Source organism: Streptomyces sp. NPDC028298 (genome assembly GCF_055565895.1).
The window spans coordinates 341044-571729 of the sequence record NZ_JBVHTL010000003.1; the positions used below are offsets into that span (position 1 = coordinate 341044).

Sequence of the window (230686 nt, forward strand, 5' to 3'; positions counted from 1 at the left end):
GACGTCGAGGCCGACCCGCTGGCCTTCCTCACCGCGGCCGGCCGGACCCCGGGCCCCGAGGTGTCGCTGCTCCAGCAGTCCAACGAACTGATCCGCCACGAGAGCGCCGATCCCGCCGTCCGTACGGCGATCGAGGCACTCATCGACCGCCTGGGTCTCGGCCTCGCGGGTCTCGTCAACATCCTCAATCCGGACCGCATCATCCTCGGCGGACTGCACCGCGCCCTCCTGGACGCCGACCCCGACCGGCTGCGCGCCGTCGTCGCCGACCGCAGCCTGTGGGGGCGGAGCGGCGGGGTGCCGATCCTCGCCTGCACGCTGGACCACAACAGCCTGGTCGGCGCCGCCGAGCTGGCCTGGCAGCCGGTGCTGGACGACCCGTTGAAGGCACTGCCCGTCTGACCCCCGGGTGCGCCCGAGCACCGTGAAGCGGGCCCGGCCGCGGGGAGTGACCGGCGAAGCAGCCCGGGGAGCCCGGCGTACTCCCGGGGAGGTACGCGCACGGCCGCTGGCCGTACGACGACGCGGACCCCCTCCCGGAGCGAGTCTCGAGACATCACCAAGAGATCCCGCGCAGCCGCGTGGTTCCACCGAGGAGATGACTCGAGATGCAGACCCTGGCGAACTGGGACGGCGGTCCCGGCCCGTGGATCCTGTTCTTCCCGCTGATCTGGGCGGCGGTCGTGATCGGCGTCGTGACCGTGCTGCGGCGCACCGCCTGGCGCTCGGGCCGTGGCCCCTGGCGGGCGACGGGCGGCTTCGGTCCCGGCGGTTCCCTGCCGGCCGGTGACTCGCCGATCGCCGTGCTCGGCCGCCGCTTCGCCTCCGGCGAGATCGACGAGGACGAGTACTGGCGCCGGCTTTCCGTCCTCGACGAGCAGTTCGGACGCACGGGCAAGGGCGGTGCGGCATGACCGGCGCGACCGGCCGTACGGACGCGGCCCGTGTGGTCGACGCCGTCAAGGTGTACGGCCGTGGCGACACCGCCGTCCGGGCCCTGGACGGAGTGAGCGTCGGATTCCCGGCCGGCCGCTTCACCGCGATCATGGGGCCCTCGGGGTCCGGCAAGTCCACCCTCATGCACTGCGCGGCCGGGCTCGACACGCTCACCTCGGGAGCCGCGTACATCGGCGACACCGAACTCGGCGCCCTCGACGACCGCCGGCTGACCCTGCTGCGCCGCGACCGGATCGGCTTCGTCTTCCAGGCGTTCAACCTGATCCCGACGCTCACCGTCGCCGAGAACATCGCCCTGCCCATGGACCTCGCCGGGACCAAGGGCTCCCGCGCGTGGACCGACACCCTCGTCGACGTCGTCGGTCTGCGCGACCGGCTCCACCACCGGCCGAGCGAACTGTCCGGCGGACAGCAGCAACGCGTCGCCGTGGCACGGGCGTTCGCCTCGGAGCCCGACGTCGTCTTCGCCGACGAACCGACCGGCAACCTCGACTCCCGCTCCGGCCAGGAAGTCCTCGACCTCCTCGGCCGGGCGGTGCGCCGGATGGACCGCACGGTCGTCATGGTCACCCACGACCCGGTCGCCGCCGCCCACGCCGACGAGGTGGTCTTCCTCGCCGACGGACGCCTCGTGGACCGGATGGAGAACCCGACCGCCGACAAGGTCCTCGACCGCATGAAGGCCTTCGACAGCAAAGGCGCGCCCGTATGAACGCCGCACTGCGCCTCAGCCTCTCGTCGCTGCGCGGCCACAAGCGCCGCTTCGCCGGGACGTTCTTCGCCGTGTTCCTCGGCGTCGCGTTCCTGGCCGGCACCCTCGTCATGGGGGACACCCTGCGCGCCGGGTTCGACACCATGTTCGGCGACGCGACCAAGGGAACCGACGCCGTCGTCCGCAGCGCCGGCGTCATCACCACACCCGGGCAGAGCCAGGGCGTCCGCGCTCCCGTCCGCACCGATCTGGCCGCCACGATCGAGCGGGTCCCCGGTGTCGCCGCCGCCGCGCCCGACATCCAGGGCGCGGGCCAGCTCATCGGTTCCGACGGCAAGCCCATCGGCGGACAGGGCCCGCCCACCCTCGCGGGCAACTGGATCGACGACCCGAAACTCAACGCGTACCGGCTCGCCGAAGGCCGCGCCCCCGCGAGGTCCGGCGAGGTCGTCGTCAACCGCGGAGCCGCGAAGAAGGGCCACCTGAGGATCGGCGACACCACCGTCCTGAGGACCCCCGACCCGGTCCGGGTGACCGTCGTCGGCCTCGCGACCTTCGGTGGCGAGGACGGCATGGCCCAGGTGACGTTCACCGGCATGACACAGGCCGACGCGGAGAAGTACCTCACCGCGAAGCCCGGCGAGGCCGCGAGCATCCGCGTGCGGGCCGGCCCCGGAGTCGGTCAGGACGAACTCGTCTCCGCGGTGACTCCCGTACTTCCCAGGGGAGTCGAGGCCATCACGGGCCAGGCGTCCGCGCAGGAGAACACGGACATGGTCTCCAGCCAGTTCCTCACCCTCTTCACCACGCTGCTGCTCGTCTTCTCCGGCATCGCGCTCCTGGTGGCGACCTTCTCCATCCACAACACGTTCGCGATCGTCGTCGCCCAGCGCACCCGGGAGAACGCGCTGCTGCGCGCCCTCGGCGCCTCGCGACGCCAGGTGACCGCGTCGACCCTGGCCGAGGCGAGCGCCGTCGCCGTGGCCGCCTCGGCCGCGGGGATCGCCGGCGGCATCGGTATCGCGGCCGGGCTCCAGGCCCTCTTCCCCGCCATCGGGTTCCCCTTCCCGGACGGCGGTCTGGTGATCAGCGGCCTGTCCATGCTGCTGCCGCTGTTCGTCGGCGTCGTCGTCTGCCTGGGCTCCGCCCTGCTGCCCGCCGCGCGTGCCGGACGGACCCCTCCGCTCGCCGCCCTGCGGGAGACGGCGGTCGACGAGTCCGGCGCCTCCCGGACCCGGGCGACGGCAGGCGGCGTACTGGCCGTCCTGGCGGTGGGCGTCACCCTCACCGGTGTCCTGCTCACCCCGTCGCTGTGGCTCGCCGGACTCGGCGCCGTGCTGGCGCTCGCCGCGTTCGTCGTCCTCGGACCGGTCGCGTCCTCGGCGGCCGTACGGGTCCTCGGCGCGCCGCTCGGCAGACTGCGCGGCGTCACGGGCGGACTCGCCCGGCGCAACGCGCTGCGCAGCCCCCGGCGGACCGCCGCCACCGCGGGCGCCCTGATGATCGGCGTCGCCGTCGTCTCGCTGTTCACGGTCTTCGGCGCCTCGCTCAAGGCCACCATGGACCAGACCGTCTCGCGGTCCTTCGCCGGCGATGTCGCCGTCAGCACACCGTCGTTCGGAGCGGGCGGCAGCGGACTCAGTCCGAGACTGGCCCCGGCCATCGCGAGCCGGCCGGAGGTCGAGCACGCCGTGGGACTGGGCAAGGGAGTCGCCGAGGTCCAGGGTCAGGGCCGCGCGCTGACCGTCACCGATCCGGTCACGCTCGGCGAGGTCTTCGACCTCGGACGCGTACAGGGTTCGCTGAACGGCCTCGGCGCCGACGGCATCGCGATCACCCGCGCGGAGGCCGGCAGACAGCACCTGAAGACCGGTGACACCGCCCGGCTGACCTTCACCGACGGACAGCGGGTGAACTTCACCGTCCGTGCCGTCTACGGCCGTTCGGAGCTCGCGGGCGACTACGTCATCAGCCGCGCCGCCTGGGCCCCGCACCGCACCCAGGACGCCGACACGCTCGTCGCCGTCTCCTTCAAGGACGGGGTGAGCACGGCCGACGGCAAGGCGGCGGTGCGCAAGGTCGCCGAGCGGTACGGCAGTCCCGAGGTGCAGACCCGGGAGGAGTACGCGCAGTCGTCGGCGTCCGGCATCGACATGATGCTGACCCTGGTCTACGCGCTGCTCGCGCTCGCGGTGCTCATCGCGCTGCTCGGCATCGCCAACACCCTCACGCTGGCGATCCACGAACGCACACGGGAACTCGGTCTGCTGCGGGCCGTCGGACAGACCCGGGCGCAACTGCGCGCCATGGTCCGCTGGGAGTCGGTCCTGGTCGCCGCGTTCGGCACGGCGGGCGGTCTCGCCCTCGGTGCCTTCCTCGGCTGGGTGCTGGTCGAGGCGTCCGACGGGGCGTCGGACAGCGCCTTCGCCTTCGCGGTCCCGCCGTTGCGGCTGGTCGTGGTGGCGCTGGTGGGTCTCGCCGCCGGGGCCCTCGCGGGACTGCGTCCGGCACGGCGGGCGGCCCGCCTCGACGTGCTGCGGGCCATCGCCACGGAGTGAGCCCGGTGCCGTACGACGCTCGTGAGCGAGCCGCGTACGGGAGGGGGATCACCGCCCGGTCAGCCGGCAACGGCCGACCGGGCGGGAGCGTGTTCCGGCCTGAGCACGTCGACGGTGTGCCGGAGGGTGACCTCGTCGGCGATCTCGTACGGCGGACGCAGCGAAGCCGCCACCACGGGGGTGGACGCCGGCAGCGTGAACCACACGACCTTGCCCGACTCGCCGTCGGGGCGCACACCCCAGCTCTCGCTGACCGCCGCGACCATGGCGAGGCCGCGTCCGCAGGTGGAGCCGGGGTCGGCCTCGCGCACCACCGGGAGCCGGGGGTCGTGGTCGTGCACCGAGACCGTGAGCCGGTCGAGCAGCAGCTCGATCTCCACGGTGCAGATCTTGTCCGGCTGGGCGTGCCGGTGGACGTTCGACAGCAGCTCGGTCACGCCGAGCGCGGCCCGGTCTATCAAGGGGTCAAGATGCCAGTAGCGCAACTGCGCAGAGACGATTCTGCGGACCTGGCCGATCCGCGACGGCAGGGCTTGGAGCTCCACCGTGCAATGCCTGCTTGGCTGGCTGATCACGGCTGCGACTCCCCGAATTGAGGTCCGGAAGAAGGCGGAGATCGGATCCAGCAGAGTGGCTGAGTCGAACGGCCGCCTGCTGTGATGACCGGCGGGCTGGTTCGCAGCGTTATCGCCGGTAAACCCAGAGTGATGTGACATCAGAGTGACTCAGGGGGCACGGTCCCGCAACTCGCGGTGCTCCAGGACGTGTGGCGGGCGCCGTCGGCGCACCTCGGCCGCCGCGTCCCGACGCCTCGCCGACCGCACACCTCAGCCGCTGGGCCGCGCCCAGTGGACCGCGTACGTCAGCCGCTCGCCGCGCCCCTGTGGACCGCGTACGTCAGCCGCTCGCCGCGCCCCTGTGGACCGCGGACGTCAGCCGCCGAGCCCCGGCGCCCTGCCGACCGCGTACCTCAGCCGCCCCGTCCCGACGCCTTGCGGACCGCCTCGATGAAGCGGCGCGCCGACGGGGGGCCCGCCCGGCCGGGTGCCGGATCGTGCTCACCGAGCGTGAGCGAGTACCGCGTGCCGTTGACATCCGCCAACGCCCGGTCCTCGTGGGCGAACCAGGGTTTCGAGGCGCGCACCGCCTGCACCGGCGCGCTGTCGATCTCGCTGCCGTAGCTGGTGAGCAGTTCCAGCCTGCCGTCGCTGATCCGGACCTGTCCGGCCCGGGTGAGCGAACGCAGCCTCTTCCCGATCCGCACGCCCGTGGCCGTGAACTCCGGCTCCGCCATGACGCTCCGCCCCCTTGTGCGCTCCGGCTGTGTCCTGTCGTGACCCAGTGTGCATCCGCGTCGGGGACCACCGCCCCGCGCGGTGCAGTCTGCCCGCAGGTGGCGACGAGCACCAGTACGTATGGCGAGGCGGTCGCGGTGACGGGAGCAAAGGCCGGGATGCGCCCCCCTGAACCGGGATCCGAGCGTCCCCGGAACCGGGATCGGATGATCCCGGGATGTGGATTCCCCGCCTCCCCCCAGGGGTGGCTTTGGGCTGCCCAAAGGTGTGTTTATGCAGGTGAGAAGCGTGCGGAAGGTGCTTATGATCGAGGCGTCCGACCAGTCGAAGCGGTGTCGGCGCCACGCGATAGGAGCCCTCCCGTGAGCACTGCCCAGCCGATCAGGACCGGTGAGACCCTCGACGTCGACCGGAGCGACCCGGAATACCGGAGCTGGCTCAAAGAAGCCGTGCGCAAGGTCCAGGCGGACGCGAACCGCTCGGCGGACACCCATCTGCTCCGCTTCCCGCTCCCCGAGGAGTGGGGTGTCGATCTCTACCTGAAGGACGAGTCGACCCACCCCACGGGCAGCCTCAAGCACCGCCTGGCCCGCTCGCTCTTCCTGTACGGCCTGTGCAACGGCTGGATCCGGCCCGGCCGCCCGGTGATCGAGGCGTCCAGCGGCTCCACGGCCGTGTCCGAGGCCTACTTCGCGGGGCTCGTCGGTGTGCCCTTCATCGCCGTCATGCCGCGCACGACGAGCGCCGAGAAATGCCGGCTGATCGAATTCCACGGCGGGCAGTGCCACTTCGTGGACGACTCGCGCAAGATCTACGAGGAGTCCGTCGCGCTCGCCGCCGAGACCGGCGGCCACTACATGGACCAGTTCACCTACGCGGAAAGGGCCACGGACTGGCGCGGGAACAACAACATCGCCGAGTCCATTTTCCGCCAACTGGCCCTCGAACGCTTCCCGGAACCCACCTGGATCGTCGCCACGGCCGGCACCGGCGGCACCTCGGCGACCCTCGCCCGCTACGTCCACTACATGCAGGCGGACACCCGCATCTGTGTGGCCGACCCGGACAACTCCTGTTTCTTCGAGGGCTGGACCACCGGCGACCCGGACGTCACCTGCGAGCGCGGCTCACGCATCGAGGGCATCGGCAGACCGCGTGTCGAGCCGAGCTTCGTGCCCGGGGCCATCGACCGCATGATGAAGGTGCCGGACGCCGCGAGCGTCGCCGCCGTACGCGCACTGGAGCGGGCCATCGGCCGCAAGGCGGGCGGCTCGACCGGCACCGGCCTGTGGAGCGCCCTGAAGATCGTCGCCGAGATGGTGGCCGAGGGACGCACGGGAAGCGTGGTGACGCTGCTGTGCGACCCCGGTGACCGCTATCTCGACAAGTACTACTCGGACACGTGGCTGGCCGAACAGGGCCTGGACATCGCGCCGTACATGACGGCGATCAACTCCCTGCTGGAGACGGGCGTCTGGCCGGCCTGAGCCGGGGGCACCCCTGGGTCCGGCCGACCGTTGTCCGGCGGTGTGAAGGCCACTGCGTTCGGGTCGGCCCGGGGGAGGGTCCGGTGAACACCCCTAAATCCGGCCGTCGTTCGGCCGGAGAGGGTCCGGCTCGGTCGGCGAGGCGGACGACGCCAGGTGTTCCTGGAGCCGGGCATGCCGGAACTCGTAGGTCGCGCCCGCCTGACGCAGCACACCGCGCTGGTGCGCCTCCTCCAGGAACGCCATCAGACGCCACGGCAGCCGCCCGTTGCCGCACATCCACAATCGGGTCACGAGCAGCCAGCCCCAAGCGCTGATGAACACGGAGAACGGGCCGACGAGGAGCCAGGTCAGCAGGACGAGGCCGAAGGAGTCGTATTGCCCCGACGCCTTGGCCAGGGCCACCGCGGCGACGACCGCGGCGACGACGCCGAACGCCACCAGCGTGACGCCCCGCGTGATGGCGGCGATCCGGTCGAACCGCAACGTGGCCTGGGGCCCGGCGGCTCGCGCGGTGTCGATCGGCGAGACCATCCACGCGTGGAAGCCGGCTGCCAGTCCGCTGACCAGACCGAGGCCCAGGCCGGCGGTCAGGCCCAGGCTCAGGTAATTGCTGAAGAGCACCTTCGGCGGCGCCGCGTACAGCCAGTCGTACGAACGGCGGGGAACATCGGCTTGGAAGCCGGCGTCCTGTATGTATTCGCCGCTTGGCAATTTGACCTGCGGGTTCGTTCGGGCGGTCTGCAGCCGTAGCTCGATGAGACCGTGGAAGTGAGTGCAGTGAGCGGAGTCCCCGCAGTCCTGGCCCGCGGACGCGTACGTGGTGCCGTCGGCGTACGTCCACACAACGCCGTCGACTGGTTTGGGCGGTCGCAGATAGCGGTCGTCGTTGGGGCGTACCCCGTGAACCCAGCCGTCCGACGTGACGACATAGCGCGTGCCGTCCGTGAGGTGGTGCATCGCCCCGGCGGGGAAGTCCGCCGAAGCGGCGGCCCGGGCGCCCGCCACGGTCGCGGTCGTGACACCGAACGCCGCGCCCAGGGCCAGGCCGGTCAGGAGGCCGGTTCTGAGTCCGCGCACCAGGGCGGTCCGGAAGTGTCCGCGAGCACGCCGTGGACGGGGGGACGCTCCCGGGCAGGCGCCGCCGTGCCAGTTGCGCAGCCCCACGGCGACCAGGACGCCGGCGGCCACCGCCGTCGTGGGCGGTACCCACGGTGGAACGAGGAACAGCAGCGGGAGGAAGAAGCCGATGACCGCGGACACCAGCACGACCAGCACCGCCCTGATTGCCCCCCGCCCGCCGAACGCCGCGTAGGAGGGGAGCGGCTCCCCGATGATCCCCAGCACCCCCAGCGCGATGGCCGTGGCGAGCCCGAACGCCATGGCGAACGCGGCCGCGCCCAGCCACGTCGGGCCGACGTTCGCGTTCGGCAGGGAGGTGGTCCAGTCGAGGCTGGTGCTGGCGACCGCCCCGACCAGGACCCCCGCCAGCACGGCCGCGACGACCACCCGGGCCGCCCCTTCCGCCCTCCGTCCGCGGGTCGAGACCCGCGTCCCGAGCACGGTGTAGCCCAGCCCCACGCCGAGGATGAACCCGCACATCATCGCCGGCGCCTTGACCCCGGCGGCCGGGAACCAGGCCACGCCGAGCAGGAGCGCCACGCACCCCAGGAGCAGGATCGGGCCCAGCGTGCGCAGCGGCCACGGCAGAGCGCGGCGCAGCCGCCACCAGGCGAGCTGCCGGGTGGTCTGCCGCTGGAGCTGAGCGGCCAGTTCACCCAGCCAGGCACGGGCCTGCTCGGCGCGTGGGCTGTCCGCGAACGCGGCCGGGACGAAACCGTCCAGCAGATGCCGTTCCAGGACCTCCGGATCGGCGAACCGGCTGTCGAGCAGTTCGGCGGGGTCCCGGCCGGTGTCACCGTAGGCGGCCCGTGCCATGGCCACCATCAGCGGTGTGCTGAACGCCGAGCGGACCGTACGGGCGACGGGGGCGTCCGGACGGCGGCGGAACTCCTCGAGGACCGGATCCCAGCGCGTGGCGCGCTCTCCGCCCTTTCCGCGTACGGGCCTGCCGGTGCGCGCCAGATAGGAACCCACGGTCTCGAACGTCAGAGGCCGCAGTTCGATCACCGCGGCGGCGGTGAACACGTCGCTCGTCTCCACCGCCTTCGCGTACGCCTCCGTACGGCACGTCACCACGACGGGCTCACCCGGGTCGAGTTCCGTGTTGAGCCGGCGCAGAGCCGTCGCCCACGAGGACTCCGGCATCTCGTCCAACCCGTCGAAGACGGGCAGCACCAGCCCGGCTCGCAGGAGCTTGCCGGCCCAGGAGGCGCCCGGATGGGTCGCGGCCAGATGCGCGGCCATCCAGTCCCGCAGGCTCTTGTGCTCGGGCTGCCAGCTCGACAGGGGAAACAGGACCGGGACGCGGTCGCCGGGCGCCCATCGGGCGATCCGGTCCAGGATGAACCCCACCGCCAGCATGGTCTTGCCGCTCCCCGGTTCACCGAGCACCACCAGCCGCCGGGACGGGACGGCCTCCAGGACGCTCGCGATGTCCTCGGCCCGGTCCCCTTCGGTCACGACGGGACCGACCTCGCCGGGAGCGTCGACCAGCCACGCCTCGGCGGGCGACCAGCGCACCTCCAGCGGGTAGGGGTCCTGGAGCCGGCGCAGCCGCCACTCCGCCCGCCACTGCTCCTCCACCGCCCCCGACAACCGCTCGGCCCACTGCTCCAATCGCTCCCGGGAAGGTGCCGAGCCCTCGTCCGCCGCCTCGCCCTGCGGGGCGCTCTTCCACAGATTGACCGAGAGCCCGAAGAGCGAGAACCCGAAGCCGAGAACGGCGGTCAGCACCGAGGTCTTGCCGAGATCTCCGTTCGAGAACGCCACGCAGAGCACGGTCCCTGTGAGCGCGACCGCACCCAGCCAAATGCCATGCCGCCACCACCGCATCACACGTTCCCGTCACGCCTCGCCGTCCGCGCGAGGAGTCCCGCTACCGGGCTTTCCAGTTCGCGTTGTCCGGGATCGTCTTCTCCGGCACGCGCACCTGGATGATGGACGGACCGCTCGCGTACTCCAGCGCACCCGTCACGGCGTCCTCCAGCTCGCCGTACGTGCCGACTTCCCATCCCCGGCAGCCGAAGACCTCCGCCAGCCTGCTGTAGTTCCACCGGTGCAGCTCGCACGGCTTGTAGAACGGTTCGTCGGAGTGGAACACCGCCGCGTCGGCGAGCCACTGCTCCACCGCGTAGACGCCGTTGTCGATGACGAACACGATCGGATCGAGCCCCAACCGGGTCTGCGTCGACAGGCATTGGGCCGTCATCTGGAAGCCTCCGTCACCGGAGAGGACCAGGACCCTTTGTTCGGGGCGCTTCGCCAGGCAGATGCCCGTCGCGGCCGGCGCGCTGTAGCCGATCGACGAGTAGGACGACTGGACGACGAACCCGCCGGGTCCGGGCACGTCGAGCAGCAGGCTACCGAAATAGTTCATGCTCGCGTCGGCACCGACGATGGTGTTCCTGTCGACGTACCGCTGGATGTAGTCGTAGAACCCCTGGTAGGTGATGACGTCGGCCTTCTCCACGTCCGGCGCGCTGCGCGCCGGGGCCTCCGGCAGCTTCCGTTCCTTGGGGGCGATCCTCTCCGCCAGGATGCCGTCGATCAGATGCTCCAGCGCGACCTGCCCGCCGAAATGGGTTCCGAGCTTGACCGCGTCGAACGACGCGAACGCGGTCCTGTCGTAATCCGGTTCCCAGCCCAGCGAGTTGATGTCGGTGAGCCACACGCCGAGTGCCAGGACGAAGTCGGAGGTGTCTGCCAGATCGGTCACGACCTTCGACGACGCCTGGCCGTCCAGCACACCGGCGAACAGGGCGTCGTCCTCGGACAGGACGGCCTTGCTCAGCAGTTCCGTGACGAACGGGACGTTCAGCTGCCGGATCAGGTTCGTGGCCTTGTCCTGAAGGCCGAGACGGTCGATCTCCACGCCGAGCCAGATGAGCGGACTCTCGGCGCTTTCGAGCTTCGCGCAGATCCGGGCGACCGACTGCTCCAGGCTGCTCTGGTCCGACAGGACCCTGACCGGCTTCAGAACGCCCTCCGGCGGCCGGCACTCCAAGTCGACCATGTCCTGGAGCAGTTCGATGTAGATCGGGCGCCGTTCGCTGATGCACCGGGTCAGCGCGTAGTCGATCAGTGTCGGCGCGAGGTCCGGGTTGTCGATCCGGATGGCCGCCACCGTCAGGTGCTCGAAGGACTGGAGATCCGTTTCCCGTCCGCTGATGAAGTGATGCGCGCTGAAGCCGGTCTGCTCGAAGGTGATGGTCTTCTTGACGCTCGGCGTCCCGTTGATCAGCACGAGGGGAACCTTCTCGACGTAGGCGCCGGCGACCGCGTTCACGGCGCACAGCGCGCCCGCCGAGTAGGTCACACAGAGCGCGCCGATTCCCCTCAGCCTCGCGTATCCGTCCGCCGCGTAACCGGCGTTGACCTCGTTGACCTCCTCGATGATCTTCGTGCCGCTCGGCGCGACGTACCGGTTCAGCCATTCGATCGAGTAGTCTCCCGCGATCGCGAACAGGTGCTCCAGGCCCAGTTGACGGAGCCGGTCCACCAGGTACCGCCCTACAGTGCAACTCTCGTTCATGGTTGAAGCACCTCCGTGGTCAGTAGTCGCTCGCGCCGCCGAACAGCCGGGGCATGTAGATGTCGAAGATTCCCGGGCACTTGCGCTCCGGATACCGCTGCAGCAGGAAGCTCTTGAAGGCGTCGCCCGTCAGCCCGTCACCGATCGCCTGCCGGGCGGATGAGAGGTACTCGACGTTGCGCGCGACCTCGTTCTTGTCGGCCGGCAGACCGTGGCCCGGCATGAACAGCTCGTAGTCCGACACGAGCATGTCGCGCAGCACCCGGATCCAGTGGTCCAGGTGTTTCGTCAGGTACGGATGGGTGCCGCTGTAGACCAGATCCTGGGTGAAGTACACGCCCAGATCGGGAAGCCTGATCGTGAGGTGGTAGTCGATCTCGGTGTCCGTCACCCGGTCGAGGAGGTACCTGACCCCGTCGATCTTGTCCTCGCCGACACGGGCGACCTGTTCCGGGACGACGACGCGGTCCGGGGCGAGGTCACCGAGTTTCCAGTGGTCGCTTCGCGAGTCCTCACCGTGATCGTGGATGAACGTCATGGTCTCGGACAGCGCGTGGACCGTGACGTCGCCGAACGCGGTCCCGAGACCGAACCAGTGGTCGGGATGACGGTGGGAGATGTACAGCCTCTCGATGGGCTTGCCCAGACCGTCCGCGTAGTCCCTGAAGGCTCTCGCGTAGGGGGCGAGGAACTGCGCGTCGACGAGAACGAGCTGATTCCTGGTTTCGACGACATGCGTGGCGTTCGCGATGTTGCTGCCCGCGAAGGACGCGACGAACGTGTGGATACGGACGTCACCCGTCTGCTTCACGACCATGGTGATGGGATCCGACACCTGAGCCAGCACGGGAGTCCCCTTTCCGGGATGGTGCGGTCTTCTCTCGCAGCTCCCGCAACGCGGCCGAGGCCACGTCGTAGGCGCTGTCCCCGCCGGGAACCGGGTCGTCCTCGCCGGGTCGCCAGAAACGCCGGCGCGCCATGCGCATGGAAGCGTCGAACGGCGGGATCGCGTTGAACACCTCGATCAGGTACGGCCCGTGGTACACCGGTTCGATCTCGCGCGCGAGGACGTCCCACGGGATCCAGCTGTCCTTCACCGCCCCCCGGTCGGGAGCGGAGATGTGGACGTAGTGGAGCCGGTCCTGCCGTGTCGCCCGCCCGACGTTCTCCCTGAGGACCGACGGACCCTGGCTCTCCATCACGACCTGCGCCGTGTCGATCGTCACGCCACCGCGCGGGTGTTCCAGGCCCTCGAGGAAGTCCAGTACCTCCGAGACCATGTTGGGCGGCGGCGTCTCCCAGCTCTTGACGGGCTCGACGGCGAGCCTCACCTCGCGCGTCGCGGCGTACTCCAGCAGTTCCTCGAAGACGGGACGTGCCGCGTCGAAGCGTGGCTTCATCCAGTCCTGCAGCGCGTCGCTCCAGAGCGGCTCGTCGGTGTCCGTGACCGGGAAGACACCGTAGGGATGGATGAACGGCCCGGACATGATGGAGTCGCCGCCCAGGACGTGGGTGATGTCGACGCGTGACTTGAGGTAGGACAGGGCCCGCGCGCGCTGCTCCTCGTAGGGCGAGGTCGGGTCGAAGGTGCGCGTGGTCCCGACATTGGTGGTGAACCCGACCTCCCCCAGCCCCGCCCGCTCGAATGTCTTCTTGAGGCCGGCGTAAGAGTCGACCTCGACCTTGTGATCGACACTCGGGGGCTGAGCGGCGATGTGCACGTCGAAGCCGTCGTAGCCCATGTCGGTCAGGGCCTTCAGGTGATCGATCAGGACCCGGCTGTACCGCTCGTCCTGTGGCCGCAGATCAGCCGTGAACATGAAGAAGCTGAAGAAGACGTCTCGTCCGATGGTCGCGTTCATGGTCACCAGCCCAGGATGTCGGCGAGGTAGGCACGGGCCTTCTTGGCGTACTCGAGCGGCACGGCCTTGTTCGGATCCTGTTCCGCCTCCACCACCAGCCACCCCCGGTAGTCGGCCGCGGCCAGCGCCTCGAGGATGGGCCGGAAGTCGATCCCGCCGTCTCCGGGCACGGTGAAGACGCCGAGCTGGATGCCCTCCTGGAACGACAGGCCCTCTTCCCGCACCCGGCTCACGACCTCGGGCCGGACGCTCTTCAGGTGGACGTGGCCGATGCGGTCGGCGTAGTCCCGGGCCAGGTCCAGCGGATCGTCACCGGCGAAGGCCATGTGGCCGGTGTCGAGGAGGAGGTGGACCAGCTCCGGATCGGTCGAGGCCATCAGCCGGTCGATGTCGGCCCGCGTCATGACGCCCGTCCCCATGTGGTGGTGATAGCTGAGCTTCAGCCCGGCCGAGGCGGCGATCCCGCCGAGCTCGTTCAGACCCGAAGCCAGGGCGTCCCACTGGGAGTCGGTGAAGACCGGGCGGTTGGCGAACACGTCCACGGGAAGCAGGTGGGACGAGGCGCCGAACTCGGCCACGACCAGCTCGGTCCCGCCCAGGGTCTTGATGTGGGTCAGCGTCTCCTCGAAAGCGGCGACTGTCTTCTCCCGCATCCGGCCGATCGTGAAGTACGTGCTCGTCCAGGGCTCGGACACGCTCAGCCCGCGCAGGTCGAGGGCGGCCTTGAGCTCGGCGGCGTCCGAGGGGTACTTGTGCCCGATGCTGCATCCCTGGAAGCCGGCGAGTGCCATGTCGCTCACGGCCTGGCCGAAGGAGATGCCGGCGTCGATGGCGGGGAAGTCGTCGTTCCACCACAGGGTGCAGCAGACGCCGAGCTTCACCTTGTCCGGGCTGAGACGGGCGAGTGTGTCCGTCATCTCGTCGCCCCTTTCAGGTAGCGGTCGGCGATGCGGGGCGGCCGAGCCCAGGAGCCGTATCCGGGGGCCTTGGCACCCGGGGGATTGGCACCGATGGCCCGCCACAGGAGCCCCTCCTGGTACGCGGCGGCGGTGACCGTGGAGGTTTCGCCCGCCGCCCGGGCCCCGTGACGATCGGTCCACTCGGGCGGCAGCGCGTACCACATCCCGGCGTACCAGAGCTTGATCACGTTGCGGGCCACGGGGCCGAGCCGGTCGTCGCTGAAGATCCGGTGGCGCAGGGCCCGGTCGAAGAGATCCCGGTCGAGCGGGGCTCGCGGGTGCCTTCCGGCCTCTCCCGCCGCGTCGGCCCGTGCCGCCCTGTGCGCTTCCAGGAGCGCGCTGACGATCTCGTCCCCGCAGGCGGCCCGCACTTTCGCCAGATACCGGTGGGCCATGCCGGTGCCGAGCAGATCGGTCTCCTCGAAGGCGGTGAGGTCGACCGACAGGAGGAGGAACCTCTCGAACGACGGGGCGGTCATCACGTCACCGTCCGGATGGTCTCGTCGGTACCGGATGAGGCTCCCGGACCGGGCCCGGCCGCTGCCGGGATCTCGAAGGTGGGGCCGGCGTGCAGGCCGCCGCCGCCCGGCAGGGGGGTGCACACCAGCCGGTTGAAGCCGTCGCGCAGGCGGAACATCTCGCAGACGCTCTCCTGGAGGACTTCCGGCTGTCCGTTGAACGCCTTCGTGAGCAGGGCGAGGAACGCCCCGTAGTCGGCGTTGAAGTCCTCGGCGACCCGGGCGAGTTCCGATCCCGCCGGATAGTCGGCCAGCCGGACACTCGTCTTCACCTTGTACACGTCGCCCCAGGAGATGCTCAGCGAGGGCCCCGAGGGCGCGTCGGGGTGGTCGCCCACCTGGTAGTAGCGCCCGAGCTGGAGCTGCCGGAACCGGTAGTAGTGGGCCAGCTCCCCTTCCGCGTCGTGGATGCCGCAGTCGAGGCCCTCGCCCTGCCCGGCGATGAAGCGGAGCGCTTGCTGCGCCGACTCCAGGTCGGAGACGACGACCACCTCCCCGCCGCCGGAGTAGAAGTACTCGGGCCCCACCTGACGGGCCGGATCACCCTGGAAGAGCGCGGGATCGTTGGCCGCCACCTTCTCTAGCCCTTCGATGATCTCCTCGTAGAACTCGCCGATGCTGTAGAAGCGCATCTGCTCGGTCGTGGGGCTGGAGACCAGGAAACGGGTCTTGCGGTCCGGTGACCTCACCAGCCGCGAGTCGGCGCCGGGGGCCTTGCCCGGCCGCTCGATCTTGCAGAACGTCTCCACCGCCTCGGGGGAGAAGGGCCGCAGGTCGACGGTGAAGTCGTCCTCCCCGTCCGGCAGCCGGGCCGGATAGGACGGCACGAAGCCGGGGCGGGTCAGGTCGGGCGTTCCGCCGATGGCGTTCAGGACGTTGGCGGCGAGGGTCAGGTGCAGCATCTCCTCCACCGCGGTCACCCGGATGATGTGGGCGGCGTCGGAGTTGGTGCCGGAGTGTATGGAGTAGTACGCGGTCAGGTAGGGCGGGATGGTGGCGTGCTCGAGGGCCATCGCCGCGTTCAGGTAGACGAGCAGGTCGTCACGGTTCTCGATCGTCGGCGCGATCATGAGGCCGCCTCCTGTGCGTTCGGCGCCGCGTGGCGCCGGCCGGAGGTGACGTCGATCGGCGCGGTCTCGGAGTCGAGCTGGGCCAGCATGGCCCGGACGCTGCGCAGGCACAGGGCGGCGAGGGTGAGCGTCACGTTCGACGTGCCCACCGTGGGCATGCTGCCCCCGCCGACCAGGTAGAGGTTCTCGTGGTCCCAGCACCGCTGGTCCGCGTCGACCACCGAGGTCGACGGGTCGCGGCCCATCACATGGGTGCCGGCGAGATGGTTGCCCCCGTGGATCTCGTAGCCCTCGCCGTCGTGGACGGCGTAGCCCCAGAAGTTCGGGTTGTACGCGGTGTGGTCCTCGGCCCCCAGACGGGCGAAGATCCGCTTCGACAACTGCCGGGCGTACGCCACACCCCGCATCGTGTACTCGGGGACGTTGTACGTGAGGACGGGCCGCATGTTGCCCAGCTCGTCCGTGAAGTCCGGGCTCACGGTGACCCGGTTGCCGGGATCGGCGGGGACCTCGACCATGAACGCGAGCTGGAGCTGACGGGACACCCGGTCCACCAGGCCCTGGCGGAGGGACTCGCCGTAGCGGCCGCCGGAGTCCACCAGACCGATGAGGTCGGTCATCGGCGCGCCCCGGGCCCAGCCCCAGCCGTCGTTGTGGATGTCGACGGTGAACGCCGCCTGCCGGCTCCGGAAGCGGCCCCCGCGCAGGTCGGCGATACCGCCCGTGCAGATCGTGCCCCGGAAGGTGCCGGCCACCTCGGGCAGCAGCGCCCACGCGAGCAGATAGGCGTGGTCCATGAAGTTGCGCCCCATCAGGCCGCTCGAACCGCGCAGGCCGGAGGCCAGCATCAGCCGGGGGTTCTCCACCGCGTTGGCCGCCAGGACGAACAGCCGGCCGCGTGCTCGCATCGTGGTGTAGCCGCGGCTGTCGGGCCGCTCGTAGCGGCGGTACTCGATCTCGGTCACCCGGTGCGTGCGCTCGTCGACGTGCACCTTGTACGCCACCGCCTGGGCCACCAGGTCGACCCGGCCGCTCTGGAGGGCCAGGGCCAGGGTCTTGCCGGCGTTGTACTTGGCCTGCACCGGGCAGATGGGCACGCAGTTGTTGTTGCCCTGGCACCGCTCGCCGACCTCGACCTGGTACGCGCTCACCGCGCCTCGCGGGACGTAGCCCCGACCGCCGTCGTAGGCGGGGTTCGGTATCCCGTTCCGGCCCTGCGGGAACGGACGGACCCGCAACTCGCGATGTTCCCCGTCGAGTTCGACCGGCATCCCGTCGACGTCCCTGGCGACCGTCCGGTCCAGGTAGGACAGGGGCAGTCCCTTCATGGGGAAGACGTAGTCCTCGTCGAAGCTGATCCCGAGGTAGGCCTGGTCCTCCACGTCGGCGGAGACGCCGATCTCGCGTTCGGCCTCGCTGTAGTACGGGGCGAGGTCCTCGTAGGTGAGCGGCCAGTCGGCCCCCTCGCCGTAGAGCGTCCGCATCCGGAAGTCCTCGGGCAGCATCCGCAGCGCCTTGCCCTCCCAGTGCATGGTGGTGCCGCCGAGGACCCGCGTGTAGGTGGTGTCGGTGGTGAAGGGCCCGTTCTGGACGATGTAGCCCGAGGCGTCGGGCGCGCCGGGGGTGATGCGCCGTGCGTCGGTGCCGCGGGGCATCGGGGCGTTCGCGACGACCGGGTAGGGGGCCTGGTTGTCCTTGCTGACGGCTGAGTAGAACCGGTCGAGGTAGCGCTCGTAGCCCCTGAGGGTCAGGTCTTCGGCCGGGCCCGCTTCGAGGAGCAGCACCTTCCTGCCGGCCTCGCTCAGCCGCAGGGCGACGAGAGCGCCGGAGATCCCGCCGCCGACGACGACGGCGTCGTAGAGGACCTCGGCCGCCGCCCCGGGATCGGTGCGGTGCGCCGCCCCCTTGGGAAACTTCGCGTACATGGGACAGTCACTCCTCCACTGCCAGGCTCAGCCGGGACCGGCATGGCTGCCTGGGTTCGAGCCGGTCGGCCGCGGTCACACGGCCTTGGTCCGAACGCGTGTGGCGGACGCATGGGAAGGGTCGCCCGGCGACCGAGGTCCGCTGCGGACGCCGATCGCGCCCATGGGCTGCCGCCACGGGTGGGTGTGGGAACTCTGCGCGAGCGAGCCGATGAACGGCGCAAGAGAGCGCAGATTGTTCATGGCAACTTCGATGGTCGAGCTGCGCGTTGGTGTCGCTGCTGCTGACGCGGCGCACAAGCCGCTGTCGCGTCAGCAACGATACGCGCGAACCCTCAAGATCGCTGGATGTGCCGAGGCGCCTGCCGCACGTCGCGCCCTGAGCGAGAAGGAACCTGAAGGAGCCTCAGGAAACCTTTTCTGCGCACAATTTCCCGAACGCCGCGATGGGCACCAGGCGGCAGACTGCGCGCTCGTACGCCCAACACCCCGTCCCTGTATGCCTGATGGAGGTCCGTCCATGCCCCGACCGGGCGGACGGTCAGGGTGCTCGGTCGGCTCCAGCCGCCCAACTGCGCGCTCCGCCCTGGGAAAAGACCTCCTCGCGCAGCACCACGGCAAGCTTGAGGTGCTGTCGGCTCGTGTGGCGGTCGTGCCCCTTTCCGGAGACGGTCTCCGTCTGTTCTCCGGTTGCGCGGGTGGTCTCCCGCGGCCGGCCGGCGGTCGTGTTGCGATCTTCCCGACCAGTGCTTTCATGGAAATGAAGGCATGCGTGCCAGCGGAATATGCGCGAGGCAGAAGACCTCGGCGTGGGGCGGCTGTATTGCGCTGTGGCGGTGTGGGGCGGAGGACGCGCAGGTGATGCGCGGTGCCACGACTACGGCTGACCGTTTTTCCCTGTGGGTCCACACCTGCCCGTGTGTCCACAACCCGGCACCCGTATGACGTCCCGTCAATGATGTGCAGCGCGGAGGGAACGTCCTCATGCCCACAAAAGTGATCCGCCGTCCGGAAGGCAAGGAACGGCCGCACGACGCCCCCTGGTACACGCTGTACCCGAGGCGCTGGTGGTCCCGGCTCTCAGGGGCGACCCGCAAGGAATGGCGCACGTTCCGGACGAAGCGGGAAGCTCACAAGAGCATCGCCGCGGCTCGCAGTTGGCGCCCCGGACTGTTTTCTCTCGGGCCCATGCTGCGCGCGTACGCTCTCGTCGGGACGGCGCTGCTTTTCATGTGGGTCGCGGCGGCCGTCTACGACTTTGTGAAGCACGATGAGTCGCCGTTCCACGAGGTTCTGGGATCCGATTGGTTCGACGCCGTGAACCACATCGCGGGCCCGGTCCTCACGGGCTCCCTGATCCTGACCTTCTTCCTCCTCTACTGGTATCACAAGACGAAGAAACCGCTCATCGACAAGGCGCGTACGCGTCCGCACGAGCTGGTCTCCACGGCCGGAACCTTCGGCAACCGAATCGTCGGCCGCCGTGAACTGTCCCAGGTGATCGCCCAGACCCTCCGCAACCGCAAGACCCGCAAGCCCTATCTGCTCGTCGGCGGCGTGGGCGTCGGCAAGACGGCCGTTCTCGTGGAACTCACCCGGATGCTGGCCCAGCAGTCCGCCGTTCCCGTGCCCATCAGCCTGCGCGACATGAAGGGCGACGGTGAGCTCGACTTCGAGGAAATGGCGCGCCGCCGCTTCGCGGAGGAGGCGGACCAAGGGGTGCTCGCCGGCAGCAACATCGACAAGACATGGCGGCAGCTCAGGCTCGACGGCAAGGTGGTCGTGATCGCCGACGGCTTGGAAGAGGCCCTTCTCGACGAGAAGTACCAGGAGGACCGCGACAACATCATCCGACGGGCGATCGAGCGAGCGGACCGCCAGAAGCTGCCCCTGGTCATCGCCTCACGCCCGCACACACCCCTGGAGGGCACCCGGGCGGCGATCGCCGACATGGAACCGCTGAGTGAGGAAGCGGCCCTGGAATATCTGGTGCGGGAACCGGGCGAGCTGGACGAGCGCCGCCTCGACTGGGTGGTAGAGACCGCCAAGGTCGTGGAGTCGCCGATCTATCTCCGGATCGCCCGCCTGCTTCAGCAGTGCGGTCTGCTCGACCACCTCACCCTCCGCGACGAAAAGGACCGCCTGGACACCCGCAGCAACGACTGCTCCACTCTCAGACTCGGGTTCCTCAACACCTACCGGCAGGCCATCGAAGACGGTCGCATATTCGACGATCTGGTGATGGGGCGCGAGGAACGCCGGGAGACCATGTGGGTCGTGTCGGCCATGGCCTGCCTGGGACTCCTGCAGGACAGCATCGAGGTGACGTTCGACGACTTCGTCAGCGCACACGCGGACGACCTCCGGCGCCGCGCGCAGTCGCAGGAGAATCACCAGGAATCCCCGGACGCCGCCCAGCAGTACGGAACCCGCCTCGCCATCTCGGCGGCGCAACGCGACGCGATCTGGGGGGTGATGTGCCGGAAGATCGGCGGGTCGGCGCACTGGCTCAACACGCTGGACTACCCGAACGAGTGCCGGACCGAGCTGGCGCGACACACCGCCAACGGACAACTCCTGGGGCTGGTGTACGGCCGCAAGAACAAGGTCCGTTTCCCGCACAGCATCCTCCAGGCGTACATGGGCTACCGCCTGCTGAGGGAGATACCGGACGACAAGATCGCCGCGGTCGTCGAACCGGCGCTGCACAGCCCGGGTCCGTCGCGGGAACTGCTCATCGCTCTGGTGCTCCTCTCGCGGCACCGGGCAGCGCCTCTCACTCCCCGGTCGGCCGGCGCGCAGCGCGCCCACCGCGCCAAGAACCGTCACGCGGCGTCGCCGAAACTGGCCGAGCTGCTCAGCAACGCCGCAGCGGCCCGGCACGACGCGAAGTACTTCGACCTGTACGCCGCGGCCCTGGAACTGGACTGCGTGGATCCGGTCCCGATACAGGACAAGCTGGCCCATGAGCTCGACGAACAATGGGCGGGCCTCGACATCCGAGGCGATCAGCGGACCATCGAGAGCGCGAAACTGAGGCTGGTACGGAACTTCGGAGCCGCCCTGCGTGAACGGGACCGTCGCAACAAGGCGCATCGTCCCCCCGCAGAATGTTCGGGTCAGGACCCCGCGCGCCCGACTCTTCCCTACAAGCACCTCTTCCAGATCGGCACGAAGGAGCCGTCCCACGCCGTCCGGATCGCGATCGCCCATCAGATCGCCGCCGGTGGTGACGCGGCCTTCCAGGAACTGCGTACGGAATTCCCCCTCGGATCCGACCCCATATCCCAGTACCTGGGAAAGATCCGTGACGCCAAGCAGAAACTCGACCGCGACTACACCGCGTGGCTCAATGAAGAGGATCCGGACCCTGCGGCCGGTCCGGACGCCGTGGAAAAGAGGCAGCGGGAGCACGACTGGATGGTGAGGGAGTACGAGCAGTGCCGGACCACGTGGTGGCGCCACTTCAGCCTCCGGGCCTGGCTCGTTCCGATGGTCGTCGGGTCCGTCTCCGAGAAGTACCGGGACGAGGCCAAGGAACGGCTGAGCCTCTGGTTGCGCAACCTGACCGCCGAGACCGGGGAACAGAGTCCGCTCATGCCGCTCTCCTTGGAGAACGCCCTGGCCCAGGGCTTCAAGAACGCGGCGAACCGCAGGAGACGGCATCCGGAGGCCTACGAGGAGACCCGTGCCTATCTGGTGAAGCAGGCGGAGAAGATGCTCACCTGCAGCCGCTACTGGTACGCGCAAGTGAGCCTGCTTCAGGCACTGTGCCTGTGGGAGCTTCCCGACACCATCGGACGCGCCCCCGGTTCCGGCACGGCGAACCGGCGGAGCCGTTCCGCGGCGCCGGGCACCAGCCTCACGAAGGACGACGACGCGGCGTCCGGCGGCCCCATGGAGCCCATAAGGTCGGTCACCCGATGGCTCTCGATGGCCGGCAGCGCGCACGAGAAGACCCCGGGCCACATCGGCGCCGCGTACCGACGCGACGGCGAGAAGGTCCTCCACCCGTTCATCGCCGAAGCCGGTGATCTGGTGACCCTGGCCCTGGAGACGGGACACCCCGAGCGGTTCATCTGGATCGACGAGAACGAGGTGAGCGACAGCGTCGGTTCGACCCCGGCCGATCCGGACCGCTACCGCAAGCACAACCTCTGGATCTCCCCGTCCGTCGGCTGGAGCAGCCTGCATCCTCGTGCGCAACGCCTTCTCGCCGACGTCATGGTCCTGCTCAACCTCACCCAGGGCGACGGCAGTCCGGACGACATCGAGGAACGTCTGAAGCTCTCGAACAAGCCCGGCCTCCCGCACTGTCTCACCCACGACCGCGGCCTGCTCCACCCCGAACGCAGCATCGGCCGGGCCGACAAGGGTGAATCCCGCACCACCTGCACCTCCCCGTGCGAGTTCCGTCTGTGCCCCTATCCCCCCAAGGCGGGGAACGCGCAGGCGGAGGTGGCGGAGCTGTTCTGCCGACAGCAACAGGCCCTTCTGCACAGCCGCTTCCGCTGGCACCTCCCGGCCGTCAGCCGGCACACCGCGCCCTGGGTCAGCGTCCCCGTCAGGGAGTTGCACGCCTTCTGGGAGGAAATGGCCAACCGGAACCGCAAGACGACGGACGACGAACACCTTCTGTGACGCGGTTTCCTCGGCACAGCTCCCCTCGACACCGCTCCCTCGACACCGCTCCCTCGGCACAGCTCCCTTGACACAGCCTCCGTGATCCACCTTCTCCGGCAACCGAAAGGCGCGCTCCGATGGACGGCTACCCACTGATCGAGAACCACGGTCTCATCGGCGATCTGCAGACCGCGGCGCTGGTGACCACCGAGGGCACCGTCGACTGGTTCTGCTCCCCGCGGTTCGACTCGCCCAGTGTCTTCGGGGCGCTGCTGGACACGGAGAAGGGCGGCCACTGCACGGTCCGCCCGGCGCATCCGACCCACGCGACCAAGCAGTTGTACCTGCCCGGCACGGCGATCCTGGTGACCCGGTTCATGACCGAGGCTGGTGCCGGCGAGGTGGTCGACTTCATGCCCGTGACCGGTACGACCGTCACCGCCCGCCACCGGCTGGTGCGTCTGGTCCGCTGTGTGCGCGGCACCATGACGTTCCAGGTGGAGATCGCCCCGCGCTTCGACTACGGACGCGCGAAGCACGAGGCGCACATCACCGAGCACGGAGCGGTCTTCGCGGCGGAGGACGGCACCGAACTCACCATGCACCCCATCCGTGAACCCGAGGACGAGCGACTCCTTGACGTGCTCACGGACCAGGACGGCGACCTGAGCCTGTCCGTCACGCTGCGGGCCGGTCAACAACGCGGACTGGTCCTGGAGACGGGCGCCGCCGGACCGCCGGCCGAGATCCGTCTGGACGCGTACCAGCGGCTCTTCGACCAGACCGTGGCGTTCTGGCGCTCCTGGCTGACCCAGTCGCGCTACACCGGGCGCTGGCGCGAGATGGTGGAGCGTTCCGCGATCACGCTCAAACTCATGACCTTCGCACCCAGCGGCGCCCTCGTGGCCGCCCCGACGACGGCTCTCCCTGAGCAACTGGGCGGCGAACGCAACTGGGACTACCGCTTCACCTGGATCCGCGACGCCTCGTTCTCCGTGTACGCCCTGCTGGGGCTCGGCTTCACCGAAGAGGCGCGGGCGTTCATCGCCTGGCTGAGCGACCGGGTCAAGGAGCGGGCCGGCGAGAGCGGGACCACGGGCCCGCTCAACGTCATGTACAAGGTCGACGGCTCGGCCGACCTGGACGAGCGGATCCTCGACCACTGGGAGGGATACGCGGGCTCCGCGCCGGTACGCATCGGCAACGGCGCCGCGACGCAGCTCCAACTGGACATCTACGGCGAGGCGCTGGACAGCATGCACTTCGCGCACGAGCACGGATTCCAGATCGGGCACGCGGGATGGACGTCCATGCGGGAGAACCTGGACTGGCTGGCCGACCACTGGGACCAGCCCGAGGAAGGGATCTGGGAGACCCGCGGAGGGCGTCAGGACTTCACCTACGGCCGGGTCATGTCATGGGTGGCGTTCGACCGCGCCCTGCGCCTCGCCGAGTCGAAGGGCTGGCCGTCGGCGTACGGACGGTGGCGGACGGAGCGGGACGCCGTCTACGACCAGGTCATGGCCAAGGGGTGGAGCGAGGACCAGCAGGCCTTCGTCCAGCACTACGGCAGCGGCGTGCTGGACTCCTCGCTGCTGCGCATGTCCACGGTCGGCTTCCTCAGCCCCGAGGACCCGATCTGGGCCACGACCCTGGACGCCATCGAGGGGAAACTGGTCAGCGACAGCCTCGTCTACCGCTACGACCCGGAGGCGTCACCCGACGGCCTGCGCGGCTCGGAGGGCACCTTCTCGCTCTGCACGTTCATGTACGTCGACGCCCTCGTGCGGGCGGGACGGACGGACCAGGCACGCCTGGTGTACGAGAAGATGATGGGGTACGCCAACCATCTGGGCCTGTACTCGGAGGAGGTGGACCCGACGGGTCGTCAACTCGGCAACTTCCCGCAGGCGTTCACCCATCTCGCGCTCATCGACGCCACTCTCACCCTCGACAAGGCACTCGACGGGCCCTAGATGGATTCGGTCGACGTCTTCGAGGCCGGGCCCTGCGGTGACAGGTGTTCGATGCCGGGTCGGACCCGGCCCGCGTCGACGCCTCGCTGACGTCGGCCCCGGCGGTTCACGCAGGCGTCGACGCGAGCCGGCGGTCCAGTGTCGTCACCGCCTGGCGGAACGCGCGGCCGAGGCCGCCCCGGCCCACGGTGAGTGCCGCCCGGAACAAGGCGGTTCCGTCGGCGGCGAAGGTCCACCGCACACGCGTCCCCTCGCCCGCGGGCGTCAGCCGCCACTCCTCGACCAGGGCGCGGAGCCCCGGCGCGTTCGTGGCGTCCGCGCGGTACGTGTACACCTCGGGAGCCTCGCTGACCAGGATGGTCTCCTCGAAACGAGTCCCGCCGCGCAGCCGCACCTCGCGCCCGGTGCCGTCGGCCACGGGGCGGACGAGGGTCACCGCCGAGAACCACTCGCTCCAGCCGGACGCGTCCTCGGCGAGCGCGGAGAACACGGCCGCGGGAGGAGCGGCGACCTCCCGCGCGAACACCAGCCGCAGCGGAGCGGTCTCGACGAAGTCGGATCCCACCGGACGCAGTCGACGTGCCATGCGCGAACCCCCTTGAGACAACCGGAAACCGGTCCCCACCGGACGAACGTCCGTGACGGCCCGCGCCACGGACGGCACCCACGCGGTGCCGGCGGCGCGGGCAGCGTCACCCTAGCTGGCGGACCGTCAGATGTCTGTATCGTCCTCGGGTTCACCGGCCACCACCAGGCGCAGGTGCTCCGAGATCTCCGCGCGCGCATCGGCGGGCATGCCGCCGTCGGTCACCAGCGTGTCGACCTGGTCCAGCGCGGCGAACGAACTGAGGCCCACCGTGCCCCACTTGGTGTGGTCCGCCACCACCACGACCCGCCGCGCGGACTGCACGAGCCGCCGGTTGGTCTCCGCCTCCGCGAGGTTCGGCGTCGACAGCCCCGCCTCGGCCGATATGCCGTGCACACCGAGGAAGAGGACGTCGAAGTGCAGGGCCGCGATGGCCTGATCGGCGACCGGCCCGACGAGCGAGTCGGACGGCGTGCGCACCCCGCCGGTGAGGACCACGGTCGCGGCCCCCTGACGCTGGCCCGAGGTGCGCTGCGATGAGTGGAACACGTCGGCCACACGGACCGAGTTGGTGACCACGGTCAGGTCCGGGACGTCCACCAGATGATGAGCCAGCGCGTACGTCGTCGTACCACCGGAGAGTGCGATCGCCGAACCCGCCGCGACCAACTCGGCCGCGGTCCGCGCGATGTCCTCCTTGGCGGTCAGCTCCAGACCCGACTTGGCCTCGAAACCCGGCTCGTGCGTGCTCGCCTCGACCACGGGCACCGCGCCGCCGTGCACCTTCTCGACGACACCCTGACGGGCCAGGGCGTCCAGGTCACGGCGGACCGTCATGTCGGAGACACCGAGCCTTCGCGTCAGCTCGTTCACGCGGACGCCACCGCGGCGACGCACCTCGTCGAGGATCAGAGCGCGCCGCTGCTCCGCGAGGAGGTTCTGATTCTCACTCACGACCGCTCCGGTCCTTTCGCCGCTGCCTGCCCGACACTCCGTCCGAACCCACTCCCACGTGGACATACTCCTTGCCCGAGGTCTGGAGGACGCCCCATCCTTGCACGGGACACCCTCGGTCGCGCCACTGCCCGTGCGCCCGCTGTGCCCCTCCTGTGCCGCGGCGTTCACACGTATCGGGGAGATTTGGTGCCTACGGGTGCGCACGACGCCCCCGGCGCGAGAGCCTTGTGCCTGCACATGACACCTGAGACACGTGTGGCACGGGGAAGTGCGGAACAGTGGATCGTGCACGGGAACAAGCCGTCGACGGGGAGCCCGGCAGCCCCGCGCAGCGGCCCGGAACGGCCGGAGCGGCCCTGGAGCTCCTGGTCCACGGCGTGGGCGGCGCCACGCCGGAGGAGATGCTGAACGATCCGCGGACGGTGCGGATCACCGGCGACGCGACGGCCGCCGTCTTCCGGCGCGCCGACGACGCCGACGCCGAGGAGCGCCCCGGGGACCCCCGCGGCGGACCGGTGCGCGAGGCGTACGTGTGGTGCAACCTCACGTCCGGCAACGGAGCCCGCGCCCTGTGGCTCCTCCTCCTGCCCTTCATGGTGGTCAACCTCGCGCACTGGATGCGCCCGGCCTCGCACGGTCACGGACGGACGGTGCGCCTGTACGGGCTGCTCGTGCGTCTGGCCGGGCTCACCCTCACGGTGCTGCTGGTCGCCGCCGCCTGCGAGGTCGCCCTCGATCTGGCCGCCTGGCAGTGCGCGGGCACCCGTCTGTGCGTGCGCAACCACTCCTGGCTCGGATTCCTCTCCCCGGACCGGCCCGACGCCGGCTGGTGGAGCCTGCCCGGCCGCCGCCTCGCCGTGGCCGCGCTGGTGCCCACGGCGCTCACCACGCTCCTGTGGTACCTCTCCCACCGCACGTGGAGCGCGTACGAGTCGCAGCAGCCGATCGCCCGCGCGGCCGAGGCCCACGAGGAGACCGACGGCACGGGACTCGGCCGACCCGGCTTCTGGTACGGGCGCCGGCTGGTGGCCCGGCTGCGCGCCGCGCACACCGCCGCGGGGTTCCTGACCGTCGCCGCGGCCGTGGCCTCCCCGGCCACCCACCACGACCGCGCCCCGGGCGGGTCCGCCCTACTGGAGACACTGGGCGGGCTCCTGAACGCAACCCTCGTGGCGGGCGGGGCCGTTGTGCTGTGGGTGGTCTGCCGCCGCGGCCGCAGCGAGAACCGGATCGACCACGGACGCGACCAGGCGCTCGTGCGCCGGCTGCCGCTCGGCGCGGCCGCCCTGCTCGCCCTCACCCTGGTGTACGCGGGCTGGTCACGGCCCCACTGGCAGTCGTCGGGGCGCCTGGCGGGCGACGCCACGTTCGGCGGCCTCACCCTCGTACAGGGACTGCTCGTGATCGCGCTGTGCGTGGTCGCCCGCGCGCTGTACCGCACGGCTCCCCAGGTCACGGATCCCGGCCCGACGGCGGACGGGGCCCCCGGCCCGCGCACCGCGATGCGCGGCTTCGCCGGACCGGCCGTCGCCATGCTCGGCTGCGCGCTCGGCGGTGTCATGTCCGGAGGCGTGTCCCAGCGGGTCGCCGACTGGCTCGACGGCACCCGCCACTCGATCCCCGGGCCGCCCGTCCTGCTGACCTGGCAGGCCTCGGTGATCCCACCGCTGCTCGTCGTCCTGCTCGCCCTCGTCGGCTGGCTCGCCCGGCGCACCTGGCGGCTGCGCCGCGGCGAGATGACCGCCGTCGAGCGCGAGTACCCGGGCGAACCCAGGGACTCCGCCCGTACCCGCCGCATCGCGAGCACCCGCGCGATGGCCGCCCTCACCGACCGGGCACCGCTCATGATCGGCGTCCTGTCCTCCGTGACCCTGCTGCTCGGCGGCTGTTCCCTGGCCGGGGCCCTCGCCACCGGTGACACCCCGAGCGAGGCCGCCCGGGGCACGAGCGGCTTCGTCCACGGCGCGGCCGAGACCGCGCAGGCCCTGGGCTCCTGGCTGATCGGCCTCGGCTTCATCCTGTTCGTCACCTGGGGCCGGCGCGCCTACAAGGACCCGGCCGCCCGCCGCACCATCGGGATCCTGTGGGACGTCGGCACTTTCTGGCCGCGTGCCGCCCACCCCTTCGCCCCGCCCTGCTACGCGGAGCGCGCGGTGCCGGACCTCACCTGGCGGATGGCCACCTGGACCCGGGCGACCGGCGGACGCCTGGTGCTCTCCGGACACTCCCAGGGCAGTGTGCTGGCGGCCGCCGCGGCCTGGCAGCTCAAGCCCTCGGTCCGGGGGAGGATCGCGCTGCTCACCTACGGCTCACCGCTGGAGCGCCTGTACGGACGCTGGTTCCCGGCCCACTTCGGCCCGGCGGCGCTGGCCTCGCTGCACCGCGAGGTCGCCTGCTGGCGCAACCTGTACCGGCGCACCGACCCGATCGGCGGGCCCGTCCGGCTGCCCGGCGACTGCGGCCCCGAGGTCGACCACGAGCCCCTGAAGGACCCGCTCGCCTACGGGCGCACCGACCGGCAGCCGCTGCCCGCCCCGGTCCTCGGCCACTCCGACTACCAGGCGGACCCGGTCTTCGCCGCCGAGCGGGAACTCCTGCTGGAACGGCTCCTGCCCGAGGTCCCGGGCCCCCGGCCCCGCTAGAGCCGAGCGCTCAGGGCAGGTCCGGCAGATCCTCCGCGTAGAGCAGGGTCAGGTCGTCCGTGCTCGGCTCGTCCAGCTTGGCGACCCGGCCCGCGTGCCGTTCCACCATCGCCTCGAACGTCTGCCGTGCTGTGCGGCCGTTGCCGAAGGCGGGCCCTCTCGGGATGGAGGTGAAGTACTTCAGGACCGCCTCGGGCGCGCCCGGACCCAGCCGGTACTCGTGCTCCTCGGCCTGCTGCTCGACGATCCGCAGCAGCTCGGTGGGGATGTAGTCGTTGAAGGTGATCGTCCGTGAGAAGCGGGACGCCACCCCGGGGTTGACCGACAGGAACCGCTCCATCTCCGCGGTGTACCCGGCGACGATGACCACCACCGCCTCCCGGTGGTCCTCCATCAGCTTCACCAGCGTGTCGATGGCCTCACGCCCGAAGTCCCGGCCCGAGTCCTCCGGGGACAGCGCGTACGCCTCGTCGATGAACAGCACGCCGCCGCGCGCCCGGTCGAACGCCTCCTGGGTGCGGATGGCGGTCGACCCGATGTGCTCGCCGACGAGATCCACCCGGGACACCTCGACCAGATGACCCCGTTCCAGCACGCCCAGCGAGGCCAGGATCTCGCCGTACAGCCGGGCGACGGTCGTCTTGCCTGTACCGGGGGAGCCGGTGAAGACGAGATGGCGCCGTGCGGACGCCGCCTTGAGGCCCGCCTCCTGCCGGCGCCGGCCCACCTCGATCATGTCGGTGAGGGCGCGCACCTCGCGTTTGACGTTGTCCAGGCCCACGAGTGTGTCGAGTTCACCGAGGACGATCTTCGGTCCGCGGGCCGGAGCGGCGGGCTCGGTGCCGGTGACGGCCGGTTCCCGCTCGGTGCTGCGCTGACCGGGGATCGTCCCCAGCAGACTCACGGACGAAGCCGACGTCTCGACCGCCGCCTCGTGCGCCGGGGTGCGCAGCGACGCGCTCTCGTCGCTCGCGCAGTCCTCGACGACCGGACCCGAGCCGGGGGCCGAGCCCGCGTCGGCGAACTCGTAGCCCCCACGCGCGCATCGCTCCGTACGGCACTTGCGCAACGTCGACCGGCAGCCGTCGATCACGTGGAAGCCGTAGCCTCCGCTGTCCGCGACCCGGCAGTGCGTGAAGCTGCCCCGGCCGTCCGCCGAGACGTAGAAGCCCGCTTCGGCGGGGGAGGTGACCGTGCAGCGCTCGAAGGTCGGATCGGCGCCCTTGGTGACGATGACGCCGGTCTGGGTGCCGTCGATGATGCAGCCGGACAGCGTGCCGCCGCTGCCGTGGTCGCGGAACCAGGCTCCGGTGGCCGCGTCCCGGATCCGGCAGTCGTCGAGCTGGGCGGTCGCTCCGTCGCTCACCGACACCGCCGTGTTGCGCACTTGGGAGATGTCGCAGTCGACGACGTCCGCGCGTGAGCCCCGGTCGAGGACGAACAGCGCGTCCGGCACGTCGTGCACGCGGCACGAGTCCAGGACGGCGGTCGCCCCGTCGCTCACCCACACCGCGGGGTAGTCGCCCGTGCTGTCGAAGATCTCGCACTGGTTGGCGTCGACGCGGGTGCCCGGGTCCCAGACCGACAGGCCGTTGCGTCCGAACTGCCGCACGCTCGTGCGGGTCAGGGTGAGCACCGAACGGGAGCGCAGGTCGACCGCGTTCTCCGGGATGTCGTGGATGCGGCAGTCGGCGAGGGTGAGCACGGCGTCGGTGTCGAGGGTGACGCCGTCCGCGGTCGTCCGGTGCACGTCGCAGTCGGTGAGGTGTGCCACGGCCCGGGCGGTGATCTGCACCCCGGAGCCCTTGACCTCGTACACCTCGCAACCCACCGCCTCCAGCGAGGAGTTCTCGCCGGTGGCCGACAGCCCCGGACCGGAGGTGTGGTGTACCCGGCAGCGCTCGAGTCGCGGACGCGCGCCCCCGCGGACCACGACTCCCGACTGGCCGGCCGCCACGACTTCGCACTCCTCGAACACCCCGCCTCCGCCGTCCAGCACGGCGATGCCGACGCCGGCCGGGTTGTCGACGGTGCACCGGCGCACGGTCGGGCGGGCACTCCCGCGGACCTCTATCCCGGCCGCGGAGCGGGTGACGATCCGTATGTCCAGCAGTTCCGGCGTGCCGTCCTCGACGAGCAGCGCGGGCGAGGCCGAGTCCTGGCCCTCCACGTGCAGGTCCTGGACGACGGCCGAGGCGCGAACGGTCAGTGCCACGCCGTCGATCGGCGCGATGCGTACGGAGCCGGGGGAGCCCTCGGGTCCGCGCAGGGTCACCGCGCGCTCCACCACCAGGTTCTCCCGGTAGGTGCCGGGAGCGATGGTCAGCACGTCGCCTTCGGCCGCGGCCTCCAGGGCGGCGGCCAGCGAAGCGTACTCACCCGTGCGGCGCCGCCACCGCGAGGTTCCGGTGTGCGTCACCTGGACCGTGCCCTGTGCCATGGCGCTGTTGTGCCCCCACCTCGTCGTACGCGGGTCCTGCGAGGTCGTGCCGATGCCCCGTCGATCGGCATCCCGGGCCCTGCCCGACAGCCTCTCACGGCGGTGCCGAACAGTTCGGCCGGTCCACCGTAGCGTGCGCGGGGGTGCCCGGTTGACCGGAGCGGGAAGGCCGTCAGCTACCGGTGTCTGCCTTGCCCCAGTCGGGACCCGCCTTGGCCCAGGCCCGGTCCCACCGGGTGTGACGCCGGCGGATCATGTGCCAGAGGATCAACCGCCTGCCGCATTCCAGCAGTCCGGCCGCCAGCACGGCGGCGCCGAAACCCGCCAGAGCGGCGTGCGCGGTCGCGGTGGCACGGTCCAGCGGGCGGCCCATTATTCGGCCGTGCCGGTCGGTCCAGATCGCGAACCGGTCGCCCGGCCGCGGGGACTTGAGGTCGGCGATCACCGTGCCGCGCCACGGGGTGCCGTCGGGCGCGGTCCAGTCGGCCACGACCCGGCTGTGCGGGTCCCGTCCCGACGGGGTCTCGGGGTCGGGAGCCAGCGGGCCCCGCGACAGCTTCTTGACGACGACGGCCGCCACGTGGTGCCGGTCCTTGCGCTGGTCCCGCACCGCCTTCTGCAGCGTCCCCTGCACGGAGGCCCCGACGGCCACTCCGGCGAGGGGTGCCGCGAACAGGACGAGCAGGAGCGTGGCCAGGGCAAGCCAGGCCTCCACGAGATCTGTCGTACGGCGCAGCGGATTGCGCCGCCAGCGCCAGATACCGATGATCGCGCGCACCGTCCAGCCCCCCTTCCCCCTCCGTGATGTCCAGCGGCGGAGCCGTTCACACGGGAGGTCCTGGAAGAGAGGCCGACATCACCCTCCCCCAGGGCCCTTCCTGAACTTCTCCCAAAGACCCAACGATCCCGCCCGGCCGCGGGGTTCCCGGTGGCCCGGCTCTGGCGCGATGTCGTCCGGCCGGCTACGCCAGGACCGTGACCGGGTCGCCGACCCGCACCGAGCCGCGGTTCTCGGGCACCAGGTTCTGCCCGAACATCGCCTTTCCACCGAAGCGCCGGTGCCGGGCGAGCGTGCGCAGCGGTTCCTTGCCGCGCCGGGCGGTGTCCTGGTCGGTCGTGGTCACGATGCAACGGCCGCACATCTTGGTGACCCGGAACGTGACATCGCCGATGGCGATCCGCGTCCAGTCGTCCTCGGCCCAGGCGTCCGTGCCCGATATGACGACGTTCGGCCGGAAGCGGCTCATCGGCACCGGGCCCTCCTCGGCCCGGTCGCCCCGCGCGATCAGGGAGTTGAGAGCGTCCAGCGATCCGAGTGTGGTGGCGAGGAGCGGATAACCGTCGGCGAAGCTGACGGTCTCGCCCGGGAGCGCGAACTCCGGGTCGACGGGCCGGCGGACGGCCGGATCGTCCATGTGGACCAGGCGTACGTCCGCGCCCACGTGCCGGCTGCACCAGTCGTGCGCGGCGGCGTCGGCGAGGACGGCCTCCACCTTGTCGCCGAAGATCTCCACCGTGGTCGTGCCGAGGGGTTCGGGCACCTCGACCGTCACCGGCTCAAGGTTCTCGGCGGACAGGCGAAGGCCGCCGCCGGAGAGTGTCTCGGCGGCGGCCAGCGCCAGACGCGGCTGCTCGCGTTGCGTGACGACCTTTCCCCCGTCGTCGATCAGGACCCAGCGTCGATCTCCGGCCAGCCCCCAGGGCTCGACCTCGGCCTCCTGGAGCGAGACGCTCCGGAAGGCTTTGACCGGATGGACGTGAATCGAGTGCAGTACCGCGTTCCCCATGACCGCCATGGTGCCAGGAAGCACCGACAATCCGGTCGGGGGTGGTCAGTACCCGCGGTACTGCTGACCGTTGTACGGGTCCTGGTACGGAGCGGGGGCGGGCCGCGGAGCCGCGGGGCGCATGGCCTCGAAGCCCGAGGGGGCCGCCATCGGGCGGGGCTGCTGCGGCTGCGGGCTGGGGTAGCCCCGGGGGGCGCCGGCCTGCTGCGGGATGTACGGCGCGGGGGCCTGCTGCAGCGGCGAGGGCTGCTGGGCCTGCTGGTAGCCGTAGGAAGAGGGGCCGGCCGGCAGCGCGGGGAGCGCGGACGGCAGTGCCGGGAGGTTGTTGCTCATGCCCGAGTCGTAGGCGGAAGGGACCCGGATCGGGGCGATCTGAGGGGTACCCCGTTCGGCGACCAGGGAGTCGTAGATCGGGGTGTCCGGGAAGGCGGAGTAGTAACCGCCGCCATAGGTGGAGCGGGGGGAGGTCATGGCACATAAGTTAAGCCCACGATGTGCTGGTTGGGGAGACCGATAAGAGGGTTGTTTTTTGGTGTCCGTGGTGACGTGGGATCCCCAATGCGAGCGAACTTGGCAAAAAAGGACGTCAAAGATGGTTGAGATCGTGTAAAGGCCCAGCCTCGGACGGGTTACCGGCGGTTGACCAGGATCTTCCTGCGAGAGCCATGGGAGTCGGCGGACCTGGGGATTAGGTTTGGCCGGAACGGAGCCGGGGGTCCGTTCGGGACTCGCACCGGTGCGGAGACACGCGATGGGGGCGTACATGTCAATGCCTAAGGGATCCAATGTTCATGTCCCGACGAGCGCACTCCGAGTGGAATTGGGGTGGCGTTCAGGACAGGGGGTGCCCGACGTCGATGCGTCCGCCCTTCTGCTGGTGGCCGGAAAGGTTCGTTCGGACGGCGACTTCGTCTTCTACAACCAGCCCGCGCACTCCTCGGGCGCCGTCCGCCACGAGGGCAAGCGCGACGACGGCGGCCAGGTGACCGACACCCTGTTCGTCGATCTCACGCGCGTGGAACCCGTCGTCGAGAACGTGGTCCTGGCCGCGTCCGCCGACGGCGGCTCCTTCGGGCGCGTACCCGGTCTGTACATCCGGGTGCTCGACACGCGGGCCGGCACGGAGATCGCCCGCTTCGACAGCACCGACGCGACCGTGGAGACCGCCTTCGTCCTGGGCGAGTTCTACCGGCGCCAGGGCGCCTGGAAGTTCCGCGCCGTCGGACAGGGCTACGGAAGCGGCCTCGAAGGGCTGGCCACCGACTACGGCATCACGGTGGACGAGCCGCAGCACACGACCCCTCCCGTCGCCGCTCCGCAGGGCCCCGCCACCCTCGTACAGGGGCCGCCGCCCCCCGTCGCACCACCGGTCACCGTGCCGCCGCCGGTCGCCCCGCCCGTCACCGTGCCGCCCCCCATGGCCCCCCAGCCGCCCATGGCCCCTCCGGCCCCCGTCCGTCTCTCCAAGGTCACGCTCACCAAGGAGGCGCCCTCGGTCTCCCTCGCCAAACAGGGCGGCACGGGCGGCGCCATGCGCGTGAACCTCAACTGGGAGGTGCGCAAGCAGTTCTCGGGCTGGGGCAGCAAACGCGGCCGGGCCGTCGCCATGCACGCGGACCTCGACCTCGACCTGTGCGCGCTGTACGAACTCTCCGACGGCCGCAAGGGAGTCGTACAGGCCCTCGGCAACGCCTTCGGGGCCCTGCACCAGCCGCCGTTCATACACCTCGACGGGGACGACCGGACCGGGGCCGTGGCCAGTGGCGAGAACCTGACCATCAACCTCGACCACAAGCAGAGCTTCCGGCGCATCCTCATCTTCGTGACCATCTACGAAGGCGCCCGCTCCTTCGCCGATCTGCACGCCACGGTCACCCTCCAGCCGCAGAACGGCGCGCCCATCGACTTCTCCCTCGACGAGTGCACGGTGCCCTCCACCGTCTGCGCGCTCGCCCTCATCACCGGCAACGGCGCCGACCTCGTCGTCCAGCGCGAGGCCCGGTACCTCGTACCCGCGCGTGGGGTGAGCCCCCAGCGCACCGTCGACCACGCCTACGGCTGGGGCATGAACTGGACGCCCGGCCGGAAATGACCCGTCCTCAGCTCTCGTCGAGGGCGGCGCCGGGGCGCGTGTAGGTGCGGCCCTTCCAGGCCGCGCCGCGCCCCCTGTAGTGCTGTACGGCGGAATCGACCGTCATGAGGAGATAGAGGAACGCGGTGACCGGCAGCAGGGGAGCGAGCGCCAGCGGCTGCCGGTAGTACCGGAGCATCGGTACGTAGGTCGCCGTCATCACCAGCCAGGCGAGCCCCCCGGCGGCGGCCACCCACGCGTTCCCGGAGGCGAGTCCCGCCACCATTGCGACCGGCGGCACCAGATACACCACGGCGAGCCCGGCGACCGTCCCCGCCAGCAGGAGAGGGCTGTGCCGCAGTTGGGCGTACGCGCTGCGCGAGACCATGCGCCACAGATCACGCAGCCGCGGATAGGGGCGGACACTGTCCACCCGCTCCGCGAGGCCCAGCCAGATGTGGCCGCCACCCCGCTTGACGGCACGGGCGAGCGCCACGTCGTCGATCACGGCATGCCGGATCGACTCCGGGATCCGCGCCCGCTCCGCGGTGTCCGCGCGCAGCAGGACGCAGCCCCCCGCCGCGGCCGCCGTCCGCGACCCCTTCACGGCGATGCGGCGGAAGGGGTAGAGCTGCGCGAAGAAGTAGACGAAGGCGGGCACGACGAGCCGCTCCCACAGGCTCTCCACCCGCAGCCGCGCCATCTGCGAGACGAGGTCGAAGCCACTCGTGCGCGCCGCCGCCACCAGGAGCCGCAGGCTGTCCGGGGCGTGCGCGATGTCCGCGTCGGTCAGCAGGAGGAATTCGGGGTCCCGCGCGCGGGCCAGACCGATGCCGTGGCGCACGGCCCACAGCTTGCCCGTCCAGCCGGCCGGCGGCTCACCCGGTGAGCAGACGGTGAGCGGCAGCCCGCCGTGCCGGCGGGCCAGCGCACGGGCCAGCTCGCCCGTGCCGTCCGAGCTGCCGTCGTCGACGAGGAAGATCTCGGCCCGCCCCGGATAGTCCTGGGCCAGGAGCGAGGGAAGACTGTCCGGCAGGACGGCGGCCTCGTCCCGGGCCGGCACCACGACACAGACGGAGGGCCAGTCCGACGGCTCACGGCGGGCGGGCAGCCGTACGTCCGTACGCCAGAAGAAGCCCTGGCAGAGCAGCAGCCACAGCCACGCTGCCAGTGATCCGACGGCGATCCACAGGAGGGCGCTCACTCGCCGCAGTCTGCCCCACCGAGGTCGCCCGTCAACACGGATCGTCTATGGTGACCGGGTGAAGATCGCGCTCATGGACTCCGGAATCGGACTGCTCGCTGCTGCCGCCGCGGTGCGTCGACTGCGGCCCGACGCCGATCTCGTCCTCTCCTCCGACCCCGGCAGCATGCCCTGGGGACCCCGCACGCCGGAAGACGTCACCGCGCGTGCCCTCGCGGTCGCCGAGGCCGCCGCGCTGCACCGCCCCGACGCCCTGATCGTCGCCTGCAACACCGCCTCCGTACGCGCCCTGCCCGCCCTGCGGGCCCGCCTCGAACCGGAGGTGCCCGTCATCGGCACCGTCCCGGCCATCAAGCCGGCCGCGGCCGGCGGCGGACCCGTCGCGATCTGGGCCACGCCCGCCACCACGGGCAGCCCGTACCAGCGCGGACTGATCGAGGAGTTCGCCGCCGGAGTGGCGGTCACCGAGGTGGCCTGTCCCGGCCTCGCGGCCGCCGTCGAGCACGCCGATCAGGCCGCCATCGACGCGGCGATCGAGGCGGCCGCCGCGCACACCCCCGAGGACGTGACGGCCGTCGTCCTGGGATGCACCCACTACGAGCTCGTCGCCGAGCGCATCCGCGCCGCCGTGCAGCGTCCCGGCCGCCCGCCGCTCGTGCTGCACGGTTCCGCCGGAGCGGTCGCCGCCCAGGCATTGCGCCGCATCGGCGAGCTGCCGGACCCCGCGGCCCCCGCCGACTCCGCGGTCACCGTGCTTCTGGGCGGCCGCGAGGGCGCGCTGCCCGCCACGGCGCTCACCTACGAGGAAGGCCGCATCCTGTCGGCGGTCAGCCCCGCACGCTGAGCGACGGAGCGGCCCTCACATCGGCTCGCTCCACCACTCGGGCTGCCGTCCCCGTTTGGGGACGCCCTGCCCTGGACACCCGTGGGACACATGCGGACACCCGTTCCCCGGGCACGTCCGGTCACCATAGGGACACCCTCGGTGGGGCCCTCGGTGGGGCCCTCGTCCACCCGGCGGAGTGACGCTCCGCGACCCGGTGCCCGCAGAGCGGAATCTGAGTACTCTCATGGGCATGAGGGACCACCCCCACGGCGAAACCTCCCCGCACCCGGCGATCTGGACCGGGCGTGCGAGGAACCGCGTCCAGTTGCTGCCCGCCCTGGGCGGTGTGGCCTGTCTGGCTCTCGGGATCGAGCTGGCCGTCGGCTCCGGCTGGACGTCGGGAACGGCACCGCTGGTCATGTCCGTCGTCGGCTGCATCGCCGCCGGACTGCTCATCCTCTTCGGCACGCTCGCCTTCGTGCACGTCGCCGTGCGGGTGGACGAGGACTGTCTGGAGGTGCGCTGCGGCCACATGGGGCTGCCGCGCCGCCGCATCCCGCTGTCCACGGTCGTCGGCGCCGACTTCGCGCCCCAGGTCACCCCGCGTCAGTGGGGCGGCTGGGGGTACCGCTGGCGGCCCGAGCAGGGAACCGCCGTCGTCGTCCGGCGCGGCGAGGGCGTGGTGCTGCGCCTGGGGGACGGCCACACGTTCACGATCACCGTGGACAACGCCGAGGCGGCGGTCCGGATCATCCGCGGCAGGCTGCGTCCGGACACGACCGGCGTGGCGCGCTGAGGCCCTGTCCGGGCGTCGTTCACGGATCGGGGTGACCGTCCGAGTGCTCGCCCTGGGGATCGTGTACGTATCGGAGTGACCGCCAGAGTGCACGCCCGGGGCGCACATACGTATGCGTACGGCTGACCTCTGGAGTGCTCGACCCGGAGATCATGTACGTATCGGGGTGACCGTCAGGGTGCAGGCCCGAGGGGTCGGTCACGTTCCCGCGTGACCGTCGGGACGGCCGGCCCCGCCCGGCACGCCGTCCGGCGCTGCCGGGGCGAGCGGCCGCGCGGTGGCGAACCCGGCCAGCAGTCCCGCGCCCGCGGTCACCGTCATGAAGCTCAGCGCGTTGCCGATCGAGGCGATCGCGGCCACCGCCGTCAGGGCCGCCCCCGCCGTCAGCACGATCGGCGTCGTGCGCGGCGAGCGCAGAAGCGCGTACAGGACCCAGCAGAACGCCGCCGCGAGCAGGACCACTCCGGTCAGCCCCTGCTCGGCGGCCTGCTGCAGGGGCGCGGAGTGGGGTTTGCCGTCGGGCAGCAGGGACTGGGCGACCGTGGGACTGAGCGCTTCGTAGCGGCCTGGGCCGACCCCCAGCCCGGGCTCGGCACGGGCCATGCGCAGGGCGTCGTGCCAGAGCAGGATGCGGTGCTCGGTGAGCTGCCCCTCCAGGGAGGCGGTCAGTCCGCCCGGCAGCGCGTCCTCGCCGATCGCCCAGGTCGCCCCGGTCACCAGGGCCGTGGCCGCCGCGAATCCCGAGAGACCGAGCGCCCGGCGGTGGACCCGGGCGGTGGCGAGCGAACAGAGCAGGACACCGGTGCAGGTGACGAGGCCGGTGGTGGATCCGAGGAGTGCCGCCGTCACGGCGGTCCCGGCGGCCGCCAGACGCAGCGCCAGCCGCAGGGCGAAGGTGCGCGCGGCCCAGGCCGCGCAGCACGCGGCGCCGCAGGAGAGGGTGAGCAGGGCGGCCGTGGCACCGGTGTGACCGAGCTGAAGACTGATCTGCGGGCCGGGCGTGGCGATCGCGAGGCCGAGTCCGGCCGCCGCAGCGGCGCAGGGGGCGGCCACCGGCAGGAGCGCCCCGGAGATCCGCCCCGCGGCGTAGCCCGCCGTCACGGCGAGCACCGCGAGCAGCACGCCCTCGGGCCGGCCCTCGTGCGCGGCCGCCGTGATCAGCGACCAGGCGGCGCAGGCCACGAGCACGACCATGCCGACGACGTCCGACGCACTGCGTCTTTCGCCCGTGGCCACCTCTTCGGCCGTGGACGTCATCCCCGCGGAACCCACCCCCGTCGCCCCCCGACTGTGCTCGCCCCGGGCGCCGTCACCGCATCAGGCCGCACGTCAGAGGCTCGGCCACACCGTAACGGGTGATGTGCAGGTTTGGGGACCGTTGTGCAGGAACGTTGCGGCAGGCCCGTACGAGGCGACCCGTCCATCCGTACGCGGCGACCTGTCAAGGGGTGTACCGCCCACCGGGACCCGACCGGCCGAGCTGTCCGCGCCCAGGTCAGGCGCCGTACACTCCCCGAGTGACCGCCACCGCAACCACCGTAGACGAGCCGGAACAGCTCGAACCCCAGGCCGTGCCCGCCTCGCGCGGGTCCCACCTGGTCCGTCGCCTCGTTCCGGCCGCCGTCGCGGCGCTCTCCGGAGTGCTGCTGTACGTCAGCTTCCCGCCACGGACCCTGTGGTGGCTCGCGCTGCCGGCCTTCGCGGTCTTCGGCTGGGTCCTGCGCGGTCGCTCCTGGAAGGCCGGACTCGGCCTCGGCTATCTCTTCGGCCTCGGATTCCTGCTCCCGCTGCTGGTCTGGACCGGCGTCGAGGTCGGCTCGGGTCCCTGGCTCGCGCTCGTCGCCGTGGAGGCCGTCTACGTCGCCCTGGTCGGCGCGGGGATCACCTTCGTCTCCCGGCTGCCCGGGTGGCCGCTGTGGGCGGCCGCCCTCTGGATCGCCGGTGAGGCGGCACGCGCGCGTGCGCCCTTCGGCGGCTTCCCCTGGGGGAAGATCGCGTTCGGACAGGCCGACGGTGTCTTCCTGCCGCTCGCCGCGCTCGGTGGCACCCCGGTCCTCGGCTTCGGCGTCGTGCTGTGCGGCTTCGGGCTCTACGAGATCGTCCGTCTCGCCGTCGAACGGCGTGGCGGCGGTGTCCTGCGCCGCGGCGCGGCCGTCGTGGCCCTGCTCAGCGTCGCCGTCCCCGTCGTCGGTGCGCTCGCCGCGCGGACGCTCGTCAGCGACAAGGCCGAGGACGGCACCGCGACGGTCGCGGTCATCCAGGGCAACGTCCCGCGCGCGGGACTCGACTTCAACGCCCAGCGGCGTGCCGTCCTCGACCACCACGTGCGCGAGACCGAGCGTCTGGCCGCCGAGGTCAAGGCGGGCAAGGTCGCCAAGCCCGACCTGGTGCTGTGGCCGGAGAACTCCTCCGACATCGACCCCTTCGCCAACTCCGACGCGAGCATCGTGATCGACCAGGCGGCCAAGGCGATCGGCGCCCCCGTCTCCGTCGGCGCGGTCGTCGAGCGGAACGGCAAGCTCTACAACGAGCAGATCCTGTGGGACCCGGAGAAGGGGCCCGTGGACACCTACGACAAGCGGCAGGTCCAGCCGTTCGGCGAGTACCTCCCGCTGCGTCCGCTGCTCAACGCCATCAACAAGAACTGGACCAGCATGGTCCGCCAGGACTTCAGCCGTGGCTCGAAGCCGGGCGTCTTCAAGATGAACGGCACCGGCGTCGGGCTCGTCACCTGCTACGAGGCGGCGTTCGACTGGGCCGTGCGCAGCACCGTCACCGACGGCGCGCAGATCATCTCCGTGCCCAGCAACAACGCGACCTTCGACCGCAGCGAGATGACCTACCAGCAGCTCGCCATGTCCCGCGTCCGCGCCGTCGAGCACAGCCGCACGGTCACGGTGCCCGTGACGAGCGGTGTCAGCGCCGTGATCATGCCCGACGGGAAGATCACCCAGAAGACCGGGATGTTCGTCGCGGACTCCCTGGTCCAGAAGGTTCCGCTGCGCTCCTCCGAGACCCCGGCCACCCAGCTCGGCATCGTCCCCGAGATCCTGCTGGTGCTCGTCGCGGCGGGCGGCCTCGGCTGGTCCGCCACGACGGCTGTCCGCTCGCGGCGCGACAGCGGCGTCTAGGACGCACCCGGCGTGGCCGGGCGCCGCGCAGGGGAGATTCCGCGGACACGCCCTGGGGAGACGTCCCGCCGATCATGACGGGGGGCGTCGGGGGCATGGGCAGGCCGGGGGGCGATACCCGTCGGTCGGCGTCGGCGGCACCCGTCGGTCGGCGTCGGCGGCACCCGTCGGTCGGCGTCGGCGGCACCCGTCGGTCGGCGTCGGTGGCACCTGTCGGCGCCTGCGTGCGGGGCGTCGGAGTCGCGCGGATAGGGTCGGGCCATGCCTACTCCCGACTTCATCCGCGAGATCCGGGCCTTCGCCGGCCACCAGCTCCTCTGGCTCCCCGGCGTCAGCGTCGTGGTCTTCGACGACGAGGGCAGGATCCTGCTCGGCCAGCGCTCGGACAGCCACAAGTGGGCGCTGATCTCCGGCATCCCCGAGCCGGGCGAGCAGCCCGCCGCCTGCGCGGTGCGCGAGGTGTACGAGGAGACGGCCGTCCACGTCGAGGTCGAACGCGTCGTGATGATCCAGGCCGGGGGACAGGTGACCTTCCCCAACGGCGACGTCTGCCAGTTCATGGACACCACGCTCCGCTGCCGTGCCGTCGGCGGTGAGGCCCGCGTCAACGACGACGAGTCGCTCCAGGTCGGCTGGTTCGCCGTGGACGCGCTGCCGAAACTGGATGACTACGCGCTCGTCCGGATCAAGCAGGCGCTGCTCGACGAACCCACATGGTTCGAGCCCATGACCTGAGGGTGAAGTGTGTGCGTTGACCACATCGGACGGGGTCTGGGCGCTGCCTAGGGTCGAGGCATGACCGCGCCCAGCGCCCTCCCGGGCCCCCACGCCTTCCCCCTCGACCTCGGCGGACGTACCGCCCTCGTCACCGGAGCCGCGAGCGGCATCGGCCGCGCCTGCGCGCTGCGGCTCGCCGCCGCCGGCGCCAAGGTGAGAGCGGTCGACCGGGACGCCGAAGGTCTGGAGACCCTTGCCGAGCGGACACACGGCCTGGCCGGCACGGTCGAGCCGCACGTCCTCGACCTCACCGACCTCGACGCGGCGGAACAGGCCGCGGCCGGCACCGACGTCCTCGTGAACAACGCCGGGCTGCAACTGGTCAGCCCCATCGAGGAATTCCCGCCCGACGTCTTCCACACGGTGCTGACCGTGATGCTGGAAGCGCCGTTCCGCCTCATCCGCGGCGCCCTGCCGCACATGTACGGACAGGGCTGGGGCCGCATCGTCAACGTGTCCTCGGTCCACGGACTGCGCGCCTCGGCGTTCAAATCGGCGTACGTCGCCGCGAAACACGGACTCGAAGGGCTCTCGAAGACCGCGGCCCTGGAAGGCGCGCCCCACGGAGTCACCTCGAACTGCGTGAACCCCGCCTATGTGCGCACCGCACTCGTCGAGAAACAACTGGCCGATCAGGCGCGCACGCACGGCATCCCCCGTGAGCGCGTCCTGACCGAGGTCCTGCTGAGGGACAGCGCGGTCAAGCGGCTCATCGAGCCCGAGGAGGTCGCGGAGGCGGTGGCCTACCTCTGCGGACCGCAGGCGGCCTTCATGACCGGGACGTCGCTGGCGCTGGACGGGGGATGGACAGCGCACTGAGCCGGAGCCCGGCCTCCTCCTTCCCTTGCGGATCCTGCCGCATCCGGGCCGGGGACGAGCCCTCCAGCAGGGCGAAGAGCTGCCCCCGCGGATGCTCCACCAGGCCGAGGAACTGCCCCACGGATGGGCCCACCAGGGCGAGGAGCTGCCTGCGGAGGGTCGTCCACGAGGCTGGGTACTGCCCTGCGAAGACTTGTCCACGAGCCTGACGTGCTGCCGCGGAGACTTGTCCACGAGCCTGAGGTTCTGCCTGCGGAGACTTGTCCACAGGGCGGAGGCGCCGCTTCGCGGGTGGTTGTCCACAGGGCGGAGGCGCCGAACCGCATATGCGCGATCCTGTTGCCATGTCCAGCGATCACCTGCCATCAGCCGAGCGCTCCGCCGACAGCGCGGAAGCGCCGTTCCTGGAACTCCTGGCCCGAGGAGCGACCGCCGACGCCTACGAGCAGCCGGTGCTGCTCGCCCGCGCCGAGGGCCTGCCCGACGGGCGCGTCGCCGCGCTCGAACGGGCCAAGCTGCTCGCGCTGCGCGTGCGCACGGAGATAGAAGGACGGCGCCGCCGCGAGGCCGAGCTCTCCGCGCTCTTCGAGACCGCGCACGACCTCGCCGGCCTGCGGGACCTCGACGCCGTCCTGCGCGCCATCGTGCAGCGGGCCCGGTCCCTGCTGGGCACGGACATCGCGTATCTCAGCCTGAACGACGCGACCAGGGGCGACACCTACATGCGTGTGACCGAGGGCTCGGTCGCCGCGCGCTTCCAGCAGTTGCGGCTCGGCATGGGCGAGGGACTGGGCGGACTCGTCGCGCAGACCGCCCGCCCGTACGTGACCGACGACTACTTCAAGGACGAGCGCTTCCAGCACACCCGGACCATCGACGCGGGCGTGCAGGACGAGGGGCTCGTCGCGATCCTCGGCGTGCCCCTGATGATCGGGCCCCAGGTCATCGGCGTGCTGTTCGCCGCGGACCGCAGGACCCGGGTCTTCGAGCGCGAGCAGATCGCCCTGCTCGGCTCCTTCGCGGCCCTGGCCGCGGCAGCCATCGACACGGCCAACGCGCTCACGGAGGCGCGCTCCGCCCTGGACCGCCTGGGCCGGGCCAACGAGATCATCCAGGACCGCAGCGCGGTCATCGAACGCGCCTCGGACGTCCACGACCGGCTCGCCGAACTCGTGCTGCGCGGCGGGGGAGTCCACGACGTCGCCGCCGCGGTGTCCGAAGTCCTGGACGGCACCGTCGAGTTCACGGAGCCCGGCGGAACACCTCCGGTGGCCGTGGAAGCGGCCCGCGCCGACGGTCACGCGGTGCGGCACGGCGACGACTGGGTCGCCGCGGTGGCCGCGGGAGGCGAACTGCTCGGCGCGCTGGTGCTGCGCGGGCATCCGGGCCTCGACCCCGTCGACCAGCGCACCCTGGAGCGCGCCGCGATGGTCACCTCACTGCTCCTGCTCGCCAGACGCTCGGCCTCCGAGGCCGAGCAGCGGGTGCGCGGCGAGCTGCTGGACGACCTGCTGGACGGCCGGGACCGCGATCCGGGCCTGCTGCGGGCGAGGGCGACGCGGCTCCACGCCGATCTCGACGGACCCCATGTGGTGCTCGCGGCCCGGCTCGACGTCGTGGCCGCGGACGCCGGCCAGGAGGCGGGCGCGCGCAGACGGCTGTGGTCGGCCGCGTCCCATCTCGCCGCCACCCGCCACGGACTGGCCGCCGCCCGTGACGGAGGCACCGTCCTGCTGCTCCCGCTCGGATCCGGCGACACGGCGACGACGATGGCCCGCCGCACGGCCAAGGAACTGGGCACCGCCGTTCAGGAGGCCGTGACCGTGGGTGCCTCCGCGCCCTTCGACCGACTGGCCGCGCACCCCGAGGCGGTGGCCGCGGCCTACACAGAGGGGCAGCGCTGCCTGGAAGCGCTGCGCCTGCTCGGCCGGACCGGGGACGGCGCGGCAGCAGAGGACTTCGGCTTCCTCGGACTGCTGCTCGCCGGGGACAGGGACATCTCCGGCTTCGTCGCACGGACGATCGGCGGAGTCGTGGACTACGACGAACGGCGCGGGACCGACTTGCTGCGCACCCTCGACGCGTACTTCGCCAGCGGGATGAGCCCGGCCCGCACGAAGGACGCCCTGCATGTCCATGTGAACACGGTGGCGCAGCGGCTGGAGCGGGTGGGGCGCCTGCTCGGGGACGACTGGCAGACTCCGGCCCGCATATTGGAGATCCAACTCGCCCTGAGACTGCACCGGTTGTCGGCGGACGGACCGCACTGATCCCCGCACACGCCATCGCGTACGGGGATCAGGAACCGCGGGACGGGGTCAGACCGTGTGGGCGTCCGCCTGCGCGACCGGGGCCGGCCGGTCGTCGGGCACGGCGTCGACGGCGGACAGGTCGCGGTCGCGGGTCTCCTTGGCGAGACCCACGGCGATCAGGGTCAGGACCACCGCCCCGATCACATACAGGGAGATGGGAGTGGAATTGCCGTAGGAGTCGAGCAGGGCCGTCGCGATGAGAGGCGCGGGCGCGCCCGCCGCGACGGAGGCGAACTGAGCCCCGATGGAGGCACCCGAATACCGCATCCGGGTCGCGAACATCTCGGAGAAGAAGGCGGCCTGGGGCGCGTACATGGCGCCGTGCAGGACCAGGCCGACGGTGACGGCGAGGATCAGGTTCGCGAAGCCGCCGGTGTCGATGAGCGAGAAGAACGGGAACATCCAGAGGCCGACACCCGCGGCGCCGAGCAGATAGACGGGGCGGCGGCCGATGCGGTCGGAGAGGGCGCCCCAGGCCGGGATGACGGCGAAGTGCACGGCCGAGGCGATGAGAACGGCGTTGAGCGCGGTCTGCTTGGAGACGCCGGCCGAGGTGGTGGCGTACACGAGGATGAAGGCGGTGATCACGTAGTAGCTGATGTTCTCGGCCATGCGGGCGCCCATCGCGACGAGCACGTCACGCCAGTGGTGGCGCAGGACGGAGACCAGCGGAAGCTTCTCCACCTCGTCCGTTCCGGCGGACTTGCGGGCCTCGGACCGCGCCAGCGCCTCCTTGAACACGGGCGATTCATCGACAGACAGACGAATCCACAAACCGACGACGACCAGAACCCCGGAGAGGAGGAACGGCACGCGCCAGCCCCAGGAGAGGAAGGTGCTGTCCGACTGCGTGGCGGTCAGCAGAGACAGGACACCGGTCGCCAGGAGCTGACCGGCCGGAGCGCCGGTCTGCGGCCATGACGCCCAGAACCCCCGTCGCTTGGCGTCACCGTGCTCGGACACCAGCAGGACCGCGCCGCCCCATTCGCCGCCCAGCGCGAAGCCCTGCACCAGACGCAGCGTGGTGAGCAGGACGGGAGCCGCCGCGCCGACGGTCGCGTGCGTGGGCAGCAGACCGATCGCGAACGTCGCCCCGCCCATCAGCAGCAGACTCAGCACCAGCAGCCGCTTGCGGCCGAGCCGGTCACCGAAATGCCCGAACACGAGCGCGCCGAGCGGCCGGGCCGCGAACCCGACCGCGTAGGTGAGGAAGGACAGCAGCGTGCCGACGAGCGGGTCGGAGTCGGGGAAGAACAGCTTGTTGAAGACCAGGGCGGCGGCCGAGCCGTAGAGGAAGAAGTCGTACCACTCGATGGTGGTGCCGATGAGACTGGCGGCGACGATGCGCTTCAGATGGGCGGATGTCGGGGGAGCGGATGCTGCGGAGGCCATGTGCGCCACTTCCTCGTGTGCGGTGGGGACGGGTACGTGTCGGCACACCGTAGGAACAGCCAGTTCAGGCGCACATGTGGTGGGACAACATAGTTCGAGGGGTGCCTATGCGTGCGGCCACCATGCCGGTTCGCGGACGAGTGGCCGTGGTCGCCGTGCGGTTGCCGCGGCCCGCGGGGCTCTCCTTGGCCTGACCGTCCTGCCCCAGGACGTCGCAGGAGCGAAGAAATGGCGACCAAGGGGCGTCGAGCCGTGGGAGGCGAGCAGCACTCGGCCCGGATCGAGCCGCAACCGTCCGGCTCGTACGCCGAGGGTGTCGTGCCGTCCCGGACCTCAACGTCCCTTCCAGCGGAGTTACTTACCCCACTGTTCAGCCCGCGGGTGAGCGCTGACTCGACGCGCCCCGTTGAACCCAGTAACCGGTGAACCACCTATAGACCGGTAAGTGAGGTTCGTACATGTCAAAGATCGGTCCGAAACAAACCAAGAGGCGTCTCCCTGCCGCTGACTGCTGCCCGGGTCGGGCGCACCTTTGCTCCCGTCAACTCAAGGACTGAGGACGGTCGCTTCATGGACTACTGCATCCCGTGCAACCGCACGCTCAACGGCGCTGTCACCTGCCCGGAGTGTGGGGCACACGACCCCGGCATGGCACAGGTGAGTGATCGGAGGGGCGGTGCTCCGACCCTCGAGACCGTGATCCCGGAGATCCGCTCGGGTCGGGGACCGAACTTCTCCGGATCGCTCCTTCCCGGGTCACCGACTGCCTCGCGAGATCCGTCGGCTGACCGGCACGATCGTCCGGTGCGGCTGAAGAAGTACGCCGTCCGGTCTCTTGCCGCAATCGCCTTCACCCTCCTCGGAGGCCTGGCCACGGCATCGGTGCTTCCCCAGCCGACGGCCCCGCGAGCAGCCTCGATACCGGAACAGCCGTCCCCCGACGGGCCCGGGGTTCGCGTTCCCGATTCACAGGCTTCACCAGAGCGTGTGAGCACGCACCCGGCCCGAAGGGGCGTCCGGGACCGAAACGGTGACGGGATCGGGCGTCCTCTGCCAACGGCGACTCGCAGCACGGCACCGGTCTCTCGGCCGCCCGCTACCACCAGTGCGCCGCCACCGGTGAAGGCGAAGCCGACCCCCCGAGCATCCAGCGGCCGCCGTCCCAACTCGCCCTCGCAGACGGCAACCCCTTCCGCGCGGCCCTCCGCCAGTTCCTCCGTCAGTCCTTCCGCCAGTCCTTCCGGCAGCATCAGCGCCTCTTCCACGAGTTAGGCATCCGCCTGATCGGCAGCGAACTACCGGCTCACCGAACGCCTTACCGGCCGGCAGCGCTTGGCTGCTGGGCTGAGCTGCCTCGGTCGCGCCCACCGTCGCGCAGGTCAAGTGGGCGCGGAACCGGCGTCCCCACGGCGGACGGTCCATGGGGGCGTCACTTTTGGGGCTTGGCGTGACATCCGAGCGGCGCTGTCGGTCGACGGCTTGACGGGTCGCGAACTGGTCGTGAGCGTGACCCCACTGTCGTGGACGGCGACTTCGGAGATCTGCGGGCCGGCCCGGGGAATGTCGGCGAACCCCGTGGGCGCCGACCCTGACCCGCCGATGATGCGTGCCCGGACCGGGTGACCTCCCCGGCTGACGTGGAGTCAGCCGAGACCTGTGGAATCGCTCCGAGGGCCCTCCGCTTCGGCGGTGTGTGCCGCATCACGCGCCCCAAGGGTCACCCGAGTTGTCTTGGTCACAGCGGTAATGCCCCTTTTGTGTCCATGCTCGACCTGGACAGCGACTCCCGAAGTGGAGCCCGTCGGCATGGGCGCGAACCTCCGAAGCGGCCCATGCCGCAGCCCTCGTGACGTTCCTCCTTGTTCTCCCTGGAAAGGTGCCCCTCATGGCCGCTTACGTCTGCCCTCCTGCCGTGATACACGGCGAGCACGCCGTGGAGACCCGTCAGATCGTGGCGGAGGTGCGCGACCGGCACCCGCATGCGGCGTGGGCGCCGCGGATCGACGGCATCGCGGCCAGTACGGGCATCGAGACCCGCGGGTGGATGCTGCCGCTGGAGACCGTCGTCGCGCCCGGCGACGGCAGCGGCCTGCAGGCTGTCGGCATCGGGACCGCCCAAGAGGCCCTGGCGCGCGACGGGTTCACCCAGCAGGACGTGGACCGCGTGATCGCCGCCCTGGAGGCGATACCCGCGCCGCAGACCGTCCAGGAGCGCACCGCGCCGGCCTGGGAGGCCGTGCAGTCCTACGGGGAGCGTGCGGCGCGCGGGGCCCTGCAGATCGCCGGGCTGGACGCCACGGACATCGACTGCCTGATCACCAGTCACTCCACCACCCCGGCGCTGCCCGGTCTGGACGTCGCCCTGGCCAACAAGCTTGCGCTCCGCGACGACGTGATGCTGCTGCCGGCCACGCAGTGGGCCTGTGTCGCGGGGACCCGCTCCCTGGCCCTGGCGGCCGATCTCGTGGCCGCGGACCCCGATCGGGTGGTCCTGGTCGTGATCGCGGAGGCGCTGAGCACGACCTACCAGCCCGCGGACGACACCCTCGAGTCCCTGATCGTCCGGTTGCTGTTCGCGGACACCGCGGTCGCCGCGGTGGTCACGGGCCGCCCGAGGCGCGAGTCGGTCCTGCGGCTGGACGCGGCCTGGCACCACACCGTGCCCGACACCCAAGACCTGCACCGCCTGGAAACACGGGCGGACGGTACCCACTTCGTGATGGACCGGCGCGGCCCGCGCGCCGTACAGGAGACGGTCACCGCGATGTGGGAGTGGCTGCGCGTCCGATACCAGGACGACCCCGACTCCTGGCACCCCGACGTGCTGCTCGCGCACCCCGGCGGGACCCGGGTGCTGGAGTACATGGAGCAGACGATGCCCGACGCGTGGCCGTCCGGGCTGCTGGACCACAGCCGGGACAGCTACGCCAGCGGCAACCGTGGAGGCGCCGCCGTGTTCGACATCCTGAGGCGGGCGCACGACGCCGGACAGAAGTCGGGCAGTCGCGCCGTCCTGTACGCGGCGGCACCGGGCCTCACCGCCACCGCCCTGGAAGGGGAGTGGCTGTAGCGCGAGCCCGCGCCACCCGCAGCGGCGGACGGTCGCCAGCATCACCGGTCACGCCATCGGTACCGCTGACGGCGTCTTGCGGACCGTCGGTGGCGCCGGCTGACGCGGCACGCCGCCCCTGCCCTCGCCGCGCTCGCGCACGCCCGGCGGCGCCCCGCTCCGCAGCCGCGTCATCTCGCGACATCCGCCCAGACCACCTTGCCGGTGTCCGTCCACCGCACCCCCCACCGGGTGGTCAGCCGGTGCACGATGTGCAGGCCACGCCCGCCGTCGTCGAGGAGGCCGCCACGGCTCAGGCGCGGCCTGCCGTTGCCGTTGTCGCCCACCTCGCACAACAGGCCGTGACCACCCGCCCTGATCAGTCGTATCGTGATGGGTCCGGTGGCAAAGCGCACCGCGTTCGTGACCAGCTCGCTGACCAGCAGCGCCACGTCGTCCTGGGTGTCGCTCCTGATGTGCCACCGGCGCAGCAGTGCGGAGACGTGCGCGCGGGCACGGGCGGGCGCGTCGTCGCGGGCGGGTAGCCGCCAGGTCGCGGTGTCCCCTTTGCGGTGGCCGATCATGCGCGCGAGCAGCAGGGTCACGTCGTCGCGCCGGCGCACGGGCGCCAGCGCGGAGACGACGTGCCGTGCGGCCTGGTCCAGGGGATCCCAGGGGTGCACCGTGGAAACGGCATCCGCCAGCCTGCTGATGCCCTCGTCGATCGACAGGGCCGGATCCTCTACCAGGCCGTCGGTGTAGAGGGCGAGCAGGGAGCCCGGCGGCACACCGAACGTGTGCACCTTGAAGGGCTCCCGCAGCGCGAACTCGGCGCCCAGGCCGGGGTGAGGGTGCACCGCGAGCGGGCTTGCGTCTCCGTTCGGAAGCACCAGGACCGGAGGGAGGTGGCCCGCGCTGGAGAGCGTCACGTGGTGGCCGACCGGGTCGTAGAGGGCGATGCAGCAGGTGGAGCCGAGGGCGCTGTAGCCGGCCGCCAGCCCGGACTCCGCGTCGTCCAGCAGCGTCACGGTCTCGTCCAGGTGCTCCAGCACCTCGTCGGGTGCCAGCCCCGCGGACAGCAGCGCGCGGGCCTCCATGCTCAGCTGGCCCATGGTTGCCGCGGCTCCGAGGCCGTGCCCGACGACGTCACCGACCACCAGCGCGGTACGGCCGTCCGGCAACGGAAAGCTGTTCACCCAGTCGCCGCCGACGCCCGCGCTGTCGGGGGTGGCGGGCTGGTAGACGCTGGCGATCTCCATCGTGTGGCCGCCGGTCCGCGGCAACAGCCGGCGCTGCAACGCCAGCACCTGCGTGTGCTCACGCTGGTGTTGACGGGCGAGGTCGACGTGATGGGCGGTCCTGGCCACCAGTTCCTGCAGGTCGAACAACTCGCTGTCGCGGAAGGGGCGGCCGGCCCGCCGCCAGACCTCCGCCAGCCCCAGCACGACGGGTGGCGTGCCGTCCAGCACCAGCGGTACGCACGCCACACTCGCCGACCGGTCACCGGGCACCAGGGCACGGATGACTCGCTGACTGCCGAGCAGCCGCTCGACCGCCTTCCGGTCGGGTATGACGATGGGCTGCGGGGCATCGTCCCGCCGCACCGCCTGAGCCAGCAGGCGACTCGCGTCGCTCGGAAGATCGCCGCCCGGAGTCACGTAACCCTCGGGCCACGCCCGGTCCGGCACCAGGGCTGCCCGCCGTAGCCGGATGCGCCCCCGCGCGTGCTCGGTGACTCCCTCGCCCGTCCAGACGGCGAAATCGAGGTCGACGGCGGCCACCTCTCCCCAAGCCAGCAGGGACTCCGCCAGCGACTGCGCGGTCTCCCCGATGTCCAGCGAGGTGCCGATCGCGGTCTCGGCGGCGTACAGGTGCAGCCTCCTGGCCATGGCGATCACGGAGACGGTCAAGCCCTCCTGAGGCGGCGCGGCGGGCAGGATGCTCAGCGAGACCACCAGCTCCGACCCGTCGGAGCGCCGCAGGCGCTGGATCCGGGCGACGTGTGCCTCACCGATCTCCAGGACCTGCCGCAACCGCCGTGTGACCGTCGGTACGTCCCCGGCGGGCAGGAGATCGGCGAAAGGACTCCCCGCCACGGCGTCCAGACCCGCGAAGACGGGGGCGTCCAGATTGCATCGGGTGATTCTCAGATCCCTGTCCAGGTTGACCACGCCGAGAATCTGATCCTGACGGTCGGCCGCCGAGTTGTCGGGTACGCGTTGGCGGGTGGCGCGGTCGCCCCGCGCCTGCGCGGGACCGGCCGCCGCAGGCGCTCCGCCGCGCGGGATGTAGCGCCCGAGGGCACTGCTGACCATGTCGAACGGCGAAGAGGACGATGGGGAGGGTGTGGAGTCCATGCGGCTCTCTCGCAATCCCCGGCGCAGCGCCGGGGCTGTTCTCGGACCCATGCGTCGGGGCACCGAGCTCCCGGGTCGCACACCTCATTGAATACCACCGGGGCTCGCTTCGCCCACACCAGCGGATCGCGCGGAGAACGCTGCCCCTGCCGGAAGGGCGCGGCCGGTGAGGCCGTGCTGACCTGCCGGGGGCATCGCCCGCCAGGGTGCGACGACCGCCGCAGGACCACCGGGCGCCGGCCCCGACGGCGACGGCCGGTCCGGGTTCGCCGGAGAGACGCGCACAGGAGCAGCATGATCAGACCACCCTCGAGCGCGTTACCGCGCTTCCGGTCGGCTTGGCTTCTTGAATCAGGGTGCCCCGTCACACAGCGTGACGAGACCCTCCATCTGCGCGACGACGACGGCCTCGCCGCCGAGTTGCGCGCTTGAGGTGCAGCCTCCTCTCCGCGAGGGACGCTGCTTCGCGGCGGAACCACGGTCGCGTGACCCTCCCGGGGCCGGAGCCTGACGGGTCTTCACAGGGCGAGCTGTCAGAGTGACGTGACGTGCGAGAGACCTGATGTGTCTGGGAGGCGTCTGCTGTGAACGTCCTGCGGTCCCTGCTTCGGCGCGACGCGGGGCTGACCGCGCTCCGCAGGTCGGTCAGAGCCGCGATCGTCGCTCCTGGGCTCTTCGCCGTCGCGCTCGCGGTCACGGACAGTCCGGTCGTCCCGCTCTTCGCGGCGTTCGGATCGATCGCGATGCTGCTGTTCGTGGAGTTCGGTGGGCCCATGCGCGACCGGCTCGTCCAACAGGCCGCACTCGTCGTGACGGGAGCGGTGCTGATCTCCCTCGGCACGCTGGTCTCCCGCGAGGTATGGCTGTGCACCCTCGCCACGGCGGTCGTCAGCTTCCTCGTGCTGTTCTCCGGCGTGGTCAGCTCGGCCCTGGCGGGTGCCTCCACCTCCCTGCTCGTGAGTTTCGTGCTGGCCGCCACCCTCCCCGGGACCGCGCAGGCGATCCCGGACCGGCTCGCGGGCTGGGGTCTGGCCGGCGTGACCTCGCTCGTGGCCGTCAGGCTGCTGTGGCCCACTCCCGTGCGGGAGCCGCTGCGGAACGCCACCGCCGACGCGTGCCGGGCGCTCGCCGTGCAGCTCAGGGCCGAGGCGGACTGCGTCCTGCGCGGGTTCGGCACGGCGGACCGCTCGGCGCTCGGCACGATCGTGGGCGAGGCGAAGGACGCGGTGACGGCGCTGCGCGAGGCGTACTTCGCCACCCCCTACCGGCCGACCGGTCTCTCCACGTCCACCCGCGTCCTGATCCGTCTGGTCGACGAGGTGCTGCTGCTCGCCACGATCCTGGACCGCGTGTCCGTGGGCGAGAAGGCGACCCCCTCGGACGCGGTCGTCTGCGGGGTGAAGACGGCCGCCGCGGATCTGCTGCGGGCGAGCGCGGAGGCGTTGTCCGCGACGGACGACCAGGAGCCCGGACACCTGACACCGTTGCAGGAACGTCTGGCCGTGACGCGGTCGGCGATGGAGAACACGGTCACCTCCTTCCGGCCGGTCACCACCGATGGCGGCCAGGCCGGGAAGCCGCGGGCCGAAGCCCGGTCCGGCGCGACCGCCACACGCTTCGTGAGCTCGCTGGAACCGAGCTTCCGCGCCCAGGAGATGAGCTTCGCGGTCTCCGCGATCGCCAGGAACGTCGAGCTGATCCTCGCGGCGCGTGGGCGCACCCTGTGGCAGCGGCTCATCGGACGACGCCCCGAAGGCGCCGCCTCGACGCTGGCCTCGGCCCAGGAACGGGCCGGTGCGCACACCGAGCGCCACTCGGTGTGGCTGCGCAACAGCGTCCGCGGCGCGATCGCCCTGGCTCTCGCCGTGCTGGTCGCGGAGCGGTCGGGTGTGCAGCACAGCTTCTGGGTGGTCTTCGGAACGCTGGCCGTCCTGCGCTCCAGCGCCGTGCTGACCGGGCAGAACTCGCTGCGGGCGATCGCCGGTACCGCGGTCGGCATCATCATCGGCGGTGGACTGATCTACCTGATCGGATCGAACACTCCGTTCCTCTGGATCCTGCTCCCCATCGCGGTGCTCTTCACCGGCCTCGCCCCGGCGACCATCTCCTTCGCCGCGGGCCAGGCCGGCTTCACGGTGTCGATCCTGATCCTGTTCAACCTCCTCGAACCCGTCGGCTGGAGCGTGGGGATCGTGCGGATCGAGGACGTCGCGATCGGATGCGCCGTCAGCGTCGTCGTGGGAACGCTGTTCTGGCCCCGCGGCGCGGCGCCCCTCCTCGGGCACGCCCTCGCGGAGGGGTTCGCGGAGAGCACCCGGTATCTGCGCGGCGCCATCGGCTACGGAGTGACCCGCTGCGACGGCCTCGTACGGACCGCTCCGCTCCCGGAGGAGGAGCGCTACCGTGCCGCGGCGGCGGCCCGGCGGCTCGACGACGCCTTCCGGGGGTTCCTCGCGGAACGCGGCACCAAGCACCTTCCGCTGACCGACATCACCACTCTGGTGACGGCCGTCGCCGTGCTCCGGCTCACCGCCGACTCCGTACTCGACCTGTGGGAGCGGGACCGGGGGCAGCCGGGCGCCGACCGTACCGCCGCCCGCTCGGAGATCGATCGCTCGGGGGACGCGCTGGTCGCCTGGTACGAGGCCACGGCGAACGCCATGACCGGGTTCGGTGACGTGCCCGAGGCACAGCCCAGGGATGTCGGGGCCGACGAACGGCTGATCCACGCGGTCGAGCGTGATCTCGTCGACGAGAACATCGAGCAGTCACCGGCCGCCATCCGGGTCGTGTGGACCGCCGATCACCTCGAGGCAGCGCGGCGGCTGCAGCGGCTCGTGCTGAAGCCGGCCCGTGCCGTGGCCGAGCGGCAACGCGAGCACAACGCCCGCCTGGGCCTGTTCCGGCCCTCCGGGCGCCCCCACGCGAACCGGACGCGCTGAACCGGCTTTCGCCGGGTGAAGGCTCAGCGGGAGGCGGTCCACCGGGGAGCGGTGTCGGCCCAGGCCGTGTCCCACCGGGCGAGGTTGTGCCGCGCCAGCCCGCGGACGACGCAGCCGTACGCGCCGGCGCCGAGGGCGGGGACGGCGAGACCGGCGAGGACGCCGCAGGCCATGGTGCGGTCACGGACCTGTTCCGGGGTCAGGGGCGGGCCGGTGATCCTTCCTTCGGTGTCGACCCAGACGCGGACGGTGCTGCCCCTGCTGAGCGCCGGTTCGACGTCGGCCTTGGCGGTGCGGACGTGCCCTTGGGCGTCGGTGAAGCGGACGGTGACGGGGTAGAGCGCCTCCTTCGCCTCGTCCGATCCCGGCTCCGGGTGCCGCGGGGCGTCGTGGACCAGTACGGCGGTGGTGCCGTATCGGGTGGCGGCCTGATGCCGTGCGGACTCCCTGTGGTGGCGGTAGGAGGCGTCGCCGACGACGAACATGGCGGCGGGGATGCCGACGAGGACGGCCAGCAGCAGGCCGACGGCGACCCACGCCTGTGCGAGATCGGTGCGCCGGCGCAGGGGATTGCGCCGCCAGCGCCACCACAGGACGCGTGGGAGCTCTTCGGGAGGGTGTGACGGGGGCGTCGCGCGGGCCACGACGTCGCTCCTTCCGTGGGGGCGTGGCGGCCTCACCGGATCTTGCGGGGACGGGGGTGGGGGTGGGGCTGGGAATGGTCTGGGTTGCCTGCGGGGACGGGGGCTGGAAAGGGGGTGCGCTAGGAGCGGTGCGCGTCCGTGATGGCGTGGACGGAGGGATGGGCCTGGGCGGCCTGAAGGAGTTTCGCGGCGCCGCGGACCGCCGCCGTGTGCGGTGCGGGGACGGGCTGGACCGGCGCGCGCAGCCGGTCGGCGAGCCGATCCGTGATGTCGGGCCGCAGCGCGCCCCCACCCGCGAGAAGGGCGCCCCGGTGCAGGGCCTCGAACGTCGCCGAGGTGTGGTCCTGCTCCAGCATGGTCGTCACCATGGCGACGACCGCCTCGGTGATCCTCGCGGGCGGGGTGCGGCTGTCCAGGTCGCTGGTGCCCAGGGCGGTGTGGCGCGCGTCGGTCACCGCGCCGTCGGCGAGCAGCGTGACCTCGGTGAGGTGCGCGCCCATGTCCACCACGAGCAGGGGACAGGTCGGGTCCGCGTCGGCGGCGACGGCCACGGCGCGCGCGGTCGGGACGGTCAGGACCGCACGCGGGCGCAGGATCTCGACCGCGGTGCGGGCCTGGGCCCGATACGCGATTCCGCCCAGTACGGGTGTGGTCAGGATGAGCAGGGGACGCCCGAAACGGGGCAGACGATGGCCGAGCAGCCGGTTCAGCATCCGGGCGGTTCCGGGCGCGTCGACGATGGTGCCGCGCTGGATGGGGTAGGTGGCTCCGGCGCCGGGGAAGGTCACCGTGGGTACGTCGAGGATCATGCGGCGCCCGGACATCCAGGCGCGTGTGCGGGCGCTGCCCAGGTCCAGGGCGATGCCGGTGTACGGCCGGCCCCGGGACCACGTGCGGTTCCGGGCGGGCGCGGGGCCGGGCCCCGGTGGAAGCGTCACGGCCTGGCCTCCCGGACGTGTTGGCACCGGCCGCAGTAGCGCGCCTGCGGCACGATCATCAGTTGTTCGCGGGCCATGGGCCTGCGGCACAGGTGGCAGATGCCGTAGTGACCCAGGTCCATCCGTACGAGGGCGGCTTCGACGTCGGTGAGGACCATGGCGGCGGAGGCCGCGAGCTTGACGCGGACCTCCATCTGGCCGGCCGTCCGCCGGTCGAGGAACGCGTCGGCGCCGTTCGCGGCGTCCGAGAGCTGCTGCAGTTGCTCCCGGCGGAACAGGAGCTGCTCGCGCAGGTCCTCGCGCAGCACGGCGAAGTCCTCGGGCGACAGGGTCGTATCGCGGTCGTCGATGATCTGGTGGTTCACCCATTCACCCCCGGGCAGTGCGGGCGGGCGGTTGTCAGCCGGCGCTACGCTGGCACGGGACGCAGTACGCCGTGTGGGGCAGGATTTCCAGACGCTCGACCGGGATCGCTTCGGAGCATTTCCGGCAGACGCCGTAGCTGCCGTCCTTGACGCGGGCGAAGGCGGCCTCGACCTCGGTGAGGACGCGCTTGATGGTCTCTTTCCGCGCTGCCATCGCGTGTTCCTGCCCGCCCTGCGTGACGTCGCCCGTGACCTCGCCCATGGCACTCAGCTCCACGAGGCGGGACGAACGTTCGTATTCGAGGCGCTGCAGGGCCTCGTGCGCCGTCAGCCGCTCACGGCGGGTTCCGGCCTGGGGCGTATCGAGTGACATGGTGGTTCCTTCCTGCGACGGGGAGGCGGCTCGCGCCGGGCGGGGGATCGTCGGGGATGTCGGGAGCGGGGGAGGGCGGTTGTGGTTCATGCCTTCACCGTCGTCGCAAAGCCACCCGGAAACCATCGGGCGCGATACCCATCTCCGGCCTGTCCGGGAGCCCATCGCGGCCCCTCACGGCCCCTCGTGGTCCATCGCGGCGCGAGCGGGATCGTTCCAGGAGACGCGGGCGGCACTGATCCAGGAAATGGGCATTGGAGCCCATCGACGGTGGGCCCGGGAAGCGGGCAGCCTGGAAGTGGGCCGGTCAGGACCGGTGCCGCCGGCTCGTCCTCGGGCCGCGCGTGACCGACAGCCGGGACCGGGCCTGCCGCACGCAGCCATGTCACACAGAGAAAGGCGTCATCCGGGTGTCCCTGTTCTGGAGGGTCTTCGCACTCAACGCGGTCGTGCTGGGAACCGCCACCGCGCTGCTGCTGTGGGCTCCCGTGACCGTCTCGGTGCCCGTGGTGCTGACCGAGGCGGTCATCCTCCTGGCCGGCCTGGTCGTCATGCTGGTCGCCAACGCGGCCATGCTGCGGATCGGCCTCGCCCCGCTCGAACGGCTCACCCGGCTGATGACCACCGTCGATCTGCTGCGCCCCGGGCAGCGGTTGCCGGAAGGGGGCCGCGGCGAGACCGCCGAACTGATCCGCACCTTCAACGCGATGCTCGATCGCCTCGAGCACGAACGTGCCTCCTCCAGCGCCCGCGTCCTGCTCGCGCAGGAGGCGGAGCGGCGACGCATCGCCCAGGAACTGCACGACGAGGTGGGCCAGAGCATGACCGCGATCCTGCTCGCGCTGGAGCGGGCCGCCGACGACGCGGACGAGCCGCTGCGCGGTGAACTGCGGCAGGTGCAGGAGATCACCCGGGGGAGCCTGGACGAGGTGCGCCGTCTGGCGCGTCGTCTGCGGCCGGGCGTGCTGGAGGACCTCGGCCTGGTCAGCGCCCTGACCTCGCTGACCGAGGAGTTCTCCACCCACGTCGGGCTGCGCGTGGTGCGCCGCTTCGACACGGGCCTGCCGCTGCTGGACCAGCAGACGGAGCTGGTGCTGTACCGCGTCGCCCAGGAAGCCCTGACGAACGCGGCCCGCCATGCCGAGGCGAGCCAGGTCGAGGTGAGCCTGCGTCACACCGACGAGGCCGTCGTGCTGACCGTCGTCGACGACGGCCGCGGCAACGGGGTCGCCCGCGAAGGGGCGGGAATCCGCGGCATGCGCGAGCGGGCCCTGCTGATCGGGGCCACGCTGGACGTCACCTCTCCACCGCAGGCCGGCACACAGGTCCGGCTCACCGTGCCCCTCGTCAGGAAGCAGCCATGAGCACCCCCCACGCCTCCGTGATCCGCATCCTCCTCGCCGACGACCACGCGCTGGTACGACGCGGTGTGCGGCTCATCCTCGACCGGGAGCCGGACCTGGAGGTGGTCGCCGAGGCCGGGGACGGCGCTGAGGCCGTCGAGCTGGCCCGCACCCACGACGTCGACCTGGCCGTCATGGACATCGCCATGCCCCGGATGACCGGTCTGCAGGCCACCCGGGAACTCCTCGCGCTCAAGCCGGACGTGCGGGTGCTGATGCTGACGATGCACGACAACGAGCAGTACTTCTTCCAGGCGCTGAAGGCCGGAGCCAGCGGATACGTGCTGAAGTCCGTGGCCGATCGCGACCTGGTGGCGGCATGCCGGGCCGCGATGCGGGACGAGCCCTTCCTGTATCCCGGCGCCGTCACCGCGCTCGTCCGCAACTACCTGGACCGTGTCCGCCAGGGCGAGGAGCCGCCCGAGCAGGTGCTGACGGCGCGCGAGGAGGAGGTCCTCAAGCTCGTGGCCGAGGGCCACTCCTCCAAGGAGATCGCCGAGATGCTCTTCATCAGCATCAAGACCGTGCACCGGCACCGGGAGAACCTGCTCCACAAACTCGGCCTGCGTGACCGGCTGCAACTCACGCGCTACGCGATTCGCGTCGGCCTCATCGAGGCCTGACCCACCGACCGCCTCAGGGCCCCGGCCCCCTACCCCCGAGCCGGGGTCCTGAGGCTCCCTGGCCGAGGTCCCGAATTCCCGTGGCTCGACACCGCGGCCACCAGCCCACCATCGAGACCGAAGGGGCGGGGATGGCCCGGTACGTGCCTGCCCTTCCGCGCCGCCCCCGTGGCCCCGCGATGCTGCCGGCGCTCCTGCTCGCCGTGCTCGTCACCGTGCTCGGCCTGTCCGCACCGGGCGGCGAGGACTCATGGGCGTCCGCCGGCACGGCACCCGTCGGCACAGCATCCGCCGACAGGTCGGTGCGCAGCGACACGCAGGTGGACCAAGGGGATCCCGCCCTCATCACCGCCTCCGTTCGCAGCCTTCGGGATGCCGCCGGCGAGCGTCAGCCTCCGCCGGTCCCCGCCCCGGGCGTATCCCGTGGTCCGGCCGTCGGCCGGCTCCAGCCCACCCGGCCCCCGCTCGCGGCCGTGGACCCCTGCGGATCCGGGCGACCTTCGCACCGTCACGGTGTACGGGCACCTCCCTCGACCTCCGGCATCTGACCCCTCTTCCCCGCTTCCCCCCTTCCTTGGCCGCGGCCGGCGCCCTGGCCGCGGCCGGCGCCCTGGCCGCGGCATGCCCGCCGGAGGCTCCCCGTGAACCGATCCCCGCACGTCAGAGGCCTGATCGCCCTCGCCGTCGTCGCGCTTTCCCTGTATGTCGCGCTCACCGTGCCCGTCACCCTGGGACTTGACCTGAGGGGCGGCACCCAGATCGTGCTGGAGACCCGCCCCTCCACCGCCCCCGCCGCCGCCACCGACGCCGACACCGATGGCGACGCCGAGACCGACACCGACGTCACGGATCGCACCGTGGAAGTGCTGCGCGGCCGTATCGACGCGCTCGGTGTCGCCGAACCCACCATCACCCGCTCCGGCACCGACCGGATCGTCGTCGAACTGCCCGGCCTGCAGGATCCGCGGAAGGCGGCCGACGTGCTCGGCCGCACCGCCCAGCTCACCTTCCACCCGGTGCTCGGCACGGCGGTCGGCCCCGACGACGCGGGGGATCCCCTGCCCAAGCGGGCGCGCGAGCAGGTGATGCCCGACGAGTCGGGCCACCCGCTGCGCCTGCGGACCGCCTCCCTGACCGGGAACGAGGTGGACAAGGCAGCCGCCCGCTTCGACCCGCAGGGTGGTGCCGGATGGCATGTGACCGTCGACTTCACAGGAGCCGGCGAAGCCGGATGGGCCCGCCTGACCGGCGAGGCCGCGTGTCACGCCGCCGGGGATCCCGCCCGCCGGGTCGCCATCGTCCTGGACGACAAGATCATCTCTTCGCCGGAGGTCGATCCGTCGGTGGCCTGCCGGTCCGGCATCACCGGTGGCTCCACCCGGATCACCGGGTCGTTCGACGACGCCGAGGCCAAGGAACTGGCCCTGCTCATCAACGGCGGCGCCCTGCCGGTACCGGTCGAGACCATCGAACAGCGCACCGTCGGCGCGACCCTGGGAGCAAAGGCCGTCACGGCCGGCGCCTGGGCCGCCGTGATCGGTACCGCTCTGACCGCGGTGTTCATCATCGCCGTGTACCGGATCATGGGCGTCCTGGCCACGGTGGCCCTGGCCTGCTACGGCCTGATCTCCTACGCGGCTCTCGCCGCCCTCGGCGCCACCCTGACACTGCCGGGCCTCGCCGGGTTCGTCCTGGCCATCGGGATGGCGGTCGACGCCAACGTGCTGGTCTTCGAACGCGCCCGCGAGGAGTACGCCTCCCGCCTTCGTCCCACTCCACGGTCGTCGCTGGCCGCGGGCTTCCGTCAGGCCTTCAGCGCGATCGCGGACTCCAACATCACCACACTGATCGCCGCCGGCCTGCTCTTCCTCCTCGCCTCCGGGCCCGTGCGCGGGTTCGGAGTCACCCTGGGGATCGGCGTACTCGCCTCCATGATCAGCGCCCTGGTCATCACCCGCGCCCTGGCCGACTACGCGGTCGCCCGGCCGCGTCTGCGCCGCCGCCCGCGACTGACGGGCATCGCGCACACCGGCGTCGTCCGCGAGCGCCTCCGCCGCACCGCCCCGAACCTGATGGGCCATCCGCGCCGGTGGCTGGCGGCCTCCGCCGCCGTCCTCGTCCTCGCCGCTTCCGGGATCGCCGTACGGGGCATCGACCTCGGCGTCGAATTCACCGGTGGCCGACTCGTCGCGTACGACACGGCCACTCCCGTCCATCCCGATCGGGCCCGCGGCGCGCTCGCCGACGCCGGATTCCCCCGGGCCGTCGTCCAGAGCTCCGGCGAGAACCAGCTCACCGTCCGCACCGGGCAGTTGAGCGACGCCCAGGCGGCGACGGTCACCGAGACCGTCACCGGTCTGGCGGGCGGAGCCGACAAGATCCGGGACGAGGCCATCGGGCCCAGCCTCGGCAAGGAACTCCGCCAAGGCGCCATCGTCGCCCTGATGGTCGCCCTGGGGGCCCAACTCGTCTATCTCGCGGCTCGCTTCCGCTGGCTGCTGGGAACCTCCGCGGTCGCCGCGCTCGCCCACGACGTCGTGATCCTCGTCGGCGTCTTCGCCTGGCTCGGCAAGCCCGTCGACGGCGTCTTCCTGGCCGCGCTGCTGACCGTCATCGGCTACTCCGTCAACGACTCCGTCGTCGTCTTCGACCGGATCAGGGAACTCGGCCGCCGCAAGGGCGAGGAGCCCTTCGCCCGCCTCGCCAACCGGGCTCTCCTGCAGACGCTGCCCCGCACCGTCAACACCGGCATGGGGGCGGCCTTCATCCTCACCGCACTGGCCGTCCTCGGCGGTGACACCCTGTCCGATTTCGCCCTCGCCCTCCTCATCGGCCTCGCGGTGGGCACCTACTCCTCGATGTTCACCGCCACACCGCTGGCCATCGAACTGCACCGACGCCGCAGGTGAGTTCCGCGCCCCGAACGCCGGGCCGGTGTCGTGGTGCGTCCCGTCGGCGGGACACACCACGACACCGCGGGACCGCCGCGCGGCGCCTCCGCGTCCCCCTTGCACCGGATGGATCGATAAGTCAATTCACCGACCACCGCCGACAGTTCGCCGAGCCGGACCGACAGGCAAAGGGCCGTGCGGACTTCGATTCCGGTCCCGTGCTGGGCATTCTCGGTTGGTCACCCCGCCGGCCGGTCGCGTACGCGTCGAGGAGTAGCCGATGATCCCGTTGTCCTTCGCTCAGCGCCGGCTCTGGTTCCTGTACCGGCTGAAGGGGCCGTCGGCTACGTACAACATCCCCTTCGCGCTGCGCCTGGAGGGGGAGTTGGACACGACGGTCCTGGCCGCGGCCGTGGCGGACGTCGTCGCCCGGCACGAGAGTCTGCGCACCCTGCTCGTGGAGAGCGAGGACGGCGTTCCCGAGCAGCGGATCCTGCCGGCCGAGGAGGCGGCGACGCCGTTCCGGGTGGTCGACATGGCCGCCGAAGCGGTGGGCGAGGCGATGCTCGACGTCGTCCGTGCGGGGTTCGAGCTGGACCGGGACCTGCCCCTGCGGACCGCCGTGTTCCGTGTCTCGCCCCGCGAACACACGGTGCTGTTCGTGTTCCACCACGTCGCGGCGGACGGGGCGTCGATGGCGCCGTTCGTCCGGGACCTGCTGTCGGCCTACGAGGCACGCGGGCGCGGCACCGCGCCCGACTGGGCTCCGCTACCGGTCCAGTACAAGGACTACACCGTGTGGCAGCGGCAGATGCTCGGCGACGAGGACGACCCCGACAGCGTCGCCGCCGAGCAGTTGGAGCACTGGCGCCGCGAACTCGACGGGGTGCCGCAGCCGGTCCAACTGCCGCTGGACCGCCCGCGGCCCGGCTCGGCCGGCCATCGCGGCGCCGAGGTCATGTTCGAGCTGGAACCCGAACTGCTGACCGGAGTGCGGAAGTTGGCCGCGCAGCACGGCGCCACGGCGCCGATGGTCGCCCAGGCCGCGCTCGCGGTCCTGCTGCACCACCTCGGCGCCGGCAACGACCTCACCATCGGCAGCCCCATCGAAGGCCGCCCCGACGAACAGCTCGAGGACCTGATCGGGTTCTTCGCCAACACCTGGGTGCTGCGCGTCGACCTGGCGCACAACCCGGCGTTCGGTGATCTGCTGGACCAGGTGCGCGAGCGGGCGCTGGGCGCCTACGACCACCAGGACGTCCCCTTCGAGCACCTGGTGGAACTCCTCGACCCCGACCGCACCACCGCCTACCAGCCGCTCTTCCAGGTGATGCTGGCCTGGCAGTTCGTCTGGCCGGAGATCGAACTGCCGGGCCTGCGGGGCACCCTGGTCTGGCCGGGCACCGAGACGGCGAAGTTCGACCTGTTCCTCAACATCGTCCCCGACGCCTCCGGGCGGGCGTACGGACGCCTGGAGTACGCGACGGAACTGTTCGACCACGCGACGGCCGAGTCCCTCGTCGACCGCTACGTGCGGGTGCTGCGGCAGGTGGTCGCCCGTCCCGGGACCAGGCTCGGCGCGGTGGACGTGCTCACCGAGAGCGAGCGGGCCGGGCTGGCCCGGTCGAACGACACGGCGGCACCGGCACCGGCGCTGGGGGCGACCGTCCCGGAGCTGGTCACCGCCCAGGCGGCACGGGCCCCGCAGGCGACCGCCGTGGTGTGCGGGAGGACCACCTTGTCGTACGGGGAGCTGGAGGTCCGCGCGGGCCGGCTGGCCGCGGTGCTGCGTGAACAGGGCGTGGGGCCGGACGTCCTGGTGGCCGTGGCCCTGCCGCGTTCGGTGGACCTGGCCGTCGCGCTGCTGGCCGTCCTCAAGGCAGGCGGCGCCTACCTGCCGCTCGACCCGGCCTTCCCCTCCGAGCGCGCCGGCCTCCTGCTGGACACCGGACGCCCGTCCCTGGTGCTCACCGACCACGACACCGCACACACGGTGGCCGGCTGCCCGACCCCGCTGCTGCACCTCGACGACCTGGACCTCGACCTGGACCTGGACGGCCCCGTCGTCGACGCCGCGACGGCCGGGATCGGGCCCGACCACCTGGCGTACGTGATGTTCACGTCCGGATCGACCGGGACACCCAAGGGCGTCGCCGTCACCCACGCCGCCGTCGTCAACGGCGTACAGGACCTGGCCCGGCGCACCCACGTCACGGAGGGCTCCCGGATGCTGGCCGCGACCTCGGTGAACTTCGACGTCAGCGTCTTCGAGATCTTCACCGCGCTGACCGCCGGAGCGAGCGTCGAGATCGTCCGCGACCTCCTCGAACTCGCCGAGCGCGACGCCTGGTCGGGCACCACCGTCAGCGCCGTACCGGGCATGGTGTCCGCGCTCCTCGACCAGCTCACCGCCGACGGCTCCAGCGGCCTCCACCTGGACGTGGAAACCGTCGTGTTCGCCGGTGAGGAGCTCTCCGGCGACCTGGTCCGCAGGGTGCGTCAGGCGCTGCCCGGCACCCGTGTCGTCAACGCCTACGGCCAGACGGAGAGCTTCTACGCCTCCACGTTCACCGTCCCGCGGGAGTGGACCGGGACCGGTGCGGTACCGGTCGGCGCCCCGCTGACCGACATGCGGGCCCATGTCCTGGGGCCGGAACTCGCCCCGGTCCCTCCGGGCGTGACCGGTGAGCTGTACGTGGCGGGCCCGGTCGCCCGCGGTTACCACCGGAACGCCGCCGCCACCGCCGAGCGCTTCGTCGCCTGCCCCTTCGGCCCGCCCGGCGCCCGGATGTACCGCACCGGCGATTTGGCCCGGTGGGACGCCGAGGGTCGGCTGATGTATGCGGGACGCGCCGACGACCAGGTCAAGGTCAACGGCATCCGCGTCGAGCCCACCGAGATCGAGACCGTCCTGGCCCGGCACCCCGCCGTCAGCCGGGCCGCCGTCACGGTGTGCGAGGACCCCTCCGGCAGCAGACGGCTCGTCGGCTACGTGGTGGCGGTGGACGGCGGAGCGGGCGACGGTGACTTCGCCCTGGACGCCGGTGTCTCGGTGGCCGACCTGCGGCGGTTCGCGGCCAGGCGGCTGCCCGACTACATGGTGCCCGCCCACCTGCTGGTCCTCGACGGGCTGCCGCTGACCCCGAGCGGGAAGCTGGACCGGGCCGCGCTGCCCGAGCCGCGGTTCGCGGGCGCCGAGTACCGGGCGCCGCGCGGCGAGGCGGAGCGGGTCCTGGCCGAGGTGTACGCCGACGTGCTGGGCGCCGGGCTTGGACAGATCGGTGTCGACGACGACTTCTTCGCCGGTGGCGGCGACAGCATCCGGTCCATCCAGGTGGTGGCACGGGCCAAGGTGCGCGGTGTCGTCGTCACCACGCGGGAGATCTTCGAGCACCGTACGGTCGCCCGGCTCGCGGAACTGGCCGAGGGCCGGACCGGACAGGAGCCGGTGGCGGTGGCCGAGTTGGAGGGCGGGGGAGTCGGCTGGGCGCCGCTGCCGCCCACCGCGGCGCACGTGCTCGCGCTGGGAGGCGGCATCGGCCGGTTCTGCATGTCCGCCCTGCTGACCCTGCCCGAGGACATCGACCGCGCGGACCTGGTGGCCACCCTGCAGGCCGTACTGGACCGGCACGACGTACTGCGCTCCCGGCTCGACCGCGTCCGGCCGGGCCTGTGGATGGAGGCGGCCGGACACGTCGACGCGGCCGCGCTGTTGCGCGAGGTCCCCTGGCGGACGGCCGACGCGCAGACGGAAGCGGACGCGACCGATGCGCGGATCGAACGGGACGCGGCCGACGTGCGGGCCGAACTGGACGCCGCCGCCGGCCGTCTCGACCCGGACGCGGGCGTGATGGCCCAGTTCGTGCGGCTGATGGACGACAGCGGACCGGACCGGCTGCTGATCGTGCTGCACCACCTGGTCGTCGACGGTGTCTCGTGGCGGATCCTGCTCCCGGACCTGGTGGCCGCCTGGCAGCAGATCCGATCCGGCACCGCCACGCGACCGGCGGCGACCGGCACTTCGTTGCGCCGATGGACCCACGCCCTGGCCGAGGAGGCCGTCCGCACCGAGCGGATCGCCGAACTGCCCCTGTGGCAAGGCATCCTGGACGGCGGCGAACCGGTTCTGGGGGCACGGGAGTTGGACGGCGCACGTGATGTCGCCGCGACCGTGGACACGGTACGCGTCGGCGTCCCGGCCGACGTCACCAAGATCCTGCTCGACACCCTGCCCACGGTCTTCCGCGCCGGCGTCGACGACGGCCTGCTGACCGGCCTCGCCCTTGCTCTCGCACACTGGCGCCGGACCCGCGACGCGTCCGGGCCCCAGGCGACATCGGCACTGGTCCGACTGGAGGGCCACGGCCGCGAGGAACACCTCGTACCGGGCGCGGACCTGTCCGGCACGCTCGGCTGGTTCACCGCCATGTACCCGGTCCGCCTGGACGTGACCGGCATCGACCTGGCGGACGCGTTCGCGGGCGGTCCGGCGGCCGGCCGGGCGGTCAAGGCCGTCAAGGAACAGCTCCGCGCGGTTCCGGACTCCGGCCTCGGCTACGGCCTGCTCGCCCACCTCAACCCCGACACCGCCACCGTACTGGCCGGGGCGCGCCGCCCGCAGATCGGCTTCAACTACCTGGGCAGGACCGCCGGTACGGACATCCCCGAGGAACTCCGCGGCCTGGGCTGGGCGCCGGACACCACGCACGCCGACCTGATCGCCGCTCCCGACCCGGACATGGAGGTGCTGTCCGCGCTGGAGATCAACGCGGTCGCCGCCGACACCGGCGCCGGCGAGGAACTGACCGCCTACTTCGGTTTCCCCACCGGCCTCCTGTCCCGCGAAGAGGTCGGGGAACTGGCAGGTCTGTGGGTCCGGGCCCTGACCGCGCTGGCCCGGCACGCCACCACCGCCGACGCCGGCGGACTGACCCCAGGCGACGCACCTCTCGTGACCGTGGCCCAACAGGAGATCGACGCCTGGGAGGCCCGCTTCGGCAAGCTCGCCCAGGTATGGCCGGCCACCCCCGCACAGTCCGGCCTGCTGTTCCACGCGATGCTCGCCGGCTCCTCCTTCGACGCCTACCACATGCAACTCGTGTTCCATCTGTCCGGCAAGGTCGACGCGGAACGGATGCGCCGCGCCGGACAAGCCCTCCTGGACCGCCACCCCGCCCTGCGCGCCGCGTTCGTCGACCGCACGGACGGCGATCTCGTACAGGTGATACCGGAATCGGTGACGCTGCCGTGGCGGCACCTCGACCTGACCGCGGCCGAAGAGCCGCAGCGCGCCGAGGAGTTCGAGCGGTTCCTCGACCAGGACCGGACCACCTACTTCGACACGGACACCCCACCGCTCATCCGGCTCGCCCTGGCCGCCCTCGAACCCGACCGGGCCGAACTGGTCCTGACCGCCCATCACGTCCTGTTCGACGGCTGGTCCACACCGCTGCTGATGCGCGACCTGCTCCTGCTCTACGCCGCCGACGGCGACCCGGCCGCGTTCACCCCCGCGCGCGACTACGCCGACTTCCTCACCTGGCTCACGCGGCACGACCACGAGGAGTCCGCGCGCGTCTGGGCGGCCGAACTCGACGGTGTCCAGGAGCCCACCCTGCTCGTGCCGCACGCGGGAACGCGGCACGATTCCGCGGGCATCGGCAGCATCGAGGTCGTGTTCGAGGGCAAGCAGGGCCTGTCCCGACGGGCCGCGGAGCTGGGCGTCACCCTCAACACCCTCGTCCAGGGCGCCTGGGCCGTGCTCCTCGCCCGGCTCACCGGACAGTCGGACATCGTCCTCGGCGCCACCGTGTCCGGGCGCCCGGCCGCGGTGAAGGACGTCGACGCCATGGTCGGGCTGTTCATCAACACCATTCCCGTCAGGGTGCGTTGTGACCGGCAGACCACCTTCGCCGACCTGCTCACCGATCTGCAGCACCGGCAGGCGGCCCTGCTCGACCATCACCAGCACAGTCTCGCGGAGATCCAGCAGGCCACCGGGCTGGCGACCTTGTTCGACACGATGGTCGTGTTCGAGTCGTATCCCATCGACCGGGAAGCCATCGGCGAGGCCAACTCCGCGGCCGGTGTCGCCATCACGGGACTCCGCCCGTTCGCGGGCTCGCACTACCCGGTCATCCTGGCGGCCGCGGCCGACCCTCAGCTCCAACTGGTCCTGCAGTACCAGAAGGACCTGCTGGACCAGGAGACCGCCGAAGCCCTCGCCGACCGGTTCGTACGGGTCCTGGAGCAGGTCGCCGCCGCACCCAGGGCCCCGCTCAGCGCCATCGACGTGCTCGGCGAGGACGAACACGACCGCCTGGTACGGCAGGTCAACGACACCGCCCGCCCGGTCGCCGCGACCACCCTGCCCGACGCCTTCGAGGCACAGGTCGCCCGCACCCCCGACCGGATCGCGGTGATCGCCGAGCACGAGCGGCTCACCTACGCCGAGTTCAACGCCCGCGCCAACCGGCTCGCGCACTGGCTGATCGAGCAGGGTGCGGGCCCCGAGCAGCTCGTCGCGGTGAGGATCCCGCGTTCGGTGGATCTGCTGGTGGCGGTGTACGGGGTGGTCAAGGCGGGTGCCGCGTATGTGCCGCTGGACACCGAGCTGCCCGCCGAACGCGTGCGCCACATCCTGGCGGGCGCGAACCCGCTGCTGCTCCTGGAGGACTCCCTCCCGGACGTGTCGGCGTATCCGGACAGCGACCCGGAGCGGGCCCTGTCGCCGGACAACGCGGCCTATGTCATCTTCACCTCCGGCTCGACCGGCGGGCCCAAGGGGGTGCCGGTGGCGCACCGCTCGATCACCAACCGGATCGAGTGGGGCCTGGAGCACTTCCAGGTCACGGCCGAGGACCGGATGCTGATGAGCACCTCGGCCAGCTTCGACGCCTCGGTGCCGGAGATGTTCTCCAACCTGCAGATGGGCGCCTCCGTCGTGGTGGCCGGGGCCGAGGGCCGCCGCGACCCCGCCTACCTCGCCGAACTGATCCGGCGCGAGCAGGTCAGCGCCGCGTTCTTCGTGCCCTCGCTGCTCTCCGCCTTCGTCACCGAACCCGCCGCCGCGCACTGCGGCAGCCTGCGCTGGATCGAGGTGGCCGCCGAGGCCTTCCCCGCAGCCCTGGCCAACCGCTTCACCGAACTGCTGCCTTCCTGCGCCGCCCACAACCTGTACGGGCCGACCGAGGCCACCGTGGAGGTCACCGGCTGGCAGCACGTCCCCGGCGCCGACCGCGTCCCCATCGGCACCCCCATCTGGAACAACCAGGTCTACATCCTCGACGCCTCGCTGCGTCCGGTCGCCCCCGGGGTGGCCGGCGAGCTCTACCTGGCCGGGACCTGCCTGGCCCGCGGCTATCTGGGCCAGAGCGGACTGACCTCGGAACGCTTCGTGGCCTGCCCCTTCGGCGCGGCCGGCACCCGCATGTACCGCACCGGTGACCTGGTGAAGTGGAACAAGGACGGGCAGGTCGAATACCTCGGCCGCACCGACTCCCAGGTCAAGGTCAGCGGTTTCCGCATCGAACTCGGCGAGATCGACCACGTCCTGTCCGGGCATCCCTCGGTCGCACAGGCCGCGGTCGTGGTCCGCGAGGACCAGAAGGGCGACCAGCGTCTGGTCGCCTACATCGAACCCGACCCCGACGCCGCCGTCACCGACACCACCGCCCAGATCGAGGAATGGCGCCACGTCTACGACGACACGTACACCGCCTCGGCCGAAGGCACGTTCGGCGAGGACTTCCAGGGCTGGAACTCCAGCTACACCGGTGAGCCGATTCCGCTCCAGGAGATGGAGGAGTGGCGGGACGCGGCGGTGGCCCAGGTGCTGCGATGCGCCCCGCGCCGGGTGCTGGAGATCGGCGTGGGGTCCGGCCTGCTGCTGGCGAAGATCGTCGGCGAGGTCGAGGAGTACTGGGGTACCGACATCTCGCCGACGGTCGTCGACCGGGTCCGGGCCCAGGCCGACGAGGCCGGTCTCGGCGACCGGGTCCGGCTCAGCGCCCAGGCGGCCGACGACCTCTCCGGGCTGCCCCGGGGCGCCTTCGACACCGTGATCGTCAACTCGGTGGCGCAGTACTTCCCGAGCGCCGAGTACTTGGACCGGGTGCTGCGCCAGGCCATGCAACTCCTCACCGACGACGGGCGGTTGATCGTCGGTGACGTCCGCAACGCCGCCACCCTGCGGATGCTGACCACCGCCGTGCAGCGCGCGGCGCACCCGTACGCGTCCTTGAGCGAGGTACGGACCCTGGTGGAGCAGGCACTGCTCGCCGAGCGGGAGCTCGTGGTCGCTCCGGAGTGGTTCGCCGACTGGGCGCGTGAGCATGCCGGCGGCGTGGACATCCGGCTGAAGGCGGGGCAGGCGCACAACGAACTGACCCGGCACCGCTACGAGGTCGTGCTGCACAAGGCGCCGACCGATGTCCTCGACCTTTCGGGTGTGCCCGCGGTGGCGTGGGGCGGGGAAGTCACCGGCCTGGCCGGCCTCGGTGGGTGCGTCGAGCGGGCGGCCGGTGGCCCGGTGCGGGTGACCGGGATCCCCAACGCACGGCTGACCGAGGAGGCCGCGGCGACCGCCCCCGCCGGTCGAGGCCCAGCCACCGTTGCGAGCGCCATAGGCGGTCGAGGCACGGGCGCTGCCACGCCACCCACTGTCGCGCCCTCCGGGATGCCACTCGATCCAGAGGAAGTCGCAGACTGGGCGCGGCGGCAGGGCCTGGACGCCGTCCTCACCTGGTCGGGCGAGACCGTTCACGCCTTCGACGTGATCCTCCGGCCCGAGGGGGAGGACGGGCCGAAGCCTGTCTCCGGAGGGTTCGTTCCCCGTCCTGGTGCCGACCAGATCCGGGTGAACGCCCCCGCGCTCGCGAAGGCGATCGGCCCCCTGCTGGCCGAACTGCCCGCCTACCTGCGTGAACGCCTTCCCGACTACATGGTCCCGGCCGCTTTCGTACCGCTCTCGCGGCTCCCGCTGAACCCGGCCGGAAAGATCGACCGACGAGCACTGCCCGCGCGGCACACGACCGTTGTGACAGGTCGAGGGCCGCGCACGTCCCACGAAGAGAAGCTGTGCGCCCTCTTCAGCGAACTGCTCGGCCTGGAGAGGGTCGGCATCGACGACGATTTCTTCGCGCTCGGCGGGCACTCGCTGCTGGCCACCCGGCTGATCAACCGCGCCCGCGCCGACATGGGGATCGAGATACCGATCCGCAAGATCTTCGACCTGCCGACGGTGGCCGCGTTCGCCGCATGGGCCGGCAAGGCGGCCGCTCCCCGCCGCCTGCGGTTCGAGCCGCGCGATCACACAGGGGAGAACGCCGCGACTCCGCTGTCCTTCGCCCAGCGCCGCATGTGGATCCTGCACCAACTGGACCGTGGCACGGCGACCTACACCATCTCCCCGACGTTCCGGCTGACCGGGCCACTGGACGAGGGGGCCCTGGCCGCCGCGATCGGTGACGTCGTCGCCCGACACGAGATCCTGCGCACCACCTATGTGACCGACGCCGACGGTGAGCCCGAGCCGAGAATCCTGTCGGCGGAACAGGCGCCGGTGCGGGTGCCGGTGATCGAGGTGGCGCCCGAGGACGAGTCCCGGGCGATCGAGGAAGCCGCCGCGCACTGGTTCGACCTCGCGGCAGAAATACCTTTGCGGGCAACCCTGTTGCGCCGCTCCGCCCAGGAGCACGTCCTCGTCCTGGTCATCCACCACATCGCCACGGACGGCAGTTCGGGGGCGCCGCTTGCCCGCGATCTGGCCGAGGCCTATGCCGCGCGCCTGGACGGACGGGCCCCGGAGTGGGAGCCGTTGGCCGCTCAGTACAAGGACTACGCGCTGTGGCAGCGTGAGTTGCTCGGTGACGTGGCGGACCCGGAGAGCCTGGCGGCGGCCCAGAGCGAGTACTGGCGCAAGGAACTGGACGGCGTGCCGGAGCCGCTGAACCTGCCGCTCGACCGCCCCAGGCCACCGGTGCGTAGCTCCGAGGGCGACATGGTCGATGTCCTGGTGGGACCCGAGTCCGCGGCCCGGCTGCGGAAACTGGCCGACGCACGCGGGGTGACCCTGTCGATGGTCCTCCAGGCCGCGCTGGCCGTGCTGCTCGGCGAACTGGGGGGCGGCGAGGACGTGCCGATCGGCAACCCGATCGCCGGCCGCACCGATGAAGGGCTGGCCGACATGGTCGGGTTCTTCGTCAACACCCAGGTGCTGCGGGTGGATCTCTCCGGCAACCCGTCGTTCGCGGACCTCCTCGCGCGGGTGCGGGACAAGGCGCTGGCGGCCTACGAGCACCAAGACCTGCCGTTCGAGATGCTGGTCGAGGCGCTCGACCTCGAGCGCTCCGCGGCGTACCAGCCGCTGTTCCAGGTGATGTTCGCCTGGCAGAACTTCGACAAGCGGAGACTCGAACTCCGAGGACTGGAGGTCGAGTTCGAGCAGCACCTCACGTCGACCGCTCAGGCCGACCTGATGTTCAGCATGGCGGAGGAGGACGGTACCGGGGCGCTGCGAGGCGACCTCGTCTACGCGACCGAGCTGTTCGACCGGGAAACGGCCGAGGCGATCGCTGCGGGGTTCGTCTCGGTGGTGGACCAGTTGGTCGCCGCCCCGCAGAACCCGGTCAACGCGATCGAGGTGCCGGAGGCCGGACGGGGCAGGCTCGCGAAGAAGCCGAGCGACCGCCGTCCGGGCACAGCGCGCGAGGGGCACCTGAGCGGTTCCGGTCCGCGCAACGCGCACGAGGAGAAACTGTGCGCCCTGTTTGGTGAGTTGCTGGGGGTCGAAGGGGTCGGAATCGACGAGGACTTCTTCGGGCTCGGAGGGAATCCGGACCTGGCCACGCGCCTGAGCACGCGCATCGGCGAAGAGTTCGGCATCGACCTGCCGCTCAAGACGATCACCGACTACCCCACGGTGGCCGAGCTGGGCGGGCTGGTCATCGTCGGCGGTACACCGGACGACCAGAGCGACTCGTACGGGGTGGTGCTGCCCCTGAACAGGGATCCCGGTACGGGCAAGCCGCCCCTGTGGTTCTTCCACGGAGGCGGCGGCCTGGGCTGGGCGTTCTTCACCTTCGCCCCGCACGTGAAGGACCGGGCGGCGTACTCCTTGCAGTCCCGTGGCTCCAACGGCAAGGATCCGCTGGCCGGTTCGGTGGAGGAGATGATCGACGACTACCTCGCCCAGATCCTCGCCCGCCAGCCGGAAGGCCCGTACCACCTGATCGGCTGGTCCTTCGGCGGCCCGGTCGTGCACGCGGCCGCGGCGGAGCTGGACCGGCGCGGCCACCGCGTCGGGCTCGTCGCCGTCCTGGACGCCCCGCCGGCGACCACGTCTCCGGAGAGCCCGTTCAAGCAGGTGGCGGGCAGGACGGCGGCGATGTACCGGGGGGACGTCGAGGAGGTCTTCGGCCAGTACATGAACACTGGCAACCTGGACGGTTTCCTGGAGGACATGTCCAAGGTGGGTGCCAACAACCTGAACAAGATGGCGGTGTTCGCGTCACCGGTCTACCGCGGCGACCTGCTCTACTTCAACGCGAAGTCGGACAAGGTCGACGGGCTGTCGTCGTACGGGCCCGGCTGGCGCCCGTACGTCCTCGGCTCCCTGGAGGAGTACGACATCGACGCTTCCCACCACGACCTGCACATGCCCAGGCCGGCGGGCCAGATCATGGAGGTGATCGCCCGCAGGCTGGCGGAGTGACGGGGAGGGCCTGCGGGCGACGGGCCGGACCTCAGTGCTCGCAGAGGGAGAATTCGCGCTCGTAGAGCTGCTCGTTGTGTTCGGCGACGAAGAACTTGCGTTCCCGCATGAGCTGTTCGCGGTATTCCCTGGCTTCGTCGAGTGTCATGGTCGAGGTGGCGGACCACGGTTGCTGCGGAGGCACGTCGGATGTCGAGACGATCGTCTCCGACGGGTCGACGAGGAAGAACGCGAGAATCTTGCGGTGGCCCGGACGGGTGTCGTCCGTGAGGCGGAATGAACCGACACGGTGTTGCAGGATGTTCGGGAACGCCAGGCAGCGGCCGGCCGGGGTCGACGCCGATCCCAGCACCTGGTTCAGCGCGTCCTCGTTCTCCAGGCCGTAGACCTCGCGGACCCCGTTGTCGTCGTTCTGCTCGTAGTTGGGGTCGTCGAGTGCCGCCCGGAAGCTCAACCGGCTCTCGGTGATGTTCTCGCTGTCCCAGTAGTAGATGCCGGTCGAGACGATCCGCTCGTTCAACATCCCCTCGACGTGCCAGGAACCGCCCGCGTACTCGGGCTTTTCCGGGGTGAGATGGATGGTGGCGAGCTTGACGATGACCTGGAGAGGGCGACCGCGCAGGTCGACCCGGACCGATGCGTCAGGCGCCTCGGGCGCCACGAAGGCCGGGGCGTCCGGGATGGTCGGGCGACGGCTCTCCCACCACTCGTCATGGGCCTGTTCCCACGCACGGACGGCTTCGTCGTAAGCCCCACTCTCACTGTAGGAGGACTTGTTCGGATACTCCGGTTCCCGCGACTCGTACCACCCGTAGGGATCGGCCTGGATCCGCAGGGGCCGCGGATGGCGGAGATCGGTGAGCACGTTCTCCAGCAGCGGGCGCATGCGCCCGAACAAGTCCGGCAGTACGGAGGCCAGTTCGCGATGGGTCTCGGGGTGGACGTTGTTGACGTACGAGCGGAAGGTGACCTCGCCGTCGTCACTGACGTCGACGTCGGTGGGCAGCCACTGGAACTTCTCGGAGAACTCGTAGCGCGAGTAGCGGTTGGTCGGGTTCTGCCAGGCCTGCTCGGGTGCGCCGCTCGCGTCCTTCACCAGGCAGAACAGGGAGGGATGCACCAGGTCCAGCACCTGGCCGTCGGATCCGGGATGCCAGTCCAGCTCGGCCTCGGGGACCTCTTCCAGAACCCGGACCGCCTCGCGCAGCCGGGTCGCGAGCTTGTCGTCGATGAGTGTGTCCGACTGCCACACCCCGTCCACGGCGGACACCTCGACGCCGGTTCGCGCGTCCCGCAGGGCGGCGTAGTACGCGAGTTCGTCGAGCACGTAACGAACCTGCGCCTCGGTGAGGCCCTGGGCGACGGCTTCCCGCGTCCACCTGTCGACGATGCCGGCGTCGTTCATCTTGTCGAACCAGCCAGGCTTCGCCCGAATGTGCGCGCTGCACTGCATGATCTGAAGTTCCCGCAGCGTGCGCGGTGTCGCGAACGACAGGGAACGCGAACCATGAAAGGGCAACGGGAAGGCGGGCAGGGCAGTCAATTCTCTCGATCCTCCAGGTCGGTGTGCGGTGGCGGGAACGATACGTCAGCGGACTGACATCACTCCGGGGGCCGCGGGTCGTGCGGGCCCGACCGCGGGGGACCGATCGATGCCGGTCCGGCGAGGCCTGCTGCTGATGCGCCAGGATCTGCGTGTGACGGAGTACGAGGGAGACCTGGTGACCTTGCTGCGCGAGCTCGACGCCCCCGAGTTCCTTGAGCGGCCTCGGGGTTACGACCGCGGCGAGACGGGTGCGTTGTTCGACGTCCTTGTGGCGCGACTTGAGGACGACTTCGCGGCGCCCTGTGCCCGCGAACGGGACACGCAGGACTCCAGCGAGTACGGGCGGATCACCGTGCCGGCGGACGCGACTGTGTGCGGAACCCGGATCGTCGTCTGCGTGAGCAAGTTCGGCTCACTGGCGCTGGTCTGCGCCGACAACCCCGGTGCCTTCCTGGGCACCGAGGAAGCGCAAGCCGAGGGCGAGTTGGACGCGGCGGATCTGGCCAACATCGAGCGGACGCTGGCCCACCTCGGGTACGTGGTCGTTCCCGAGGAACTCCTGGAGAGCGACTACGCCGGGCCGAGCGAGCTGCCCGTGCACGGTCGGCGACCCACCTGGTGGGACCGCTTCTTCGGCATCTTCTGACGAACGCGTGGTCATGGACGAGCGGTGCCTGCGCGACAGTCGTCAGCGCCAACTCCCTGTTCAGGGTGCCGCTAGCGCTTCTGTGCTCGGTAGCGTTTCATGAGCGCGGTGATCCGGGTCGGGTCCGCCTGCCCGTTGAGCTCGGCCGTCAGATCGTCAGGGCACAGCTCGTAGAGATCTCCCCACCATCGGCGACCTCGGTTGTCCCAGATTCGATAGCCGCCGGGCACTCCTCTGGCGACGTAGCGTCTCTTGCTCATCGGAGCCCCCTGTCTTCCGCTCGGCCCGGTGGTTCAGTTGCCCAGTGTCGACAACGCCGCCGCCACCCTCTCGGAGACCTCCGGTGGGGTCGAGGCGTGGGGGGAGAAGCGGAGTGAGTCGGTGCGTACGGTCGGGGTGACGCCCTCGGCGTGCAGCGCCTTCGCCACGACGGACGGGTCGTGGTTCGGCAGCGTGAAGGAGAGGATGCCTGCGCGCCGCGCCGGGGTGGTGGGGGAGAGGACGCGGGCGCCGTGGGCCTCGACCGTCTCGGTCAGCTCGGTGATCCGCTCCGCCACGGCCGTCTCGATCGCCGATACGGTGTGCCGCTCCACCAGCTCCAGCGCGGCCGCGAACGCGGCTGCCGTCACCGGGCTGAGGTTGGTGATCGACCAGCGCCGCGCGTCCGCCGCCGGCGGGTGTTCCTCGCCGTCGAAGACACCGACCTCCTCGACGCCCGTCCAGCCGGTGAGGACCGGTTCCAGGGACTCCAGAGCGCGGTCCGAGAGAGTGGCGAAGCCCGTCGCCCAGCCCGCGCGCAGCCACTTCTGGCCGCCCGCCACGACCACGTCGGCCGCGTCCCAGTCCATCGCGGCCACACCGAACGCCTGGATGGCGTCCACGATCAGCAGCCTGTCCGGTCCGATCGCCTCGCGCAGCGCAGCGAGGTCCGCGCGGAATCCGGTACGGAAGTCCACGGCGCTGACGGACACCGCGACCACGTCGTCGGTCAGCGCGGCACGGACCAGCTCCGGCGTGACTCCGCCGCCCGGCACCGGATCGAGCCAGCGCGGCGTGGCCCGGCCCAGGTCCGCGGTGCGGCGCCACGGATAGTGGTTCGCCGGGAAGTCGCTGCGCGGGGTGAGGACCACGCCCGTCCGGATGCCGAGGGCGGCGTGGAACAGGCCGGTCGAGGCGTTGGGCAGCAGCACGGTGTGCCGACTGTCGGTGCCCGCGAGGCGCGCGGCCGTGTCGCGGGCGACCGACTCCGCGCGCATCAGGCCGTCCACGGTGGTGTGATCGGCGAGGGCGGACTCCCCCATGGCCCGCGCGGTGGCGGCCACGGCGTCCCGCGACGGCGGACCGAACCGTGCGAAGTCGAGATACCCGGCGGGTGTGTCGAAGTGGGCTGCGTACGACGTGAGCACGGGGCTCGTCCTTCCGGGGCGGCGCGGGTCGGGCGGTGTGGCGGTAAGCGCACCTGCTGATCAGGGTGATCGGCCAGGTGGTCGGGATGAGCAGGGTCGCGTGCGCGCGGAGGACGGCGTGCCGCTTTCCTACCGCGCGTGCGCGGAGGCCCGCGTACCCCGTCCACCGACGTGAGCGATTCTGCCCGCTCGCACGGTACGCGCCGCAATCCGCGGGGACGGGCGCGGGGGTGCAGCCCCACATTTCGAGGGCGGCGGTCCCCATGCCGGAGGCGCGCCCTGCCTACGCGTGCGCACTCCGCGTCCCGGCATCCGGCCCGCCTCGGGCGCACCCCGCGTCCCGGCCTCCGACCCGCCTCGGGCCCACCGCGCGTCCCCGCGTCCGGCCCGCCTCCGGCGCACCCCGCGTTCCTGCGTCCGGCCCGCGTCCGAGCCGCCCCCGGCGCACCCCGCGTCCCGGCGCCCGCCCCGCCCCCGGAGCGCCCTGCTTCCGGCGCCCCGCCCCGCATCCCCACCAGCAGAAACACCACAGGCCGGGCACCTCCGCAGAGATGCCCGGCCTGTGGTGTTCACCGATGCCGGTTCGCCACCGGGGCTCAGTGCCCGGCGGCGTCCTCGGGCCGGGCGTGCCGCGGCAGCAGGAACGCCAGCAGGAACGTCAGCGCCAGCATGCCGTCGACGATCCAGAGCACCGTCTGCATGACGGAGCCGAATCCGCTCCGGAAGGCCGACGACGCGGTGGCCTGCAGCGCGGCGGGGATGCGGGCGCCGTCCTCGGGTGAGGTCACGGCCGACCGGGTGTCCTTCTCCAGGCGGGCGCAGGACGCCGGCGTCGCTTCGTAGTCCTTGGCGGTGGCGCGGTCCGCGGCGCAGGTGCGCAGGCCCGCCACGATGCGGTCCTGGGCCTCGGGCGCGACGTGCGCGGCGGTGAGCTGTCCCCGCAGACCGTCCGAGCGGTGGTCGACGGCGGTGGCGATCCCGCCGCCGAGCAGACCGAAGAACACCGTGCCGAGGATGGCCACGCCGAAGGCGCCGCCGAGCTGCTGGACCGCGGTCATCGTGCCGGACGCCGAACCCGTCTCGTGCTGCTCCACGCTGGCGAGCACGATGTCGAAGAACGGGGCCATGAGCAGGCCCATGCCGATGCCCGTGACGAGGAGCGAGGGCAGGAGCTGCCAGGGGCCGACGTCGGAGCCCACCTGGTCGAGGGTCAGCCACACGCCGAAGACACCGAGGGCCATGACCAGCGCGCCGGCCTGGAGCACGGTCCGGCCGAACCGGACCACACCCTGGGCCACACCGAAGCCGACGATCATGCCGCCCGACCAGGGCACCATCACCAGACCCGCCTTGAGCGGCGAGTAGCCGAGGCCGATCTGGGTGTAGAGGTTGAAGACGAGCATGAAGCCCTGCATGGCCGAGAAGAAGACCAGCCCGAGGATCATGCCGCTGCTGAAGCCGCGCTTGCGGAAGAGGCTGGGGACGACCAGCGGGTCCTGGCCGGCCTTGCTGCGGCGCGACTCGTACACGGCGAAGGCGACGAAGACGACGACGGAGGCGCCCATCATCAGGAACGTCCACACGGGCCAGTCGTACTCACGGCCCTGGACGAGCGGGAAGATGAGAAGCAGCGCGGCCACGGAGACCAGGATCATGCCGGGGATGTCGAGCCGCGGCTTGGTCTCGGACCGGCCCTTCGGCAGGTAGCGCACGGCGCCGAGGATGGCGGCCGCGCCCAGCGGCAGGTTGATGAGGAAGATCATGCGCCAGCCGGTGCCGAAGTAGTCGGCGTCGACCAGCCAGCCGGCCAGGATCGGCCCGCACACCGCGGACAGGCCCATGACCGGGCCGAACATGCCGAAGGCCTTCTGCGACTCCTTCGGGGGGAACATCTCCTTGATCATGCCGAGGCCCTGCGGCAGCATCACCGCGCCGAACAGGCCCTGCACGACCCGCGCGCCTATCAGCATCCCGGGCGACACGGACACCGCGCACAGCAGCGAACCCAGGGTGAAGCCGGCGGCTCCGACCAGGAACATCGTGCGGCGCCCGTGAATGTCGCCGAGCCGTCCTCCCGTGACGAGCCCGACGGCCATCGAGAGGGTGTAGGCGGCGGCGAGCCACTGGAGCGTGGAGGCGCCGCCGCCGAGGTCGGCCCGCATGGAGGGACCGGCGATGTTCGTGACGACGGCGTCGAGGAGGTCCATCACCTCGGCCGCGAGGATCACGAACAGCGCAGCCCAGCGCCATCGGTAGGGCGCTGGTGAGTCGATGGGCGTCTCGGTGGACGCGACACCGGTGGTGGACATCGGGAACTCCTCGCGAAGAGGCCGCGCCGGGGTCGACCGGAGCGCGGTGGGACGGACGGGTGTGACTGCCCGGCTCGCCGTCTTGGAGGAAGAAGCACGAGACGAGACGCCGGTGAACGCCGTTCACCTTAACAGAACAGTGCTCATCCAGAGAACGGCGTTCATTAAGATATAGCGCAACTCCGCGAGGGAGACAAGATATATCGCGTTGAGTCGAGGTGAACGCCGCTCTCCAGGGGAGAACACTGCTCTCCGGTGCCGCCTAGACTGTGGTCATGAGCGACGCGGCCGCCGGCACCCCCGAATCACCCCCGCCGTCCCCCTGGGAGCGCGAGCGCCCCGTCCGTGCCCGCGTCGCCCCGGCGCGCGAGCCGCTGTCGCGCGAGCGCATCGTCGAAGCCGCCTTCGTCGTGCTGGACCGGTCCGGCCTCGACAAGCTGTCGATGCGGCAGGTGGCCGCCGAACTGGGGGTCGCGGTCTCCGCCCTCTACGCCTACGTCCGCTCCAAGGACGACCTTCTGGAGTTGATGTACACCCGCCTGTTCGCCAGCTTCACGCTGCCCGAACCCGACCCGGAGCGCTGGCAGGAGCAGGTGCGCGACTACGCGCGGTCCTGGCGGTGGCGGCTGCTGTCCCATCGCGACATGGCCAGGATCTCCATGGCCCACGTCCCCTTCACCGCCGAACTGCTGCCGTACGTCGAGTCGTTGCTCGCCGTCTTCCGTACCGCCGGACTGCCCGACCGCATCGCCGCCGAGGCCGGCGACCTCATCTCCACCTACATCGAGGGGTTCGTCCTGGAGGAGGGCATGTGGCAGGACCGGGCCGCGCAGCAGTCCGGCGGCGGCTCACTGGCCCGCCCCGACTGGCGTGAGATGGCCGACGAGATGCAGAACTACTTCGCGTCGCTGCCCGAGGAGGACTTCCCCCATCTGCGGGCCCTGTCCGGGTCGATGGTGACGGACTCCTCCGACGAGAGGTTCGACATCGGTCTGGAGATCATCCTGCGGGGTCTCGCGAGCTATCTCCCGGACCGCGAGGCCTGAGCCCGGGGCGGGGCTCCGTGGATTCGCCCCGCCCTCGGCTCAGTTGTTCCAGCTCTCGTCGTACGGATCGCGCGGCGTCGGGACCGGCTTCGCCGAACCGACCTCGAGGAAGGGGATGATGCCGCCGTTGACCGGGTCCGTCGTCCGCTTGGCGGTGTAGTGACCGGTGACTTCCAGCCAGGTGTCGGGCCGCAGGACGGGCGGCGTCCGTCCGGACAGGCCGATCTTGACCGGCTGGGCGTCCGCGGCACAGCAGTTGAGGGCCATGCGGACGAGATACGGAGCGCCGGAGCGGTCGAGTGCGACGAATCCCGTGATCTTGACCTCCCGGCCTCCCAATGAGCGGCCGTGGCCGTACGCCGCCCTGCTCGCGTAGTCGACCAGCCCGAGGGTGACCGGCTCGCCGGCCGGCAGCTTGGCGTAGCCGAAGGGCGCCTGCAGCGCCGTACCGGTGCGCATCGCGCTGTACGAACCGAGGGCGGGCGGCGCGACCAGGATGAGCGCGAGCAGCGGAAGCACGAGGAGCCACGAGACCCACGGCTCACGATGACCGTGCCCGTCGTCGTCCAGCGCCCCTTGTCCGCCGTGGCCTCCGTGCACGCCGTCTTCCAGGGCTCCGTGCCCAGGGCCCTCGCCGTCCAGGGGCTGGTGTCCGTGCCCCTGTCTGCCGTCGTCCGCGTTCGCTTGTTCGTGGCCGGCTCCGGCCCGGTCCGCCGAGGCCCGGTGATCGCGTATCTCGTACCAGACCGTCGCCAGGGCGGTGACGATGAGCACGACACCGGCCGCGAGCAGCAGGGGCCGCAACCCGGCCTTCACGTACCGCAGATAGAGGTCCGTGACGCTCGCGTGCAGCACCGCCGCGCCGACGAGGAAGAGCACGGCCGCCTGGGCCTGACGGTTCACAGGAGCACCGCCCCGATCAGTACGGACACGAGGATCGCCAGGGCGAAGGTGGTGGGCGCGAACCGAGTCGCGAAGCCGCGGCCGAACGTGCCGACCTGCATCGCGAAGAGCTTCAGGTCGATCATCGGACCCACGACCAGGAACGCCAGCCGGGCGGTGAGCGAGAACTGGGTCAGCGAGGCGACCACGAACGCGTCGGCCTCGGAGCAGATCGACAGCAGGACGGCCAGGATCGCCAGGGCCAGGACGGAGACCACCGGATTTCCCGCCGCGGCGTGCAGCCAGCTCGCCGGTACGACGGCTTTGAGCGTGGCGGCGGCCATCGCGCCGAGCACGAGGAACCCGCCCGCGTGCATGATGTCGTGCCGCACGGACCCCCAGAACGCGGCCCCCCTGCCCTGGCCCTCGTGCGCGGGGCGGGCCGGCGGGCGCAGCCAGTCGGTGCGGCCGAGGCGCTGCCACAGCCAGCCCATCGAGCAGGCCACGAGGAGACTGGCCACGAAGCGGGCGAGGACCATCTCCGGGTCGCGGGGGAAGGCGACGGCGGTCGCGGTCAGCACGATCGGGTTGATCGCCGGGGCGGACAGCAGGAACGCCAGGGCGGCGGCCGGGGTGACACCGCGGCGCACCAGCGCGCCGGCGACCGGTACGGAGGCGCACTCGCAGCCGGGCAGGATCGCCCCGGCCATTCCGGCGACCGGGACCGCGAGCGCCGGGCGCTTCGGCAGCGCGCGGGCGAAGAACGACGGCGGGACGAACACCGCGATGACCGCCGACAGCAGGACGCCCAGGACGAGGAAGGGCAGGGCTTGGACCACCACCGCGACGAACACGGTCATCCAGCTCTGCATCACCGGGGCGGACAGCATCCCGCGGATCGGCCCCTGCGCCGCGACGACCAGCAGCAGGAGCATCGTCAGGGCGAGCGGCGAGTTGACGTTCCAGCCCTGCCGGCCCCCGCGGTCCTCCTCGTCCCGGCGCCGGACGGGCGGCGGGGCTTCCTTGGTGATGGTCACGCTCGAGGTACCTCCGGTCGGGGAAGGGCGCGGCTGCGGTTGCCCTTCCGCCTTGAATACGCCGGTCGGGCCACAGCTTCTCACCGGGTGACGAGGGGATTGCCCGTGCCCGGGGGTTTCTTGACCTCCGCCTGACCGGGGCGCCCGACGCTCGGCGTGCGGTGCGGGCCGGCGCCTGGCGGGGCGGCGACGACGCCCCGCTCGTCGCAGTAGCTGTCACATCTCTTTACGTGGCTGTCATGGACCTGTAGCTTCCGGGCCGCAAGTCCTTTCAGGAACTTGCCGGTTCTCCTTGCAAGGCAACGCCTCCCCGGCAACTCCCCCTCCCCGCACCCGCATTGGAGCCGCCCCATGAGCCGCAGACGTGGACGCCCGCCCCTGAGAGCGCTGACGGCGCTCCTGGCGGTGACCGGACTGTTCGGACTGACCCCGCCGGACCCGGGGTCCGTCCCCATGGAGAGCACGGCCGCCACCTCCACGACGGCGACCGTCTTCTACTACACGAAGACCAAGAACTGGCCGTCCACCTATCTCCACTACGCCCCGGACGGCGGTTCCTGGACCACCGTGCCCGGCGTGCAGATGGAGACGGCCTGCACGGACTGGGTGAAGAAGACCGTCGACCTCGGCTCGGCCGCCGGGCTCCAGGCCACCTTCAACAACGGAAGCGGCACCTGGGACAACAACGGCGGCAACAACTACGCGCTGGGCACCGGTACCATCACGGTCAAGGACGGGGTCATCGCCCACAGCGACCCGTGCGCCGACACCGGTACCGGCACCGGCAACCAGGCCACCGTGTACTACTCGACCGCCACCTCGGGCTGGACCACCGCGAACGTCCACTACGCGCCGACGGGCGGCTCCTGGACGACGGTTCCCGGCGTCGGCATGGAGAGCGCCTGCACCGGATGGTGGAAGAAGACCCTCGACCTCGGGACCGCCACCGCGCTCAAGGCGGCCTTCAACAACGGCAACGGCGTCTGGGACAACAACAACGGTTCCGACTACGCGATCCCGTCCGGCACCACGACCGTGAAGGACCGGACCGTCACCGCCGACGCCAAGGACCCCTGCGCGGCACAGGCCCCCGACACCCAGGCGCCGACCACGCCCGCCGGGCTGAAGACGACCGCCACGAACACCTCGGTGGTGGTGAGCTGGGACCCGGCCACCGACGACACCGCGGTGACGAAGTATCAGCTCACGCGCACGGGTGGCACGAAGGGGACCGTCGTCACGGACGTCGGCTCGACGGTGTACTCCGACACGGGACTTGAGGAGAGGACCGGCTACACCTACACCGTGAAGGCCGTCGACGCGGCCGGGAACACCTCGCCCGCCTCCGCCGCGGCCACCGTCACGACCGGGGAGAAGGCGCCCGCGCCGGCCGCCGGGACACCGCTCGGCACCGACCCGCGCAAGGACCCCATCTACTTCGTCCTCACCGCCCGCTTCTACGACGGCGACAGCTCCAACGACCGCGGTGGCAGCCAGGACGTCAAGTCGGGCAACGCGGCCAACAACGACCCCATGTTCCGCGGCGACTTCAAGGGGCTCGTCGCCAAGCTCGACTACATCAAGGCGCTCGGGTTCTCGGCCGTGTGGATCACCCCGGTCGTCCTCAACCGCTCGGACTACGACTACCACGGCTATCACGGCTACGACTTCTACAAGGTCGACCCGCGCCTGGAGTCCGCCGGCGCCTCCTACCAGGACCTGATCAACGCGGCCCACGCCAAGGGCATGAAGATCTACCAGGACGTCGTCTACAACCACAGCTCCCGCTGGGGCGCCAAGGGCCTGTTCACCCCGACCGTCTACGGCGTGCGCGACTCCCAGTGGAGCTGGTACTACGACGAGAAGAACGAGGGCTTCGAGTACGACGGCCTGACCGTCGAGCCCAAGTCGGGGAAGTCGTACTACAACGGCGACCTCTGGTCGACCGCCGAACCCTCCGGCAACACCTGCCTCAACTGGGGCAAACCCACCGGCGGCAAGAGCGCCGAGGGCTACACGCTGTACAACTGCCAGTGGCCGAGCCCCACGTCGGGCATGTTCCCCAAGGCGTACTACCACCAGTGCTGGATCGGCAACTGGGAGGGCGAGGACTCGCGTTCGTGCTGGCTGCACGAGGACCTGGCCGACTTCAACACCGAGAACGCCACGGTCCAGAACTACTTGATCGGCGCGTACGACAAGTACATCGACATGGGGGTCGACGGATTCCGCGTCGATACGGCCGTCCACATCCCGCGCGTCACCTGGAACCGCCGCTTCCTGCCCGCCATCTACGACCGGGTCACGCAGCGGTTCGGCACGGAGGCGGCGAAGAACTTCTTCGTCTTCGGCGAGGTGGGTGCCTTCGTCAACGACAAGTGGAACCGCGGCTCGGTGAACCACTCCGCGCAGTTCTACACCTGGAAGGAACGCAAGGACTACAGCGCCGACGACGAGACGGCCGCCATCGAGCAGTACACCTACGAGGAACAGCTCGGCACCGGCAACCAGCCCACCTCCGCCAACGCCTTCCTGAGCGGCAACAGCTACCACACCCCGGACCACAGCCAGCTCTCCGGGATGAACATCATCGACATGCGCATGCACATGAACTTCGGTGACGCGCAGAACGCCTACAGCAACGGCAAGGACTCCGACGACTCCGTCAACGACGCCACGTACAACGTCGTCTACGTCGACAGCCACGACTACGGCCCGAACAAGTCGAGCACCCGCTACAGCGGGGGCACCGACGCCTGGGCCGAGAACATGGCCCTGATGTGGACCTTCCGCGGCATCCCCACGCTCTACTACGGATCGGAGATCGAATTCCAGAAGGGCAAGCAGATCGACTGCGGGCCGACCTGCCCCCTGGCGACGACCGGGCGCGCCTACTACGGCGATCACCTCGCGGGCAGCGTCACGGCCTCCGACTTCGGCAAGGCCGACTCCGCGAGCGGCGAGGTCGCGACCACCCTCGCGCAGCCGCTGGTCAAGCACCTCCAGCGGCTCAACCAGATCCGCCGGGCGATCCCGGCCCTCCAGTCGGGCCAGTACTCCACCGACGGCATCAGCGGCTCGATGGCCTTCAAGCGCCGCTACACCAGCGGATCGACCGACAGCTTCGCCCTCGTCACGGTCACCGGCGACGCGACCTTCACCGGCATCCCGAACGGCACGTACACGGACGCCGTCACCGGTGACGTCAAGACCGTCTCCGGCGGAACGCTCTCCGTGGCCGCGCCCGGCAAGGGCAACCTGCGGGTCTACGTACTGAACGGACCCGGCAGGATCGGAACCGACGGGCCCTATCTGAAGTAGCCCGCGAGCGGCGGACCGGTGCGGAAGCGGCGGTCACCCTGGCCCCGTCCGGGCGTCCCACGCCCGGGCGGGACGGCCTGACCGCCGCCCTCGCACCGGCCGGGAGCCAGGATGAATGGCGCGCGGAGCGTTGGGTACGCGACCGAACGACAAGCCCGGGAGCCAGACCGCCTCCGGGTGGCCGCCCGCCCGCCACGATCCGGGGATCTGCCATGGACACGCCCTTGAACAACCACCACCCCAGCGCACCCGAGGCGACGCCCGCCCAGGAAGCCCTGGACACCCTCGCCACGAACACGTCCGACACCGAGGCGCTGGACACCCTCGCCGGCAGCGACGTACTGGTCCCCGTCCCGGACGACGCCACGGACGCGGACGTCGCCGACCCCCACGCCGTGGCCCTGCCGATCCTGGACGATCCCGAAGGCGGACAGGTCGTTCCGGTGTTCACCTCGGAACAGGAACTGGCCGAGCTCCTGCCCTCCGTCTCCCGCTACCGCCTCGTGCCGCTCGGCGCGCTCGCCGCCCAGTGGCCCTCGGGCGATCTGGACCTGATCATCGACGCCGCCTCGCCGCACGGCCTGACGCTCACCTCCGAAGGCGTACGCACGCTCCTGGTGCGCTAGGGCCTGTCGGACCCTCGGCCGCGTCACGCGGGCGCCGCCCACGCCACCGCCCCGGGATCGGTGGGCGGGCCCGCGGGCGAAGGATGTCCGGATCCGCTCCTCCGTGAGGAGTGGCCCGGACCGTCCGAAGGGGGAAGATCCCTGGAAAGCCGCCGCGGAGGAGTGGGGATCCCGTGAGAGTCGTCCTGCTGGGTACGGCCGCCGCCGGCGGCTTCCCTCGGTGGAACTGCGCCTGCGTGCCCTGCTCGGCCGCCCGCGACGGAAAGCTGCCGGCGCGCACCCAGGAGGGCGTCGCCGTCAGCGGCAACTCCCGCGACTGGTGGCTGCTCAACGCCTCACCCGACATCCGTACGCAGCTCAACGCCACCCCCGCCCTCGCCCCCGGGCCCGGGGGCACGCCCGTGCGCGGGGTCCTGCTGACGGACGCCGAGGCCGCTCACGCGACGGGGCTGACCGGGCTGGACGGCGCCCCGGGGCTGAAGGTCTACGCCTCGCCGCCCGTCCTCGCCGCGCTGTCCCCGTTGCGCCCCCTCCTCGACCGCCCCGCCGCGTGGGCCTGGGCTGACAGCTTCACCGAGGGAGGGTTCGTCCTGGCCGGAGGCCTGGTCGTCAGCGCCCACGCCCTCGGCTCCCGGATCCCCGGCCACATCCCCGGGGTGGCCGACGACGACCGCTGGGTGACGGCGTACCGGATCGAGGACCTGGCCAGCGGGGGCGTGCTCGTCTACGCACCGTGCCTGGGCCGGTGGACGCCCGCGCTCGACGAACTGCTCGACGGGGCGACCTGCGTCCTGCTCGACGGCACCCTCTACGCGGCCGGCGGCACCGGCACCTCGGTACGGGCGCCGCGCGGGCGGACCGCCGCCGCGTGGCACCTTCCGGTCTCCGGCGCGGAGGGCAGCCTGGCGGCGCTGGCCCGGCACCCCGGCCCGCGCGTCGTGTACACCCACTTCGACAGCGCCAACCCGCTGCTCGACCCGGCCACGGACGCCTGCGCGGTGGTCACCGAGGCCGGCGCGGAGATCCTGCCCGACGGGGCGGAACTCGTGCTCTAGCGAGGGTCGCGGCGGGCGTCGTGGCGAGCCCGGCGGGACCGGTGCGGGCGGACCGGCCCCGCGGGGGCGAGAAACCGGCCGCCCGCCCCCGGCCCGCGGAAGGCGCGGGCCGCTCAGCCCTGCAGCATGCGGGCGAGCACGGACCGCTGCAGGGGGAGCACCTCGGCGTGCAGTGCGCGGCCCTTGCGGGTGAGCGCGACCCACACCCCGCGGCGGTCCTCCTGGCAGACGGTGCGCTCCACCAGGCCGTCCTTCTCCAGCCGGCCGATGAGCCGGGACAGCGCGCTCTGGCTCAGATGGACCCGGTCCGCGATGTTCTGCACCCGGCAGTGGTCGCCGGGCTCCGCGACCGTCTCCGTGACGAGGATGTCCAGGACCTCGAAGTCACTGGCTCCCAGACCGTGCGGATGCAGCACGCGGTCGATCTCGCACATCGTGCGCGCGTGCACCGACAGGATGTCCCGCCACTGGTCCTCCAGGCGGGAAGTGGGCGTCTGCGTTGCCATAATTGAACGGTAACAGAGATCCGGCCACTAGTTGAGGATGCAATTAGTGTGCCTGCATTCAGTTGGTCGGGTCCTCGATGAGCCCGTACATGTTGCCCTCCGCGTCCTTCACCGACGCGACCTGCCTGCCGTTGCCGACGTCCTGGAGCTCCTGGAGCGTCTCGGCCCCCGCCTCGGTCAGCGCCGCCAGGGTCGCCTTGATGTCGTCGACGTGCCAGAAGGGGACCGGTCCGGTCAGGCCCTTGGCGTGGCCGTTCGGGTCGAGCCCGACATCCTGGCCCGCGTCCTTGAAACCGACGTAGTACGGCTCGTCCACATAGGGCTCCACCCCGAGCAGTCGGGTGAACAGGGCCTTGGCCTTCGCGATGTCCTTGACGGGGTAGATGATGGTCTTGACTCCGGCGGTCATCTCGACTCCTGTGCGGTGCGTGCGGCCGTGTCGGCCGGCTGACAGTGCCGGCGGCGTTCCGACGGCACTTTCACGCTAAGCCGCGGGAGCCGGGTACGGCTTCTCGAATCCTGACCGGTGCGCGGGCGGAGTCTCCCCCGCGAACCGGCGTCCCGCGGCACGTTCCTCAGGTGGACTCGCGGCGCACCAGTTCCGTCGGCAGGATGACCGCGGCCGGATCCTCGCCGCCGATCTGCGCGAGCAGGACCCGCACCATCTCGGAGCTGATGCGGTCCCAGGGCTGGCGGATGGTGGTGAGTGCCGGGGTGGCGGCCGTGGCGGCGGGGGAGTCGTCGAAGCCGCCGACCGCGACGTCCTCCGGAACCCGGCGGCCCGCCTTGCGCAGCGCGGCCAGCACGCCCTGGGCCATCAGGTCCGAGGCGACGAACACGGCGTCCATGTCCGGCGCGCGGTCGAGGAGCAGTTCGGCCCCCGCCTCACCGCTGGCGCGGCTGTAGTCCCCGGAGGCGATGAGACGGTCGTCGGCCTCGACGCCCGCCTCGGCGAGCACTTCCCGGTACCCCGCCAGACGCTCGACACCGCCGGGGGTGTCCAGCGGTCCCGTGACCATGCCGATCCTGCGCCGCCCGAGGGAGAGCAGGTGCGTGACCATGTCCCGGGCGCCGTCGCGGTCGTCGGCGGCCACGTAACTCACCTTGGACCCGAGCCCGATGGGCTTGCCGCACGCGACGAGCGGCACGCCCGCCTCGCGCAGTTCCTCGGCGACCGGATCGCCGGAGTGGCTGGAGACCAGCAGCACCCCGTCCACGTGGCCGGCCGTGATGTAGCGCGTGATGCGCCGCCGCTCGTCCTGGGTCCCTGCGAGCATCAGCAGGAGGGGGACGTCGTGCGCGGCGAGCGCCTGGGTGCAGCCGCGCAGCAGGACGTTGAAGTTCGGGTCCTCGAAGAACCGTTCCTGGGGCTCGGTCAGCAGGAAGCCGACCGAGTCGGACCGACCGGTGATCAGCGAACGGGCGTGCCGGTTCACGACGTAACCCGTTCTGCGGATGGCGGCGTTGACCGCCTCCGCCGCCGAGGGGCTGACGTAGTGCCCGCCGTTGAGCACGCGCGAGACGGTGCCCCGCGAGACACCCGCCTCCCGCGCGACGTCGTGAATGGTCGGCGGCTTGCGTCGGCCCCCCGAGTTGCTCATGGTCATGACTTTACGGCTCCGGACAGCAGGTCGAGGCTCCAGAAGCGCTGGATGACCAGGAACAGCGCGACCAGCGGGATGATCGCGAGCAGGGCGCCGGTGATGACCAGGGTGTACAGGGCCGGGGTGTTGGAGCCCTGTTCCAGGAGCGTGAACAGGCCGAGGGTGATCGGGAACTTCTCGTCGTCGCTGAGCATGATGTAGGGGAGCAGGAAGTTGTTCCACACGGCGACGAACTGGAACAGGAACACCGTCACCAGGCCGGGCACCATCATCGGCAGCGCGATCCGGGTGAAGATCCGCCACTCACCTGCGCCGTCCATCCGGCCGGCCTCGACCACGTCCTCGGGGACGGACGCGGCGGCGTAGATGCGGGCGAGGTAGACACCGTACGGGGACAGGACGAGCGGGAGCAGCACGGAGGCGTACGAATCCGTCAGGTCCGCCTTGGCGAGCAGCAGGTACTGCGGGATCGCGAGGATCACCGGCGGCATCAGCACACCCGCCATGAGGATGCTGAAGACGGTCTCGCGGCCCCGGAAGCGGTAGACCGCCAGTGCGTAGCCGCTGACCGCCGAGACGGCCGTCGACAGCAGGGCGCCGAGACCGGCGTAGAGCGCGGAGTTGCCCATCCACTTCCAGTAGATGCCGTCGCGGTAGGCGGCGAGGTCCTTGACGTTCTGGGTGAACCCGGTGCCCGGAAGGAAGGTGAAGGTCGAGAACAGCTCGCTGCCCGACTTGGTGGCCGCGATCACCACCCAGGCGACGGGCAGCAGACAGTAGAGCGCGCCGAACAGCAGCGTGAGCGTCGGCACCAGGGCGATCCGGCCGCGCGGCGGTCCCTGGGCGGTGCCGGGGGTGGTGCCCGCGGCCGGCGCGGCCTTGCGCAGGGCAAGAGAACTCATCGTGCTTCCTCCTGCTTGGTACGGGAGTTCGCGGCGCGCAGGAAGCCGAACGACAGGACCAGCGTGACCGCGGCGATGATCACTGCCTCGGCCGCGGCGGCGTAGATGTCACCGGTGTTGAACGCGTCCCGGTAGACCTTCATGAGCGGACTCCAGGTCGTGGAGACGGAGTTGGTGAGGGGTTTGAGGGTGGTCGGCTCGCTGAAGACCTGGAGGGTGGCGATGATCGAGAAGAAGAAGGTGAGCACCAGGGAGGGCGCCACCATCGGGATCTTGATCCGCAACGCGGTCTGCAGCGGGGTGGCGCCGTCGAGCCTCGCCGCTTCGAGCACCTCGGCCGGGATGGCCTGGAGCGAGGTGTAGATGACGATCATGTTGAAGCCGGTGCCGCCCCAGACCGCGATGTTCGACAGCGCGAGGTACAGCGGGCCGCCGTCCAGCAGGTCGGGCTGGGGCAGGCCCAGCTTGTCGAGGACGAAGTAGAAGGGGCTCACGTCCGGGAGGTACAGGAAGCCCCACAGCAGCGCCGCCACGACGCCGGGGATGGCGTACGGCAGGAAGATCGCGAGCCGGGTGAAGGGGGCGAGCCGTACCTTCTCCGCGTCGAGCATGAGCGCGAAGAGCAGCGCGAGCCCGAGCATCACCGGCACCACGATGGCGCCGTAACCCGCCACGCGCAGGGCGCCGTCGACGAGTTCGCTGTCGGTGAGCGCGTCGGCGTAGTTCCCGACGCCCGCCCAGACCTCGTCGCGGGCACCGGCGCCCAGACCGAGGCCCTTGACCTGGACCTTGTGCAGGCTGAGCCAGATCGCGTAGCCGATGGGCAGTGCGAAGAAGAGGGCGAAGAGGATCGTCGCGGGGAGGAGGAAAGCGTACGGGGCCCCCTTGACCCCGTACGGCTTCCGGCGTGCGATGGTCACTGAGCGACCCCGAAGCCCTGCTTCTTCAGGTCGGCGACGGTCGCGTCCTGCATCGTCTTCAGGGCGGCACCGAAGTCCGACTTGTTCTTGGCGGCGGCGCCGAAGGCGTCGTTGAAGGACGTGTAGGCGACGTTCACGTTCGGGCCCCAGGCGGAGGGGGCCGTGGTCTTCGCGATCTCCGAGGCCTTGGTGTAGAAGTCCGGCTGGTTGGAGAAGAACGCCGGCGGCTGCGCGAACGCGTCACTGGTCTGCGCGCTGGTGGAGGCCGGGTAGATGCCGCTCTCCTTCGCCATCGCGGCCACCGCCTGCGGGTCCGTGTTCAGCCAGGCGGCGAACTTCGCGGCGGCCGCCTTGTGCGGGGAGTCGGTGGTGACGGCCGTCGAGGAGCCGCCCCAGCTCCCGGTGACGTTCTCGCCCGCCGACCACTGCGGCAGCGGGGCCATCGCCCACTTGCCCTTGGTCTCGGGGGCCGCCGTGGTCAGGGTTCCGGGCGCCCACACCGCGCTGACCCAGGCGATCTCCTTGCCGGTGTTCAGCGCCTTGTTCCAGGCCGGCTGGTACATCGGCTGGTTGTCGATCGCGCCCTCCTTGACGAGACCGCCCCAGAAGTCGGCGACCTTCTGGGTGGCGGCGTCGTCGATGCCGACCGTCCACTTGTCGCCGGAGGCGCTCCACCACTTGGCGCCCGCCTGCTGCGCCAGACCCGCGAACAGGCCGGAGTCGTTGGCGGAGAAGGTGGTCAGGGCCTTGTCCGGTGCCTTCTTCTTCAGCGCGCGGGCGGTCTCGGCGAACTGCTCCCACGTGGTGGGGACCGTCAGGCCGTACTTCTTGAACAGGTCCGCGCGGTAGTAGAACATCATCGGGCCGATGTCCTGCGGGATCGCGTACACCGCGTCCGTCCCCAGCGTCGTCTGCTGCCAGACGCCGTCGGCGAATTTGGTCTTCGCCTCCTTCGACTCGGCGGCTATGTCGGCGAGCGCGTCGTTGCTGACCAGCGTAGGAAGGGCCTGGTACTCGGCCTGCACCAGGTCCGGTGCCTTCTTCGCCTTGTGCGCGGTGAGGATCTTGGTGATGAGCGAGTCGCCCGAGGCCTGCTTCTTCACCTCGACGGTGATCTGCTGCTTCTTGCCCGGCCCCTTGTTCCAGAGGTCGACGACCTTGTCCATGCCCGGCGCCCAGGTCCAGAACGTCAGTGTCGCGGGTCCGGACTGGGATGCGCTCTTGTCGTCGTCGGACGAGCCGCAGGCGACGAGCGAGGTGGCGCCGAGGACGACGGCGATGGTGCTGGCCACGAGGCGGTTGTGCTTCGTGTTGGGCATGGAACGTTCTCCCCTGACCTGGGCCTCCGCCTGTTGCGGAAGGCCTGCCCTGTTCTTGCGCGGTTCGCTTCTCCGGGGTGCGCCGGCCGGCACGGGACCACGAGCGTGCGCGGGGCTCTTCGGGCCCTCGCGCGCTCGTCCGCCGACACCTGAGCGCCCCTTCGGCTCACTTGCCGTGCTTCTGTGAGCGTTCACAGTAGAGAAACATCCAGGACACTTGTCAATGGTTGTTGCTGTGCGGTTATGTTGGGCTCACGCCGCTGGCGTTGTGTGTGCACGTTCCCAAATGATCGATTACATGGGAGAGATCCATGCCGGAGACCAACCCCAAGGGCCTCACCGGGCTCGCCTTCGGTGGGGACTACAACCCCGAGCAGTGGCCGGAGAGCGTCTGGCCCGAGGACGTCCGGCTGATGCGGGAAGCCGGCGTCACGATGGTGAGCGTCGGGATCTTCTCCTGGGCCCTCCTCGAACCGGCCCGGGGCACCTACGAGTTCGGCTGGCTCGACCGCGTGCTCGACCTGCTCCACGAGAACGGCATCCGCGCGGACCTGGGCACCCCGACCGTCGCGCCACCCGCCTGGTTCTACCGCGAGCACCCCGAGGCGCTCCCCGTGGCCGCCGACGGCACCCGCTACGCCTTCGGTTCACGCGGAGCGATCTGCCACAGCGACCCGGACTACCGCGCCGCCGCCGCCTCCATCACCACCCGGCTCGCGACCCGCTACGCCGACCACCCCGCCCTCGCCCTGTGGCACGTCCACAACGAGTACGGGGTCCCCGTCTCCGCCTGTTACTGCGACTCCTGCGCGGCACACTTCCGCCGCTGGCTGACCGGTACGTACGGGACGGTCGAGGCGCTCAACGAGGCCTGGGGGACCGCCTTCTGGGGTCAGCGGTACACCGCCTTCGACCAGGTCGACCCGCCCCGGGTGACCCCGACCGTCGGCAACCCGGCACAGGCGCTGGACCACAAGCGCTTCGCCGACGCGACCATGCGGGAGAACTTCGTCGCCGAACGGGACATCCTCCACCGGCTCGCGCCCGGCATCCCCGTCACCACCAACTTCATGACCGCCCTCAGCCAGTGCGACTCGGTCGACTACTGGGCGTGGGGCCGCGAGGTCGACCTGGTCACCAACGACCACTATCTGATGACCGACGGACGCCGCACCCATGTGAACCTCGCGATGGCCGCCGACCTCACCCGCTCCGTCGCGGGCGGCGCCCCCTGGCTGCTCCTCGAACACTCCACCTCGGGGGTCAACTGGCAGCCGCGCAACCCCGCCAAGGCGCCCGGCCAGATGGCCCGCAACTCCCTCTCCCACGTGGCCCGCGGCTCCGAGGGCGCCATGTTCTTCCAGTGGCGGCAGTCCCGCAGCGGCGCCGAGAAGTTCCACTCCTCGATGCTGCCGCACGCCGGCACCGACTCCCGGGTGTGGCGCGAGGTCGTCGAACTCGGCGCGGCCGTCGACTCGTTGAGCGGCGTCAAGGGCACCAGGACGGTCGCCGACGTGGCCGTGTTGTGGGACTGGCAGTCCTGGTGGGCGCAGAGCCTGCAGTGGCGTCCGAGCGAGGACCACGACGCCCGTGAGCGCGCCGACGCCTTCTACGAGGCGCTCTACGACCGTCACCTCACCGTCGACTTCGCCCACCCCGAAGCCGACTTGTCGGCCTATCCCCTTGTCGTCGTGCCGGCCCTCTATCTGATGACCGAGGCGGCGGGGAACAACCTCAGGGAGTACGTCGAGCGCGGCGGAACCCTCCTCGTCTCCTACTTCTCCGGCATCGTCGACGAGCACGACGCCGTCCACGAGGGCCCCCACCCCGGCGCCCTGCGGGACGTACTCGGCCTGACCGTCGAGGAGTTCTCGCCACTGCTCCAGGGGGAACTCGTCCGGATCACCGGGCCCGACGGCTCCGAACTCACCGGCGACGTGTGGACCGAGTTCGTGGTGCCGCGTGGTGCCGAGACCGTGTGGACGTACGCGAGCGGGCTCACCGCCGGACATCCGGCGGTCACCCGGCACCGGAGCGGCGCGGGCTCGGCCTGGTACGTGTCCACGCGCCTCGCGGCCGAGGGGCTCGACGCCCTGATCGGCTGGGTGGCCGACGACGCGCGCATCGCCCCGCGCGCCGACCTGCCCCGCGATGTCGAAGTGGTGCGCCGCAGGAGCGAGTCGGGCACCTACGTCTTCGCCGTCAACCACACCGCCTCCGACGCCAAGGTGCCGCTGGACGCGCACGGCACCGAGCTCCTGACCGGCGAACGCGCCGCGGGCCGGCTGGCGGTCCCGGCGGGCGCGGTACGGGTCGTACGCCTCGACGCGTGACAGGCCGTGGGCCGTACGGGGGTGCGGTCCCGCCGGTCGGTCGCCGGGCGGCGTGAGGGCCGAGCCTCCCGGGCCCGGGACCAACTGGTCCGCGCCGCACGGGTGATGTCGGACCGGGTCCAACCGGCCACTGGGGCGCGGGACTTGACCGGCCTCGGGCCGTCCGAGTCCTCGCCCGACCGGGCGGCGCCGGGCCGTCCTGCCGGCCAGGCTCTGCTCCATGCGCCCGGGCTGCCGGACCGGCAGCCCGGGCGGTCAGTCAGCTCCGGACCATTCGACCGGCCGTTCGACCTGGTTCTCTGGCCCGTGGCCGGTGGCCGGTGGCCCGTGGCCCGTGGCGCAACCGGGGCAGCTCCGCCGCTCTCCCCGACCGGCCGCCGACCCGGGCAACTCCGGGCATCTGATCCGCCGCCCTCCGGGCGGCCCCGACCACCCATCCGACACCCCTAAGCACCTCCAAGCACCTCCCGCTTCCGCCGAGGCGGCCGGTGCGTCTCCCGGAGCCCCCCCACCGGCCGGGCCGCACGGCCCGCCGTTCGCTCCGGCCGCCGCCGGGTCGTCGCACTCGGCGGCCATCCGACCCCCCTCCGCCCGTGCGAGCCACGTAGCCGCGGGCGGAGGGGTTCGCCCCCGAAGCACATCCGCATCACCCCGGATCCACCCCGGATCCACCGGGGGCGCTCTCTCCCCACCACGTCGAAGGGACGACGGACGATGATGTTCCATCCCAGACGCACGCTCAGGGCCCTGTTGTTGCCGCTCGCGGCCGGGCTCGCCCTCGCCGCCCTGCCCGCGGGGACCGCGCACGCGGCGAGCACCCTGACCAATGCCGGGTTCGAGTCCGACGGGGCCGGCGTCGCCGTACCCGCCGGCTGGTCGGAGTCCGGCTCCACCGGCGCCTCGTACGTCGAATCCGGTGGCCACGGCGGGAGTTACCGCCTCAGCCATTACTCCGCCTCGGCCTACAAGGTCGAGACCTACCAGACCCTCACCGGGCTCACCAACGGCAGCTACAAGCTCACCGCGTGGGTCCGCTCGGGCGGCGGACAGAACTCCGCCTACCTCGCCCTGAAGAACTGCGGCGGCGCCGAACAGCGCACCGACCTGCCGGTCTCCACCAGCGGGTGGATCCACCTGGTCGTGCCCGTCTCCGTGACGGGCAACCAGTGCACGATCAGCGTCTCCTCCGACGCCAACGCCGGGAACTGGATCAACGTCGACGATCTGACGTTCACCACCGGGACCACCGCACTGTCCGTCAAGGGTTCCGACATCTCCTCCCTCGCCAAGAGCGAGGCCTACGGAGGGGTCTACAAGACCGCGTCCGGCACCACCGGCGACGCGCTCGCCATCCTGAAGTCGGCCGGGATGAACTACGCGCGCCTCAAGGTCTGGGTGAATCCCGCCGACGGCTACAACAACAAGGCGCGGGTCCTGGCGATGGCCAAGCGCATCAAGGCGCAGGGCATGAAACTCCTGGTCGACTTCCACTACTCGGACACCTGGGCCGACCCCGGCACCCAGACCAAGCCGGCCGCCTGGGCCGGACACTCGTACAGCCAGCTCAAGACGGACGTCTACAACCACACGTACGACGTCCTGAACGGCCTGAAGGCACAGGGCACCACGGCCGACATGGTGCAGATAGGCAACGAGATCAACGGCGGCATGCTCTGGTCCGAGGGCTCCACCGACAACTTCGCGCAGCTCGCGGGACTGCTCAACTCGGGCTACGACGCGGCCAAGGCGGTCAGCTCCTCCACCGTCGTGGCCCTGCATCTCGCCAAGGGCGGCGATCTCACCGGCACCCGCTGGTGGTTCGATACCGCGCTCGCCAACGGCGTGAAGTTCGACGCCATCGGCCTGTCCTACTACGGCTACTGGCACGGCTCGCTCTACGACTTCCAGACCACCCTGGACGACGCGGCCGCCCGCTACGCCAAGCCGGTCTTCGTCGCCGAGACGGCCTACCCCTTCCGTCTGGACAGCGACGACTCGCTCGTCAACCAGATCGACACGACGGCCGAACTGGTCTCCGGCTACGCGGCCACGACCGCCGGGCAGTCCAACTGGCTGCGTGACGTCATGAACATCGTGGAGGCCGTGCCGAACGGCCGCGGTCTCGGCGTCTTCTACTGGGAGGCCACCTGGACGGCCGTGACCGGCAACGGCTGGGACCCGGCCGATCCCTCCTCCGGCAACGGCTGGGAGAACCAGGCCCTGTTCGGCTTCGACGACAAGGCGCTTCCGGCCATGTCCCTGTTCGGGCACCGCTGAGTGAAACGGGGTCCGGCCGCCGGTGCGGCCGGGCCCCGTGCGTTCCGTGATGCGTCCGGCTCCGGCCAGGGTCGCGGGAAGACCGTGCGTGCCCCGGCCGGCTGCGGGACAGTGGCGGGAGACCGTCACGACGGAGGGGGACGCGATGCTGAGGGGACCCGGCGGCAGTCGAAGACTGGACATCCTTGAGTGGTTGCGCACCCCCGCGGCGCACTTCCCGGCGCAGCGCGGTGCCGACCTCGTCGAGGACGGTGTCAGCCCCGAGGCCCTCGCCGTGAAACTCGGAGTGAGCCGGGCCGTGGCGCGCACCCACCTCGACCTCCTCGCCCGAGTCGGCCTCCTGCGCGCCAAGAAGCGGGGGCGGCGGACCTACTACCGACGCGACGAGTACCGTATCGCCGAGGTGGGCCACTACTTCGAGAAGGGCTGGTAGGCGCGTGGGAGACGGGTCCGGCACGGTGGCCGCAGTTCTTTCGCCCAGGCGCGCGGTGCCGCTCGGAGGCCGCGGCCCCGAGGACGTGGTGGCCGACTCCCGGGGCGGGGTGCTGACCGGTCTCGAGGACGGCCGCATCGTACGCGTCGAAGGCCTCGGTGATCCCGACAGCACCACCGTCCGGGTCGTCGCGGAGACGGGCGGCAGGCCGCTCGGCCTCGAACTCCTGCCGGACAACGCCCTGTTGGTGTGCGATGCCGAACGCGGACTGCTGCGGGTCGGCCTCGGGGACGGAGTGGTCCGGGTCCTGGCCGACCGGGTCGCCGGAGTTCCGCTGCGCTTCTGCAGCAACGTGGTCGCCCTCTCGGACGGCACCGTGTACTTCACGGTCTCCAGCCGGAGTTACCCCCTGAAGCGGTGGATCGGCGATCTCGTCGAACACACCGGATCCGGCTGCCTGCTGCGCCTCGCGCCGGGCGAGAAGGAACCCGAACTCCTCTTGGAAGGCCTTCAGTTCGCCAACGGTCTCGCCGCCTCGGCCGACGAGTCGTTCCTCGTCCTCGCGGAGACCGGCAGATTCCGCCTCGTCCGCTACTGGCTCACCGGGCCGCGAGCGGGCCGTTCCGAGACCTTCGCCGACGACCTCCCCGGCCAGCCGGACAACCTCTGGCGCGCCCCGGACGGCCCGATCTGGGTGGCCCTGGCGGGCCCCCGCGTCGGCGCGCTGGAACTCCTGCACCGGCGGGGCCCGGCCGTCCGGCGCACCGCGGCCCGGATCGCCGTGCGGGCGCCCTTCAGGCCCCCGGGCACCACCGGGGTCCTCGCGGTCGACGACGACGGCACGGTCGTGCACCACCTGGAGAGCCGCCGCTCCCGGTTCCGGATGGTGACCAGTGCCTGCGAGTCCGACGGCCGGTTGATCCTCGGCAGCATCTGGGAGCGGGGCCTCGCCGTCTGTGATCTTCCGGGCGCCACCACCGGCTGAACGGCCGGCCACGCCGTCGTTCCGGACGGTCGCACCCAAGTGCCTCCGGCCGGTCGCACCCAAGTCCCGGCCGGACACGGAGGGGACCTCGACGTCCGTGACGAGTCGGTTCCCCTGCGGGCCGGCTCCGGGATCAGCCGTATGAGCGGCGTGGCGTGCGCGCGCCCTCCGGGTCCGTGCTTCGGCGATCGACCGACCGGATGAAGTTGTCCCACGCGCTGTCGGCACGGAGCCCAGCAGCCGGGCATGCGTGATCGCTGTTCCTACGATGCCGCCAGGAGCGCCCCTGTGAGCAGGGCCCGTGCGAGTCGGCCCGTGCGACGGGCTTGTCCGACTCGGCTTCTTCGACTCCAGAAATGGCGGAATGGATGAAACCGATGATCTGTGGCCGGCTGCGGACCTGGGCCGCTGCCGGTGTGACACTCGCGGCCGTCGCGGGGGCGGCCGCCGCCGGCCCCCAGGCGGTGGCGCACGACGACGACCTCGGGCCCGCGATCGAGGCGATCATGCACAAGCCCGAATACAAGCACGCGCAGTGGGGCGTGTTGGAGACGGACCCGGAAAGCGGCCGGGTGATCCACTCCCAGTTCGCGAACCAGTTCTTCGTCCCCGGTTCGACGGTCAAGCTGGTCACCATCTCGACCGCCTGGCACACCCTGGGCCCCGACCACCGCTTCACCACTCCCGTCATGGCGACCGGCACCCGCACCGGGTCGACGCTGCACGGGAACCTGGCACTGGTCGCCCAGGGCGATTTGACCATGGGCGGGCGCACCAAGCCCGACGGTTCGGTCGACTACACGAACATCGACCACACGGAGGCCGAACTCCCCGGAGCGACCCTCACCCCGGAGAACCCGCTCGCCGGGATCAACCAGATCGCCCGCCAGATCCGCGACGCGGGCATCACCAGGGTCGACGGCGACGTCATCATCGACCCACGCCTCTTCAACCTCCCGGACCTGAGCCCGCAGCCCACACCGCTCATCCTGAACGACAACCTGATCGACCTGCTGACGACCCCGACCCGGCCCGGACAGGCCGCGAAGCTGTCGTGGCGCCCGCAGGTCTCGCCGTACCACGTCACCTCCAGCGTGCGGACCGTCTCCAGCGGTGGGAACACCTCCGTCAACGTGACCGCCTCGCCCGACGGCACCCAGATCCACCTGTCCGGCACCATCGCCGCAGGCTCCCAGCCGCTGCTGCGGGTCTCCGCCGTCCAGGACCCGAACGCCTTCGGCCGCACCGCGCTGATCGAGGCCCTCGGCCGCGTCGGCGTCACTGTCACCGCGCCCCCCACCGGGGCCAACCCGCAGGACCAGCTCCCCGCCTCGTACCGGGGCGACCGACGCGTCGCCGCGTACGTCTCCCCGCCGTACAGCCAGTACGCCAAGCTGATCCTGAAGGTCAGTCACAACCTCGGCGCCAACCTCGCGCTGTGCAACATGGCTGTCGCGCGCGGCAGCAAGAACTGCTTCGACGCCTTCCCGATCGAGCACGAGTTCCTCACCGACGTCGCCCACATCGACCCGAAGCAGTTCCAGCTCTCCGACGGGCGCGGCGGCACACCGCCCGAGCGCGTCACCCCCAGGGGCCTCGTCGAGCTCCTCACCTACTGGCTGCACACCCCCGACGCCACGGCCTTCCGCAAGCTGCTCCCGATCCTCGGCGTCGACGGCTCGAACGGGATCTCCTGCACCGAGAACTGCCCGGCCAAGGGCAAGGTGTTCGCGAAGCCCGGCACCATCATCGGTGACGACGAACTGAACCAGCAGCTCGCGGCCACCGCCCAGAACGAGGCCGGCTACCTGAAGACCGACGACGGACGGCTGCTGACGTTCTTCGTCGGTGTCAACGGCGCCGCGACCGAAGACCTCGACAGCTTCATCAGCATCTTCAACGACGTCAACCAGATCACCGCCCTCCTCCAGGAACAGGCCTCGGCGGACGAGGCGCGCCCGTAGCGCGACCGCGCCACCGACGCACGGCTCCGGCACGCGTCACGACCGCCAAGGCACGCGTCACGACCGTCAAGGCACAGGGGTCGCCTCGAGACCGAGGCGACCCCTGTGCCTTGGGTACGCCGGTGCCGTCCCGGGGCCGGGCACCCGCGCAGGTCCGGAGCACGGGGCGCTCCGGGTGAAGGACCGGGTGTGCGCGGCCGGCGAGCCCGGCGTTACCCTGGTCACCAGCCGCGATCTTGCAGCGCGGCGCGGCGGTGGGGCCCGCCGTACCCGAACCGCGGCGCGGATGCCGCCAACGGTCCCTGCTTGCGATGCCGTGTGCCCGCACCCGGCCCGGCGAGTAGGAGCACCGGAGACCATGACCGTCCCGCACCCCGAGCACGTCGGCGAGTCCGGCGCGCCCGCCCGCGCGCCCGCCCGCCCGCCGTCCCCCTGGCGCGGCCAGGGCCCGGTCGTCGCGGCGGTCTCCCTGGGCGGCGCCATCGGTGCCACGGCCCGCTACGGCGCGGGCCTGCTGTGGCCCACACCGCACGGCACCTTCCCCTGGACCACCTTCACGATCAACGTCGTGGGCTGTGCCGTCATCGGCGTGCTCATGGTGCTGGTCACCGACGTACGGTCGGTGCACCGCCTGGCCCGCCCCTTCTTCGGCACCGGAGTCCTGGGCGGCTTCACCACCTTCTCGACGTACGCCGTCGACATCCGCGACCTGGTCGGCACCGGCCACCCCGGCACCGGGATCGGCTATCTCGCCGCGACCCTGGGCGCGGCGCTCGCGGCGGTGTGGCTCGGCACGACGGCGACCCGGCGTGCCCTGGCATGGAGGCCGCGATGACGAGGCTGACCGGCGACGCCCTGAGACTGACGGTGCTCATCGGCGAGAACGACACCTGGCACCACAAGCCGCTCTACGCGGAGATCGTGCACCGCGCCCACGCGGCCGGCCTCGCGGGTGCCAGCGTCTTCAAGGGCATCGAGGGTTTCGGCGCGTCCTCCCTCATCCACACCTCGCGGCTGCTCTCGCTGAGCGAGGACCTGCCGGTGGCCGTGATCGTCGTGGACACCGAGGAGCGGGTCCGGGCGTTCCTGCCGCAGCTCGACGAGCTCGTCACCGAGGGCCTGGTGGTCCTCGACCCCTGCGAGGTCATCCGGTACGTGGGCCGCGGCGGCTCACCCGGTGACCCCTCCGGCGAGACCGGCGGCGACCCGTCCGGGGAAGGCGGGACCCCGCGGTGAACTGGCTGCTGGTGATCATCGGCGCCGCGGTCGGCGCACCCCTGCGCTACCTGACCGACCGGGCCGTACAGCTCAGGCACGATACGGTCTTCCCCTGGGGCACCCTCGTCGTGAACGTGGCAGGGTGCCTCGTCCTCGGGCTGCTGACCGGTGCCGCCTCGGCGGGGCAGGTGTCGGAGCACCTGAGACTGCTGATCGGGACCGGTCTGTGCGGGGCGCTGACGACGTACTCGACGTTCTCCTACGAGACCCTGCGGCTGAGCGAGACGGGTGCGGCGTTCTACGCTGCCGCCAACGTGATCGTGAGCGTGACGGCGGGCCTGGGCGCGGCGTTCGCCGGGTTCGCGTTTGCCGAAGCTTTGTGGACGTAGTTGCGGGACGCCCGCCGCCATAGGTAACACTGTCTCCTGCATCGTTTGTCTACAGCACTGTCGACCAACTCCTCAGAACTGGATCCCATGAGCGTCATCAACGTCGGTCAGGCCGTCGTCCTCGGAGTCGTCGAGGGGGTGACCGAATTCCTTCCCGTCTCCTCGACCGGTCACCTCAAGATCACCGAGGGACTGATGAACATCCCCGTCGACGACGACGCCGTCGTCGGCTTCTCCGCGGTCATCCAGGTCGGCGCGATCGCCGCCGTGCTCGTGTACTTCTTCAAGGACATCGTGCGGATCGTCTCCGCCTGGGGACGCGGCCTGCGCGACAAGAACGAGCGGCAGAACCACGACTACAAGTTCGCCTGGTGGGTCATCTACGCGACGATCCCGATCGTGGCCGTGGGCCTCGCGGCCAAGCCGCTCATCGAGGGTCCGCTGGCCTCCCTGTGGGTGGTCGCGGGCTCGTTGATCGCGGGCAGTGCCGTGATGTGGGCGGCCGACCAGATGGGCCGTCACAAGCGCGGTGAGGACGACGTCTCGTTCAAGGACGCGATGCTGGTCGGCAGCTCCCAGATCCTCGCCCTGCTCTTCCCCGGCTTCTCGCGCTCCGGCGCCACCATGTCCACGGGCCTCATCCTCGACCTGGACCGGGTCGCCGCCACCCGGCTCTCCTTCTTCCTCGGCATCCCGGCCCTGACGGGCGCCGGCCTGTACGAGCTCAAGGACGCCCTGGGCACCGGCGTGGGCGCCGCTCCGCTGATCGCCGGCACCGTCGTGTCGTTCGTGGTCGCCTACGCCTCGATCGCCTGGCTGCTGAAGTTCGTCGCCAAGCACTCCTTCAACGCGTTCGTGATCTACCGCATCATCATCGGTGTGCTGCTCTTCGGCCTGCTCGGCACGGGCGTCATCGACAGCTGACACCGCCCGCGGCGCCGGTGCGAACCGGCTCCGGGCGTGAACGCCGCTCACAGGGGGCGCGAAGCCGGATTCCGGCTCCGCGCCCCCTTTGCCGTCCCGTGGCCCCTGCGAGGCCCGCGCACTCCGTACACCCGCGCACCCCGTACGACCCCATGGCCGGGAGCCAGGACCCGAGCCAGGACCGGAGCCGGGAGCCGGGAGCCGGGCCGCCGGGCCGGGGGACGGAGCGGGCGGCACAATGGCGATCATGCCCGGGAAATCGCCGTACCCGTCCTCCCAGACCTTCCAGCCGATCCTGGAACGCATCGCCACCGAGATCGCGCAGACCCCGGGACGGGGCCGGCCCGCCGACTACATCCCGGCCCTGGCCGCCTGCGATCCGCGCCGCTTCGGCATGGCCGTGGCGGAGCTCGACGGCACGGTGTACGGCGTGGGGGACTGGCGGCAGCCGTTCTCCGCGCAGTCCATCACCAAGGTCTTCACCCTCGCCCTCGACCTGGCCCGCGAGGGCGACGCCCTGTGGGAGCACGTCGGGCGGGAGCCCTCCGGCAACCCCTTCAACTCCCTGGTCCAGCTCGAGTACGAGAACGGCATCCCGCGCAACCCGTTCATCAACGCCGGAGCCCTCGTCGTCACCGACCGGCTCCAGACCCGTACCGGGGACGCGGCCGGCGTCCTGCTGGAGTTCCTGCGCGCCGAGAGCGGCAACGCGCGGCTCGACTTCGACCGGGGCATCGCCGCCTCCGAGACCGCGAACGGCGACCGCAACGCCGCACTCGCCCACTTCATGGCGTCGTACGGCAACATCGACAACCCGGTGCCGGCCCTGCTCGACCAGTACTTCCTGCAGTGCTCGATCGCCGCGTCCTGCGCCGATCTCGCGCTCGCGACCGGATTCCTGGCCCGGCACGGCATCCGCGCCGACGGCGGGCGGCTGCTCTCCCGCAGCCAGGCCAAGCAGGTCAACGCGGTGATGCTGACCTGCGGGACGTACGACGCCGCGGGCGACTTCGCCTACCGGGTCGGGCTCCCGGGCAAGAGCGGGGTGGGCGGCGGCATCATCGCCGTGGTGCCCGGCCGGTGCACCCTGTGCGTCTGGAGCCCGGGACTCGACGAACGCGGCAACTCCGTGGCCGGCGTGGCGGCCCTGGACCGCTTCACGACCCTCACCGGCCTGTCGGTGTTCTGAACGGCGTCCCACCACACGGAGGTCACGCTCCGGACCCCGTCAGGAGAGCGCCGCGTCGCCTTCCGGCCACTCGGCGTTGACACGCTTGCGGAGTGTTGGCCATGGCTTTCCCCGTCGATCTCCGCCGCTGCCAGGCTCTGGGCCTGGCCGGTACCGCCGTTCTCGCCCTGGGCGGCGAGACCGCCGGGGCCCTGCCCGCACGGGACCTCCTCGCCCCCGGGTCCGGGAGGGCCGTACTCGGCCTGGTGGGGGTGTACTTCGGTGTCGTTCTGCTGATAGCCGCCTGGGCCCTGCTGGGCACCGTCGTACGCGGGCCCGAACCGCCGACTCCGCGTGCCCTGCTGCTCGTTCTGGCCACCTGGGCGGCGCCGCTGCTGCTCGCGCCACCGCTTTTCAGCCGGGACGTCTACAGCTATCTCGCGCAGGGCGCCATGGTCGACGCGCACATCGACGTCTACGCGTACGGCCCCGCGCAGCTCGGCGGGCCGCTCGCCGACGAGGTGGCACCGGTGTGGCAGAGCACGACGACGCCGTACGGCCCGGTCTTCCTCGCCGTCGCCCGCGGACTGTCCTCCCTGACCCGCGGGGAGATACCGGCCGGACTCTTCGGCATGCGTATGGTCGCCCTGCTCGGTGTCGCCCTGATGGCGGCCGCCCTGCCCCGCCTCGCCCGGCACAGCGGCGCCGACCCGGCTGCCGCGCTGTGGCTGGGCGCACTGAACCCCCTGGTCCTGCTGCACCTGGTGGCCGGCGCGCACAACGACGCCATCATGCTCGGACTGCTCGGCGTCGGTCTGGTGGCGGCCCGCGGCCGCCGGCCCGTCGTGGGCATCGTCCTCGTCACCCTCGCGGCCCTCGTCAAGGCGCCCGCCGCGCTCGGCCTGGTGGCGGTGATCGCGCTGCGCGGGCGCGGCCAGGGACGCCTGGGCATCGCGCGTGCCACGGCGACCACCGTCGTGGTCGCGGCCGCGACGACCGTCGCCGCGACGGCGGTGGCCGGCACGGGCTACGGCTGGATAGCCGCCCTCAAGACCCCCGTCTCGCCGCACAACTGGTCACCCACCAGCGTCCTCGGGCGCGTCACCGGCGCCCTGCTCCAGAAGCTCGGCAGTGGCCTCGCGCCGTTCGCGATGCCCGCCTGGCATGCCGTCGGACTCGTGGCGACCGTCGGGCTGCTGCTGTTCATATGGCTGCGGCTGCGCCCGCACCCGGTCTACGCGTTGGGCCTGAGCCTGGCCGCGGTCGCGGTGTTCGGTCCCGCGATCCGGCCCTGGTACGCGCTGTGGGGCCTGTTCCTCATCGCGGCGGCCGCGCCCACCGGTTCGGTGCGCGGACGTGTCGCGGCCGCCAGCGCGGTACTCGCGCTCGCGGTGCTGCCGAGCGGTTCGCCGGCGGACGGCGGACAGGTGATCCTCGCCGTCTCCGGCGGGCTGCTCGCGCTCGTCGTGCTCTGGCAGGCCCACCAGGCGGCGCAGCCGCAGGCACCGGGACTGGAGCGGACGGCATGACGGACGACACGGAACACGGCGCGGACCCGGGCGGGGCGAGACGCACGGGGGAGACCAACGGGGCGATCGGGACGAGGGCCATGAACGCGCGGAGCACGACGACGGGGACGACGCGAGCACGGACACCGGCCGGCGGGCGGGGCCCCGCCGGATGGGCGGCGCTGCTGGGCACCGACCGCCGGCGCTCCCTGCTGGTCCTCGGACTGGCCGTCGTCGTCGGCGTGTTCACGGCCACCGTGCCGCTTCTGCGCGACTGGTTCGACCTGCGCGTCTACTACGGGGCGGTCGACACCTGGGTCCACCACGGCGGCAGCATCTACGACTACCGGGTGCCGGGAACGACGTACGGATTCACCTACCCGCCGTTCGCGGCCGTCGGCATGCTGCCGATGGCGCTGGTCGGCCTCGGCACGGCGATCGCTCTCACCCTGCTCCTGAACCTCACCGCCCTGGCCTTGGTCGTGGGCATCCTGATCGGGCCCGAACTGCGGCGCTACGGCTGGTTCGGCTGCGCTCTCGCGGCGTGCGCGCTGGCCCTGCTCGAACCCGTCCGCGACACCTTCAGCTTCGGCCAGGTCAACCTGGTGCTGCTCGCCCTCGTCCTGAGCGACGCCTGGCTGCTGTCGAGCGGGCGGGGCCGCTGGGCCGGCGTCGGGATCGGTCTCGCCGCGGCGATCAAGCTGACGCCCGCGCTGTTCATCGCGCTGCTGCTGATCGGCCGTCGCTGGCGGGCCGCCGGTGTCGCCACGGCCGTCGCCGCGGCGGCCACCGCGCTGGCGGCCTGGGCGGCGCCGGGCGCCTCGCGCTTCTACTGGACCGACGCGTTGTGGGACACGACCCGCATCGGGCGCCTGGACTACGTCTCCAACCAGTCGCTCCAGGGGGTGCTGGCACGGCTCGTGGCACCGCAGGAGCCGAGCAGGGCCCTGTGGGCGACGCTGGCCCTGCTGGTCCTGTGCGTGTGGGCGTGGCGCACCGCGCGCGCCCTGTCCGACGACGACTGGATCACCGCCTTCGCCCTGACCGGGCTGGCCGCGTGTCTCGTCAGCCCGATCACCTGGGTGCACCACCTCGTCTGGTTGCTGCCGTCCTTCGCCGTACTGCTGCGGCGGCGCCGGCTGCGGGTCGCGGCAGTCCTGTACGCGGTGCTGTGCAGCAGTGTGGTGTGGCTGTGGTTCGACGACGCGTCCGGCCTCGACGGCTTCCTCGGCAGCAACACCTATACGTGGATCACGCTCGGGCTGCTGCTGTGGCTGCCGGTGGGTCAGCCGCGCCCGGAACGGGCCGCACGGGCCGCCTTGAGCCGCAGGCCCAGTGCGACGCCCGCCGCGCCCAGGACGGCGGCACCGGCGATCTCGGCCGCGCCGGACCAGCCGAGCCCCTCGTCCTGAGAGGGCGCGGCGGCCGACCGCGCGCTGCTTTCGGGACGTGCGCCGGCCTGGGGCCGGGCGGTGGCCGCGGGTCCGGTGGCGTGACCGGGTCCGCGACCCGGGTGCGGGGCGGACCGGGCGGGGGCTGAGGGGGCGGCCGCGGGAACGGCGGGCGCGGCGGGCAGCGTCCCCACGGGATCGACCCGGCCGGCCGCCGCGAAGCCCCAGTCGAGCAGCGAGCGCGCCTCGTCGTAGACGGTCACTCCGCCGCCCGCCTGAGGGTTCATCACCGTCACGACGAGGGTGCGCTTGCCGTGCTTGGCCGCGGCGACCAGGGTGTTGCCCGCGTTGGTGGTGTAGCCGTTCTTGACCCCGATCAGACCGGGGTAGCGCTCCACCCCCTTCGCGCCGGTGAGCAGCCGGTTGGTGTTCTGGATCCCGTACGAGGAACCGGCCTCGCCGGGGAACATCGCCTCGGCCGTGGAGCAGTACCGGGCGAAGTCGGGGTTGCGCAGTCCGTCCCGTCCGAACACCGCGAGGTCGTACGCCGACGAGACCTGACCGGGTGTGTCGTAGCCGTCGGGCGAGACGACGCGGGTGTCGTTCGCGCCGAGGGCACGGGCCTTGGCCTGCATCTGGGCGGCGGTGCTGGCCCAGCCGCCGTTCATCGAGGCGAGCACGTGCACGGCGTCGTTGCCGGAGTTGAGGAAGACACCGCGCCACAGGTCCGCGACGCGGTAGGTGATCCCCTCGGCCACGCCGACCATGCTGCTGCCCGCGCCGATGCCCTCCAGCTCCCGCTCCCTGACGGTGTGCAGGGTGCTGCCGGGCAGTGTCGGGAGGACGGTGAGGGCGAACAGCGTCTTGAGGGTGCTCGCGGGCGGCAGTCTGCGGTGGGCGTTGTGCGCGGCGAGGATGTCGCCGGTCCGGGCGTCGGCCACCAGCCAGGACAGCGCGGAGACGTCCTCGGGGACGTCGGGTGCGCCGGGCCGGGGCCGTACCTGTGTCCCCGGCTGATCCAGCGACGAACGGGGCGGCGCGGCGGGCCGGGGTGCCCCGGGGAGCGCGCCGGCGAGTGCGGTGGCCGGGCTCTGCGCCGCTGCCAGCAGACCGGCCGCGCAGACGGCGGAACAGGTCAGGGCGGCCCGCGTGACCGCGGAGCGCGCGGCGACAGTCCGGAATGAGAATCCGATGGTCATACCGCAAACGTAGGAACGGACGCGGGACACGCCGGGGTGGCCGGGCCGAGTGGCGTCATCCAACACCCGGATGCCGCAGGGGCGGGGGCGGGGCGGCGGGTTCGGCTGGATGCGGCGCGGGGGCCAAAGGGGCGGGGGCTGGGCGTGGGGCAGGGGGGCGCAGGGGCGGGACGAGAGAGTCGGCTGGATGTGGCTCGGGGTCAGGACGGCAGGGTCGGCTGGACGCGGCGCAGGAAGGTCGCGTTGTCCGGGGTGGCGCGCAGTCGCTCCAGGAGCGTCTCCAGCCCCGACTGGCCGTCACGCGTCAGCAGGGCCCGGCGCAGCCCTCGTACGGCGGTCGACTCGGATCCCGACAGGAGGAGTTCCTCGCGGCGGGTGCCGGAGGAGGTGATGTCGGCCGCGGGGAAGACCCGTCGGGCGGCCAGGTTCTTGTCCAGCCGGAGCTCCATGTTGCCGGTGCTCTTGAGCTCCTCGAAGAAGTAGTCGTCGGCACGGGAGCCGGTCTCCACCAGCGCGGTGGCGAGGATGGTGAGCGAGCCGCCCTCCTCGGCGAGGCGTGCGGCGCCGAAGAGCCGCTTGGGGCCCTGGAGCGCGGCGGCGTCCACTCCGCCGCTGAGGGTGCGCCCGCCGGAGGCGGCCGCGTTGTTGTGCGCCCGGCACAGCCGGGTGAGCGAGTCGAGCAGGATCACGACGTCCTGGCCCGCTTCGACGAGCCGCTTGGCCCGTTCGACGACGAGCTCGGCGAGCGCGATGTGCTCCTTCGGCGTCCGGTCGAAGGTCGAGGCGTAGACCTCGCCGCGTACCGAGCGCCGCATGTCGGTGACTTCCTCGGGGCGTTCGTCGAGCAGCACCACCATCAGGTGGCATTCGGGGTGGTTGCCCGCCACCGCGGCGGCGATCTGCTGGAGCAGGACCGTCTTGCCGGTCTTCGGCGGGGCGACGATCAGGCCGCGCTGGCCCTTGCCGACCGGCGAGACCAGGTCCATCAGGCGTCCGCTCAGACCGCTCGCCGGGTGCTCCAGCCGGAGCCGGTCGCGCGGGTGCAGCGGGGTGAGGTCGCCGAACTGGCGACGGCGGCGCCGCTCTTCGGGGCCGTGGCCGTTGATCCGTTCGACCTCGGTGAGGGTCCGGGGCCCGCCGCGCACCCCTTCCACGGCGTCGCCCTTGCGCAGGCCGTGACGGCGGATCAGCGCGGGGGAGACCTGGAGGTCGTCGGGTGAGGGCAGGAGGTTCGCGGAGCGGAGGTGCCCCTTTCCGTTGCCGTCGATGTCGAGGACACCGGCGACGGCGGTCCGGGCCTGGGGCCGCTCCTGTACCGGGGGGTGTTCGAGTGTGGTGGTCATGTGGGTTGTCCTCTCGGGGACGGGATCGCATGGGCATGCGTGAGGTAAGGGGGAGAGGCCGCTACGGGAGGGCGCGGGGCGCGCCTCGGTGCGGCGGGAACATCACCTCGGACACGACGGGGGGAATCCCCGGTGGTGTGCGGGAGGTGGTGCCGAGAAGCCGGTCCGTCCGTCGGGATCGACGGTGTGACGGCGGGAGAAATGAATTGGCACCGGCGCCTGAAGAAGGAGGCGTGCACGAGTGCTGTTCGCACTCTAGCACGGGTCGGAGCGGCGGGGACGTGATCCGCGTCTCGCCGGAGCAAGCGCCCGGCGCACAACGCCAGGCCACACGCCCCGGCGGACGAACGCCCGCACCACACGCCCACCACCCGGCGGCCACAGAACCCGCGTCTCCCGGTGGCCTCGATCCGCACGTCCGGCCGCCGGTCTCAGCGCCGGCCAGGTTCCTCGGTCCGCAGGGCCTGCGGCCTGATTTCACGTCGCGAGGAAATGGCCCCTGAACTGCGGGGGCTTGTACCTTTCGGGCGGCAGCCCGTCGAGATCATCGCTGGACCGTAACCAGCTTGCGCCGCCTGTCAGGCGAGCCAGTGATAGGGCAGGCGCAGGATGGTGGCCACTTCTTCGGCAACGACGGCGGCGTGGGAAGGAACCCCTCCCTCGGCGAGGCCGCGGGTCAGATGCAGATGCAGCGACTGGAGGGTCGCCATCGTGTTGAACGCCCACGGAGGCACCGGGCCGTAACCGCCGCCCTCCAGCGCCTTGGTCACCACGCTCAGCCACCCTGTGGCCTGCTCGGCCGGCAGGCCGGGCACGAGCAGGATGCGGCCGATCGCCCGGGCCAGACGGGCATCCTCCATCTGTACGTATCGGTAGTCGACCGCAGCCGTCATCCGGCGGGCACACAGCTCCAGCAACTCCGCTCGCCGCTCCGGCAACGCCTGCGCGAACGCCGCGGCCGCGTCGGCGCCATGGGCGACGGCGTGCAGCCAGCCCAGGGAGTCGTCCCAGCCACGGGTGTCGCGCTCAGCCGGATACCAGGCGGTGAAGGGGGCATACCAACGCTCGGCGGCGGCTCGCGGCACTGCGCCGGGGGCAGCAACTGAGCGCGCCAGCACGCATCGCAGGACGAGCGGGGCGAACGTCCGCGCCTGGATCTCGGGATGCGTGAAGCGACCCGCGGCCGTGTCCCCGAGGTTCTCAAGCACCTCATCGAGACAGCCGTCATCTATCCAGCGCGCGGCGGCCGTGTACGCCTGATCATCGCGGATCTCGGGGTCAGGGGAGACCAGCATGGCCGACAGCTCGTCGCTGACCAGGGGTGCCGGAACCCCTTCAGGAAAGGGGAAGCCCTCGGCGGCGATCGACGACCAGGCGAAATGATCCGTAGGCATCACGACACCCTAATCACGACCCTCCGGTCGGGGAAGAGCTACCGGTGATCGTGGTGTGCCGCAGCCGAAAGGGAGGCAAGTCATAGCAGTTCAGGCTTCCTACGACTCGTAGCTGAACCTCCGACTCTTCGAGCCCCTGATCGTCCACTCCCTGCCGGCAACCCTGCAAAGCCCATGGCCATATATTCATCGCTGGTTCCGTGGGTCGGGAAATCGCCCCGGGCGACGAGGAGTTTCGGACGATACGAGTCAACCACCTTTGCCGCGGTGGTCGGTTCACAGGGTCGTCACGTCGGTGGGCCGGGGGTGGGGATGGAGCAGACGGTTTCCGAGTCCGTCAGGTACTCCGCGGAGTGCCAGGATTGCGGTACGGAGATGGCGTGTTGGGGGACGCAGGCCCTCGTGGGCGGCCGCTTGCGGTGGGACGTCGATGCGACGTGTTCCGCCTGTGGATGCGCGATGGCCGTGTGCGGCGACGACGTACCGGCCGAACGGCGGGATCAGTTGCTCTCCGAGCACGGCTCCGCAAGTCTGCGGGTGAGTAGCCCTCCGGCCAAGGGTGTTGCCATCATGCGAGTGCTGCGATCCGAACTCGGTGTCGACCTGACGAGTGCCAAGGACGTGGCTCGTCGCGTGGTGAACGGTGACTATTCAGGAACGCTTCCGGAGATGGAACACCTGGCCCGCAAACTGAGAGAGTCCGGAATCCCTGCTGCGGCGACACGCGCTTAGCCCGCTGCGCGGGGGTGGTGTCATCGCTGGACGAGCCCCCGGACTGGGAGCAGACCCTGCGCGTGTACCTGCGGCACGGATGCGACCGGCACCGGACCGCGGACGAACTTCGTCTGCACCCCATCAGCGTCGACTACCGCCTCTGAACTCCTGACGTTCTACGACTTCCCGGCTGAGCACTGGTTCCACCTGCGCACGACGAATCCGATCGAGTCGACCTTCAGCACGGTGAAGCTGCGGACCAAGGTCACCCGCGGCGCTGGCCGCCAACGCTGGCATCGATGTCTCGTCGGAAGTCCGACATGGGCCCGGTCACGTCGTACGTTCCTTCGCGGAACATGTAAACGGAGGGCCAGGCGTCGGCTTCCTCACGGAAGTAACCGCCGTAGCCAGGCTCGTCCACGTGCGGAGCCAGCAATTCGAGGATCGCTACAGCCTCCTCCAATATGGCGTCCGGCCAGAGGACGCGGACGAAGAGTCCCCAGACATCACGAGAGCCCCGGGACTGGTGTACCAGGTTCGCGAGCTCACCACCGGCCAGGTGCGTGCTGCTGTCCGAATTTGGAGTCAGCAGGGGATGCGGGTACTCATCATTTCCGACAGGCTCGGGTCTGTCGGCGCGCAGGCCCATGTGCCAGCGGAGTGCGTCAAGAACCGACTCAGGTGTGTCGTCCCTCAGGAAGCAAGTGAAGACCATCTCGTAGCGCAAGCTCATGGGGACATCCTGCAGGCCGCCTGAAACTCGGCCCACCCCGGCCCGTGGTCGGACTCGGCTCACCCACAACTCTTGACTATTGCTCCAGTGAGTCCACGGTAAAGCGTACGGAGCCAGCCACCGCGGCGTGGTCTGTTTGCTAAATCGCCCACTACGCGGCTAGGCGGTTTCGATTGGATCACGTGAGGGCGACGGATCGATTGACAGCGAGGGCGGGCTTGACCTCAGAAGGATCGTGCCCCAGTCCCCCTGCAGTTCGTAGTTGTCCTGGTCGCGGGTAAGAGAGTCGACTGATCCGAAGTCGAGAGTGCCGCTCGCGTCCATTGCGGGCCTGCCGACGTCCTGGTCCGTCCAGCGCAGGTCACGTACGGGTGAGAAGACGATCGTGGCCCGCCGGAAGCAGGCGCGATCTCCAGGCAGAGGGGTCCCGTACTCCGGGTGGCCAGGCAACAGCAGCAGATCGAGCTGAAGTCTCAGGACAGATGGATGGACGGTGATGTCCAAGACGTAGCTGTCCTCAAGGTGGACGGACTCGAACCCTGGGAAGGTCGGGTAATTGTCGCGCACGGCTTGTCCCTCGGGCTGGCTGCAAGGCTCTGATCATGAGGCTGACCAGAGGAAAGGGCCAGCGATATGGAGTCCGGCCAGGTGGATGGTCGCGGTCTTGTAGCGGGTGGGGATTCCATGCCACTGCCTCTCTCTGAATCTGGCTCTGTCCCCGTTTCCGAGAACTCTGTTCAGAAGGACCGGTAGATCCGCTCGGGATCATCGTGGGCCCATGCGGCGTACTCCTCGAAGCCCAGGTTGCCGATGTCCAGGTTGGCGTGGACGTCGTGGACTCCTGCGGGGGTGGTGCGGAACTCACGGCCGAACTCGGTCAACTGCTCGTAGTCCTCGTCGTCCAGACAGTCCTCCCGCGTCAGCGTGGTGACCGCCAGCAAGGGGTGGCTCTCGCACTGCATGGTTGTCCGGTCGGCGAGGAAGACGACGGGCAGGTTCTCGTCGAGGCGGATCGCATTCACGGCCTCGTCCACGGTCGCTCCTGCCCAGGCCGGGTCATCTATGAAGTGGACGTGTGCCTCGTACGGCCTGTTCTTCCAGGGCTCCATCAGCGCCGCCGGATTCACCGCCGCCCAGGGGCCTCGATGGCCAGCACGCGGTCGCGTAGGACCGGGAGTTCGGAGCGCATCAGGGCCACCTGGGCCATGTCGAGGTCCACGGTCAGGGTCTCCTCCGCCGTGCGGGCCTCGCCCAGGACGGTTCCCCAGGGGTCGACGACCACGCTGTGGCCGCCCTGCCGCATGCCGCCGTGTGTGCCGGTCGTGCAGCACGCCAGGAGGAAGACCTGTTCCTCCAAGGCCCTTGTGCGGGTCAGGAGTTGCCAGTGGGTGAGCCGGGCCGCGGGCCAGGCCGCGGGGATCGCGATCAGCTCTGCGCCCGCGTCGAGCAGGCCCCGGAAGAGTTCGGGGAAGCGCAGGTCGTAGCAGATGGCGAGGCCGATCACCCCGAAGTCGGTGGGCACGGTGACGATGGCGTCGCCCCCACCCATCAGGGTCGCCTCACCGGTGTCGAAGCCGTACCGGTGGATCTTGCGGTAGCACCCCCGCAGTTCACCGGCCCGGTCGAAGAGCAGCGCCGTGTTGTACAGGGTCCCGTCCGTGTCCCGTTCGACGACGGATCCGGCGTGCAGCCAGACTCCGGCCTCGCGTGCGGCGGCGGACATGGCCTCCGCGGTGGGGCCGTCGAGGCCCTCGGCGTCCTGCTCCCAGCGGTCGTACGCCCACGCGCCGGCCGCCCACAGCTCCGGCAGGACCACCAGGTCGTCGCCCGCCCGGGCGCGGACCAGCGAGGCCGCCCGGTGACGGCGCTCGTCCGCGGAGTCCGCGTCGTCCACGGAGAGCTGTATCAGCGAGGCACGCATGCCGGTCACCTCCGGGACCGCACCCGGGCGATCCAAGGAAACGTGTCCCTACGAGCGTACGGAGGCGGGTGCGGTTTCCGCTTCCCGTGGCGGGGCGCCTCCGGGTCTCCGGGCCGGTCTCCCCGGTCAGGCCAGGCCCGGCCAGGCCCGGTCAGGCCCGGTCAGGTCAGCGCAGGCGCCCCAGGACGTCGGGTGACAGCCGTTCGGCGAGCTGTTCCAGGAGGGCGACCGTCTCGGCGATCTCCGCCTCGTCCTCCGTGCCGAGAGCGGCGCCCAGCGCGGCGTCGACCGGGGTCGCCGCGACCTCGGCCCGGCGCCCGTCGATCTCGGGGTTGCGCCGGATCAGGGAGCGGCGGCGGTCGGCGGGGTCGGTCGCGGTGAGGACCGAGCCCGCCTCCTTGAGGCGGGCCACGCAGGCCGAGACGGCGCTCTGCGGCATGCCCGTGCGGACGGCGACCTCGCCGACCGTGGTGTCGGGGTTGGCGTACACGTCCAGCATCACGATCAGCATGGACCGGGTGCTCGTGGACCGGCGGCCGACGCCCTCTGCGGGGATGGCCTCCTCGCCGATCTTCATCAGGGTCCGGCCCAGCAGGAAGAGTTCCGCTCCGTTCATGGCTCCAGATCGTATCAAGCCAGATGTATCAGAGATGATACATCTGGCTTGATGCATCAAAAATGATGGATTATGTTCGGGGGGACGCGACGCCGAACGGTGTCCGCGAACGACCGCGTGAGGAGCCCGTCATGCAGGAAACCCGTACCGGCTCACTGTCCGTCCCCGGCGCCGCCCTCCACTACGAAGTGCGCGGTGAGGGGCCCCTGTTGCTCGTGTCGCAGAGCGGCGAGGGCGACGCCAACCGCAGCGACGCGCTGGTCGACCACCTCGTCGACGCGTACACGGTGGTGACGTACGACCGGCGCGGTCTGTCCCGCAGCGTCCTCGACGACCCGGCCCGCGGCGCCACGCTCGACGAGCACGTGGACGACGTGGACCGGCTGCTGGCCCATCTCGCCGACGGGCCCGCCCTGATGCTCGGGTGCAGCATGGGCGCCGTCATCGGGCTCCGCCTCGCCCGGCGACGCCCCGAGCGGCTGAGCGCTCTCGTCGCTCACGAGCCGGCCATCCCCGGCATGCTGCCCGAAGCCGAGAAACTGCGCGCGCGGCGGGAACTGGACGAGATGCGGGAGGTCTTCCGCAGGGACGGCTGGATCGCCGGGGTGCGCAGGATCGGCGAGATCCTCGGCATCGACCCGGCCCGCCAGGACGTCGAACCGGGCGCCAGAATGGCCCCGTTGGACGCGTCCCGCGAGGCGAACTTCACCTTCTTCATCGCGTACGACGCCCTGACCATGAGCCGGGCCGAACTCGGACGGGCCGAGATCGCGGCGCTCCGCGAGGGGCCGGTCCGCATCGTCCCCGCGGCCGGGCACACCACGCCACGGCAGGTGTTCGACTACCGCTGCGCCGAGGAACTGGCCGCCGGACTCGGCGTCGCGCCGGTCCGCTTCCCCGGTGGTCACAACGGCAACCTGACCCACCCGAAGGGCTTCGCCGAGGTGCTGCGCGCGCTGCTCTGAGCAGGCACAATCGATCGTCGTACGGGGCCTGTCGGCGTCGTACGACCGTCAACTCGGCCCAGCAGCAAGGAGAACACGGTGGACACGTCGTCCGTCACACCGCACCGCCTGGACCCCGCGGGCGGCTGCCCGCACGCCGACAACGCGCGGCTGCTCGCGCGGGGCGCCGTCGCGACGGTGGAGCTGCCCGGTGGGGTGGAGGGCGCGGTGGTGCTCGGGCACGAGGCGCTGAAGGAGTTCCTCGCGCACCCGGACGTCGCCAAGGGCGCCCAGCACTTCACGGCCCTGCGCGAGGGGAGGATAGCCGCCGGCTGGCCGCTCATGACCTTCGCCACCGTGCAGGGGATGACGACCGCGGACGGTGACGACCACCGGCGGCTGCGATCCCTCGTCAGCAAGGCGTTCACCGCGCGCCGTGTCGAGCAACTGCGGCCCCGCGTGGAGGAATTGACCTCCGAGCTGCTCGACGGCCTGCACGCGGCGGCCGAGGCGGGCGGGGGAGTGGCCGACCTGCGCCGACACTTCGCGCTCCCGCTGCCGATGAGCGTCATCGGAGAACTCCTCGGTGTCGACGCCGAGTACCGCGACCGGCTCCACCATCTGACGAACCAGGTCGTCGCCACCGACATCGGCCCCGAGGCGGCCGTCGCCGCCAACCGCGAACTGGTCGCCGTGCTCAGCGCTGTCGCGGCCGCCCGCGCCGAGAACCCCGGCGACGACCTCACCAGCGCGCTGATCGCCGCCCGGGACGAGGACGGCGACCGGCTCAGCCAGCAGGAACTCATCGGCACCCTCGTGCTCATGATCATCGCCGGGCACGAGACCACCCTGAACCTGATCACCAACGCCGTACGGGCGCTGTGCGGACACCGCGACCAGCTCGACCTGGTCCTCAAGGGCGAGGCGAGCTGGGGGGACGTCGTCGAGGAGACGCTGCGCTGGAACGCCCCCGTCAGCTACTTCCCCTTCCGCTACCCGGTACGGGACCTGACCGTCGACGGGACCGTCATCCCCCAGGGCACGCCCGTCCTCGCCGGCTACACGGCCGCGGGCCGCGACCGGTCGGCCCACGGGCCGGACGCCGACCTCTTCGACGTCACCCGCCCCGGGCGCCCCGACGCCGTCCGCCACCTCTCCCTCGGGCACGGCGCCCACTACTGCCTCGGCGCGCCGCTCGCCCGGACGGAGGCCACCATCGCCCTCGAACGGCTGTTCATCCGCTTCCCCGACCTGGACCTCGCCGTGTCCGAGTCGGAGCTCACCCAGCAGACCAGCTTCGTCGGCAACAGCGTCCAGGTCCTTCCCGTGCGGCCCGGCACCTCCCGCGTCTGACGGTCTTCGAGAAAAAGTTTTTCGCCGCCTGTCGATTCACCGGGGCGCCGTCCGTCGGTGGGGTGTAGGAAGCTCGATGAGTACCAGGAGGAACCATGAAGTACATGCTGCTGGTCTGTGGCGACGACACCGCCGACGCGTCCGGGATGGCGCCCGTCGAACCGTGGGTCGAGGAACTGGGCGCCGAGCGCGGCGTCCGGCTGCACGGCCACCGGCTCCGGCTGCCCGCCGACGCGGTCACCGTCCGGGTACGCGACGGTGAAGTGCTCCGCACCGACGGGCCGTTCGCCGAGACGAAGGAGTACGTCGCCGGCTTCGACATCCTCGACTGCGCCACCATGGAGGAGGCGATCGAGGCCGCCGCGAAGCACCCCGTCGCCACCATCGGCGCCATGGAGATCCGCGCCTTCTGGGAGGACGAGGACGCCGAGGGCGAGATCCGCCGACTCGACGCCGAGCTCACCGAGGCCCTGCGCGAACGGGACCTCGACCGGGCCATGGCCTGCTACGCCCCCGACGTCGAGGTCTTCCACCCCGTGAGCGGCATGGAACAGAGCGGTGCCGACGCCCTGCGCAAGGCGCAGGAGGAGTGGTTCGCGGCCCTCGCGGGCCCCGCCGACCGCGAGGTGCTGGACTTCCGGGTCCGCATCGACGAGAGCGTCGCCTTCAGCCACGCCTTGGTGCGCCTGCGCGCCCCGCTCACCGACGGCACGACGCTGGACTCCACCACCCGCGTCACCACGGGCTACCGCGCGGCCGGCGACCGCTGGCGGATCGTGCACCAGCACATGTCGGTGCCGTCGGACGCCGGCAGCCCGCCGGCCGGGGCGACGCGGTCATGAAATACGCGCTGTTCATCTGCACTCCCGTCGACGGCGAGGAGCTCGGCCCCGACGAGATGGCCGACGACCCCCGCTTCACCTCGTACCTCCAGGAGGTGCGCGAGCGCGGCGTCGTGACGGGCGGCGCCCGGCTCCGGCCGGCCGCCGACGCCACCACCGTCCGCGTCCAGGGCGACGAAGTCCTGCTCACCGACGGGCCGTTCGTCGAGGCCAAGGAGTACGTGGCGGGCATCGACATCATCGAGGTCGCCGACCTCGACGAGGCCATCGCGCTCGCGTCCCGGCATCCGGCGGCGCTGGGCGGCGGTTCCGTGGAGGTGCGGCCGCTCTGGGAGTGAACGACGGGGTCGAGGAGGCGGTCGCGGCCGCGTTCCGTGAGGAGTGGGGCCAGGTCGTCGCCACCCTGATCCGGATGACCGGCGACTGGGACCTCGCCGAGGAGTGCGCGCAGGACGCCTTCGCCCAGGCGCTCGACCGGTGGCGGCGCGACGGAGTGCCGCGCCGCCCCGGCGCCTGGCTGACCGCGACCGCGCGCAACCGCGCCCTGGACGTGCTGCGCCGCGAGGCGGTCGGAGCGCGGAAGCTGCGGGAGGTGGCGGTGTCGGCACGCGACGAGGGACCGTACGACCCGTACGGTCCGTACAGCATGTACAGCCCGTACGGATCGGATCCCGACGAGGAGAGCGGAGTCCACGACGACCGGCTGCGGCTGGTCTTCACCTGCTGCCACCCGGCGCTGGCCATCGAGGCCCGGGTGGCCCTCACCCTGCGCACCCTGGCCGGGCTCACCACGCCCGAGATCGCCCGCGCCTTCCTCGTCCCCGAGGCGACGATGGCGCAGCGGCTGGTGCGCGCCAAGCGGAAGATCCGCAACGCCGGCATCCCCTACCGCGTGCCGCCCGCGCACCTCCTGCCCGAACGCACCACCGGTGTCCTCGGCGTGCTCTATCTGCTCTTCAACGAGGGGTACGCCGCCACGGCCGGCGCCGATCTGGTGCGCGCGAACCTCTCCGCGGAGGCCATCCGGCTGGCCCGCGTCCTGGCCCGCCTCATGCCCGACGAGCCCGAAGTACTCGGACTGCTCGCGCTGTTGCTGCTCCACGACGCGCGCAGCGGCACCCGCGTCGACGCCTCCGGCGACCTGGTCACCCTGGAGGACCAGGACCGTACGGCCTGGGACACCGCCGAGGCGGACGAGGGCGCCGCGCTCCTGGAGACCGCGCTGCGCCGCGGCCGCCCCGGCCCCTACCAGATCCAGGCCGCCATCGCGGCCTGTCACACCACGGCCGCCACGGCCGAGGAGACCGACTGGGCCGACATCGCCGGCCTCTACGGCGAGCTCCGGCGCTTCGTACCCTCCGCCGTGGTCCGCCTCAACCGGGCGGTCGCGGTGGGCATGGCCGAAGGCCCCGACGCGGGCCTCGCGCTGGTCGCCGAACTGGAGGCGGAGGGCGAGCTGGACGCGTACCACCTGCTGCCCGCCACTCGCGCGGACCTGCTGCGCCGCGCCGGGCGCACGACGGAGGCGGCCGAGGCGTACGACCGGGCCCTCGCGCTGGTGGAGAACGCGGCCGAGCGGAGATTTCTGGAGAAGCGGCTCGCGGAGTGTCGATCCGCGTAGGGGCCCTTCGTCGGTGGGGTGAAGGCGCCTCCCGGCCGTGGTCGGACCGGGGGCGGCGCCGCCGCTCTTCCGACGCCCAGGAGGTTCCATCCCATGACTGCCCAGGCAACCCCCACGACCCTGTCGGCCCGCGTATGCGCGGCGGGCGCCGCCGCACCCTCGACGGTCCCCGCGCCCGCCCCTGGCCCCGCCGTCCGGGCGGCCGCACCGGCGGCGAGTTCCGTCCCGGTGCGGAGCGCCAGGAGAGCCCTCGGAGTGCTGCTCGCGCGCCGCGCGCGGCCGAAGCGGGCCGCCGTGTGGGCGGCCCCGGCCGCGGAAGGCGTCCCGAGCGCCCCGGACGTCTGGCTCGCCGGGCTACGGCTGGGCGGCTGACCCGGCCCGTGGCTCGGTGAGTTCGAAGACGCCGTAGCCGAATCCCCGGGCGTTCACCGTGCCGGTGCCGGTGCCGGTGCCGGTGCCGGTGCCGATCTCGACGCCGTCCGATTCCAGGGGGCGGACGCCGGAGGTCACCTCGACGGGACAACTCGCCTGCTCCCGGCGCGGGTTGACGACGACGAGATAGCGGCCGCCGCGCACGTACACGAACGGGTATCCGGCGTGCACCACCTCGACCGAGCCGGCCGGCCCCAGCTCCGGCGTGCCGGTGCGCAGCGCGACCAGACGGCGTACGAGCCCCAGGAGCGAGGTGTCGTCGGCTCGTTGGGCGGCGACCGTCGGGCGGTCCGGGGACGGATCGAGAGGGAGGTACAGCCGGTCGGAAGGGGCCGTGGAGAAACCGGCGTTGGGGCCCTCGTCCCACTGCATCGGCGTACGGGAACCCGCGCGGTTGTAGCGCGGTCCCAGCACGCTGCCCTCCTTGTCGGGCAGCCCCGGGACGTAACGCATGCCGATCTCGTCGCCGTAGTAGATCGCCGGAAGGGTCGGCCAGGTGAGCTGGAAGACGAACGCGACGGGAAGCTGACCGGCCGTGCGGGGGCCGCAGTTGAGACGGGAGAAGTCGTGGTTGGAGGTCGGCAGCGCGATGAAGCCGGCCTCGCCGACCGCGCCGGAGGCCTGCCGCCAGGCCTCCAGGAACGGGCCCGGTGAACCGCGGCCCCCGGCGTCGAAGAAGCAGTCGAGCGGGTCCCAGGCCTCGTTGACCGTGCCCTCCCCGTTGCTCCACAGCGAGCGCAGGGCCAGCCCGTCGGTGGGGCCGCCGAACTGGAGGAAGAAGTCCGCGTGGAACCCGGCCGGGACGGACACCTCCGGTTCGCCCCATTCCGAGAGGAGCACGGCCTGCGGATGCGCGCCGTCCAGCCAGTGTCTCAACTCCGTCCAGATCGCGGCCGTCTCCCGCTTGTCCGGGTCGTCCTTGACGAGCGAGGCGGCCATGTCCACCCGGAAGCCGGCCAGGCCCAGGCCCAGCCAGTGGTCCATCACCGTGCGCAGCTCGGCCCGGTTGGCGCGCGGACCCGGTGCGTCGACCGGCAGGCGCCAGGGCTCGTCCGGACGGGCCCGTCCGTAACCGAAGTTGAGCGCGGGCTGGAACGCGAAGAAGTTCGGCAGATACGCCCCCGGACGGGTCCCCGGTGAGGGGACGAAGCCGTCCGGGGCCTGGCCCTCCGGCGCCCAGATGTAGCGGTCGTCGGCCGGATCGTCCATCGCGGCCCGGAACCAGGGGTGTCGGTCGGAGGTGTGACCGGCCACAAGGTCGAGGAGCACGCGGATGCCGCGACGGCCGGCCGCGTCGACGAGGCGGGCGAGGTCGCCGGAGGTTCCGTAGCGGGGTGCGACCCGCAGATAGTCGGCGACGTCGTACCCGGCGTCGCCGAACGGGGACACGAAACACGGGTTGAGCCATACGGTGTTGACGCCCAGCCACGCCAGGTGGTCGAGGCGTTCGGTGATGCCGGCGAAGTCGCCGATGCCGTCACCGTTCGAGTCGGCGAACGACTGCGGATAGATCTGATAGAAGACGGCGTCGGCCAGCCAGGCGGGGGCGGGGCGGAACGAGGTCATGCCCCGGACGATAGATCAGCGCACCGCGCGTCCGCTGCCCCACGGGCCGCCGTTCGGTCGCTGTCCGCCGCATGGCGCCGTCGGGATCTTCCGCCCTCCTGGCCGGACAGGTCCTAAGCTCGGCGAGATGTTCACCCCGCAAGGTCCCACCCTGCGCGAGCTGGCCGTGCAGGCCCTCTCGTCGATCGAACGCGGCTACGACCTGCTCGCGCCCAAGTTCGACCACACGCCGTTCCGGACGCCGGACACGATCCTCGAAGCCGTGGGGAGCGCCCTGGAGCCGATGGGGCCGTTCGACGCCGGACTCGACCTCTGCTGCGGCACCGGCGCGGGCATGGAGGTCCTGCGGGAGCTGTGCCGCGACAGCGTCACCGGGGTCGACATCAGCGCGGGCATGCTGACGGTCGGGCGCTCACGGCTCGCGGCCGTCGATGAGCGGTCTCCGCGGGGTGAGGGCCGGTCGCCGGCGGTCGCCTTCGTGCGGGCGGACGCCCGCGACCTCCCCTTCGGGTCCGTGTTCGACCTGGTCGTGAGCTTCGGCGCCTTCGGGCACTTTCTGCCGCGGGAGCTGCCCGGGCTGTTCTCCGGCGTCCACGCCGTCCTGCGTCCGGGCGGGCGCTTCGCCTTCCCGATCATGGCTCCGCCGGGCCCCGCCTCCCCCTGGTACTGGGCCCTGCTGGGCTTCGACACGGTGATGCGGGTGCGCAACGCCGTCCGGCGCCCGACCTTCGTCATGTACTACCGCACGTTCCGGCTCGGCGACGTCCAGCGGGAGCTGGCGCGGGCCGGATTCCGGACGGAGCTCCACGCGCTGGACGAGTTCGGCCGCCGACGGGACGGAAGCCCGCGGGCCCGCATGGTCGTGGCCACACGTGAGGACACCCCGGGAGCGCCCGTCGGCGGCGCGTGACGCCGTACCCCGCCTCCGGTGCTAGTCGGCCGCCGGCAGGGTGAACTCGTAGACCAGGGCGTCCTGTCGGGCGTCCACGGTCAGGTCGGTGATCTCCAGCGGACGGTCGTACTGGTCGTGCACCCGACGGGTGACCCGTACCGACTGCGGGAGTCTGGTGATCGCGTCCCGGTGGTGCAGGGTCAGCCCCGCCTTGCGCATCCAGTCGTAGGCGCGTGAGAGCTGCGCCGAGGCGTGGCCGTCCGCGCGGTCGCGGTAGCGGGCGAGCTCCTCCACCTCGGTCACGGCGATGGCGGAGAACGACGTCACGGCCGAGCGCAGCCCGCTTCCGTCGGTCGCGGCCGACTCGTAGCGATGGACCAACGTCGCCCGCCGCGGGGCGAGTCCGAGGGCCTTCGCGTGTTCCGGTGAGGGGGTCTCCCAGGTCACGGTGGTACGGCGGCACCCTTCGGGTTCGCCCGTGTGCGCGCCGACGGGGAAGTCGAGGGACGGGACGTGTTCGGCGCCGGTGCCGGACAGCGTCGCATGGCTGCCGCGTCGGTCGGTGGAGACCTGGCCGTCGCGCCGCAGCATGTGCAGCGCCTGCCGTACGGTCTCCCGGCTGACGCCGAAGCGGGTGGACAACTCGCGTTCCCCCGGCAGCCGTTCGCCGGGCGGAATGATCCCGTCGCGCAGCTCGCCGAGCAGTTGCGCGGCGATCCGCGCGTAGAGCGGTTCGTGGTCGGTCGGATGGGTGGTGCGGGCCATGACCGCGCCTCCTGGATGGTGACATGAAGTAGCCGTGTGAGCTCGGTGCGCCACCACATGTAGCATTGGTCTAAACCACTAGCAAAGAGCGTTCGGGGACTTCGGCCGAATTCCGCCCGCGCTTCCGGTGGCCCCGCGCCGCGCTCGCGGCGCGCCGCTCCCGGTGGCCTCGCGTGCGGACTTCCTTGATCCGGGGGCGATGCGCGGGCTCGTCGGACCGATCACGTACCTCGGCCGGCCCCTGTTTCCGGGGCCGCGAGATCGGGAGATCCGCCCACCCCGTCGTGTCCGAAAGTCCCTGGCCGGGCGCCGATCGAGGGCCCCGGACCGTGGGTTCGCGGGACCCCGGACCGAAGGTCACTCGGCCGGTCCAGCGGAAGGTCCCTCAGCCCGTCCGTCCGATGCTCCGTCTGCGGATTCAACGGCCGGGCAGGGAAGGTTCGTTCCCGATTCGAGTGTGACAATTCGCCTGGCCGGCACCCCTGTCGGAGCACCCCGAGGCCGCCGCATACTCCTGGCTCCGGCCGGACGGAGACGCGACCGTCCACCCAGGCCGGGGACGAGAGGAGACGGTACGCAGTGAGCGCGGCGGACGCGGGGACTTGGAAACTGGGCGACCTGGAGGTCAACCGGATCGGCTACGGAGCGATGCGGCTGACCGGCAACGGCATGGCCGGGAACTCGGACGGCCCGCCGATCGACCGCGACCTCGCGGTCGGCCTGCTGCGCCGGGCGGTCGACCAGGGCGTCAACCACATCGACACGGCATCCTTCTACTTCTCCCCGCTGCGCTCGGCCAACGAGCTGATCAACCGCGCGCTGTCGTCCCGCCGGGACGACGTGGTCGTCGTCACCAAGGTCGGGCCGGGCCGTGAGCCGTCCGGCGCGTGGTACCCCATGGTCCGTCCCGACCGACTGCGCGGTCAGGTGGAGGAGAATCTGCGGCAGCTCGGCCGGGACCATCTCGACGTGGTGAACCTGCGCCGGAACGGCCGGGACATGCACTCCGTCGCCGAGCACTTCGGGGCGCTCGCCGAACTGCGCGAGGCGGGCCTGATCCGTCATCTGGGCCTGTCCAACGTGGGCCCCGAGCACGTCTCCGAGGCGCGGACCCTGGCCCCGGTCGTGTGCGTGCAGAACTCCTACGGACTCGACGCGCGCGGGGCCGACGAGAGCGGACTGGTGGATCTCTGCGGCGAGCTCGGCATCGCCTTCGTCCCGTTCTTCGCGGTCTCGGGGCTGCGCCGGGAGGCGGCCGCCGGGCAGGAGCGGGACGAGAGGGTCCGCGCGGTCGCCCGTGCCCACGGAGTGACGCCGGCGCAGGTGCGGCTCGCCTGGACCCTGCACCGGGGGCCGCATGTGCTGGCCATCCCGGGCACGGCCGACCCGGCCCACCTCGACGAGAACATCGCGGCCGGCGCCCTGCGGCTCGCCCCGGAGGAGCTGGAACTGCTCGAAGCGCCGACGGGTGACGGGGCGTCGGCGTAGAGGATGCCCGCCTCGATGCTCCGGTGCGGGGGAGGCGTTGTCAGCGGCCGGCCGTAGGCTCCCCGCGTCGGGGTTCGGCGGATGGAGGCGACGTGAGTTTTGACCTTGCGGTGTGGTTCGAGTCCGGGCGCGTCTCGGTCGCCGACGCCACGCGCACGTACGAGCGGCTGTGCGACGGCGACCCGACCGGAGCCGGAGTCGTGGCGAACGAGGCCGTGGCCGCCTTCCACCGGGAACTGACCGACCGGTTCCCCGAGCTTTCGTCCACGGTGGACGACGACGCGCTGGCGGAGGCGTCACCCTGGGCAGCCGGCCTCGACGTCTCCGCCGCACATGTGATCATGCCGATGTCCTGGAGCCGGGCCGACGGCACGGCGCCCGAGGTGGTGGACCTCGCCGGCCGGCACGGTCTGGTCTGCCTCGACCCGCAGGCCCAGGTGCTGCACCGTCCGCCCGCGCAGCGCGGGGCCGACGGGCTGAGCCTTCGGCCGTGCGTCGGGTTGACGGTCGAGGACGCGGACCCCGAGGTGATCGAGCGTGCCGTGCGCCGACTGTCCGCGGAGAACTGGTTCCTGATCCTGGAGCGGCGCAGCGGCTACTTCCTGCAGGTCGGCCACGGTCCCAACGCGGGCCTGGCCACGGACGGCTTCGCCGTCGAACACCGGGAAGGCTCGATGGAACGCCACTACCGTTGCGTGCTGAGCGGGCGGGACGAGGTGGCCGCGCTCTTCGCCGACTACGCGGCGGGAGCGAACACCTGGAGCGTCGACGCGCAGTGGGCCGGCCTCTTCTGACACGACCGTTTTTGGTGGGGATCTCTCTTCTCCCGGCGTGCCCGTGATCATGCCCCCGGAACGCTACGGGAACAGGCCGATACAGGCCGCGCGAAAATCGCGCGACCTGTATCGATATTCTGGAGTCGATTCGGTTGATCGCGATGCGGAATTCAATTCCGTTCGGGAATGAACGCGTACCCGGAGCGGGGCGCGCGTCGGTACGCGTGCTCCCGAGGAGTTTCCCGATCGTCCGCTAGAGGATTTCGATGTCCTTGACCAGCGGGGGACGACTCGGGAAAGTGATGTCGGTCCACCGGTTGATGCGCACCGAGTCGCCGTTCGCGTCGTAGTAGATGAGATCGTTGTTGCCCGTCGAAATGCGGTCCACCCACCATGAGCCGAAGCTGGTCCGGCCCTTGTTGGCGTAGCAGTCCACGCTGGACCTCCCGTCCAGGTGCGACCAGATCTTCAGGTAGTCCGCCCCGCCACGGCACTCTATGTGGTCGATGGCGAATGCGTTGCCGGTGGGCATGGCCATCGTGACGGCCAGGGTGGCCGCCGCCGCCACGCCCACGGAACGGGCTACCCTCAGCGTCCTTGAAATCACGACTTCTCCTTCATTCAACATGCGAACAGGGTCACTCGGGCTTTCCCCACGAAGATCCTGCAGGGCGGCTGCATACGGCAAGGATCCATGACCCCCCGGACCGGAATGTGCCCCTGAATGTCTAGATCGGCACCACTTGGAGCGGGGTAGAAGCCCGGTTTCCGGCCGCTCGTAATGCCTTTTGGCCAGAGAGGAGAAAGGCGTCTCCGGTCGACAGGAATACGGATTGTCGGCGTCGCTATTTCCGCCACCGCCGGAGGTGCTTCCCGGGCGAAGAGGCGTATCGGGTCCGCTCCGGTACTAGGTCGTCCGCCACGGAAGAGCGGGTACGGACCCTTGGACGCTGTGCCAGTAGTCCCGGGTCTCCACCGCGAGTCCCGTGGCGTCGAAGCGGACGAAGACACAGCCCGCGAGGGTGGTCGGACCGTCCTCCTCCCGTGCCAGGACGCGGAACTCCGCGACCGCGCGGCCGTCCTGGCCCACCAAGGGGTCGGAGAAGCGGACGTCGGCCGTGATCTCGGACGCGAAGGACCAGCGGAGATACGCGGCGAGCTCGTCCCGGCCGCGGTGGGGCTCCCGGAACGGCATCGACCGGTGGACGCACGCCTCCGAGTAGAGCTCCAGGATCGCCTCGACGTCGTGGGCCGCCCAGGCCCGCTCCCATACCCTCACGAAGCGTCGTGCCGCCGTCGTCGTGTCCATCACGGGCCTCAGACGCGCGCGGGGAGCCAGCGCAACTGCGCGGCCTGCTGGTAGGGGCCGCCGCCCTCATGGTCGTTGAAGTCGTACACCTCGATCTCCTTGTCGTCGTTCGCCCAGGCGTTGAACGCCGCGAAGACCGTCGAAGGCGGGCAGGTCTGGTCCTCCAGGGCGGCCGAGAAGAGGGCGGGGGCCCGGCCGCGCGCCGCGAAGTGCACCCCGTCGAAGTAGGAGAGCGTGCGCCGCACCCGCTCCGTGCGGCCGCGGTGGGTCTTGAGGTAGTTGCCGATCTCCCGGTACGGGGCGCGGTCCGTGAGGACGGTGGCACGCGGGAAGTCGCACAGGAACGGCACATCGGGGGCGATGGCCGCCAGGTCCGGCACGAGTCCGCCGACCGCGAGGGTGATGCCGCCGCCCTGGCTCCCGCCGAGCGCCGCGACGCGCCCGGCGTCCACCAACGGATGCGAGCGGGCCGCCTCCACCGCGCGCACCGCGTCCGTGAACAGCCGCCGGTAATAGTAGGTCTCCGGGTCCTCGATGCCGCGTGTCATGAACCCCGGGAAGGCGGGCGCGCTGCCCACGGGGTCCGGGGTGTCGCCGCCGCCCCACCCGCTCGCCTGACCCCGGGTGTCCATCACGAAGTGTGCGAAGCCCGCCGACGCCCACAGCAGATGCGTGTGCGGGAGCCCGCGTCCGCCGCCGTAGCCGATGAACTCGACGACCGTGGGGAGCGGGGAGTTCGCCCAGGCCGGCACGGTCAGCCAGCCCTTGATGGGATGCCCGCCGAACCCGGCGAACGTGACGTCGTGGACCGTGACGGTCTTCAGCGGGATCGCGACGGGCTCGAAGCGCGGGGCGAGATCGTGCTCGCGGGCTTCCTGGAGGGTCTTGGCCCAGAAGGCGTCGAAATCCTCGGGCTCGGCGGACGCGCTGCGGTAGCCGCGGAGTTCGTCGAGCGGGAGGTCGAACAGGGCCATCGGGGACCACCTTTCGGCACACGGGCGCGGGTGATCACACCGTACGTCCACCCCCGAAGCCCCGCTACGGCCCTGCCGGGGACGGGGGAGACCCCGGGGTGTCCCTCACGCCGTGCGCCGGGTCCACTCCGGTTCCGTCCGGGCCCAGTCGTGCTCCCACTGCGCCAGCCGTCGGCGCCCCAGGGCCCGGCGTACGCAGAAATGCGTGAAGACGACGGCCGAGGCCGCACCCGTCGTGGCGAACACGCCCGTGGCCAGAGCCTGTTGGAGGACCGTCGAAGAACTCGGAGCCGGACGCACGATCCGTTCCCGCGCGTCGGTCCACACGTCGACGCGCGCGCCGCGCCGCAGACCCGCGGGCACGCCCACCCGCCCGGTCCGGGCCTTTCCGTCGGACCCGGTCCAGCGCACCAGCGCGGCGAGCGAGCGCCGTCCGCCGGCCGGCCTCGACGACACCGTCGTCGGCGCGTCGTCCATCAGCACCGCCCGGACATGGTGCTGAACGGCCCGCCGCGCGGCCGCGTCCGCCTGCGTGCCGTCGTACGTCCACCACGCCGCCCCCGCTCCCAGGAGCGGCGCGCCGACGAACAGCAGAACACCCACGGCCAGCGCCCACCACGCCTCGACGACGTCGGAGCGGCGTCGCAGCGGATTCCGGCGCCAGCGCCAGCCGCGCACCCGGGTTCGCATGCCCCCTCCTCACTGCCCCGCGCCGAGCCGATGACAGGCGACCTGAGCCCACCGGCCTCGACGTCGAACAACCCGCCGTTCAGGGCCGGTTCACCGCACCCGGCCGCAGCTTCCCGATCGGCTCCACCGCCGTCGGCGATCCGACGCCCGGCAGCCCGGTCTTGTCCGGCGGACGACTGATCCCCGCACTCCGTGGAACCCGCGCAGCACCACGCCGACGAACAGGAGCCCCCGATGACAGGACACCGGCCGTCGCGGCCCGCGACACCCGGGCGCACACCCGACTTCCCCGCCCCCGCCCGGATACACCCGCCGGGCCGGATCCACGGTGACGCCGTGCGCCACCAGCGTTCCGCCACCATCCGCCCCCACCCCGAAAGGCATCGCCCATGAACACCGGCCCCGCCATCACCGCAGGAATCGACGGCTCCCGCGCCGGCCTGGACGCCGCCGACTGGGCGGCCCGCGAGGCCGAACGCCGCCGCCTCCCGCTGCGCCTCGTGCACGCGGGCACACCGCGGCCCGTCGTCGCGCGTGTTCCGGACGTCGACGTACCCGCCGGCTGCGCCCGGTCGGCGCTCGATCGGGCGGCTATCCAACTCTCCTACGCGCACCCGGCGTTGGAGATCATCGCGCGTCACACCGAGGTGCCCGCGGTGCCCGCGCTGCTCGCGGCGGCCGCCGAGTCGGAGACGCTGGTCGTCGGCTCCCGCGGTCACACCGGTGATCCCGCGCCGGCGGGATTCCTGGCCGGCTCCGTCGCCCTGGCCGTCGCGGGCGCCGCGGAGCGCCCGGTCGTTCTCGTCCGCGCGGGTGAACTACCCGAGGACGAGCGGGCGTTCACCTCAGGGGACGCGCTTCCGGGCACCGTGCCCTACCGTCCCGTGGTCCTCGGCCTGGACCTGCGGCACGCCGCCGACCGGCTGATCGGTCACGCCTTCGAGACCGCCGCCGTCCGCTCGGCACCGCTCGTGGTGGTGCACGCCTGGTCCTCGCCCCCGGACGACGACCGCGCCCCGGCCGAGGCGTCTGCCACCGTGACGTCGATCGGCGACGCGCGCGGCCGGGAGGCCGGCCGACGACACGCCCTGAGCCACGCGCTCCGGCCCTGGCGCGACAGGTTCCCGGACACCCCGGTCTCGGAACGGGTCATCCACGGTCTCCCCGAGGACCATCTGCTGAGGGCGTCGGCCGGTTCAGGCCTGCTCATCATCGGCCGCCGGGCGGGCGAGCGCCTGGGCCGCGCGGCACGGACCGTCATCCGCCGGGTGACGTGCCCGATCGCCGTGGTCCCCCACGGCTGACCCCACACCCGCCGACGCCGGACTCATCGGCCGACCGGCCTGCGCCGCACCCACCGGACACGGCCGACGCCGGACCCAGAGGCACCGGCCGACGCCGGACTCGGCGCCGACCGGCCTACGCGGCACTCATCGGACGGCGCCCGCTCCGCACCGGCCGGCATCCGACGACGCCGGGACCACCAGCACCCTTCGAAGCCGAACCCACCGGCCGCCCCCGACGACTCAGCCGAACCGCTCGATCCGGATCCGGTCCACCGGCTGCCCCGCCTCCACCAGCAGGCGTGAGGCGTGCTCCGCGAATCCGTTGGAACCGCAGACGTAGGCCTCCCACCCACCGGGCGGCTGTTCGGCCAGGAGCGGCGCCACATGTGCGGCGGTCATACGTCCGACGGGCACACCGGCGGGGGCCGCGCGGGTGAACACGGCGGTGGTCTCGGCGCCGTACTCCCGGGCGTAGATGAGCTCCTCGGGACTGCGCGCCGACACCAGAAGGCGCAGCGGCACGCCGAGGGACCGCGCCCGGTGGTGCCGCAGCATCGACATCAGCGGTACGACGCCGGAACCCGCCCCGACGAGCAGCGCGGGCCGGTCCCCGGGCCAGGCGAAGAAGCCGCTGTTGGGACCGCGGACCTCGACGGAGTCGCCGGTCCTGGCCACGGTGTGGAACCAGCCGGAGACCTCGCCGCCGTCGACATGGTCCAGGGTCAGCTCTATGTGCCCGGTGTCGTCGGGTGAGGACGCGATGGAGTAGTGGCGCTGCGCCACATATCCGTCCCCGGCGGTGAGCCGCAGCATCAGATGCTGGCCCGGCAGATGTCCCGCCCACGCGGGAACGGCGAGCCGGAAGGTCGCCGCGTGCGGGGTCTCGCGCCGGATCTCCGTGAGCGTGGCGGTCTGCCAGGTGGTGGCCGTCCGCGTGTCCACCGCGATGCGTCCGGGCACGGCGAACCGCGTCGGCGGTACGAAGGTCATGGTCTCAGTCACCGGAGTAACGCTGCTCTTCCCAGGGGTTGCCGCGGGCGTGGTAGCCGTTCTGCTCCCAGAATCCCGGCTCGTCGTGGTCGAGGATCCGGATGCCCGCGATCCACTTGGCGCTCTTCCAGAAGTACAGATGGGGCACGATCAGCCGCGCCGGGCCGCCGTGCTCGGCCGGCAGCGGGCGTCCGTCGTACTCCCACACGATCCACGCGCGCCCGCCGGTGAGGTCGGCCAGCGGCAGGTTCGCGGTGTACCCGGTGTGCGCGTAGGCGACCGCGTGAGTGGCGGCCGGGTCGGGTCGTACGGCCTCCAGGAACGTGTCCAGCGACACGCCTTTGAACCGCACCCCGAACTTCGACCAGCTCGTCACGCAGTGGATGTCGCCCTCGTACGAGGAGGCGGGCAGCGCGTGGGCCTGCTCCCAGTCCCAGGTCCGTGGTTCGGCCACCAGGCCGTCGATCCGCAGGGTCCAGTCGGCGGGCGCCAGGTCCGGGGTGACCTCGGCCGACAGGACGGGCCAGTCGTCGCCGGCGTCGTACTGGCCGGGCGGCAGTCCGGGATTGTGGACGCGCGGGCGGCCGGTGAAGCCTCGCGTGACGTTCATACGGGTGGTGCCTCCAGGGCCACGGGTGACGGCGGCCCGCGGATCGAGCGGGGTCGCCGGGGACGGCGGCCCGCGGATCGGGGTGACGTGCGGTGCGGGCGCGGGCCGGTGTCCGGCACGCATCGCTGCTTGACCATTCAACGGTACGCGCACGGGGATCGTGCTCCGAGCCGGTACCGGCCGCCGGTCATTGCATGCGTATGAACTCTCCGGCGGCCCGGGAATAGCCGCGCCCCGATCTTCCTTGCCCCAGAAGCGGACTCCGGTGGCCCGTACACGCACAGACGGTGAGCGGTGTCACGGCGACGGTGACCGGTGACCAACGCGAAGGAGAGTGAGGGAGCAGATGACCGAGGCGTACGTCTCCACACGGTTCGAGGGCCCGGAGACGCAGGGGAGCCCCTCCGACCGTCACCCCCTCGACAACCCGGCGCTCGGCTCCCTGACCGGGCCCCACGCCCACTTCGCCGAACGGCGCGGACGCGTGCTGCGCTACCCCCTGGACGTGTCTCCGTGGCTGGCGCTGCCCGACGATCCCGGCGCTGCCGACTGGGCCGACCTCGCGGCCCTGGTCGGTCCCGGGGGCGCGGCTCCGCTGGCCGGTTTCGACGGGCGTACCCCGGACGGCTGGGAGGTGGTCTTCAGCCTCGACGGAGTGCAGCTCGTGGACGACGGGCTGGACGCGGCACCCGACGCCGAGGCCGTCCGGCTCGGCCCCGCCGACGTGCCGGAGATGCTGGACCTGGTGGAACGGACCCAGCCCGGCCCCTTCGAACAGCGCACGGTCGAGCTCGGCACGTATCTCGGCATCCGCCGGAACGGCGCCCTGGTCGCCATGGCCGGCGAGCGGCTCCACCCGCCGGGCTGGACCGAGATCAGCGCGGTGTGCACGGACCCCGGCCACCGCGGCGAGGGCCTGGCCACACGGCTGATCCTGGCCGTCGCGCACGGCATCCGGGAGCGCGGCGAGACCCCGTTCCTGCACACCGCCGCGAGCAACACCGGCGCCATCCGCCTCTACGAGTCGCTGGGATTCCGGCTGCGCCGCAACGTCCGCTTCATGGCCGCACGGGTGCCCGAGCACCTGGGCGACGACCGGACCGCGGGCGTGGGCTGACGCCGGGCGCGGGTGCCGGGTCGGTCCGGTGTCGGCAGGGTCCAGGGCCCGTCCGCGAGGTCGCGTCGTTCGCCCGGATGCCGGGCGGGCGGGACTTCGCGGACACGCGCTAGGCGGTGTCGCGGCCGCCGGCGGTGGCGTTGTAGCGCAGCAGGTACGAGGCGAAGCGGGCGAGGTCCTCGTCGGGCCAGCCCGCCAGCCGCTCGCGGAACGCCGACCGGCGGCTGTGGGTCACCTGGGACAGGATCTCCGTGCCCGCCTCGGTCAGGTACAGCACCTGGACGCGGTGGTCCTCGGGATCCATCCGCCGCTCGACCAGCCCGGCCCGCTCCAGCGCCGCCACCTGGCGGCTGACCGTGGACTTGTCCAGCGCGTAGTGCGCGGCGAGGTCCGTGGCCCGGCAGCCGCCGACCTCCTCCAGATGGCCGAGCAGGGTGTACGAGACCAGCGACAGCTCGGGATGCATGCGCCCCGCCGAGGCACGGGCCCGCCGGGCGAAGACGGTCATCTCCCGCTGGATGATCTCCACGGCGGCGTCGCCCGGTACGTCGTCCGCCGGGACGCCGTCGGCCGGTGTCCCCGTGGTGACGACGTGCTCACCGGATCCTTCGGATGCCATGACGGGACCTCCCTGACCTGCCCTGGTTGCATAGTACAACTTGGGGCAGGAGGTGTGAGAGTCGCCCATGTCGACCCGGGTGGGGCGGGTGGCGAGCGGTCGGCGCGCGATGGCCGGATGCCCGCACCGTCCACTGATCGTTCCTGTAGGGTGGCCGTCCCGGCCGAGGACGACTCGGCCGTCGAACCGTCGAGGAGGTGAGACCCATTACCGCTGTGTCAGGTCGGGTGCTCTCCTCTCCAGGCAGTCCGGTCGCCGTCTGACGGTGGCCGTGGGAGCGCCCTTCGGTTCGTCGAAAGGCCCTCGGCTTCATGCCTCCTCTCGCCCCTGATTCCTCCGACGCGGCCGACCCCATGGTCGCCGCGCTCCGCTCCGCCGGCTGTGTCTTCGCCGAGGACGAGGCGGAACTGATCCGCTCCGCCGCCCGCACCCCGGACGAGGCCGCCGCGATGCTGGACCGGCGCGTCGCGGGACTGCCGCTCGAACACGTCCTCGGCTGGGCCGAGTTCCACGGTCTGCGCATCAGCCTCGACCCCGGTGTCTTCGTGCCCCGGCGCCGTACGGAGTTCCTCGTCGAGCAGGCCGTCGCGCTCGCGCGCGGCGCGTCCCTCGTGGTGGACCTGTGCTGCGGCTCGGGCGCGGTCGGCGCCGCGCTGGCCGCCTCCCTCGGCGGTCCCGAACTGCACGCCGCCGACATCGACCCGGCGGCGGTGCGCTGCGCCCGCCGCAATGTCGCGCCGTTCGCGGGCCGGGTCCACGAGGGTGACCTCTTCGCGGCGCTGCCCACCACGCTGCGTGGCCGGGTCGACGTCCTGGCCGCCAACGTGCCGTACGTCCCGACCGACGAGGTCGGCCTGCTGCCGTCGGAGGCCCGCGACCACGAACCCCTGGTCGCTCTCGACGGCGGCGCGGACGGACTCGACCTGGCGCGCCGGGTCGCCGACGAGGCGCCGCGCTGGCTGGCCCGCGGCGGCTGCGTCCTCGTCGAGACGAGCGAGCGGCAGGCGCCCACGGCCGTCGAGGCCTTCGCCCGCGCCGGACTGATCGCGCGACTGGCCGTCTCGGAGGAGCGGTACGCCAACGTGGTGATCGGCGTGAAGCCCTGACCCGGCGGGCCGGGCGCGGACGACATGCCGCGTTCGGCCCCTGATCGGCCGTTCTCCCCGTCCGGCGCGCCACACTCTGGCTGACCACAGGTGCCAGAGGAAGGCCCGGACATGACCAGCACCCCCGAGAAGTTCGACGCGTGGGACATCAAGGAGTCGGGGCCCGCCGACGCGGAGACCCGGGTCCTGCTGCTGCCCGGGGGGATGTGCGGCACCGTGTTCTACGACGACCTGATGGCCGCGCCGTCGCTGGCCTCGGCGCCGGTGCGGCTGGTGGCCGCGACCCTTCCGGGCCACGCGGGCACCACGCCGCCGCGCGATCTCTCCATCGAGAACTACGCGGCGATGGCGGGTGCCCTGGCCGCGGAGCGGGGCTGTGGTGTGGTGGTCGGCCACAGCCTGGGCGCCAACATCGCTCTGGAGATGGCGGCCGGCGGGCACTTCGCCGGACCCGTCGTCCTGCTCTCCCCGTCGTTCTCGGTGTCCGACGAGGACAAGGCGCTCACGATCGCCAACAGCCTCGGGCGGGTGCCGGGCCTCGGGGCGCTGACCTGGTTCGGCCTGGTCAAGGCGACACCGCGGGTCGTGGGGCAGATGGTTCCGCCGGACCGCCGCGAGGCGCTCGGCGCCGACCTGGCCAAGAACGACCCGGCGTTCTGCCGGCCGATGATCCGCCGCTACTTCGACCACCTGGACCGCTACGGGAGCCTGGTCCCCCGGCTCCGTGACTCGGGTGTGCCCGCCTGGGTCGTGCGCGGCGACCGTGACGAGGTCGGCCTGAAGGACGAGGAGCGGGCCGGGCTGGAGGCCAGCCCGAACGTGACGATGGTCGAGGTCCCCGACGCGGGCCACGTGGTGATGGTCGACCAGCCGGAGGCGGTCGCCGCCCTCGTGGCCCAGGTGGCCGTCGGCTGAACCACCGAACCGCTCCGCCGCCCCTCGGCCGAACCCCGAAGCCGACCCCGGCCTCGGCCCCAGGTCCCGGCCCTGGCCTCGGGTCCAGGTCCCGGCCTCGGCCCCGGCGGTGTCTCCGGCTCGGGCTTCGGGTCCAGGCCCCGGCCTCGGCCTCGTCGTCCGCCCCGGCCTCGGTGCTTTGGGCCCCGGCCCTGGCCTCCGGCCCCGGTCCCGGCCCCGGTCCCGGCCTCGACCCGGCCCCGCCCCGCGGTGTCCGACCCCGGCCCGGATTCCGGCTCCGGCTCCGGCTCCGAGCCCAGTGGGCCACCGCCCGGCCGGCAGGCCCCGGCCCGTGCAGCTCTCCGCCAGCGGCTGGACAAGTGATCCTCCTCATTGTGCAACTAGTTGCATAACGCGCGGCCCGTCGTCTACAACAGACGTACGACACCGCGCACGGAGGGCCCGATGAGCCGTTACCCGCATCTGCTGAACCCGCTCGACCTGGGCTTCACCACGCTGCCCAACCGCGTGCTCATGGGCTCCATGCACGTGGGCCTGGAGGAGGCCGAGCGCGGCTTCGAGCGCATGGCGGAGTTCTACGCCACCCGCGCGCGAGGCGGCGTGGGCCTGATCGTCACCGGCGGCATCGCGCCCAACGACGCGGGCCGGCCGTACGAGGGCGGCGCCAAGCTGACCACCGAGGCCGAGGCCGCGCAGCACGCCGAGATCACCGCCGCGGTGCACCGCGAGGGCGGGAAGATCGCGATGCAGATCCTGCACTTCGGCCGGTACGCCTACCACCAGGACCTGGTCGCCCCCAGCGCGCTGCAGGCCCCCATCAGCCCCTTCGTGCCGCACGAGCTCAGCGACGCCGAGATCGAGCAGACCATCGACGACTACGCCCGCGCCGCCCGGCTCGCCCGGCAGGCCGGCTACGACGGCGTCGAGATCATGGGCTCCGAGGGCTACCTCATCAACGAGTTCATCGCCCTCCAGGCCAACCGGCGCGAGGACCGCTGGGGCGGCTCGTACGAGAACCGGATGCGCTTCCCGGTCGAGATCGTCCGCCGCGTCCGCGAGGCCGTCGGTGACGACTTCATCATCATCTACCGTCTGTCGATGCTCGACCTGGTGCCCGGCGGCTCCTCGCTCGACGAGGTCGTCACGCTCGCGCGGGCCGTCGAGGCCGCCGGAGCGACGATCATCAACACCGGCATCGGCTGGCACGAGGCCCGTATCCCCACCATCGCGACCTCGGTGCCCCGTGGCGCGTACGCCTGGGTGACCAAGAAGGTCATGGGCTCCGTCTCGATCCCGCTGGTCACCACCAACCGCATCAACACCCCGGAGATCGCCGAGCAGTTGCTCGCCGACGGGCACGCCGACATGGTCTCCCTCGCCCGGCCGATGCTCGCCGACCCGGACTTCGTCGCCAAGGCCGAGGCCGGACGCCCGGAAGCCATCAACACCTGCATCGGGTGCAACCAGGCCTGCCTGGACCACACCTTCAGCGGCAAGATCACCTCCTGTCTGGTCAACCCCCGCGCCTGCCACGAGACGGAACTCGTCCTCGCGCCGACCCGGCTGCGCAAGACCGTCGCCGTCGTGGGCGCCGGGCCCGCCGGACTCGCCTGCGCCGTCAGCGCCGCCGAACGCGGCCACGACGTCACGCTGTTCGACGCCGCGGACGACATCGGCGGTCAACTGAACGTGGCGCGCCGGGTTCCCGGCAAGCAGGAGTTCGACGAGACGATCCGCTACTTCCGCACCCAGCTCGAACTCCACGGCGTGGACGTCCGGTTGAACACCCCGGCCACCGTGGAGAACCTGGAGACGTACGACGAGGTCGTCGTCGCCACGGGCGTCAGCCCGCGCACCCCGGACATCGAGGGCGTCGACCACCCGAGCGTCGTCGGCTACCTCGACGTCCTGCGCGACGGGGCCCCCGTCGGCGACCGTGTCGCCATCCTCGGCGCCGGCGGCATCGGCTTCGACGTCGCCGAGTTCCTCACCGACAGCGGCGACAAGGCGAGCGAGGACCCGGCGACGTACTTCCGGAGCTGGGGCGTCGACATGGACTACCGGACCCCCGGCGGTCTCGGCGCTCCCGAACGGCCCACCCCGCCGCGCACGGTGCACCTCCTGCAGCGCAAGACGTCCAAGGTCGGCGCCGGGCTCGGCAAGACCACCGGCTGGATCCACCGCACCGAGCTCAAGCACCGGGGCGTCACCATGGTCCCCGGCGTCCGGTACGACCGGATCGACGACGCCGGACTGCACGTCACCGTCGACGGCCACAGCCAGGTCCTGGAGGTCGACACGATCGTGCTGTGCACCGGACAGGAGCCGCGCCGCGACCTGTACGAGGCGCTGCGCGCCACGGGCCGCGGAGTCCACCTCATCGGCGGCGCCGACGTGGCCGCCGAACTGGACGCCAAGCGCGCCATCAAGCAGGGCACGGAACTGGCGGCGGCGCTCTAGGAAACAAGTTCCGCGGCGAGGCACAACCGTTTCGGGGTGTCGTGGGTCACATCAGGCAGGAGCAAACGCCTCCAAAGATCCGCAAGGGGGAAATAATGGGATTCAACCGTTCCGCCCTGATGGCCGGCACCTTCGCCGCGGTGCTGGTGGGAGCCACCGCCGCGCTGGCGGCACCCGCCTCGGCGGCGGCCAACACCACGCCGCAGAAGGTCTGCGGCAGCGCCTACAAGACCGTGAACTCGGCGCCCATCGGCTCCCTGGGCACCGTCTACCTCACGTACAACTCCTCCAACGGCAAGAACTGCGTCACGACCATCCGCAACAGCCCGGGCACCGCCGTGGAGATGTCCGCGTGGGTCTACGTCTCCGACACCGGCCTCGGCGACGACGACTACGGCCAGTACACGTCGTACGCGGGACCGACGTACGTGTACGGCAAGGGCCACTGCGTGGACTGGGGCGGCCAGATCAAGAACGTGTACACCCAGGTGTCCGGCTCCAACTGCGGCGCCTTCAAGGAGCAGCGGGTGACCTTCACCCGCTGACCCGCCACCGCGGACGCCCGCCGCGTACCACCCGGCGGGCGCCCGGGGACGCGTGACCCGGCTCGCCCCGGCGGACTCACCGAGTCCGCCGGGGCGAGTGCCGTTCACGGGGACCGGGGGAGCGCGGCCGGTCACCGATCGGCGCCCGTGCGGCTCCCTAGGATGACCTCATGTCACTCCCGCACGCGATCCTCACCGCCCTGCTCGAGAAGCCCTCGTCCGGCCTCGAACTGACCCGGCGGTTCGACAAGTCGATCGGCTACTTCTGGTCGGCGACGCACCAGCAGATCTATCGCGAGCTGGGAAAACTGGAGGCCGAGGGATACATCAAGGCCCTGCCTCCCGAGCAGCACAGCCGGGGTCAGAAGAAGAGCTACGAGGTCCTGCCCGCCGGGCGCGCCGAACTCGCCCGCTGGACCGCCGCCTCGCAGGACCCGAAGCCGCTGCGCGACACGATGCTCCTGCGCCTGCGTGCCGCGGCCGTGGCCGGCACCGAGGGCGTCGAAGGCGTGGAGGCCGATCTGCGCCGTCATCTCGCCCTGCACCGGAGCCAGTTGGCCGAGTACGAGGAGATCCAGGACCGGGACTTCCCGCCCGGGCGGAGCACGCCCGAGGACCGGCTGCGCCACCTCGTCCTGCGCGCCGGCATCGACCTGGAGACCTTCTGGACCCAGTGGCTGACCCACGCCCTGGCCGAGTTCGAGAGCATGCGCACGGGCGACTGAGCACCGCCCGACGGGCCGGACCCGGCACGGGGCGGCCGTCCCCGACCGGAGTCGGCGGAACGGCCGCCCGTCGCGACGGAGCCCGGATCAGAGCCGGTGCGGCTTGGAACGGCGACGCAGGAACCAGCCCGCCGCCACGGTGCCGGCCACGACCAGCGCCCCGCCGCCGACGACCGTGGCCGTGCCGTAGTCCTTCACGGCTCCGCCCAGGCCGCCCATGACGCCACGCGACGGCGACGGGGAGACCGTCGTCGAGATCGTGGGGGTCGCGGGTGCCGCGCTGGCCGCGACGACGATCGCCTGGGTACCCGCCGTCGTACCGTCCTGGCAGACGACGATGACCGTGAACGTCCCGGGGCTCACGCCCGTCCAGGCCGCCGATTGATTGCCGCTCGTCCCGGTGAGCGGCATCTGGCGGCCCTGGGCGAAGTTCGTCTGCCCGCTGGAGAGCAGCGAGGCGTTGCCGAAGCTGCTCCCGTTGCTCGGGCAGGCGCTGGTGGTGACCGAGACCGAGGTGCCACTGGTGCTCACGGAGATCCCGGAACCCCATGCGACGGCCGCCGGCGCGGCCAGGGTGAGCGGAAGCGCAGCGGTGGCGGCCACGGTCAGGCCGGAGCGGAGAAGTCTCTGAGTGGTACGCATAGGAACTGCCCTCCAGCGGCACGGTTGGCGGTACATCCCATGCGCCGCCGAGGATTGGAAAGGCCCGTGCTGCCTCAGTGCGAGCCAATGCGCCCTGGCCGGAGCCCGCATGCGGACGGGGACCGGGCAGGTGACGGATTCCATCGTCCGGCGCACCGGGCGGCGCGGACGACCGCCCGATCGCGCGGAGGGCGTGGACCGTGGAGACACCCCGGAGCCGGGGGGCGGGTCAGCGGCCCGTCGTCACGGAGCGCTCCGGGGACAGCGCGCCCCAGGTGCCGTCGGGCAGCTTCGCCCGGAGCCGCACCCGGTGGGTCACGTCCGCCTCCCTGCCGACGTAGAAGCTGTGGGTGCAGGTGCCGCTGGGCGGGCTGCCACCCCAGACGAGCGAGGTCACGGCCCGGCCGTCGAGCCGGATCTCGTACTCCGTGATCACCCCGTCGACCTCGGGCGCGGTCCACGCCAGGTCGAGGTAGTACGCCCCGTCGCGCCGGTGGCTCGTCGCCCGGAAGCTGGCCGGTGCCGTGCTGCGGTCGTCGGCGGACCCCGGCGCGGTGGTGATCCTGACGGAGCCGCTCGGCGACGAGACGTTGTCCGCCGCGTCACGGGCGCGGACGGTGAACACGTAGGCCGTGCCCGGCCGCAGCCCGGTGACGACGGCGGCCGTCTGCGCGCCCCCGACACTGTGGATCTTCGACGTGCCCTGGTAGATGTCGTACGAGGCCACGCCCCGCGCGTCGGACGACGCCGACCAGGAGAGCTGGACCGCCCGGCCGCCGACGGCCTTCCCCTTCGGGCTGCCGGGGCGGGTCGGCGCGGTCCGGTCGGCCGCGGTCGCCGCGGGGGTGGTGGCCCGCACCGGCCGGCTGAGCGGTCCCGGCACCCCGTCCGCGTTCCGGGCCCGGACCCTGAAGACGTACGACGTGGACGGTTCGAGCCGCGTGATGTCCACCATGTGCTCCGAACCCGGCACGTCCTTGACCTTGGTGGTGCCCCGATACACCTCGTACCGGGTGATCCTCGGGTCCTCGGTCGTCAGGTTCCACATGACGTGGACGCTGGTCGAGCTGCCCGCGGCGGCGGTCACGCCCGTCGCCGCGGCGGGCCCGCGTTCGCCCTGGCCGGGCGCCGGGGCGCCCCAGCCGCAGGAGGTGAGCGCGAGCAGCGCGCCGCACACCAGGGCGCGCGGGACGGTGGGGGGAACGCGTCGCACGGGTCTGCCCTCCCTCGACGGGATTGGTCTGTACCTATAAGACACGGGTGACGCGACCACATCAAGAGGGCGGACGCCGTTGACCGGACCGTCGCGGTCGTACGTATGCTGATCCTCGACGCGGTGTGAACTCGCCCCACTGTCAGGGGAGTTCCTGCCCACGGCGCGGAACGCTGTCGTCGCTGATCCCGCGCCGACGCGTGCGGCCGAGCGGCCGGAGCCGGGTTCGGCTCGGGCCCTCGGCCGTGCGGCGCCCGCGGACGCGGCCGTGCACCGTCCGGCCCCCTCCCGGTGGACGCGCTGTCAAAGGCCCACCAGATTTGGGCAAATGAGCGTCCATGTCCCCCAGGAGAGGGTCTCCCATCGTGCGTGTCCAGTCGCTGACGCTGGCCGCGGCCGCCGCAGCCGCCCTGCTCGCCACGGCCCCGGTGGTGCTGTCCACGACCTCCACCACGGGCCGCCCCGGAAGCCCCGCCGTACCCGCGCGGGAGGGTTCCGTCGAGGCGACCGACCTGCTGGCGAAACTCGGCGGCTGCGCCCCCGTCTCGCAGGGGCGATACCGCAGCGACGACGGCACCCGTGCCGACGTCCCGGTCTGCGGCATCCCGGGCGCGGTCTTCTGGACGGCCGACATGGACATCGACTGCGACGGCAGGGCGGGCCCCCGGTGCAACAGCCGCACCGACCCGCTCTTCTCCGAGTCCACGGCCTTCACGCAGTCCGACGGCCGATACCTGAGCGCGGAGACCCTGCCCTACATCGTCGTACCGGCGCCGAGCGACATCTGGAACTTCCGGGACCACGGCATCGGGCCCGGCTCGGTCGCGGCCGTCATCTACCGGGACCGCGTCCAGTACGCCGTCGTCGGTGACACCGGCCCCCAGGACATCATCGGCGAGGCCTCGTACGCCACCGCCGCGGGGCTCGGGATCCGCCCCGATCCCCGCGGCGGCGGCACGCCCTCCGGGGTCACCTACCTCGTGTTCAAGAACGCCCGGGTCTCACCCATCGAGGACCACGCGGCGGCGGTGGCGACGGGGGAGAGGCTGGCCCGGGCGCTCCTCGGCGAGGGCTGAGAGCCGCTTCGCGCTCAGACGGCCGCCCAGCCGTTGTCGACGGGCAGGATCACGCCGTTGATGTTGCTCGCCGCGTCCGAGGCGAGGAACACGATCGCCGCGGCCTGCTCCTCGGCCTCGGCGAGCCGGCCGACGTTGCCCATGTACGCGCCGAGGGCGGCCGGGCCGTGCGCGCCCGGCTCGACGTCCACGGTGATGGCCGTGCTGGTGCCGCCCGGGGCGATGGCGTTCGCGCGGATGCCCTTGTCCCGGTACATCACGGCGAGGGACTTCGTGAGCCCCACGACGCCGTGCTTCGAGGCGGTGTACGCGGCTCCGGCGGCACTGCCGCGCAGGCCCGCCTCCGAGGCGGTGTTCACCACGACCCCCTTGCCGGCGGCGAGCATGTGCGGCAGCACGGCCCGGGTGAGCAGGAACGGGGCCGTGAGGTTGACCCGGATGACCCGCTCCCACTCCGCGTCGCTCACCTCCGCCACCGCCGACATGCGGTCCATGATCCCGGCGTTGTTCACCAGCACGTCCACCCCGCCGAACCGCTCCAACGCGGTCGCGGTCACCCGGTCCACGACCGCCTGCTCGCTGAGGTCGCCCGTCACCGCCACGGCGCTCCCGCCCGCCGCCTCTATCTCCGCGACGACCGCCGCGGCGCCCTCGGCGTTGAGATCGGCCACGACCACCCGCGCGCCGCCGGCCGCGAAGGCGAGGGCGGTGGCACGGCCGATGCCCGAGCCGGCGCCGGTGACGACGACGCTGCGGCCGTCCGGTCCAGTGGTGCTCATGACGTTCTCCCAGAGGTTGCTCATCAGTGCGGGTGACGCCCCGCGCCGCCACAGTACGACTTATTGTCGCTGAATGACAGAAAGTCGCGCCGGGGATCGTCCTGGGACGGGATCGGAGATCGCTAGACTCGCCGCAACCGCGGTCCCGGGCGGCGACGGCATCCGCGGACGGAACCGAGAACCGAGGAGTCACCAGTGCCGGACGGCGCGATCGGCGAACACCCGGGCCGAGGCCCCGGCCGTACCGGGCGGCCGCCGCTCACCGACGAACGCAAGGCCGAGATCCGGCTGGAGATCGCCCGCGCGGCGGTGGAACTGTTCGTGGACCAGGGCGTCGCCGCCACGACCGGCGACCAGATCGCCCAGGCCGTCGGCCTGTCCACGCGGACCCTGTGGCGCTACTTCCCCGGCAAGGAAAGCTGCGTGAGCCCGCTGTTCGCGGCCGGGATCGACGCCATCGCCGCGGCGCTGCGGACCTGGCCCCCGGGCGCTCCCCTGGAGGACGCCCTGGAACAGGCGTCGACGAGCGGCGAGGACTCGATGCTCCGACCCGAACCGCCCAGGGTCCGTACGCTGCTGCGGCTCACCCGGACCGAACCGGGACTGCGCGCCGTCTGGCTCCAGGCCCATGACGAGGCCGAGCCCGTGTTCGCCCGCGCGCTCGCCGACCGCGCCGGCCTCGACGCCGTCGACCTGCGCTCGCAGATCCAGGCCGCCATGCTCAACGCGGCGCTGCGCGCGGCCGTCGAACACTACGCGTGGCGCACCGACGACCCCGAGCCCGACCCCGCGAAGGCCCACTCCGAACTGGCCGCGACCATCCGCTCGGCCCTGATCTTCGCGGCGAACGGAATCACCTGATACAGGCAGTCACGCCGCGCGATCCTCACACCTTCCGGTAGGTGTACGCCTCCGCCGCCGCGGCCTCCACCGCGGCGAGGTCGGCGCCCGCCGAGGCCGTGACGACCGCGGCCACCGCCCCCTCGACGAAGGGGGCGTCCACCAGCCGTGTGCCGTCCGGCAGTTCGTCGCCCTCGGCCAGCAACGCCTTGACGGTGAGCACGGCACTGCCGAGGTCCGTGAGCACGGCGACCCCGGCACCGCGGTCCACGGACGCCGCCGCGGCGGCGATGACGTCCGCACTGGTGCCCAGCCCCCCGTCCAGGGTGCCGCCCGCCGGCGCGACGGGGGCGAGCGCGCCGCCACCGGCCAGACCCGAAGCCAGTTCGGCCACGGACGCGGCGACGGCGGCGCTGTGCGAGACCAGCACTATCCCTACGAGTCGTTCCTCGGTGTCACTCACCGGCCGCCTCCACGAGTGCGGCGATCAGCAGGGCCGAGGAGGTGGCGCCGGGGTCCTGGTGCCCGATGCTGCGCTCGCCCAGATAGCTCGCCCGGCCCTTGCGTGCCTGCAGGGGCGTCGTCGCCACGGCGCCCTCCTCGGCGGCCGACTTCGCCGCGGCGAACGACTCGCCGAGCGCGTCGACCGCGGGCACCAGGGCGTCGATCATGGTCTTGTCGCCGGGCGCGGCTCCGCCCAGCGCCATGACCGCGTCGACGCCCGTGCGCAGCGCGTCCGCGAACTGTCCTTCGCTGACCTCGGCGGCGTCCCCGAGCGCCTTGCCCGTCCGGCGCAGCAACGTGCCGTACAGCGGCCCGGACGCACCGCCGACCGTAGAGATCAACTGCCTCCCGGAGAGCGTGAGAACGGCACCGGGGGTGTCCGGGGCCTCCTTCTCCAGCGTGGCGGTCACGGCGGCGAACCCGCGCTGCAGATTGCTGCCGTGGTCGGCGTCACCGATGGGCGAGTCCAGGTCGGTGAGCCGCTCCGCCTCGCGGTCCACCGAGGCTGCGGTCGCCGTCATCCAACGGCGGAAGAAATCGGCGTCGAGCACGGAATCTCCTTGCGTGGTACGGAACTTGACCTGGCTGCCGACGAAGGGCCCGGGGGCCGCGGGCCCTTCGGGGCACGTCGACGGCGTTCACACACCCCAGCGCAGTCCCGGTGTCCTGACCGGCGCGTCCCACAGGCGCAGCAGGTCCTCGTCCACCTCGCACAGGGTCACCGAGGCGCCCGCCATGTCGAGGGAGGTGACGTAGTTGCCGACGAGGGTGCGGGCCACGGGGATGCCCCGCTCGGCCAGCACCCGCTGGACCTCCGCGTTGAAGCCGTACAGCTCCAGCAGGGGGGTGGCGCCCATGCCGTTGACGAGGAGCAGCACCGGATTGCGCGGCGCGAGGTCGTCCAGGACGGCGTGCACCGAGAAGTCGGCGATCTCGCGCGCCGTCATCATCGCGCGCCGCTCCCGGCCCGGCTCGCCGTGGATGCCCACACCGAGTTCCAGCTCTCCGGCCGGCAGATCGAAGGTCGGGCTGCCCTTGGCCGGGGTCGTGCAGGCGCTGAGCGCGACGCCGAAGCTGCGGGAGCTGTCGTTGACCCGCCGGGCCAGCGCCTCGACCACCTCCAGGGGCGCGCCCTCCTCGGCGGCGGCCCCGGCGATCTTCTCGACGAACAGCGTCGCGCCCGTTCCGCGCCGGCCCGCCGTGTACAGGCTGTCGGTGACGGCCACGTCGTCGTTGACCAGGACCTTGGCGATCCGGATGCCCTCGTCCTCGGCCAGCTCCGCCGCCATGTCGAAGTTGAGGACGTCGCCGGTGTAGTTCTTCACGATGAACAGCACGCCCGCGCCGCTGTCCACGGCCGCGGCGGCCCGTACCATCTGGTCCGGCACCGGACTCGTGAACACCTCGCCCGGGCACGCCGCCGACAGCATCCCGGGGCCCACGAATCCGCCGTGCAGCGGCTCGTGCCCGGACCCGCCGCCGGAGACGAGACCGACCCGTCCCGCGACCGGGGCGTCCCTGCGGACGATCACCCGGTTGTCGACGTCCACCGTCAGCTCCGGATGGGCCGCCGCCATGCCTCGCAGCGCGTCCGCCACCACCGTCTCCGCCACGTTGATGAGCATCTTCATGGGAACCTCCTGGTGAGAAGAACCGCTGGGCCGACGGGCGGTCGGCGGTGCGTGGAGCTCACATGGGAAGTATCGGTGTTCGGGCGGCGATAATCACGTGGCCGGACGTTCTCCGGTGCGCGCGGGGGCCACGCGCACCGGTTCCGGTCGTCGGACGGGCCCTAGTTCCCGGCGTGGCTCACCCTCAGGCTGCCGCGATCGCTCTCCTTCAGGCCGCGGCCGATGATCAGGCGCTGGATCTGGTTGGTGCCCTCGAAGATCTGCATGACCTTGGCCTCGCGCATGTAGCGCTCGACCGGGAAGTCGCGGGTGTAGCCCGCGCCGCCCAGCACCTGGACCGCGTCGGTGGTGACCTTCATGGCGTTGTCGGTGGAGATCAGCTTGGCGATCGAGGCCTCGGACTGGAAGGGAAGTCCCTCGTCCTTGAGGCGGGCGGCGGCGAGCGTCGTGGCCCGTGAGACCTGCACGGCCGCGGCCATGTCGGCGAGGACGAAGGCCAGGCCCTGGTGCTCGATGATGGGCCGGCCGAACGTCTCCCGCTCGCGCGAGTAGCGCAGCGCGTGGTCCAGCGCCCCCTGGGCGAGGCCCGTGGCCACGGCCGCGATACCGAGTCGTCCGCAGTTCAGTCCGGCGAACGCGATCCTGAGCCCCGCGCCCTCCTCGCCGATCCGGCGGCTCGCGGGGACGCGCACGTTCTCCAGACGCACCGTGGCCGTCGCGGACCCGGTCAGGCCCATCTTCTGCTCCGGCGGATCGGCCACCACACCGGGTGTGTCGGCCGGGACCAGGAAGCAGGAGATGGCGTGCGAGCCCTCGTCGGACGTACGGGCCATGACCGTGTAGAAGTCCGCGTGCCCACCGTGGGTGGTCCAGGCCTTGGCGCCGTTCAGCACGTAGTCGTCACCGTCCCGGACCGCCCGGGTACGCATCGCGGCCGGGTCGGAACCGGCGTGTGCCTCGGACAGGCAGTAGGCGCCGAGCAGCTCGCCGCCGAGCATGTCCGGGAGCCACTCCTTCTTCTGGTCCTCGGTGCCGAACTCGGCGAGGGCGAAGCAGGACAGCGCGTGCACCGAGACGCCCACCGCCACGCTCGCCCACACGGCGGCGATCTCCTCCACGGCCTGGAGGTAGACCTCGTACGGCTGCTCGCCGCCGCCGAAGGCCTCGGGGTAGGGCAGGCTGAGCAGCCCGGCCCGTCCGAGCGTGCGGAAGACATCGCGGGGGAAGCGTCCCTCGGCCTCGGCCTCGGCGACGCGCGGGGCGAGCTCCTTCTCGGCGAGCTCGCGGGTCAGAGCGATCAGGTCGACGGCTTCCGACGTGGGGAGAGTGCGGGTCGCGGGCATGGCATGTCCTCGGTGGTGGCGGTTCGCCGGACGATATTGATACGCCAGGCGATACAACAGTATCGTTTTTGGTACCGCCAGGCCATGCGGACCGGTGATGGATTTGGTCGATGGGGTGCGGTGGTGCCGACGGCTGTGGGGGTACGGGCATGCGGGCCGTCGCTGCGAAGCGCGGGTGGCTCTCGGTGCGCCCCGCTGGGCCGAGCGCTTCGCGCTACGGCGCGTTATGTCACGGTATGGCGCGTTACGGAGACGCCGGGGTGAACGGTGTCAGGGGGAGGACGCGTCAGAGGAGGACGGCGGCGGGGGGCGGCCTCGATGGGGCGGGGTCAGGGGGAGACGGCGTCAGGGGGAGACGGCGTGCACGATGAGCGAGGCGAGCTCGGCGTAGGCCTCCGCGTCGTTCAGGCCGGTGCGTGCGGCGACCTCGCCGCGCTGGATCTCCTGCATGGTCGCGGCCACGACCTCGCCCACGAACGCGGCGTGGACGTCGCGGAACGCCCCGGCGGCCACGCCGTCGGCGATCAACTGCCGGATCCTTCCCGCGGCGAGGCGCGTGTTGGCCTCGTACACCTCGCGGGCCGGTTCGAACTGGGCCATGTCGTCGAGGAACTGCCGGGAGAGCGGGCGTAGCTGCTCGGCGACCGCGTCCAGGTAGACCACCACGCGCTCGGAGGGCGCGGAGGTGTCGGCCACCCGCTTCTCCACGGCCTGGGCGGCCTCACGGAAGTAGTGCTTCACCGCCTCCCGGACCAACTCCTGCTTGCTTCCGGCCAGTTGGTACAGCGTCGTCTTCGAGCAGTGCAGCCGCTCGGTCAGCTCGTCCAGGGTGAACGCCGCGAAACCCTCCGCCACCAGCAACGCGACCAGCCGCTGGAGCAGGTCGGTCTGGCGCGCGGTACGACGTGTGGACGGCATGATCTCAGCGTAACCGTTCCTCCATCACCGTGACCGTCGCCCCTCCGGGGGGTGAATTCGGCCGCGGCGGCCGGCCGCCTGGGGTGCGACCGGCCGCCGGTCCGTCCGCTTCACCGGATGGACCGAGGTGCCACGCGTCCGTCGGGGTGCCACCCGTCCGTCGGGGTGCGTCGGCCTGCGTCGAGCGTCCGTCCGACGGGAGGTGTCGGGACGGGAGGCGTCAGGAGGAGTCGTCGGGGGAGCCGGGGGCGGCGGGTGCCCCGAGACCGTCCGCCTCCGGGAGCCGCTGTACGTCGACCCCGCGCACCTGTGCCAACTCATGCTTGAGCGCGGCCAGTTCGGCGCCGCCCGCCATGTGGTCGGTGAGCTCCTCGAGGCCGACCTCGCCCCGGTCGGCGCTGAGTTCGAGCGTGCCGAGCCGCAGCACGCTGAAGTGGTCCCCGACCATGTACGCGTGATGCGGGTTGTGGGTGATGAAGATGACGCCGAGGCCGCGGTCGCGGGCTGCGGCTATGTACTTGAGGACGACACCGGACTGTTTGACGCCGAGCGCGGCGGTCGGCTCGTCCAGGATGAGGACGCGGGCGCCGAAGTACACGGCGCGGGCGATGGCCACGGACTGGCGCTGGCCGCCGGAGAGCGTGCCGATGGGGCGGTCGAGGTCGTCGAGGACGATGCCCATGTTGCGCAGTTCCTCGTCGGCGGTCCGTTTCATCCGGGCGATGTCGAGCCGTCGCACGGGCCAGGGACCTCTGGTCATCTCGGAGCCGAGGAAGAAGTTCCGCCACACCGGCATCAACGGCACCGTCGCCAGGTCCTGGTAGACGGTCGCGATGCCATGGGCGAGGGCCTCGCGCGGGGTGCCGAAACGCACCGCCGTGCCGTCCACGAGGAACTCGCCCTCGCTGTGCTGGTGGAGCCCCGAGATGATTTTGATGAGGGTGGACTTCCCGGCGCCGTTGTCGCCGAGGACGCACGTGACCCGGCCCGGACGGACGACGAGGGAGACGTCGTGCAGGGCGCGGATGTTGCCGTACGACTTTCCCGCGCCGCGGAGCTCGACGATCGCGGCGTTCCCGTCACCCGGCGGGGTGCCCGGGCGGACGGCGTCCACGGTTCCGGATCCTTTGTCTGCCATGGTTCGGTTCACCTCCGGGTCGCCGTGCGGCGGACCCACAGATTGACGAGCGTGGCGCCGAGCAGCATCACGCCGAGGAAGGCCTTGAACCAGTCGGGGTTCCAACCGGCGTAGACGATGCCCTGGTTCACCATGCCGAACATGAAGGCCCCGAAGACGGGGCCGATCGCGGAGCCGTAACCGCCGGTGAGCAGACAGCCGCCGATCACCGCCGCGGCGATGTAGATGAGTTCCTGGCCGACGCCCTCGCCCGACTGCACGGTGTTGAACGAGAACAGTTGGTGCATGCCGACGAACCAGGCGCCGAAGCCGACCGCCATGAACAGGGTGATCTTGGTGAAGGTCACCGGTACGCCGACCGCGCGGGCGCTGTCCTGGTCGCCGCCGACCGCGAAGACCCAGTTGCCGTACTTGGTGCGCAGCAGCACCCAGGTGGCGAGCGCCGCGAAGGCGAGCCACCAGACGACCGTGATCTTCACCTGGACGCCGCCGACGTCGAAGGACGAGGCGAAGATCCGCCTCGCCTGGCCGAACCCGTCCATGTCGCTGATGTCGTCGGTGGCGACGTTGTCGGTGACCAGCTTGGTGACCGCGAGGTTCACGCCTTGCAGGATCAGGAAGGTCCCGAGCGTCACCAGGAAGCTCGGCAGGCCGGTGCGGACCATCATCCAGCCGTTGAACGCCCCGATCGCGAGGGAGAGGACGAGCGCCACCACGACACCCGCCCACACGTTCATGGTGAGCTGGTAGCTGAGCATGCTCGCCGTGAGCGCCGAGGTGATCACCGCGACGCCGGCGGACAGGTCGAACTCGCCGCCGATCATCAGCAGGGCCACGGGCAGGGCCACGAGGCCGATCGTCGACGACTGGTAGAGCACGGTCGCCATCGAGCTGCCGGAGCGCACCGACGGGGCCGCGATCAGGAAGAAGACGAACACGGCGGCGGCGCCGAGGAACACCCCGACCTCGGGGCGGGCGAGCAGCCGCAGGGCCAGGGGGCGCCGTGCCGTTCGCCCGCCGGTCGTCCCGGGGCCGGGAGCCGGCGGCGCGGTCGCCGTCGGCCCGGCCGCGCTCGTCACCGGGTGCCCTTCGTGGCGAACTTGGCGACGCGGTCGACGTTGCTCTTGTCCACGAACGCCGGACCGGTGAGCACCGGCTGCTCGCCGCCGCCGCTGTAGTTGCCGTTGTTCTTGTAGAGCCACAGCGAGTCGATCGCCAAATAGCCCTGGAGGTAGGGCTGCTGGTCGACGGCGAACTGGATGGTGCCCTTGCTGATGGCGCCCGTGAGTTCCTTGTTGAGGTCGAAGGTGGCGATCTTCGCCTTGCTGCCCGCGTCGCCGACCGACTGCACCGCGGTCAGGGCGTACGGGGCGCCCAGCGCGACGACGTAGTCGATCGCGGGGTCCTGCTTGAGCTTGGCGGTGATCGTCGACTTCACGGACGGCATGTCGGTGCCGTTGACGTACAGGTTCTGCGTGCTGCCGCTGAACGTCTTCTTCACGCCGTCGCACCGCTGGGTGAGGCCGATGTTGCCCTGCTCCTGGATGACGCAGACGGCCTTCTTGGCCCCTTCCGCGTTCAGTCTCTTGCCCAGTGCCTCGCCCGCGACGGTCTCGTCCTGGCCGAAGAACTCCATCAGGCCGAGCTTCTTCCAGTCGCTGAGACCGGAGTTGAGTCCCACGACGGGTATGCCGGACGAAGTCGCCTTGCTCACCGCGTCCTTCATGGCGTCGGGCTTGGCCAGGGTGATGGCTATGCCGTCGACCTTCTGGTCGATCGCGTTCTGCACCAGGTTGGCCTGGTCGCCCGCGTTCGGGTTGTGCGAGTAGACGAGCCTGATGTTGTCCTTGGCGGCCGCGGCCTCGGCGCCCTTGCGGACGATGTCCCAGAACGTGTCGCCGGCCGCCTGGTGGGTGACCAGGGCGACCGTCATCCGCGGCGTGTCCGCCTTCCCCGCGGCGCCACCGCCCCCGCTCTCCTCGGCCTTCTTGCCGCCCGAGCTGCTGGAACATCCCGAGGCGAGCAGTAAGGCCGCGGCGGTCAGGGCGACGAGCGGGGCGATTCTCCGTGAACGGGGGAAGAACGTGCGATCCATCTCTGCAGCACCTCACTGTGCGGCCGGGGTTCGTGTCTCTCCTCCCGTACATCCCCAGCAACAGACGCATCACGCATGCGAACGCGATCGGACCACCGCACAACACCCGTGAGCGGCAACCGACTTGACCCCTCCACGAGCCGCCCTCGACAGAGGCTGTCCACACCGGCGGTCCGTGAGGCCGATCTGATCCGTGGCCACTTCCTCCCCCGGGACGCCCCGAAGGTTCAGGTCACCGCGACGCGTGCGTTCCGGGGGTCGGGAGGCCGGCTGCCGCGCGGCGGGCGGTGTAGGCGAGGGGTAGGTAGCGCAGTCGCTCCGGGAGGAGCGGGACCGTCCTGCGGACGACCGCTCCGAAGCGGCGCAGTCGGCGTTCGTCGCGGGTGCTCCACGTCAGGCCGAGCCGCTCCCGTGCCGCGGGCGGCAGCAGGCCGGTCGTGACGAAGACGTTCAACCGGGCCAGCGGCGGGCGCAGCAGGGGCCAGAGGCCGCGGAGCAGGGCGGGTGATCCGTCCGGGAGCGCGACGGGGCGGTGCGGGTCGAGGAGTTCCCGGACGACGACCGTCGCCTCCAGCTCGTCGCGGACCATCGCGTCGAAGTACCGCCAGTACGCCTCCGGTGTGGGCGGCATGTCACGGCGGTGGATGCCGAGGATGTCACCGAGCCGGAGGAGTTCGTCGTAGAGGCGGCGCTGTTCGTCCTCGGTCAAGGGGCGGGAGAGACAGTCCGCGGCCCGTATGAAGACCGGGTAGGCGGTGGCGTGGACCCAGGCGTAGTAGGCCGGGGTCAGGGCGTGATAGGCGCGGCCGTGACCGTCCGTACCCGAGATCGTTTTGTGCAGGCGCCGCAGCCGGCGCCCCTCCTCCAGGGCCCGCTCGCCGCCGTAGACCCACAGCTGGAGCGATTCCAGCGAGCGCCGCGCGCGGCCCCAGGGGTCGGTGCGGAAGACCGAGTGGTCGTCGACGCCGGCACCGACGGCCGGGTGCGCGACCTGGAGCACCAGGGCGGAGGGCAGGGCGAACAGCATCCGTACGTCACCGGCGAGGTCCCACAGGACGGATCCCGGGGCGAAGGGGACCGGTTCGGGCGCCGGCGTCCGAGCCTCGCCACCGGGTCCGGATGCCTTCGACAGGCCTTGCATGGTGCCCCCGTCCCTCATCCCGTCCGGGGTGTCGGCGTCCCGCGACGAGACAAGTGAATCGTCCTTGCGTCTCCTTCGTATCCTCGCATCCGATCGGGTTGTGCCACCGGCCGGTGCCACCCGCCGTCATGCCCGGGTGCCGGCAGGAAGGCGGGTGCGGAACGTGGTGCCGTCCGGGGTGTCCAGGACGGTGATCGTGCCGCCGTGAAGGGCGGCGATGTCCAGGGCGATGGGCAGGCCGAGACCGGTGCCGCCGTCGTCACGGCTGCGGGCGTCGTCGAGACGGGCGAACCGCTCGAAGATCTTCTCCTGGTCGGCGGGGGCGATCGGCGGGCCGTCGTTGGTGACGTCCAGGACGGCCTCACCGGCCTCCGGGTCCGCCGAGAGCCGCACCGTGACGGTGTGCCGGGCATGGCGCTGGGCGTTGTCGAGGAGGTTGGTCAGAAGCCGGCCGATCCACAGGGCGTTGCCGGGAACGGTGAGGTCGTCCGGGGCGTGGAGCACCACCGGGTGGGAGTCGGTGGAGCGAACCGCCACGGTGGTGCGGGCGAGTTCGACGAGGTCGACGGGTTCGGTGGGCCGGCTCTGTCCGGTGGCGTCGAGGCGGGCGAGCAGCAGCAGGTCGGCGGAGAGCGCCTGGAGCCGCTCGGTGTCCTGGAGCGCGCCCGCCACCAGGGTGTCGCGGACGTCCGGATCGGGATGGGTGAGGGCGACCTCCAACTGCGTGCGCAGCACCGCGAGGGGGCTGCGCAGTTCGTGCGAGGCGTCGGCGATGAACTGCCGCTGCCGCGTACCCGCGGCCTCCAGCCGTTCGAGCATGGCGTTCATGGTGTCGGCGAGGCGGCCGATCTCGTCGTCGCTGCGCGGGGCGGGCACCCGGCGGTCCAGGTCGCGGTCGCCGATGGCGGCGACCTCGGCGCGGATGGCCTCGACGGGCCGCAGCGCGCGGCCGGTCGTACGCCAGGTCAGGAGGCCGACGGTGGAGATCAGCAGGGCGCTGAGGGCGGCGAGGGCCGCGGCGGTGACGTCCTCGGCGGCGTCGGCGGTGCGCAGGGAGGCCCCGACGTGGATGGTGACCTGGCCGGTGGGGCCGGTGGTGGTGACCGTGGTGACGCGCTGGTGGTGTTCCTCGCCGAGGGCGTCGAGGTCGTACGTCCGGTGGCCGTTGTGGGTGCCGGTGGGTGTGAGGGCGGCGCGCCCGGTGAGGTTCTGGCTCTCCGCCACGACGTTGCCGTGATCGTCGACGACCTGGATGAAGTCGGCTCCGGGGCCGAGCGTCACCGGTCGGGGCAGACGGCCGTCCGCGGCGAGGCGGGCGACGTCCCGGGCCTGCGCGCGGACCCCGGTCTCCACCGTGCGTTCGAGGTTGCCCCGCAGCAGGAGCAGGACGACCGCCGACGTGGCGAGCAGGACGACGGCCACGCTCGCGCACGCGGCGAGGGTGGTGCGGGTGCGGACCGAGCGCGGCGCGAGCCGGCGGATCAGCGCGGCCGCACGGGGATGTCCGGTGAGGCGGCCCAGCGCGGCACGGACCCGGTGGCGGGCGGCGGGCAGGGTCCCGCGACGCCTCGGTCTCCGCGTGGTCGGATCGGGCTCAGCCACCGTCGGCCGCCAGTCGGTATCCGGCGCCTCGGACGGTCTGGACCGCCGCCCGCCCGAACGGTGTGTCGATCTTGCGTCGCAGGGCGCTGACATGGACCTCGACGGTGTTGGGGTCGCTGTCGGCGCCGCTGTCCCAGACCTCGTCCAGGATCTCCCGCTTGGAGACGGCCTCCCCGGCCCGCCGGGCGAGGTGGTCGAGGACGGCGAACTCGCGCGGGGTGAGCGGGACGGCCACGCCCCCGCGGGTGCAGGTGCGGGCGGCGGAGTCGACCACCAGGTCGCCCAGCACGGTGCGGCGCGGGGCCCGGGTGCCGATCCGGCGGGCCAGCGCCCGCAGGCGGGCGACGAGCACCACGAAGGAGAAGGGTTTGGACAGGTAGTCGTCGGCGCCGGTGTCCAGCGCCTCGGCCTCGTCCCACTCGCCGTCCTTGGCCGTGAGCATGAGGATGCCGACGTTGCTGCCCGTGGCCCGCAGCCGCTGGCACACCCGGTAACCGTTGAGGCCGGGCAGCATGATGTCGAGCACGACCACGTCGTAGGCGCGCTCGGTGGCCTTGGTGAGCCCGGTCAGACCGTCGTGGGCGACGTCCACGCTGAAGCCCTCGGCCGTCAGGCCGTGCTGAAGCGCCAGGGCCAGCCGGCGCTCGTCCTCCACCACCAGTACACGCATGCCCCCAGGGTGGCAGGTCCCCGGGTCGGCCAGGCACGAAGCTGAAGGTGCCTTCAGGTCTTCAGGAAGTCTTCAGCGGCCTCCAGCGATGCTGTGCGCGACGACCGGGCACAGGGCCCGGACCTTTCCGGGAGATCGGGGTGGGCGCAGTGAGCGAATCCGTGGGTGCGCAGGAACCAAGGGAGCCGCAGGAGCAGCCGGACGAGGACGGTCCCGGTACGACGGCGAAGCCCGTCGGCAGGCGCCGGCTGGTCGGCGGCCGGGCACGCTGGGCCGTGGCCGGCACGGCGGCCGTGGTGGTGATCGGCGGCGGCGTCGCCGCGGCGGCGATCCACCACCACGAGGAGGACGGCCGCGGCGAGCGCAGGGTCGTGGCCGCCGGCGACCACGCATGGCGGGACGGGTTCCGGACCGAGGGCGAAGGCCGCGACGGGCGTGACGGCTTGAAGCTGCGCGACGGCCGGATCCCGGACGGCGAGGGCGGTTCGCGCGGCGAGGACGGCCGTGGAATGTCGGCCGGCGAGGCTCCGGCCCCGCTGCCCTCGCTCTCCGCGGCGGACGCCGTGGACAAGGCCGCCTCCGCGGTCAAGGACGGCAAGGTCGAGTCGTTGGCGCCGGTCACGGAGCAGGGCGGCGGCCGGGCCTGGCGGATCGTGGTCGTCGGTCCCGACGGGGTGCGGCACGTGGTGACCGTCGACGGCACCGGCGGCACGGTGACCGGCAACACCGTCCTGGGCGGCTGAACCGGACGACCCGAGCGGCGCGGCCCCGGCCGCGCCGCGCAGGAACGCCGCGGGCGTGGGGCGGGACGGATCACGTTCGTTCGAGCGGACGTGACGCGCGTTCAACGTGACTGCTGTGGACGGACGGACGGACGGACGGAAGGACCCCTCCTCGCGCCGCCGGTGACTGCGGCCGAGCCGTGCAGGGACGGGCTTCCCGCGTGATCGAGCACGCCGAGCGACCGCGAACTTAGGGAAGCCTTTCCTGAGTGACTACATTTATGTAGACTCCGCGGCGGCTCGCGACGTGCTCGGTCCGAGCTGTTCGGGACCACACACGTGAATCGAGGCACCCATGTCCGCCAGCCCCCGCCCCCTGTTCGTCGGCGCCGGCACGGCCATAGCCGTTGTCGCCACGCTGGCGGGCTGTACGCAGAAGGGCGAGGACACGGCCGGTCCCGGAGCCGTCCGGGTCGTCTCGAAGGACGACTCCTGCTCGGTCTCGAAGAAGCAGTTCCCGGCCGGTCACCTGAAGTTGAACGTGGAGAACCGCGGCAACAAGGTGACAGAGGTCTACGTGCTCTACCCGGACGACCGGATCGTCAGCGAGCGCGAGAACATCGGCCCCGGCACCAAGGCCGTCATCACCGCCGAGATCAAGGCGGGCGACTACGAGATCGCGTGCAAGCCGGGCATGAAGGGTGACGGGATCCGCCAGAAGGTCACCGTGACCGGCGGCACCGCGGCCGAGCGCTCGCCCGAGATGGACACCGCGGTCGGCGCGTACCGGCGGTTCGCGCAGACACAGGCCGACGAGACCCTGCCGAAGACGAAGGTCTTCACCGACGCGGTCCGCGCCGGTGACATCGAGGCCGCCAAGAAGGCGTACGCCGACTCCCGTATCGGCTGGGAGCGCACCGAACCCGTCGCCGAGTCCTTCGGCGACATCGACCCCAAGGTCGATGTCCGCGAGGACGGCCTCGAGGCCGGCCAGGACCCGGCGAAGGACTGGACCGGCTGGCACCGCCTGGAGAAGGCGCTGTGGCACGACAAGAAGATCGGTGCCCGGGAGAAGCAGCTCGCCGACCTCCTCGACAAGGACCTCGCGGACTGGGCGAAGCGGGTCGGCCGTGCCGAGATCACCCCGACCTCCATGGCCAACGGAGCCAAGGAGCTCCTCGACGAAGTGGCCAAGAACAAGGTGACGGGCGAGGAAGAGCGCTACTCGCACACCGACCTGGTCGACTTCAAGGCCAACGTCGAGGGCGCCGAGAGGTCCTTCGAGCTGCTCAAGCCGGTGGCCCTGAAGAACGAGCCCGACCTCGTCGCCGAGCTCGACAAGCAGTTCGCCGCCATGAACACGCTGCTCGACACCTACCGTCCCGACAGGACCGGCTACGTCTTCACCTCGTACGAGAAGGTCGGCAAGGAGCGGCGCAAGGAGCTGTCGGACAGCGTCAACGCGCTCGCCGAGCCGCTCTCCCGGCTCGCCGCCGCGGTCGTGAAGTGAGCCCTCTCGCAGCTCGACACCAGCCCCGCCGCACCGCCTGAGACAAGGACACGGAATGTTCGGAAACTACCTGATCGGTCTTCGCGAGGGGCTGGAGGCGAGCCTTGTCGTCTGCATCCTCGTCGCCTACCTCGTCAAGACCGACAACCGCCGCCGACTGCTGCCCGTGTGGGCCGGAGTCGGCATGGCGGTCGTGCTCTCGCTCGCGTTCGGCGCCCTGCTGCAGTTCGGTTCCTCCACCCTCACCTTCCAGGCCAAGGAAGCCCTCGGCGGCAGCCTGTCCATCCTGTCCGTGGCCCTGGTCACCTGGATGGTGTTCTGGATGCGGCGCACCGCCCGTCACCTCAAGCGGGACCTGCACGGCAAACTGGAAGCCGCCCTGGCCGTCGGCACCGGTGCCCTCGTCCTCACTTCCCTGCTGGCCGTCGGACGCGAGGGGCTGGAGACGTCGCTCTTCATCTGGACCGCGGTCCAGGCCACGGACGACGGCATCCGCCCCCTTGTCGGGGCCCTGCTGGGACTGGCCACGTCCGTCGTCCTCGGCTGGCTCTTCTACCGGGGCGCCCTGAAGATCGATCTGGCCAAGTTCTTCCGCTGGACCGGAGCCATGCTCGTCGTCGTCGCCGCGGGCGTCCTCGCCTACGGCATCCACGATCTGCAGGAGGCCGACTTCCTGCCCGGCCTGCGCGACCTCGCCTTCGACATCACCACGACGATCCCGCCGGACTCCTGGTACGGCACCGTCCTCAAGGGTGTGTTCAACTTCCAGGCCGACCCCACCGTCCTGCAGACCATCGTCTGGGCCGCGTACGTCGTCCCGGTGATGGCCTTCTTCCTGGCTCCCGACCGCCCGAAGCGGCCCGCCCCGGCCCCCGTGGTGAACCAGCCGGCCGAGCGCTAGGACCGCCGGCGGCACGGCGACGGGTACCGGCGAGGGGAGGGACGGTGTACGAGCCGAAGGAGGCCGGGCCCGCGCCGGACCAGGAACCGCTGGAAGCGGACCGGGTGATCGCCTGGCTGAAGGACCGCGGCGCCGTCGAGAACGCGTTGCAGGCCTCGCTGGGCGGCCTGCCGAGCGAGCGTGAGGCCACCCTGGCACGCATGGGGGACGTACTCCAGGCGACCGCGCGGGGACTTGGATCCGAGGCGGCGGCGGTGTGGGCCGAGGTCCCCGAACCCGTCCTGAAGGGCTGGATCGACAAGGACCCCGCCTTCGCAGCCGCCCTGCACGCGGCCGGCGCTCTGGCGGCCGCGCACGGGGTGCGGCAGGACGAGCGGCCCACGTCGGCGATGCTGCGGGTCCTGCTCGTCGCCATGGGCAACGGCGCCACGAAACGCGACGCCATCGGACTGGCGGGCTTCCGTGACAGCCGGCTCCGCGCGCTGCTCAGGACGTCGTCCGCGTTCAAGGCCCTGTTGGACACGGCACGTCGAGCGCGGCCGCTGCCGTCCCGCGGTTCCGGGGTGCGCGGCCCCGGCCTGCCCCGCCGCCCCGGACGCAAGCTCCCGGAGCCCTGGGGCTTCCGGCTCGTCCAGCGCGCCGCCGCGGACGACGAGGCCGACTAGTGCCACCGGCACCCCAGCGCCGAGGACTCGGTTGGGCCAGGGCGCCGGCAGCGCCGGTCGGCACGTGGCCTGAGTGGCCTGGGCAAGATCAAACACACGGGTCGCCGCGGTGAGCGGTTATGGTTCCAGGTGACGTCTACAGTGCTGTAGTCATTCAGGCGTCTGGTGACGCACTCCGGCCGGACAACCTAGGGGCAGCACGTGGCTTTCATCATGGTGTGTGAGGACGACGCGGCTGTCCGTGGCGTCCTCAAGCGCGCCCTCGAGCACGACGGCCACAGGATCGCCGTCACTCCCACGGCGGCCGGCCTGCTGGGCAACCTCGAGCCGACCCCCCACCTGATCGTCCTTGACCTGGGGCTCCCGGACGCCGACGGCCGCGATGTCTGCCTGGCGCTGCGGGCGCGGGGCGTCGACGCTCCGGTCCTGATGCTCACCGCTCTGGACGGCATGCACCACAAGGTGGGCGGCTTCGAGGCGGGAGCCGACGACTACATGACCAAACCGTTCGACATCCCGGAGCTCCTGGTGAGGGTTCGCGCCCTGCTCCGCAGGACAACCGCGGCGACCCCGCGGAGTGGCGTCGTTCTCGACCCGGCGAAGCACGTCGTGAGCCACGGTTCGACGAGCGAGAGCCTGACGCCGACCGAGTTCCGGTTGCTGGGCAGACTGGTCGCTTCGCAGGGCGACGCCGTGCGCCGCCACGCCCTGGTCGCCGCCGGCTGGCCGCACGGCGCGCAGGTCAGCGACAACACCCTTGACTCCTTTGTCCGTCGGCTGCGGACCAAACTCGGTGCGTTGGGCGTGGCCGATCGCCTGGCGACGGTCCGTGGGGTGGGCTACCGATGGGAGTGACGGGCTTCCGCGGGAGGGTTGTCGCGCTCGCGGTTCTGATCGCGACAGCGGTGGTCGCGGTGCTGGTGGTGGTCTCACATGTGCTGCTGAGCCAGGTGACCGACGCGGACGCGCACACTCTGGCGCATTCCCGCGCGGAGGCGGTGGCGGCGAACGTGGCGGTACGCGGTCGCCACGTCGTACTGATCGAGAGCGGCAACGAAGCGCTGGACACGGTCTCGTGGGTGTACGCCGACGGGCACCTCATCGACGGGATCGTGCCGGACAGCGTCCTCGACCGCGTCGATGTGCTGGTCGGTTCCGGGCGGTCCCAAACCACCACGGTCGGCAGTCATCTTCTGTACGCCCGGCCGATCAGGCTCGAAGGCCACCACGTGATGGCGGTCGTGCGGGTGGACCTGACGCCGTACGAGACGTCGGAGCAGCGCAGCCTGACGATGTCGCTCATGTTGGGTGGCGTCGTCATCGTTCTCGCGGGCGTCGTCGCACACGTCGTGGTGGGTCGTGCGTTGCGGGTGGTCCACGAAATGGCCGCGCTCGCCGACGACTGGGGCGATCAGGAACCCGGGCGCCGATTCGACCTCGGCGTTCCGCGCGACGAGTTCGGGGAACTCGGGCGGACTCTCGATCGCCTGCTCGACCGTGTGGACAACGCGCTCGCCGACGAGCGCCGGCTCACCGATGAGATCGCCCACGAATTGCGGACCCCCTTGACGGCCCTGCGGGGTGAGGCGCAATTGGCTCAGCTCTCCGGTCGTCATGTGGCACCGGAGTCCGTTCTGACCGAGGTCGACCGGCTGAACACGGCGATCACGACGATTCTGGGCTCCGCCCGGTCACGGATCGATGGCGGCACCTGTTGCGATCTCACGGCAGCGGCGCGACTGGCGATCGCCGGTCGCGCCATCGATCTCGCCGTCCCGGCCGACGTCGACGTCGCCGTGGCCACGGAATGCGTCGTCGCCGTGCTGTCACCCCTGCTGGAGAACGGCCTGCGGCATGCGAGGTCGCGCGTCTGGGTCACGGGGCGCGTCCAGCCGCAGGGGGTCGTGATCGATGTCCTCGACGACGGCCCGGGGTTCGATCCGGCGGAGGTGGACCGTGTTTTCGAAGCGGGTGTGACCAGCGGCGCCGGGCACGGGCTGGGGCTGGCCGTGGTGAAGCGCCTCGCCGCGTCCGCGGGCGTGGCGGTTCGCGCGATCGCCGACGGTCACGGTCGCGTCGAGGTGACCTTCCCCACGCCGGAGGCGATCGCGTAGTCAGGTTGAGTGCAGGTTGGCCGAGCCAGCCTGGCCGCATGACGACGACAAGCGAAGTGGGCACGCGCCGCCGCAGCGGGCGGCTGATGCTGAACAAGGTTCCCGAGGTCACCATCTGGTTCTGGGTGATCAAGATCCTGTGCACGACCGTCGGTGAGAGCTTCGCCGACTGGATCAACATGAAGCTGGGCGTCGGCCTGGTGAACACGGCGTGGATCTTCACCGCGGTGTTCGTCGTGGTCCTGGCCGTCCAGATGCGGCTGAAGCGGTACGTCCCGTTCCCGTACTGGCTGACCGTGGTCGTTGTCAGCGTCACCGGAACGCTCTACACCGACATCCTGACCGACCAGCTCAACGTGCCGCTGTGGATCAGCTCCAGCGTGTTCTCGGTCCTGCTCGCCGTGGTCTTCGGCGTGTGGTGGCTGCGCGAGCGCACCCTCTCGATCCACTCGGTCACGACCCGCTCGCGTGAGTCCTTCTACTGGCTCACCGTTCTCGTCACCTTCGCGCTCGGCACCGCGACCGGCGACTGGACCCTCGAGCTCACCGGCTGGAGCCCGGAAGTGTCGGTCCTCCTGCCGCTCGGCCTCATCGCGGCGATCACGCTGCTGTGGAAGTTCGGCGCGAACCCGGTGCTGTCCTTCTGGCTCGCCTACATCCTGACCCGCCCGCTGGGTGCCAACATCGGTGACTGGCTCGCCGCACCGAAGGTCGCTCAGGGCCCCGGTGAACCGACCGGCCTCGCGCTGGGCACCTTCACCACCAGCCTGATCTTCCTTGGTCTGATCCTGGCGACCGTCGTCTACCTGACGGTGACGCGCTCCGACGTGACCGAGACCTACGACGCCACGCACACCCCGCAGGTCACCGAGAATCCGCGAAAGGAGCGTGTCGCGCTGGCCGGCTTCGGCCTCCTCGCGGTCGCCACGGGGGCCTTGCTGATCTGGGCGCACAGCCAGCCGCACGTCGGGCCGGCGCCGGAGGAAGACGCCAGCTCCACCGTTCAACTCGCCCCCGGCCAGGCCGTGAAGAAGTTCCCGGCGGCGAAGGTCGACGCGCTGAAGGCACTCGCTTCGACCTCGCTCAAGGACGCACGCTCGGGCAACGCGTCCGGTGCCCACAAGGCCGCCCAGTCCCTGCGAGACCTCTGGGACGCCGATCAGGCCGCGTTGCAGCCGCTGGACAACACCGGCTGGACGTTTCTCGACGCCCAGATGGACCAGGTGCTGAAGACCTTCGGCATCGACCACACGAACCCGCCGATGTCGCCGGCGCGGCAGGAGGCCGAGCTCACCACCCTCCTCACAGACATGCGCTGACGGAGCTGATCGGCGGTGACTTCCCTGAAGCCACCGCCGATCACTTTGCCGGCTCTGCCTACGCAGGACGGCTTGGTGCGTGGGGGTGCCGCATGATCGGCCGGACAGGCCCTAGACGAAGGCCCCGGCGGATTCTCGGGTGCGCAGAGCGCGGCTGTAGCGCCGCAGGAGAAGGATGGCGGTGGTGGCCAGCCCGCAGAGCAGGCCGAGCCACAGGCCCCGGGTGCCACCACCGAGAGGGTGGGCGAGCAGCCAGGAAGCGGGAAGGCCGACGGCCCAGTAGCCGATGAGCGTGATGCGAAAGCCGCTCTTGGTGTCGTCGAGGCCGCGCAGCAGACCGACACCGATGTTCTGCGCGCAGTCGAAGAACTGCAGCACGGCGACGACGACGAGGAGTCCGGTGGCGATCCGCAGGCCCTGCTGATCGGCTGGGGCACCGGCGTCGAAGTAGGGGCGCAGGACGACGTGGGGCGCGGCGAGGTAGGCGATGCCGACGATCGTGGTGACGGCGGCTCCGCACGCGAGGGCCGTGTTCTTGATGCGGCGGGCGGCGGGGAGGTCGCCGAGGGCGAGTTCACGGCTGACGTTGATGGAGGCCGCGTGGGAGAGTCCGACGGCGACCTGGAAGACGACGTAGACGAGTTGGTTGACGGCGGTGTGGGCGGCGAGCGCCGCGGCGCCGAAGCTGCCGGCGAACAGCGCGGTGACGGAGAAGAATCCGGCCTCGGATCCGTAGGTGGCCGCGATCGGTGTGCCGAGGCGCAGCAGACGCCCGACGGTGGGCGCGTCGGCACGCCAGAAGTCCAGGCTCAGCAGGGGAGCGAGCCGGGGGTCGCGGCGCGCCGCGGCGTAGAGCGCCAGGAAGGACAGCAGGTGGACGCCGCTGGTGGCGACGCCGATGCCGGTCAGACCGAGCTCCGGCAGGCCGAACGTGCCGTGGATGAAGCCCCAGTTGAGGAAGGCGTTGACGGCGACGGACGCGAGAGTGATCCGCAGGAGTGCCTGGGGGCGGCGCATGCCGACGGTGAACTGGCGGATCGCCTGGAACCACAGACACGGTATGAGCCCGGGGGCGAGGGCGGCGAGCATCCCCTGGGCGCGGGCGGCGACGGCGGCGTCCTGGCCGAGGAGGCCGGCGGCCTGCCCGATGAGGACCATGAGGATCGCGCCGACGATGCCGGCGAGGGTGGAGACGGCCATCGCGGCGCGCACCAGGCCGCGCACCTCTTCGCCGCCCGTGGCCGTGCTGTCGGCTGCCGCGGTGCCTTCGGCCTGCTCGGTCTGTTCGGCCTGTTCGGCCTGTTCCGCCTGTTCGGCCTGTTCGGCGTGGGCGGCGGCCGCCGCGACCTGGTTCCCGACGGCGGTGACGAGCCCGACGCCCATGGTGCGCAGTTGGTTGAAGAGGACGAGGGCCAGGCCGCCGGCGGCGAGGGCCTCGGTGCCGAGCAGCCCCATCATGACGGTGTCGGTGGTGGTGAGGGCGACCTGGGCGAGCTGGGTGAGGGCGAGCGGGACGGCGAGGACGGCCAGGGCCCGGCTGTCGCGGACGAGGACGGCGAGCTGCTGCATGGGTGTCAGTTCCTGCGGAGTTTGGTGAGCGTCTCCTCGATCCCGGCCTCGACGGCCGGGGCGAGCAGGGCACGGGCGGTCATCCACTCGTCGTCGAAGACGGTGTCCAGGTACTTCTCGCCGCCGTCGTTGATGAAGGCGACCATCACGGTATCCGGCGCGAGTTCGGGCAGGCGGGCCAAGGCCTCGTGGACGACGCCGCCGGCCGAGCCGCCGATGAGCAGACCGCAGGTGCGGGCGACGGCGCGGGCGGTGGCGAAGGCCTCGACGTCGCCGACCTTCGCGCCTTCGTCGATGAGGTCGTAGTCGACCAGCAGGCCGATGGTGGCGCCTTCGGGCGTGCCGGTGCCGGACTGGTAGTAGTCGTGGGCGGGTGGTCCGAACGCGATGGAGCCCTTGGGCTCGACACCGATGACGGTGAGCCGGGGGACGGTCTTCTTCAGCTCGCGGGCGGTGCCGCACAGACCGCCACCGGTGCCCACGGCGCCGATGAGCACGTGGACCCGGTGGTCGAGGGCCTGCGCGATCTCGCGTCCGACGTCGTGGTAACCGACGGCGTTGCTGGGGTTGTTGTGCTGTTCGGTGAAGAAGGTGTTGTCCTTGCCGCTGGCCATGTCCTCGGCGAGTTCCTCGCGTGCCGCGGTGTGGAGTTCCTCACCGTCCATGTCCGCGTCCACGTAGACGAGTTCGGCGCCCATCGCCCTCATGCCCCGCAGTTTGTCGGCGGCGGCGTGGTGGTCGACGACGGCGGTGAAGCGGTAGCCGCGCTCGGCGGCGACGACCGCGAGTCCGAGGCCCGTGTTGCCGGAGGTGGACTCGATGATGTGGCCGCCTTCGCGGAGCCGGCCGCGTTCCTCGGCGTCCTGGATCATCTGACGGGCCATACGGATCTTGGCGCTGCCGGTGGGGTTGAACATTTCCAGCTTGAGCAGCAGGCGGGCGCCGTTGTCGGCGCGGGCGAGCTCGAACAGCGGTGTGCGGCCGATGAGATCGGACATCCGGCTGACCACCGGGGGACGGTTCAGGGCGTCGGTCATGGCGTGAGGGCTCCGTTGGGGACGACGGGTGTGCGGGTGAGGTCAGCGGTCGAGGCGCCAGCGGGGCCGGTCCGCGTCGTCGGGGTGGTCGACGACGACCTTCGGCGGCAGCGGCAGCTCGTGGAAGGGCGATTCGTTGGAGTCCATCTGGTAGCCGGCGGTGTTCGGGTAGACGATCAGGTCCCCGGCCTGTGGTCGTGTGGGGAAGGAGATCTTGCGCCAGGTCAGCAGGTCGGAGTCGAGACAACTGGCGCCCGCGACGCATGCCCGGTAAGGGACCGGCGTACGGGGGTGGCCGTCGGCGGGCAGCAGGCGCGGGTCGGGCAGGTACTCGCTGTTGAACCACTGCTCGGACAGGCTCAGGCTGGTGCCGTCGACGGTGACGATGCCGTAGGTGTCCCGGTCCTTGACGCCCTGGACGCCGAAGACGGAGGCCCCGGCCCGGTCCAGCAGCGCGCGGCCGGGCTCCAGCAACAGCGTCACCCCGGCCTGCCGCAGCCGTCGGGCCAGGCTCGGACCGTCCGGGGTGCGGGTGGCGAGGACGGCGCGCAGTGCCCGGGCGCCCGCGACGGGCGAGTGGTAGGGGTAGAAGTCGCCGGTCGTGAACGCCTTGTCGGCGTGGTAGTCGCCGGGGCCCTGCCGGCCGAGGAAGTTCCGCCAGGCGTCGGCGGGGACGTAGTCGACGGCGAAGCCGCCGCCGATGCTGATCCGGTCGGCCCGCAGCCCCAGAACCCTCGCTTTCAGGCACAGGTCCACCAGCTCGGCGGCGAGGCCGGCGCGCTGGTGGACGTCGTAGCCGGACAGGTGGAAACCGAAGCCCTCCATACGGACGCGGTCGCCGGCCGCGGCGCAGTCGCGGATCGCCTCGTCCAGTTCGGCCGGTCCGAGACCGAAGCGGCTGTCCGGCTGGATCGGGGGATGCACCCGCAGCAGCACCCTGGGAGGTCGTGGCACGTCGAGGGCGAGCACACGGTCGAGTTCGTCGAGGGCGTCGACGGCGATGAGCGCGCCCTGTCGCGCGGCGACGCGCAGGAGCGCGTCGGACTTGGCCGGGCCGGTGACGACGAGGTCCTCACCGCGCACTCCGTGGCCCAGGGCCTCGCGGAGCTCGCCCAGCGAGGCGACGTCGACTCCGCCGCCCCGCGCGGCGCAGCGCTCGACGAACACCGCGGCCTTGTTGGCCTTCTTGGCGTAGTAGACCCGCCCGTCCACGTCGGCGTCGGCCAGGGCCGTGTGGAAGGCGGCCAGGTTGGCGTCGAAGCGGTGGGGGAGCAGGTAATGGAACGGGCCGCCCAGGCCATGGGCGAGTTCCCGCAGCAGGCCGCTGGTGTGCAGGCGGTCGGCGAACGGATCGGGATGGACGGGGAGGGTCAGCGCCACAGGGCCACCTCGGTCCCGAGCCCCTGGGCGGCGGCGAGTTCGGCGAAGCGGTGTCCGAGGGCGATGTCGGTGACGACCAGGCCGCTGTTGTAGGCGAACACGCGTTGCTCGGGGGAGGTGCGGGCCTGGGACACGCCGGAGATCACGGCGGGAAACTCCAGGTCCACCGCGCGCAGGTCGCCCTCGGCGTCGGCCATGTCGGTGCCGGTGACACGCATCTGGGCTTCGCTGGTGGCGACGACCCGGTCGGCGCGGTGCAGGGTGGAGGGGGCCAGGCCGTGGCCGACGAGGATCGCGGTCGCGCCGGGCTTCAGCCAGTCGGCTTCGACCGCGGCCGGGGTGTGGGCGCCCGCCGTGGCGACGACGACGTCGGCGTCACGGGCGGCCGCGGCGAGATCCGTGACCACCTCCACGTCACGGCCGGGGAAGTGACGGGCGAGTTCGGCGCGGACGGCGGCGATGCCGTCGGGGTGGGTGCCGCTCAGCAGCAGGCGGTCCAGCTTCGGCAGGGTCGTCAGCAGGAACGGCAGCGCGAGGCGCCCCTGGGTGCCCGTGCCGATCACCAGCGCGGTGGTGGCGTCGGGCCGGGCGCATTCGCGGGCCAGGAGCGCGGAGACGGCCGGGGTGCGCAGGGAGCCGATGCGGGAGCAGTCCATCATCGCCACGGGCAGGCCGGTGACGTCGTCGTAGATGGTCAGCGTCGTGTAGTAGTGCTGCCTGTCCCGGCTTTCGCGCAGGCCGTGCTTGTAGGAGGTCTTGACGGCGACGACGTTGCGGACGCCGTCGCGGCCGAGCATGGCGTACGAGACGGAGTGGCCGTCCTCGGGCTTGACGGTGAGCTTGCGCGGGTTGTCCGACTTGCCCGCCGCGAGGGTGCGATAGGCCTGCTCGACGGTGTCGACGACGTCGGCGAGGGTGATGTCCAGGCCGGCGAGGTCGCTGGTGGACAGTACGCGCAGGGTGGTGTCGTCCCGGTCCATGAGGAGCCCTTTCGGAGGGGGTGGTGTGCCGGCGGAGCGGTGGTTCACACGGCCCAGGCCGTGAGTGCGGCCTGGCCGTAGCCGTGTTCGTCGTGCTCGGCCGGCGGTCGGGTGGGGCGTCCTTCGACGCGCGCGGAGGCCCGCTTGAGCCAGCGGTCGGTGCCGTCGTAGCGGGCGTCGAAGGGCACCCGGCCGTGGACGACGACGTCGTTGTCGACGACCAGGACGTCGCCGGGTTCGAGGCTCACCGCGACGGACACACGGGCCAGTTCGTCCTCCAGGCGCCGGTACGCCGCGCGCCAGGCCTCGTCGGCCTCGTCGATCGGGGTGTAGGCGGGGTCGAAGCGCAGGGTCGGGCCGTCGGGGGTGGCGAAGAGGGCCGGGACCGGGGCGGGCCGGCCGGAGAACCGCCGGGCCTGTTCGTAGGCGTCGTCGGGCAGGATCGGCACGACGGGCCGCCGGAGTTGTTCGATGTCGCCGTCGGTGAGCCTGACGCGGCGGATGCTGGCCGCGGTGGTGGCGATGCGGTCGTGGTTGCGCATGCAGCACAGCAGGAGCAGATGGGCGCGGCCGGGGTGGAAGGCGTCCTCGGTGTGCGGGCTCAGCAGGACGGAGCTGGAGGCGCCCGTCTGCTCGCTCTCGTGTCCGGGCGAGGGAACGATGTTGTGCACGAACCGGCCGTCCTGCTGGCCGTCCCAGGCGATCGGGGTGCCCACCAGGCCCGCGACCAGCAGCAGGACGACGTCCCACAGGGCGCCGGAGTCGCCTGCGGTCGACCAGTGCCGGGGTGTGGGCCCGAGTTCGGTGTCGTCGGGGCGCAGACCGCGCAGGACGAACAGACCGTCGGCGGTGTCCACGGGCCGCAGCGCGTCGCGCACCTCTTCGCCGAGCCGGGCGCACGCCCCGGGCAGGGCCGCGAGCAGTCCGGGGGAGGCGGCGGACGCGTGGCCGGCGAGCAACTCGGCCGCGACGGAGGTCAGTTCGCCGACGGCGGCGGGGCCGAGAGGGCGTACGGGGGCGGGGCAGGTGGGCACGGCGGCACCTTTCGGGGCAGGGCAGGGCAGGGCGGGCAGGGCAGGGCGAGGCAGGGCGGGGTGAGGCAGGGCGGGCCGGGCCGACGCGGGGCGCAGCGCGGGCATGCGGCATCGCCGCACCGGCTCGAAAGTGGCGGGAAAACACGAAAGTCGTGGGGTCCGGAGCGGCTCGTAGTTGCTGCCGGACACCAGGAACGTAACAACGGTCCGTAGGTAAGGCAACCCTAACCGTTGAGATCGACTACATCAACGTAGTCCCATTTTCGGCCGGATCGGGGACCTTCGACGAAACGTCAATTCCCCTCCTGACCAGGCGAGTTGTGGCCCTCGCGTGATGGCCTGGATGTGGCCTCGGGCTTCCGGGGCCGCTTGCGCGGTCTGTCCGAAACAGGTTAGGTAAGCCTCACCAAACTGAGTACGACCTTGAGATGAGGACCAGACGTGGGTGTCACCAGACGAAAGCTGCTGTGGGCCGGCACCGGGATCGGTGTGGCCGGAATGCTCGCCGCGTGCAGCAGCGGCAGCGGCGACTCCACGACCGACACGGCTGCCGACGGCGCGAACGCGAAGCCCCGCCCGGGCGGCACGCTGAGGATCGGCGCGCTCGGCGAGGCGGCCGCGATCACCCGTGATCCGCACGGCACCCAGGCCAACGAGAGCGACTACCTGATCATCAGTCTGATCTACGACACGCTCGCGATTCCCGGAGACACCTCCAACACCGTTCCCCGCCTCGCCGCCTCCTGGAAGCCGTCGGCCGACCTGAAGACCTGGCGCTTCACCCTCGCCGAGGGCGCCACCTTCCACGACGGCACCGCCGTCACGGCCGAGGACGTGGTCTGGTCGCTCAAGCGGCTGCGCAACACCCCGGCCGGCAGCGCGCGCCTGCCCGGAATCCGGCCCGAGTCCATCAAGGCCGAGGACGCCAGGACGGTCGTCCTGCACTCCGACTACCCCAACGCCGACCTCCCGCTGCTGACCCGGCTGACCACGTTCGTCCTGAAGAAGGACACCAAGGACGGCCAGGTCGCGACCGCCCCGGGCACCGGCCCCTTCAAGCTCGACTGGTACCGCGACGGCAACGCCCGCCTGGTCCGCAACGACCACTGGTACGGCGGCACGGTTCTCCTCGACGCCATCGAGGTGAAGATCTTCGAGAGCCCGCAGGCCATGGCCAACGCCCTGCTGGCCGGGCAGATCGACCTCGCCTCCAACGTCGGCGCCGTGGCGGCCCGTACGGCGAAGGCACGCAAGGACGTCCAGGTCCTGCGCCGCCCCGACGACATGGCGATGCCCATCGTCATGCGCACCGCCGACGGCCCGTTCGCCGACGTCCGGGTCCGGGAGGCCCTGCGGCTCGTGGTGGACCGCGACGCCATGGTCAAGCAGGTCCTCTCCGGCTACGGCACCGTCGGCAACGACATCCTCGGCACCGGCGACCCCGCGTTCGCCAAGGACATCCCGCAGCGCCGGCGCGACCTCGCCAAGGCCAGGAAGCTGCTGGCCGAGGCCAAGTTCGACACCTCCAAGACGTACGAGCTGCTCACCACCGAGGACATCGCCGGCCTCGCCGAGTCCGCGACGCTCTTCGCCACCCAGGCCCGCGAGGCCGGCGTGAAGATCAAGGTCGTCAAGCAGGACTCCAAGGCCTTCTGGGACGCCACCTGGCTCAAGGGCGACCTGTACACCACCTATTGGGGCACCAACGACTCGGTGGTCTTCTTCGCGTCCAAGACCATGCTCTCCGACGCGGGCCAGAACGAGACCGGCTGGAAGAACGCGGCCTTCGACACGACCTACCGCAAGGCCATGGCCACCACCGACGCCACCCGGCGCGGCACACTGCTGCACGAGCTCCAGGAGATCGAGCACGCCGAATCCGGCTACCTGCTGTGGGGCATGGCGGACGGCATCGACCTCGCTCGCTCCGCCGTCCGCGGCCTGCCCGAACTGCCCGGCTACGGCCGGGTCCAGCTCGAGAAGACCTGGCTGGCACGTTGACGACGCTCCACCCGGGCGGCGCGTCCGCGCCCGCGCCGCCCCGGGCCCCGGCCCGCGCCGTCGAAGGCGCGGGCCGGACCGCCCGGCTCGCCGCCCGCCGCCTGGCGATGCTCGCCGTGCTGCTCGCCGCCGTCTTCGCCGCCGTCGAGGTCCTGCCCGGCGATGCCGTCGGCGCCACCGCCGACCGCGGCGCCGACGCGTCCGAACTCGCCGCCCGCCGCGCCGTCATGGGCCTGGACCGGCCGCCGGCCGAACGCTTCTGGGACTGGATGACGGGACTGCCCACCGGCGATCTGGGCACCACCGCCCGCGGACAGCGCGTCACCGACGTCCTGGCCGGACCCTTCCCCAACACCCTCCTGCTCGGCGGACTCGCCCTCGTCCTCGCCGTCGCCGGCGCCCTCGTCCTCGGAAGCTGGGCCACCCTGCGGCCCGGGGGCCGGGCCGACCGCACCATCGACGCCCTGGCCACCACCGCGTTCGCGCTGCCGGAGTTCGTCGTCTCCGTCGCCCTGCTGCTGCTCCTGTCCCAGTGGACCGGCTGGCTGCCCGCCGTCACGCTCACCGGACCCGACGGCGCCCCCGAGTCCTGGACCATGCTCGTCCTGCCCCTGCTCGCCCTGGCGATCCCTCAGATCGGCTGGAACACCCGGATCGTGCGCGGCGCGCTCGCCGACCAGGCGGCGCTTCCCCACGTGAGGGCCGCCGTCCTCGACGGCCTCCCGCGCCGCCGCGTCCTCACCCACCACATGCTCCCCGGAGCCCTGCCCGCCGTCGCCGCGGGCATCGCCACCTCCGCCGGCATGCTCCTCGGCGGTGCCGTCGTCGTCGAGACCCTCTTCAACTACCCCGGCATCGGTGCCGTCCTGGCCGGCGCCATCACCGACCGCGACACCCCCCTCGTCGCCGGAGTCGTCGCCGCCGCGGGCGCCGCCATCAGCCTGCTCCTGCTGCTCGCCGACCTCGTCCGCACCACCGCCCTGGGAGAGCGCCGATGACCGCCCCCGCCACGACCGGCACCCCCGCCGAAGAACCCACGGCGCCCCGCGCCATACGCCCGCGGCGGCGGAAGCGAGTCCTGCCGCGGGCCGCTCCCGCCGGACTGCTCGTCCTGCTCGCCCTGACCGGCCCGCTCCTCGCCCCCCACCCCACGGACACCCCGCTGACCTTCCCCTACGCCACCTCCGGAGGCGCCACCGTCCTAGGCGGCGACGTCCTGGGCCGCGACGTCCTCAGCCGCCTGCTGGCCGGCGGCGCACCCCTGATCGCCACCGCTCTGGGCATCGCCGTCACCGTCACTTCCGTCGCCACCCTCCTCGGGATCACCGCCGCGCTGCGGCCCGCCCTCGGCCGCTGGATCGAACGCGCCGCCGACCTCGTCATCCTCCTCCCGGCCGTCCTCGGCATCATGCTCGTCGCCCTCGCCTGGCCCGGCGGAGGCCGCCTCGCCGTCGGCGCCGCCGCCACCGTCCTCGGCGTCCCCTACGCCGTGCGCATCGTCGCCGCCGCGGCCGCGCCGATCGCCGCCACCGGCTACGTCGAAGCGGCCGCCGCGGGCGGGGAACGCCTGTGGCATCTCACCGTGCGCGAGGTGCTGCCCAACCTCCGTGCCACACTCCTCGCCCTGTTCGGACTGCGTTTCGTCGAAGGCGTCTACGTCGTCTCCGTCGCCGCCTTCCTCCAGCTCGGCCCCCAGCCGCCCGAGGCCGACTGGGCCCTGATGATCCGTGAGAACGCCGCCGGCATCACCCTCAACCCGTGGGCCGTGGCCGCGCCGTGCCTGGCCATCGGCCTGCTCGCCGTCGGCGTCAACCTCGCCGCCGAAGCCCTCGCCCCCGCCCGGCCCACCCCGGAGACACCCCTGTGAGCACCCCCTCTCCCGTCGCCACGGTCACCGGCCTGTCCGTCGCGCTGGGCACCTCACGCCTCCTCGACGACGCCACCCTGGCGCTCACGCCCGGCCGTGTCCAGGCCGTCACCGGACCCTCAGGCGCCGGGAAGACCACGCTGCTGTCGGCGCTCGTCGGCGCGCTCCCGCCCGGCGCCCACGTCGTCTCGGGCAGCGTCACCGTGCTCGGCGAGAACATCCTCACCCTCCCGGCCGACCGGCTCCGCCGCCTGCGCCGCCACCGGCTCGCCTTCGTCGGCCAGGACCCCGGCTCGGGACTCAACCCGCGGATGCGCGCCGGGCGCATCATCACCGAGACAGCCACCCGGGCCACCCCCACGACCGTCGCCGAACTGCTGCGTCTCGTCCGCCTCCCGGCCGACGAGCACCTCGAACGCCGTCGCACCGCGGGCCTCTCCGGAGGCCAGCAGCGCCGCGTCGCCCTCGCCCGCGCCCTCGCCCGCCGCCCCGACATCCTCCTGCTCGACGAACCCACCGCCGGACTCGATCCCGCCCTGCGCGACGAGATCGCCGACCTGCTGCGCGACCTCGCCACGCGACATCACATCGCCGTCGCCCTCACCAGCCACGACCCGGACTTCGTCGCCCGCTGCGCCGACGACACCCTCGCCCTCGGCCCGGTCGAGCCCCCCGCCGCGCCGACCCCGGTTCCGCCCGCCCCCGGTCCTGCACCGACCCGCGCGGGGGGAGCGGTGGTCACCGTCCGCGGCCTCGGCGCCCACCACGGCACCGGTCCCTCGCGCCGCCCGGTCCTGAGCGACCTCGACCTCGACCTGAACCCCGGCACCCTCACCGCCGTCGTCGGCCCCTCGGGCTGCGGCAAGACCACCCTCGTCCGCGCCCTCGCGGGCCTCCACCCACCCGCCGGCGGCGCCGTCATCCTCGGTGACACGCGACTCGCCGGCCCGTACCGCCGACGCACCCGGGACCAGCGCCGCCGCATCCAGCTCGTGCCGCAGAACCCGCTCGGCGCGCTCAACCCGGCCCACACCGTCGGCGCCACCCTCACCCGGCCGCTGAAGCTCCACTTCGGCCTGGCCGCCGACGCTTGCGACCAGCGGGTCGCCGAACTTCTCGACGCCGTCGGACTGTCACCCGAGCACGCCCGCCGCCGCCCCCACGAACTGTCGGGCGGGCAACGCCAGCGCGTCTCCATCGCCCGCGCGCTGGCCGCCGAACCCGACCTGCTGCTGTGCGACGAGGTCACCTCCGCCCTCGACCCCCGCACGGCGGCAGGCATCATGACGCTCCTCGCCGCCCTGCGCACCGAAGGGGGCCTCGCGGTCGTGCTCGTGACCCACGACCACTCCCTGGTCGCCGACCACGCCGACGACGTTCTAGACCTCACGGCGACCGGCCGCCGCGCGCCCGCCACGGAGTGGAAGGCGGCACTGCGGGGCGGATGAACTCAGCCGCCGCGTACGGCGACGGCCGCGTACTCCACGTACTCGTGCAGCCCGTAGGCCAGCGCGAGTGCCGCCGGAGCGGAGACCGCCACGGTCGCCGCCAGGCCCAGGGCGCCCGCCCGGTGGGTGCCACCGCGCGGTCCGACAGGCTCCGGCAGGAGCAGCGCCTCGACCCGCCGCGGCACGGGTCCGGACGTCACGGACAGGAGCGGGTACCCACCGCCCGCCTCGCGCCGCCGGGAACCGACCAGGGCCGCACGGGCGATGGCGGCCGCGGCGAGCCTCCGGTCGCCGACGGCGGTGGCGGCCGCTTCGTCCGCCCAACGCTCGAGATGGAACTGCAGCGACGCCCTCAGGCTGCTCAGCGCGGGGTGGACAGCGGTCGACAGGTCGACCACGGCGGAGAACAGGTGGTGACGGCCCGACAGGTGGGCGCGCTCGTGGGCCAGCAACACCTCACGCTCGCCCGGCCTCAGGGCCCGCAGCATGCCGACGGTCACCATGATCCGGCCGGTGCGGCCCCGGTGGCCGGGAAGCGCGAAGGCGTCCACGTCGTCCCCGGGGAGCACCAGGAGATCCCCGTCGCCCGTTCCCCGGGCCGCCAGTCGCCAGGCCCGCTCCAGCACGGACCGGTGCCGGAACCAGCGCCGGAGCACCAGAACCACCTGGGCGAGCATGACCGACCCGGCCGCGACCGCGACCGGAACCGCCGCCGGCCACACGTCCAGCACCCGCCGGAGCGGCACCTGTTCGAGCGACGCGAGGAACGGTACGTGGAACAACCCGATCAGCACCGCGATCGTGCCGCCGGCCAGGAGGAGTGCCGCCGCGGTGAGCGTCCAGCAGGCTTCCCGGGGCGGGAGGACCGCGGCCAGGCGGCGGGCCACCGGAGCCGCGCCCCACGGGACCGCGAGGGCCAGGACGACCAGGACCAGTACGAGCGTCACGCGGAGCCGTCCTCGGTCCCGTCCTCGCGTCCGTCGCCCTCGGCTTCGAGGAGCAGCCGCCGCAGGGTCTCCTCGTCGCCCTCGGACAGGGAGGACACGAACCGCCGCAGCACCAGGTCCCGGTGGGGATCGCTCTCCAGTTCACGGCGCATGCGCCCCGCGACGAGACCGGCCGCGTCCTCCACCGGCTCGTAGGCGAAACTCCGGCCCGCCGGGCTGCGGCGCAGCGTGCCCTTCTCGTAGAGGCGGGACAGGATCGTGGCCGTGGTCGTCCTGGCCAGCCCCTTGTCGAGCAGCTCGTTGACCTGGTGCGCGGTCAACGGCTTGCCTGCCTCCCACAGCACCGCGAGCACGTCCGCGACGAGCTCACCGTGCGGACGTCTGTCGTCCCGACCCTTGCCCGACATGTCTCTCCCGCGATGGCGTGAATGCTTCTTAGGCTTGCCTAATCTACCGTTCGCGGTGGTCGGGCGCGGGCCGCGGCGACGGGTCGCACTCGATGCCCGGCGCGGGGAGGCAGCGGAGAGGCGGGAGGCCCGGCCTAGGGCGGCGTGTCTTCCGCGTCGTTCTGTCCGATGGGCAGGAGGAGCATGAAGGTGGCCGGGCTGCTGTGCGTCATGGAGAGCCGTCCGCCGAGGGAGACCGCCAGATCACGGGCGAGCGCCAGACCGATGCCCGTTCCCGGGCCGCCCCCGGAGTGCCCCCAGTCGAAGAGCAGGGCCGGATCCCCTTCGACACGGCCCTCGTCGGTCACGTCGAAGGCCAGAGCGCTCCCCAGATCACGTACCCGGACCTGGACGGTGCCGCGCCCGTGCACCCTGGCGTTGTCGAGCAGAATGCCGAGCACCTCGGACACGGGACCGCCCGGGATCCGTACATCCGCGGGCACGTCGTCGGCAGCGCTCACCAGACGACGGCCCTCGCGGGCGAAGAGCCCGTGCCACCGGGCCGTCGTCTCCTCGATCAACCGGAGGGCCGGCACGTACGTCGCGGCCGGACAGGCCCGGCCCCGCGAGCGCGACAGGCGCAGAAGTTCCTCCACCGTGTGGTGCAGGCGCTCCGTCGTGGCCAGGGCCTCGGCGACGACCGGCCGCAGCCTCGTCTCGTCGTCCTGGCCGAGCCCTTCCTCCAGCGCCAGTTGCAGTCCGGCCAGCGGCGTGCGGAGCTGATGGGACGCGTTGCCGGTGAAGTCCCGCTCGCGGCGCAGGAGTTCGGACAGGCTGTCGAGCATCTCGTTGTGCGTGCGGGCGACCTGGTCGATCTCGGCGATGGTGCTGGAGGCGGCCCGTCGGGACAGATCGCCCTCGGTGACGGCCTCGCAATGCCGGGAGAGATCCTCCAGCGGGGCGGCAAGCACACGCGCCTGACGACGAGCGACGAGCACCGCGATCAAGACCGCCAGCACCGCCACCCCCAGCAGCACCGCCCACGCCGCGAGGACTCGGCCCCGCACGGAGCCGGCCGGCGAGGACGCCCGGACCACGCCGATCACCCGCTCCGCGTGGGAGACCGGCACCGTGACGACGATCTGACCCCCTGCCCCACTGCGGACCAGTCCTCCGCCCAGAGCACGGCGCACCGGAGCATCACCGAGCGTCGGACCGCTGCCGGCCCGCAGTCGCGCCCGCGGGTCGTACAGGCCAAGGCTCCCGCCCGCCGGGCGGCGGGGGAGTTCCACCGGGTCGCCGGTGACGTAGTCCGGGCTCACGTGGACCGCAGCGGCCAGGGCCGCCCGCTCCAGGGCGTCGCGCTGTGCCGTGTAGAGCGAGGACCGGATGACCAGGGCCAGCGGGACGGCAAGCAGGACCACGGCGAGCAGCGCGGCGGTCAGGGCCACTCGCACCACACGCTGTCTCATGCCTTCATCATGCGGGCCCGCGACCTGGCCGGATGCGACGCGGCGCCGCTTTTGCCTTCGTCTAACCCTCGCCGGGCGGAACGCTAACCCGCCGCGCCCTAGCGTCGCTGCCATGACCATCCGGCTCGGGAGCCACTTGGAAGGGCAGTGACCATGGGACGATACAAGCAGGCGTTCGTGGCCGTCGGGCTGACGATCGCGGTGACGGCGGTCGTCGGCTGCTCGACCTCCGGATCGCACGCCTCCGCACCGCCCGGGTCCTCGGCCGCGAGCCGGGGGCAGGAGCGACCGGCGCCCACCGAATCCAATCCGCCCGGCGACATCCCCGACAACCAGGCCTATGTCGCCTACCGGCCGACCGGCGGCACCTTCACCGGTTTCACCGTCAAGGTCCCCGAAGGCTGGGCCCGCACCGCTCAGGGCGGCACCACGGTGTTCACGGACAAGCTGAACACCATCACCATCACGGCGGCACCGGCCTCGTCCGCCCCCACGACCGCCTCCGTCAGCCGCACCGTCGTGCCTGAACTCCGCACGCAGACCCCGAAGTTCGCCTCCCCGAAGGTCTCCGAGGTGACCCGGCACGCGGGCCCCGTCGTCCTGCTGACCTACCAGGGCGACTCGGCCAAGGACCCGGTCACCGGCAAGGTGGTGCGCGACGCCTTCGAGCGGTACGCCTACTACCGCTCGGGCCACGAGGTGAACTTGACCCTGTCCGGCCCGGTGAACGCCGACAACGTCGACCCGTGGCGCATCGTCAGTGACTCCGTCGCATGGCGGTGAGGACAGTGACGACGCCCCCGCCCGGCATCACCGGTGTTCCTCCCCTCGACGAGGACGTCCTGACGGCACGTGAGCTGTACCGCTTCTACCGGGCCGGCGAGGAGGAGACGCTCGCCCTGCGCGGGGTGTCCCTGACGGTGCGGCGCGGTGAGACGGTCGCGGTCGTAGGACCCTCGGGGGCGGGCAAGTCCACCCTGCTGGCCTGTCTGGCAGGGCTCGACGAACCCTCCGGAGGAGAGGTCCGCGTGAGCGGCGTCCGCGTCAGCCACCGGCCCGAGGCGGAACGGGCCCGGCTGCGGGCCCGTCACATCGGCGTCCTGCTGCAGACCCGCAACCTGCTGCCGCACCTGAGCGTGCGCGACAACATCCGGCTGCCTCAGCGGGCCATGGGCCGCGGGCCCGCCGTCCCGGCCGACGACCTCCTCGCGCAGGCGGGGATCAGCGATCGCGCCCACGCCCTGCCGCGCGAGCTGTCCGGCGGTCAACTCGCGCGAGCCGGGCTGGCGGTCGCCCTGGCGAACTCACCCGCCGCCCTCCTCGCGGACGAACCCACCGGCGAACTCGACGGCGAGACGGAGCAGCTCGTCCTCACGATGCTGAGGCAGCGAGCGGCCGAGGGCTGCGCCGTCCTGATCGTGACCCACAGCGCGGAGGCCGTCAGGATCGCCGACCGGGTCATCACGCTGGACGACGGAAAGGCCACCGACAAGCCGTCCCTCACACCCCGCGGCGCTCCGGAGGAGTCTCACGATGACGCCCGCTGACACACTCGTGACCTGTACGGACGCGGCCCTCACCTTCGGCCGGGACACCCGGGCGGTGGTGGCCGTGCACGGGGCGAACCTGACGATCCGGCCCGGAGAACGGCTCGCGGTCGTCGGAGCCTCCGGCTCGGGCAAGAGCTCCCTGCTGCACCTGATCGCGGGACTCGAACGGGCCACCAGCGGAACCGTCACCCGAGCCGCCGCCCTGGAACCGAGCGACATCGGGCTGGTCTTCCAGAACGACAGCCTCATCCCCGCCCTGAACGTCACCGAGAACGTCGCCCTCCCGCTGATCCTCGCCGACCGTCCGGAGAGCGAGGCACGCCGGACCGCTCTCGCGGCACTCGCCCACGTCGGCGTCCAGGGCCTGGCCGACCGGCTGCCGGAAGAGATCTCCGGAGGCCAGGCCCAACGAGTGGCCGTCGCCCGGGTGCTGGCCCAGGCCCCGCGCCTGATCCTCGCCGACGAGCCCACCGGGCGCCTCGACCACGCCAGCGGCACCCGCGTCCTGGACGCCCTGCTGGCCGCCGCGGAGCAGACGCGGGCCGCCCTCGTCGTCACGACCCACGACCCGTCCGTGGCCGCCCGCCTCGAACAGCGCCGCACCATGCGCTGCGGACGGCTGCTCGCACCCGAGGAGACACCGTGATCACCACCTGGGTGAAGGGCCTGGCCCGCCACCGCACCGGACGCCTGCTGGCCGCCCTGGCCGGCGTCGCGCTCGCCGTCTCCCTGATCGCCGCACTCGGCTCCTTCCTCACCGCGTCGAAGGCGACCATGACGGAGCGCGCGCTGCGCTCGGTCGCCGTCGACTGGCAGGTCCAGGTGCAGCCCGGCGCCGACCCGAACAAGGTCCTGTCCCTCGTCCGCGGGACACCCGGCACCCAGGCCGCGCTCCCCGTCGGCTACGCGCACACCACCGGTTTCAGCGCCCACGCCCAGGGCAGCACCCAGACCACCGGCCCCGGCATCGCGCTCGGTCTGCCCGACGGCTACCGGAGCCGGTTCCCCGACGAGATCCGCACCCTCGCCGGCTCCCCGAACGGCGTCCTGCTCGCCCAGCAGACCGCGTCCAACCTCCACGCCGCCCCCGGAGACTCCATCGACGTCACCCTCCCCGGCGTCGGCCGGCGCCAGGTCGTCGTGAGCGGGGTGGTCGACCTGCCCCAGGCGGACTCCCTCTTCCAGACCGTCGGCGCTCCGAGCCGGTCCCAGCCCACCGCGCCGCCGGACAACGTCGTGCTCCTGCCCGCCGCGCGGTTCGCCGCGCTCACCCACGGCAGCACCGGCGCCACGACGCAGATCCACGTCGCCCGTGACCACACCCGGCTGCCCGCGGACCCGGCCGCGGCCTTCACCACGGTCACCGGCGCCGCCCACCACCTGGAAGCCCGCTCCACGGGAACCGCGCTCGTCGGCGACAACGTCGGCGCCGCCCTGGACTCCGCCCGTCAGGACGCCCTGTACGCCCAGGTCCTCTTCCTCTTCCTCGGTGTCCCCGGCGCCGTCCTCGCCGCCGCCCTGACCGCCGCGGTCGCCTCGGCCGGTGGCGACCGCCGCCGCCAGGAACAGGGGCTGCTGCGTCTGCGCGGGCTGCGCCCCGGCCAGATCACCGGGCTCGCGGCCCTGGAAGCGGCGTTGATCGGCCTGCTCGGCGGGGTCCTCGGACTCGGTACGGCCGCCCTGATCGGGCAGTTCGCGTTCGGCGCCGCGTCCTTCGGCGGCGGAGGGACCACCTGGCCGTTCTGGTACGGCCTCGCGTTCGTCCTCGGCGCCGCGGTGGCCACCGGGGCCGTCCTCGTACCCGCCCTGCGCGACCTGCGCACGGTGACCGTCGCCGACACCCGCAAGGAGAACACCCGTCGCACCCGCAGCCCCTGGTGGATGCGCTACGGCCTGGACATCGTCCTGCTGATCGGATCGTGGCTCGTCTTCCGCGCCTCCTCGGGCAACCAGTACGCCCTCGTCCTCGCGCCCGAGGGAGTGCCCACCATCTCCGTGTCGTACTGGGCCTTCCTCGGCCCCGTTCTGCTGTGGATCGGTGCCGGCCTGCTCGTCTGGCGCCTCACCCTGCTGACCCTCACCCACGGCCGCCGCGCCCTGACCCGGCTGGCCCGCCCGCTCACCGGGAACCTGGCCGGTACCACCGCGGCCACCTTCTCCCGCCGCAGCCGCACGCTCGCACGATCCGTCGTCCTGCTCGCCCTGGCCGTCTCGTTCGCCGTGTCCACCGCGGTCTTCAACGCCACCTACCGGCAACAGGCCGAAGTGGACGCCCGGTTGACCAACGGCGCCGACGTCACCGTCACCGAACCCCCGGGCGCCCACGTTCCGCCCGGTGCGGCGGCCGGCCTCCAGGTCCCCGGCGCACGGCACGTCGAGCCCCTTCAGCACCGCTTCGCCTATGTCGGCTCCGACCTCCAGGACCTGTACGGCGTCCGCCCGGACACCGTCGCCCGAGCCACCTCGCTGCAGGACGCGTACTTCGCCGGCGGCACCGCGGACCAGCTCATGCAGCGCCTGGCCCAGCGCCCGGACAGCCTGCTGGTCAGCGAGGAGACCGTGCACGACTTCCAGCTCGCGCCCGGCGACACGGTCAACCTCCGTATCCGGGACGCCCGTACGAACGTCCTGCGCACCATCCCCTTCCACTACGCCGGAGTCGTCAAGGAGTTCCCGACCGCGCCCAAGGACAGCTTCTTCGTCGCCAACGCCTCCTACATCGCCCGCACCACCGGCAGCGACGCGGTGGGCGCCTTCCTGATCGACACGGGCGGCAGCCGGCAGAAGCAGGTCGCCACGCACCTGCGCGGGCAGTTGGGCAGCAGCGCCACCGTCACCGACCTGACCCGGACCCGCGGCACGATCGGCACCAGCCTGACCTCCGTCGACCTGGCCGGCCTCACCCGCATCGAACTCGCCTTCGCCGTCCTGCTCGCCGCCGGAGCCGGCGGGCTCGTCCTCGCTCTCGGCCTCGCCGAGCGCCGCCGCACCTTCGCCATCGCCACGGTCCTCGGCGCCACCAGGCGTCAACTGCGCGGAATGGTCCTCAGCGAAGCGCTGCTCCTGGCCGTGAGCGGCCTGGCGACGGGCGCCCTCATCGGCTGGGCCCTTGCCCAGATGCTCGTCAAGGTCCTCACCGGCGTCTTCGACCCCCCGCCCGCGGGCCTGGCGGTCCCCGGCGCCTACCTCGCCCTCACCGGGCTCGCCGCCCTGACCGCCGTACTGGCCGCGGCCCTCAACGGCATCCGCAGCGCCCGGCGACCCGCGGTGGAGGAACTGCGCGACATGTGAACCCCCTCCGCGGGCCGGAAAGATCGCCGAACTCACGAGGAGGCCTACGCTGTCCACCATGGGCACGAGCACGCCACCGGACCGAAGCCGTCTGCGCGTACTCGTCGTCGAGGACGACGAAACCATCGGCCGCCATCTGGAGACCGGCCTGCGGGGCAACGGCTATGCCGCGACCTGGATCCGTACCGGCGTCGCGGCCCTCACCGAAGCGGGTGCCGGCGCCTACGACGCCGTCCTCCTGGACCTGGGACTGCCCGACATCGACGGACTGGACGTCGCACGGGACCTGCGTGGGCGCTCCCCGGACCTGCTGATCGTCATCCTCACCGCACGCACCGACGACATCGACATCATCGCCGGCCTCGAGGCCGGCGCCGACGACTACCTCGTCAAGCCCTTCTCCCTGACCGTGCTCCTCGCCCGCCTGCGCGCCCATCTGCGCCGACGGGTCGTCACGCCCGGCGAACAGCCACCGGTACGGCTGGACGACCTCGTCATCGACACCACGGCCCGCCGGTGCACCCTCCACGGCGAGGAGATCACCCTGCGCCCCAAGGAGTTCGAACTGCTCGCCACCCTGGCCCGGCACCCCGGGGCGGCCGTCGCGCGCGAGACCCTCATGGCCGAGGTGTGGGACGAGAACTGGTTCGGCCCCACCAAGACCCTGGACGTCACCATGGCGAGCCTGCGCCGCCGGCTCGCGCAGGCGGCGGACGCCTCCGGCCGCCCCTGTCGCCTGCCCCGCATCGTCACCCTGCGGGGACACGGCTACCGACTGGAGACCGACGCCTCCAGTACCGCGTGAACGAGTGACGTCGAGGGCCACTCGCCGGGACTCCCGGCTTCAGGCAGGGAGGGACGGTCGACGCTCATGGTCGCTCCCGGAGGTGAGGTGGACGGTGGGTTTGAGCCTCCGTCCCAGAATGCGTCTCTCCTCGCCAGGGCCTCGGCATGTTCCTGCACAAGCTGGCGAGTGTTCCGGTGATCACCATCGCCAAGGTCCGCGGGCGCGCCCGCGGCGGCGGCAACGAACTCGCCCTGGCCTGCGACATGATCTTCGCCTCGCGCGAGAAGGCGGTCTTCGGACAGTTCGAGTCCGGCACCGGCGCCCTGCCCGGCGCGGGTGGCGTCCAGCATCTGGCCCGGCGGCTCGGCCGGACCCGCGCCATCGAGGCCATCGTCGGCGCGGACGACTTCGACGCCGACACCGCCGAGCGCTACGGCTGGATCAACCGCGCGCTGCCCGACACCGAGCTGGACGGGTTCGTCGAGCGGCTGGCGAAACGCGTCGCGGGCTTCCCGCCCGAAGGAGTGCGGGCGGCCAAGCGTGCCGTCAACGCCCTCACGCTGGCGTCCCCCGCGCACATCCGCTCCGACGCCGCGACCTTCCAGAGCCTGATCGCCCGGCCCGACAGCCGCGAGCGCCTGGACCACCTCGCCGGGCGGGGCCTCCAGACGCCCGGTGAGCTCGAACGCGACCTCGGCGAAGCGGTCGGGGACTTCCCCGCGGGCCGTGGGGCGGGCTGAAGGCCGAACATCGCTGACCCGCTTCGAGGGCGCGGCCGCCCCCGACAACCCCGGCACCGACAGGCGACGGACGGACGAGCCACTGATCGCCCATTGGCCCGCGACCCGGGCACGGAACGCCTGACAAGCTGCACCTTCCGTGCCGACAGTGCCGTGCCTTGAGGAGACGCCATGCAGGTAGCCGTGGTCACCTTCGACGGATTCAACGAACTCGACAGCTTCATCGCCTCCGCACTGATCAACCGGTGCCGAAAAAGCGGACTGGAAGCCTTCATCACGACACCGACACCGGTGGTCACGTCGATGAACGGGGTCGAGGTGACCGGACAGCGCCCGATGGAGTTCGTGACCGAGGCCGACGTCGTGCTGATCGGCAGCGGTGTGAAGGCGCGAGACGTGGTCGCCGACGACCGGTTGCTCGCCAGGCTGCCGCTCGCCCCCGCGCGACAGCTCATCGGTGCTCAGTGCTCCGGCGCGCTGGTGCTGGCCCGGCTCGGGCTGCTGGACGGCATGCCCGCCTGCACCGACATGAAGACCCGGCCCTTCGTCGAAGCCGACGGCATCACCGTGCTCGACACGCCGTTCCACGCCGAGGGCAACATCGCCACCGCGGGCGGCTGCCTGGCGTCCCAGTACCTCGCCACGTGGGTGATCACCCGCACGCTCGGGGAGGACGCCGCGCGCGACGTCATGGACTACGTGGCCCCGGTCGGCGAGAACCAGGAGACCGTCGAGCGCGCCCTGCGGGCCGTCCGCACCGGCGAGGCCGCACTGCGCTGACGCCGCGCGCACCCCGACCGCCCGGCCCGGACCGTCGCGTCGACGGTCCGGGCCGGACGGCAGGGGTGAGGATCCGGTCGTGTCAGCGGCGCCGCTGGTCCGCCCGCAGTTCGAAGTCGCCGTAGCTGTTGTCGGCGGGGTTGACCGTGACGCCGGGGGCCACGATCTCGTCGATGCGGTCGAGCACGTCGGCCGTGAGCGTGACGTCGGCTGCCGGGAGGAACGCCTCGAGCTGTTCCATGGTGCGCGGCCCGATGATCGCCGAGGTGACGCCGGGATGGTTGATCACGAAGGCGACGGCCAGCTCGATCAGCGACAGGCCCGCCTTCTCCGCGAGGAGCGCGAGCTGTTCGACGGCGTCGAGCTTGCGCCGGTTGGCCGGGCTGCTCATGTCGAAGCGGGCCTGCGGTCGCGCCGCGGAGGCCGGGCCGGAGGAGGACTCCTTGCGGTAGCGGCCCGAGAGCCACCCGCCGGCCAGCGGGCTGTAGGTCAGGGTGCCCATGCCGTGGCGGCGCACGGTGGGGAGCACGTCCTCCTCGATGCCGCGGACCAGGATCGAGTACGGCGGCTGCTCGGTCACGAACCGCTCCAGACGGCGCTCGCGCGAGACCCACTGGGCCTCGACGATCTGGGAGCCGGAGTACGACGAGGAGCCGATGTACCGGATCTTGCCCTGGTGCACGAGGTCGGAGAGGGCGCCGAGGGTTTCGGCGACGTCGGTGTCAGGGCTGGGACGGTGGACCTGGTAGAGGTCGATGTAGTCGGTGCCCAGGCGGCGCAGGGAGTTCTCGACCTCGCGGATGATCCAGCGCCGCGAGCCTCCCCGGGCGTTGGGATCATCCTGGCTCATCGGCATGAAGAACTTGGTCGCCAGGACCACGTCCTCGCGCCGGTCCTTGAGCGCCTTGCCGACGATCTCCTCCGAGACCCCGGCGGAGTACACGTCCGCGGTGTCGACGAAGTTGATGCCGGCGTCGAGGGCCCGGTGGATGATCCGTACCGAGTCGGCCTCGTCCTCGTTGCCCCAGGGGCCGAACATCATCGCGCCCAGGCACAGCGGGCTGACCTGGACGCCTGTGCGGCCCAGCGGTCGGTGGTGCACGGGTGTCTCTCCTCGTGTCGTCGTCAGTCGTTCGTTGCCGGAACGACCGTGCCGGTGCCCGCCCAGCTCGCGAGCAGGCCCAGGGCCTGTCGCTCCGGGGAGTCCGGTTCGGGTGTGTAGAAGTTCAGGCGCAGGCCGGGATCGGCGGGCAGCTCCATCGCCTCGTAGGGCAGCGCGAGCTCACCGACCAGGGGGTGGCGCAGGCGCTTGAGGCCCGAGCGGTGGAACTTCACGTCGTGGCGTGCCCACCGGCGCGCGAACTCCTCGCTCTTGGTCGTGAGCTCGCCGATCAGGTCGGTCAGCGCCTTGTCGTGGAAGGCGCGGCCCGCCTCCGTGCGCAGGAAGGCGACAGAGTCGTCGGCCACCTTGTCCCAGTCGACCCAGAAGTTCCGCGCGGCGGGGTCCAGGAACAGGAAACGGGCGGTGTTGACGGGCCCGCGCTGGGCGAAGAGGGGCGAGTCGAGGACCGGCGCGTACAGGGCCCGCCCCAGCGCGTTGGCGGCCAGCACGTCGAAGCGGCGGTTGCGCACGTAGGCGGGCACGCCGGTCATCGAGTCGAGAATCCGCACGATCGTCGGCCGAACCTGGGTCGTCGTCGCGGCGGGCCGCCGTCCCGGGACGCCGGAGGCGCGGGCCAGGTCGTACAGGTGGGTGCGCTCGGCCTCGTCGAGCTGCAGCGCGTGGGCCAGGGCCTCGAGGACCGAGTCGGAGGCTCCGCCGAGGTTGCCGCGTTCGAGGCGGACGTAGTAGTCGACGCTCATGCCCGCGAGCAGGGCGACCTCCTCGCGGCGCAGCCCCGGGACGCGGCGCTGTCCGCCGTAGACCGGCAGCCCGGCCTGCCGCGGGGTGATCCGGGCCCTTCGTGTGCTGAGGAACTCGCGCACCTCGGCGGCCAGGTTCCTCTTCTCCGAGGCGTCCATGGTCACAGCCCCGCCTGTGCCGCGTGCCCGCCGCCGGGGCCGAGCCCGCTCGGCGTGCCCGCGGCGCGGGACGCGATGGGTGTGCGGGACACGGGCTGCTCCTTCGGCTCGGTGCGCGACCGGCTCGGTGCGCGACGGGATCGCTGTGCGACGGGCGGGACGGGGGTTCCTTCACAGTAGGTCGGCTTCCGGACGGCTGCGAGGTACTGCCAGTACCCGGAAGAGCCGTGACTCCCACCCGCGGGCGAGAACAGCGTTCCATGGAGAGGACCGAATGGATTCCATGGAGCGGGAACCCCATGGAGAAGGCCGAAGGAACCGGCCGGACCGCCCGTCCGGCCGTCGCCACCCTCGACGTGCCCCCACGGGCCGCTCGCGAAGAAAGGTGCCTGTGATGCAGACCCTCACCCTCAACAACGGTGTCGAGATGCCCGCCCTCGGACTGGGTGTCTTCCAGACCCCGCCCCCGGAGACGCGGGCCGCGGTCACCGCCGCCATCGAGCTGGGGTACCGGCACATCGACACGGCCGCCGCCTACGGCAACGAACGCGAGGTCGGCGAGGCCCTCCGCGACTCCGGCGTACCCCGCGACGAACTCTTCGTCGAGACGAAGATCTGGATCAGCGACTACGGCTACGACGAGACGCTGCACGCCTTCGACAAGAGCGCCGCCAAACTGGGCGTCGACCGGATCGACCTGCTGATCCTGCACCAGGCGCTGCCCTCGGACTTCGCCCGGACCCTGGCCGCCTACCAGGCCCTGGAGAAGCTGCTGGCCGACGGGAAGGTCCGCGCCATCGGCGTCAGCAACTTCATGACCGATCACCTGACAGCGCTCCTGGACGCCACCTCCGTGGTACCCGCGGTCAACCAGCTCGAGATCCATCCCTACTTCCAGCAGCGCGCCGTCCTCGACTTCGACGACCGGCACCACATCCTCAACCAGGCGTGGTCCCCGATCGGGGGCATCACCTTCTACCCCGGGTACGGCGAGCACCGCACCAGCGTCCTCGAGGACCCGGCCGTCACCGCCGTCGCCAAGGCCCACGGCAGGAGTCCGGCCCAGGTGCTGCTGCGCTGGGGACTCCAGCAGGGCCGCTCGGTCATCCCCAAGTCCACCAGGCGCGAGCGGATCGCCGAGAACCTCGACGTCTTCGACTTCGACCTCTCCACCGACGAACTCACCGCCCTCGACGCCCTGGAGACCGGCCGGCGCGGCGGCCCCGAGCCCGAGGCGATCACCCTCGCCGACCACGGCCGCGCCATCCCCGAGGCCTGACAGAGACCGCGGCGAACCCGCCGACCAGGCGGCCGGCACGTTCCACCGCCGCCTAGACCGAACCCTGCCCACCCCCTTTGAGGAGCCGCGCCGATGCAAGCCACCCTGCTGTACGGGGCCGACGACGTCCGAGTCGAGGACGTCGCCGACCCGAAGATCCAGAACCCCACCGACGCGGTCGTGCGGATCGTCCTGTCCTGCGTCTGCGGCAGCGACCTGTGGCCCTACAAGTCGCTGCCGCCCACCGACGACCCCCGCCACATGGGCCACGAATTCCTCGGCGTGGTAGAGGAGACCGGCTCGGCGGTCACCGGCCTGAAGCCCGGCGACGTGGTGGTGGCCCCGTTCGTCTACAGCGACAACACCTGCGCCTACTGCCGTGAGGGCCTGCACACCTCCTGCCGGCACGGCGGCCAGTGGGGCGTGCGCGGCGTCGACGGCGGCCAGGGCCAGGCCGCCCGTGTCCCGCAGGCCGACGGCACCCTGGTGCGACTGCCGGTCGGCGAGGACTCCGGTCTGCTGCCGGACCTGCTGACCCTGTCCGACGTCCTGTGCACCGGCTACCACGCGGCGCGCACCGCCGGCGTCACCCGAGGGGACAGCGTCACCGTGGTCGGCGACGGTGCCGTCGGCCTGGCCGCCGTCATCAGCGCGAAGCTGCTCGGGGCCGAACGCATCGTTCTCATGGGCCGCCACCGCGTACGCACCGACCTGGGCCGCGCGTTCGGCGCCACCGACGTGGTCGCCGAACGCGGGGACGAGGGCGTCGCCCGGGTACGCGACCTGACCGGTGGCGAGGGCACCCGCAAGGTCCTCGAATGCGTCGGGCTCAAGGACGCCCTCGCCCAGAGCTTCGGCGTGGTCCGCGACGGCGGCACGATCAGCCGGGTCGGCGCACCCCAGTACCCCGAAGTCCCCTTCGGCTTCGGCGACTTCCTGCGCAACATCACCCTCACCGGCGGAGTCGCACCCGCCCGCGCCTACATCGAGGAACTCATGCCGCACATCCTCGACGGCTCCATCCGCCCCGGCCGCGTCTTCGACCGCACCGTCGACCTGGAGAACATCGCCGACGGCTACCGAGCCATGAACGAACGCGAGGCACTGAAGGTCCTCGTCACGCCCTGACCTCCGAGCGGGGGGGGGGCACGTCCGCGGCCAAAGCGGTGGGCCGGAGCGTCCTCGCGCTGTGATACTGCTCCGATGATCGACGTTCCCCCAGCCGCGCTGGATTCGTTGCAGGGGCTCGCCTTCGGCGACGCCTTCGGTGACCGCTGGTTCCGCATCCTGCGCCAGGACGGTACGGCGGCCCTGGAGGCGCGGACGCCACCCCCGGAGTCGCTGTGGCAGTGGAGCGACGACACGGCCCAGGCGATCGTCCTCGTACGCGAACTCGCCGCGGGAGACGGCACGTTGGACCAGGACCGCCTCGCCCTGAGCCTCGCGGAGGCCTACGCCGAGGACACGCACCGCGGCTACGGAGCCTCGATGCACGACGTGCTCCGCCGGATCGGCGCGGGCGAGCCCTGGAGGGACGTGGTCGCCGGGCAGTTCGGCGGCCAGGGCTCCTGGGGCAACGGCGCGGCCATGCGCGCCGCCCCGCTCGGCGCGTGGCACGCCGTCGACCTCGACGTCGTCGCCGAGCAGGCCGCCCGGCAGAGCGAGGTCTCGCACCACCACCCGGAGGCGATCACCGCGGGAGTGGCGGTCGCCCTCGCCGCGGCGCTGGCGACACGCAGCCGCGGTGGCCCCGCCCCGGCACGTCCGGACTTCCTGCGGGCCGTCGCCGAACGACTCCCCGACAGCGACGTCCGGTCGGGGGTGCGGATCGCGGCCCGGATGCCGGAGCACACCTCGGTCCGGCACGCCGCGGAGGTCCTGGGCTCCGGCTACCGGATGTCCGGGCCCGACACCGTCCCGTACGCCCTGTGGTGCGCGGCGGGCCACCTCGACGACCTGCACGAGGGCCTGTGGCTCACGGTCGCCGGACGCGGCGACATCGACACGACCTGCGCCGTCGCGGGCGGGGTGATCGCCGCTCGTACGGGCGTCGCCGCCCTCCCCGCCGCCTGGCACGCGGCCCGGGAACCGCTGCCACCGGTGGCGCCGGATCAAGGGCCTCGGCCGGCTTCGGCGTGTCGCACATCACTGTTTTAGGACAAGGTCCGCAGGTCACTCAGATGACCTAAGGTTCCGAACAGGCCGCCTGGCCTCCTGCGAAGAAGGATGTGCTCCGTGGCTGGTGAAGGCGTATCGAATCGTTTGGTCGGTCTGCTCACGGTCCGAGGTGAGGATCTCGGCGCCGAATGGGCGGACAAGGTCACCGGTTCCCTCGGCGGGCGGGTGAGCCGCGCCGAGGTCCAGCGGGAACTGCAGGAGATCTACACGGCATTGGTGGCCGCGCTCGCCGACGGCAGCCTGGACGGGCGGGGGGAGGCATTCGGCGAGGTCCGGGCGCTCCTGACCGAACTGTCGCGCAACCGCGCGCACCAGGGCTTCACCCCCACCGAGACCGCGGTGAGCGTGTTCGCGCTCAAGGAGGTCCTGGAGCCGTCCCCGTCCGGCGACGACAGCGACCTGCAGGCGTACCTGAAGTTCTCCGCGCTGCTGGACACCCTGGGCCTGTTCACGATCGAGGTCTACACGCGTACGCGCGAGGAACTGATATCGGCGCAGGCCGAGCAGTTGCTGGAGCTGTCCACGCCGGTCGTGAAGCTGTGGGACGGGGTGATCGGCGTTCCGCTGGTCGGGACCCTGGACTCGGCGCGCACGATGGTCGTGATGGAGAAGATGCTCCAGGCCCTGATCGACACGGGTGCCGAGCAGGCCATCATCGACATCACCGGTGTGCCGGCGGTGGACACCGAGGTCGCCCAGCACCTGCTGAAGACCGTCGTGGCGGCCCGGCTGATGGGCGCCGAGTGCACGATCTCCGGCATCCGTCCGCAGATCGCGCAGACGATCGTGGCGCTGGGGATCAACTTCGGTGACATCGTCACCAAGGCCACCCTGGCCGATGCCCTGCGGCACGCGCTGCGCCGCTCCGGTGTCACGCTCTCGCGCACGGCACCCCCGGCCGGTGCTCGGTGACCGAGCGCGTTCCGGTCCTGCAGATCGGACAGGTCCTGCTGGTGTCGATCCAGACGGACCTCGACGACCAGTCGGTGATGCTCCTTCAGGACGACCTGGCCGCCAAGGTCGTCGAGACGAGCGCCCACGGTGTGGTCATCGACATCACCGCGGTGGACATCGTCGACTCCTTCGTGGGCCGGATGCTGGCGACCATCGCCTCCATCTCGCGTCTGCTGGACGCGCAGACCGTCGTGGTGGGGATGCGCCCGGCCGTCGCCATCACCCTGGTCGAACTCGGCCTGTCCCTGGGCGGCGTACGGACCGCCCTGACCCTGGACAAGGGGCTGCGCCTGCTGCGACAGGCCCGCGCCCAGTCCCTCGAGGAGTCCGATCCCGACGTCGCGGCCGGTCCCGGATCCGACGGCATCGTGCCGGATGCCGCGGCAGGCCTGTGAACGGGGCCTCCAGCGCCTCGGAGACGCTGGAGATCACCGCCAACGCCGGCGTGGTGCAGGCCCGCCAGCGGGTGCGCGCCCTGGCGCAGGAATGCCGTTTCTCCCTGGTCGAGCAGACGAAGCTGATCACCGCCGCGAGTGAGCTGGCCCGCAACACCCTCATCCACGGAGGCGGCGGCACGATGACCGCCGGCCTGGTGGAGGAACGCGGCCGGCGCGGCGTGCGCCTGGTCTTCAGCGACCAGGGGCCCGGCATCCCCGACGTGGACCTGGCCCTGACCGACGGCTGGACCTCCGGCGCCGGCATGGGCCTGGGGCTGTCCGGTTCCAAACGACTGGTCGACGACTTCGTCCTGGAGACCGTCGCCGGACAGGGGACCACGGTGACCGTCACCAAGTGGGCGCGGTGACGGCCGTGGACGTCGCGCGGTTGCTCGACTGCGAGGACGTGGCCTGGTTCCGCGACCAGCCGGAGGCCGCCCGAGGTGCGGCCGCCGCCCTGGGCCGACGTATCGGCCTGGGGGAGCAGCGCAGTTCCCAGCTCGTGCTGGCGGTGGCCGAACTGGCGGGCAACATCGCCAAGCACGCCGTCGACGGCTCCCTGCTGCTGCGCGTCGTACGCAACGAGGACATCGCCGGGGTGGAGGTGCTGGCGGTGGACGGCGGCCCGGGAATCGCCGACGTGCCGGCGGCCCTGCAGGACGGCATGTCGACGACCGGCACCCTCGGCATCGGCCTCGGCGCGGTCCGGCGCCTCGCCGACTCCTTCCACATCCACTCCCAGCCCGGCGTGGGCACCGTACAACTCGCCCGTTTCTGGCCGCGTCCCGCACACCCTTCGGTGGCCGGAGAACCCGCGGTGGGAGGCGTCACCCGGCCCATCGGCGGCGAGCAGGTCTGCGGCGACGCCTGGACCGCCCGCACGGACACCGGCGAGCAGCTCTTCGTCCCGCCCACCGAGAAGGTGGCGGGTCCGCCCGCGTCCGGCGCCGTCGGCTGGTCGGCCCTGACCGGTGTCCGCCCGGCCACCCCTCACCCGCGGACAGCGACGACCCGGGGCTCCTTCGCGGGCCCCGGCCGCTCAGGTCGTCCGACGGCGGTGCGCGCCGCCGTCGCCGGGCCCGGCACCGGCGTACTGATCATGTCCTGCGACGGGCTGGGCCACGGACCGATGGCCGCCGTGGCCGCCCAGGCGGCCGTCCACGCCTTCAGGACGGGAACCGCCCGCACCCCGGAAGGGGCCATGGAGCAGGTGCACCGCGCTCTGCGCGGAACACGCGGCGCGGCGGTGGCCATCGCGCGCCTGGAGCCGGACGGCCGCCTGCTGTTCTGCGGCGTCGGGAACATCACCGCCGCCCTGGTCACCAGCACCAGCCGCAGCACGTTGCTCTCCCACCCGGGCATCACCGGTCACCAGATGCACCAACTGCGCACGTACGAGCACCACTTGCCTCGACACGGGATCCTGGTGATGCACTCCGACGGCCTCAGTGAACGCTGGACCCACAACGACCTGGCGGGCCTGCTCCACCACCCGCCCGCGTTGATCGCCGCCGCGCTGATGCGCCAGGCCGGAACGCGCCGCGACGACGCCAGCGCGGTGATCGCCAAGGCCGCCCGGTGAACGTACCCGCCCCACGCGCCCACCAGTACACGGCGGGCGCCAGTGCCCTGCTGGTGACGCCGCTCAGCACCGAGCACGACATCTTCGCCCTGCGCCGCCACGCCAAGACCATCGCCTCGGCCGTCGGCCTGGACGACCGCGACCAGGTGCGCCTGGCCACGGCGGTGAGCGAGCTGGGACGCGATCTGCTGCGCCCCGCCGCGATGACCGCCGTGTTCAGCCTGCAGCAGGAGCCCGCCGCGCTCCGCACACTCCTGCAGTGGCGCGACGACCGCGCGCCCAGCGGCGAATCGCTGACCGCCGTCACCCGGCTGCTGCCGCAGACCCGTCACGAGCCGGCCCCCGGACCCCCGGACCACTCGGGCGGCGGCCGGATAGAGATCGTCTGCCACATCCCCGAGCTCGCCGCCCGGGACCTGAAGGTGGAACAGGTCCTCTCCCTCCTGGAGTCGGACGGCCCCGCCAGCGCGATCGACGACCTGCAGGCACAGTCCCGCGACCTGATCAACGCACTTCAGGAAGCCCACGCCCAACGCGACGAACTGGAACGCCTCAACGAGGAACTGACCGAGACCAACGCCGGGGTGATGGCCCTCTACGCGGAGCTGACCGTCGAGCACAAGGACGTCGTGGAGCGCTTCGGACAGGAGCACGAACTCGCCCTGGCCCTCCAGCGCACCTTCCTTCCCGCGAGCCTGCCCCAGAGCCCCGGGGCGGAACTCGCGGTGCGCTATCTCCCCGCCGCCGCCACGACGGAGATCGGCGGCGACTTCTACGAGGCGGTCGCCACCCCGCAGGGTCTGCTCCTCGCCGTCGGGGACGTCGTCGGCCACTCACTCCAGGCCGCCATGGTCATGGGCGAGATCCGCCACGCCCTGCGCGCCTACGCGGCCCAGAACCTGCCCCCGCACGTCCTGCTGCAGCACCTGGACCATCTGCTGGGTCTGCACCAGCCCGGTTGGACCGCCACCGTGTGCATCGTCCTGGTCGACGCCGACCACGCGCGCCTGCACGTCGCCAACGCCGGTCACCTGCCACCCCTGCTCCTGGGGCCCGGTGGGACGCCCCGCTATCTGAGGGAACACGGCCCGCTCCTGGGCCTGGGCCTGCCGCAGCCCGTGGCCGTCAGCCATCCCGTCGAACCGGGCAGCAGGCTCGTCATGATCACCGACGGGCTCGTCGAGACCCGCGACACCGATCTCAACGAACGCCTCGATCTGCTGAGCGCTGTCGTGGCGGAAGGGCCCCGGGAGCCCGAGGCGTTGTGCGCGCACCTGGTGGACACCTTCGGGGAGGACCCCGACGACGACATCATCGTCTTCGCCGCCCGCCTCCGTCCACCCGATCCCCCGGCGTCCGGAGCCGACTGACCGGCGGGCTCGCCGTACGCGAAGTGGCGGCATGCGAAGGGGCGTTACGCGAAACGGCTTTGTGCGAAACGGCTTTGTGTGAAACAGCGTTATGCGAAACGGCGTTATGCGAACGGGTGTTATGCGAGAAGGCGGGTGGCGAACAGAGGAAGTCCGTTCACCACCCGCCCCTCGCGCGCCGATGCCGTGAGGTCAGATCATGCGCAGGTTCGTGTAGTAGCCGCCGACCCGCTCGTGATAGTCGGCGTCGCCGATGTGCTTGTCCTGGACGAACTCGGGAGAGTTCTTGACCTGGTCCTTGGTGAGCGCGACGTAGATCTTCCGCTCGTCCTGGTCGACGGACTGCACCGTGCCCGCCGGAAGCAGGACATGCTTGCCGAAGATCCATACGCCGGTGTCGACGACGAGGTAGGAGGAGTCGACCTCGTCCGAGTGCTTGTCGACCTTCCCGATGCTGCCGTCGGTGGCCTCGACCTTGTATCCGATCAGGTCGGTGCCCGCGATGTGGCCGGTGGTCGGCTGGTAGCCCCAGATGCCGTCACTCATGAAGAAAGACTCCCTCATCGAAATTCGTTGAATCCGCGGTCGAACCACGGATCTGTCGAGGTGTCATCGAATGCGGTGACGTTTCCTCGTGAGGCCGGGTTCCCAGCGTTCGGAGCCCGACACATTCCGACGCGTGGAGATGCCCGGATGGCTGGAAGTGCCGGTGTCGTCAGTGGAGGATGCTGACGGCGCGAGCGATGACGAGGAGAGATGTCAGGAGGGCCGCGATGCTCTCGACGCTCATCAGCAGCTTCGCGCGCGTCGTCAGGGGCATCGTGTCGGTCGGGCTGAAGGCCGTGGAATTCGTGACGGAGATGTACAGGTAGTCCACGAGCGTGGGGACCCAGTCTGAGGTGCCGCTGGAGCCGTCGGCGACCTCCTCGACCGCGTCGTCGTTCTCGTCCTGCGAGAACCGGAAGTCGGCCAGGGGGAGTTCGCCGCGCGGGGCCTGTGTGCGTACCACGGGGCCGCCGCGGTCCAGCTCCCAGTAGGTGAGGCCGAAGGCGATGATGTTGGTGAGCCACACCTGCAGAGCGGCCACCAACAGGGATCGGCCGTCCTTCACATCGGCGTGCACCAACTCATGGATGAGGATGCCGAGCGCGGTGAGGTTGCTGGCCACGATGAGCAGGACGAGCGCCAGCGAGAGGAACCGGAAGGTGGCCGTCTGGCGGGTGAGCCTCTTGGGATTGATCGCGATGAGCGGCACCAGGAGAAGCAGCTCCAGAGCGGGCAGCACATAGCGTGGCGCGACCAGGAGTTGCTGCGGCAGGCCCACGTACAGGGCGATGGCGACGAGGGTGGCGACCACTCCCGGCAGCCGGGCCTCGCCGCGGCGCTCGTGCCTGGGATGCCGGGTCCGGGCATCGGCTCGGCTCGTCACCATGGGCGGTCTCCTCCCGTACAGCTTGTGGATGCGCCGGCACACGCCGCTCCCGGACGGGGCGTTCCGTGATCGACTACCCTCCCATGGCCGGTGTGAGCCGACAGGTATGTGTGGACAGGCGGTTCGCGGGCGGTGGCACCTGGTGGCCTGCCGGTGACGGTGTCCGTCAGAGTGCCCCGTGGACCAGGTGGGTCCAGTGTTCGGCGAGGGCCGGGATGGGCTGGGGGACGGGGCCGAGGTCGCCGTTGTGCGGGGTGTGCAGGCCGTCGACGGCGTCCTTGAGGGTGTGTTCGCGGACGTCGGGGCCGGGAGGCGGCAGTGTGTACGTGATGGAGGGGGTCGCCGAGGCCGCACGGCGGTGAAGGTCGGCGTGATGGGGGACGGGTGTGTACGTGTTCCAGCCGAGGCTGTTGAGGCGGTGGATCTGGCCGGCCCAGTGGGTGGCGTCACGCATGTCGCCGTGCCGGAGATGGGTGAGGTAGAGGCACAACGCCGCCGTCACGTTGCCGGCGCCCGCCGCGAAGTGCCACCAGAACTGCGCTCCTTCCTCCTGGTCGGCGAGATAGAGCAGACTCGCGAAGGTGAGAGCGCCGTCGGGATCGCGGCTCATGTCGAAGGCCGTGATGCGGGCGGCGGCGCCGCGGTGACGGACCGTGCCACGGCACAGCAGGCGCAGGTCGTACGCGGCCCGTTCGTGCAGGGCGGCCGGGAGCGGTCGGGCCCGCCGGCCGCCGTGCGGGACGGCGCTCAGGAACTGCACCCAGCGCAGCTCGTGGAGGTGCCGGGCAAGACGGTGCCGGGCGGTGTCGAGGTCGGCGCCGGTGTACTCGCCCTTGAAGACGCGGGCGCGGCGCAGAGCCTCGTCGATGCTGCGCGGGGTGCGGTTCACAGGCCGCTCACTCCTTGTCCGTCTCGCGGGTGTCGTCGGTGCGGTATCCCATGGCGGCGGCGAGCCGTGCCCTGGCCGTGCGATGCGTCGAGCGCACGGTGGCTTCGCTGATGCCCATGATCAGGGCGGTGTCCGCGGTGCTGAAGCCGAGCGCGTTGCGCAGGACGACGACGTCGAACTGGCGCTCGCTCAGACGCGCCATGTGCCGGTAGAGACCCAGTCCTTCCTCCAGTTCGGCGATCTCGTCCGCGTGCTCGGCGTGGAAGGAGTCCCGGAAGGAGGCCAGGAGGGGTTCGGTGGCCGCGCGCATGGCCCGGGCGAAGGCCAGGGTCTCGGTGGTGGCGGGGCTGCGGCCCAGGGCCGCGAGCTCGCCGTGCACGCGTTGTTTGAACAGGGCCCAGGCGTACGACCCGCGGTCCGGCATGGACTGGAGCCGGGGCCAGATGGTGGACAGGTAGAGGAACGTGGCGTCGACCAGCCGGCGGGCGGTCGCCGCGTCGCCGAGGTGGATGCGGCTGTATTCCAGGCAGGCTCGGTCGTAGCGGGCGTGGAAGTCCCAGAAGTCGGCCGGCATCTGAGGGGTGCGACTGTCGATCGTGTGTCCTGCCGGATCGGGCTGCTGGATGGTCACCGGCGGCCTCCCTCGTCCAGGGAGGCCGTGTCGGGCTGGGCTGCAGGGGAGGGAGGCTGCTGTTCGACCAGGGCCTGTGCGCCGAGGCGTACACCGGCGCCCAGGAGGCGCCGCACTAAGAACCACACGTCGGGCGCGAAAGACCGCGCCGCGGCGGCGAAGGCCAGCGAGAAGCCGGCTACGTCGTAGTCCACAGTGAATGTCTTCCTTCGTTTCAGGCGGTGGCGTGACCGCACCGTCCCCCGTCGGGCGGGCAGGCACCTGAAGCATCGTTGCTCTGGAAAACAGATAAGCCCACCAGAGCCGGTAAACGTGCAGGCCTCCGAGCAGATCGTTCCGACACCGGGCGGCTTTCCGCCCACCTGGACGGGGAGGCGCGCTTTGCTGCAGCGCAACGCCACACCGCGCCACCTCGCGCGCCTGGCGCGCCACCCGCGACGAGCTGCCTTTTTGACAGAAAAGAAGGAATTCCAACCCGCTTTGCGCGAACGTGAAATTGCACGCTCAATTTCACCGTGTGGTTCAGATCACATCTTGCCGACTCCGGCGGGAACGCTTCGATGCACCCGGTGCCGCGAGCGCCGCCCGGCACGCCGCCTTGACGCGGCGACGGTGCGCCGCCCACGCGGCCTGGCGGCTCCGGCGCCCGGCCTGCCACCGGCCGCCCATGACGTCGCGATCCGCCTGAGCCACCGGAGTGACATCGGCGGTCGAAGGGACCCGGCCGCGCGCGTCGGGCAGCCGCTCACGGGGCCGATGCATTTTGCTGGCCACCGAATTCTGGCGTCTTCCGCGAGGCCTTCCCGCCGGCCGGTGGGGGCGGGTGCGGGTGGGAATCGAGCGAGGAGGATCCTGGTGGCAGGAAGTGTCGTAGAAAGCGGTACGCCGTTGGTCGCACGGCTTCTGCGAGGGCAGAAGGCCCTGGTGACGGGCGCGAACTCGGGTATCGGCAAGGCGACCGCCATCGCCCTGGGCCGGGCCGGGGCGGACGTCGTGGTCAACTACGTCGTCGGAGCCGACGAGGCCGAGAAGGTCGTCGAGGAGATCAAGGGCTTCGGGGTCAACGCCTACGCCCATGAGGCCGACGTGTCCGACGAGGACCAGGTCGTCGAGATGGTCGCCCGGATCGTGCGGGAGTTCGGGACCATCGACATCATGGTGGCCAACGCCGGGCTCCAGCGGGACTCCTCGCTCGTGGACATGACGCTGGCCCAGTGGCAGAAGGTCATCGACGTCAACCTGACCGGGCAGTTCCTTTGCGCGCGGGAGGCCGTCAAGGAGTTCATGCGGCGCGGTGTCGTCCCGGAGGTGTCCCGTGCGGCGGGCAAGATCGTCTGCATGAGCTCGGTCCACCAGATCGTCCCGTGGTCGGGCCACGTGAACTACGCCTCCTCCAAGGGCGGCGTCGGCATGATGATGCAGACCCTGGCCCAGGAGCTCGCCCCGCACCACATCCGCGTGAACGCGGTCGCGCCGGGTGCCATCCGCACCCCGATCAACACCGCCGCCTGGGACACCCCCGAGGCCGAGGCCGAACTCCTCAAGCTCATCCCGTACCGCCGGGTCGGCGACCCCGAGGACATCGCCGACGCCGTCGTCGCGATGGTGTCCGACCTGCTCGACTACGTCGTCGGCACGACCTTGTACGTCGACGGCGGGATGACCCTCTTCCCCGGCTTCGCCACCGGCGGCTGAGGCCTCGTGGAAGACCATGTGACGCCCCGCCGGGTGGTGATCATCGGGGGCGGGTTCGCCGGGCTGTTCGCCGCGCGGGCCCTGCGCCGGTCACCGGTCGCGGTGACACTGATCGACCGCCGGGCGCATCACCTCTTCCAGCCGCTGCTGTACCAGTGCGCGGCCGGGATCCTGTCGGAGGGCCAGATCGCGCAACCGTTGCGGGCGGTCCTGCGCCGTCACGCGAACGTGCGCTGCCTGCTCGCCGACGCGACCGACGTGGACGTCAAGGGGCGCGCCGTCCACGCCCGGCGGCCGGAGGGCGGCAGCCTCGTCGTCCCGTACGACGACCTGATCGTCGCGGTGGGCATGCGCCAGTCCTACTTCGGGCACGACGAGTTCGCGGCGCACGCCCCGGGCATGAAGACGCTGGAGGACGCCCTGGAGGTGCGCCGCAGGATCTACCGCGCCTTCGAGATGGCCGAGTCGGCCACCGACGCGCGGGACCGGCGGCACTGGCTCACCTTCGCCCTGGTCGGCGGCGGGCCGACCGGCGTGGAACTGGCGGGCCAGATCCGGGAGATCGCCGGCCACACCCTGGACCGGGAGTTCCGGACCATCGATCCCCTCCAGGCCCGGGTGCTGCTCTTCGAGGGGTCCGACCAGGTGCTGGCACCCTTCGGGGACCGTCTGGCGGGGCGGGCGGCCCGCGCCCTCGGCGATCTGGGCGTGGAACTCCATCTGGGCACGCGGGTCACCGACCTCGACGAGCAGGGCCTGACGGTGAAGGAGCGGGACGGCACGACCACACGGCACCCCGCGCGGACCGTGCTGTGGACGGCCGGCGTCGAGGCCCCGCCCATCGTCGCCGCCCTGGCGCGGGCCACGGGCGCGGAGCAGGACCGGGCCGGCCGTATCGCCGTCGAACCCGATCTGACCCTTCCCGGCCATCCGGAGATCCGCGTGGTCGGCGACGTGATGGCCCTCGACCACCTGCCCGGTCTGGCCGAGGTCGCCATGCAGTCCGGTGCCTACGCGGGACGGGCCGTGCGTCACGCGGTGGAGGGCCGGACGAAGGAGCCGAAGCCCTTCCGGTACAGGGACCTGGGCAGCGCGGCCTACATCTCGCGCGGACGGGCCGTCGTCAAGGCCGGGCCCGTGCACCTGTCGGGCGTCGGCGGCTGGCTGGCGTGGCTGTTCATCCACATCGCCTTCCTGACGGGGTTCCGCAGCAGGCTGGGCGCGGTCCTGAGCTGGTCCGTGGTCTTCGCCTCCGGTGCGCGACGGGAGCGGGCCTTCACCGTGCCCGGCACCGGGCCCGCCGAGCCGCCCGGCGTCACCGCGGCGCTGCGCGGGCCCTGACCGGGCCGGGGGTCCGCGCCGTCATCGTCCTGTCCCTGCGTTCCCCGCCGAGGCGGGTGAGGATCACCGAGGCACCTATGCTCAGCACCGCAGCGCACCTGGCCGCCGGTACACCGGCCCAGCTCCTGCCCTCACGTGAGTTGATGGCCTTCACCCTGGCCTCGCACATCCTGCTCGTCCCCTTCGGGGTGGCCCTGCCCTTCATCACGCTGGTCATGCACTACCGGGGCCTGCGCCGCGACGATCCGGTGGCGATGCAGCTCGCCCGGCGCTGGTCGGCGGTGATGGCGGTGCAGTTCGCCATCGGTGTCGTCACGGGCACCGTGCTGTCCTTCGAGTTCGGCCTGCTGTGGCCGGGCATGATGGGGCGCTGGGGTGACGTGTTCGGTCTGGGCTTCGGCGTGGAGGCCTGGGCGTTCTTCCTCGAAGCCATCATGATCGCCATCTACCTCTACGGCTGGCGCCGCCTCAAGCCGTGGACCCACTTCTGGCTGGCCGTACCGCTGCCGCTGGCCGCCATGATGGGGGCCTTCGGGATCATCGCCGCCAACTCGTGGATGAACACCCCGCAGGGGTTCAGCCTCGACGCCCAGGGCAACCCGACGGACGTCGACGTGCGGAAGGCCGTCTTCACCCCGATCTTCGGCACCGAGTACTGGCACTTCGTGGTGGCGATGTTCCTGACGGCCGGTTACGTGGTCGCGAGTGTGTACGCGGTCGGCTGGCTGCGGGGCCGCCGCGACCGGTACCACAAGCTGGGCTTCATGGTGCCGTTCACCATCGCCGCGATCCTGACGCCGATCCAGTTCTTCCTCGGGGACTCCGCCGCCCGTTCGGTGTTCCAGAAGCAGCCGGTGAAGTTCGCGGCCATGGAGATCGTCTGGAAGACCGACACGCACGTGCCCGAGTACATCTTCGGCCGGCTGCACTCCGACGGGTCCATCTCCGGCGGCATCAAGATCCCCCAACTGGACTCGATCCTGGCCGGGTTCAGACCCGACACCAAGGTGACCGGACTGACCTCGGTACTGCCGGCGGACCGGCCGACCGCGGCCCAGGCGACCCTCGTCCACTTCTGCTTCGACATCATGGCGCTCATCGGCAGCGTGCTGATCCTGCTGGCCCTGTGGTACGCGTGGCTGTGGTGGCGCCGCCGGGACATGCCCGACAACCGCTGGTTCCTGCGCTGCGCCGCGGTGGCGGGCGTGGCCTGCCTGGTGACCGTCGAATGCGGCTGGATCGCCACGGAGGTCGGCCGCCAGCCCTGGATCGTCTACAACCACATGCGGGTGTCCGAGGCCGTCACCCACACCGCGGCCGGGGGGATCTGGGCCGTGCTCGGGGTCGTCATCGTGGTGTACGTCGCGGCCTTCGGCTCGTTCCTGGCGGTCCTGCTCAAGATGCGCGACCGCTGGCGCGTGGCCGACGAGGCCGCGACCTCCTCGGCCTCGGTGCTGGAGCCCGAGGCCGACACCCCGTACGGGCCCAGACACCCGGCCGACGCCGCGACCGCCGGGGCTCCCTCCGGCGGCGGGCCGGGCAAGGGACCGTCCGACGGGTCCACGGGGGGTGAGCGATGATCGCCGATGCCATCGCCTGGGTACTGGTCGTGGTGATCGCCGCCTACGCGTGCGGTGGGGGCACCGACTACGGAGCGGGGTTCTGGGATCTGTTGGCGGGCGGTGCCGACCGGGGCAAGCGGCCACGCTGGCTGATCGACCACGCCATGGCGCCCGTGTGGGAGGTCAACAACGTCTGGCTGATCTTCGTGCTCGTCCTGATGTGGACCGGCTTCCCGACGATGTTCCAGGCCGTGTTCACCGCTCTGTGGCTGCCGTTGGCCCTCGCGGCTGTCGGCACGGTGCTGCGCGGTGCGGGCTTCGCCCTGCGCAAGCCGAGCAGGCGCCTGGCCCGACGGCGCGTCTACGGGGCGGTGTTCGCCGTCGCCTCCCTCCTCACGCCGTACTTCCTCGGCTCGGTCCTCGGCGGTGTCGCCTCGGGCCGGGTCGCGGTGGGCACGCCCGCCACCGCGCACGTCTGGGCCAACCCGACGTCGATCCTCGCGGGTCTGCTCGCCGTCGCGGCCACCGCCTTCCTCGGCGCCGTCTTCCTGGTCGCGGACGCGCGCCGGTTCGGCGCGGACGACCTCGTCGACTATTTCCGGCTGCGGGCCCTGCTCGCGTTCGGCGCGGTGGTGGTGCTGGCCGCGATCGCCCTGCCGGTCACCCACCACGACGCCTCGTACGTCTGGCACGGGATGACGCGGGGTCTTGGCCTGCTCATGGTGATCCTGGCGGCCTGTGCCGGCGTGGCGACGGTGGCGCTCCTGCTGGTCCGTTCCCACCGCTGGTCACGGCACACCGCGGTCGCCACCGTGGCCCTGGCCATTGTGGCCTGGGGCTTCGCCCAGCGCCCCTATCTGCTGCCGACCACGCTGACGGTGGCCGACGGGGCCGGGGCCGCGCACACACTGCGCTGGCTGGCCATCGTGGCGATCATTGCGGTCGTGCTGATCGGCCCCGCGCTGGTGCTGGTCTACCGGCTCGACACACAAGGCGAGTTGGAGCCGCTGACCGACGCCGACACCCGCGCCGCGGGGCTTCCCGGGGACAACGTGTGACGCGGGCCGGCCGGCGCGGCGGAGCATCGACGCTCCGCCGCGCGGGCCGGCCGCTCGCCCTCAGCCCAGCCGTTCGATCAAGTGGTCGCCGACGCGCTGGGCGTTGGCGATGGCGGTCAGCGACGGGTTGACCGCGCCGATGCTGGGGAAGAACGACGTGTCCACGACGTAGAGGTTGTCCAGGTCGTGGGCCTTGCAGTCGACGTCCAGGGCCGAGCTCGCCGGATCGGTCCCGAAGCGCACGGTGCCGGCCTGGTGGGCCGTCGCCCCGATCGGCATCCCCTTGTGCAGATAGATGCTGTGGGACAGCAGACGGTGCGGATGCATCCCCAAGTGCCCCAGCATTCCCTGCAACTTGTGCTGAAGCCGCTTGAGGCCCGCGATGTTGTTCTTCTCGTCCAGGGCGAGGTGGATGCCGCCGTCCTTGTCCAGGGTGACCCGGCTCTCCGGCAGCGGCAGGTCCTCCCCGCACAGCCAGAAGTCGACCGCGTGGTGCGCGAGGACCTCGAACGGCATGTCGGGGGAGACCTTGCCGGCCCAGCGCGGCGCCTCGCCGTGGATCTGGTCGGCGTCCGACTTGCCGAGCATCTGGATGCCGCCGAGCGGGAACTCCCAGTCGTCCGCGCCGAAGTACCAGTCGTTGAGGGCCAGGGTCTTCTGGAACCTGGTGGGGTTCGGTTCCTTCGACACGGCCATCAGCGCCAGGTTGTTGTGGCGCATGTAGTGCCGGCCCACGACGCCGGAGCTGTTGGCCAGGCCCGCCGGATGCCGGTCGTTGGCCGAACGCAGCAGCAGGACCGCGGAGTTCACCGCACCGCAGGCGACGACCACGATGTCCGCGGTGAACGTCTCCGTGGTCCCGTCCCCGAGGTCCGCGACCACGCCGGTGACCGTCTGCCCGGACGCGTCGGTCTCCAGCCGGCGGACGTCGGCATGGGTCACCATCGTGACGTTGGGGTGTCCGAGCGCGGGGTCGACGCAGATCACCTGCGCGTCGGACTTCGCGCCCAGCAGACACGGGAACCCGTCGACCCGGTCGCAGCGGATGCAGGCACTGGCGTGCGTGGCCCGGCCCTGCCCGTCCTGGGTGAGGTCGACCCCGATCGGCAGGTGGAAGGGGTGCAGCCCCTGCTTCTCCAGGTCGTCGCTGAGCTGTTGGATCCGCGGTTCGTGTTCGACGGGCGGGTAGGGGTACTGCTCGCCGGCCGGGCCCGCGGTCATGTCCTCTCCGTGGCGCCCGTGCACGCGGTAGAGGTGCTCGGCCTGTGTGTAGTACGGCTCCAGGTCCTCGTAGCCGATCGGCCAGGCCGGGGACAGCCCGTCGTGGTGGCGCACCTCGCCGAAGTCGCCGGGGCGCAGCCGGAAGAGCGCGGCGCCGTAGAACTTGGTGTTGCCGCCGACGTAGTAGTTGACCTCCGGCGGGAACTCGTTGCCGTGCTTGTCGTACCAGAACTCCGGTGCGCGGTACTTGCCTTGGACGAAGACCGCTGTGGAGTCCCAGTTGTCCCGCTCCCTGGGCAGGTAGCCGCCGCGTTCGAGGATCAGCACGCGTTTGCCGCTGGGTGCCAGGCGATGCGCGAGAGTGCCGCCGCCCGCTCCGGTGCCGATGACGATGACGTCGTAGTGCTGGTCGCCGGTCATGAACCGCCCCGTCCGTGGAGTCGTTGGCCTTCTCTGTCCGGATCTCGGCCCCCCACGGCTGGAATCGCCCAAAAGCCCCTATTGGATGTGATCGGATACGCATCCGATTTTATCGGGCGCTTCCACCCCCAGCACCCCGGCGCTTCCACCTCCCCGGCTCCTTGGCACCTCCACCCCCGGCCCCTGGCGAACAGGCGTCGGGAAGCGGGCTCACCCGGGCTCTCGCCGGCACGGTCCCCCCGCCCATCCGACCCGGTGCAGAGCGGCCTCCGCCTGGTCGACGATCCACTGACGGGAGTTCTCGGCGTCGACGGTCAGGCCCGGTTCGTCCGGGCGCAGCGGCTCCAACTCCGCGTACTGGGAGTCCACCAGGGCGGCGGGCATGAAGTGTCCGCTGCGCCGCGCGACCCTCCGGAGGGCCGTCGCCTCGTCGAGTGCGAGATGCAGCAGCCATACGCGGGTCCCCGCCCTGCGGAACATCTGCCGGTACCGGTACCTGAGCGCCGAGCAGGCCACGACCCCACCCGTGCGGGAGGCCGTCGCCTCCTCGATCCACTCGTCGACGGCCGTCAGCCAGGGGCGGCGGTCCTCGTCGGTGAGCGGCCGGCCGGCGGCCATCTTGGCGCGGTTCGCCGCCGGGTGCAGATCGTCCGCCTCCAGGAAGGGCACCCCGAGCCGCTCGGCCAGCAGGATCCCCGTCGAGGACTTCCCGCACCCCGACACCCCCATGACCACGACGATCGCGGGTTCCTGACCGGGGTTGCCCATACGGCGCCCTCACAGAACGGCGATCGGGTTGACGGGGGAGCCGGTGGCGGCGGGAAGCCGCAGCGGGGCCACGACGCAGAGGAACGACCAGCGCCCCTCGGCCGCGCAGACCGGCACCAGATCCTCGAACTGCAGATAGTCGAGGAGGTGGACGCCCATCGCGTGCATCGCCAGCACGTGCACGGGGAAGTCCACGCCGTCCACCGCACTCGGGGCGGTGTCGTTGTTGCCGTCGCTGCCCAGGACCGCGACCCGCCGCTCGGCCAGGAACTCCAGAGCGTTTGGGTGCAGGCCCGCCCTGGCCTCCGCCGTGTGCCAGGGACCGGCCTCGGCGCGGCGTTTGCGGTGACCCACCCGTACGAACAGCAGGTCGCCCTCCCCGACCCGGGTGTCCTGGGACCGCTCGGCGGCGGCGAGGTCGTCGGCGCTCACGTGCTCGCCGGGTTCCAGCCAGGGCACGCCCCGCAGCCGTGGGATGTCCAGCAGCACGCCACGGCCCACGATCCCGTCCGCGAGCGCCCCGACCGTCAGCGCCGTCGCGCCGTCCGCCGTGACACTGCTCGCGTCCACACCCCCGTGCAGGGTGCCGCGGTAGATCACGTGACACAGGGCGTCGAGGTGGCTGTCGGTGTCCCCGTGCACGTTCATCGCGAAGCTGTCCCGCGCGAAGTGCAGCCCCTGGTCGTCGGACGCGTCGGACCAGGCGCGCATGGTGTGCCGGGCGGGATCCGGGCTGTCGGGTCCCGTCGACGTCTCCACCGGGGCCGCCAGGGTGACGGTCCTCCCGGTCCGTATCTCCCGTGCCGCCGACGTCACCCGATCCGGCGTCAGGGCGGCGAGCGCACCCCGCGCGCCGGCCGCCCACGAGGCGCCGGACGCCAGCCGCCGGTACAGGGCGTCGAACTCGGCCGTGGTCAGCCGGGGCGCCTCCACGCGGGAATCACGGGCGGCCACGCCTCAGCGCCCGTGCTCTGCGTCGAGGGCGTCGTCGAGCGTGCTCGCCGCCATGATGAGCGCGAGGTGGGTGAACGCCTGCGGGAAGTTGCCCAGTTGCTCTCCGCTGGGGCCGATCTCCTCGGAGAACAGGCCCACATGGTTCGCGTACGTCTGCATCTTCTCGAAGGTGTACCGGGCTTGCTCCAGCCGACCCGCACGCGCCAGGGCGTCGACGTACAGGAAGGTGCACAGGCTGAAGGTGCCTTCCGAACCGCGCAGGCCGTCGGGGGAGGCGGCGGGGTCGTAGCGGTAGACGAGGCTGTCGGAGACCAGCGTACGGTCCATGGCGTCCAGCGTGGACAGCCACCGCGGATCCCTGGAGCCCAGGAAGCCGACCCTCGGCATCAGCAGCAGCGAGGCGTCCAGCACGTCACCGTCGTAGTGCTGGATGAACGCGCGTTCCTTGTCGCTCCAGCCGCGGTCCATGACCTGCTTGAAGACGGCGTCGCGGGCGGCGCGCCACTTGTCGATGTCGGCCGGTCTGCGCCAGTGGTCGGCCAGGGCCAGGCCGTGGTCGAAGGCCGCCCAGCACATCACCCGGCTGTACGTGAAGTCCTGGCGGCCGCCGCGGGTCTCCCAGATCCCCTCGTCCGGCCGGTCCCAGTGATCCGCCAGCCAGTCCAGTGTCTTGGCGAAGGTCTCCCACCCCTCGTACGACGACTGCGCCTCGATCTCGCGCCCCTGGGACAGGGCGTAGACCGCCTCGCCGTAGATGTCGAGCTGGAGCTGGTCGGCGGCGCCGTTGCCGATGCGCACGGGCGCGGATCCGCGGTAACCCTCGAAGTGTTCGAGGCTCTCCTCGGGGAGGTCGGGGCTGCCGTCGATGCGGTACATCGTCTGCAGCGGTTCGTCCTCCTTGCCCTCGCGCTCGCGCAGCCGCTCGACCAGCCAGTGCACGAAGGCCGTGGCCTCCTCGACGAAGCCGAGGTCGAGCATGGCCCGCACGGACAGCGAACCGTCGCGGATCCAGGTGAAGCGGTAGTCCCAGTTGCGCTCCCCGCCCACCTGCTCGGGCAGGCCCATGGTGGCGGCCGCCACCAGCGCGCCGGTCGGCGCGTACGTCAGCAGCTTCAGGGTGATCACCGAGCGGTGCACCAGCTCCGGCCAGCGGCCCCGGTAGCGGGACTGGCGCAGCCAGGCGTGCCAGAACCGGGTGACCTCGGTGAGCCGCTCGTGGACGGCACCGATGGTGAGGGGGTCGGGTGGGCTGCCGCCCGGGGCGCAGACCGTGAACACCGCCCCGGCGCTCTGCCCCGCGTCGAGACGGACGGTGCCGCGCACGTCCTGGCCGTCCGCCTCCAGGGGGAACGTCGCCTGGAGGAACGCCTCCGTGCCCGGCGCGTGGAACCGGGCACCGCTCCCGTCGACGTCGAGCCGGTGCTCGGCGCGGCCGTAGTCGAAGCGCGGCCGGCACTCCAGGGAGAACTCGACCGTTCCCCGGACCGCCCGTACCAGACGGATGAGCTGGTGCCGGTCGGTCGGTGTACGGGTCCGGTCGGGAGGCATGAAGTCGACGACCTCACCCACGCCGTCCGGCGACATGAACCGCGTGACCAGGATCGCGGTGTCCGGATAGTAGAGCTGCTTGCAGGCGAGATCGGGATGCTCGGGAGCGATACGGAAGTGCCCGCCGCCGTCGTGGTCGAGCAGGGCGGCGAAGATGCTGGGCGAATCGAAGCGTGGTGCCGCGAACCAGTCGACCACGCCCTGGGAGGAAACGAGCGCGGCGGTCTGCAGATCGCCGACGAGGCCGTGATCGGCGATGGGCGGATAGCGGTCCATCCGGTCACTCCACTGTCTCCCCGAGCAACCCCCTTGTACGTCCGCTTCCACTATCCGTCCCTGGTCGCGGCATCGCCACACGCCGCCGAAGCGGTGAATCACCGACCATCGCTGCTACTTTTTGTCCCGATCCGTCACTGAAAGTGCATGCCGGCCCTGGTCCACAGCACCCGGCCCCACCGTCGGCAGAGCTGGGAGACTGGCCTTGGACCTGATCCACGTTCGACTGGTGAGCCCGCCCGACCTCACGCCCCGGACCGTCGAGCTCCTCTCCGACGACCGCTGTGTGTTCAACCTCGTGCTCTCCGGCGAGGCCCGCAACCCGGCGGGCGACGCCATCCAGTGCGACGTGCTGGCCGGAGACGCGAGCACCGTGCTGCGCGGCCTGCGCGCCCTGGAGATCGACTCCCGCGGATCCATCGTCATCGAACCCGTCGACACGGCGTTCTCCGACAAGGCCGCCGAGGCCGAGCAGCGCCGGCTGGGGCCGCTGGCGCACACGCCGGTGTGGGAAGAGGTCGAGGCGCGCATCCGCGCGGAGGGCACGTACGGCCCCAGCTTCTACCTCTACCTCGTGATCGCCGGGGTGATCGGGGCGGTCGGCATCCTGACCAACTCGCAGATCCTGATCGTCGCGGCGATGGTCGTGGGGCCCGAGTACGGCGCCGTCGCCAGCGTCGCGCTGGGCATCGACCGCCGCAACGGTGCCAGGGTCCGCCAGGGACTGCTCGCCCTGACCAGGGGATTCGCGCTGGCCGTCCTGGCGACGTTCCTGTTCTCCTGGGCGGTCAGGGGCCTGGGCCTCACACCGAGACTGTTCGGGCTGGGCGTCAGACCGGTCACCACCCTGATCGACACTCCGGGCTTCTTCTCCGCGGCCGTCGCCGTACTGGCCGGAATCGTCGGGATCGTCTCGCTGACGCAGGCCAGGACGACCGCCCTGCTCGGCGTCTTCATCTCGGTCACCACCATCCCCGCCGCCGCCGACATGGGGGTCGCCCTCGCGTACTCCAGTTGGAGCGAGGCCCGCGGTTCGTTCCTCCAACTGCTGCTCAACATCCTGCTGCTGATCGTCGTCGGCGTCGTGACGCTCACGTTCCAGCGAGCCCTGTGGCGGCGGATCGGCCTGCGCGGCCGGGCGTCGACCACCTGACGCGCCACCGCTCCCGCGGCTTCCCGAGAGAAGGACTGTTCGTGACGACGGATGACGTGCTCACCGGCGTGGCCCTGATCATGGTCTTCGCCGTCGGATCACAGTTGCTGGCCAGCGTCCTGCGCATCCCCTCGCTGATCGTCATGCTCCCGGTCGGGTTCGCGGCCGGAGCGCTGATCGACGACGTCAACCCCCAGCAACTGCTCGGCCCGGCCTTCTCCCCGCTGGTGACCCTGGGCGTCGCCGTGATCCTCTACGACGCCGGCCTCGGCCTGGACCTGAACAGGTTCAGGGGCCACAACCGCACGGTCGTCACCCGCCTGATCTGGCTCGGCGTCCCCGCCACCTGCCTGCTCGGCGCCGCGCTCGCCATTCCGCTGCTGAGCATGTCCCACCAGGCGGCCATCACGCTGGGCGCCGTCCTGGTGGTCTCGGGCCCCACCGTCGTGGGGCCGCTGCTCGGCATCGTCCGCCCCAAGGACCGCCTTCTGCACATCCTCGTGTGGGAGGGCTCCCTCATCGACCCCGTCGGCGGCATCCTCGGCGCCGTCGTCTTCCACGCCGTCGACGCCAGCACCCAGCCCACCGCGTCCGGCGGGATCGCGCACTTCGCGGCCAGCGTGGGCACGGGCGTGGCCGGAGGCGTGGTCGGGGCGGCCGCGCTGTGGGCACTGTTCCGCGTGGTGCGGCCCGGAGAGGTGCTCGGCACCGCGGCCCAACTCGCCGCCGTGATCGGTGTGGCGGCCGGCTGCGACATCCTGCGCGACGACTCGGGACTCATCGCCGCCGTGCTGATGGGCCTGTCGGTGGCCAACATCTCCCGCATCGACATCCCCGTCCGCCGCCAGTTCTTCGAGACACTGGTCAGCCTCATCATCGGGCTGCTCTTCACGTCGATCTCGGCCACCGTCACCCCCGCCTCGCTCGACCATGTGGGCCTGCCCGCACTCGGGTTGGCGGCCTTCCTGGTCGTCGTCGTCCGGCCCCTCGTCGTCGCGATGTGCACCTTCGGCACCGACCTGTCCCGGGGCGAGCGGTGTTTCATCGGATGGATGGCGCCACGCGGGATCGTGGCGGCCGCCACCGCCTCCACCTTCACCTCGGCGCTCGTGGCCGATCACATCGACGGCGCGGCCAAGATCCTTCCGGCGACCTTCGTCGTCATCGTCGCCACCGTCACCCTCTACGGACTCACGGCGGCCCCCGTGGCCCGGCTGCTGCGGGTGAAACGCCCGTCCCGTTCACGCCCGCTCCTGGTCGGCGGCGACCCATGGGTCCTCGACCTCGGCGCGACCCTGAGATCCACCGGGATGGAGGTGCTGATGTGGGCCGGCCGCGACGAGCAGCGCGACCGCATCCGGCGAGCCGGACTCGAGATCGCGCCGGGCGCCATGCTGGGCAACGCCACCGGCTCCGGCGCGGAGCTGGAAGGAATCACCGGCGTGTTCCTCCTCACCGGCGAGGACGACTTCAACGCCCTGGCGACGGCGGTGCTGCACGGCGGTGTCGAGGGACCGGTCCTGCGCGTGGGCGCGGCGCAGGGCAGCCATGGCGCGGTGGATCCCTACCGCGGCGGCGAGATTCTGTTCGGGCCGCATCTGACGGGTCCCGCCCTCGCCCGCAGGCACCAGGAGGGCAGCACCATCGTGGCGGTCCCCGCCGAGGACGGCGTCCCCGCCGACAGCGACCTGCTGTTCGTGGTGCGCCCGGGCCACCGGCTGGAGCCCGTCACCGAGGACAACGCCCCGCGGCCCGACCGGGGGGACACCCTGGTCCTGCTGGCCCCGGCCGCCGAAGGCCGGGCGGTACGGGCGACCGTTCCGTGAACTCCGCCTGCATGGCGTTCACTCTCCGCCCGCCCGCCTGCCGATCGTCTCCTCATACCTGTGCGCGGGCGCGGACGCGCACCACGGCGTTCCCCTTGGCGTAGCCGCTTCATCCGTCGGAGCCCTCCGAGTTGCCGCACGATCGAGCCCGTGTGGTGATTGCCGGGGGAAGGAGACCCGGACCGCCGAGCGCGTCCGGGCCGCGAATGCTGACGGAGGAGCGCGATGGCGAGGCGACCGGCCCAGGCGGCTCCCGCCGCGCAGGGGCGCGGCGGCGTCCTGAAGATCGTCGTCCCGTTGGCCGTGGTGCTTGTCGCCCAGGCCTTGCTGGCCTTGTGCCTCGTCAGCGCCCAACAGCTCCTGGTGCCGCGGAACATGCCCTTCGGCGTCTCCGGACCGCCCTCTCCCGTGGTCGCCGAGGTGGCCTCCCGAGCCGGACTCGACCTGACCTCCTATCCGAACGAGTCGGCGGTCATGGAGGCGGCGCGTCGGGGCGAGCTGTACGGCGCGTACCTCAGCACGAGTGCGTCCGACACCCTGGTCGTGGTCCCGGCCAAGAGCTTCTTCGCCCAGACCGAGCTGGAGCCGGCGTTCGTGGCCGCCGCGCACAAACTGCACCGGCCCGTCACCGTGCAGCAGGTCGCGCCCCTCGCCTCCAGCGACCCGATCGGCGCGGTGACGTCCCTGCTGCTGCTGCCCCTGCTGATCGGCGGTTATCTGGCCGCCGTGTTCGTCTTCAAGGCGGCCCACGGCGTGGCCGCGGCGCCGTGGCGGGCGGCCATCCTGATCGGGTACGCCCTGGTGGGTGCGCTGCTGACCGATCTGATCGCCGGCCTGGGGATCGGCGCGTACTCCAGCAGCCACTTCTGGCCGCTGCTGCCGTGCTTCTGGCTCATCACCTCGGCGGTGGCGCTGGCGGCCGCCGCGATGCAGGCGCTGGCGGGCAAATGGGGCACGCTCCTGGTGGCGGTGCTGTTCATCGCCGTCGGCGGTCCGCCCGCAGGGGGACTGGGCACGTACCTGCTGCCTGTCTACTGGCGCAACATCGGCGTGGTCCTGCCGCCGCAGAGCGCGGTCACCCTGGTCAACCGCGTGCTGTACTTCGGCGGGAACGACATCTCGACCCCGCTGGTCGTGCTGTTCCTGTACGCCGCCGCCGGAACGGCCGTCATCGCCTGGTTCGGCCGCATCCGCCCCGCCAGGTCGGCCTCCGCGGCAGGCGGTACGGAGACCTCGTCGGCCCCCGGTGCCGCGGCGAGCGCGCCCAGCCGCCGCCGTGCCGTGATCGGGATGGTCGTGGCACTCGGCATCTGCGCAGTCATGCAGTGCCTGTTCGCCACCACCTACATGAGCGCCGGACACGCCCCCAAGGCCTCCGACATGCCGTTCGGGGCGGTCGGCTCGTCGCCCGTGCTGACCGAGGCCCAGAAGAAGATCTCCCTGAAGGTCACCCGGTACCCGGACGAGGCCGCGGCGAAGTCCGCCATGGACGAGGCCCGCGTCTTCGGCGCGCTGGTCTCGTCGGGCGGGACGAACACCTTGATCGTGGTGCCGTCCATGAGCGACCTGGCGCCCCTCGACCTCGCGGTCCGGTTCGAGGAGGCGGCCCGTGGCACCGGGCAGAAACTGAAGGTCGAGCAGTACGCGCCGCTTCCGCTGGTGCCCAAGGACCCGTTCGGCCTGGTCCAGGCACTCATGCTCGTTCCGCTGCTCATCGGCGGATACATGTCCTCCACCCTGCTCATGGCCGCCACCGGAAGGGCGGCCGGCCGCTGGCGGGCCGCCCAGCTCGCCGGGTTCGCCGTGATCAGCGGTCTGGTCATCGACCTGATCGTCTGTTACTGGCTCCAGGGATTTCCCAGCAGCAAGTTCTGGATCACCTGGCCCATCGCCTCACTGATCGTCGCCGTGGTGGCCTTCGTCGCCGCGGTCCTGCAGAAGTTGCTGGGACCCATCGGCACCCTCGTGACGGTCATCGTGATCATCCTGCTGGGCAACCCGTCCTCCGGTGGCGCGAGCGGGGTGCCGTACCTGCCCGCCTTCTGGCGTGACCTCGGGCCGTATCTGCCGCCGCGCAACGGGTACATCCTGTTGCACCGCACCATCTACTTCGACGGCCACGGAACCAGCCAGGCACTGATCAACCTGCTGATCTATCTCGTCGTCGCCGCGGCGGTCCTCATCGTGCTCGACCTGCGTCACTCCGAGGCGAAGGTGCCCGCCGACGCCATGGAGGGCGCGGCCATGTCGGTGCCGGTCGGAGCAGTGCCGTAGGCGCTCCGGAGAGCCGGGTCGACGTGCGCCGAGGAAAGCATCTCGACCCACGCCGTGCGCAGAAGCAGATCCTCGGGCTCCGTGCTGAGGTGTCATTCCACGGTGGCGCGCAGTCGGTCCGCGCCCGTCCGGTCGCCCACGGAACAGCCTGTGATACAACGGGCGTCGACCGGCGGGAACCCCGCTAAGCACGCCAGGAGTTCCTCGACGCCGCCCTCGCCGCGGGAGTACCCGACGCGGCCCTCGCCGCCGACGTCCTGTCGCTGCTGACCCGCGGCTACCACGTCTCCTCCATGGAGGAGCCCGCCTACTGGACGGCCGAGCGGGCCGCCCGCGTCGCCAAGGCCGTGGTGGACGCCCTCGTCGAGGACTGAGGCGCGGCGCGCACCGACCCTGTCCGCTTCCAACTCGGAGACGAGCCAGCGGGTTTGGCGCGAGAACGGACCAGGAGTGAGGACAGACGATGGCGAACTCGACGTCCGGGGAGACGGTGGCCGAGCGGATCGTCCGCGTCCTGGAGACGTTCGACACGGACCGTACGGTGCAGACCTCGGCGGAGATCGCGCGGCGCGCGAGGCTGCCCTCGTCCACCGCGTACCGCATCGTCTCCGAACTGGTCGAGTGCGGGCTCCTGGAGAAGGACGCGGAGCATCGGGTGAGGCTGGGCATGCGGCTGTGGGAACTGGCCTTGCGCGGCTCCCGTGCCCTGCGGCTGCGGCAGACGGCCCTGCCGTACATGGAGCGGGTCCAGTCCCGGATCGGGGAGCACACCCAACTGGCGGTACTGGAGCACGACGAGGCCCTGTTCGTCGAGCGGCTGTCCCATCCGCGCGCCGGTGCGAACATCACCCGGATCGCGGGCCGACTGCCCCTGCACGCCTCGTCGTCGGGCCTCGTCCTGCTCGCGTTCGGTCCCGAGGAGCTGCGCCAGCGGGTCCTCCGGGGCCCGTTGGAGGCGGTTTCGCGGGACACCGTGACGGATCCGAAGCGGTTGGGCGCCGTCCTGGCCGGCATCAGGCGGGACGGGTTCGTGGTGGCACCGGGATCCGTGGAGACGGTCTCCACAGGCGTCGCGGTGCCGGTGCGCGAAGGGCGCGGGCCGGTGATCGCCGCACTGTCGGCCGTACTCCCGCGGGACACACCGCCCCGGCCCGCGGTCGAAGAGCTGCGGGCCGCGGCGGCCGGCATCTCGGCGGCGCTGGGCGCGCACCGGTCCTAGAGCGGGTCCGCGAGGTCGCGTCGTCCGCCCGCCGGGCGGGACTTCGCGGCACGCCCTGGCGCGCGACCGGGGCGGGACGACGTGCGCCGCCGCGGCAGGACGACCTCAAGTGCCTTGTGCCGCCGGTCGACGAAGGTCTGACGAAAATCCGCTTCCCGTTGAACGGGAATCGGCGTCGAAAGGCCGGGGCCGCCGACGACAGACTCCGTGCATCCCGACACGCGTCGAAGGAGACGACATGTCCGAACGCACCCGCGTCGCCATCATCGGCGCAGGCCCCGCCGGTCTGCTGCTGTCCCACCTGCTCGACCGACACGGGATCGAGTCGGTCGTCCTGGACTCCCGCAGCCGGGCGCAGATCGAGACCACGATCCGGGCCGGGATCCTGGAGCAGGGCACGGTGGAGATCCTCAGCGAGACGGGCGCGTCGGACCGCGTGCTCACGGTCGGTCAGAAGCACGAGGGGATCGAGCTGCGCTTCGGCGGCGAGCGCCACCGCGTCGACTTCGCCGCCACGGTCGGCCGCGGGGTGTGGCTGTATCCGCAGCACGAGGTGCTGAAGGACCTGGTCGCGGCGCGTCTGGCCGCCGGCCAGGACCTTCGCTTCGGGGTGACCGCGGAGCGGGTGGAGGACGCCGGGACAGCCCGGCCGCGGGTCGTCGCCAAGGACAGCGACGGCAACTCGGTCGAGATCGAGGCCGACGTGGTGGTCGGCGCCGACGGCTCCCGCGGTGTGGCCCGGGAAGCAGTCACCGGGGCTCTCGGCGGCTACTTCCGGGAGTACCCGTTCGCCTGGTTCGGCATCCTGTGCGAGGCGCCGCCGAGCGCCGAGGAGCTGATCTACAGCAACTCCCCGAACGGTTTCGCGCTGGTCAGCCGGCGCAGCCCCGAGGTGCAGCGGATGTACTTCCAGTGCGATCCGCGGACCGACCCCGAGGCGTACTCGGAGGAGCGGCTGTGGGAGCTCCTGCGGGCGCGGGTCCCCGGCGCGGCACTCCGCGAGGGCCGGATCTTCCAGCGGGACGTACTGCGGTTCCGCAGCTTCGTCGCCCACGAGATGCGTCGCGGCCGGGTCGTGCTGGTGGGGGACGCGGCGCACACCGTGCCGCCCACGGGAGCCAAGGGCATGAACCTCGCGGTCGCGGACGTCGTCCTGCTGACCGAGGCACTGCGCGCCCTGCTGCTGGACCGGGACGAGACGCTGCTCGACGCGTTCCCCGAGGCGGCCCAGGACCGCATCTGGAAGGCGCAGCACTTCTCCTGGTGGATGACGAGCATGCTGCACCTCCGGCCCGAGGCCGACGCCTTCGAGCGCCGGCGTCAACTCGGCGAGCTGCGCACGGTGGTGGAGTCGGAGGCCGGGCGGACCTACCTCGCCGAGGCCTACACGGGCTGGCCGCTGCCGGGGCGCGACGCGATCCTCGGCTGAAGCGTCACGTCGTGCTGGTGCGCCGCTCGGTCCCGGCCCGGTACGGCAGTGGCGGCTCCCGTCAGTCCTCCGCCGGGATCAGCCCGACCCGGTAGGCGAGGACCACCGCCTGGACCCGGTCGCGCAGGCCGAGTTTGGCCAGGATCCGCGAGACGTACGTCTTGACCGTCTCGGGGGTGATGAACAGCGCCGCGGCGATCTCCGCGTTCGACAGCCCCTCCGCGATCTGCCCGAGCACGTCCAGCTCGCGGGGGGTCAGCGCGCGCACGAGGTCGTCCCTGGCCGCCGACCGGGAGGTCTCGGCCGGACGCAGGTGTTCGGCGAAGTGACCGATGAGGTGGCGGGTGACGGCGGGCGCCAGCAGGGCCTCGCCCCGGGCGACCGTACGGATCCCGTTCACCAGCTCCGCGGGAGGCGCGTCCTTGAGGAGGAAGCCGCTGGCTCCGGCCCGCAGCGCGTCGTAGACGTAGGCGTCGACGTTGAACGTGGTGACGACCAGCACCTTCGGCGGGACCCCGGCATCGGGACCGGCCAGTTGCCGGGTCGCCTGGATGCCGTCGAGCAGGGGCATCCGGATGTCCATCACCACCACGTCGGGCCGCAGCCGCCGCGCGGCCTCCACCGCCGCGTGCCCGTTCTCGGCCTCCCCGACGACCTCGATGTCGGGCTGCGCGGAGAAGATGGTGACGTAGCCGGTCCGCACCAATGCCTGGTCGTCGCACACGAGTACACGGATGGGCTGCGGCGCGTCGCTCACGGGGTCACTCCTGAACGGGCTTCGACGGAATCGTTGCACGGACCTCGAACCCGCCCTCGGGCCGGGGTCCGGCCTCCAGTTCACCATCGAGCATCGACACCCGTGCACGCAGCCCGGCCAGACCGCGTCCGCCCGCCGGACCGGGCACGCTCGGGATCGGTTCGGTCGCCGGGGAGGCGGCGGGTGCGTCGGTCGTCACCTCGATCTCGACGTGCTCCTCGCGGTGCCGGACCAGGACGTGGGTCATCTGCTCGGACGCGTGCTTCATCGCGTTGGTGAGCGCCTCCTGCACCACGCGGTACGCGGCCAGCTCCACGTCCACCGACCGCGTCCGCCGCTCGCCGTGCTCACTGAACTCGACCCGCTGACCCGACCTGCGGGCCTGTTCGACCAGGTCCACCACCCGTCCCAGGGCCGGGGCCCGGTCAGCGTGCGCCGACCCGGCGACCGCTGACTCACCGGTCGCCTCCAGCACGCCGAGCAGGTACCGCAGTTCCGTCAGGGCCCGGCGGCCGGTGTCGCTGACGGCCGCCATTCCCTCCGCGGCCCGTTCCGGCGCGGACGTGAGCAGGAACTGCGCCGCGTCGGACTGGACCACCATGGCCGTCACGTGGTGGGTGACCACGTCGTGCAGTTCGCGGGCGATGCGTGCCCGCTCGGCGGCCGTGGCCACCTCGGCGGCCAGCCGCCGCCGCTCCGCCTCTTCTCCCCGCCGCGTCCGCACGGCACTTCCCACCAGCCAGATCGCGGCCAGCGTCAGATAGAAGGCGAGGTAGTCCGGGATCCGCTGCGGTGAGCCGAGCTGGTGCAGGACGACGGCCAGTACGGCGTAGGCCGCACTCGCCGCGACGGTCACGGCGCGGCGGAGGCCGACCTGATGGGCCCCGGTGGAATACAGGGCGAGATACAGCCCCACACTCCCGAACGTCGTGGCGAAGCCCAGCGCCTGGTGCAGGGCGAACGCGCCGGCGACGACGGCCAGACAGGCCGCAGGCCACCGGCGGCGGGCCGCCGGCGGCAGGGTCTGAGCCAGGGTCAGTCCGATGCCCAGGGCGCTCGCCGGCCGCTCGGGCAGATCGCCTATCTGCCCGCCGATGTTCGACAAGGTCGGCACGAAGGCCAGCAGAGTGAGCGTCAGCGCAAGGACGCCGTCCTTGACCGAGGCGTCGCGCGCACTCCACCAGCCGAGTGGAGTCCGGAGCAGCGGGGGACCCCAGGGTGCCTGACGGGACATCATCTCCTCTTCCTCCGACCGGACTTGCTCACCGCTGAGACTGACGTCGCGACAGCGGACCGCCGTTCCGGCGGGCGAGGACGATCATCCGGACGGTGATCAGCACGCTGAGGACGACGGGCACGATCGACGTCTCCAAGCCGAAGCCGCCGCCGTTCAGCAGGGCGGAGCCATGGACGTGGACGGTGAAGAGACCCTCGGGCGTGTGTCCGGAGACCGGGATGCCGAGCAGTTGCTCGGCGGTGTTCCAGGCGAAGTGCAGGCCCGCGACGAACCAGATGCTACGTCGCCACAGGAACGCGGCACCGAGCATCACGCCCGCCTCCAGAGCTATCGCCACCGCACTCCACGCGTTGGCTCCCGGAGCCCCCAGATGGGCGACGCCGAAGAACAGCCCGGTGATCGCGATGGCCGCGCGGCTGCCCCACAACCGCTCCAGAGCCTGCAAGGCGAGGCCGCGGAACAGCAGTTCCTCGGTGACCGCGGCGCCGATCTGCACCATGACCGCGGACCACACGACCGACACGAGGCCGTTGCCCGCCCAGGAGAACGAGTAGCCCCCGAAAACCGTGATCAGCAGTGTGGACACGAGGATGAAGCCCAGACCGACCCCGCCGCCGAGCAAGGCCTCCCGGCCGGCCCCGCTCCGGGCGATCTCCGGCGTGGACCGTCGTGCGACGAAGCGCATGACCGCCCAGTACACGGCCACCGCGGCGGCCGCTCCCAGCGCCGGCACCGGACCGGGGCCCGTCGCGGTCAGGCCCGAGACCAGGCCGACCCCGACGATGCCCGTCAGCATCCAGCCGAGCGGAGACCGGACGATCCGGCCGAGACGGCCGCCCCGGTCGTCGCCCTCCTCGTACGGGCCGGAGCCCGTGTCGTGCGGTGCGGTGGACCTCGTGCCCATCGTGGCCTCCCCTTGTGGTGGTGGTCGCAAGGTGGCGACCTGACGACCACGCTAGGGACGCGTCGACGTCCGCGAGTCACCCCCGGATGGACAGTCCCTGTAGCTCTCAAGGGGGATGGGCCCTCGCGGTCCGGCGAACGCCTGACCGTCGACCGAGCCGCGGCTCACGGTGCGAGGGGGGAGAGCAGCGCGTAGTGGCGAGCGACCGTGAACACCTTCGGCTCGGGGAGTTCCAGTGCCGCCATGGCGGCCGAAGCCGCCTCGTGGCGCTCCCCGTTGACCCGGATCTCGGCCTGCATCGCACCCGGCCGGCCGCCGTAGAAGACCTTGACCCCGTTGAAGTACGGCGATTCCAGCTCCGCCGTGAAGCTGTCCGCGATGCGGTGGAGCACGTTCGCGTCGAGCAGAGCGGTCTGCAGACGCCGGTTCTCGGCGCCGTCGAGCCCGAAGGCGATCGTGCCGGAGACGATCGAGTGCCAGCCCGGAACGCCGCGCTCGTCATCGGGTTCCAGGTGATCGGCGAAGCGTGAGCGGGGGTCGAGGAGTTCGAGCAGGCACGCGCCCGCCGTCTGCACCCAGACGTCTGCCGCCTTGCGGGCGTCGCCGGACACCGCCACGACACAGTCCATGAAGCAGGGGACATCCGGCTGGAGGCTCACGTCGGGCATCGCGACGAGGTCGTAGTGGCGGCCACCGCCGTGGTGGGGCGGCGCCACGCCCACCGCCCAACCGCTCGGGCTGCTCAGCGAATTGCCCTTGAGCTCGGCGTCCTGTGTGACACCGGGCGCGTACTCCTCCAGGCTCGCCTTGACGAGGGCGAGGAACTCGAGGTCGGACAGGCGCTCTTCGGACGGGCGATCCTTGCGCGCACGACGACGTATCCAGGGCATGTGGCGGATATTAACCGGTGCTTGATCGCGGAGGCTTCGGTTTTCCTCGCGGGATACGGACTCGATGTCAGGTCCGGCCCGTGGCACGGGGGAGCCGCGGCTGCACGGCAGTTCCCGCGCGACGGCCTCCCGCTCGGTTTCCGCCCCGCCCGGGGAATCCGGGCGGGAATCCGGGCGGGGCGATGAACCTGGCAACGGTGTCCGGAGGGTCGGTGTCGTCGGCGTGCCGGCGACTCAGGCGAGGACGGGATCCAGGAACGTGAGGACGCCCGCGTCGGCGTCGAGACGGGCCCGGGTGCCGATGGGGAAGGTCTGCTGGGGCACGCCGTGGCCGATGTCCGCGCGGGCCAGGACCGGGATGCCGAGGTCGCCGAGGCGGTCGTGGAGGAGTTCCTCGACGCGCTCGCGTGTACCGCAGTCGGTGAACGTGCCGCAGACGATGCCGGCCGCGCCGTCGAAGTATCCCGCGCGGCGGAGCTGGGTGAGGAACCGGTCGAGCCGGAAGGTCTCCTCGTCCACGTCCTCCAGCAGGACGATGCCGCCGCGCGCGGGCAGCGAGGTGTCGGTGCCCAACGAGCAGGCGAGCAGGGTGACCGTGCCGCCCAGGGTGACGCCTTCCGCGGTGCCGCCGACCAGGGGGCGGGAGTCGGGGAAGCGCAGTTCCTTGACGGAGGCCGGGTCGGTGAGCAGTGCGGCGAGCCCGTCGAAGTCGGCGCGGCCGGGGTGGAAGCCGCGGATGGCGGGCATCGGCCCGAACAGGCCCGCCCAGCCCAGCTTCACCGCCACCGCCTCCAGCAGCGCCGTGACGTCGGAGAATCCGATGACGGTACGCGGGGTGGGCGTGCCGATGGCGTCCCAGTCGACCAGTTCCAGGGTGCGCTGGGCGCCGTAGCCGCCGTTGGCGCAGAAGACGGCCGTGAACGCGGGGTCGGTGAGGGCGGCGGTCAGGTCGCGGGCGCGCAGCGCGTCGTCTCCGGCGAGATATTCGCCGGTCGCCCGCGCGGAGGCGAACACCTCGGGCTGGAGGCCGAGCCCGCGCAGCGACTCCAGGCCGGTCTCCAGGTTCTCCTGGTCGGTCGGTCCGCTGGCGGCGATGACCGCGACGCGGTCACCGGGCTTGGGTGCGGCGGGGCGGACGAGACCCTCGGAGGGCAGGGTGGGCATGGGGATCCTTGGGGAGAGTGGGTGGTGAACGGCTGAGGCAGGGTCAGTGGCTCTGCAGGTACGTGGCTATGAGCGCCGCCCGCTCCAACAGGGAGGCCAGCGAGGCGTGTTCGTCCTCACCATGGGCGCCGGCGCCCGCAGGGCCGAGGCCGTCGACCGTCGGGATGCCGAGTGAGCCGGTGAGGTTGGTGTCGCCCGCGCCGCCGGAGGAGCCGAGGGGCAGGTCGAGGCCCAGGCCGGCGGCGAGCGTGGTCAGTTCGGCCGCCAGGGGGTTGGCCGGGTCCATCGCCCAGGCCGGGCGGTGGGACAGCGTCTCGGCGGACAGGACGGCCCGCCGCCGTACCGGGGTCGGCTCCGACAGGGCCGACAGCAGGGCGCGTTCGGTCTCGGCGGTGGCGTAGCGCAGGCCGATCTCCGCCTCGGCGTGGTCGGCGACCACGTTGGCACGGGTACCGCCGGTGATCGTGCCGACGTTCAGCGCGGCGTCGGGCAGGGCGGCGGCCGTCGCCCGCAACCCGGCGAGCTGGTCGACGAGTTCGTCGATCGCGGAGACGCCGAGGGCGGCGTCGAGGCCGGCGTGGGCGCTCACTCCGCGCACGCTGAGCCGCACCCGGGCCACCCCGCGTCGGCCGATTTTCAACGCGCCGCCGGGCAGGGGCGGTTCGAGGCCGAGCACCGCGTGGGCGCCCTCGGCGTGCTCGGCCACAAGGCGGCTTCCGTCGGGGCTGCCGATCTCCTCGTCGTTGACCACCACGAGGCGTACCGGACGCCTGGGCGTGGCCCCCGTACGGGCCAGCAGGTCCATGGCCAGTTCCACGGCGACCAGGGAGCCCTTCATGTCGAAGACCCCGGGGCCGGTCACCGTGTCGCCGTCCTCGGCGAGCCTGAAGGGGCGCCGGGCGACCGTCCCGGCGGGGAAGACGGTGTCGCTGTGGGCCACCAGGAGGGTGTGGCCGTTGCCTGGATCGTGGTCCCGGGACGGCGTCCCGCGGCCGTCCCAGTACGCCACCAAGTGGTCGCCGCCCGGTCCCGGCGGCCGTTCGACGCGGTCGGCGGTGGCGGCGAGGCCCGCGGCCAGTTCTGTGCCGAACACGGCGGCGCGGTCCGCGTCGCCGGACGGAGTCTCCAACGCGACCAGGCGTTCCCAGCGTTCGAGCACCGGGTCGCCGAACGTGCGGGCCAGGGCGAGGAGTTCGGCGGGCTCAGCCATAGCAGTTCTCCACGGCCGAGGTGACCACCCGGGTCAGTGCGCGGAAGCAGCGGATCGCCTCGTACATCGTCGGCAGCGTGAACCGTACGGTCAGCGGGTCGGTCTGGACGACGCCGGGGATGTAGCTGGCGGCGGGTGCCAGGTGGGCGGCGTCGAAGGACACCTCGTAGGTGTAGCCGTCGGCGGGCGGGGCGAGCGGGCCGGTGGGCGCGGGCAGCGAGGTGAGACCCTCACGGGCGGCCTCGGTGATCCGGGCGGCGCTCACCTCGGGCGGCAGGCAGATCGCGGAGTAGCGGTCCACGCAGGTCTTGACCACGGCGTGGGCGGCGTGCGGCGCCCAGTCGCGGGCGTCCTCGCAGCACAGGTCGTCGCCGGTGACCAGGATTACGGGGACGCCGTACTCGTCGGCGAGCAGCGCGTTCATCCGGCCCTCGGAGGCAGGCTCGCCGTTGATCCGCACCGCGGTGATGGTGTTGGGCAGATAGGTGTGGGCGAGCACGCCGGGCTGGCCGGCGCCGGTGTGGTAGCCGACGAAGGCGACCGCGTCGGGGGAGCGGTCGACGCCCTCCATCATGCCGAGCGGCTTGTGCGTGCCGATCAGCAGCGTGGCCCGTGTGTCGAGCCGGTCGAGGAGCAGGTTGCGCTGGTCGGAGTGGGCCTCGTTGACGAGGATCTCGGTGGCGCCGGCCGCGGCGAATCCGGCGATCGCGGCGTTGACGTCGGCGGTGAGGAACTGCCGGTTGTACTCCCAGCGGGCGTGGCCGGGCTCGCAGTCGTCGGGGAAGGTGACGCCGGTGACGCCCTCCATGTCGGCGGAGATCAGGACCTTCATGCTGCTTTCCCCTCAGGGGTGGTGAGTTGGGCGCGGGGACGGATGGTCCAGGTGCGGACGGTGTGCCGGCCCAGTTGGCCGAGGTCCACGTCGAGGCCGATGCCGGGCCGGGAGCGGGGCACGGCGACCATGCCGTCCACGGCGCGGATCGGCGGCGTGACGATGTCCCGCCGGTAGTACTTGTCGGAGCCGGAGACGTCCGAGGGCAGGGTGAAGCCGGGCAGCCCGGCGAGGGCCAGGTTGGCGGCCCGGCCGATGCCGAACTCGTGCATGCCACCGCACCACACCGGCACTCCGGCGTCCAGGCACAGGTCGTGCACCGTCTTCGACGGGCCGAGCCCGCCGAGCCGGGACACCTTGATGTTGACGACGTCGGCCGCGCCCAGGTGCAGCGCGGTGCGCAGCACGTCCGGGGTGGTGACCGACTCGTCCAGGCACACCGGGGTGTCCAGGCGGGCGGCGAGCCGGGCGTGGGAGAGCAGGTCGGAGGCGGCGTACGGCTGCTCGATCATCAGCAGGCCGCGGCCGTCCAACTCCGCCAGTACGGCCTCCTGTTCGGGCCGGTAGGCGGTGTTGGCGTCCACCTGGAGGGCGACGCCGGGGAAGGCGGCCTGGACGGCGCGGACCGGTTCGAGGTCCCAGCCGGGACGGATCTTCAGCTTGACGCGGCGGTAGCCGTCGGCGACGTGCCGGGAGACCTGCGCGAGCAGCGCGTCGATCGTCGGCTCGATGCCGAGGCTGACCCCGGCGGGCACCGCGTCGGCGCCGGCGCCGAGCACGTCGGCCAGGGGCTCGCCGCGTTGCTGCCCGTACAGGTCCCAGCAGGCCATGTCGAGGCCGGCGCGGGCGAAGTGGTTGCCGCTCACCTTGGCGGTGAGCCGGGCCGCGTCGTCGGGGTGGTCCCAGGGCCGGCCGAGCAGCATCGGGGCGAGGTACTGGCCCAGCACCTGCCAGCAGCTCCAGGTGGACTCGTCGCAGTAGTACGGGTCGGTCGGCGAGGCGCACTCGCCCCAGCCGACGCTGCCGTCCTCGGCGGTCGCGCGGACGACGATGTGCTCCAGGTACGACTTGCGGTGCGAGCTGGTCTCGAAGGAGTGGACGAGATCGAGCCGGACCAGCGCCAGCTCGATCTCGGCAAGGGTGACGGTCATGTGGGGTCGTCCTACCGTGCGGGGCCCCGGTCAGGGGCGAGGGGCCGTGCCGGGTGCGGCGGCACGGGGGATGAAGCGGTACGCGGCGAGCCCGCCCGGCAGCCGTACGCAGGAGACGGCCGTGCGGTCGGCGAGCAGCCGGGTGAAGGTGGGCGTGAGGCGGCCGCGCAGCCGGGCGGCGTGCTCGGGGCCGGCCTCGGCGCGCAGCCGGTGCCAGTCGTCGGGCAGGACCACGATCCGGTCGTCGCCCTCGTCGTACACCTGGCCGACGCTCCAGCCGCCGGGCGGCGGACCGGGAGCGGGCGCGGCGGGCCGTGCCGGGGCGTCCAGGTGCCAGGAGACGATGAAGCGGTCGGTGGACTCGCCGGTGGCGGCGCCGAAGCCGGAGGCGCCGTACATCGCGGGCTTGAACGCGTCCACCACCGTGCCGAGCACGTCCAGGTTGAAGTGGGCGTTGCGGGTCTGCATCGGGTCGTACGCCCAGCGGATCAGCGTCGTCCCCTCCGCCAGGCAGCGGTCGCGCTGGCCGAGCTTGAGCAGCCGTCCGATGCCGAGGCCCTGGCGTTCGTGCGCCACCACGGCGAGCTGCGAGTACTGGTACAGGCGTGGGCCCCGCCCGTCGGTGCCCCGCTCGCGGGCGAGGAAGCTGTAGGTGAATCCCACCAGCGCCTCGCCGAGATAGGCGCCGACGACCATGCCGCTGTTGTCCTGCAGGGCGGTCAGCAGGCGCGGGTTGAGGCTGCCGTCGCCGGGGCGCAGACCCATGACCCGCTCGTACAGCGCGACGCAGTCGCCCATCTCCAGCGGGCCGTCCACGTCACGTACGACCAGCGGCGGAGCCGTCCGGGCACCGGCCGCGCACCTCGGTGTCGCCGTCGCGTTCACGAGGCGCTCGCGAGGTGACACGCGGCCCGGCCGCCCGCCGGCGCCTGTGCCGGAAGGACCGGCAGGGTCCGCCGGTCGCAGCCCGCCTCCGCACGGCCCGCCGCGTCGAGGCCCGCCCACGCGGGGCAGCGCGGATGGAACCGGCAGCCCTCGGGCACGTCGGTCGGGTCCGGCGGCTCGCCCTGGAGCAGTTGGGGCCGCCGCTCACCGCGGCCGCCCTCCGCGGACACCACCGACAGCAGCGCCTTGGTGTACGGGTGCTTCGGCGCGAGGAGGACCTCCTCCACGGTGCCCACCTCGACGATCCGGCCCAGGTACATCACCGCCACCCGGTCGGCGATGTTCCAGGCCAGGCCCAGGTCGTGACTGACCACCAGGGAGGACAGGCCGAGGTCGCGGCGCAGGTCGAGGACGAGCTTGAGGATCTCGCCGCGCACGGAGGCGTCCAGCGAGGCCACCGGTTCGTCGGCCACGATCACCGAGGGCTCCAGCGCCAACGCGCCCGCGATCACCACGCGTTGCTGCTGCCCGCCGGACATCTCGTGCGGGAAGCGGGACAGGAACTGCTCCGGTGGGCGCAGCCCGGCCTTGGACAGGGCGGTGTGCACGCGCTGTTCGAGGCCGTCCTTCATCCGGTGCAGCCGGGGACCCTCGGCGACCGCGTCGAACACGTTCTGCCGCGGGTTCAGGGCGCCGCCGGGGTCCTGCAGGACGAACTGGACCTTGCGGCGGTGCGCCTTGAGCGCGGCGCTCGTGTAGCGCAGCGGCACGCCGTCGCTCAGCACCTCGCCCGACGTGGGCTTGACCAGCCCGGTCAGGGCGCGGGCCAGGGTGGACTTGCCGCAGCCGGACTCGCCGATCAGGGCGAGGATCTCGCCGCGGCCGAGCTGGAGGTCGACGCCGTCCACCGCGCGGGCGGGGCCGCGGCCCGCCCGGGGCGGGTAGGTGATGTGCAGGTCGCGGACCTCCAGCGCCGGCGCCGTGGCCGCGTCGGGTCCGGTGAGCGTGCCCGTGGTGGTGACGGTCATGAGCGGGCTCCTTCCGCTGACGGTTCGGGCACGGGCGGGGCCGTGGCGAGGTTCGGGAAACCGGGCAGCACCCGCAGGCACGCCGACTGCCGTCCGGGACCGGCCGGCCACAGCTCCACGGGGGTGCCGTGGCAGACCGCGTGGACGTCCGGGCAGCGCGCCGCGAACGGGCAGCCGGGGCCGAGCGCGGCCGGGTCGGGAGGGTCGCCGGGCAGGCCGGCCGGCGCCCTGCGGGAGGCCGGGTCGCCGATGGTGGGGAAGGCGCGGGACAGCGCCCGGGTGTAGGGGTGCAACGGGTCGTCCAGGAGCTGCCGGGACGGGCCGGACTCGACCAGTTCGCCGGCGTACATCACCGCCAGCCGGTCGCACATCTGGCCGAGGACGGACAGGTCGTGGCTGATCATGATGACGCCGATGCCCTCGTCGCGTACGAGGTCCGACAGTAGGTCCAGGATCTGGGCCTGCACCATCACGTCCAGGGCCGTCGTCGGCTCGTCCGCGATGATCAGGTTCGGGCGGCAGGCGAGCGCCATCGCGATCATGACGCGCTGGCGCTGCCCGCCGGAGAACTCGTGCGGATAGCTGCGCATACGCCGGGCCGGGACGCCCACCGACTCCAGCAGTTCGGCCGCGCGGGCGCGGGCCTGCTTGTCGGTGATCCGGCCGCCCTCCTCGCCGGCCCTGCGGCCGTGCAGCAGGATCGGTTCGACGAGCTGGTCGCCGATGGTGTGCACCGGGTTGAGGGCGGTCATCGCGCCCTGGAAGACCACCGAGGCCTCCGCCCAGCGCACCGCGCGCATCCGGCTCCAGTTCGCCGTGAGCAGGTCCTCGCCCTGGTACAGGACCTGGCCGGTGACCTCGGCGGCGGCCGGCAGCAGCCGCAGCAGGCTCATCGCCAGGGTGGACTTGCCCGAGCCGGACTCGCCGGCCAGCCCGAGCGTCTGTCCGGCGTCCAGGGTGAGGTCCACCCCGCGCACGGCGGGCACCGTGCGCCCGCCACTGCGATACGTGACCTTGAGGTCCCTGACCTCCAGCATCGCGTTCAACGTGTCTTCACCGACCTCGGGTTGAGAAGGGTCTCCACGGCGCGGCCGGTCAGGGTGAAGCCGAGGACGACGATCAGGATGGCGATGCCCGGCGGGTACAGGTACCACCAGGCGCCGGAGGTGACGGCGCCGCCGCTGAGCGCCGAGTTGAGCATCGCGCCCCAGGAGATGCCCGTCGGGTCGCCCAGACCGAGGAAGGTCAGGGTCGCCTCGGACAGGATCGCCGAGGCCACCGTCAGGGTGGAGGAGACGAGGATCAGCGGGGTGACGTTCGGCAGGACGTGCCGCAGCATCACCTGCGGCCCGCCCGCGCCCAGCGCTCTGGCCCGCTCGATGAACGGCTTGGCCTCCACCGCGAGGGTCTGCGCCCGTGCCAGCCGCGCCGTGGAGGACCAACTGGTCACCGCGATGGCGATGGTGATGGACGCGGTGCCCTGGCCGATCACCGCCGACAGCGAGATGGCCAGCGGCAGGCTGGGCAGCGCGATGAACCAGTCGGTGAGGTGCATCAGCGCCTTGCCGATCCAGCCGCCGTAATGACCGGCGACCAGGCCGACCGCGCTGCCGAGCACCACCGTCAGGACCGTGGCCATCAGACCGATGGACAGCGAGGAGCGTGCCCCCCAGATGACCAGCAGCAGGATGGAGCGACCCTCCTGGTCGGTGCCGAGCGGATACCCGTCGGTGGGGGAGTGCAGCGAGGGGCCGTCCACCTTGATGACGTCGAGGTCGTCGGCCGAGATGAACAGCGGCGCGCACAGGGCCAGCAGGCCGAACACGACCAGGATGGTGAGGCCGGCCACGCCGGAGCGGATGCGGACGAAGGAGCGTACGAAACCGGCGAATCCGTCGCGGCGCGGCGTCGGCGCGGCCGGTACGGCCGGCGGCGTGGGGTCGGCCCCCGCCCGGGGCGGGGAGACGGCCTCGGTGAGGGGTTCGTGGTGGGTCACTGGGCACGCACCCGGGGGTCGAGGAAGCGGTAGATCACGTCGGCGAGGAGGTTCATGAGGATCACCGACGCGCTGAAGACGATGAACGTGCCCTGGAGCAGCGGCAGATCGGGCACCTTCAGGGCCTGGTAGCTGAGCTGTCCGAGGCCCGGCCAGGAGTAGACGGTCTCCACGGTGATGGCACCGCCGAGCACGGTGCCCAGGTGCATGAAGATCATGGTGACCGAGGGCAGCAGCGCGTTGGGGACGGCGTGCCTGCGGCGTACGTCGTCGTCACGCAGCCCCTTGGCCCGCGCGGTGAGCAGGTACGGGCTGCCCAGCTCGTCGATGATCGACGAGCGCATGACGGCCACGTACTGGGCGAAGATCACCAGGACCATGGTCAGACAGGGCAGGACCAGGTGCTCGGCCACGTCGAGGACGTGGTCCAGGCCGCCGGTGATCGCCGGGTCGCTCATCCCGCCCGCGGGCAGGAAGCCGGGGATCGGGCCGATGCCGACGCTGAAGGTGATCAGCAGGATCATGCCCAGCCAGAAGGTCGGCACCGACCACAGCGTCAGGGAGACGCCGGTGGCGATGCGGTCCAGCCAACTCCCGTGCCGCCAGCCGGACCTGATGCCCAGCCAGAGACCGAGCACCACCGAGATGACGGTGGCCGTGCCCATCAGCAGCAGGGTCGGCCACAGCCGGTCGCCGATGAGGGAGCTGACCGGCTGCTGGAACTCCCAGGATTCCCCGAGGTGACCGGTCAGGGTCTCGGTGGCGAAGTGGAGGAAGCGTTCGGGCACCGACTGGTCCAGGCCGAGCTGGTGGCGCAACTGCGCCATCTGCGCGTCGCTGGTCGGCCGGCCGCGGGTGATGGACTGCACCGGGTCCGCCGGCATCAGGCTGAACAGGACGAACCCGATGACGAGGGTGGCCAGGAAGCTGACGGCCGCGGCCACCAGCTTCGTGGCCAGGTAGCGTGCGAATCCCGAGCCGGGCCGGGGCCCGCCGCGCGGGGCGGCGGGCTCGGCCGTGACGGCGCCGGTGGCGTCGATGGTGTCGGCCACGGTCTACTCGCGGTCGTCGGAGGAGGAGCGGCGGCGGGCCATGAACACGCCGCCCGCGGCCAGGACGACCACCGCGGCCGCCGAAGCGCCGATCAGCGTGCCGGAGTTGCCGCCCGAGGAGGAGGACGAGGCCTTGGCCGGGGTCGCGTTCAGGTACTGGTGGAAGGAGTCCTGCGCGGGGTAGGCGCCGGCGGAGTTCGCCCTGCCGTCCACGATGCCGCTCACCCGGTCGGTGCGGTACGCGGCGAGGCCACTGGCGTTGTAGATCATGATGTTCTCGTTGGCCTTGTACAGGATGGCCTGCATCTGCCGCAGCAGATCCGCGCGCTCCTTGTCGTCGAAGGCGCTCTGCTGACGCAGGAACAGGTCGTCGTAGTTCTTGTCGCAGAAGAACGAGTCGGTGCTGCCGCCCTCGCCCTTGCTGTCGGGCAGCGCCGAGCAGGTCTGGATGCCCAGCAGGTACGTCGGGTCGGGACCGGTCGACCAGGAGTCCATCAGGATGTCCCAGTCGCCCTTGGCCAGGTCGGCGTTGAGCTTGGCGGAACTCATCGACTGGATGTCGACCTTGACACCGATCTCCTTGAACCAGCCCGCGAGGTACGTGGACACCTTGGCGTCACCGTCGTCGTCGGAGTGGATGCCCAGGCGGAACTCCAGCTTGCGCTTCGACTTCGGGTCGACCCGGATGCCGTCCGAGCCCTTCTTGTAACCCGCCTCGTCCAGCACGGAGTTGGCCTTGGCCGGGTCGTAGCCGAACTTCTCCGGGTCGGAGGGCTGCCACGAGTACTGCGGCAGGGACTGCGGCAGATAGCTGCCACCGACCTCCGCCAGGCCGTTGCGGACCTTCTTCACGATGGTCGCCCGGTCGATGGCGCGTGCCAGCGCCTCGCGCACTTTGACGTCGCCGAGCGCCGGGTGACCGGTGCCGATCTTCTTGCCGTCGCGGGTCCGGGCGCCGCCGTTGACCTCGATGCCGCTCCAGCGGTTGCCGACCTGCTCGTAGGCCTTGATGCCGGACTGGCCCTTGAGCGCCTGGTACTGGGTGGGGTTGAGACCGCTGACGTAGTCCAACTGCCCCGAACGCAGGGCCGCCACCGCGGCGTCCGTGTTCTTGAAGGACTGCTCGATCATGTGGCCGTACTTGGGCGCGCCGAGTACGAAGTCCTTGTTCGCGTCGAACTTGGCGTACTGCTCCGGCTTGTAGTCCGTCAGCGTCCACGGGCCGTAGCCGACGATCGGGAAGCTGTCGTTCTTGTAGCTCTTCAGGTCCTTCACGTGGGATTCCCAGATGTGCTTCGGCACGATCGGGATGCCCGACACCGGGATGCTGACCGACAGCATGGTGGCCTGCGGCTTCTTGGTCTTCACGATCAGAGTGGTGTCGTCCGGCGCGGTGACCGACGCGAAGTTGCTCACCAGCGAGCCGTTGGCGGTGGCCGCCGTGGAGTTCTTCATGATCAGGTTGAACGTCCAGGCGGCGTCCTCGGCCGTGATCGGCTTGCCGTCGCTCCACTTCAGGCCCTTGTGGATCTTGAAGGTCCAGGTGAGCTTGTCGCCGGAGGTCGTCCAGGAGTCCGCCAGGTACGGCTTGACGGTGCCGTCCTGCTCCACCGTGTCCAGCGCCGGGTAGATGCCGGCGAACACGTCCAGGCTGCCCGCGAAGTAGGCCAGGAACGGGTTCAGGGAGTCGATGCCGATGCCGGTGATCGGCATGCGGAGGGTGCTGCCGCCGTCGTCGGCCGTGGCGGCCGGGGCGAAGGCGAGGCCCGCGCCGGTACCGAGCAGCAGTGACGTGGCCAGCGCGGCGGCCTTGCGGCCGATTCTGTGCACAGGGGCGGACGTGGTCATCGTGGACTTCTCCTGAGGTGGCGGCGGCACGGGGCCGCGAAGGGACGGGAGACGGGACGGGGCGGCCGCTGCACCGGCGACCCGGGGTGGGTCGCACGGCGCGACGATAAATGCACGTTGCACCTATTGGTCTATGCATTGGTACGTGCATTGGTTTATGCATTGGTGCATGCATGTATATGCGGGTGCACGCTGGGACGGGGGAGGGGGAGGGGGACGGTGGGGCTCTGGTGGGGACGGGCTCTGGTGTGGACGGGGGAGGGGCCGGTGCGGGGTGGGTCCGGTGCGGAGCGGGTCCGGTACGGAGCTCCGCGGCTCCGTGGCGGGCCCGTGCGGGGTCAGCCGGGGTACGGGGCGGTCATGACTCCGCCTTCCGGGGCCCGGTGCCGGTGCCGGTGCGCAGGAAGTCCTCCAGCACCCGTACGCCGAACTCCAGACTGCTGACGAGGACCTGCTCGTCGACGCCGTGCACATACCGCCACGCGTCGAAGCCGGGCGGGGTCAGACCGGGACCGAACCCGTAGCACTGGATGCCCAGTCGGGCGAACGCCTTGGCGTCGGTGCCGCCCGACATGATGAACGGCAGCACCAGCGCCCCGGGATCGGCGCGGCGCAGCGCCGCCGCCATCTCCTCGAACTCGGCCGAGGTGTGATCGGCGGAGACCGGCGCGGCGAAACTGTGGAAGGACCGCGAGACCTTCTCGCCGAGCAGGGCGTCCACCGTCGCGAAGAAGTCCTCCTCCGCGCCCGGCAGGATCCGGCCGTCCACGCCGGCCGTCGCCTCGCTCGGAATGACGTTGTGCTTGTAACCCGCCTTCATCATGGTCG

The 230686-nt window shown here is 71.6% G+C and carries 192 protein-coding genes and 3 pseudogenes (2 of these 195 running past the window's edge); 94 read left to right on the forward strand and 101 right to left on the reverse strand.

Translation table 11 applies throughout. From position 1 onward, the window contains the following. From ACZ4TO_RS16710 to ACZ4TO_RS16725, 4 genes are all read left to right on the forward strand, one after another. Positions 1-402 carry the 3' end of an ROK family protein gene (locus ACZ4TO_RS16710; RefSeq protein ID WP_382786653.1) on the forward strand. It extends 837 nt beyond the left edge of the window, so only the last 402 of its 1239 coding nucleotides appear in the window; the start codon falls outside the window, past its left edge; the stop codon is at positions 400-402. A gap of 206 nt (positions 403-608) precedes the next feature. Continuing rightward, complete coding sequence (locus ACZ4TO_RS16715) at positions 609-914, forward strand: SHOCT domain-containing protein (RefSeq protein WP_382786650.1); 306 nt, start codon at positions 609-611, stop codon at positions 912-914. After that, positions 911-1669 (forward strand): ABC transporter ATP-binding protein, encoded by a 759-nt coding sequence (locus ACZ4TO_RS16720; protein WP_468024523.1) that lies wholly within the window; start codon positions 911-913, stop codon positions 1667-1669. Before ACZ4TO_RS16715 ends, ACZ4TO_RS16720 begins: the two co-directional genes overlap by 4 nt. After that, the gene (locus tag ACZ4TO_RS16725) at positions 1666-4227 is read left to right on the forward strand and encodes an ABC transporter permease (RefSeq protein ID WP_468024524.1); all 2562 of its coding nucleotides are present in this window, start codon (positions 1666-1668) and stop codon (positions 4225-4227) included. Before ACZ4TO_RS16720 ends, ACZ4TO_RS16725 begins: the two co-directional genes overlap by 4 nt. Positions 4228-4286: 59 nt before the next feature. On the opposite strand, the gene ACZ4TO_RS16730 is transcribed toward ACZ4TO_RS16725, so the two are convergent. Together ACZ4TO_RS16730 and ACZ4TO_RS16735 are read right to left on the reverse strand one after the other, a co-directional pair. After that, a complete protein-coding gene (locus ACZ4TO_RS16730) occupies positions 4287-4802 on the reverse strand; it encodes an ATP-binding protein (RefSeq protein ID WP_382786636.1) in 516 nt (171 codons plus the stop codon). Between the two features lie 395 nt (positions 4803-5197). Continuing rightward, positions 5198-5521, reverse strand: a complete 324-nt coding sequence (locus tag ACZ4TO_RS16735) for a hypothetical protein (RefSeq protein WP_382786629.1) — start codon at positions 5519-5521, stop codon at positions 5198-5200. A 363-nt stretch (positions 5522-5884) separates the two neighbouring features. Here ACZ4TO_RS16735 and cds1 point away from each other — a divergent pair, with 363 nt between their 5' ends. Beyond that, a complete protein-coding gene (gene cds1 / locus ACZ4TO_RS16740; protein ID WP_385039601.1) occupies positions 5885-7009 on the forward strand; it encodes an L-cysteine desulfhydrase Cds1 in 1125 nt (374 codons plus the stop codon). Between the two features lie 93 nt (positions 7010-7102). Here the strand turns inward: cds1 and ACZ4TO_RS16745 are convergent, their stop codons facing one another. The 8 genes from ACZ4TO_RS16745 to ACZ4TO_RS16780 form a co-directional block, all read right to left on the reverse strand. After that, complete coding sequence (locus ACZ4TO_RS16745; RefSeq protein ID WP_468024525.1) at positions 7103-9901, reverse strand: NACHT domain-containing protein; 2799 nt, start codon at positions 9899-9901, stop codon at positions 7103-7105. 106 nt (positions 9902-10007) lie between these two features. Next, positions 10008-11663 carry an alpha-keto acid decarboxylase family protein gene (locus ACZ4TO_RS16750; RefSeq protein ID WP_468024526.1) on the reverse strand — a complete coding sequence of 552 codons (1656 nt, stop codon included), beginning with the start codon at positions 11661-11663 and terminating at the stop codon, positions 10008-10010. A gap of 19 nt (positions 11664-11682) precedes the next feature. Further along, positions 11683-12510: an MBL fold metallo-hydrolase gene (locus tag ACZ4TO_RS16755; protein ID WP_468024527.1), complete on the reverse strand. Its 828-nt coding sequence runs from the start codon at positions 12508-12510 to the stop codon at positions 11683-11685. Then, the gene (locus ACZ4TO_RS16760) at positions 12458-13525 is read right to left on the reverse strand and encodes a sugar phosphate isomerase/epimerase family protein (protein ID WP_468024792.1); all 1068 of its coding nucleotides are present in this window, start codon (positions 13523-13525) and stop codon (positions 12458-12460) included. Before ACZ4TO_RS16760 ends, ACZ4TO_RS16755 begins: the two co-directional genes overlap by 53 nt. Positions 13526-13527: 2 nt before the next feature. Next, complete coding sequence (gene iolE / locus ACZ4TO_RS16765) at positions 13528-14442, reverse strand: myo-inosose-2 dehydratase (protein WP_385039589.1); 915 nt, start codon at positions 14440-14442, stop codon at positions 13528-13530. Continuing rightward, on the reverse strand, positions 14439-14963 hold the full coding sequence (locus tag ACZ4TO_RS16770; RefSeq protein ID WP_382786611.1) for a hypothetical protein: 525 nt from the start codon (positions 14961-14963) through the stop codon (positions 14439-14441). The genes iolE and ACZ4TO_RS16770 overlap by 4 nt, the downstream gene beginning before the upstream one ends. After that, positions 14963-16072, reverse strand: coding sequence for a ferritin-like domain-containing protein (locus tag ACZ4TO_RS16775; RefSeq protein WP_468024528.1), 1110 nt, complete (start codon positions 16070-16072; stop codon positions 14963-14965). The genes ACZ4TO_RS16770 and ACZ4TO_RS16775 overlap by 1 nt, the downstream gene beginning before the upstream one ends. Continuing rightward, the gene (locus tag ACZ4TO_RS16780; protein WP_468024529.1) at positions 16069-17997 is read right to left on the reverse strand and encodes a GMC family oxidoreductase; all 1929 of its coding nucleotides are present in this window, start codon (positions 17995-17997) and stop codon (positions 16069-16071) included. The genes ACZ4TO_RS16775 and ACZ4TO_RS16780 overlap by 4 nt, the downstream gene beginning before the upstream one ends. Positions 17998-18981: 984 nt before the next feature. Here ACZ4TO_RS16780 and ACZ4TO_RS16785 point away from each other — a divergent pair. Continuing rightward, complete coding sequence (locus ACZ4TO_RS16785; RefSeq protein ID WP_468024530.1) at positions 18982-22638, forward strand: ATP-binding protein; 3657 nt, start codon at positions 18982-18984, stop codon at positions 22636-22638. Positions 22639-22757: 119 nt separating this feature from the next. After that, positions 22758-24596, forward strand: a complete 1839-nt coding sequence (locus tag ACZ4TO_RS16790) for a glycoside hydrolase family 15 protein (protein ID WP_468024531.1) — start codon at positions 22758-22760, stop codon at positions 24594-24596. A gap of 106 nt (positions 24597-24702) precedes the next feature. On the opposite strand, the gene ACZ4TO_RS16795 is transcribed toward ACZ4TO_RS16790, so the two are convergent. After that, positions 24703-25182 carry an SRPBCC family protein gene (locus ACZ4TO_RS16795; RefSeq protein ID WP_468024532.1) on the reverse strand — a complete coding sequence of 160 codons (480 nt, stop codon included), beginning with the start codon at positions 25180-25182 and terminating at the stop codon, positions 24703-24705. 126 nt (positions 25183-25308) lie between these two features. Then, positions 25309-26136: a DeoR/GlpR family DNA-binding transcription regulator gene (locus ACZ4TO_RS16800; RefSeq protein ID WP_468024533.1), complete on the reverse strand. Its 828-nt coding sequence runs from the start codon at positions 26134-26136 to the stop codon at positions 25309-25311. Positions 26137-26417: 281 nt separating this feature from the next. On the opposite strand from ACZ4TO_RS16800, the gene ACZ4TO_RS16805 reads away from it, so the two are divergent. Next, on the forward strand, positions 26418-28781 hold the full coding sequence (locus ACZ4TO_RS16805) for a hypothetical protein (RefSeq protein WP_468024534.1): 2364 nt from the start codon (positions 26418-26420) through the stop codon (positions 28779-28781). Between the two features lie 10 nt (positions 28782-28791). Here ACZ4TO_RS16805 and ACZ4TO_RS16810 read toward each other — a convergent pair whose 3' ends face one another. The 4 genes from ACZ4TO_RS16810 to ACZ4TO_RS16825 all read right to left on the reverse strand — a co-directional run bounded on the left by ACZ4TO_RS16810 (position 28792) and on the right by ACZ4TO_RS16825 (position 33479). Then, on the reverse strand, positions 28792-31221 hold the full coding sequence (locus ACZ4TO_RS16810) for a right-handed parallel beta-helix repeat-containing protein (RefSeq protein ID WP_382786589.1): 2430 nt from the start codon (positions 31219-31221) through the stop codon (positions 28792-28794). Between the two features lie 172 nt (positions 31222-31393). After that, the gene (locus tag ACZ4TO_RS16815) at positions 31394-31999 is read right to left on the reverse strand and encodes an Rv1733c family protein (RefSeq protein ID WP_468024535.1); all 606 of its coding nucleotides are present in this window, start codon (positions 31997-31999) and stop codon (positions 31394-31396) included. A gap of 184 nt (positions 32000-32183) precedes the next feature. Then, positions 32184-33008, reverse strand: coding sequence for an MOSC domain-containing protein (locus ACZ4TO_RS16820; protein ID WP_385039561.1), 825 nt, complete (start codon positions 33006-33008; stop codon positions 32184-32186). Positions 33009-33053: 45 nt separating this feature from the next. Continuing rightward, positions 33054-33479 carry a DUF6643 family protein gene (locus ACZ4TO_RS16825; protein ID WP_355763715.1) on the reverse strand — a complete coding sequence of 142 codons (426 nt, stop codon included), beginning with the start codon at positions 33477-33479 and terminating at the stop codon, positions 33054-33056. 292 nt (positions 33480-33771) lie between these two features. Here ACZ4TO_RS16825 and ACZ4TO_RS16830 point away from each other — a divergent pair, with 292 nt between their 5' ends. Then, positions 33772-35100: a TerD family protein gene (locus ACZ4TO_RS16830; RefSeq protein ID WP_468024536.1), complete on the forward strand. Its 1329-nt coding sequence runs from the start codon at positions 33772-33774 to the stop codon at positions 35098-35100. Positions 35101-35107: 7 nt separating this feature from the next. On the opposite strand, the gene ACZ4TO_RS16835 is transcribed toward ACZ4TO_RS16830, so the two are convergent. Beyond that, entirely contained in the window at positions 35108-36283 is a 1176-nt protein-coding gene (locus ACZ4TO_RS16835; RefSeq protein ID WP_468024537.1) for a glycosyltransferase, read from the reverse strand. A gap of 58 nt (positions 36284-36341) precedes the next feature. On the opposite strand from ACZ4TO_RS16835, the gene ACZ4TO_RS16840 reads away from it, so the two are divergent. Both ACZ4TO_RS16840 and ACZ4TO_RS16845 read left to right on the forward strand, forming a co-directional pair. After that, complete coding sequence (locus ACZ4TO_RS16840; RefSeq protein WP_468024538.1) at positions 36342-37127, forward strand: glutamate racemase; 786 nt, start codon at positions 36342-36344, stop codon at positions 37125-37127. A 232-nt stretch (positions 37128-37359) separates the two neighbouring features. Then, on the forward strand, positions 37360-37905 hold the full coding sequence (locus ACZ4TO_RS16845) for a hypothetical protein (RefSeq protein ID WP_382786571.1): 546 nt from the start codon (positions 37360-37362) through the stop codon (positions 37903-37905). Positions 37906-38103: 198 nt separating this feature from the next. Here the strand turns inward: ACZ4TO_RS16845 and ACZ4TO_RS16850 are convergent, their stop codons facing one another. Beyond that, positions 38104-39162, reverse strand: coding sequence for an O-antigen ligase family protein (locus ACZ4TO_RS16850; RefSeq protein ID WP_468024539.1), 1059 nt, complete (start codon positions 39160-39162; stop codon positions 38104-38106). A 260-nt stretch (positions 39163-39422) separates the two neighbouring features. On the opposite strand from ACZ4TO_RS16850, the gene lnt reads away from it, so the two are divergent. From lnt to ACZ4TO_RS16870, 4 genes are all read left to right on the forward strand, one after another. Beyond that, complete coding sequence (gene lnt / locus ACZ4TO_RS16855; protein WP_468024540.1) at positions 39423-41036, forward strand: apolipoprotein N-acyltransferase; 1614 nt, start codon at positions 39423-39425, stop codon at positions 41034-41036. Between the two features lie 261 nt (positions 41037-41297). After that, the gene (locus ACZ4TO_RS16860) at positions 41298-41771 is read left to right on the forward strand and encodes an NUDIX hydrolase (RefSeq protein ID WP_382786562.1); all 474 of its coding nucleotides are present in this window, start codon (positions 41298-41300) and stop codon (positions 41769-41771) included. A gap of 60 nt (positions 41772-41831) precedes the next feature. Then, positions 41832-42632 (forward strand): 3-hydroxybutyrate dehydrogenase, encoded by an 801-nt coding sequence (locus ACZ4TO_RS16865; protein ID WP_382786559.1) that lies wholly within the window; start codon positions 41832-41834, stop codon positions 42630-42632. A 344-nt stretch (positions 42633-42976) separates the two neighbouring features. Further along, positions 42977-44902 (forward strand): helix-turn-helix domain-containing protein, encoded by a 1926-nt coding sequence (locus ACZ4TO_RS16870; protein WP_468024541.1) that lies wholly within the window; start codon positions 42977-42979, stop codon positions 44900-44902. A gap of 48 nt (positions 44903-44950) precedes the next feature. Here the strand turns inward: ACZ4TO_RS16870 and ACZ4TO_RS16875 are convergent, their stop codons facing one another. Continuing rightward, positions 44951-46336, reverse strand: a complete 1386-nt coding sequence (locus ACZ4TO_RS16875) for an MFS transporter (RefSeq protein ID WP_468024542.1) — start codon at positions 46334-46336, stop codon at positions 44951-44953. A gap of 1885 nt (positions 46337-48221) precedes the next feature. Here ACZ4TO_RS16875 and ACZ4TO_RS16880 point away from each other — a divergent pair. Further along, positions 48222-49406 carry a type III polyketide synthase gene (locus ACZ4TO_RS16880; protein ID WP_468024543.1) on the forward strand — a complete coding sequence of 395 codons (1185 nt, stop codon included), beginning with the start codon at positions 48222-48224 and terminating at the stop codon, positions 49404-49406. Positions 49407-49576: 170 nt separating this feature from the next. On the opposite strand, the gene ACZ4TO_RS16885 is transcribed toward ACZ4TO_RS16880, so the two are convergent. Next, the gene (locus ACZ4TO_RS16885) at positions 49577-51742 is read right to left on the reverse strand and encodes an ATP-binding SpoIIE family protein phosphatase (protein WP_468024544.1); all 2166 of its coding nucleotides are present in this window, start codon (positions 51740-51742) and stop codon (positions 49577-49579) included. A gap of 584 nt (positions 51743-52326) precedes the next feature. On the opposite strand from ACZ4TO_RS16885, the gene ACZ4TO_RS16890 reads away from it, so the two are divergent. After that, entirely contained in the window at positions 52327-54684 is a 2358-nt protein-coding gene (locus ACZ4TO_RS16890; protein ID WP_468024545.1) for an FUSC family protein, read from the forward strand. 23 nt (positions 54685-54707) lie between these two features. Here the strand turns inward: ACZ4TO_RS16890 and ACZ4TO_RS16895 are convergent, their stop codons facing one another. The 4 genes from ACZ4TO_RS16895 to ACZ4TO_RS16910 all read right to left on the reverse strand — a co-directional run bounded on the left by ACZ4TO_RS16895 (position 54708) and on the right by ACZ4TO_RS16910 (position 57004). Next, on the reverse strand, positions 54708-55328 hold the full coding sequence (locus tag ACZ4TO_RS16895) for an Rv1733c family protein (RefSeq protein ID WP_468024546.1): 621 nt from the start codon (positions 55326-55328) through the stop codon (positions 54708-54710). 119 nt (positions 55329-55447) lie between these two features. Continuing rightward, positions 55448-56266: a hypothetical protein gene (locus ACZ4TO_RS16900; RefSeq protein ID WP_468024547.1), complete on the reverse strand. Its 819-nt coding sequence runs from the start codon at positions 56264-56266 to the stop codon at positions 55448-55450. Further along, positions 56263-56631, reverse strand: a complete 369-nt coding sequence (locus ACZ4TO_RS16905; protein ID WP_468024548.1) for a TraR/DksA family transcriptional regulator — start codon at positions 56629-56631, stop codon at positions 56263-56265. Before ACZ4TO_RS16905 ends, ACZ4TO_RS16900 begins: the two co-directional genes overlap by 4 nt. A gap of 34 nt (positions 56632-56665) precedes the next feature. Then, complete coding sequence (locus ACZ4TO_RS16910) at positions 56666-57004, reverse strand: TraR/DksA family transcriptional regulator (RefSeq protein WP_468024549.1); 339 nt, start codon at positions 57002-57004, stop codon at positions 56666-56668. A gap of 410 nt (positions 57005-57414) precedes the next feature. On the opposite strand from ACZ4TO_RS16910, the gene ACZ4TO_RS16915 reads away from it, so the two are divergent. The 5 genes and pseudogenes from ACZ4TO_RS16915 to ACZ4TO_RS16935 form a co-directional block, all read left to right on the forward strand. Continuing rightward, positions 57415-58368 (forward strand): HAMP domain-containing sensor histidine kinase, encoded by a 954-nt coding sequence (locus ACZ4TO_RS16915; protein ID WP_382786531.1) that lies wholly within the window; start codon positions 57415-57417, stop codon positions 58366-58368. Beyond that, complete coding sequence (locus tag ACZ4TO_RS16920) at positions 58365-59030, forward strand: response regulator (RefSeq protein ID WP_382786528.1); 666 nt, start codon at positions 58365-58367, stop codon at positions 59028-59030. Before ACZ4TO_RS16915 ends, ACZ4TO_RS16920 begins: the two co-directional genes overlap by 4 nt. Positions 59031-59110: 80 nt before the next feature. Further along, positions 59111-59578 carry a hypothetical protein gene (locus tag ACZ4TO_RS16925; RefSeq protein WP_468024550.1) on the forward strand — a complete coding sequence of 156 codons (468 nt, stop codon included), beginning with the start codon at positions 59111-59113 and terminating at the stop codon, positions 59576-59578. Between the two features lie 93 nt (positions 59579-59671). Beyond that, a complete protein-coding gene (secD, locus tag ACZ4TO_RS16930) occupies positions 59672-61939 on the forward strand; it encodes a protein translocase subunit SecD (RefSeq protein ID WP_468024551.1) in 2268 nt (755 codons plus the stop codon). Between the two features lie 265 nt (positions 61940-62204). Then, positions 62205-73634 (forward strand): annotated as a pseudogene (locus ACZ4TO_RS16935) (amino acid adenylation domain-containing protein); the annotation flags it as partial. 31 nt (positions 73635-73665) lie between these two features. Here ACZ4TO_RS16935 and ACZ4TO_RS16940 read toward each other — a convergent pair. Beyond that, positions 73666-75219 (reverse strand): DUF4246 domain-containing protein, encoded by a 1554-nt coding sequence (locus ACZ4TO_RS16940; protein WP_468024793.1) that lies wholly within the window; start codon positions 75217-75219, stop codon positions 73666-73668. Positions 75220-75286: 67 nt separating this feature from the next. On the opposite strand from ACZ4TO_RS16940, the gene ACZ4TO_RS16945 reads away from it, so the two are divergent. Further along, positions 75287-75826, forward strand: a complete 540-nt coding sequence (locus ACZ4TO_RS16945) for a hypothetical protein (protein ID WP_468024552.1) — start codon at positions 75287-75289, stop codon at positions 75824-75826. 71 nt (positions 75827-75897) lie between these two features. Here the strand turns inward: ACZ4TO_RS16945 and ACZ4TO_RS16950 are convergent, their stop codons facing one another. From ACZ4TO_RS16950 to ACZ4TO_RS16960, 3 genes are all read right to left on the reverse strand, one after another. Continuing rightward, positions 75898-76086: a hypothetical protein gene (locus ACZ4TO_RS16950; protein ID WP_382786514.1), complete on the reverse strand. Its 189-nt coding sequence runs from the start codon at positions 76084-76086 to the stop codon at positions 75898-75900. Between the two features lie 33 nt (positions 76087-76119). Beyond that, on the reverse strand, positions 76120-77232 hold the full coding sequence (locus ACZ4TO_RS16955; RefSeq protein ID WP_468024553.1) for an aminotransferase class V-fold PLP-dependent enzyme: 1113 nt from the start codon (positions 77230-77232) through the stop codon (positions 76120-76122). A gap of 596 nt (positions 77233-77828) precedes the next feature. Further along, on the reverse strand, positions 77829-79541 hold the full coding sequence (locus ACZ4TO_RS16960; RefSeq protein WP_468024554.1) for an MFS transporter: 1713 nt from the start codon (positions 79539-79541) through the stop codon (positions 77829-77831). Between the two features lie 275 nt (positions 79542-79816). Between ACZ4TO_RS16960 and ACZ4TO_RS16965 the strand changes: the two genes are divergently transcribed. Further along, positions 79817-80587: a TetR/AcrR family transcriptional regulator gene (locus tag ACZ4TO_RS16965; RefSeq protein WP_382786503.1), complete on the forward strand. Its 771-nt coding sequence runs from the start codon at positions 79817-79819 to the stop codon at positions 80585-80587. Between the two features lie 39 nt (positions 80588-80626). Here the strand turns inward: ACZ4TO_RS16965 and ACZ4TO_RS16970 are convergent, their stop codons facing one another. Both ACZ4TO_RS16970 and ACZ4TO_RS16975 read right to left on the reverse strand, forming a co-directional pair. Next, positions 80627-81490 (reverse strand): TIGR03943 family putative permease subunit, encoded by an 864-nt coding sequence (locus tag ACZ4TO_RS16970; RefSeq protein WP_468024555.1) that lies wholly within the window; start codon positions 81488-81490, stop codon positions 80627-80629. After that, complete coding sequence (locus ACZ4TO_RS16975) at positions 81487-82506, reverse strand: permease (RefSeq protein ID WP_382786497.1); 1020 nt, start codon at positions 82504-82506, stop codon at positions 81487-81489. Before ACZ4TO_RS16975 ends, ACZ4TO_RS16970 begins: the two co-directional genes overlap by 4 nt. Before the next feature lie 351 nt (positions 82507-82857). On the opposite strand from ACZ4TO_RS16975, the gene ACZ4TO_RS16980 reads away from it, so the two are divergent. From ACZ4TO_RS16980 to pqqB, 3 genes are all read left to right on the forward strand, one after another. Next, positions 82858-85827, forward strand: coding sequence for a carbohydrate binding domain-containing protein (locus ACZ4TO_RS16980; protein ID WP_468024556.1), 2970 nt, complete (start codon positions 82858-82860; stop codon positions 85825-85827). A gap of 212 nt (positions 85828-86039) precedes the next feature. Further along, entirely contained in the window at positions 86040-86453 is a 414-nt protein-coding gene (locus tag ACZ4TO_RS16985; RefSeq protein WP_355772933.1) for an SseB family protein, read from the forward strand. Positions 86454-86626: 173 nt separating this feature from the next. Further along, a complete protein-coding gene (gene pqqB, locus ACZ4TO_RS16990; protein ID WP_468024557.1) occupies positions 86627-87508 on the forward strand; it encodes a pyrroloquinoline quinone biosynthesis protein PqqB in 882 nt (293 codons plus the stop codon). A gap of 113 nt (positions 87509-87621) precedes the next feature. Here pqqB and ACZ4TO_RS16995 read toward each other — a convergent pair whose 3' ends face one another. From ACZ4TO_RS16995 to ACZ4TO_RS17020, 6 genes are all read right to left on the reverse strand, one after another. Next, the gene (locus tag ACZ4TO_RS16995) at positions 87622-88014 is read right to left on the reverse strand and encodes a MarR family winged helix-turn-helix transcriptional regulator (protein ID WP_382786485.1); all 393 of its coding nucleotides are present in this window, start codon (positions 88012-88014) and stop codon (positions 87622-87624) included. A gap of 58 nt (positions 88015-88072) precedes the next feature. After that, positions 88073-88423: a VOC family protein gene (locus ACZ4TO_RS17000; RefSeq protein ID WP_382786483.1), complete on the reverse strand. Its 351-nt coding sequence runs from the start codon at positions 88421-88423 to the stop codon at positions 88073-88075. A 166-nt stretch (positions 88424-88589) separates the two neighbouring features. Beyond that, positions 88590-89621, reverse strand: a complete 1032-nt coding sequence (locus ACZ4TO_RS17005) for a LacI family DNA-binding transcriptional regulator (RefSeq protein ID WP_382786480.1) — start codon at positions 89619-89621, stop codon at positions 88590-88592. Then, the gene (locus ACZ4TO_RS17010) at positions 89618-90520 is read right to left on the reverse strand and encodes a carbohydrate ABC transporter permease (RefSeq protein WP_468024558.1); all 903 of its coding nucleotides are present in this window, start codon (positions 90518-90520) and stop codon (positions 89618-89620) included. The genes ACZ4TO_RS17005 and ACZ4TO_RS17010 overlap by 4 nt, the downstream gene beginning before the upstream one ends. Further along, positions 90517-91440, reverse strand: coding sequence for a carbohydrate ABC transporter permease (locus ACZ4TO_RS17015; RefSeq protein ID WP_468024559.1), 924 nt, complete (start codon positions 91438-91440; stop codon positions 90517-90519). Before ACZ4TO_RS17015 ends, ACZ4TO_RS17010 begins: the two co-directional genes overlap by 4 nt. Beyond that, positions 91437-92759 carry an ABC transporter substrate-binding protein gene (locus ACZ4TO_RS17020; protein ID WP_468024560.1) on the reverse strand — a complete coding sequence of 441 codons (1323 nt, stop codon included), beginning with the start codon at positions 92757-92759 and terminating at the stop codon, positions 91437-91439. The genes ACZ4TO_RS17015 and ACZ4TO_RS17020 overlap by 4 nt, the downstream gene beginning before the upstream one ends. A 311-nt stretch (positions 92760-93070) precedes the next feature. Between ACZ4TO_RS17020 and ACZ4TO_RS17025 the strand changes: the two genes are divergently transcribed. From ACZ4TO_RS17025 to ACZ4TO_RS17080, 12 genes and pseudogenes are all read left to right on the forward strand, one after another. Then, positions 93071-95092, forward strand: coding sequence for a beta-galactosidase (locus ACZ4TO_RS17025; protein WP_468024561.1), 2022 nt, complete (start codon positions 93071-93073; stop codon positions 95090-95092). Positions 95093-95809: 717 nt separating this feature from the next. Next, complete coding sequence (locus ACZ4TO_RS17030) at positions 95810-97369, forward strand: glycosyl hydrolase 53 family protein (protein ID WP_468024794.1); 1560 nt, start codon at positions 95810-95812, stop codon at positions 97367-97369. A gap of 145 nt (positions 97370-97514) precedes the next feature. Continuing rightward, the gene (locus tag ACZ4TO_RS17035; protein WP_468024562.1) at positions 97515-97802 is read left to right on the forward strand and encodes an ArsR/SmtB family transcription factor; all 288 of its coding nucleotides are present in this window, start codon (positions 97515-97517) and stop codon (positions 97800-97802) included. A 25-nt stretch (positions 97803-97827) separates the two neighbouring features. Beyond that, positions 97828-98787 carry an SMP-30/gluconolactonase/LRE family protein gene (locus ACZ4TO_RS17040; protein ID WP_468024563.1) on the forward strand — a complete coding sequence of 320 codons (960 nt, stop codon included), beginning with the start codon at positions 97828-97830 and terminating at the stop codon, positions 98785-98787. A 356-nt stretch (positions 98788-99143) separates the two neighbouring features. Then, positions 99144-100751: a D-alanyl-D-alanine carboxypeptidase/D-alanyl-D-alanine endopeptidase gene (gene dacB, locus ACZ4TO_RS17045; RefSeq protein ID WP_468024564.1), complete on the forward strand. Its 1608-nt coding sequence runs from the start codon at positions 99144-99146 to the stop codon at positions 100749-100751. 358 nt (positions 100752-101109) lie between these two features. Beyond that, positions 101110-101586 (forward strand): fluoride efflux transporter CrcB, encoded by a 477-nt coding sequence (crcB, locus tag ACZ4TO_RS17050; protein WP_382786458.1) that lies wholly within the window; start codon positions 101110-101112, stop codon positions 101584-101586. Then, positions 101583-101987, forward strand: coding sequence for a DUF190 domain-containing protein (locus ACZ4TO_RS17055; protein ID WP_385039455.1), 405 nt, complete (start codon positions 101583-101585; stop codon positions 101985-101987). Before crcB (ACZ4TO_RS17050) ends, ACZ4TO_RS17055 begins: the two co-directional genes overlap by 4 nt. Then, positions 101984-102358, forward strand: coding sequence for a fluoride efflux transporter CrcB (crcB, locus tag ACZ4TO_RS17060; RefSeq protein WP_382786453.1), 375 nt, complete (start codon positions 101984-101986; stop codon positions 102356-102358). The genes ACZ4TO_RS17055 and crcB (ACZ4TO_RS17060) overlap by 4 nt, the downstream gene beginning before the upstream one ends. Positions 102359-102445: 87 nt before the next feature. Beyond that, entirely contained in the window at positions 102446-103282 is an 837-nt protein-coding gene (locus ACZ4TO_RS17065) for an undecaprenyl-diphosphate phosphatase (RefSeq protein WP_382786450.1), read from the forward strand. 247 nt (positions 103283-103529) lie between these two features. After that, positions 103530-104471 (forward strand): glutaminase, encoded by a 942-nt coding sequence (locus ACZ4TO_RS17070; protein WP_382786448.1) that lies wholly within the window; start codon positions 103530-103532, stop codon positions 104469-104471. Positions 104472-104572: 101 nt separating this feature from the next. Next, entirely contained in the window at positions 104573-105979 is a 1407-nt protein-coding gene (gene mptB / locus ACZ4TO_RS17075) for a polyprenol phosphomannose-dependent alpha 1,6 mannosyltransferase MptB (protein ID WP_382786446.1), read from the forward strand. A gap of 80 nt (positions 105980-106059) precedes the next feature. Continuing rightward, a pseudogene (locus ACZ4TO_RS17080) lies at positions 106060-107019 on the forward strand (glycosyltransferase family 87 protein); the annotation flags it as partial. A gap of 224 nt (positions 107020-107243) precedes the next feature. On the opposite strand, the gene ACZ4TO_RS17085 reads toward ACZ4TO_RS17080, so the two are convergent. The 3 genes from ACZ4TO_RS17085 to ACZ4TO_RS17095 form a co-directional block, all read right to left on the reverse strand. After that, positions 107244-108548 carry a D-alanyl-D-alanine carboxypeptidase family protein gene (locus ACZ4TO_RS17085; protein ID WP_468024565.1) on the reverse strand — a complete coding sequence of 435 codons (1305 nt, stop codon included), beginning with the start codon at positions 108546-108548 and terminating at the stop codon, positions 107244-107246. A 200-nt stretch (positions 108549-108748) separates the two neighbouring features. Further along, entirely contained in the window at positions 108749-109891 is a 1143-nt protein-coding gene (rho, locus tag ACZ4TO_RS17090) for a transcription termination factor Rho (RefSeq protein ID WP_468024566.1), read from the reverse strand. 578 nt (positions 109892-110469) lie between these two features. Beyond that, positions 110470-111285, reverse strand: coding sequence for a DUF2785 domain-containing protein (locus ACZ4TO_RS17095; RefSeq protein WP_468024567.1), 816 nt, complete (start codon positions 111283-111285; stop codon positions 110470-110472). Positions 111286-112079: 794 nt separating this feature from the next. On the opposite strand from ACZ4TO_RS17095, the gene ACZ4TO_RS17100 reads away from it, so the two are divergent. Then, the gene (locus ACZ4TO_RS17100; protein ID WP_468024795.1) at positions 112080-112163 is read left to right on the forward strand and encodes a helix-turn-helix domain-containing protein; all 84 of its coding nucleotides are present in this window, start codon (positions 112080-112082) and stop codon (positions 112161-112163) included. Then, positions 112162-112281, forward strand: a pseudogene (locus tag ACZ4TO_RS17105) (transposase); the annotation flags it as partial. The gene ACZ4TO_RS17100 and the pseudogene ACZ4TO_RS17105, both read left to right, overlap by 2 nt. Here the strand turns inward: ACZ4TO_RS17105 and ACZ4TO_RS17110 are convergent. The 5 genes from ACZ4TO_RS17110 to ACZ4TO_RS17130 all read right to left on the reverse strand — a co-directional run bounded on the left by ACZ4TO_RS17110 (position 112265) and on the right by ACZ4TO_RS17130 (position 115269). Then, a complete protein-coding gene (locus ACZ4TO_RS17110; RefSeq protein WP_468024568.1) occupies positions 112265-112732 on the reverse strand; it encodes a hypothetical protein in 468 nt (155 codons plus the stop codon). The pseudogene ACZ4TO_RS17105 and the gene ACZ4TO_RS17110 overlap by 17 nt on opposite strands. 159 nt (positions 112733-112891) lie before the next feature. Then, positions 112892-113299 (reverse strand): hypothetical protein, encoded by a 408-nt coding sequence (locus tag ACZ4TO_RS17115; protein ID WP_468024569.1) that lies wholly within the window; start codon positions 113297-113299, stop codon positions 112892-112894. Positions 113300-113469: 170 nt separating this feature from the next. After that, complete coding sequence (locus tag ACZ4TO_RS17120) at positions 113470-113841, reverse strand: DUF6924 domain-containing protein (RefSeq protein WP_468024796.1); 372 nt, start codon at positions 113839-113841, stop codon at positions 113470-113472. Between the two features lie 14 nt (positions 113842-113855). After that, a complete protein-coding gene (locus ACZ4TO_RS17125) occupies positions 113856-114653 on the reverse strand; it encodes a nitrilase-related carbon-nitrogen hydrolase (RefSeq protein ID WP_468024570.1) in 798 nt (265 codons plus the stop codon). 166 nt (positions 114654-114819) lie between these two features. Further along, a complete protein-coding gene (locus ACZ4TO_RS17130; RefSeq protein ID WP_385039416.1) occupies positions 114820-115269 on the reverse strand; it encodes a MarR family winged helix-turn-helix transcriptional regulator in 450 nt (149 codons plus the stop codon). A 131-nt stretch (positions 115270-115400) separates the two neighbouring features. Here ACZ4TO_RS17130 and ACZ4TO_RS17135 point away from each other — a divergent pair, with 131 nt between their 5' ends. From ACZ4TO_RS17135 to ACZ4TO_RS17160, 6 genes are all read left to right on the forward strand, one after another. After that, complete coding sequence (locus ACZ4TO_RS17135; RefSeq protein ID WP_468024571.1) at positions 115401-116234, forward strand: alpha/beta fold hydrolase; 834 nt, start codon at positions 115401-115403, stop codon at positions 116232-116234. 78 nt (positions 116235-116312) lie between these two features. After that, positions 116313-117566 carry a cytochrome P450 family protein gene (locus ACZ4TO_RS17140; protein ID WP_468024572.1) on the forward strand — a complete coding sequence of 418 codons (1254 nt, stop codon included), beginning with the start codon at positions 116313-116315 and terminating at the stop codon, positions 117564-117566. Positions 117567-117661: 95 nt separating this feature from the next. Then, the gene (locus ACZ4TO_RS17145) at positions 117662-118408 is read left to right on the forward strand and encodes an SgcJ/EcaC family oxidoreductase (RefSeq protein ID WP_468024573.1); all 747 of its coding nucleotides are present in this window, start codon (positions 117662-117664) and stop codon (positions 118406-118408) included. Then, complete coding sequence (locus ACZ4TO_RS17150) at positions 118405-118746, forward strand: YciI family protein (RefSeq protein WP_382786404.1); 342 nt, start codon at positions 118405-118407, stop codon at positions 118744-118746. Before ACZ4TO_RS17145 ends, ACZ4TO_RS17150 begins: the two co-directional genes overlap by 4 nt. Continuing rightward, positions 118737-120029, forward strand: a complete 1293-nt coding sequence (locus ACZ4TO_RS17155) for an RNA polymerase sigma factor (RefSeq protein ID WP_468024797.1) — start codon at positions 118737-118739, stop codon at positions 120027-120029. The genes ACZ4TO_RS17150 and ACZ4TO_RS17155 overlap by 10 nt, the downstream gene beginning before the upstream one ends. Positions 120030-120122: 93 nt before the next feature. After that, a complete protein-coding gene (locus ACZ4TO_RS17160; RefSeq protein WP_468024574.1) occupies positions 120123-120401 on the forward strand; it encodes a hypothetical protein in 279 nt (92 codons plus the stop codon). Here ACZ4TO_RS17160 and ACZ4TO_RS17165 read toward each other — a convergent pair. After that, complete coding sequence (locus tag ACZ4TO_RS17165) at positions 120384-122027, reverse strand: alpha-amylase family glycosyl hydrolase (protein WP_468024575.1); 1644 nt, start codon at positions 122025-122027, stop codon at positions 120384-120386. The genes ACZ4TO_RS17160 and ACZ4TO_RS17165 overlap by 18 nt on opposite strands. Before the next feature lie 127 nt (positions 122028-122154). Between ACZ4TO_RS17165 and ACZ4TO_RS17170 the strand changes: the two genes are divergently transcribed. Beyond that, positions 122155-122937 (forward strand): class I SAM-dependent methyltransferase, encoded by a 783-nt coding sequence (locus ACZ4TO_RS17170; protein WP_468024576.1) that lies wholly within the window; start codon positions 122155-122157, stop codon positions 122935-122937. Between the two features lie 21 nt (positions 122938-122958). Here the strand turns inward: ACZ4TO_RS17170 and ACZ4TO_RS17175 are convergent, their stop codons facing one another. Further along, entirely contained in the window at positions 122959-123684 is a 726-nt protein-coding gene (locus ACZ4TO_RS17175; RefSeq protein WP_468024577.1) for a GntR family transcriptional regulator, read from the reverse strand. A 579-nt stretch (positions 123685-124263) separates the two neighbouring features. On the opposite strand from ACZ4TO_RS17175, the gene ACZ4TO_RS17180 reads away from it, so the two are divergent. Both ACZ4TO_RS17180 and ACZ4TO_RS17185 read left to right on the forward strand, forming a co-directional pair. After that, positions 124264-125172 carry an oxidoreductase gene (locus tag ACZ4TO_RS17180; protein ID WP_468024578.1) on the forward strand — a complete coding sequence of 303 codons (909 nt, stop codon included), beginning with the start codon at positions 124264-124266 and terminating at the stop codon, positions 125170-125172. A gap of 92 nt (positions 125173-125264) precedes the next feature. Further along, positions 125265-125966 (forward strand): hypothetical protein, encoded by a 702-nt coding sequence (locus ACZ4TO_RS17185; RefSeq protein ID WP_468024579.1) that lies wholly within the window; start codon positions 125265-125267, stop codon positions 125964-125966. Positions 125967-126201: 235 nt separating this feature from the next. Here ACZ4TO_RS17185 and ACZ4TO_RS17190 read toward each other — a convergent pair whose 3' ends face one another. The 4 genes from ACZ4TO_RS17190 to ACZ4TO_RS17205 form a co-directional block, all read right to left on the reverse strand. Beyond that, complete coding sequence (locus ACZ4TO_RS17190) at positions 126202-126555, reverse strand: beta/gamma crystallin domain-containing protein (protein ID WP_451074978.1); 354 nt, start codon at positions 126553-126555, stop codon at positions 126202-126204. A 300-nt stretch (positions 126556-126855) separates the two neighbouring features. Further along, on the reverse strand, positions 126856-127257 hold the full coding sequence (locus tag ACZ4TO_RS17195; RefSeq protein WP_468024580.1) for a YybH family protein: 402 nt from the start codon (positions 127255-127257) through the stop codon (positions 126856-126858). An 8-nt stretch (positions 127258-127265) separates the two neighbouring features. Further along, positions 127266-128231: an acetylxylan esterase gene (locus tag ACZ4TO_RS17200; protein WP_385039390.1), complete on the reverse strand. Its 966-nt coding sequence runs from the start codon at positions 128229-128231 to the stop codon at positions 127266-127268. A gap of 105 nt (positions 128232-128336) precedes the next feature. Continuing rightward, positions 128337-128921 (reverse strand): Rv1733c family protein, encoded by a 585-nt coding sequence (locus tag ACZ4TO_RS17205; protein WP_468024581.1) that lies wholly within the window; start codon positions 128919-128921, stop codon positions 128337-128339. 389 nt (positions 128922-129310) lie between these two features. Here ACZ4TO_RS17205 and ACZ4TO_RS17210 point away from each other — a divergent pair, with 389 nt between their 5' ends. Beyond that, the gene (locus ACZ4TO_RS17210; protein WP_468024582.1) at positions 129311-130225 is read left to right on the forward strand and encodes a universal stress protein; all 915 of its coding nucleotides are present in this window, start codon (positions 129311-129313) and stop codon (positions 130223-130225) included. Positions 130226-130447: 222 nt separating this feature from the next. Here ACZ4TO_RS17210 and ACZ4TO_RS17215 read toward each other — a convergent pair whose 3' ends face one another. Continuing rightward, positions 130448-131197: a ferredoxin reductase gene (locus tag ACZ4TO_RS17215; protein WP_468024798.1), complete on the reverse strand. Its 750-nt coding sequence runs from the start codon at positions 131195-131197 to the stop codon at positions 130448-130450. 4 nt (positions 131198-131201) lie between these two features. Continuing rightward, on the reverse strand, positions 131202-131807 hold the full coding sequence (locus ACZ4TO_RS17220; RefSeq protein WP_382786371.1) for a sulfite oxidase-like oxidoreductase: 606 nt from the start codon (positions 131805-131807) through the stop codon (positions 131202-131204). Positions 131808-132153: 346 nt separating this feature from the next. On the opposite strand from ACZ4TO_RS17220, the gene ACZ4TO_RS17225 reads away from it, so the two are divergent. After that, complete coding sequence (locus ACZ4TO_RS17225) at positions 132154-132924, forward strand: GNAT family N-acetyltransferase (RefSeq protein WP_468024583.1); 771 nt, start codon at positions 132154-132156, stop codon at positions 132922-132924. A gap of 109 nt (positions 132925-133033) precedes the next feature. Here the strand turns inward: ACZ4TO_RS17225 and ACZ4TO_RS17230 are convergent, their stop codons facing one another. Continuing rightward, positions 133034-133432, reverse strand: coding sequence for a MarR family winged helix-turn-helix transcriptional regulator (locus ACZ4TO_RS17230; protein ID WP_382787220.1), 399 nt, complete (start codon positions 133430-133432; stop codon positions 133034-133036). A gap of 422 nt (positions 133433-133854) precedes the next feature. On the opposite strand from ACZ4TO_RS17230, the gene ACZ4TO_RS17235 reads away from it, so the two are divergent. From ACZ4TO_RS17235 to ACZ4TO_RS17255, 5 genes are all read left to right on the forward strand, one after another. Beyond that, positions 133855-134649 (forward strand): putative protein N(5)-glutamine methyltransferase, encoded by a 795-nt coding sequence (locus ACZ4TO_RS17235; protein WP_468024584.1) that lies wholly within the window; start codon positions 133855-133857, stop codon positions 134647-134649. 111 nt (positions 134650-134760) lie between these two features. Further along, positions 134761-135564 carry an alpha/beta fold hydrolase gene (locus ACZ4TO_RS17240; RefSeq protein WP_468024585.1) on the forward strand — a complete coding sequence of 268 codons (804 nt, stop codon included), beginning with the start codon at positions 134761-134763 and terminating at the stop codon, positions 135562-135564. 444 nt (positions 135565-136008) lie between these two features. Further along, entirely contained in the window at positions 136009-138024 is a 2016-nt protein-coding gene (locus tag ACZ4TO_RS17245) for an FAD-dependent oxidoreductase (RefSeq protein ID WP_382786360.1), read from the forward strand. 95 nt (positions 138025-138119) lie between these two features. After that, positions 138120-138569, forward strand: coding sequence for a spore-associated protein (locus ACZ4TO_RS17250; protein ID WP_382786357.1), 450 nt, complete (start codon positions 138120-138122; stop codon positions 138567-138569). A gap of 170 nt (positions 138570-138739) precedes the next feature. Beyond that, complete coding sequence (locus ACZ4TO_RS17255) at positions 138740-139294, forward strand: PadR family transcriptional regulator (protein WP_382786354.1); 555 nt, start codon at positions 138740-138742, stop codon at positions 139292-139294. Positions 139295-139381: 87 nt separating this feature from the next. Here ACZ4TO_RS17255 and ACZ4TO_RS17260 read toward each other — a convergent pair whose 3' ends face one another. Together ACZ4TO_RS17260 and ACZ4TO_RS17265 are read right to left on the reverse strand one after the other, a co-directional pair. Then, the gene (locus ACZ4TO_RS17260) at positions 139382-139936 is read right to left on the reverse strand and encodes a hypothetical protein (RefSeq protein ID WP_382786351.1); all 555 of its coding nucleotides are present in this window, start codon (positions 139934-139936) and stop codon (positions 139382-139384) included. A gap of 229 nt (positions 139937-140165) precedes the next feature. Continuing rightward, on the reverse strand, positions 140166-141149 hold the full coding sequence (locus ACZ4TO_RS17265) for a fibronectin type III domain-containing protein (protein ID WP_468024586.1): 984 nt from the start codon (positions 141147-141149) through the stop codon (positions 140166-140168). A 365-nt stretch (positions 141150-141514) separates the two neighbouring features. On the opposite strand from ACZ4TO_RS17265, the gene ACZ4TO_RS17270 reads away from it, so the two are divergent. Then, a complete protein-coding gene (locus ACZ4TO_RS17270; RefSeq protein ID WP_468024587.1) occupies positions 141515-142225 on the forward strand; it encodes a glycoside hydrolase family 75 protein in 711 nt (236 codons plus the stop codon). 14 nt (positions 142226-142239) lie between these two features. On the opposite strand, the gene ACZ4TO_RS17275 is transcribed toward ACZ4TO_RS17270, so the two are convergent. After that, on the reverse strand, positions 142240-143004 hold the full coding sequence (locus ACZ4TO_RS17275) for an SDR family NAD(P)-dependent oxidoreductase (protein WP_468024588.1): 765 nt from the start codon (positions 143002-143004) through the stop codon (positions 142240-142242). A 195-nt stretch (positions 143005-143199) separates the two neighbouring features. Here ACZ4TO_RS17275 and ACZ4TO_RS17280 point away from each other — a divergent pair, with 195 nt between their 5' ends. Continuing rightward, positions 143200-143865 carry a TetR/AcrR family transcriptional regulator gene (locus ACZ4TO_RS17280; RefSeq protein WP_385039356.1) on the forward strand — a complete coding sequence of 222 codons (666 nt, stop codon included), beginning with the start codon at positions 143200-143202 and terminating at the stop codon, positions 143863-143865. A gap of 25 nt (positions 143866-143890) precedes the next feature. Here the strand turns inward: ACZ4TO_RS17280 and ACZ4TO_RS17285 are convergent, their stop codons facing one another. The 11 genes from ACZ4TO_RS17285 to ACZ4TO_RS17335 form a co-directional block, all read right to left on the reverse strand. After that, positions 143891-144307 (reverse strand): PTS sugar transporter subunit IIA domain-containing protein, encoded by a 417-nt coding sequence (locus tag ACZ4TO_RS17285; RefSeq protein ID WP_382786337.1) that lies wholly within the window; start codon positions 144305-144307, stop codon positions 143891-143893. Beyond that, positions 144300-144899 carry a dihydroxyacetone kinase subunit DhaL gene (gene dhaL / locus ACZ4TO_RS17290; protein ID WP_382786334.1) on the reverse strand — a complete coding sequence of 200 codons (600 nt, stop codon included), beginning with the start codon at positions 144897-144899 and terminating at the stop codon, positions 144300-144302. The genes ACZ4TO_RS17285 and dhaL overlap by 8 nt, the downstream gene beginning before the upstream one ends. An 87-nt stretch (positions 144900-144986) precedes the next feature. Beyond that, complete coding sequence (gene dhaK, locus ACZ4TO_RS17295; protein ID WP_385039350.1) at positions 144987-145979, reverse strand: dihydroxyacetone kinase subunit DhaK; 993 nt, start codon at positions 145977-145979, stop codon at positions 144987-144989. 161 nt (positions 145980-146140) lie between these two features. Continuing rightward, the gene (locus ACZ4TO_RS17300; RefSeq protein ID WP_382786328.1) at positions 146141-147322 is read right to left on the reverse strand and encodes an acyl-CoA dehydrogenase family protein; all 1182 of its coding nucleotides are present in this window, start codon (positions 147320-147322) and stop codon (positions 146141-146143) included. Between the two features lie 345 nt (positions 147323-147667). Next, on the reverse strand, positions 147668-148240 hold the full coding sequence (locus ACZ4TO_RS17305; protein ID WP_382786326.1) for a TetR/AcrR family transcriptional regulator: 573 nt from the start codon (positions 148238-148240) through the stop codon (positions 147668-147670). 220 nt (positions 148241-148460) lie between these two features. Next, positions 148461-149378, reverse strand: a complete 918-nt coding sequence (locus ACZ4TO_RS17310; protein ID WP_468024589.1) for an ATP-binding cassette domain-containing protein — start codon at positions 149376-149378, stop codon at positions 148461-148463. Positions 149379-149386: 8 nt separating this feature from the next. After that, positions 149387-150457 (reverse strand): ABC transporter permease, encoded by a 1071-nt coding sequence (locus tag ACZ4TO_RS17315; protein ID WP_468024590.1) that lies wholly within the window; start codon positions 150455-150457, stop codon positions 149387-149389. Beyond that, entirely contained in the window at positions 150454-151473 is a 1020-nt protein-coding gene (locus ACZ4TO_RS17320; RefSeq protein WP_382786318.1) for a sugar ABC transporter substrate-binding protein, read from the reverse strand. Before ACZ4TO_RS17320 ends, ACZ4TO_RS17315 begins: the two co-directional genes overlap by 4 nt. Positions 151474-151705: 232 nt before the next feature. Next, positions 151706-152614: an oxygenase MpaB family protein gene (locus tag ACZ4TO_RS17325; protein ID WP_468024591.1), complete on the reverse strand. Its 909-nt coding sequence runs from the start codon at positions 152612-152614 to the stop codon at positions 151706-151708. 126 nt (positions 152615-152740) lie between these two features. Continuing rightward, the gene (locus ACZ4TO_RS17330) at positions 152741-154216 is read right to left on the reverse strand and encodes a sensor histidine kinase (RefSeq protein ID WP_468024592.1); all 1476 of its coding nucleotides are present in this window, start codon (positions 154214-154216) and stop codon (positions 152741-152743) included. Next, positions 154209-154886, reverse strand: coding sequence for a response regulator transcription factor (locus tag ACZ4TO_RS17335; RefSeq protein ID WP_382786309.1), 678 nt, complete (start codon positions 154884-154886; stop codon positions 154209-154211). Before ACZ4TO_RS17335 ends, ACZ4TO_RS17330 begins: the two co-directional genes overlap by 8 nt. Before the next feature lie 149 nt (positions 154887-155035). Here ACZ4TO_RS17335 and ACZ4TO_RS17340 point away from each other — a divergent pair, with 149 nt between their 5' ends. The 7 genes from ACZ4TO_RS17340 (at position 155036) to ACZ4TO_RS17370 (ending at position 162117) form a co-directional block, all read left to right on the forward strand. Continuing rightward, positions 155036-155629, forward strand: a complete 594-nt coding sequence (locus tag ACZ4TO_RS17340; RefSeq protein ID WP_468024593.1) for a hypothetical protein — start codon at positions 155036-155038, stop codon at positions 155627-155629. 334 nt (positions 155630-155963) lie between these two features. Beyond that, the gene (efeO, locus tag ACZ4TO_RS17345; protein WP_468024594.1) at positions 155964-157118 is read left to right on the forward strand and encodes an iron uptake system protein EfeO; all 1155 of its coding nucleotides are present in this window, start codon (positions 155964-155966) and stop codon (positions 157116-157118) included. Positions 157119-157173: 55 nt separating this feature from the next. Beyond that, positions 157174-158019 carry an iron uptake transporter permease EfeU gene (gene efeU, locus ACZ4TO_RS17350; protein WP_382786293.1) on the forward strand — a complete coding sequence of 282 codons (846 nt, stop codon included), beginning with the start codon at positions 157174-157176 and terminating at the stop codon, positions 158017-158019. Positions 158020-158063: 44 nt separating this feature from the next. Beyond that, positions 158064-158684 carry a hypothetical protein gene (locus tag ACZ4TO_RS17355; protein WP_468024595.1) on the forward strand — a complete coding sequence of 207 codons (621 nt, stop codon included), beginning with the start codon at positions 158064-158066 and terminating at the stop codon, positions 158682-158684. Between the two features lie 201 nt (positions 158685-158885). Continuing rightward, positions 158886-159539: a response regulator transcription factor gene (locus tag ACZ4TO_RS17360; RefSeq protein WP_385039327.1), complete on the forward strand. Its 654-nt coding sequence runs from the start codon at positions 158886-158888 to the stop codon at positions 159537-159539. After that, positions 159530-160798 carry a sensor histidine kinase gene (locus ACZ4TO_RS17365; RefSeq protein WP_382786286.1) on the forward strand — a complete coding sequence of 423 codons (1269 nt, stop codon included), beginning with the start codon at positions 159530-159532 and terminating at the stop codon, positions 160796-160798. Before ACZ4TO_RS17360 ends, ACZ4TO_RS17365 begins: the two co-directional genes overlap by 10 nt. Positions 160799-160836: 38 nt before the next feature. Next, entirely contained in the window at positions 160837-162117 is a 1281-nt protein-coding gene (locus tag ACZ4TO_RS17370) for a COG4705 family protein (RefSeq protein WP_468024596.1), read from the forward strand. Positions 162118-162228: 111 nt separating this feature from the next. On the opposite strand, the gene ACZ4TO_RS17375 is transcribed toward ACZ4TO_RS17370, so the two are convergent. Genes ACZ4TO_RS17375 through ACZ4TO_RS17395 form a run of 5 tightly spaced genes read right to left on the reverse strand, consistent with a single transcriptional unit; the run spans position 162229 to position 168117 of the window. Continuing rightward, the gene (locus ACZ4TO_RS17375) at positions 162229-163686 is read right to left on the reverse strand and encodes an MATE family efflux transporter (RefSeq protein WP_468024597.1); all 1458 of its coding nucleotides are present in this window, start codon (positions 163684-163686) and stop codon (positions 162229-162231) included. Positions 163687-163691: 5 nt separating this feature from the next. Continuing rightward, positions 163692-164723 (reverse strand): cysteine synthase family protein, encoded by a 1032-nt coding sequence (locus ACZ4TO_RS17380; RefSeq protein WP_385049965.1) that lies wholly within the window; start codon positions 164721-164723, stop codon positions 163692-163694. A gap of 42 nt (positions 164724-164765) precedes the next feature. After that, the gene (locus tag ACZ4TO_RS17385; RefSeq protein ID WP_468024598.1) at positions 164766-166103 is read right to left on the reverse strand and encodes a Y4yA family PLP-dependent enzyme; all 1338 of its coding nucleotides are present in this window, start codon (positions 166101-166103) and stop codon (positions 164766-164768) included. Beyond that, positions 166094-167083 carry an ornithine cyclodeaminase family protein gene (locus ACZ4TO_RS17390; RefSeq protein WP_468024599.1) on the reverse strand — a complete coding sequence of 330 codons (990 nt, stop codon included), beginning with the start codon at positions 167081-167083 and terminating at the stop codon, positions 166094-166096. The genes ACZ4TO_RS17385 and ACZ4TO_RS17390 overlap by 10 nt, the downstream gene beginning before the upstream one ends. A 44-nt stretch (positions 167084-167127) precedes the next feature. Beyond that, positions 167128-168117, reverse strand: coding sequence for a TauD/TfdA family dioxygenase (locus ACZ4TO_RS17395; protein WP_468024600.1), 990 nt, complete (start codon positions 168115-168117; stop codon positions 167128-167130). Between the two features lie 498 nt (positions 168118-168615). On the opposite strand from ACZ4TO_RS17395, the gene ACZ4TO_RS17400 reads away from it, so the two are divergent. From ACZ4TO_RS17400 to ACZ4TO_RS17415, 4 genes are read left to right on the forward strand one after another with little or no spacing between them, the layout of a single operon-like run. Continuing rightward, on the forward strand, positions 168616-170118 hold the full coding sequence (locus tag ACZ4TO_RS17400) for an ABC transporter substrate-binding protein (RefSeq protein ID WP_468024799.1): 1503 nt from the start codon (positions 168616-168618) through the stop codon (positions 170116-170118). Then, positions 170115-171116: an ABC transporter permease gene (locus tag ACZ4TO_RS17405; RefSeq protein WP_468024601.1), complete on the forward strand. Its 1002-nt coding sequence runs from the start codon at positions 170115-170117 to the stop codon at positions 171114-171116. Before ACZ4TO_RS17400 ends, ACZ4TO_RS17405 begins: the two co-directional genes overlap by 4 nt. Beyond that, positions 171113-171985 (forward strand): ABC transporter permease, encoded by an 873-nt coding sequence (locus ACZ4TO_RS17410; protein ID WP_468024602.1) that lies wholly within the window; start codon positions 171113-171115, stop codon positions 171983-171985. The genes ACZ4TO_RS17405 and ACZ4TO_RS17410 overlap by 4 nt, the downstream gene beginning before the upstream one ends. Further along, positions 171982-173433, forward strand: coding sequence for an ABC transporter ATP-binding protein (locus ACZ4TO_RS17415; RefSeq protein WP_468024603.1), 1452 nt, complete (start codon positions 171982-171984; stop codon positions 173431-173433). The genes ACZ4TO_RS17410 and ACZ4TO_RS17415 overlap by 4 nt, the downstream gene beginning before the upstream one ends. Before the next feature lie 2 nt (positions 173434-173435). Here ACZ4TO_RS17415 and ACZ4TO_RS17420 read toward each other — a convergent pair whose 3' ends face one another. The 3 genes from ACZ4TO_RS17420 to ACZ4TO_RS17430 form a co-directional block, all read right to left on the reverse strand. Then, on the reverse strand, positions 173436-174380 hold the full coding sequence (locus tag ACZ4TO_RS17420; protein WP_468024604.1) for a M48 family metalloprotease: 945 nt from the start codon (positions 174378-174380) through the stop codon (positions 173436-173438). Further along, positions 174377-174787, reverse strand: a complete 411-nt coding sequence (locus ACZ4TO_RS17425) for a BlaI/MecI/CopY family transcriptional regulator (RefSeq protein WP_468024605.1) — start codon at positions 174785-174787, stop codon at positions 174377-174379. Before ACZ4TO_RS17425 ends, ACZ4TO_RS17420 begins: the two co-directional genes overlap by 4 nt. Positions 174788-174921: 134 nt before the next feature. Further along, positions 174922-176238: a HAMP domain-containing sensor histidine kinase gene (locus tag ACZ4TO_RS17430; RefSeq protein ID WP_468024606.1), complete on the reverse strand. Its 1317-nt coding sequence runs from the start codon at positions 176236-176238 to the stop codon at positions 174922-174924. Between the two features lie 153 nt (positions 176239-176391). Here ACZ4TO_RS17430 and ACZ4TO_RS17435 point away from each other — a divergent pair, with 153 nt between their 5' ends. The 7 genes from ACZ4TO_RS17435 to ACZ4TO_RS17465 all read left to right on the forward strand — a co-directional run bounded on the left by ACZ4TO_RS17435 (position 176392) and on the right by ACZ4TO_RS17465 (position 183386). Next, positions 176392-177021 carry a hypothetical protein gene (locus tag ACZ4TO_RS17435; RefSeq protein ID WP_468024607.1) on the forward strand — a complete coding sequence of 210 codons (630 nt, stop codon included), beginning with the start codon at positions 176392-176394 and terminating at the stop codon, positions 177019-177021. Then, positions 177012-177785: an ABC transporter ATP-binding protein gene (locus tag ACZ4TO_RS17440; RefSeq protein WP_468024608.1), complete on the forward strand. Its 774-nt coding sequence runs from the start codon at positions 177012-177014 to the stop codon at positions 177783-177785. Before ACZ4TO_RS17435 ends, ACZ4TO_RS17440 begins: the two co-directional genes overlap by 10 nt. Then, positions 177772-178434, forward strand: coding sequence for an ABC transporter ATP-binding protein (locus ACZ4TO_RS17445; protein WP_385043902.1), 663 nt, complete (start codon positions 177772-177774; stop codon positions 178432-178434). The genes ACZ4TO_RS17440 and ACZ4TO_RS17445 overlap by 14 nt, the downstream gene beginning before the upstream one ends. Next, positions 178431-181079 (forward strand): ABC transporter permease, encoded by a 2649-nt coding sequence (locus ACZ4TO_RS17450; protein ID WP_468024609.1) that lies wholly within the window; start codon positions 178431-178433, stop codon positions 181077-181079. Before ACZ4TO_RS17445 ends, ACZ4TO_RS17450 begins: the two co-directional genes overlap by 4 nt. Positions 181080-181137: 58 nt before the next feature. Next, positions 181138-181884 (forward strand): response regulator transcription factor, encoded by a 747-nt coding sequence (locus ACZ4TO_RS17455; RefSeq protein WP_385043906.1) that lies wholly within the window; start codon positions 181138-181140, stop codon positions 181882-181884. Positions 181885-182030: 146 nt separating this feature from the next. Further along, positions 182031-182606 carry an enoyl-CoA hydratase/isomerase family protein gene (locus ACZ4TO_RS17460; RefSeq protein ID WP_468024610.1) on the forward strand — a complete coding sequence of 192 codons (576 nt, stop codon included), beginning with the start codon at positions 182031-182033 and terminating at the stop codon, positions 182604-182606. A 171-nt stretch (positions 182607-182777) separates the two neighbouring features. Continuing rightward, a complete protein-coding gene (locus tag ACZ4TO_RS17465) occupies positions 182778-183386 on the forward strand; it encodes a DJ-1/PfpI family protein (RefSeq protein ID WP_468024611.1) in 609 nt (202 codons plus the stop codon). A gap of 82 nt (positions 183387-183468) precedes the next feature. On the opposite strand, the gene ACZ4TO_RS17470 is transcribed toward ACZ4TO_RS17465, so the two are convergent. Continuing rightward, entirely contained in the window at positions 183469-184488 is a 1020-nt protein-coding gene (locus tag ACZ4TO_RS17470; protein WP_385043912.1) for an aldo/keto reductase, read from the reverse strand. Positions 184489-184511: 23 nt separating this feature from the next. After that, positions 184512-185408, reverse strand: a complete 897-nt coding sequence (locus ACZ4TO_RS17475; RefSeq protein WP_468024800.1) for a helix-turn-helix transcriptional regulator — start codon at positions 185406-185408, stop codon at positions 184512-184514. A 394-nt stretch (positions 185409-185802) separates the two neighbouring features. Here ACZ4TO_RS17475 and ACZ4TO_RS17480 point away from each other — a divergent pair, with 394 nt between their 5' ends. From ACZ4TO_RS17480 to ACZ4TO_RS17515, 8 genes are all read left to right on the forward strand, one after another. Continuing rightward, entirely contained in the window at positions 185803-186687 is an 885-nt protein-coding gene (locus ACZ4TO_RS17480) for an aldo/keto reductase (RefSeq protein ID WP_468024612.1), read from the forward strand. 93 nt (positions 186688-186780) lie between these two features. Continuing rightward, positions 186781-187815, forward strand: a complete 1035-nt coding sequence (locus ACZ4TO_RS17485) for a zinc-dependent alcohol dehydrogenase family protein (protein ID WP_468024613.1) — start codon at positions 186781-186783, stop codon at positions 187813-187815. 75 nt (positions 187816-187890) lie between these two features. Beyond that, complete coding sequence (locus ACZ4TO_RS17490; protein ID WP_468024614.1) at positions 187891-188844, forward strand: ADP-ribosylglycohydrolase family protein; 954 nt, start codon at positions 187891-187893, stop codon at positions 188842-188844. A 69-nt stretch (positions 188845-188913) separates the two neighbouring features. Further along, positions 188914-189777, forward strand: coding sequence for an STAS domain-containing protein (locus ACZ4TO_RS17495; protein ID WP_382786240.1), 864 nt, complete (start codon positions 188914-188916; stop codon positions 189775-189777). After that, positions 189774-190214: an STAS domain-containing protein gene (locus ACZ4TO_RS17500; protein WP_468024615.1), complete on the forward strand. Its 441-nt coding sequence runs from the start codon at positions 189774-189776 to the stop codon at positions 190212-190214. The genes ACZ4TO_RS17495 and ACZ4TO_RS17500 overlap by 4 nt, the downstream gene beginning before the upstream one ends. Further along, the gene (locus ACZ4TO_RS17505) at positions 190211-190624 is read left to right on the forward strand and encodes an anti-sigma regulatory factor (RefSeq protein ID WP_382786235.1); all 414 of its coding nucleotides are present in this window, start codon (positions 190211-190213) and stop codon (positions 190622-190624) included. Before ACZ4TO_RS17500 ends, ACZ4TO_RS17505 begins: the two co-directional genes overlap by 4 nt. Then, complete coding sequence (locus ACZ4TO_RS17510; protein ID WP_468024616.1) at positions 190612-191838, forward strand: ATP-binding protein; 1227 nt, start codon at positions 190612-190614, stop codon at positions 191836-191838. Before ACZ4TO_RS17505 ends, ACZ4TO_RS17510 begins: the two co-directional genes overlap by 13 nt. Beyond that, the gene (locus ACZ4TO_RS17515) at positions 191835-193208 is read left to right on the forward strand and encodes a PP2C family protein-serine/threonine phosphatase (RefSeq protein WP_468024617.1); all 1374 of its coding nucleotides are present in this window, start codon (positions 191835-191837) and stop codon (positions 193206-193208) included. The genes ACZ4TO_RS17510 and ACZ4TO_RS17515 overlap by 4 nt, the downstream gene beginning before the upstream one ends. 192 nt (positions 193209-193400) lie before the next feature. Here ACZ4TO_RS17515 and ACZ4TO_RS17520 read toward each other — a convergent pair whose 3' ends face one another. From ACZ4TO_RS17520 to ACZ4TO_RS17540, 5 genes are all read right to left on the reverse strand, one after another. After that, entirely contained in the window at positions 193401-193754 is a 354-nt protein-coding gene (locus ACZ4TO_RS17520; protein WP_382786228.1) for a PRC-barrel domain-containing protein, read from the reverse strand. Positions 193755-193923: 169 nt separating this feature from the next. Then, the gene (locus ACZ4TO_RS17525; protein ID WP_468024618.1) at positions 193924-194640 is read right to left on the reverse strand and encodes a hypothetical protein; all 717 of its coding nucleotides are present in this window, start codon (positions 194638-194640) and stop codon (positions 193924-193926) included. Positions 194641-194806: 166 nt separating this feature from the next. Beyond that, positions 194807-195529 carry a hypothetical protein gene (locus tag ACZ4TO_RS17530; protein WP_468024619.1) on the reverse strand — a complete coding sequence of 241 codons (723 nt, stop codon included), beginning with the start codon at positions 195527-195529 and terminating at the stop codon, positions 194807-194809. A gap of 7 nt (positions 195530-195536) precedes the next feature. Continuing rightward, positions 195537-196160: an RNA polymerase sigma factor gene (locus ACZ4TO_RS17535; protein ID WP_382786222.1), complete on the reverse strand. Its 624-nt coding sequence runs from the start codon at positions 196158-196160 to the stop codon at positions 195537-195539. Beyond that, positions 196157-196354, reverse strand: coding sequence for a hypothetical protein (locus ACZ4TO_RS17540; RefSeq protein WP_468024620.1), 198 nt, complete (start codon positions 196352-196354; stop codon positions 196157-196159). The genes ACZ4TO_RS17535 and ACZ4TO_RS17540 overlap by 4 nt, the downstream gene beginning before the upstream one ends. Positions 196355-197015: 661 nt before the next feature. On the opposite strand from ACZ4TO_RS17540, the gene ACZ4TO_RS17545 reads away from it, so the two are divergent. From ACZ4TO_RS17545 to ACZ4TO_RS17560, 4 genes are all read left to right on the forward strand, one after another. Beyond that, positions 197016-197855: an SDR family oxidoreductase gene (locus ACZ4TO_RS17545; RefSeq protein ID WP_382786216.1), complete on the forward strand. Its 840-nt coding sequence runs from the start codon at positions 197016-197018 to the stop codon at positions 197853-197855. 6 nt (positions 197856-197861) lie between these two features. Next, on the forward strand, positions 197862-199196 hold the full coding sequence (locus ACZ4TO_RS17550) for an NAD(P)/FAD-dependent oxidoreductase (RefSeq protein ID WP_382786213.1): 1335 nt from the start codon (positions 197862-197864) through the stop codon (positions 199194-199196). A 77-nt stretch (positions 199197-199273) separates the two neighbouring features. After that, positions 199274-200776 carry a cytochrome ubiquinol oxidase subunit I gene (locus ACZ4TO_RS17555; protein WP_468024621.1) on the forward strand — a complete coding sequence of 501 codons (1503 nt, stop codon included), beginning with the start codon at positions 199274-199276 and terminating at the stop codon, positions 200774-200776. Then, on the forward strand, positions 200773-201816 hold the full coding sequence (locus tag ACZ4TO_RS17560) for a cytochrome d ubiquinol oxidase subunit II (protein WP_385043931.1): 1044 nt from the start codon (positions 200773-200775) through the stop codon (positions 201814-201816). The genes ACZ4TO_RS17555 and ACZ4TO_RS17560 overlap by 4 nt, the downstream gene beginning before the upstream one ends. Before the next feature lie 60 nt (positions 201817-201876). Here the strand turns inward: ACZ4TO_RS17560 and ACZ4TO_RS17565 are convergent, their stop codons facing one another. The 4 genes from ACZ4TO_RS17565 to ACZ4TO_RS17580 all read right to left on the reverse strand — a co-directional run bounded on the left by ACZ4TO_RS17565 (position 201877) and on the right by ACZ4TO_RS17580 (position 207003). Continuing rightward, a complete protein-coding gene (locus ACZ4TO_RS17565; RefSeq protein ID WP_468024622.1) occupies positions 201877-203457 on the reverse strand; it encodes a GMC oxidoreductase in 1581 nt (526 codons plus the stop codon). Positions 203458-203667: 210 nt separating this feature from the next. Then, a complete protein-coding gene (locus tag ACZ4TO_RS17570) occupies positions 203668-204225 on the reverse strand; it encodes a gluconokinase (RefSeq protein ID WP_468024623.1) in 558 nt (185 codons plus the stop codon). Between the two features lie 9 nt (positions 204226-204234). Then, positions 204235-205179 carry a cyclase family protein gene (locus ACZ4TO_RS17575; RefSeq protein WP_468024624.1) on the reverse strand — a complete coding sequence of 315 codons (945 nt, stop codon included), beginning with the start codon at positions 205177-205179 and terminating at the stop codon, positions 204235-204237. A gap of 3 nt (positions 205180-205182) precedes the next feature. Beyond that, the gene (locus ACZ4TO_RS17580) at positions 205183-207003 is read right to left on the reverse strand and encodes a glycoside hydrolase family 15 protein (protein ID WP_468024625.1); all 1821 of its coding nucleotides are present in this window, start codon (positions 207001-207003) and stop codon (positions 205183-205185) included. A 205-nt stretch (positions 207004-207208) separates the two neighbouring features. Here ACZ4TO_RS17580 and ACZ4TO_RS17585 point away from each other — a divergent pair, with 205 nt between their 5' ends. The 5 genes from ACZ4TO_RS17585 (at position 207209) to ACZ4TO_RS17605 (ending at position 214904) form a co-directional block, all read left to right on the forward strand. Further along, on the forward strand, positions 207209-208156 hold the full coding sequence (locus ACZ4TO_RS17585; RefSeq protein ID WP_382786192.1) for a DUF389 domain-containing protein: 948 nt from the start codon (positions 207209-207211) through the stop codon (positions 208154-208156). Positions 208157-208197: 41 nt separating this feature from the next. Further along, on the forward strand, positions 208198-209982 hold the full coding sequence (locus ACZ4TO_RS17590; RefSeq protein ID WP_468024626.1) for a cation:proton antiporter: 1785 nt from the start codon (positions 208198-208200) through the stop codon (positions 209980-209982). Between the two features lie 225 nt (positions 209983-210207). After that, positions 210208-212256, forward strand: a complete 2049-nt coding sequence (locus tag ACZ4TO_RS17595; RefSeq protein WP_468024627.1) for a hypothetical protein — start codon at positions 210208-210210, stop codon at positions 212254-212256. Between the two features lie 463 nt (positions 212257-212719). Continuing rightward, complete coding sequence (locus tag ACZ4TO_RS17600; protein ID WP_468024628.1) at positions 212720-213475, forward strand: IclR family transcriptional regulator; 756 nt, start codon at positions 212720-212722, stop codon at positions 213473-213475. 238 nt (positions 213476-213713) lie between these two features. Continuing rightward, positions 213714-214904 carry a 4-hydroxybenzoate 3-monooxygenase gene (locus ACZ4TO_RS17605; RefSeq protein ID WP_468024629.1) on the forward strand — a complete coding sequence of 397 codons (1191 nt, stop codon included), beginning with the start codon at positions 213714-213716 and terminating at the stop codon, positions 214902-214904. Between the two features lie 61 nt (positions 214905-214965). On the opposite strand, the gene ACZ4TO_RS17610 is transcribed toward ACZ4TO_RS17605, so the two are convergent. From ACZ4TO_RS17610 to ACZ4TO_RS17680, 15 genes are all read right to left on the reverse strand, one after another. After that, positions 214966-215661, reverse strand: coding sequence for a response regulator (locus ACZ4TO_RS17610; protein WP_468024630.1), 696 nt, complete (start codon positions 215659-215661; stop codon positions 214966-214968). A gap of 4 nt (positions 215662-215665) precedes the next feature. After that, a complete protein-coding gene (locus ACZ4TO_RS17615; protein ID WP_468024631.1) occupies positions 215666-216898 on the reverse strand; it encodes a sensor histidine kinase in 1233 nt (410 codons plus the stop codon). A gap of 25 nt (positions 216899-216923) precedes the next feature. Beyond that, on the reverse strand, positions 216924-217802 hold the full coding sequence (locus ACZ4TO_RS17620) for a lysostaphin resistance A-like protein (protein ID WP_468024632.1): 879 nt from the start codon (positions 217800-217802) through the stop codon (positions 216924-216926). A 164-nt stretch (positions 217803-217966) separates the two neighbouring features. After that, on the reverse strand, positions 217967-218692 hold the full coding sequence (locus tag ACZ4TO_RS17625) for a DUF6348 family protein (protein WP_468024633.1): 726 nt from the start codon (positions 218690-218692) through the stop codon (positions 217967-217969). A 234-nt stretch (positions 218693-218926) separates the two neighbouring features. Next, a complete protein-coding gene (locus ACZ4TO_RS17630; protein WP_468024634.1) occupies positions 218927-219856 on the reverse strand; it encodes a S66 peptidase family protein in 930 nt (309 codons plus the stop codon). 43 nt (positions 219857-219899) lie between these two features. Then, positions 219900-221066, reverse strand: coding sequence for a M20/M25/M40 family metallo-hydrolase (locus ACZ4TO_RS17635; protein WP_468024635.1), 1167 nt, complete (start codon positions 221064-221066; stop codon positions 219900-219902). Further along, on the reverse strand, positions 221059-221898 hold the full coding sequence (locus ACZ4TO_RS17640; protein ID WP_468024636.1) for a M55 family metallopeptidase: 840 nt from the start codon (positions 221896-221898) through the stop codon (positions 221059-221061). The genes ACZ4TO_RS17635 and ACZ4TO_RS17640 overlap by 8 nt, the downstream gene beginning before the upstream one ends. Beyond that, positions 221895-223049: an o-succinylbenzoate synthase gene (gene menC, locus ACZ4TO_RS17645; RefSeq protein WP_468024637.1), complete on the reverse strand. Its 1155-nt coding sequence runs from the start codon at positions 223047-223049 to the stop codon at positions 221895-221897. The genes ACZ4TO_RS17640 and menC overlap by 4 nt, the downstream gene beginning before the upstream one ends. A 30-nt stretch (positions 223050-223079) precedes the next feature. Then, positions 223080-223934 carry a hypothetical protein gene (locus ACZ4TO_RS17650; RefSeq protein WP_385043963.1) on the reverse strand — a complete coding sequence of 285 codons (855 nt, stop codon included), beginning with the start codon at positions 223932-223934 and terminating at the stop codon, positions 223080-223082. Then, entirely contained in the window at positions 223931-224962 is a 1032-nt protein-coding gene (locus ACZ4TO_RS17655) for an ABC transporter ATP-binding protein (RefSeq protein WP_468024638.1), read from the reverse strand. The genes ACZ4TO_RS17650 and ACZ4TO_RS17655 overlap by 4 nt, the downstream gene beginning before the upstream one ends. Then, the gene (locus ACZ4TO_RS17660) at positions 224959-225999 is read right to left on the reverse strand and encodes an ABC transporter ATP-binding protein (protein WP_468024639.1); all 1041 of its coding nucleotides are present in this window, start codon (positions 225997-225999) and stop codon (positions 224959-224961) included. Before ACZ4TO_RS17660 ends, ACZ4TO_RS17655 begins: the two co-directional genes overlap by 4 nt. A gap of 5 nt (positions 226000-226004) precedes the next feature. Then, positions 226005-226958, reverse strand: a complete 954-nt coding sequence (locus tag ACZ4TO_RS17665) for an ABC transporter permease (RefSeq protein WP_468024640.1) — start codon at positions 226956-226958, stop codon at positions 226005-226007. Next, the gene (locus ACZ4TO_RS17670; RefSeq protein ID WP_468024641.1) at positions 226955-228010 is read right to left on the reverse strand and encodes an ABC transporter permease; all 1056 of its coding nucleotides are present in this window, start codon (positions 228008-228010) and stop codon (positions 226955-226957) included. Before ACZ4TO_RS17670 ends, ACZ4TO_RS17665 begins: the two co-directional genes overlap by 4 nt. Positions 228011-228013: 3 nt before the next feature. Then, positions 228014-229858: an ABC transporter substrate-binding protein gene (locus tag ACZ4TO_RS17675; protein ID WP_468024642.1), complete on the reverse strand. Its 1845-nt coding sequence runs from the start codon at positions 229856-229858 to the stop codon at positions 228014-228016. A gap of 358 nt (positions 229859-230216) precedes the next feature. After that, on the reverse strand, positions 230217-230686 hold the end of the coding sequence (locus tag ACZ4TO_RS17680; RefSeq protein WP_468024643.1) for a M20/M25/M40 family metallo-hydrolase. Its footprint extends 910 nt past the window's final position; 470 of the gene's 1380 nt are visible here — the last part of the coding sequence; the start codon falls outside the window, past its right edge — the gene reads right to left on this strand; the stop codon is at positions 230217-230219.

Excerpts from the sequence above, each read along its gene's own strand:
- ACZ4TO_RS16715 (WP_382786650.1), top strand. The coding sequence starts at position 609 with ATGCAGACCCTGGCGAACTGGGACGGCGGTCCCGGCCCGTGGATCCTG.
- ACZ4TO_RS16720 (WP_468024523.1), top strand. The coding sequence starts at position 911 with ATGACCGGCGCGACCGGCCGTACGGACGCGGCCCGTGTGGTCGACGCC.
- ACZ4TO_RS16725 (WP_468024524.1), top strand. The coding sequence starts at position 1,666 with ATGAACGCCGCACTGCGCCTCAGCCTCTCGTCGCTGCGCGGCCACAAG.
- ACZ4TO_RS16735 (WP_382786629.1), bottom strand. The coding sequence starts at position 5,521 with ATGGCGGAGCCGGAGTTCACGGCCACGGGCGTGCGGATCGGGAAGAGG.
- ACZ4TO_RS16750 (WP_468024526.1), bottom strand. The coding sequence starts at position 11,663 with ATGAACGAGAGTTGCACTGTAGGGCGGTACCTGGTGGACCGGCTCCGT.
- ACZ4TO_RS16760 (WP_468024792.1), bottom strand. The coding sequence starts at position 13,525 with ATGAACGCGACCATCGGACGAGACGTCTTCTTCAGCTTCTTCATGTTC.
- iolE (WP_385039589.1), bottom strand. The coding sequence starts at position 14,442 with ATGACGGACACACTCGCCCGTCTCAGCCCGGACAAGGTGAAGCTCGGC.
- ACZ4TO_RS16770 (WP_382786611.1), bottom strand. The coding sequence starts at position 14,963 with ATGACCGCCCCGTCGTTCGAGAGGTTCCTCCTCCTGTCGGTCGACCTC.
- ACZ4TO_RS16775 (WP_468024528.1), bottom strand. The coding sequence starts at position 16,072 with ATGATCGCGCCGACGATCGAGAACCGTGACGACCTGCTCGTCTACCTG.
- ACZ4TO_RS16780 (WP_468024529.1), bottom strand. The coding sequence starts at position 17,997 with ATGTACGCGAAGTTTCCCAAGGGGGCGGCGCACCGCACCGATCCCGGG.
- ACZ4TO_RS16785 (WP_468024530.1), top strand. The coding sequence starts at position 18,982 with ATGCCCACAAAAGTGATCCGCCGTCCGGAAGGCAAGGAACGGCCGCAC.
- ACZ4TO_RS16790 (WP_468024531.1), top strand. The coding sequence starts at position 22,758 with ATGGACGGCTACCCACTGATCGAGAACCACGGTCTCATCGGCGATCTG.
- ACZ4TO_RS16795 (WP_468024532.1), bottom strand. The coding sequence starts at position 25,182 with ATGGCACGTCGACTGCGTCCGGTGGGATCCGACTTCGTCGAGACCGCT.
- ACZ4TO_RS16810 (WP_382786589.1), bottom strand. The coding sequence starts at position 31,221 with ATGGCACAGGGCACGGTCCAGGTGACGCACACCGGAACCTCGCGGTGG.
- ACZ4TO_RS16820 (WP_385039561.1), bottom strand. The coding sequence starts at position 33,008 with ATGGGGAACGCGGTACTGCACTCGATTCACGTCCATCCGGTCAAAGCC.
- ACZ4TO_RS16825 (WP_355763715.1), bottom strand. The coding sequence starts at position 33,479 with ATGACCTCCCCCCGCTCCACCTATGGCGGCGGTTACTACTCCGCCTTC.
- ACZ4TO_RS16830 (WP_468024536.1), top strand. The coding sequence starts at position 33,772 with ATGTCAATGCCTAAGGGATCCAATGTTCATGTCCCGACGAGCGCACTC.
- ACZ4TO_RS16845 (WP_382786571.1), top strand. The coding sequence starts at position 37,360 with ATGAGGGACCACCCCCACGGCGAAACCTCCCCGCACCCGGCGATCTGG.
- ACZ4TO_RS16850 (WP_468024539.1), bottom strand. The coding sequence starts at position 39,162 with ATGACGTCCACGGCCGAAGAGGTGGCCACGGGCGAAAGACGCAGTGCG.
- ACZ4TO_RS16860 (WP_382786562.1), top strand. The coding sequence starts at position 41,298 with ATGCCTACTCCCGACTTCATCCGCGAGATCCGGGCCTTCGCCGGCCAC.
- ACZ4TO_RS16865 (WP_382786559.1), top strand. The coding sequence starts at position 41,832 with ATGACCGCGCCCAGCGCCCTCCCGGGCCCCCACGCCTTCCCCCTCGAC.
- ACZ4TO_RS16870 (WP_468024541.1), top strand. The coding sequence starts at position 42,977 with ATGTCCAGCGATCACCTGCCATCAGCCGAGCGCTCCGCCGACAGCGCG.
- ACZ4TO_RS16875 (WP_468024542.1), bottom strand. The coding sequence starts at position 46,336 with ATGGCCTCCGCAGCATCCGCTCCCCCGACATCCGCCCATCTGAAGCGC.
- ACZ4TO_RS16880 (WP_468024543.1), top strand. The coding sequence starts at position 48,222 with ATGGCCGCTTACGTCTGCCCTCCTGCCGTGATACACGGCGAGCACGCC.
- ACZ4TO_RS16885 (WP_468024544.1), bottom strand. The coding sequence starts at position 51,742 with ATGGACTCCACACCCTCCCCATCGTCCTCTTCGCCGTTCGACATGGTC.
- ACZ4TO_RS16910 (WP_468024549.1), bottom strand. The coding sequence starts at position 57,004 with ATGTCACTCGATACGCCCCAGGCCGGAACCCGCCGTGAGCGGCTGACG.
- ACZ4TO_RS16920 (WP_382786528.1), top strand. The coding sequence starts at position 58,365 with ATGAGCACCCCCCACGCCTCCGTGATCCGCATCCTCCTCGCCGACGAC.
- ACZ4TO_RS16945 (WP_468024552.1), top strand. The coding sequence starts at position 75,287 with ATGCCGGTCCGGCGAGGCCTGCTGCTGATGCGCCAGGATCTGCGTGTG.
- ACZ4TO_RS16950 (WP_382786514.1), bottom strand. The coding sequence starts at position 76,086 with ATGAGCAAGAGACGCTACGTCGCCAGAGGAGTGCCCGGCGGCTATCGA.
- ACZ4TO_RS16960 (WP_468024554.1), bottom strand. The coding sequence starts at position 79,541 with ATGTCCACCACCGGTGTCGCGTCCACCGAGACGCCCATCGACTCACCA.
- ACZ4TO_RS16965 (WP_382786503.1), top strand. The coding sequence starts at position 79,817 with ATGAGCGACGCGGCCGCCGGCACCCCCGAATCACCCCCGCCGTCCCCC.
- ACZ4TO_RS16980 (WP_468024556.1), top strand. The coding sequence starts at position 82,858 with ATGAGCCGCAGACGTGGACGCCCGCCCCTGAGAGCGCTGACGGCGCTC.
- ACZ4TO_RS16985 (WP_355772933.1), top strand. The coding sequence starts at position 86,040 with ATGGACACGCCCTTGAACAACCACCACCCCAGCGCACCCGAGGCGACG.
- ACZ4TO_RS16995 (WP_382786485.1), bottom strand. The coding sequence starts at position 88,014 with ATGGCAACGCAGACGCCCACTTCCCGCCTGGAGGACCAGTGGCGGGAC.
- ACZ4TO_RS17000 (WP_382786483.1), bottom strand. The coding sequence starts at position 88,423 with ATGACCGCCGGAGTCAAGACCATCATCTACCCCGTCAAGGACATCGCG.
- ACZ4TO_RS17005 (WP_382786480.1), bottom strand. The coding sequence starts at position 89,621 with ATGACCATGAGCAACTCGGGGGGCCGACGCAAGCCGCCGACCATTCAC.
- ACZ4TO_RS17010 (WP_468024558.1), bottom strand. The coding sequence starts at position 90,520 with ATGAGTTCTCTTGCCCTGCGCAAGGCCGCGCCGGCCGCGGGCACCACC.
- ACZ4TO_RS17020 (WP_468024560.1), bottom strand. The coding sequence starts at position 92,759 with ATGCCCAACACGAAGCACAACCGCCTCGTGGCCAGCACCATCGCCGTC.
- ACZ4TO_RS17025 (WP_468024561.1), top strand. The coding sequence starts at position 93,071 with ATGCCGGAGACCAACCCCAAGGGCCTCACCGGGCTCGCCTTCGGTGGG.
- ACZ4TO_RS17030 (WP_468024794.1), top strand. The coding sequence starts at position 95,810 with ATGTTCCATCCCAGACGCACGCTCAGGGCCCTGTTGTTGCCGCTCGCG.
- ACZ4TO_RS17035 (WP_468024562.1), top strand. The coding sequence starts at position 97,515 with ATGCTGAGGGGACCCGGCGGCAGTCGAAGACTGGACATCCTTGAGTGG.
- dacB (WP_468024564.1), top strand. The coding sequence starts at position 99,144 with ATGGCGGAATGGATGAAACCGATGATCTGTGGCCGGCTGCGGACCTGG.
- crcB (WP_382786458.1), top strand. The coding sequence starts at position 101,110 with ATGACCGTCCCGCACCCCGAGCACGTCGGCGAGTCCGGCGCGCCCGCC.
- ACZ4TO_RS17055 (WP_385039455.1), top strand. The coding sequence starts at position 101,583 with ATGACGAGGCTGACCGGCGACGCCCTGAGACTGACGGTGCTCATCGGC.
- ACZ4TO_RS17065 (WP_382786450.1), top strand. The coding sequence starts at position 102,446 with ATGAGCGTCATCAACGTCGGTCAGGCCGTCGTCCTCGGAGTCGTCGAG.
- ACZ4TO_RS17070 (WP_382786448.1), top strand. The coding sequence starts at position 103,530 with ATGCCCGGGAAATCGCCGTACCCGTCCTCCCAGACCTTCCAGCCGATC.
- mptB (WP_382786446.1), top strand. The coding sequence starts at position 104,573 with ATGGCTTTCCCCGTCGATCTCCGCCGCTGCCAGGCTCTGGGCCTGGCC.
- ACZ4TO_RS17085 (WP_468024565.1), bottom strand. The coding sequence starts at position 108,548 with ATGACCATCGGATTCTCATTCCGGACTGTCGCCGCGCGCTCCGCGGTC.
- rho (WP_468024566.1), bottom strand. The coding sequence starts at position 109,891 with ATGACCACCACACTCGAACACCCCCCGGTACAGGAGCGGCCCCAGGCC.
- ACZ4TO_RS17095 (WP_468024567.1), bottom strand. The coding sequence starts at position 111,285 with ATGCCTACGGATCATTTCGCCTGGTCGTCGATCGCCGCCGAGGGCTTC.
- ACZ4TO_RS17110 (WP_468024568.1), bottom strand. The coding sequence starts at position 112,732 with ATGAGCTTGCGCTACGAGATGGTCTTCACTTGCTTCCTGAGGGACGAC.
- ACZ4TO_RS17120 (WP_468024796.1), bottom strand. The coding sequence starts at position 113,841 with ATGGAGCCCTGGAAGAACAGGCCGTACGAGGCACACGTCCACTTCATA.
- ACZ4TO_RS17125 (WP_468024570.1), bottom strand. The coding sequence starts at position 114,653 with ATGCGTGCCTCGCTGATACAGCTCTCCGTGGACGACGCGGACTCCGCG.
- ACZ4TO_RS17130 (WP_385039416.1), bottom strand. The coding sequence starts at position 115,269 with ATGAACGGAGCGGAACTCTTCCTGCTGGGCCGGACCCTGATGAAGATC.
- ACZ4TO_RS17135 (WP_468024571.1), top strand. The coding sequence starts at position 115,401 with ATGCAGGAAACCCGTACCGGCTCACTGTCCGTCCCCGGCGCCGCCCTC.
- ACZ4TO_RS17145 (WP_468024573.1), top strand. The coding sequence starts at position 117,662 with ATGAAGTACATGCTGCTGGTCTGTGGCGACGACACCGCCGACGCGTCC.
- ACZ4TO_RS17150 (WP_382786404.1), top strand. The coding sequence starts at position 118,405 with ATGAAATACGCGCTGTTCATCTGCACTCCCGTCGACGGCGAGGAGCTC.
- ACZ4TO_RS17160 (WP_468024574.1), top strand. The coding sequence starts at position 120,123 with ATGACTGCCCAGGCAACCCCCACGACCCTGTCGGCCCGCGTATGCGCG.
- ACZ4TO_RS17165 (WP_468024575.1), bottom strand. The coding sequence starts at position 122,027 with ATGACCTCGTTCCGCCCCGCCCCCGCCTGGCTGGCCGACGCCGTCTTC.
- ACZ4TO_RS17170 (WP_468024576.1), top strand. The coding sequence starts at position 122,155 with ATGTTCACCCCGCAAGGTCCCACCCTGCGCGAGCTGGCCGTGCAGGCC.
- ACZ4TO_RS17175 (WP_468024577.1), bottom strand. The coding sequence starts at position 123,684 with ATGGCCCGCACCACCCATCCGACCGACCACGAACCGCTCTACGCGCGG.
- ACZ4TO_RS17195 (WP_468024580.1), bottom strand. The coding sequence starts at position 127,257 with ATGGACACGACGACGGCGGCACGACGCTTCGTGAGGGTATGGGAGCGG.
- ACZ4TO_RS17200 (WP_385039390.1), bottom strand. The coding sequence starts at position 128,231 with ATGGCCCTGTTCGACCTCCCGCTCGACGAACTCCGCGGCTACCGCAGC.
- ACZ4TO_RS17205 (WP_468024581.1), bottom strand. The coding sequence starts at position 128,921 with ATGCGAACCCGGGTGCGCGGCTGGCGCTGGCGCCGGAATCCGCTGCGA.
- ACZ4TO_RS17210 (WP_468024582.1), top strand. The coding sequence starts at position 129,311 with ATGAACACCGGCCCCGCCATCACCGCAGGAATCGACGGCTCCCGCGCC.
- ACZ4TO_RS17215 (WP_468024798.1), bottom strand. The coding sequence starts at position 131,197 with ATGACCTTCGTACCGCCGACGCGGTTCGCCGTGCCCGGACGCATCGCG.
- ACZ4TO_RS17220 (WP_382786371.1), bottom strand. The coding sequence starts at position 131,807 with ATGAACGTCACGCGAGGCTTCACCGGCCGCCCGCGCGTCCACAATCCC.
- ACZ4TO_RS17225 (WP_468024583.1), top strand. The coding sequence starts at position 132,154 with ATGACCGAGGCGTACGTCTCCACACGGTTCGAGGGCCCGGAGACGCAG.
- ACZ4TO_RS17230 (WP_382787220.1), bottom strand. The coding sequence starts at position 133,432 with ATGACCGTCTTCGCCCGGCGGGCCCGTGCCTCGGCGGGGCGCATGCAT.
- ACZ4TO_RS17235 (WP_468024584.1), top strand. The coding sequence starts at position 133,855 with ATGCCTCCTCTCGCCCCTGATTCCTCCGACGCGGCCGACCCCATGGTC.
- ACZ4TO_RS17240 (WP_468024585.1), top strand. The coding sequence starts at position 134,761 with ATGACCAGCACCCCCGAGAAGTTCGACGCGTGGGACATCAAGGAGTCG.
- ACZ4TO_RS17245 (WP_382786360.1), top strand. The coding sequence starts at position 136,009 with ATGAGCCGTTACCCGCATCTGCTGAACCCGCTCGACCTGGGCTTCACC.
- ACZ4TO_RS17250 (WP_382786357.1), top strand. The coding sequence starts at position 138,120 with ATGGGATTCAACCGTTCCGCCCTGATGGCCGGCACCTTCGCCGCGGTG.
- ACZ4TO_RS17255 (WP_382786354.1), top strand. The coding sequence starts at position 138,740 with ATGTCACTCCCGCACGCGATCCTCACCGCCCTGCTCGAGAAGCCCTCG.
- ACZ4TO_RS17260 (WP_382786351.1), bottom strand. The coding sequence starts at position 139,936 with ATGCGTACCACTCAGAGACTTCTCCGCTCCGGCCTGACCGTGGCCGCC.
- ACZ4TO_RS17275 (WP_468024588.1), bottom strand. The coding sequence starts at position 143,004 with ATGAGCACCACTGGACCGGACGGCCGCAGCGTCGTCGTCACCGGCGCC.
- dhaK (WP_385039350.1), bottom strand. The coding sequence starts at position 145,979 with ATGAAGATGCTCATCAACGTGGCGGAGACGGTGGTGGCGGACGCGCTG.
- ACZ4TO_RS17300 (WP_382786328.1), bottom strand. The coding sequence starts at position 147,322 with ATGCCCGCGACCCGCACTCTCCCCACGTCGGAAGCCGTCGACCTGATC.
- ACZ4TO_RS17305 (WP_382786326.1), bottom strand. The coding sequence starts at position 148,240 with ATGCCGTCCACACGTCGTACCGCGCGCCAGACCGACCTGCTCCAGCGG.
- ACZ4TO_RS17310 (WP_468024589.1), bottom strand. The coding sequence starts at position 149,378 with ATGGCAGACAAAGGATCCGGAACCGTGGACGCCGTCCGCCCGGGCACC.
- ACZ4TO_RS17320 (WP_382786318.1), bottom strand. The coding sequence starts at position 151,473 with ATGGATCGCACGTTCTTCCCCCGTTCACGGAGAATCGCCCCGCTCGTC.
- ACZ4TO_RS17325 (WP_468024591.1), bottom strand. The coding sequence starts at position 152,614 with ATGCAAGGCCTGTCGAAGGCATCCGGACCCGGTGGCGAGGCTCGGACG.
- ACZ4TO_RS17335 (WP_382786309.1), bottom strand. The coding sequence starts at position 154,886 with ATGCGTGTACTGGTGGTGGAGGACGAGCGCCGGCTGGCCCTGGCGCTT.
- efeO (WP_468024594.1), top strand. The coding sequence starts at position 155,964 with ATGTCCGCCAGCCCCCGCCCCCTGTTCGTCGGCGCCGGCACGGCCATA.
- efeU (WP_382786293.1), top strand. The coding sequence starts at position 157,174 with ATGTTCGGAAACTACCTGATCGGTCTTCGCGAGGGGCTGGAGGCGAGC.
- ACZ4TO_RS17365 (WP_382786286.1), top strand. The coding sequence starts at position 159,530 with ATGGGAGTGACGGGCTTCCGCGGGAGGGTTGTCGCGCTCGCGGTTCTG.
- ACZ4TO_RS17370 (WP_468024596.1), top strand. The coding sequence starts at position 160,837 with ATGACGACGACAAGCGAAGTGGGCACGCGCCGCCGCAGCGGGCGGCTG.
- ACZ4TO_RS17375 (WP_468024597.1), bottom strand. The coding sequence starts at position 163,686 with ATGCAGCAGCTCGCCGTCCTCGTCCGCGACAGCCGGGCCCTGGCCGTC.
- ACZ4TO_RS17380 (WP_385049965.1), bottom strand. The coding sequence starts at position 164,723 with ATGACCGACGCCCTGAACCGTCCCCCGGTGGTCAGCCGGATGTCCGAT.
- ACZ4TO_RS17390 (WP_468024599.1), bottom strand. The coding sequence starts at position 167,083 with ATGGACCGGGACGACACCACCCTGCGCGTACTGTCCACCAGCGACCTC.
- ACZ4TO_RS17400 (WP_468024799.1), top strand. The coding sequence starts at position 168,616 with ATGCTCGCCGCGTGCAGCAGCGGCAGCGGCGACTCCACGACCGACACG.
- ACZ4TO_RS17410 (WP_468024602.1), top strand. The coding sequence starts at position 171,113 with ATGACCGCCCCCGCCACGACCGGCACCCCCGCCGAAGAACCCACGGCG.
- ACZ4TO_RS17425 (WP_468024605.1), bottom strand. The coding sequence starts at position 174,787 with ATGTCGGGCAAGGGTCGGGACGACAGACGTCCGCACGGTGAGCTCGTC.
- ACZ4TO_RS17430 (WP_468024606.1), bottom strand. The coding sequence starts at position 176,238 with ATGAGACAGCGTGTGGTGCGAGTGGCCCTGACCGCCGCGCTGCTCGCC.
- ACZ4TO_RS17435 (WP_468024607.1), top strand. The coding sequence starts at position 176,392 with ATGGGACGATACAAGCAGGCGTTCGTGGCCGTCGGGCTGACGATCGCG.
- ACZ4TO_RS17440 (WP_468024608.1), top strand. The coding sequence starts at position 177,012 with ATGGCGGTGAGGACAGTGACGACGCCCCCGCCCGGCATCACCGGTGTT.
- ACZ4TO_RS17445 (WP_385043902.1), top strand. The coding sequence starts at position 177,772 with ATGACGCCCGCTGACACACTCGTGACCTGTACGGACGCGGCCCTCACC.
- ACZ4TO_RS17455 (WP_385043906.1), top strand. The coding sequence starts at position 181,138 with ATGGGCACGAGCACGCCACCGGACCGAAGCCGTCTGCGCGTACTCGTC.
- ACZ4TO_RS17460 (WP_468024610.1), top strand. The coding sequence starts at position 182,031 with ATGTTCCTGCACAAGCTGGCGAGTGTTCCGGTGATCACCATCGCCAAG.
- ACZ4TO_RS17465 (WP_468024611.1), top strand. The coding sequence starts at position 182,778 with ATGCAGGTAGCCGTGGTCACCTTCGACGGATTCAACGAACTCGACAGC.
- ACZ4TO_RS17475 (WP_468024800.1), bottom strand. The coding sequence starts at position 185,408 with ATGGACGCCTCGGAGAAGAGGAACCTGGCCGCCGAGGTGCGCGAGTTC.
- ACZ4TO_RS17480 (WP_468024612.1), top strand. The coding sequence starts at position 185,803 with ATGCAGACCCTCACCCTCAACAACGGTGTCGAGATGCCCGCCCTCGGA.
- ACZ4TO_RS17485 (WP_468024613.1), top strand. The coding sequence starts at position 186,781 with ATGCAAGCCACCCTGCTGTACGGGGCCGACGACGTCCGAGTCGAGGAC.
- ACZ4TO_RS17490 (WP_468024614.1), top strand. The coding sequence starts at position 187,891 with ATGATCGACGTTCCCCCAGCCGCGCTGGATTCGTTGCAGGGGCTCGCC.
- ACZ4TO_RS17495 (WP_382786240.1), top strand. The coding sequence starts at position 188,914 with ATGTGCTCCGTGGCTGGTGAAGGCGTATCGAATCGTTTGGTCGGTCTG.
- ACZ4TO_RS17520 (WP_382786228.1), bottom strand. The coding sequence starts at position 193,754 with ATGAGTGACGGCATCTGGGGCTACCAGCCGACCACCGGCCACATCGCG.
- ACZ4TO_RS17525 (WP_468024618.1), bottom strand. The coding sequence starts at position 194,640 with ATGGTGACGAGCCGAGCCGATGCCCGGACCCGGCATCCCAGGCACGAG.
- ACZ4TO_RS17555 (WP_468024621.1), top strand. The coding sequence starts at position 199,274 with ATGCTCAGCACCGCAGCGCACCTGGCCGCCGGTACACCGGCCCAGCTC.
- ACZ4TO_RS17560 (WP_385043931.1), top strand. The coding sequence starts at position 200,773 with ATGATCGCCGATGCCATCGCCTGGGTACTGGTCGTGGTGATCGCCGCC.
- ACZ4TO_RS17565 (WP_468024622.1), bottom strand. The coding sequence starts at position 203,457 with ATGACCGGCGACCAGCACTACGACGTCATCGTCATCGGCACCGGAGCG.
- ACZ4TO_RS17570 (WP_468024623.1), bottom strand. The coding sequence starts at position 204,225 with ATGGGCAACCCCGGTCAGGAACCCGCGATCGTCGTGGTCATGGGGGTG.
- ACZ4TO_RS17580 (WP_468024625.1), bottom strand. The coding sequence starts at position 207,003 with ATGGACCGCTATCCGCCCATCGCCGATCACGGCCTCGTCGGCGATCTG.
- ACZ4TO_RS17595 (WP_468024627.1), top strand. The coding sequence starts at position 210,208 with ATGGCGAGGCGACCGGCCCAGGCGGCTCCCGCCGCGCAGGGGCGCGGC.
- ACZ4TO_RS17600 (WP_468024628.1), top strand. The coding sequence starts at position 212,720 with ATGGCGAACTCGACGTCCGGGGAGACGGTGGCCGAGCGGATCGTCCGC.
- ACZ4TO_RS17605 (WP_468024629.1), top strand. The coding sequence starts at position 213,714 with ATGTCCGAACGCACCCGCGTCGCCATCATCGGCGCAGGCCCCGCCGGT.
- ACZ4TO_RS17615 (WP_468024631.1), bottom strand. The coding sequence starts at position 216,898 with ATGATGTCCCGTCAGGCACCCTGGGGTCCCCCGCTGCTCCGGACTCCA.
- ACZ4TO_RS17620 (WP_468024632.1), bottom strand. The coding sequence starts at position 217,802 with ATGGGCACGAGGTCCACCGCACCGCACGACACGGGCTCCGGCCCGTAC.
- ACZ4TO_RS17625 (WP_468024633.1), bottom strand. The coding sequence starts at position 218,692 with ATGCCCTGGATACGTCGTCGTGCGCGCAAGGATCGCCCGTCCGAAGAG.
- ACZ4TO_RS17630 (WP_468024634.1), bottom strand. The coding sequence starts at position 219,856 with ATGCCCACCCTGCCCTCCGAGGGTCTCGTCCGCCCCGCCGCACCCAAG.
- ACZ4TO_RS17635 (WP_468024635.1), bottom strand. The coding sequence starts at position 221,066 with ATGGCTGAGCCCGCCGAACTCCTCGCCCTGGCCCGCACGTTCGGCGAC.
- ACZ4TO_RS17640 (WP_468024636.1), bottom strand. The coding sequence starts at position 221,898 with ATGAAGGTCCTGATCTCCGCCGACATGGAGGGCGTCACCGGCGTCACC.
- menC (WP_468024637.1), bottom strand. The coding sequence starts at position 223,049 with ATGACCGTCACCCTTGCCGAGATCGAGCTGGCGCTGGTCCGGCTCGAT.
- ACZ4TO_RS17655 (WP_468024638.1), bottom strand. The coding sequence starts at position 224,962 with ATGACCGTCACCACCACGGGCACGCTCACCGGACCCGACGCGGCCACG.
- ACZ4TO_RS17660 (WP_468024639.1), bottom strand. The coding sequence starts at position 225,999 with ATGCTGGAGGTCAGGGACCTCAAGGTCACGTATCGCAGTGGCGGGCGC.
- ACZ4TO_RS17675 (WP_468024642.1), bottom strand. The coding sequence starts at position 229,858 with ATGACCACGTCCGCCCCTGTGCACAGAATCGGCCGCAAGGCCGCCGCG.